A 220428-nucleotide genomic window follows, 5' to 3' on the forward strand; every position below is an offset into this window, starting at 1 on the left:
TCGCGGAGCGCCTCGGCGGCACGCATGGCTGCACCCACCTCACCGAGTTGTGCCAGGTGCTGCCGACGGCCGTGATCCAGGCACTGGCTGGCTCCATCATCGACACCCGCGAGGGCGATGCTGCCGCCCCCACCGCCCCATTTCAGCTCGACCGCTGCCACGCGCTGCGCCGCGATGGCGCCACCGTCGCCCAGTTCTATCCCCGCTGGCATCTGGCCACCCCAGAGTCCGCGACCACCGCTTCTTGACTTCCCGACCCGAGAGACCCAAGCATGAAAATCCACGAATACCAGGGCAAAGAAATCCTGCGCCAGTTCGGCGTGCCGGTGCCGCGCGGCATCCCGGCCTTCACCGTGCAGGAAGCCGTTGAAGCCGCTCAGAAGCTGGGTGGCCCGGTCTGGGTCGTGAAGGCCCAGATCCACGCCGGCGGCCGCGGCAAGGGCGGCGGCGTCAAGGTCGCCAAGACCATCGACGACGTGAAGGAAAAGGCCGAAGGCATCCTGGGCATGCAGCTCAAGACGCACCAGACCGGCCCGGAAGGCCAGAAGGTCCGCCGCCTGTACATCGAAGACGGCGCCGACATCAAGAACGAGCTGTATGTCTCGCTGGTCACCGACCGCGGCACGCAGAAGGTCGCCTTCATCGCGTCGAGCGAAGGCGGCATGGACATCGAAGAGGTGGCCCACAGCACGCCCGAGAAGATCATCACCGAGATGATCGACCCGCTGAGCGGCCTGACGGAAGCCCAGTCGCGCAAGATCGCTGGCGCCATCGGCCTGACCGGCGGCTCCGTCGACCAGGCGGTCGACATCTTCGCCAAGCTCTACAAGTGCTACATGGACACGGACGCTTCGCTGGTTGAAATCAACCCGCTGAACTGCGACTCCAAGGGCAACCTGATGGCGCTGGACGCGAAGTTCAACTTCGACTCGAACGCGCTGTTCCGCCACCCCGAGATCGTCGCCTACCGCGACCTGGACGAGGAAGATCCGGCCGAAGTTGAGGCCTCGAAGTTCGACCTCGCCTACATTTCGCTGGACGGCAACATCGGCTGCCTGGTGAACGGCGCCGGCCTGGCCATGGCCACGATGGACACCATCAAGCTGTTCGGCGGCGAGCCGGCCAACTTCCTGGACGTCGGCGGCGGCGCCACCGCCGAGAAGGTCACCGAGGCCTTCAAGATCATGCTGAAGAACCCGGAAGTGAAGGGCATCCTGGTCAACATCTTCGGCGGCATCATGAAGTGCGACACCATCGCCGAAGGCGTCATCACCGCCTGCAAGGCCGTGAACCTGAGCGTGCCGCTGGTCGTGCGCATGAAGGGCACCAACGAGGAACTGGGCAAGAAGATGCTGGCCGAATCCGGCCTGCCCATCATCGCCGCCGACACGATGGCCGAAGCGGCCACCAAGATCGTTGCGGCCGTTGCCTAAAGCCCAGGAGTAAGAGAAATGTCGATCTACATCAACAAAGACACCAAGGTCATCACCCAGGGCATCACCGGCAAGACCGGTCAGTTCCACACGCTGGGCTGCCAGGCCTATGCCAACGGCAAGAACGCCTTCGTCGCGGGCGTGAATCCCAAGAAGGCCGGCGAGAAGTTCAGCGAGATCCCCATCTACGCGACCGTCAAGGAAGCTGCCGGCCAGACCGGTGCGACCGTCTCCGTCATCTACGTGCCGCCGGCCGGTGCCGCCGCTGCGATCTGGGAAGCCGTCGAGGCTGATCTGGACCTGGCGATCTGCATCACCGAGGGCATCCCCGTGCGCGACATGCTGGAAGTGCGCAACAAGATGAAGGCCAAGGAAGCCGCCGGCGGCAAGCGCACGCTGCTGCTGGGCCCCAACTGCCCGGGCCTGATCACGCCGGACGAGATCAAGATCGGCATCATGCCGGGCCACATCCACCGCAAGGGCCGCATCGGTGTCGTGTCGCGCTCCGGCACGCTGACGTATGAAGCCGTGGCGCAGCTGACCGAGATCGGCCTGGGCCAATCCTCGGCTGTCGGCATTGGCGGCGACCCGATCAACGGTCTGAAGCACATCGACGTGATGAAGGCCTTCAATGATGACCCGGACACCGACGCCGTCATCATGATCGGCGAGATCGGCGGCCCCGACGAGGCGGAAGCCGCCCGTTGGTGCAAGGCCAACATGAAGAAGCCCATCGTCGGCTTCATCGCCGGTGTCACCGCCCCTCCGGGCAAGCGCATGGGCCACGCCGGCGCGCTGATCTCCGGCGGCGCCGACACGGCCGATGCCAAGCTCGCCATCATGGAAGAGTGCGGCTTCACCATCACGCGCAACCCGTCCGAGATGGGCAAGCTGCTGAAGGCCCTGCTGTAATTCAGGCCTGATTGCCCCTACCAGCCGTCGGACACCCGACGGCTTTTTTCATTCCGAAATCATGGAACACCTCGACGCCGCGTTCTTCTTCGCGCTGCTGAAGATCATCTGGGCCGACATCCTGCTGTCGGGCGACAACGCCGTGGTCATCGCGCTCGCGACACGCAGGCTGCCGCCCCAGCGGCAGCGTCAGGCCATCATCGGTGGCGCTGCCGCAGCCATCCTGATGCGCGTGCTGCTGGCGCTGTTTGCCATCCAGTTGCTGCAGCTGCCCTGGCTGAAGCTGGTGGGTGCCGCGCTGCTGGTCTGGATCGGCGTGAAGCTGATGAACCAGGCTGACGAGGAGTCCGACGTGGGCGAGGCTGACGGTCTGTGGGCGGCCGTTCGCACCATCCTGCTGGCCGACCTCGCGATGAGCCTGGACAACGTCGTGGCCATTGCCGCGGCGGCCAGCAATGCCGCCGCGCCCATGCGCCCGGTCCTGCTGCTGATCGGCCTGGGCCTGTCGATCCCGCTCATCATCTTTGGCAGCACCCTGCTGCTGAAGCTGATGCAGCGCTACCCGGCCATCATCACGCTGGGCGCGGCGCTGCTGGGTTTTGTGGCAGGCGAGATGGCCGTGACCGACGCGGCACTGCACGGCTGGTTCGATACCAACCTGCACGATCTGGCCTTCACGGTCGGCATTGCGGGCGCCATCCTGGTGGTGGGGCTCGGGCTGATGCGATCGCGCCGAGGCTCGGCCTAAGATCGCCGCATGGCTAGCGGCAAACCTGGGTTCTGGCAGCGCCTCCTGGGCCGCGACGTGGACACGCCGTCCAGCGGGGCGTCCGCGCTCCCGGTCCCGGCGAGCGACGCAGTCGCTGCAGCCACTGCGAGCGCCAGCGATCTGCGTGACTTCGAGATCGGTGCCGAGATCGGCCGCGGCGCGATGGCCATCGTCTACAAGGCCACGCAGCGCTCCACCGGCCGCCAGGTCGCCATCAAGCGACTGGCGTTGAGCCGCGAGTTTTCTGCCGAGGACTTGATCGACGTGCGCGAGCGCTTCATGCGCGAGGCGCACGCCGCTCGCGCGCTGGAGCATCCCGACATCCTGCAAGTGGTCGACGCCGGCCAGGACGGCGGCGACGCGTGGATTGCGCTGGAGTACGTGCTGGGCCGCGACCTCAGCCAGTTCACCCAGGCCGGCCAGCTGCTGCCTGCGCGCGAGGTCGTGCAGTTGGGCGCCCGGCTGGCGCGCGCGCTGCACCATGCCCACGGCCAGGGCGTGGTCCACCGCGACATCAAGCCGGCCAACGTGATGCTGGACCGCGTCAACGGCGGACTGAAGCTGATGGACTTCGGCATCGCCCGCGTCGGCGACGGCAGCCGCACGCGCACGGGTCTGGTGCTGGGCACGCCGTCCTTCATGTCGCCCGAGCAGCTGGCCGGGCTGAAGGTCGATGGCCGCAGCGATCTCTACTCGCTCGGCGTGCTGCTGTACCAGCTGCTGACCGGCGCCCTGCCGCACCAGAGCGACTCCATGGCGCGGCTGATGCAGCTGATCGCCACCGAGCCGGCGCCGGACGTGAGGATTCACCGTCCCGGCCTGCCGGAGGCGCTGGCGCTGGTGCTGGCGGTGGCGCTGGAGAAGCGTCCGGAACTGCGCTATTCCTCTGGGGAGCAGATGGCGCGGGACCTCGATGCGGTGCTCGTCCTCACCTCGCTGAATGACGACGTGGCCCCCAACTCCAGCGCCCCGCCCGACGTTGGCTTCGCACAAACACTGCGCTTGACGCCGGAGGAAGCAGGGCAGAATCGCCGCTCCTCCGCCCAGCCCGACGCGCCACCCCAAGCCCCATGATCCTGGAGTTCTTCAGTGCCACCGACGTCGGTCGTGCGCGAGACAACAACGAGGACTCGGTCGCGCTGGATGAAGCCGCCGGTCTGGCCGTGCTGGCAGACGGCATGGGCGGCTACAACGCCGGCGAGGTCGCGAGCCAGATGCTGACCAGCTTCGTCAGCACGGAGCTGGGGCGCTGGCTCAAGGACGGCGGACAGGAAGCCCGCGCGGGCGAGGTCCGTCGTGCGATGGACATCTGCGTGGACAACGCCAACCGCGCGATCTTCAATGCGGCCAACACCGATCCGCGCTATGCCGGCATGGGCACGACGCTGGTGCTGGGCGTGTTCCGACCCGAAGGCCTGCTGCTGGGCCACGTGGGCGATTCGCGCGCCTACCGCTGGCGCGGCGGGCGGCTGATGCAAATCACGCGCGACCACTCCCTGCTGCAGGAGCAGATCGACGCCGGCCTGCTGACCGTGGAAGAGGCAGCGTTCTCCAGCAACAAGAATCTCGTCACGCGCGCCGTGGGTGTGGAAGACACCGTGCTGATGGAGCTGCACCTGCACGAGATCCAGCCGGAAGACGTCTACCTGTTCTGCTCCGACGGCTTGTCCGACATGCTGGACGATGAAAGCCTGGCCGCGGTGCTCGGCGCCCATGCCACGTTGGCCGATGCGGCGCAGGCCCTGATCAATGGAGCCAATGACAATGGCGGGCGCGATAACATCGCGCTCATCCTGGTCCGCGCCGAGGGCCGTCAACGTACCGAAGGACGGGGCTGGTGGCCCTTCGGTCGACGTGGCGGCAAGTGAATTCTTGGCTGTACGAGTCGCGGCACGCATAACAGAACTTGAGGTCTTACATGGGCAAACTGGTGGTTTCGCTCGACGGCGTCGTGATCAAGGAGGTGCAGATCACCAAGGACAAGACCACGTTGGGTCGCCGTCCGTACAACGACATCGTCATCGACAACCTGGCAGTCAGCGGCGAACACGCCGTGCTGCAGATGGTTGGCAATGACGTCTTCATCGAAGACCTCAATTCCACCAACGGCACCTACATCAATGGCAAGGCCATCAAGAAGCAGCTGCTGGCGGGCAATGACACGGTCGAGATCGGCAAGTACAAGATCAAGTTCCTGCTGAACGACGGCGGCGACTACGAGAAGACCATGATCCTCAAGCCGGGCGGCTTCCCGCCGGCGCCGGGCGTGGGGCCGAGTTCCTCGTTCGGATCGCTGGGCGGCGGTGCGGTGATCGGCCCCGCCTCCATCAAGGTGCTGACGGGTGCCGCGGCCGGCCGCGAAGTGGGGCTGACCAAGGTCGTCACGACGCTGGGCAAGCCCGGCGTGCAGGTGGCGTCCATCACCAAGCGCCCCACCGGCTACGTGTTCGCGCACGTCGAAGGCACGCAGCGTCCCAGCGTCAACGGCATTCCGCTGACCGGCGAGTCGATCGCGCTGCGCAGCGGTGACCTCATCGAGCTGGCCGGCACGCAGATGCAGTTCGTGCAGGTCTGACCGGCGCCTTTTGCGCGCCTGGCGACCCCTTTCGAGGGGCGCCGCCGACTTCGTAGCGACCTGTGATTTCCTACCGGTCGCCATGTCCCCAAGTCGGTATTCCGACCAGCTGAGCCCGGCTTCGGGTGCTTAAATTCTTGGCTCCGCCTCGCCCGATGCGAGGCCCCGATTGCGAGCCAAGCATCCTGATGAAAATCCGCGTCCTGGGCTGTTCCGGCGCCATTGCGGCCGGCTACAAGACCACCGCCTTCCTGCTCGACGACGATGTGCTCATCGACGCCGGCACGGGTGTGGGTGACCTGCCGCTGGATGCGCTGGCCGCCATCGATCATGTGCTGCTGACGCACGCCCACCTGGATCACATCCTGGGCATCCCGCTGTTGGCCGATGCGGTGCTGCGCCTGCGCAAGGCCGCGGGCCGTCCGCCCATCCAGGTGCATGGGCTGCCCGAGACGCTGGCCGCGCTGCAGCAGCACATCTTCAACGGCGTGATCTGGCCGGACTTCACGCGCCTGCCGAGCCGCGACGCACCGGTCCTGTCGCTGCATCCCTTCCAGGTCGGCGACCGGCTGAATCTGGGCGGTCGCGCCATCGAGGTGCTGTCCGCGATGCATACCGTGCCGGCCGTGGGTTTCGCGGTGGATGGCGGCGCGGCGCGAGACCACGCGCACTGGGTCTTCACCGGCGATACGGGGCCCAATCCGGCGCTGTGGCAGCGGCTGTCGCAGCTGCGGTTGTCGCACCTCGTGATCGAGACCGCCTTCAGCGACGACGAGATCGAGCTGGCGCATCTGAGCCAGCACCTGTGCCCCACGGACCTGGGCCGCGAGCTGTCGCTGCTGGCGGGGGTCGTGGATGTGCACATCACCCACATCAAGCCTGGCGAGGTCGAGGCCGTCATGCACGGCGTGCAGGCATTGACCAGTCCGCACCGCATCAACGCGCTGCAGGTGGGGCAGGAGATGACGGTCTAGGGCTCGCGGGCCCGGGCCTCAGCGCTTGGGCGTCGCGCGCGGCGCCGTGCGTTCCAGTTCGCTCAGTGGTGGCATGGAGCCCGGCGCAGTGCCGGTCCACAGCTTCCTGAGCCGTGCCAGCTCGGCATCGAAACGCGCGTTGACGCGCACGATCTCGGCCTTCTGGTTCTCGATCAGCTGCTGCTGTGCCTCGACGCCGGCGTCGTTGGCGTCCAGCGCCTGCTTGAGCTTGCCGGGCAGCGGGCGGCCCTTGTAGAACTCGGCCTCGTCCATCAACGGCTTGCGCTCCACGCCCAGGTCCTGGATGCGGCGCTCGGAGATGCGCATGGCCTTGTTGGCGTCGTCCAGCGCCAGCGCGCGCGCCCGCTGGTGCGATGCCTCGTTCGGGTAGCGCTGCATCAGCGTGCGGTCACGACGGATGGCGTCCTGCGCCGCCAGTCGCTCGGCCGCGGCGCGCCGGTCGGCCAGTTCCTTGGCGGCGCGTTCCTCGGGGCTGAGGAAGGGCGGCAGTGTCGCGCGGTGCGAGCCGTCGGGGTTCAGCACGCGCTGCTCGCGCGAGGTGCACTCGGCGATGGGGCGGTCGCTGGTCAGCTTGCGGCCGTCGGCCGTCGTGCACGTGTAGATGCCTTTGCCCGGCGAGCCGTCCTGGGCGCGGACAGCGGGGGCGAGCAGCAACAGGCCGGCGACGACGAGCAGTGCGCGCATCAGACCCCGTAACGCTCTCGGTAGGCCAGCACGGCCGGGCGGTGGGCGGCCAGCTCGGACGCGCCGTCCAGGTAGGCCAGCAGGTCGGCCAGGCCGGCGATGGCGATGACCGGCAGGCCGTGCTGCTCGCGCACCTGTTGAACGGCGGACAGCGGGCTGTCGACACCGCCCGAGGCCGCCTTTTCCTGGCGGTCCAGCGCGATGCTGACGCCACAGGGCGTCGCGCCGGCGGCCCGGATCATCTGGATGGACTCGCGCACCGAGGTGCCGGCGGAGATGACGTCGTCGATGATGAGCACGCGGCCCTGCACTGGCGCACCGACCAGCGTGCCGCCCTCGCCGTGGTCCTTGGCTTCCTTGCGGTTGTAGGCGAACGGCACGTTGTGGCCGCGCCGCGCCAGCTCCATCGCGACGGCTGCGGCCAGCGTGATGCCCTTGTAGGCCGGGCCGAAGATCATGTCGAAGGCCAGGTCCGACGCGATCAGGCGTTCGGCATAGAAGCCGGCCAGGCGACCCAGCTTGGCGCCGTCGTCGAACAGGCCGGCGTTGAAGAAGTAGGGGCTGAGACGGCCGGCCTTGGTCTTGAACTCGCCGAAGCGCAGCACGCCGGAATCGACGGCGAAGGCGACAAAGGACTGGGCGAGGGGATCAGGAAGGGGCGCGGACATGTCGCAAAGATTCTAGGGGTCAAAAAAACAGGCCCGACCCCTAGAAGGGCCGGGCCGTCAGCTGGTTTTCACGGAGTCGCAGGCGGGGCCTGCATGTCGTCCGCGCGCGCAAGGGGCCGACGGCCCCCTCGGGTCAGAACGAGGCCTTGAACTGAACGCCGTAGCTGCGCGGCTCGTTGACGATGCCGGTCAGGTTGTTGAAGTCGATGGCAGCGACGACCTGGCGGTGGTTGGTGATGTTGCGGCCATAGGCGGCGACCTCGTACCTGCCGTTGGCCCAGCCGTAGCCGACGCGCAGGCCGCCCTCCAACGCCGACTTGGCGCGGTACTCGACGGCCTCGTACAGGAACATGTTGTACTTGTCCTTGTACGCCCAGTCGGTCAGCACGGTCAGCTCGCCGCCGGCCAGCTCGGTGCTGTACTTCAGCGTCCAGTTCCACACCAGCTTGGGCGCGCGCGGCAGGTCGTTGCCGTTGATGCTGACCGTGCCCGGGAACGGGCCGGCCGGGTCCAGCACCGTGCAGCCGTTGCCGCAGGGGGCGACAAACAGGCCCGCATCCTTGATCTGCGTGTCGTTGTACGAGAAGCCCAGCGTCGTGCGCCAGTCGCGGGCGATGATGGCCTGCGCATCCAGCTCGAAGCCCTGGCCTTCGGCCTTGGCGGCGTTGACGAGGCGGTTCTGGTTGATGCCGCCGGAGCCCGCCGTCAGCTGCATGCCCTTCACGCGGTACTTGAACACCGTGCCGGTGATGCGGGCGGTGTTGTCGAGCAGGTCGGCCTTGAAGCCGGCCTCGACGGACAGCACCTTCTCGGAGTTGGCCACCGAAATGGTGTCGCCGAACAGCACGCGGCCCTGGATGCTCGGCGCGCGGTAGCCGGTGGCCACGCGGGTGAACAGGCTGGTGGTCTTGCTGAGCGCGTAGTTGGCGCCCAGGTCCCAGCTCCAGTTGGTCGACTTCGGGTTGGCGAACAGCGGGCCGGCGTTGGCGCCGCCGAAAGGCGTCTGCGTCCGCGCGGCGTCGAAGTCCTTCTTGTCGTCGGTGTAGCGCAGGCCGGCGGTCAGCTTCAGGTCGGTGGTGATGTCGAGCTTCACGTTGCCGAACGCGGCCCACGACTTGGCGTTCTGGTGCTGCACGGCATAGCCGTTCTGCGTGTCGCCGGCGTTGAAGCTGTCGAAGTTGAAGCTGTCCACCTGCAGCTTCTCGTTGAAGTAGTACAGGCCCAGGATCCACTGCAGCGCGTCGGCGCTGTTGGACTGCAGGCGGAATTCCTGCGTCGTCTGGCGCAGCATCGGGATGCCGTCGGCGGTCTGCGAGTCGAACGGGATGTTGGCGTTCTGGCTGCCGTAGTTCGGGCCCGACGGCGGCACGAAGGCGGAACCGAAGCCGCCGTCCACATCGCCGCGGCTGTAGAACTTGGCGCGCGCGTGCGAGGTGATGGAGTACAGCGACACGCCGGTGAAGTCCCAGCGCAGGCGCGCGCTGACCTCGCTGGACTTCAGCGTCTGGGAGTTGTAGCCGTCGGTGGGGTAGTAGGCGTCGTCGTAGCCGTCGACGAAGTCGTTCGTGCCCTTCTTGATGATGTTGGCGCGGAAGGTCGTGGCCGTGCCGTTGAAGTCGCGGGCCTGGACCTTGAACAGGCCCTCGAAGCCGCTGTTCTTGTACAGCGCCTGCACGCGCACGGCCTTGTCGTTGTAGCCCTCAAGGTCGGCGGTGGCGCCGGCGGTCGCGGCAATCGGGTTGTGCACGCGGTCGTCCTGGCGCTGCACGAGGCCGGCCACGCGCAGCTGCAGGTCATCGTTGACCGGCACGTTGACGGCGGCTTCCAGGTTGGCGGCGCTCCAGCGGCCGAAGCCGACGTTGGCGTAGCCCTCCAGGCGCTTGGTCGGCCGGGCGGAGTCGAACTTCATGACACCGGCCGGCGAGTTGCGGCCAAAGAGCGTGCCCTGCGGGCCGCGCAGCAGTTCCACCTGCGCCATGTCGAACACCGGGAAGCCCTTCAGCGCGATGCTTTCCTGCACCACGTCGTCGTACACCAGGCCGACGGGCTGCGACGCGTTCATGTCGAAGTCGGTGTTGCCCAGGCCGCGGATGTAGAAGCGCGGGAAGGTGCGGCCGTAGTCCGACTCGATGTTCAGGCTGGGCACCTTGCCCGACAGCGCGCGGATGTCCTGCCCGCTGGCGTTGTAGGTGTCCAGCTCCTCCGACTTGATGGCCGAGATGGACAGCGCCACGTCCTTCAGGTTCTCGGCGCGGCGGCTGCCGGTCACGATGACGGCCTCCAGCTGGCTGACGTCCTTCTTGGCCTCAGGGGCAGGCGCGGTCTGAGCCAGGGCAGCCTGCATCGGGAAAGCGGCGGTAAGCGCCAGCGCGATCAGGGTGGGAGGAATGCGATGGGTGGGCATGAAAGATCCTCGGAATGACGGTGGGTAGACGGTGTTGGCGAGGGGGCGGGCACTGGTGATGCCTCTGGAATGCGACGGGATAGTAAGGATCGTGTGACGGTTTCGTGATGACGCCGCGGGCGGTGTTGTGCTTTTGCTGCACTGCGATACTGGGACAGACAAAAGGCCTCCCAAGACTTCGATGCGCTTCATCACCGCCAACCTCAACGGCGTCCGTTCCGCCGCCAGCAAGGGCTTTTTCGACTGGCTGGACCAGCAGCAGGCCGACGCCGTCGGCGTGCAGGAGCTGAAGGCGCAGGCCGACGTGGTCGAGGACAAGTTCCGCAGCTGCGACAAGCTCAACGGCCACTTCCACTACGCCGAGAAGAAGGGCTACTCGGGCGTGGGCCTGTACACGAAGGAGGAGCCCAGCGACCTCGTCACGGGGCTGGGCATCGGCGAGTTCGACCTGGAGGGGCGCTATGTCGAGAAGCGCTTCGACAAGCCCGGCCGCAAGCTCAGCCTCATCAGCGTCTATTTCCCCAGCGGCACCAGCGGCGAGGAGCGCCAGCAGGTCAAGTACCGCTTTCTGGCCGCGCTGTTCCCGCACCTGCAGGCGCTCAAACGCGAGCGGGAGTTCATCCTGGTGGCCGACGTCAACATCGCCCACAAGGAAATCGACCTGAAGAACTGGCGCGGCAACCAGAAGAACAGCGGCTTCCTGCCCGAGGAGCGGGCCTGGCTGACGCGGCTGTTCGACGCGGGCGCGGACGGTGGCGGGCTGGTGGACGTGTTTCGCACGCTCAACGACAAGGCTGATCAGTACACCTGGTGGAGCAACCGCGGCAACGCACGGGCCAACAACGTCGGTTGGCGGCTGGACTACCACCTGGCCACTCCCGGCATCGCCGCGCTGGCACGCACCGAGGCCATCTACACCGGCCAGCTGTTCAGCGACCACGCACCGCTGACGGTCGACTACAACTTCACGCTCTGACGCGAGCTGCGCGCACCACCCGAGTGCGCCGGGCTGATCTCTGGTTACGGATGCCACGTTTGTGGCCCCTGTTTGTGGCCGCCCGTAAGCGGTTGCTACGGGTGCGGGAAGGCTCCTACAGAACGCTGTGTTAGGCACCGACGCCGCGGGCATCCTGGCGGTCATAGAGTGGATTCAGCCGCGGTGCAAACGCCCGGCATCCCGCCGGTCGGCGCTGTTGTCGACCACCGCCACGACTAAAGGAGTTCCCCATGTCCAAGATCAAGACTGCTACCAGTGCCCTGACCGCTGTACTGCTCGTGAGCGGCATCGGTTTTGCCGTTGCTCAGACCCAGGACCAGCCGCAGACCGAGCCGATGACCACGACGGCGCTGCCCAGTGAGCAGACCCCGGCCGATCCGAACGCCATGCCGCAGGCTGACATGAACGCGCAGCAAACCCAGCCGCCCGTCACCGAGCCGGCCGTGCCCCCCGCGAACACGACGGCACCCATGCCCGCGCAGTCCGACACCACCATGACGCCGGACACCACGACGCCCGCCACGGCGCCGACCAGCGACACCAGCTATGAGCCGGCCCCCCGCGCGGACCGCAACTGATGGAGCTGACGACCGGGCGACTGAACTGCTGACATCCATGCAATCCGGAGCGCCCGCTGATGTCGATGCCGCCGCCCAGCGGCGGCGCGACATCCTGGCCGGCCTGGTCCAGGGGGGCGTCATCGCCGCCGTGGTACTGGCCGGCCTGTACTTTTTCATGGGGCACCGGCTGCAGCCAGGCCCTGCACCCGCAGCGCCACCGGCTGCCCGGCCGCTGGCGATCACCGCGCCTGCGGCCCCGCCCATGGCCATCGAACGCCGCCTGGATCTGGGCGACGTCGTGGCGCCGGCCGACGTGACGCGCGTCGCCTCGTGGGCGGTGGACGCGGCCGACAACGGCAACCGCGCTTTCGTCATCGTCGACAAGCGCCGCGCACAGATCTATGTGTTCGAGACTGGTGGCCGCCTCATCGGCACCAGTCCGGTGCTGCTGGGCTACGCCGCGGGTGACCGCAGCGTGGAGGGCATCGGCGACCGCCCCATCGAGCAGGTCCAGCCCCATGAACGCACCACGCCTGCCGGGCGCTTCCAGTCCGCGCCGGGCCGCAACACGCTGAACGAGGACGTTGTCTGGGTGGACTACCACGCGGCCGTCTCCATGCACCGCGTGCGCGCCACCAACCCGGCCGAGCGCAGGCTGGAGCGGCTGGCCACCAAGACCGCCGCCGACAACCGCATCAGCTGGGGCTGCATCAACGTGCCGGTCGCGTTCTTTGACCAGACCGTCTGGCCCCACATCGGCAAGGGCCGCGGCATCGTCTACGTGCTGCCCGAGAAGGAGCCGCTGACGGCGTTCTTCCCCGCCGCGCAGCAGCCTCGCCACTACGCCCAAGCCGGCGCCGCGCCAGGTAACAGCGCCAAACCGTGACTTTTGCCGCTGCCGGTTACAGGCGCTGATTCCTAGACTGCCGGCCAGGCAGGCGCGAGGTTGCGCCGCCGTGCAGCAGTGGGGCAGCGAGTGGGCAGCAGTTGGGCACGCGGGGCATGGGTGGGCATTCTGGGCATGGGCATCGCGTGGGGTGCCGCCGGCGCAGCACCCTTGGCGCCCGACATGGCGCCCCCCCTGGCACTGCGCCCGGTCGCGCACGACGCCCGGGACGCCCGTCCCTTCGCCATCGTCGACAAGCGCGCCGCCACCTTGTCCATCCATGCCGCCGATGGCCGCTTGCTGGGCCGAACCTCGGCGCTGCTGGGGCTCACGCCTGGCGACGTCGAACCCGCCAGCTCCCGCGGCAAGGCGCCGGACGCATTGACGCTGGCCGAGCGCGTGACGCCCGCGGGTCGTTTCGAGGCGATGCCGGGCCGCAATCTCAGTGGCGAGCGCGTCGTCTGGTTCGACTACGACGCCAGCCTCGCCATCCACCGCCTGCGCCCCGCGCCGGCCCATGAGCGCCGCGCGCAGCGGCTGGCCTCCAACGATCCGGCGCAGGCCCGCATCACGCTGGGCTGCGTCGTCGTCGATCCCGACTTCTTCGACCACGTCGTGCTGCCGGCACTCGGCAGCGGCCCCAGCCTCGTGTACGTGCTGCCCGAACGCCCGCCTGCCGTCGTCGCCGGGGCCGCACCGCCGCGCGCCGCGGCGCCCTGACGCACGGGTCATTTCAGGAAACCGCTTCATCTCAGGGGAATCCCGAGGCCGCCTGCGGGCGGCTGGCGTCCCTCCAGACAGGACAATCCGCCCCCTGCGCAGCGCGGGCCACCGCTCGACCTGCCCGCCCTGTCCACCCCATCGGGACCACCTGGAACGAACGACGTGACTACCACTTCCCCTGGCCAACCGGCCGGCAATTCGGCCACCATCCTGGGCCAGCCCCACCAGCTCTTCGTCCTCTTCTTCACAGAGATGTGGGAGCGCTTCTCCTACTACGGCATGCGGGCGCTGCTGGTGCTGTTCCTGATCACCGAGACCACGAAGGGCGGCTGGGGCTGGAGTCGCGCCGAGGCGACCAGCCTGTACGGCTGGTACACCGGGCTGGCTTACCTGACGCCCATCCTGGGCGGCTACATTGCCGACCGGCTGCTGGGCACGCGCCGCTCGGTGTTGCTGGGCGGCTTCATCATCGCGGCCGGCCACATCGCGCTGTTCATGGACACGCTGCCGATGTTCTACCTGGGCCTGGGCCTGGTGGTGCTGGGCACCGGCCTGTTCAAGCCCAACATCTCGGCCATCGTGGGCCAGCTGTACGGCAAGGACAACGAAGGCGCCCGTGACGGCGGCTACACGCTGTTCTACATGGGCGTGAACGCGGGTGCCTTTTTCGGCATCTCGCTGTGCGGCTACATCGGCGAGAAGATCTCCTGGAACCTGGGCTTTGGTCTGGCCGGCATCTTCATGATCCTGGGCGCCATCCAGTTCTGGCTGAGCCAGGGCCTGTTCGGCACCATCGGCGACAAGATTGACGCAGCCAAGCGGGTCGTCGCCGAGAAGCTGGACGACACGCCGGAGCATGTCGTGGCCGACCGCCTGAAGGCCATCTTCGTGTTCTCGTTCTTCACGATCTTCTTCTGGTTCGCATTCGAGCAGGCCGGCGGCTCCATGACGATCTTCGCGGCCGACTACACCGACCGCACGCTGGAAGGCACCAGCGGTCTGATGTTCAAGATCATCAACACGGCGATGACGCTGATCCCGGCGGCCATCCTGTCGTGGCTGCTGTTCAGGCTCTACCGCTCCACGGGCGGCAAGTACTGGATGGCCAACGTGTCGCTGGCCATCGCCTTCGCCATCATCTGGGGCCTGTGCCTGTGGATGCTGGGCCGCGAGTTCCTGATGGACCAGAGCGAGGTGCCCGCCACCTGGTTCGGCGTGCTGAACAGCTTCTTCATCGTCGTGCTGGCGCCCATGTTCTCCAAGATGTGGGAGGAGAAGTGGAACCCCTCCGGCCCGGTCAAGTTCGGCACCGGCCTGGTGCTGCTGGGCCTGGGCTTCGCGGTGCTGGCCTACGGCGCGGCAGGCATTCCGCAGGGCGCCAAGACGGCCCAGGTCAGCATGATGTTCCTGACGCTGGCCTACCTGTTCCACACCATGGGCGAGCTGTGCCTGTCGCCGGTGGGCCTCTCCTACATCTCCAAGCTGGCGCCGGTGCGGCTGCTGGGCCTGATGTTCGGCGTCTGGTTCCTGAACTCGGCCATCGCCAACTGGGTCGCCGGCCGCACAGGCTCCTACATTGACCAGATCTCGTCGGCCTATTCCATGTCGGCGTTCTTCCTCATCTTCACGGTCATCCCCATCGCGGCGGGCGTTGTGCTCATGCTGATGACCCCGCTGATGAAGAAGTGGATGCACGGCGTGCACTGATCGCGCTGAAACCGGCGCGTAACCGCCGGCCCCCCAAGAATGCCGCCAGTGACTCGCGCCTGGCGGCTTTTTTGTGCATGCTGGGTCTGTTGACACTGAATGTCAGCAACGTCACCGGGTATTGCGCCCCACCCAATCACGGACAAGCCGATCTCGCTAGAGTCGCGCCCTTGCACTCGGAGCCCCACATGACAAAAAACAGCTTGACGCTGCTGCCTCTCCTCCTCGTTCTGGCCGCCTGCGGGCAGCAAGCCGGCGGTCCCGGCGCCCATGGCGGCGGTGCGCCGGCGGTGTCCGTCGCCCCGGCCACCCAGCGCGAGATCCAGGAATTCGAGGAGTTCACCGCGCGGCTGGAGGCGCCCGACACCGTCGACGTGCGCGCCCGCGTGGCCGGCACCGTCGAGGCCGTGCGCTTCAAGGAAGGCCAGCTGGTGAAGAAGGGCGAGCCGCTGTTCACCATTGACGCCCGGGTCTACCGCGCCGAGGTGGCGCGCGCCGAGGCGCAGATTGCCGCGCTGAAGACGCAGGCCGAGCTGGCCAAGGCCGACCTGGCCCGCTCCGAGAAGCTGGTCAGCGTCAACGCGGTCAGCCAGCAGGAGATCGACCAGCTGCGCTCCGCGCTGCGCAGTGCCGAGGCCAACCAGAAGGGCGCCGAAGCCGCGTTGGTGCAGGCCAGGCTGAACGTCGAGTACGCCAACGTCGTGGCGCCGGTCAGCGGCCGCACGTCGCGCGCCAATGTGACGCCCGGCAACCTGGTGGGTGTGGGCGACCCGGTGCTGACCACGCTGGTTTCCAGCGACAAGGTCTACGCCTATTTCGACGCCAGCGAGTCTGCCTACCTGCGCTACATGCGCGCCGCCAAGCCGGCGTCGGTGTCCGTCGCGCTGGGCCTGTCGGACGAGCAGGGCCACCCGCACACCGGCAAGCTGGACTTCATCGACAACCGGTTGAACCCTGCCACCGCGTCCATCCGCGCGCGCGCCGTGTTCGACAACAAGGCGGGTCAATTCACGCCCGGCCTGTATGCGCGGCTGAAGATTGGCGGCGGTGGCAGCTACACCGGCGTGGTCGTGCCTGAGCGCGCCATCACGACCGACCAGACCCGCAAGATCGTGCTGGTCGTGGGCGCCAACAACATCGTGCAGCCGCGCCCGGTCAAGCCGGGTGCGCTGATCGACGGCATGCGCGTCGTCGACGGCGTCAAAGCCGGCGAACAGGTCATCGTGGACGGCCTGCTGCGCGCCATGCCGGGCGCACCGGTCACGCCGCAGGTGCTGAAGGTCGATGACAAGGGCATGCCCATCCCTGCCGCCCCCGCCGCCCCGGCCGCACCGGCTGCCTCGAAGTAATCAAAGGCGGCACCCGTCATGGACATCTCACGCTTCTTCATCGACCGGCCGCGCTTTGCGACCGTGTTGTCACTCTTCATCTTCCTGATCGGCGCGCTGGCCATCCCGCTGCTGCCGATCTCCGAGTACCCCGAGGTCGCGCCGCCGCAGGTGGTCGTGCGCGCCCAGTACCCGGGCGCCAACCCGCGCGTGATCTCGGAGACGGTGGCTGCGCCGCTGGAAGAGCAGATCAACGGCCTGGAAAACGTTCTCTACTTCGAGAGCCAGGCCACCGGCGACGGCGGCATGAGCCTGACCGTCACGTTCAAGATCGGCACCAACCCCGAGGCCGCCGAGACCGCGGTGCAGAACCGCATCAACCGTGCGTTGCCGCGGCTGCCCGACATCGTGCGCACCATCGGCGTGACGACCGAGAAGAGCAGCCCGAACCTGACCATGGTGGTCCACCTGGTCAGCCCGGACAACTCGCGCGACGCGCTCTACCTGCGCAACTACGGCTCGTTGAACGTGCGCGACGACCTGCTGCGCGTGCCCGGCATGGGCTCGGTGCAGACCTTCGGCGCCGGCGACTACGCCATGCGCATCTGGCTGGACCCGCAGAAACTGGCCGCCCGCAGCATGACGGCGGCCGAGGTGGTGGGCGCCATCCGCGAGCAGAACTCGCAGGTCGCGGCGGGCGTCGTGGGCGCCTCCCCGGCGCCCAAGGGCACCGAGTTCCAGCTGGCCATCAACACGCAGGGCCGCCTCGCTTCCGAGGAAGAGTTCGCCAACATCATCGTGCGCGCCGAGCCGCGCACCGGCGCCATGGTGCGCCTGCGTGACGTCGGCCGTGTCGAGATCAGCGCCAACACCTATGCGCTGCGCAGCCTGCTGAACAACAAGGAGGCCGCGGCCATCGCCATCTTCCAGGCGCCGGGCTCCAACGCCCTGGCGATCTCGGAGAACGTGCGCGAGACGATGGAGCGCCTCAAGCCCAACTTCCCGCCGGGCGTGGACTACGCCATCGTCTACGACCCCACGCGCTTCGTGCAGACTTCCATCGAGAAGGTCATCACGACGCTGTTCGAGGCCGTCGCGCTGGTCGTGCTGGTGGTCATCATCTTCCTGCAGACCTGGCGCGCCTCCATCATTCCGCTGGTGGCCGTGCCGGTGTCCATCGTCGGCACCTTCGCCATCCTGCTGCTGCTGGGCTTCTCCATCAACACGCTGACGCTGTTCGGCATGGTGCTGGCCATCGGCATCGTGGTGGACGACGCCATCGTGGTGGTCGAGAACGTCGAGCGCAACATCCAGGACGGGCTGACGCCGCGTGCCGCGACCATCAAGGCGATGCAGGAGGTCTCGGGGCCCATCATCGCCATCGCGCTGGTGCTGTGCGCCGTGTTCATCCCGCTGACGCTGGTGCCGGGCCTGTCGGGCCAGTTCTACAAGCAGTTCGCCGTCACCATCGTCATCTCGACGGTGATCTCGGCCTTCAACTCGCTCACCCTCTCGCCTGCGCTCGCCGCCATCCTGCTGCGCCCGCATGACGCGCCCAAGGATGCGCTGACGCGCGGCATGGACAAGGTCTTCGGCCGCTTCTTCCACTGGTTCAACCGCATGTTCCACCGCCGCTCGGAGAGCTACGGCCGCGGCGTGACGGGGTTGCTGCAGCGCAAGTCGCTGGCGCTGGTGATCTACGCGCTGCTGCTGGGCGCGACGGCGCTGCTGTTCATGCGGCTGCCCAGCGGTTTCGTGCCCGCGCCGGACAAGCAGTACCTGATCGGCGTGGCCCAGCTGCCGGCCGGTGCCACGCTGGACCGCACCGAAGAAGTGATCCGCAAGATGAGCGAGATCGCGCTGAAGACGCCCGGCATCGTCGATTCCGTGGCCTTCCCCGGTCTGTCGGTGGCCGGCTTCTCGGCGGCACCCAACGAAGGCATCGTGTTCTTCGGCCTGTCCGACTTCAGCCAGCGCACGTCGCGTGACCTCAGCAAGGAGGCCATCCTGGGCAACGTCAACGGCGCCATCCAGCAGATCCAGGGCGCTCGCATGTTCGTCGTGCCGCCGCCTCCTGTAGACGGCCTGGGCATTGCGGGCGGCTTCAAGATCCAGGTGCAGGACCGCAGCAGCCAGGGCGAGCAGGCGCTGTACGGCGCCGTGTGGGGCACGCTGGGCCAGGTCTACGGCAACCCCAAGACCAGCATCGGCACGCCGTACTCCAACTACGACATCAACGTGCCGCAGCTGTTCGCCAACGTGGACCGCACCAAGGCCAAGCAGATGGGCGTGCCGCTGGCTTCCATCTACGACACGCTGCAGATCAACCTCGGCTCGCTGTACGTCAACGACTTCACCAAGTTCGGCAAGACCTACCAGGTCATCGTGCAGGCCGACGCGCCCTTCCGCGCCAAGGCCGATGACATCGTCCAGCTCAAGACCCGCAACGACGCCGGCGAGATGGTGCCGCTGGGCTCGCTGATGAGCGTGGAGCCGACCTTCGGTCCCACGCGCGTCACGCGCTACAACGGCTTCCCGGCGGCGGACATCAACGGCGCGCCCAACCCCGGCTTCTCGTCGGGCCAGGCCGAGGCGGAGATCGAGCAGTTGCTGAAGGGCCTGCCGCGCGGCATGAGCTACGAGTTCACCGACCTGGCCTACCAGGACCGGCTGACCCGCGACGTCGCCGTGCCCGGCACGACGCTGAAGATCCCGACGCTGGCGGCCGTGCTGCTGTTCTCCGTCGTGCTGGTGGTGCTGGTGCTGGCCGCGCAGTACGAGAGCTGGAGCCTGCCGCTGGCCATCATCCTGATCGTGCCGATGTGCATCCTGTCGGCGCTGTTCGGCGTGTGGATCTCGCACTTCCCGCCGTTCGGCCAGGCGGGGGACCTGAACATCTTCACGCAGGTGGCCCTGGTGGTGCTGGTCGGGCTGGCATGCAAGAACGCCATCCTGATCGTCGAGTTCGCCAAAGAGCTGGAGGAGCAGGGCCGCTCGGTGGCCGACGCGGTCATCGAGGCTTGCCGCCTGCGGCTGCGCCCCATCCTGATGACGTCCATCGCGTTCTGCGCCGGCGTCATCCCGCTGATCCTGGGCAGCGGTGCCGGCAGCGAGATGCGCCGCGCGATGGGCATCGCCGTGTTCTCCGGCATGCTGGGCGTGACCTTCTTCGGCATCTTCCTGACCCCCGTGTTCTACGCGCTGCTGCGCAAGGGCACCGAGAAGCGCCGCGCCCGCGCTGCGGCGCTGAAGGCCGAGATCGAGGCCTCTGCCCATGCCTTCCACCCTGGCGTCGACGACGACGTGCCGACGAACAAGGGCCACTGACATGAAGACCCAACTCACCCTTATCGCCGCTGCAGCGCTGCTGGCCGGCTGCGCCGCACCCGGCCTGTCGCAACGCCCGGCCAACCTGGCGCCCGCGCAGTTCGCCCAGCTGCCCGCCATCGAAGCCCAGGCCGCGACCGGTGCCGCGCAGATGACGGCCGCCTTCGTCGACAGCGCGCAGCTGCAGCGCGTGGTCGATGAAGTGCTGGCCAACAACCGCGACCTGCGCGCCGCCGCCGCGCGCCTGCGCCAGGCCGAAGCACTGGCCGACGCCGCCGGCGCGCAGCGCCTGCCCACGGTGGGCGTGGGCGCCAGTGCGGCCCGCCAGCGTGCGCCCGACACCAACGGCAACTACAGCACCTTCAACGCCTACGGCGTCAACGCCAATGCCGCGTGGGAGATCGACCTGTGGGGCCGCGCGTCGGCCAACGCACAGGCCGCCGGCTACGACGCGCAGAGCGCGGCGCTGGACCGCGACGCCGCCCAGCTCAGCCTGGCCGGCGCTGCGCTGAACCTGCAGACGCAGCTCATCGGCCTGGGTCACCGCTTGCAGCTGGCCAGGGAAACGCTGAAGGTCCAGAACCAGCTGCTGGATCTCGTGAAGGCCCGCGTGGGCGCCGGTCGCAACACCGCGCTGGACCAGGCACGCGCCGAGGCCCTCGTCGCCCAGACGGCGGCCAGTGTGCCGGCGCTGCGCAACGCGGCCTGTCTCACGCGTCTGCAGCTGGACGTGCTGCGCGGCCAGCCGCCGGCCGACTGTGACAAGGCCGACAGCGACCCGCTGCCCGCCATGCCCGAGCCGCGCCTCATCAGCCTGGGGCAGCTGCCTGACCCGGCCGGCCTGCTGGCCGCCCGGCCCGACGTGAAGGCCGCCGCCACGCGTGCGCAGGCCGCTGCGTCGCGCGCGCAGGTTGCCTGGGCCGCCCGCTGGCCCAGCGTCGGCCTGAGCGGCTCCATCGGCTGGAGCGCCGGTGCGACGTCCGACCTGTTCAAGAGCGCCACGCGCGTGGGCAGCGTCGCCGGCGCGCTGAACTGGAACTTCCTGGACTTCGGCGCCCGCGCGGCCGACGAGCGGGCTGCCCGCGCCGGCTTCGACGCCGCCGTCGCTGCGGCCGAACAGGCCCAGTTGGTGGCGCTGCAGGATGCCCAGGGCAGCCTGTCCACACTGCGCGAGACGGAGCTGCAGGCCACCGCCCAGGCCGCAGCCGCCGACGCGACCGTGCGTGCCCGCGACCTGGCCTTCAAGCGCTACGACGCCGGCGTGACCGACTTCTACGCGCTGCTGACCACCGAGCAGGAACGCCTGGCCGCGGCGGATGCACTGATCCAAGTGCAGACCAACCGCGCCGCGGCGCTGCTGAACGTGCACAAGGCGTTCGCGGCCAGGCTGACGGCGTCGAACTGAATACACCCATATTGGGCATATTCGTGCCCAATATGGGTTGGGTTCCACCATCTGCTGAGTTGGCGTCGCAGGGCGGGCTGGCGTCTGCGCTGTTCTCCGGCACGCGCCAGCGGCTGCTGGCGCTGTTGTTCGGCCAGCCGTCGCGCAGCTTCTATGCCAACGAGCTGATCGCGCTTGCTGGCAGCGGCTCGGGCGCGGTGCAGCGGGAACTCCACAGCCTGGCGCAAAGCGGGCTGGTGACGGTCAGGCCGGTCGGCAACCAGAAGCATTTCCAGGCCAATCCGGCATCGCCCATCTTTGAAGAGCTGTGCGGCATCGTGCAGAAGACGGTCGGCCTGGCCGACCCGTTGCGCAATGCCCTGGCGCCGGTGGCTGACCAGGTGGTCGCCGCTTTCGTGTACGGCTCGGTCGCCAAGAAAACCGATACCGCCGCCAGCGACATCGACTTGCTGATCCTCAGTGACACGCTCGGCTATGGCGACGTCTTCACCGCGCTGGATGCGGCTGGCTCCACGTTGGGGCGCACGGTGAACCCGACGATATTCAACCGGCAGGAATTCGGGCGCAAGCGGGGGGACGCCTTCCTGAGCCGCGTCCTTGAGCAGCCCAAGGTCTGGATCATCGGCGGTGCGCATGACCTCGCCATTTGACAATCTCGCCGGTCCTGGCAAGCCACTGAAGGCTGAGCCACCCGACGCGAAGGAGTTCGCGGGCTTGAAGCGTTCGGAGCTGGCCCGGCTGAAAGACGCGTCCAACGATGCGTTGTCGCGAGAAGGGCGGTTCGACCTCGCCTGCAACGCCGCGCACGCCTTGTGCCTCGCGGCGTTGCGCTGGCATGGCTACCGCTCCACCAATCGCTACATCGTTTTCCAGGTGCTGCCGCATACGCTGGGCCTTGGGCCCGACGTGTGGCGCGTGCTGTCCAAATGCCACGATGTGCGCAACGTCAGCGAGTACGAAGGGGCGCTGAACGTTGACGAGCGCCTGGTGGTCGACCTGATCGCGGCGTGCAGGAAGGTGGCGGAAAAGGTGGAGGCGCTGCCCCTGATCGCAGCCTAGGTTCAGGGCAGTGGCTGCGTCTGGGGCGTGCGCTGGAACGCGGCCTTGTCGAAGCCCAGCGCTGCGGCACGGTCGAGCAAGGCCTGCAGCGTCGCCTCGTCCATCTGCGGCGTGCGCGACAGCACCCAGCCGTAGTCGCGGTTGGGGGTGCCCACCAGCACATGGCGGTAGTCAGGGTCCAGCGCCAGCACCCAGTAGTCGCCGTAGATCGGCCAGAAGAAGCTCACGCGCAGCTTGGCGTTGCCGCTGCCTTCCACGGCCTTGGCGCGGCCTTCGCGCGCGTCCACCTGGCCATCGGCCTTGCGGCAGCGGTTGATGACTTCCACCCGCTCGCCGTCGAGCCGGTAGGTGGCTTGCGTGTCGGCCACGCACTGCTTCTGGAAGCGGTTCGGCAGCAACGCGATCTCGTACCAGCTGCCGGCGTAGCGCGCCAGGTCCACGCTGGGCACGGTCGGCAGTGGCGCGTCCTCGGCGGCGGCCAACGGGGCGGCCAAGGCGGTCGCGATGGCGAGGGCGACGGTGGCGGGCAGGAATTTCATGTGGCTTCGAGGCTGGGATGAGGGTTCAGGACGCGGCGACGATGCGCGCCGCCAGCAACGTCACGCTGCGGCGGTAGGCATCGGCCAGCGCGTCGGCCTGGGCGCTGCTGGGCAGGCTGATATCGGCCGCATGCGGTGTCGGCAGTGTCGTGCCACCCGGCGCCTGCAGTGGCAGCCAGTGCCAGCGAGCGCGCAGCCGCAGCTGCAGCCCGGCGCCGTCGGGCCGGGCCAGCCATTCGTCCACCTGCACGACCAGGCGCAGCGACTCGCCGTCCGGCGCGTTCGGCTTGCCGAGCGTGACCGGGTAGGGCTGGCGCAGGCGCCACAGGTCTTCGGTCAGCAGCCGCGGCAGCGACTCGCGCAGCGGCTCGGCCCAGCGGGCCTCGGGCAGCGGACGCAGGCCGGCGCTGCCCTCGGCGACGAGGATCTCGTCGCGGTCCAGCAGCTCCGGCAGCCGCACCTGCGGGCTCAGCACCCAGGCGCGGTTGTCCCGCCCCGGTTGGCGGTCGTCGGGCAGCGGCGGCGTGCCGGTCAGGGCGTACAGGCGGCGCGGCGGCGCGCCGCGCGACGCGCAGCCGGCCAGCGCCACGGCGGCCAGCCACACCACGGCGTCGCGGCGGCGCAGATCCGAAATGCTGAGGGACGTGAGGGACGTCATCGGGCGGGCTCCTTCGCGGGGGCAACGGGAACAGGGGCGGGTGCGGGCATATCGGGCTCGCGGCCCAGCAGCAGCTGCTGGGGTTGGGCGTCCAGCGAGCGGGCCAGTCCGCGCAGCGCACGCGCCGCCTGCGACAGCTCGCGCATCGTGCGCTCGGTCTGCTGCAGCAGCGGGCCGTCGGTGTCGGCAGCGTCGCGCAGCGAGGTGCTGGCCTGGGCCAGCTCGTTGATGGCGCGTTGCAGGTCGCGCACGACCGGGCCCTTGGGGTCCAGCAGTTCGTTGGCCTTGTCGGCGCCGCTGCCGAGCTTGTCGGCCGCCGTCGAGACCTTGTCGCCCATGCGGTCCACGCTGGCCATGGCGCTTTCGGCGCCGCGCGTCAGCGGCCCGGCGCGCCGCTCCAGCTGCGCGGCCAGCTGGCGGGCGTGGCCGGCGGTCGCGGCGAAGTCCCGCAGGCCCTGCTTCAGCTCCGGCGCCGCAATCAGTGTGCGCGCCGAGTTGGCGATCTGGCTCAGATCGTCGACGATCTTCTTCAGGTCCACGCTTTCGAGCTGGGTCTTCAGTGCCTGGAAGGCCGTGGGGCTGGTCGGGATCTCGGTCGCCTCGCCGGTGTAGCCGCCGCGCAGCTTGCCCTTGGGCTTGGTGCGGATGTCCAGGTCGATGTAGAGCTGGCCGGTCAGCAGGCTCTGCGTGCCCAGTTGCGCGCTGAGCCCGCGCTCGATCAGCGCCGGCAGCGCGTGCGCGATGTCGTCGTTGTCGGCGCGCCCGTCCAGCCCGCGCACCGCGTCGGCCGTCAGCTCGGCGATGACGGGGATGGCGAACGTGTCGCTCTCGCGGTCGTAGTGCACGGTGACGTCGGTCACGTCCCCGATGCGCACGCCGCGGAACACGACGGGCGCGCCTTTCTGCAGCCCGTACACCGAGCCCGAGAAGAACATCACCACACGGTGCGGCTGGTTGAACCAGTGCCGGCCCGGCAGCACGATGAGTGCCGTGGCCAGGATGGCAATGCCGGCGACGACGAACGCGCCGATGAACAGCGGATTGGCTTTGCGACTTTTCAAGCGGGTACCTCACCACGATTCAGAAATTCACGCACCGCGTCCGGCCCCTCGTCGCGCAGCTCGGCCGGCGGCCCCAGCGCCGTGGCGGTGCGGGCCTCGACGTCGAGGAACAGCAGCCGGTCGGCCACCGCGAACAGGCTGTCCAGTTCGTGGGTGACCAGCACGATGGCGGTGCCCACGTCGTCTTTCAGTCGCCTGATGAGGTCGTCCAGCCGCGCGGACGTCAGCGGGTCCAGGCCGGCCGAGGGCTCGTCCAGGCACAGCAGCGGCGGGTCCAGCATCAGTGCGCGGGCGATGGCCGCGCGCTTCCTCATGCCGCCCGACAGCGACGACGGCTCCGCGTCGAACGTGGCCGGGTCGGGCAGGCCGGCCAGCGCCAGCTTGAAGCGGGCCTGCTGCTCGCGCTGCGTCTCGTCCATGTCGGTGTACAGCTCCAGCGGCAGCATCAGGTTCTCGCCAACGGTCATGCTGCTCCACAGCGCGCCGGCCTGGAACGCCACGCCGATCTCGCGCCGCGGCGGGTCGTCGCCGTGTACGTCGCGGCTTTCGCCGCCAGCCGTCCAGGTGACGGTGCCCGTCTTCGGCGTCTGCAGCCCGATCATGTGGCGCAGCAGCGTGCTCTTGCCGCAGCCGCTGGCGCCGCAGATGGCCAGCACCTCGCCAGCGCGCACGTCGAAATTGAGCCCGCGCTGCAGCTCGCGGCCACCGGCATGCAGGCTCAGGTTCTCGACCTTCATCAGCACGTCGCCGGCCATCAGATGCCCAATCGTTGAAAGATGACCGTCAGCACCGACGCCGCGATGACCATCCAGACGATGGCCTGCACGACGGCGGCCGTCGTGGCCTCGCCCACGGCCTGCGCGCTGCGGCCGGCGTTCAGGCCCTGCCGGCAGCCGGCCAGCGCCACCAGCACCGCGTACACGCTGCCCTTCGCCAGGCCCACGAACAGGTCCTGGCCGGTGAGCGCCTCGCGCGTCGTGTTCAGGTAAGCCGCGGCGGGCACGTCGTACAGCCCCACCGCCACCGCGCCGCCGATGGCCAGCCCGGCCATGCCGGCGCACAGCGTCAGCAGCGGGCCGGTGATCAGCAGGGCCAGCATGCGCGGCAACACCAGGTGTTCGACCGGGTCCACGCCCAGCGTCGTCAGCGCATCGATCTCCTCGCCGGCGCGCATGCTGCCGATCTGCGCCGCGAACGCCGCACCCACGCGACCCGCCAGCACGATGCCCACCACCAGCGCGGCGATCTCGCGCACCACGCTGATGGTCACCAAGTCGGCGATGAAGCTCTGTGCGCCAAATCGCTGCAGCTGCGCGGCACCCATGTAGGCCACGATCAGCCCGACCAGCGTGGCGACCAGCAGCACGATGGGCAGGCTGCGCGGGCCGGTCTGTTCGATCTGCCACAGCCAGTCGCTGACGCGCATCGCGCTGCGACCGCGCACCAGCCGGCCCAGCGCGCCCAGCAGGTCACCGACGAACACCAGCGTCTTGCGCCACTGCGGTTCGGGCGCGGGGTCGTCGGACGGCCCTGCCGCGCCCGGCCGGGGCTGGTCGGGTGGCGGCAGGCTCAGTGCCAGCAGTGGCTGCAGCGCATTCGGCAATCCGGCCATGTCCAGCGAGACACCCGCGCGCGCCAGCGGCGCCAGCGTCTGCCACAGCGTGGCGGCGAAGGCCGGCTGCCAGTGCTGCAGGGCCGTGCAGTCGAAGCTCAGCCGCGTGTCCGGCGCCATCGGCAGGGCGGGGGGAGGGGCGGGCAGGCCGTCGTGCTGCCAGCTGCCGGCCAGCACCAGCCGCCATTCGGTGCCGTCGCCTTCCCAGCGCGCATGGCCGGTGTCGCCACCGTCGGTGGCGACATCGTGGGCAGGCAGGGAAGCGGGCAGCGCATGGGACATGACAGGGGACATGCTCTGTTACGAATGACCCGCGGCGGCCCGGACGCCGACGGCGCCCGCTGTAGGACGGGGCGCCGTGGCGCGTCTGTCGGCGGCTGCCGACAGGTCGACGCGGGGCGGGACGATGGTTGACGGCCCGGCCTGCCCCCAAAGTTGAAGAGAGCCACGTCAAAGTCAGGAGACCCCATGAAGCCCGCACCCTTGAAGGACCAGCCGCGCACGGCCGGCGATGCCTCGCGTCCACGGGGACCTTCTCTGCCCCACGACCGCGACCAGCAGGCGGCCTCCACCAACGCCGAGCCCGACGCTCACATCGAACGCGCCGCGCGCGATCTGCAGCAGGGTCAGGTCGACACCGATCTGCGCGCCACGCCGGGGCTGGACGCCGAACGTCGCGGCGACATGGTCGAGGGTGGCGAGCGCGGGGCGTCGCAGCCACCGCGCTCGCGGCCTTAGGCTGGCCCACCTGACGCCAATGCTGGGCGCAGCGGGCAAAAGCTGGGCATGACCGGCGCTGCCCACTGGGTTTGCGCGCTGGCTGGGGCGAATGGTGTTCCAGCGGGGGCGAGTGGCGCCCGGGGCGCGGTGCGTCCCGGGCACACTGCGGCTCATGACGCTGCTCCCGCCACGCTGGCGCCTGCCCTATGTCGCGCTGCTGACCGTCGTCGGCCTGCTTCTGAGCGTGTCGGCGCTGGAGGCCTACCGCCTGTCCGGCGGCCGGCGGGCATGGGAGCCATTTCTGTGGGAATTCAGCTCGCTGGCCGTCCTCGGCCCGCTGGCGCTGGGCGTCCACGCGCTGGTCGGTCGCCTGCACGGCCGGCACTGGCGGCACCAACTGGCGGCGCACCTGCTGGCGCTGCCGGTGTTCAGCGGGCTGCACATCGCCGGCATGTTCGGGCTGCGGCTGCTGGTGTACGGGCTGGTCGGTGTGCCCTACCGGCCCGACGACATTCCTACGCTGCTGGTGTTCGAAGGCGGCAAGGATGCGGTCAGCTACATCAGCTTCTGCTTGATCTCGCGCGGGGTCTGGATGGCCGGCGCGGCCACGCAGCGCCAGCAAGAGCTGGAGCGCGCCCGCCGCGAGCTGGCCGAGTTGCGCTTGGCGCGCCTGGCCGACCAGGTGCAGCCGCATTTCCTTTTCAACACGCTGAACCTGATCTCGTCGGTGATGTACGAGGATGTGGCCCGCGCCGACCGCCTGCTGTGCCAGCTGGCTGACCTGCTGCGCCAGACGCTGGCGGCGCAGCAGCGCGTGGAGCACACGCTGCGCGATGAACTGGCGCTGGTGCAGCCATTCCTTGCGCTGATGCAGGCGCGCTTCGGGGAGCAGCGTCTGGTGGTGCAGATCGCCGCCGACGACGACGCGCTGGATTGCCGGCTCCCGGCGCTGCTGCTGCTGGCGCCGGTGGAGAACGCGGTGAAGCACGACGTCGCGCGCCACCTGGGGCGCGTGACGCTGGTGGTGGCCGCCACGAGGCAGGGCGGGCGGCTGCGCTTGCGCGTGAGCAACCATGGCGACCGGCCCGTGCAAGAGACCGCGCCCGACCCCGAGGGTGGGCTGGGGCTGCGCAACCTGCGCGAGCGCCTGGCCGCGCGCTATGGCGATGCGGCGAGCGTGCACTTCGGGCCCGAGGGCGGCGCAATGAGCCTGACCGCCGAGCTGCCATGCGTGTCCTGATCGTCGACGACGAACCCGCCGCGCGCGCCCGGCTGCGCCGGATGCTTGCCGCCGAACCCGATGTGGCTGAATTGCTGGAGGCGGCCGACGCCCCCGCCGCGCTGGCGCTGGTGCACGCACAGTCGGCGGTGCCGGACCTGGCGCTGCTTGACATCGAGATGCCCGGCGGCAATGGCGTGCAGCTCGCTGCCGCGCTGCGAACGGCGGGCGTGGGCAGCATCATCTTCTCGACGGCTCATGCCGAGCACGCGCTGCAGGCCTTCGAGCTCGCGGCGCTGGACTACCTGCTCAAGCCTTGCACCGCGGAGCGTCTGGCCAGTGCGTTGGCCCGCGTGCGCGAGCGGCTGGCACGATCGCCCGAGCCGGTGGGCGAGTGGTGGGTCGACGGTCGGCGCGTGCGCCTGGCTGACGTGCAGTGGATCGCTGCGGCCGACAACTACATCCAGCTGCACCTGCCGCCGCACTGCCTGCTGGAACGCGCCACGCTGGCCGATGCGCTGGCGCGCCCCGGCTGGGCGGCTCGCTTCCTGCGCGTGCACCGCAGCCACGCGGTCAACCCGGCGCATGTGCAGCGCCTCGAGCGTCTGGGCAGCGGCGAGGCGGTGCTGACGCTGACCTGCGGCGATACGTTGCGCGTCTCGCGCGGCTACCGCGCGACGCTGGACGCATTCGCCCCATAGCCCACGCCGTTCGCCCCGCCGCGCTCGCGCCAGGCGGCGTCTGCCTGGAAGCTGTCGGCCATGAATACCCCTGCCCGCCTGCCCTTCCTCGACGGTCTGCGCGTCTGCGCGTTCGCGCTGCTGATCCCCTATCACGTCGGCATGTATTACGTGACGTGGGACTGGCACGTGAAGAGCCCCGCCGCCAGCGACGCCGTGGAGCCCTTCATGCAGCTCAGCTCGCCGTGGCGGCTGAGCTTGCTGTTCCTCATCGCCGGCGCGGCCTGCCGGGACCTGTTTGCCCGGCGCGGCCTGTTGGGAACGGTCAAGGATCGCTCGCAACGGCTGCTGCTGCCGCTGCTGTTCGGCATGGCCGTCATCGTCACGCCGCAGGCCTACTACGAGGTGCTGACCCAGGCGCCGGAGTTGCTGCCAGGTGATGGCGGCTACCTGGACTTCTGGGCGGCCTATCTTCAGGGCGGCCGCTACTGCCGCGGCGACGACTGCATGCGGGTGCCCACCTGGAACCACCTGTGGTTCCTGCCCTATCTGTGGGTGTACGCGCTGCTCGGCGCCGCCGTGGTGGCGCTGTGGCGCCGGCCGCTTCCCGCGATGGATCTCCCCGCCTGGGCGTGGATGCTGTTGCCGGCCCTGCCGTTGGCGCTGCTGCGCGTGTGGGTGATGCCGCACTGGCCGTCGACCCACGATCTCGTTCACGACCTCTACAACCACGCGCAGTACGTCCTGGTGTTCGCCCTTGGCTGGGCCAGCCGCACCCCGCTGGCGCAGGGGCTGTGGCCGGCCGCGTTGTGTCTACGTTGGGTGGCGTTGGGTGTCTCGCTGGGATCGTGGGCGCTGCTGCAGGCTTATGGCCGTGCGTATGCCGATACGCCGCCGCCTGAGGCACTGCTGGTCGCGGCGCGCACGCTGCGCGGCGCGCTGACCTGGTGGGCCATGCTCGCCTGCTGCGGCTGGGCGCAGCGCGCCTTCAGTCGTGAATCACCGTTGCTTCGTGCGGCGGCCGGCGCGGTGTTCTGTCTCTACATCCTGCACCAGAGCGTCATCGTGGTGCTGAGCCAGTGGTTGAAACCGCTGGCCCTGCCCTGGGGGCTGGAAGCGGTGCTGCTGATTGTGCTGACCTTCGCGCTCTGCGCGCTGGCCTATGCGGGTGCACGCCGCGTGCCGGGTCTCGCGCTGCTGCTGGGCATCCAGCGCCACCGGCGGTGCTAGCGTGTGCGCATGAAACCCCTTCGCGCCCTCTTCGCACTTTCCGCGTTTCTTGCCCTCTTCACCGGCGCGCACGCGCAGACTCCCGCTGCGGAAGCTGCCTACGCCACCGCGCGGACAATGATCGCCGACCAGCAGCGCCTGCTGGCGCCCCAGGCTGTCGAGATCAGCGAGGCGGTCGAGTTGGGCGGATTGAAGCAGTGGATCACCATTCGTGGCAGCGACCGCGCCAACCCGGTCCTCATCTATGTGCACGGCGGCCCGGGTGCCGCGGAGATGGGGCGCAGCTGGCCTTACCAGCGTGGCTGGGAGGACTTCTTCACCGTTGTGCAGTGGGACCAGCGCGGTACCGGCAAGACGCTGCGCCACGGCGGCGAGGCGGCCAACAAGGCACAACTGACACGGGCGCGCATGGCGCAGGATCTCATCGAGCTGATGGCGCTGCTGCGCCAGCGGCTGGGTGTCGAACGCGTGGTGCTGCTGGGGCACTCGTGGGGCAACGTCATCGGCATGGACGCGGCGATGGCCAAGCCCGAGTGGGTCAGCGCGTACGTCGGCGTGGGGCCACTGATGAACCTGCAGGCCAACGAGCGGGCGCAATACGAGGCGCTGCTGGCCGAGGCCCGCCGGCGCAACGACGCGACCGCGCTGGCCGAGCTGCAGGCCATCGCGCCGTACCCGGGGGAGGGCGAGATCCCGTTTGCCAAGGTCAACGTGGCGCGCAAATGGGTGCAGGCCTATGGCGGGCTGGCGGCCTACCGCGACAACGCCGACTTCTATTTCCGCGCCGCACGGCTGTCACCGTACTACGCATTTGAGGATCGACTCGCCATTGACCAGGGCGGCCAGCTGTCGGTGCCGGCACTGCTGCCCGACATGAGGCGGGCCGACCACCTGCAGATCCGCGCGACGCGGTTTCCGGTGCTGATGTTCCTGGGCCGTCACGACCTGACGACGCCGGCCTCCGTCATCGAACCCTGGCTTGCGCAGCTGAAGGCGCCAGTCAAGAAGCTGGTGTGGTTCGAGCACTCGGCCCACCTGGCGCCGCACGAGGAGCCGGGGCGCTTCCTCGTCAGCCTGGTGGAGCAGGTGCGGCCGCTGGCGCTTCGTTAGCCGGCGGCAGCGGCGTGAACAGCGGGCTGGCCATGCGCACGGGCGTCACGTCCAGCCGCACCTTCAACACCGTGTAGTCGTCGCCGCCCAGCGCGTTGCTGAACCAGCCGACGGTGCCCGGGCCCTTGTAGAGCCTGAACTCGAAGCCCAACTCTGGCGACAGGTCGCCGGGCCGCGGACGCACGCGGTAGGCCAGGCCGCGCACCTCGGGCGAGCGGGCATCCAGCAGCTGCGTCATCGCGTTGACGAGGGTGTTGTCGGCCAGCATGTCCATGAAGTAGGGCTCGAACTGCAGCGCCGGTCGGTAATCGGCGGCGGCCGGGTCCAGCTTCTGGTCGCGCAGCTTGTGGGCCGCGGGCGTGGTGACGCCGGTCTTCAGGTCGTGGCGATCGCCGCGGTCCAGGTAGCTGACGAGGGCGCCGCGCAGGTTGAAGGCGGACACCCGGGCATCCGACGCCGCCTCGGACAAGTCCACCAGCAGCGCGCCGCGCGCGCCGACGATCTCGACCTCGTGGCCTTTGACGACGGCGGCCGAGTTCTCCTCGATCCCCAGACCCAGCGTGTAGCCCAGGGCCCGCATCGCCGGCAGCATGCGGCCGATGCGCCCGCGCTTGAGGAAGTGCTGGTCCACGAACAGCCCTGGCATGACGAAACCCAGCCCGAGGTCGTACTCGCGCTTGTCGCGCCACTGGCCCTTCAGGATCTGCAGGTTGTCCGGCGCGTCGCGGAACATGATGCGGCTCATGACGGCCGCGCCCGCGCTGGTGCCGGCCACCACGCCGCCGCCGTCGAACACCTGGCGGATGGCCTTCAGCATCGCGGTCGGCTCGCCGCCCGGCTGCAGCGTGTCGACGATGTACTCCTGCGCGCCGCCCGAGAAGAACACGCCTTTGGACGCGCTGACCTTGGCGATCAGCGCCGGGTCGTTCAGGTTGGCCCGCCAGTCGATGTCCTTCTGCCGCGGCGCGACGGGGATGACCTCGGCGTTCGCGCCCCGCCGGTTCAGCGACGCGACGATGAGGCCGGCGCTGCGCTCCGGGTTGGCCGCGGCCGTGGCGAACACCGCGATGCGCGCGCCCGGGCCGCCGGCCTCGTCGACCACGCGCTGCCAGACGGCATCGTTGTCGCTCTTGGTGGCGCCGCCGATGACGATGGCGGTGCCGGCCTGCGCGGCGACGTGAAGGCAGAGGGCCGCCGCGGCGGCAAGGCGCAACAGGAAGAAGTTCATGCCGCCATGATGGCAGCGGATTTCAGGCCGCAGCGCGGGCGGGCACGCCTTCGCTGAGCCACACGCAATCGCCGTGCTCGAACACGCGCACCTCGCCGGGCAGGAAGGCGGCCCAGGCTTCGTCGTGCGTCAGCGGCTCGGTGGCAACCAGCGTCATGCGGTCGCGCGGGCCGTTCAGCAGTGCCAGGTCGACGCTCAGATCGCCGTCGCGCAAGCGAACATGACCGAACGGCGCCTGGCGGCGCAGCCAGTGCAGTCGCGTCGATGCATGTGCCAGCATCGCGCGGCCGTCGGTCAACAGCAGGTTGAAGCGGCCGTGCTCGGCAATCTCGTGAAGCCACGGTGTCAACGTGTCGGCCAGCTCGGGCCAGTCGGGCAGCTGTTGGCCGAAGTGCTGCTGCAGCCGCTGCATCAGCCAGCAGAAGGCGCGCTCGCTGTCGGTCTGGCCGCTGGGCCGGAAGCTGCCGTCCAGTGAGGGGTGGAAGTCCTTCAGGTCGCCGTTGTGCGCGAACACCCAGGTGCGCCCGGCCCATTCGCGGCGGAAGGGGTGGCAGTTCTCCGGCGCCCGCACGCCCTGCGTGGCCTTGCGGATGTGGGCAATGATGTTGCGCGCCTGCACCGGATGCAGGCCGTAGTGCGAGGCCAGGTCGGACTCGGCAGCCGGCCGGTCCTCGACGACCACCTCGCATTGCTCGCCGGCGTGGAAGGCGACGCCCCAGCCGTCGACATGGTCTGCCGTGCGGCCACCGCGGGCGGCAAAGCCGCGCAGGGAGAAGTTGGCGGCTGCGGCCAGATGGCTGTTGAGGGCGAAAAGCTCACACATCGGTGTCAGAGGACAGTGGTGACGACCTTGGAACGCCGCCAGTCTGGCTGCGGATGACAGGCCCGCCAAGGAAACTTGTCTCATGAGTTCATGAGATTGCCGTTGCAGGCGTGCTTTTTTCATGGTCGACGCCGGGCTCTTTGCAATCCCTAAGGTAGGGCGACGTTGCGAACGTCACCACGCCGTGATTCGTTCACACATACATCCAGCAACATTTACGCCTCGGGGGCGGGCCGGACTCCTACGCTTTGTGGGTTGGCTCATCGCGGGCCGAGGAGTGCTGACATGTGGATGACTGAGTTCACCGTGCCGGGACATGCGCCCGGTGGCCGCCCCGCCGAACGGCGGGGCGCGGCATCGCTTTCCAGCCAGTGGATGGGCCTCGTGCTGGAAGAGCTGGACCACGGCATCGTGCTGCTCAACGGCGCCGGCCGCGTGCTACACGCCAACCTGACGGCCCGGGCCGCGTTGGATGACGGCAGCCATCCGCTGGAGCTGGTCGGCCCCCACCTGCGTGCACGGCTGCTGACCGATGCCGTGCCGCTGGCCGAAGCGCTGGAGGGCGCCGAGACCAGCGGGCGCCGCTGCCTGCTGCGCCTGGGCGACGACCATGCCGAGTGCGGTCGGGCCAATGTGGTGGTGGTGCCGCTGAACCGCGACGTCAGCCAGGCCGCCGTGCTGCTGATCCTGGAGCGCCGCCAGCTCTGCGGCGACCTGGCCGCGCAGTGGTTCGCGCTGCGCTACCAGCTGACGCCCACCGAGACCGAGGTGCTGAAGGCGCTGTCCAACGGCGTCAAGCCCACCGACGTGGCGCGCCGCCAGGGCGTGGCCATCTCCACCGTGCGCAGCCAGATCCAGAGCATCCGCGCCAAGAGCGGTGCTGACAGCATCGGCGAATTGATGCGCCAGCTGGCGCTGCTGCCGCCGCTGGTGTCATCGCTGCGGCCGGCCAAGGTGGTCAATTGATTGCCGTGGACTAACATCCGGCGCGCTGCGGTGCCCATTGCCCGTGGCAAGACCGGATGGCTGAAGACACGTACGACAACGAACTCCTCGTCCTGCCGCCTCCGCTGCGGCTGCTGGCCGCACGCGGCATGGCGCGCAGCCACCGCAAGGGCGTGGTGCTGATCGAGGAAGGCTCGGTCGGCGACAACCTCTACCTGATCCTGTCCGGCTCGCTGCGTGCCTACAGCAGCGACGCGCGCGGGCGCGAGATCACCTACGGCGTCTATGGCCCCGGCGAGTACGTCGGCGAGATGAGCCTGGACGGCGGACCGCGCTCGGCCAGCGTCATCACCGAGGCGGCCAGCCGGCTGGTCATGGTCACGCGGGCCAGCCTGCTGACGCACATCAGCGAGCACCCCGAGTTCGCGTTCGAGCTGCTGACCAAGGTCATCCGCCGCGCCCGCGCCGCCACGCTGTCGACCAAGCAGCTGGCGCTGAACGACGTCTACGGCCGGCTGCGCAACCTGGTGGACCAGTCCACCACCGACGGTCAGCACCTGGCGCTGACGCACCAGGGCATGGCGCAGCGCCTGGGTTGCTCGCGCGAGATGGTGTCCAAGCTGGTCAAGGACCTGGAGCTGGGCGGCTACCTGAAGCGCGTGGCGGCCGGCGAGTACCAGCGGCTGAAGACGTTGCCGGCGCGCTGGTAGTCCGTCAGCCCGCCGTCTTGGCCGGCGGCGCGACCGGGAAGCGTCGCTCCGGCCGCGGCGCGCGGCTGTACAGGCCCGCCACCTTGGGCAGATTGGCCTGGATGTCGCGGATGCGGGTGGTGTTGGCCGGGTGGGTGGACAGCCACTGCGGCGGCGCGCCCTTGCTGGCAGACATCATCTTTTCCCACAGGCGCACGGCGGCGGACGGGTCGTAGCCGGCGCGAGCCGACAGCTCGATGCCCACCAGGTCAGCCTCGCTCTCGTCCTCGCGGCCGAACTGCAGGTTGAGCAGCTGGCCGCCGTAGCCCGCCAGCGTGCGGCCCACGTTGCCCAGCCCGAACAAGGCGGACAGGCCCTCGACCACCAAGCCGGTCGTGGCCGACTTGCCGACCCGCTCGCGCGCATGCTCGCGCAGCGCATGCGCCACCTCGTGGCCCATGATGGCGGCGACCTCGTCGTCCTCCAGCTGCAGCTTGTCCAGGATGCCGTAGTAGAAGGCGATCTTGCCGCCTGGCATGCAAAAGGCGTTCAGCTGAGGGCTGGCGAGCAGGTTCACGTCCCAGCGCCATTGGCGGGCGCGCTCGTTCCACTCGTAGCTGACCGGGATGATGCGTTGCGCGATGTAGCGCAGCCGCTGCACCTGCGGGTGGTTGGCGGGCGCCAGCGCCTGCTGCTGCTGGGCCTCGCGCATCATCTGCGCGTATTGCTGGCTGCCGGCCTGCTCCAGCTGCTCGGCCGAGACCACCTTGGTGGCCCAGCTTTTCTTGCCGACGTCGACGCCCTCGCGCGCCCAGGCCGGCGCGAACGCCGCGGCGCCCAGCAGGCCCGTGAACAGCCGTCGCCCGCGCAGGCGGGGCGGCGCGCACCGGCCGGCGGCGCAATCGGCGCACGCACCGAACAGGCGCTGCGGCGGGTTGGAGAACTGCAGGTCGTCGCGGACGATGAAGTCGTGGTCAGCCATGGATGGCATTGTGCGGTGATCGGTCAGGCACCGTCGTAGGACTGGCGACAATCACGCCATGGACAGCCAGCAATTCCGCGCCGCCCTCGGCATGTTCGCCACCGGCGTGACCGTCGTCACCGTGCGCTCGGCGGACGGCGGCCTCGTGGGCCTGACGGCCAACTCGTTCAATTCCGTGTCGCTGGACCCGCCGCTGGTGCTGTGGAGCCTGGCGCGCCGCGCCGGCTCGCTGCCGACGTTCACGCACGGCACGCACTACGCGATCAACATCCTTGCGGCCGACCAGAAGGAACTGGCCCAGCGCTTCGCGATGCGCGACATCGACCGCTTCGCGGGCGTGTCCTGGCGGGAGGGGGCGGGCGGCGCGCCGGTGCTGGACGGCGCCGTGGCCGTGTTCGAGTGCGCCAACCGCAGCCGCTACGAGGAGGGCGACCACGTCATCTTCGTCGGCGAGGTGGAGCGCTGCACCGCGCGGCCGGGCGCGCAGCCGCTGATCTTCCACGGCGGACGGTACTTCACCGAGCTGCCGATCTGACACTCGTTGTCAGCTGAGTCTGCCGACGGGCAGTGCGGTCGGCGCCCTTTCGAGCGCGCGCCAGCGCCACGCCAACAAGCCGACCGACAGCGCAGGCACCGCAACGGCCAGCAGCGCCATCGGCACGCCCAGCTGCGACAGCCCGTACAGGGCCCCGGTCAACGCTAAGAACGCGAGCACGGGCCATACCGTCGTCAGCACCTGCGGCGCACGCATGGTGGCGGTGCGGCGGGTGAGATTGACCGCCATCACGGGGAGCGCGGCCAGCGGCAGGCACAGCAGCCAGCGGTTGCTGGCCACCAGGCCCAATGCCAGGAGCACGAGGCTGGTGCCCAACCAGGCCCCGGCCGCGTTGCACAGATGGCCCACCGCCACGGCGCGGCTCAGCGCCACGCCGCGCGGCATGCCGGGCACCAGGCACAGCAGGGCCTGTTCGCGCCGGCTCTCCCATAACGCCGTGGGCAGCGCGAAGACGGGGTTGAAGCCCATGCTGGCGATGGCGACGCCCATGCCGAAGGCGCCAGGCAGAAACGCCTTCAGCGGCACGTGCATCACGAGGGACACCGCGGTGAATGCGATGAGCACCAGGGAGGCCAGCGTGCCAATGCCCATCAGCTGGTACATCCAATGGTGCGCGCCATGCAACACCACGTGGGCCCGGGCCATCACGCTGGCCGCGCGGCCGTTGTCGGCGCGTGCAAGCAGCCGGCGCTGCCAGGCGTCCACCACCGCGCCAAAGGGACGCGTCATCCATTCGATCGGTCGCCCCCACGCTGCCGCGTTGGCCGGCCGGCCGTCCAACTGCAGGCGCATGGCGCTGCGCATCAGCGTCTGGCGGGCGTAGCGGTCACGGTGACGGGCACCGCCGGCGTCGAAGGCCAGCACCACCAGCGCCGCTTGGATCAGCAGCCCGCCAACCACCATTGCGGCGGTGTGCGCGCTCCATAGCTCAGCCAGTGCCTGGGCAGCCGGTGCCAGCCAGCCGCTGAAAGCGCCCAGCAGCGGTGACATCAACGTGAACAGCAGCCACAGCCACACCATGCGCGACGACCACAGCAGAAACACGGCGATGAAGCCGCAGGTCAGCAGCAGCCCGGGCGCCGTGCCGCTGGGCGGAAAGATGGCCCACAGCAGCAGCGTGGACAGCCCTGTGCACAGCGTCCAGCCCAGCAGCGCGGCGCGCCTGAGCGTGCGCACGTGGCCAGGCATGGTGCGTGCGGTGGTCGGATGATTCTGTTCCTGCAGGCTACCGCACACAGCCAGCCAGACGCCCAGCCCCACCAGCAGCAAAAGGCCGGCCACCAACAGCCAGCCGGTTTCTGGCGGCAGCGCGATCAGCCCCGTCATGCCAATTAGCACCAACAGCGCCATCACGAGCCGGCGGCCCAGTGGTGCGTTGAGGTCGCGCTGCCGCCAGAAGGCCAGCAGCACTTGCGAGTAGCGCGCGGCGGTGCTCATCAGGTCAACTCCGTGAACAGGTCGTCCAGGCTCACGCGTTCGGCCGCCAAGCCGCTGGGCAGCTCCCCGCCGGCCGGCAGCCTTGCCAGCACGCGCTCGCGGCCGGCTTCCAGCGGCGTGCGCTTCAGCGCTTCAGCGTTCAGGCGCGCCATCAGCCCGGCCATCTCGGTGACGCTGCCGGTGAACGCGCGCACCTGGTCCAGCAGTTCGTCCAGCGGGGCTTGCAGTGCGATGCGCCCGCCGCTCAGGAAGGCGACATTGAAGGCCACGCGCTCCAGGTCGGACAGGATGTGCGTGGAGAACACCACGGTGGCCCCGCGGTCCAGCACCTGGCTCACCAGCTCGCGCAGGAAGTCGCGCCGGCCGGCTGGGTCCAGGCTGGCAACGGGTTCGTCCAGCACCAGCAGGTCAGGTTCGTGCGCCAGCGCGCGGATGATGGACAGGCGCTGCTTCTGGCCGCCAGAGAGCTTGCGGATGGGCTGGTCGCGCGCGATGTCCCAGCGCGACATCAGCCCGTCCACCTTGGCCTCGTTCCAGCGCGGGTAGAAGCTCTTGAAGTACGCCAGCAACTGGGCCGGCGTGAAGCCCTCGAACAGGTCGCTGTGCTGCGGCACATAGCCGATGCGAGCGCGGGCGTGGTCGTCCAGCGCGAGCGCGTCCTGGCCGAACAGGCGCACGGCGCCTGCGTCCGGCTCGCGCAGGCCGAGCAGCGCCTCCAGCAGCGTCGTCTTGCCGGCGCCGTTGCGGCCCAGCAGCCCCACCACCTGGCCGGGCAGCAGCTGCCAGTCCAGGTTGTTCAGCACGACGGGACCTTTGGGGTAGGACAGGCGCACGCCGCTGAGTTCGGCGCTGGCGGAGTCCGTGTGGGAGAAGTGCTGGCTCGTCATGGGGCGCTCTCGTCGAGGATGGTCTTGAACAGGTTCAGGGCCTGGATCTTGGTCAGCTGCAGCTGGCGTGCTTCGGCGGCTGCCTGGTGCAGCGTGGGGCGCAGCAGCTCCACGCGGTCGGCGGCGGACTGAGCGCGCTGGTGCTGCGCCGCTACCACCATGGACAGGCCGCGCCGGCGCTCCAGCACGCCCTCGCTCTCCAGCAGCGAATAGGCCTTGGAGATGGTCATCGGGTGCACGGCCAGCGACTGCGCCAGATCGCGCACAGACGGAATCTCGTCGCCCGCCCTGAGCTGACCGGCCGCCACGCGTCGCTTCACCTGCTCGACGAGCTGGCGGTAGATGGGCTCGGAGGAACCAGTGTTGATGTGGACGAAGTGATCGGAATCCATGCAAACTGCCAATGTGTACTAGTACGATAGTACACGTGGACAGTTGCCGTCAAGGCGAGTGCGACCGGTAAGGGGTTGTTCAGTGTCGATTTGTCGAAATTGTCGAAAACCATTCAGTTCTGAACTTTGTTCATTCAACTCTGAACTTTTTGGGCTCTCTTGAATTTCAAGTGGGCTGCCGGGCGTGCGGGTTGAACGCCTGGAAGTCCAGCTTGCCGGCAATGGATCGTCTCGCTTTGAGCGCCCGCTCGACTGGGCGGCTTGGGCTAATGGTAGGCCGCGACGCGCGTCCTGCAGCTCCTAAAGCATTTGGTGGGCCGGGGCAGGAAGGGCGGTGCCTGCCGGGCCTGTCGGCGCTGAGCTGGACTTTCAAGTGCCACGCGGCGACTTGGTCTGTGAAGCCAAAATTGCACAAAAGATCGTGTGTGTGTACTCTTGGCTTATGCCCAAAGCCGCCATTTCCGTAGCGAGCCTGCCCAGTCCTGTACAGATTTCGTTGGAAGTCCTTGGAGGCCATCTGCGGCTCGGCCGAAAGCGACGGAAGGAGTCGCTGCGGGCTTGGGCCTTGCGGATGGATGTATCCGTTCCGACCTTGGCCGCCATGGAGAAAGGCGATCCGCGCGTCAGCATGGGCGTGTATGCCACCGCTTTGTGGCTGCTCGGCCGCGATGGCGCGCTGCGGGATCTGGCGGCGCCAGAGCACGACGCCCAGGCTTTGGCGCAGGAGATCCTGGCCATTGAGAAGAGGGGGAGCCGCCGCAGTGAATAGCGCCTACAAGCCGCAAGACACCATGAGCCTGTGGTGGCTTGGTGACGGGCCGTCGTCGCCGCGAAGCGTCGGCCAGATCTTCCTGGCCGAGGGCAACCGAAAAGTCGGCCTGGCGTATTCGGCCGACTGGCTGCAGCACGGCTTCCCCCTCAGCGAAGACCTGCCCTTGGGCCGAGGCGTCTACGTGCCCAAGGAGCGAGACATGGCTGTCGGCGCCGTTGACGATGCGCGCCCGGATCGCTGGGGCGAGCGTGTGATTCGCAACCTCTACAAGCCCTCACGGCTGTCGGTGCTGGAGTGCCTCTACTTTGCGGGCGATGACCGCTTCGGCGCGCTCGGTGTCTCGACGGATGCTGGCGGCTACCGGCCCAGCAGCGGTGGGGCCATGGCGAGCTTGGCGAACCTCGATGACATGCAGCGTGCGGTTGCTGCGGTCCTGGCCGACGAGAAGCTGGACGAGCGGCTGGTGCGCTTGGTCAAGCCCGGGCCGTCGTTCGGCGGCGCTCGGCCCAAGTCCTTGATCGAGATGGACGGCGCGCAGTGGGTCGTGAAGTTCTCCGAAGGAGAGGACTTCAACACGGAGCTTGTCGAGCACGCCACCATGCGTCTGGCCAGCCAATGCGGGATCGACGTGGCGCAGACGCGCGCGTTGCCCTTGTCCCACGGGCACGCCCTCGCCGTGAAGCGCTTTGATCGCTGCGGCGATCAGCGCTCGCACGTGATCTCCGCCAACACCGTGTTGCGCGCCAACGGCCTGCCCATGGGCTACCCGGAGCTTGCACAGAGCCTGCGTCGGATCGGACGAGCGCAAGCCATTCGCGGGCAGCAAAAGGAGTTGTTCAAACGCATGGTCTTCAATATCTTGATGGACAACACGGATGACCATGAGAAGAACCATGCGTTCGTGCGCGCGGCCGACGGGTTCTACGACCTGTCACCGGCCTACGACGTCGTGCCGTCGGTTCAGGGGCTGGGCCAACAGCAGCTCAGGGTTGGCAAGGAGCAGGCCGATGCGTCGATGGAGAACGCGCTGTCGGAAGTACAGGCCTTCGGGCTCACCAAAGACACGGCCGTGGAGGCGGTCAAGCACGTGGCTGCCGTCGTGGATGGGTGGAAGAAGTTCTTCCAGGACCTTGGTGTACGCAATCGCGACGTGGACCAGTTGGCCCAGTACATCGATGGACCGAATCTAAAGGATCAGCGCGCCGAGTTCATCAACAGGACAACCCAGGGCCTCGCCAGGTAGCACGCGGGTGCGTGCGCCAGCCATAGACTGACCCTTTCACAGCACGCGTGCCGACCGCCCATTGACCCACTGACCGGGCGATTGCAGGTCGCTTGACGTTGCTGCTTGGCAACCGTCGTCGCCGGCAGGGGCATCTGAAGGTAGTCGCCCCAGGTCAATCCGGCGTCGGCGGCAACACGCATGGATGCCAAACCGGAGGTGCTGCGCGATGCCCTGCGCACCGACAACATGCCGGACGACTTCATGGCGCACATCGGCACGCTGCTCGATGAGGCGCCCATGTCGATGCTGGCCAAGGTCGTCGAGCAGATCCACGCCGACGACGGCATTCATCATGGAGCTGGTGTGGTCCAACATGCCCAGCCTGGCCAGGTCGTTGAAGCTCGCACGGGATATCGACCTGCAAGCGTGCTCAAGGATCAGCAGGCGATGCGTCGGCAGGATCGCCACGCCCCTGCGGGCTCAGCCTGGGTGAAGCGAGGCTGTCGTCCATGGGCGGTTTCCAATGAGGTCGCCGGATGCATGCGCTGGCTTGCCTGGAAAGCAGAACGGCGGGCCGGCAAGCACTGAACGCCAAGGTGGAAGAAGTGGGAGGCATCGGGAGGCCGATGGCCTGCTCGGGCGCGCGCCATCACGGGGTGATGGCAGTCGGGGACGCGGGACGGTGGGCAAGGACGGGGCCCATAAGAATTCGTAAAAGTTCAGCGTTGAATGAACGAAATCCGTAAACGTTCAGAGTTGAATGAATACGAAGTTCAGGACGCTTTGAGCATGGTTGGTACAAGTGCTTGATCCGGCAGTCGGTTGAGTTCAGAGCTCAGTGAATGTCGACAGTTGACGACGCAAGGATTGCTCACAGCTCGCTACGTTTGGCTCGGCAGGTCTGCTTAGAGTGGGCTTTCCTTCTTCTTCACGAGACCACCGATGTTGAGACTTTCGCCCCTGATCGTTGCCGGCAGCGCTCTGTTGCTGAGTGCTTGTGCCACCAAGGAATTCGTCAAGGAGACCGTGGCGCCGGTGCAGAGCAGCGTGGACGGCCTGGGCACCCGGGTGCAGGCGCATGACGAGGGCCTGAAGGCGTTGGATGGCCGGCTGACGGGCAGCGAGGCGCGCATCCAGGCGTTGCAGCAGGAGGCTGCCGCGCGAGCCGAGGCGGCAAAGAAGATTCCGCCGCCCAGCCTGCTGATGACCGTCATGCTGACGGACGACAAGATCAAGTTCAGCTCGGGCCGTGCCCAGCTCACCGAGCAGGCCGCTCGGGAACTCGATCAACTGGTCGCCAAGCTCAAGGCCGACAACCAGCCGGTGTTCGTCGAGATCCAGGGCCACACCGATTCGACCGGCAGCGATGCGGGCAACCAGCAGCTGGGCCTGAAGCGGGCCGAAGCCGTGCGCATGCACCTGGCGCGCGCCGGCATGCCACTGGCGCGGATGGCGACCATCAGCTACGGCGAATCTGCGCCGCTGGTCGACAACAACACCCGCGAGGGCCGCAGCACGAACCGGCGTGTGCAGCTGATCGTGATGCGCTGAGCGGGTTCGGCGGGCGGGTCGCCGGCGCCCCTTCGGCCCGGTGATCGCCCCGCACCGTGCACCTCAGGCGGAACTGCGCACAATGGGAGCTTCCCGTTGCTTCCTGAAGTCATCGCCATGCGCCGCCTGCTGATTGCCACCACCCTTCTCACCGCCTTCGCCGCCCATGCCCAGGTCAAGGTCGTCGACCCCTGGGTGCGGGCCACCGTGGCGCCGCAGCAGGCCACGGGTGCGTTCATGCAGCTGACCGCTGACAAGCCGCTGAAGCTGGTGTCGGTCAGTTCGCCGCTGACCGACATGGTCGAGATTCACGAGATGAAGATGGACGATGGCGTCATGAAGATGCGCGCTGTCGACGTGCTGGCGCTGCCGGCCGGCCAAGCCGTGGCGCTGAAGCCCGGCAGCTACCACGTCATGCTGATGGGGCTGAAGGGCCCCGTGAAGGCTGGCGACACCGTGCCGCTGACGCTGACGCTGGAAGGTGAGGACAAGAAGCGCACCACCGTCGAGGTCAAGGCGCAGGCCCGCACGAAGTAGGCGCTGCAACGGCTGCAAAAACCGCTTCAGTCTGGCGTTGAACTGCCGATACCAGCGCACGAGAGCCCGCAAAGCACACCATGATCAACGCCGTCCAGCCCGTTGCCAGCACCGCCGCCGTCACGTCGACGGAGGCGGTCGCGCCCGTGCGGCGGGTGGATGCGCAGCCGGCTGCCGTGGTGGTCAACGTGTCGCCCGCCGGCAGCCGTGCGGCCGGTGACTGGGCCAAGACGATCACCGGCGCGGTACATGCAGGCGCTGACACCAACCAGGACGGCACGGTGTCGGACCAGGAGCAGCAGACCGAGGCGGCGCTGTTGACCTTGCGCAAGGCGATGCTGCAGGGCGGCGCCCAACTGGATGAGGCGCGGCAGGCCTACGAGGCCATCGCGTCGCTGGCCGACGTGCAGCGCTGAATCAGGCCGTACCGGCGCGTGCCTGGACGGCGCCGGCCAGCTGCGGCCACAGCGGCTCGGGGAGGTCGTGGCCCCAGCCGGGAATGATCTTCAGCTGCGCGCCCGCAATGCGCCGCGCCAGGTCGTGCGCAGCGGCCACCGGGATCAGCGCGTCGCCCTCGCCATGCAGCACCAGCGTCGGCGCCGTGATGCGCGGCAGGCGCTCGGCGCGGTGGCGGTCGGCCGCGATAGCCACCAGCTGGCGCGCGGCCGCCTGCGGCCGGTAGGCGCGCTTCACGCCCTGCGCGATGCGCTCGCGCAAAGCGGCAGGCGCCGTGGGGAAGCCCGGGCTGCCGATGACGCCGTACAGCCGCACGAAGTGATCGAGGATGTTGGCGAGCTGCTGCTCCGGCGTGGCGCCGGGCCGCGGGCGCGACAGCAGCACGCGGCGCACCTTCAGGCTTTCCTTGGGCAGGCTGCGGTGGCCACTGCTGGTCATCATCAGCGTCAGGCTCTTCACGCGCTGCGCGTGCGCGAAGCCCAGGTGCTGCGCCACCATGCCGCCCATGGACGCGCCGCAGACGTGGGCGCGGTCAATGCCCAGCGCGTCCAGCACGCCCACGGCATCACGGGCCAGGTCGGCCAGCTGGTAGGGCGGCCGGATAGGCAGGCGCAGCGTGTGCAGCAGCGCCGCCAGCGGGATGTTGGGCAGGCCCAGGGCGTCGAACGACTGGCTGAGCCCGACGTCGCGGTTGTCGAAGCGGATGACGCGAAAGCCCCGCGCCACCAGCTCGTCGACGAAGCCATCGGGCCAGGCCACCAGCTGCATGCCCAGGCCCATGATGAGCAGCAGCGGCTCGCCGTCGTCAGGGCCTTGGATGTCGACTTCGATGCCGACGCCGTTGGCGCTGAGCTGCATCGCCCGGCCCGGGGGTCAGCCGATGTCGATCTGGCGCTCGACGACGCGCGACACCAGGCCGTAGGCGATGGCCTCTTCGGTGCCCATCCAGAAGTCGCGCTCGATGTCGATGCGCACGCGCTCCAGCGGCTGGCCGGTCTCGCGCGCGATGACCGCGGCAATGCGCTCGCGGGTGCGGATGATCTCCTTGGCCTGGATCGCGATGTCGCTGGCCTGGCCGCCGGCGCCGCCTGCGGGCTGGTGGATCATGAAGCGCGTGTTGGGCAGCGCGACGCGGCGCTCCTTGGGGACGGACAGGTAGATGTGCGTCGCGGCGCTGGCCACCCAGCCGGTGCCGACAACCGTCACCGGCGCGCGCACGAAGCGGATCATGTCGTGGATGGCGTCGCCGCTCTCCACATGGCCGCCGGGCGACGAGATCAGCAGCGTGATCGGGGCGTCGGACTCTTGCGACAGCGCCAGCAGGCGGCGGCAGGTGGTGTGAGCCATCTTGTCGTCGATCTCGCCGAAGATCATCACGAAGCGGCCCTTGAAGAGCAGCTGCTCTTCCATCTTCTCGGGGGCGTCTTTCTTGGCGGCCTTGTCTTCGGCGGCGGCGAGGGTGTGGTGTTGCATGGTCGGGGTCCGGGTTGAGGGCGATACCTTACCGCGAGAAGCGATACCGGCGTGAAAGCGTGGGCTCAAGCGTCGCCCAGGCGCCGCCACCAGACCAGGCAGGCGAGCACGTACAGCGCGGCGAAGCAGCTGGTGCTCCAGACGACGGTGCGCACCACGCGGTGCGACACGTAGGCCGGCAGCGTGGCTGGTGTCAATGCCCAGGCAGAGGCGGCCCCGACAATAACGGCCCCGGCCAGGCAGGCCAGCAGCAACCGCGTGCGACGCGTGTCTTGCGCCCGTGGCGCAGCCGTGGGCTGATCGCGCAGCGCACGCCAATACGCGATAGCAAGCAACCCAACCCCCACGGCGGTGCTCAGGTGCTGCAGCAGGTGCGTGACGTGGAACGAGCGGCCCGCAGCGTCCAGCAGCGTCTCGTCCAGCTCGGGCAACAGTTCGGCCCCCCATCGACCCTGGTGCGTGAATGAGTCCCACAGCACGTGGGTGGCCGCGCCCAGCAGGATGGACAGCACGGCCACCGCCGCAGCGAGCCACAGCGGGTGCGGCGACGGCAGCAACTGCGCGCGCACCAGGCTGCGGTGCGGCTGCGGCAGCAGCACTGTCAGCGGTCGCGCAAACCGCAGCAGCAATGCCAGCAGCAGCAGGCACACCGGCAGGCAGGCGGTGACGATGCCCCACGGCGTGTGGCAGAACGCCGACCACGGGCCGTGCATGCCAACGTAGTAGCTCATGTCGGGCGCCATGGCGCCGAGGATCAGCGCCGGCAGGGACAGCCAGCGGGGGCACAGGGAGCGCAGCGGCAGGATGGCCGCCGGGTGGGCGAAGGTCCAGGGCATGGGTCGGGCGTCAGCGGGTCAGGGGGAGGGCGCCGCAAGTACCGCGCCAGCAGGAGAACGCGGCCGGTCAGGCGCCGGGCTTGTAGAACCAGCGCCGCGCGCCCTTGGGCTCGAACGGAGCCCACGCGCCTTCCGGCTGTGCGAGCCGATCCGCCAGCGCATACAGCGCCAGCGGGTTCACGCCCAGGCCGATGTGGCTGGCCTGCACCTCGATGTTCTCGGCCAGCGGCGACGGCTCGTTGACGCTGCAGCGCCAGGCCACCACGCCGTCGGTCTTCGAATAGATGGACGTCGTCGGCACCGGCGGCGGCTGGCGGATCTGTTCCATCAGCGCATGGTCGTCGGCCACGGTCTGGCCGCTGACCAGCTCGAAGAAGCGCCATGCGTTGGTGGCGCGCGGGTGGCCGGTGAACGGCGTGCCCAGCGTGACGACGCAGCGCGTCAGCGCCGGGCGCAGCTTGGCCAGCTCGCGCGCATAGATGCCGCCCAGGCTCCAGCCCAGCAGACTGACCTTGCGGCCGCCGTGGCGGCGGTGCAGCTCGACGAGGTCGGCCTCGATGCGTTCCAGCACGCCCGCGCGCGGGCCGAAGTTGAAGCCCTGGCCCCAGGGCTGCGTGGCGTAGCCCAGCGAGTCCAGCAGCGCCCGCAGCGGCGCGGTGCTCAGGTCGTTGGCACCCAGGCCGGGGAACACCAGCACCGGGTGGCCGTCGCCTCGCGGGAACTTCTGCAGCTTGCGCATCCACGGCAGGGCGGCCAGCAGCGCCGCGTACTCCCATGGAGCCCGGCCTTCGAGCATCAAGAGCCACGCGTTCGGGGCGCGCAGGTCGTGCGTGTCGGGCAGGGCGGGCGTGGGTTTGGAGCGGCGCGGCGAGCGGGAGGCGGACATGCGGGGCGTGGCGGGGCAAGACCCGGTCATTGTCGGGCGGCTGCGACCTTCTTGCGGGGCGTGCCTGCCCGGGCGCGCGGGGCGGCCTTGGCGGCGGTGGCCGGCTTCTTCTTCGCCGGTGCGCGAGGCGGCTTGCCGGCCGCCGGTGCCTGCGCCACCACTTCGGCCACCGGCAAGGACTGGAACTCCATGAACGCCACTTCGACGTAGGCCGCCAGTTCACCGGTCTCCGGCAGCGCCTCGCCGCAGGCCATCAGCCCGATGTCCAGCGACTCGTTATAGGTCTGCACCGTCACGTTCAGCGCCAGGCCGTGCACGGCGATGGAGGTGGGGTAGTTGCTCAGCATCAGCGCACCGGCCAAGTACAGCGGCACTGGCGGACCCGGCACGTTGGAGATGACGATGTTGGCGATGACGGGCAGCTTCTCGGCCACGCGGGCGCGGCCGTACAGCAGTGCGCCGGCCTGCATCAGCCACGGGATGCCCAGGGACGGGAAGTCCGTGGGCATCAGACGCTTCAGATGGCCCAGCTGTGCCTTCATGGCGTGGCTGGATGCCATCACGTGCGCCAGCCGCTCGGCGGGGTCGGCCAGGTGCGTGCCCAGGCTCATCAGGCTCATCGTGGCCTGGTTGTTGGATGTGGTGTCTCCCGCCGTGCGCGTGGACACCGGCACGGCGGCGATCAGCGGCTTGCGCGGCAACGGCCCGTGCTTGGCGAGGAAGCGCCGCAGCGCACCGCCGATGACGAACAGCACGGCGTCGTTGAGGCTGGCGCCGTGGCTGCGGCGCGTGCGGTTCAGCGCGGCCAGCGGCAGCGTGACGCCGGCGAACGCGCGCGTGTCGGACAGGCTGACGTTGAAGCGCGTGCGCGGGGCCGGGCCCAGCTGCGACAGGCCAGCCGTGCCGCTCACCATTGCCGTGGTCTGGCTGGCCACGCCGGCGAGCAGCCCGCGCAGCTTGTCCAGCGTGGCGCCGCCGACATAGCCGGCCGCCATCTGGCCCAGCTGCCCCGCCGCGCCTGGCAACTGGCGCGCCAGCTGAACGGTCTGGCTCAGCTGCTGGCTGACGGCCGTGCGCAGCAGGCCCAGCGTGCCGGGGGCGTTGCGCTTCTTGACGCGCGCGGGGGTGGCGGGGGTGCTGCGCGGTTCGGGCTCGGTGTCAAGGATGACCTGCGCCAGCGCGACCGCCGCCTGGCCGTCGACGGCGGCGTGGTGCAGCTGCGTGTACAGCGCCACCCGCACCTGGCCCTCGGGCCCGGGCGCGAGGCCGGTGAAGACGTGGAACTTCCACAGCGGGCGGCTGCGGTCCAGCAGCTGCGGGTGCAGCGCGCCGACCTGGGCTTCCAGCTCGGCCATGCCGCTGTCCTCGGGCAGTGCGATCTCGACAATGTGCGCGTTGAGGTCCGGCTCGGCATCCACCCAGCCGGGGTTGGAAAGCCCCAGCGGCATGCCCAGTAGCTGGCGCCGCAGCGCGGGCAGCTGCGGCAGGCGCGAGCGCATGTGCGCGCGCAGGTCCTCGGCGTAGTCGCCGTCGTAGGCGGCTGGCAGTTCCAGCAGATGCAGCGCGCCCACATGCATGGGCATCTGCGGAGTCTCCAGGTACAGAAAACTGGCGTCGAGGCCGGCGAGCTGTTCCATGGGCTTGTCCCCGGTGTTTCAGCCCAGCATACCCGCCGGCACGACGGGCGACCCGCAGGCCCGCCCGGTCAGCTCACTCTTCCGGTACGAAGATCCACAGCAGGATGTACAGCAGGATGCCGCTGCCGAAGGCGAGGAACAGCACGACGAAGATCAGGCGCCAGATCCAGGAGTCCACGCCCGTGGCGCGGGCGATGCCGCCGCAGACGCCGCCGAGCCAGCGGTCCAGCCGGCTGCGGCGCAGGCTGTTGACCGCGTGCACGGCCGGCGCGGGCGGTGCGCCGTCAGTGGCCTGCGTCTGTCTGCCCAGCACGCGGGCCTTGGCCTGCGCGAACTCCTCGTCGCTCAGCGCGCCGCGGGCATGCAGGTCGGCCAGCTTGTTGAGTTCGTCAGCGTCGTTCATCAGGGGCTCCTTTCGGTGTTGATGGAGCGAAGCCTAGCGAGGTGGCGAACACCGGCCAGCGGCTTGCGACAGTCGGTCGAATCCGTGGGCCACACCCGCGGATTGCGGCGTTCAACGGCCCGCCTGCTTCGTCGCGTCGATGTCCACGAATTGCCAGAAGTCCTGCCAGAACAGCGGCCGGCGGTAGCCGCTCATCCAGGGCTGCTCGATGTCGGTCAGGATGCGGTGCGTGTGGATCTTGTACGGCACGTAGGCCACCGCCAGGCGCTTGGCTTCCTTGAACAGGGCCTCGCGCTCGGGGCCGTCGGGCAGGCCCTGCATGCGGTCGTAAATCGCGTCGAAGCGCGCGTCCTTGAAGCGCGGCAGATTCTGCGTGCCCGACGCGGGGCCGTAGTAGCGCTGCAGCGAGCCCTGGCCATCGAGCTGCGCCGCCGTCGAGCCCACTGGCCACATCTGGTAGTTGCCGGCCTGCGCGGCCTTCAGGTTCTCGGGCCACTGCTGGATCTTCATCTGCAGCCGGATGCCCAGGTCCTTCAGTGCCTTGTCCCACAGCGTGTCGATCTCGCGACTCTGCGCGTCGGACTGCGTGTTGCGGGTGAGCACCAGCGCGGTGCCGTCGGGCAGGTCACGCCAGCCGTCGCCGTCCTTGTCGACGTAGCCATACATGTCCAGCAGGGCGCGGGCGCGGGCCGGGTCGAAGTCGCTCATCTCGCTCTTGAAGGCGGCGTCGAACCCCGTGGTGTGAGGCACGACGGGGCTCTGCGCCGGCACCGCTCGGCCGCGGCGTGCCAGCTGGATCTCGCGCTGAACGTCGTAGCTCAGCGAGATCGCACGGCGCAGCGCCACCTTGTCGGGCGTCATGCCGCCGATGACCGGGTCGTCCATGTTGAAGCAAGTCAGCGTCATGTCCGGCGCCAGCGTGAACACGGCCTGCATCCCGCGCTTGGCGAGGTTGGGCGCCAGTTTGCCGCCCGGCGCGGCCTGCGTGATGAACTCCTCGGGCACCTTCTCGATGAAGTCGTGTTCGTTGGCCAGGAACGCCAGCCAGCGGGGTTGCCGCTCGACGATGACGTCGATGACGACGCGGTCGATCATCGGGATGCGCCGACCCTTGAACTTCGCCAGGATGGCCTGACCCTCGGCGTCATTGGCCGCCGGCTGGGCGTCATAGAAGCGCTCGCGGTAGGTGGGATTGCGCTCCAGCACCATCTGCGAGCTGCGTCGCCAGCCGGTCAGCTTGAAAGGGCCGGTGCCAACCGGGTGCTCCATGATCTTGTCGCCGTAGAACTCGACGACTTCGCGGGCCACGGCGCCGTAGAGGTCGTTGTTGGCGAAGATGGACTCGATCAGGCGCGGCCGTGGCTGCGCGGTCTTGACCTGCAGCGTGTAGCGGTCCAGCGCCTTCACGCCCTCGACTTCGGTGTCGTAGGGGAACGCCTGCTTGGACCGGATGATCCGGGTGCGCAGCTCGGTCAGGCCTTTGATGCCGGCATCCTCGTAGCTGATCCAGCCCTGCGCGTTGTTGGCCGGGTCGGCGAAGCGCTTGATGCTGTAGACGAAGTCTTGCGCGGTGACCTCACGCCGCTTGCCCTTGAAGGCGGGGTCGTCGGCGAAGTAGATGCCGGGCCGGACCTTGATCGTGAAGGTCTTGAAGTCCTCGCTGATGGTGGGCGGCCCTTCGGCGATCAGCGGCACCGCGCGCGCGGGCCGCGCCAGCGGGTCGTAGGTGTAGAGGCTCTCGAAGATGTGGGCCGTGATGGTGCGCGAGTAGATGTCCGACAGCTTCACGGGGTCGAAGCCGGTCTCGGCGACCATGAAGGCGTAGCGCAGCGTCTTGAGCGGCGCCTGTGCTGGCTCGGCGGCGCGGGCGGGCGTGGTCAGGGCGACGGCGGCGAGCGCCAGCGCGGCGAGCAGTTGCTTCATCACTTGGCCTTCGGGATCGCGGCGGTGTCGATGTCGATGTACTTCCAGTAGTCGCGCACGAAGATGTTGCGGCTGTAGCCTTTGACCCAGGGCTGGGCCATGTCGGTCCAGATGCGGTGCACGTGGAACTTGTAGGGCGCGTACGCGATCAGCAGGCGCTGTGCCTCCAGCATCAGCGCGGCGCGCTCGGGGCCGTCGGGCAGCGTCTTCTGTTTTTCGTAGAGGGCGTCGTAGGCCGCCAGCTGGAAGCGCGGCTTGTTGGCCTTGCCCTTGGCCGCGCCCGAGCCCAGCGCGAGGAAGGTGTCGCCATCGGGCGTCGTGCCCACCCAGCCCACGCCCCACATCTGCAGCGCCCCGGCGTTGGCGGCCTTCAGCTGCTCGGGGAACTTGCCGATCTTGAACGTCATGTTGACGCCCAGCGCATCCATGTTCTTCTTCCACTGCTCGGCCAGCTGGCGGCGTTCGCCGTCGGCCAGCGTGGAGTACTCGATTGCGAAGGGCTTGCCGTCCGGCAGCTCGCGGTAGCCATCGCCGTCCACGTCCTTGTAGCCATACATGTCCAACAAGGCCTTGGCCTTGGGCAGGTTGTACTCGGTCATCTCGGACTTGAAGGCCGGGTCGTAGCCGAACGCGACGGTCGGGATCGGCCCCTGGCTCTTCAGCGCCTGGCCGCGGCGCACCAGGCGGATTTCCTTGTCCAAGTCCACGGCGAGATTGATGGCGCGGCGCAGCGCGATCTTCTCCGGCGTGTAGCCGCCGATGACCGGGTCCTCCATGTTGAAGTAGCTCAACGAGATGTCGGCGCGCGGATAACGCGTCATCGTGATGCCCTGCTTGGCCAGGTTGGGCGCCAGCTTGTTGCCGGGCATCGCGATGCCCGCAAAGTCGATGGGCACCTCCTCGATCATGTCGGCCTCGCCGTTCAGGAACGACAGCCAGCGCGGCTGGCTCTCCTCGATGATGTCGATGACCACGCGGTCTACCATCGGCAGCTTGCGGCCCTGCAGCGCGGCGACCTCGGCCTTCAGTTGCGGGCTGGCGTCGGACGGCGCCACTTCGGCATAGCGCACCTCGCGGAAGTGCGGGTTCTTCTCCAGCACGATGCGCGAGCTGCGCCGCCACTCACCCAGCCGCCAGGCGTTGGTGCCGACCGGGTGCTCCATGATCTTGTCGCCGTAGAACTCGACCACCTCGCGCGCCACCGCGCCCAGGAAGCCGGCGTCGCTGAACTGGTAGACGAAGCGGGGATCGGGCACGCCCAGCTTGATCTGGAACGTGTAGCGGTCCAGCGTCTTCAGACCCTCGACGACGCGGTCATAGTCGAATGGCTTCTTGGCCTTCATCAACGCTTGGCGCAGCTCCGACATGCCGACGATCTTCACGTTCTCCAACAGGTAGAGGTTGGGGCTTTTCCACTGCGGGTCGTAGTGGCGCTTGACGCTGTAGACGTAGTCCTCGGCGGTCAGCTCGCGCTTCCTGCCCTTGAAGGCGGGGTCGTCGGCGAAATAGATGCCCGGCTTGACCTTCATGGTGATGGTCTTGAAGTCGGCGCTGATCTCGGGCATCGCCGCCAGCGTGCTGGGCCGCAGCTTGAACGGCCGGGCGCCGAAGTCGTATTCCAGCGGCGCGTCGAAGATCGCCGCGGCGATGGCCTTGGAGTACAGGTCGGAAATCTGGGCCGGGTCGAAACCGGTCTCGGCGACCTTGAAGGCCTGGCGCAGCACCCGGTCCTGGGCCTGGGCCGGGGGGGCGGAAAAGGCGCAGGCCAGCAGCAGGCCCGTCAACAGTGCGTAGAGCTTCATCACCACGGTGCAACGTCGAAAGACGCGCAGTCTAGGCTCGCCCGGCGCGAAGGCTCGCATAGACTCCGGGCCGATCTGGTGTAGCCCCGCATCGCCGCGGGGTTTGTGGTTTCTGAGGACCCTCGATGGCGGCCTATCTGATCCGACGCCTGTGGCAAATGATCCCCACCCTGCTGGGGGTCGTGCTGCTGGTGTTCTTCCTGTTCAAGTACTTCGGCAGCGACCCGGCCATCATCCTGGGCGGTCTGAATGCGAGTCCCGAGCAGATCGAATCCATCCGCGAACAGCTGGGCCTGAACAAGCCTGTCTGGGAGCAGCTGTGGATCTTCATCCAGAACATCGTCACCTTCGAGTGGGGCAAGAGCTGGGCCACCAACGAGTCGGTGGCCAACCTGTTCGCCACCCGGCTGCCGGCCACGCTGACCGTCACGGTGCCCATCCTGATCCTGGAGGTGCTGCTGGCCATCCCGTTTGCGATGGCCGTGGCCACCGTGCGCGGCAGCCTGACGGACCGCACCGTGATGGTGTGCTCCACCATCGCGGTGTCCATCTCGCTGCTGGTCTACGTGATCCTGGCGCAGTACTTCTTCGCGTTCCGGCTGGGCTGGTTCCCGGTGCAGGGATGGACCAGCAACCACTGGACCAACCTGACCACCTACGCGCCGCTGCCCATCCTGGTGGCCGTGGCGGTGTCGATGGCGCCTCAGATCCGGCTGTACCGCAGCTTCTTCCTCGACGAGATCGGCCACGACTACGTGCGCACTGCGCGCGCCAAGGGCATGACCGAGCGCACCGTGCTGCTCAAGCACGTGCTGCGCAACGCGATGATCCCCATCCTGACCAACGTGGCCGTGCTGCTGCCCGGCGTGCTGGTGGGCTCCTTCCTGCTGGAGGTGTTCTTCTCCATTCCGGGTCTGGGCCGCGAGCTGCTGCTGGCCGTCAACCGCGGTGACTACCCCGTCATCCAGGCTTTCGCCATCTACCTGGCGGCGTTGACGATGACCGTCAACCTCGTCGTGGACCTGCTCTACAAGCTGGTCGATCCCCGTGTGGTGCTGAAGTGAGCGCGATGTCCAACTCCTCCGGCGGCGTCTGGGCCGCCTCCTGGCGCCGGCTCAAGACCGACCGCGTCGGCGTGTTGTCGATGTGGATCGTCGGCGCCTTTCTGCTGCTCGTACTGCTGGCCGCCACCGACCTGGTCGCGTCCAAGTGGCAGGACGAGATCGGCGTGCCCAACGCGCCACCCACGTTGCTGGGCCCGCAGCCGGCCGAGGACACCGGCACCATCGCCGCGCCTGCCGGCCCCAATGTGGACCTCAGCGACATCGACCCGCTGGCGCCGCGCTACGCCGAATGGGCCGAGCGAGCGGCCAAGTTCAAGACCGAGGAGACCACGCGCGCCGAGACGCTGCCGCTGGGCGGCGACCGCTTGGGTCGCGACGTGCTGGCCAAGGTCATCAAGGGCGCCGAGATCTCCATCTTCGTGGGCCTGGCCGCGGCGGTCGTCGCGACGCTGATCGGCACGCTGCTGGGCGCCATCTCCGGCTTCTTCGGCGGCAAGGTGGGCGATTTGCTGGAGTGGGTCTACAACGTCTTCACTGCCATCCCCAGCATCCTGCTGATCTTCGCGTTCGCGGCCATCTTCCACCGCGGCGTGGGCTCGGTGGTGCTGATTCTGGCGCTGACCGGCTGGACCGGCATCTACCGCCTGATCCGCGCCGAGTTCATGAAGCACCGGGTGCGCGAGTACGTGCGCTCGGCCGAGGCCATCGGCGCGAGCCAGTGGTCGCGCATGTTCAAGCACATCCTGCCCAACGTGTCGCACGTGGCGCTTGTGCAGCTGTCGCTGCACGTGGTGAGCTTCATCAAGAGCGAGGTCATCCTGAGCTACCTGGGCCTGGGCGTGGGCGTGGACCAGGTGTCGTGGGGCACCATGCTGGCCGAGGCGCAGAACGAGCTGATCCTGGGCTACTGGTGGCAGCTGACCGCCGTGACGGTTTGCATGGCCATCTTCGTCACCGCCTTCGCGCTGTTCACGGATGCGTTGCGCGACGCGCTCGATCCGAAACTGCGGGGCCTGGAGTAAAGCCATGCTGTTGAGCATCCAAGACCTCAAGGTCGCCTTCCGCATGGGCAAGGTCGACGGCGTCATGCAGCGCCAGCTGGCCGTCAAGGGCGTCAGCTTCGACGTGCCGGAGAACAGCACCGTCGCGCTGGTCGGCGAGTCGGGTTCGGGCAAGAGCGTCACCGCCATGTCCATCCTGAACCTGCTGCCCAGCAACGCCGAGCGTGAGGGCCGCATCCTGTTCCAGGGACGCGACCTGCTGCAGACCAGCCTGCCGGAACTGCAGGCCATCCGCGGCAAGGACATCGCCTGCGTGTTCCAGGACCCGATGAGTTCGCTGAACCCGGTGTTCGACGTGGCAACGCAGATCTGCGAGCCGCTGGTGAAGCACATGGGCATGAGCCGCCGCCAGGCGCTGGTGCGGGCCGAAGAGCTGCTGCACGAGGTCGGCATCCCGGAGCCGAAGCGGCGGCTGAAGGCCTACCCGCACGAGATGTCCGGCGGCCAGCAGCAGCGCGTGATGATCGCGGTCGCGCTGGCCTGCAGCCCGAAGTTGCTGATCGCCGACGAGCCCACCACGGCGCTGGATGTGACCATCCAGCGCCAGGTCATGGAGCTGATGGCGCGGCTCAAGGAATCGCACCAGATGAGCCTGCTGTTCATCTCGCACGACCTGGGCGTGGTGGGCGAGATCTCTGACCATGTCGTCGTCATGCGCCATGGCCAGATCCGCGAGAAGGCGCCGGTCGCGCAGATCTTCAACGACCCGCAGGACGCCTACACCAAAGCGCTGCTGGCCTGCCGACCGTCGCTGACCGAGAACCCGGCGCGGCTGATGGTGATCGACGACCACATTGCCGGCCGCGCCGCCGCCAACGAGGCCGTGGCCAAAGACCCCGACGCGCCCGTCGTGCTGGAGGTCACCGGCCTGCGCAAGAGCTTCTGGCTGAAGGACGGCCTGTTCGGCAAGCGCGAGTTCCAGGCCGTCAAGGACGTGAACTTCAAGCTGCGCAAGGGCCACACGCTGGGGGTCGTGGGCGAGTCCGGCTCGGGCAAGACCACGATGGGCCTGACGCTGCTGCGCCTGCACGAGCCCACCGGGGGCCAGGTGATGTTCGAAGGCAAGGACCTGCTGAAGATGAGCGGGCCCGACTGGCAGCAGATGCGACGCCGCATCCAGGTCGTGTTCCAGAACCCCTACGCGTCGCTGAACCCGCGCTTCACCATCGGCCAGACGCTGCGCGAGCCGATGGAGATCCACGGCATTGGCGCCGGCACGGCCGACCGCGAGGCGCGCGCCGTCGCGCTGCTGAAGAAGGTGGGCCTGGACGAATCGGCCATGGCCAAGTACCCGCACGAGTTTTCCGGCGGCCAGCGCCAGCGCATCGCCATCGCGCGCTGCCTGACGCTGCAGCCCGAGGTGCTGGTGCTGGACGAGTCGGTGTCGGCGCTGGATGTGTCGGTGCAGGCCCAGGTACTGAACCTGCTGAAGGACTTGCAAGACGAGTTCGGTCTCAGCTACATCTTCATCAGCCACGACCTGGCCGTCGTCAAGTTCATCTCCGACGAAGTGCTGGTCATGCAGAACGGCGACGTGGTCGAACAGGCCGCCACGCGTGATCTGATCGCCGCGCCGCGTGAGGAGTACACGCGCCGCCTGCTGGGCGCCGTGCCCCGCGGCTACCAGGGCCAGCCGGGCTGAGGCGTGACCGCGACACCGCGTGTAATTTGAACGGTCTCGGGTGTGACATCCGAGCCAGGGAGGCCGAACCGCGCTGAAATCCGCGGCTCGGGACCACGAATCCCTCCCCCTACCGCCTCGATGCCTCCACCCCTGGCCGCCCGCCCGACGCTGTGCGCTGCGCTGATCGCGCTGGCGCTGCTGGCCGCCTGCTCGCCCGGCGGCGGGGAGGGCGCGCCCGCGACGACGGCGCAGTCGGGCTCTGCGGCCGGTGCCCCGGACGTGGCGCGCGAGCTGGAGCGCATCGAGCGCGCCGTGCGTGCCAAGCCCGAGCAGCATGATCGCGAGCTGCGCACCCGCGCCGTCGGCCTGCCGCCCGGCAGCGCCGTGCTGCTGGAGGTGCTGGCCCTGCGCGGGCAGATCGCCGCGCAAGGGCGCGACCAGGCGCTGTGCAACCAGATCGCCGCCAGCCTGCGCGCCTGGCCGGCCGCCGATCTGCGTGCCAATGCGGCCGTCGCGGCCGTCACCGTCAGCGCGGAATTTCTGCGTGCGCACGCCGACCTGCGCGAAGCGCGCCGCCAGCTGCGGGCCGTCGACGGCGTGCAGCTGGGCGCTGCCGACGTCGTCTACCGCTGGCGCTACTACCGGCTGCTGGCGTCCGTCAGCAGCGACGTGGGCGAGCTGGATGCGTCGCTGTCCGAAGGCCACCAGGCCCTGCGTCTGGCGCAGCAGACCGGCCAGTCCTGGCGCGTCGCGCTGACGCTGACGGACCTGGCCTTCACGACCTACCGGGCCGACACGCCGGCGCGCGCCCGGCAGATCACCGCGCAGGCGCTGGTCGAGGCGCAGAAGGACCCGGACCCGATGACGCTGAACCAGGTCCACACGATGCGCGGCATCGTGCACTCCGAGGACAGCGACCCCAGCATCGCGCTGCAAGCCAACGCCGAGGCGCTGGAGCAGGCCGCGCTGGCGGGGGCGGATTCCGTGCGCGCGCTGGGGCTGGGCAACTTCGCCGATTACCACCTGCGCCAGGGCCACCCGGCGCGTGCGCTGGAGCTGGCCGAGGCCGCGCTGCCCCTCGCGCTGGCGACCCACAACACCGGCGCCGAGACCGTCGCGCGTTCGAACATCGGCCTGGCCAAGATCGCGCTGGGCCGCGTGGCGGAGGGGCGGCGGGACGTTGAGGCCGCCATCGCGCTGGATGTGAAACAGGGCGCCGTGGCCTATGCGTCCGATGGCTGGAAGGACCTGGCCGGCTACCTGGAGCGCGCCGGCGATCTGGCCGGCGCGGTGGCGGCGCACCGCGAGCACCGCGCGCTGATGGACCGCGTGCTGCGCGACGAGACCCGCCAGCTGCTGCTGGAGGTGCAGGAGCGCCAAGACGCCGAACAGCGCGCCCGCGACATCGAGCTGCTGAACCGCGACAACGAGCTGAAGGCCAAGCAGGTGCACCAGCGCAACCTGACGCTGGCGCTGTGGGCCGCCCTGGGCGGCTGCGTGGTGGTGTCGCTGGGTCTGCTGTGGCAGGCCTTCCGCCGCGTGCGCCGCACCAACGAGGCGCTGGCGGTCAGCAACGCGTCGCTGAAGCGCCAGAGCGAGACCGACCCGCTGACCGGCCTGGCCAACCGTCGCCACTTCCAGGGCGCCGTCCAGCAGCTGACCGATCCGCAAGGGCTGTCGGCCAGCCTGTTCCTGGTCGACGTGGACCACTTCAAACGCATCAACGACAGCCACGGCCACGCGGCCGGCGATGCGGTGCTGATCGACATTGCCCGGCGCCTGCGCGAGGCGGTGCGCGATGACGACCTCATTGTGCGCTGGGGCGGCGAGGAGTTCCTCATCGTGGCGCGCACCCGCGAAGGCGCGTTCGCGACGCAGCTGGCGCAGCGCCTGCTGGACCTGATCGGCAGCCGGCCTGTGCTGTACGAGGGGCGGGCCATTCCCGTCGCGGCGTCCATCGGCTTCGCCAGCCTGCCGCTGCCGCCGCACGACCTGCGGCTGTCCTGGGAGCGCGCCATCGACCTCGTCGACACGGCCATGTACCTCGCCAAGTCCCATGGGCGCAATCAGGCCTACGGCGTTCAGCGCATGCAGGCGGCGGACGCCGAGACGGCCGCCCGGCTCACCGCGCGGCTGGAGGCGGCGTGGTCGGACGGCCTGGTGGGGCTGATTGCGCTGCAGGGCCCGCCCGGCACGACGTCGCCCATCAGCGGCCTGGCGGACCTGGACGCCGCGCCGCGGCCGGGGCACGCATGAAGGCGCTGCTGCTCGCGCTGCTGTTCGCGCTGCTGCTGGCCGCGCAAGGCGTGGGTGCCACACCCGATGCCGCGGTCGTGGCCGCCGAGGACCGGCTGCTGGCCAACATCGCCCGCCGGGCCTTCGATGACCCGCAGGCCATGCTGGCCGAGCTCACGCAGCAGTGGCCCGCGCACGCCCAGCCAGGCCAGCCGCGCGAGGCCGCCTGGCTGCTGGCGCGCGGGCGCGTGCTGCTGGCGGCGGGGCAGGTCGAGCCGGCCGACGCGATTGCTGTGCGGTTGACGCAGGCGGCCGGCGACGGGCCGGACCGCAGCTGGCTGCTGCGCGCGCTGATCCAGGAGCGCCTGGGCAAGCCGGCCGGGGCGCTGGCCCGGCGCGCGCTGCCGGGGCTGGAGCAGCACTGCCCCGCCGGCGACGAACCGCGTGCCGTGCAGACCGGCCGCTGCGACTTCCGCACCACCTGGGATGTGCTGCGCCTGGTGCAGCGGGAGCAGTACGCCCAGGGCATCTTCATGGAGGCCGAGGCCGGCATGCGCCGGGCGCTGGCGCTGGCGCGCGCCGGCGGCGACGGACATCTGGTGGCGCTCACGCATGGCATGCTGGCCACCGCGCTGGAGGCGCAGGAGCAGGTCGACGCCGCGCGTGCCGAGATCCGCGCGGGCGAGGCCGCGGCCGATGGCGACCCGGTGGCCCGCGCCCGGTTGCTGAACTTCGCCGCTGCCGTCGAGCGCCGCGCGGGCAACGTGCCCGGCGCGCGCCACGCGCTGGAGGCCGCGCTGCGGCTGGCCGACGAGGCCGATGCACCGCATCTGGCCGCCGTGCTGCGGTCCAATCTGGTCGACGCCTACATCCACCTGGGCCTGAGCCGCGAGGCGCTGGACGCAGGCCAGCAGGCCCTGCCCGTGCTGCAGCGCTTCAGAGACCGCGTCTACCTGCGCGGCCTGCACCACAACCTCGCTGTGGCCTACGTCAAGTTGCACCAGCTCGACGCGGCCCGGCAGCAGCTGGCGCGCGTGGCGCAGTTCGGCGTCGATCCTGTCGAGCTGGTGATGCGCGCCCGCGAGCTGCGCGAACTGGGCGACACCTGGGCCGGGGCCGGCCAGTACAAGGAGGCATTGGCCGCCTACCACGAGGAGCGCGTGCTGAACACGCGCAGCAATGAGCGCAACCGCGCCGCCGCGCTGGAGGAGCTGCGCCGCAAGTACGACAGCGCCGCCAAGCAGCGCGACCTGGACCTGCTGGCGCGAGACGTGCAGCTGAAGGACCAGCAGCTGGAGAACCACCGGCTGGCGCGCCAGATGGGCTTCGCCGTCGGCGCGTTGCTGCTGCTGTCCGTTGCGCTGGTGGGCGTCACGCTGCTGCGCATGCGCGGCGCGCAGGCCCGCCTGACGGCCAACCAGCAGCTGCTGCGTGCGCAGAGCGAACGCGACCCGCTGACCGACCTGTCCAACCGGCGCCATTTCCTGTCCGTCATGGACGCGCGCGCCCGTGAGTGCTTTGAGGGCGCGCTGATGATGATCGACATCGATCACTTCAAGCACGTCAACGACCGCCATGGCCATGCCGCGGGCGACGCCGTCATCGTGGAGGTCGGCCGGCGCATCCGCGCGGCCGTGCGCGACACGGACCTCGTCGTGCGCTGGGGCGGCGAGGAGTTCCTCGTCTTCGCGGCCGAGGAGGGGGGGCGCGAGCTCGCGCAGCGGGCCGAGCGCGTGCTGCGCGGCATCGGCGGCACACCGGTCGACACGCCCGACGGGCCGCTGCGCATCACCGTCTCCATCGGCTTCGCCTCCTTCCCGCTGGGCGGGGCGGGCGGTGGCCTGCGCCTGCACTGGGAGCAGGCCGTCAACTGGGCCGACCTGGTGCTTTACCGGGCCAAGGCTGAGGGCCGCAACCGGGCGGTGGGCATCGCGGGCGTGGAGGCGCCGGACCCGGACGGGCTCGCCGCCATACTGCAGGACTTCGACGCTGCCTGCCTGCACGGCCAGGTCAGGCTGAGCGTCACCCCCGGACCCGCATGAAGACCTGTCTGTTCAAGCGCCGTGGCCTGCTGTGCTGGCTGGCGGCCCCCGCCCTGGCCCAGCCGGCCGCCTCCTGGCCCGCGCGACCGCTGCGCATCGTGGTGCCCTACCCGGCCGGCGGCCCGGGCGACCTGGCCGCACGCCTGCTCGCGCCCGAACTGCAGCGCAGCCTGGGCTATGCCGTGCACGTCGAGAACCGCCCGGGCGCCGACGGCAACATCGGCGCCGCCGAGGTGGCCAGCGCCACCGACGGCCACACGCTGCTGATGGGCAGCGTCGGCACGCACGTCATCAACCCGCTGCTGTCGCGCCGCCTGCCGTACGACCCGGTGAAGGACTTCGCGCCGGTAGGTGTCGTCGCCACCGTGCCGCTGGTGCTGGTCATGAACGCCGCCGTCGCGCAGCGGCTGGGCGTGCGCAGCGTCAGCGACCTGGTGCGCGCCGCGACGCTTCAGCCGGGCCGGCTGCTGATCGCCTCGGGCGGCAACGGCACGCCCACGCACCTGTCCGGCGAGCTGTTCAAGCGGCTGACGCGCACCTACATGCTGCACTTCCCTTACCGCAGCACGGCGTCGGCGCAGCAGGACGTCATCGCCGGCAACATGGACGTGATGTTCGACAGCCTGCCGGCCGCGCTGCCCCACATCCGCGCCGGCCGGTTGCTGGCGCTGGCGGTGGCCAGTCCTCGGCGCGTGGCCGGCCTGCCGGAGCTGCCCACCGTCGACGAGGCCGGTGGTCCGGCGCTGAAGGGCTTTGAGGCCAGTGTCTGGCTGGGCCTGTTCGCGCCCGGCAGCCAGCCGCCCGAGCAGCTGGCGCGGCTGCAGCGCGACACCGCAACGGTGCTGTCGGGGCCGCTGCGCGAACGGCTGGCCTCGCGCGGCCTGTACGCGCATGGCGGCGGCGACTTCGCCAGCCTCATCGCAGCCGACACCGACAAGTGGGCCCGCGTGGTGCGGCTGGCGGGCATCCGGGTGGACCGGTGAAGCCGCACTGGCGTGCGGACCTGGTGGCCGGCGCGGTCGTCGCCGTGCTGCTGATCCCGCAGAGCCTGGCCTACGCGATGCTGGCCGGCCTGCCGCCCCAGGTGGGGCTGTACGCCAGCCTGCTGCCGCTGCTGGCCTATGCCGCGTTGGGCTCCAGCCCGGTGCTGGGCCTGGGGCCGGTGGCGGTGTTGGCGTTGATGATCGCGCAGGCGCTGGCCGGGTTGCCGGCTGGCGTCAGCGCGGAGGCGGGCGCGCTGGTGCTGGCCGCCGAGGTGGGGCTGCTGCTGGCCGCCGCGGCACTGCTGCGGTTGGACGCGCTGTCCAGCCTGCTGTCGGTGCCCGCGCTGCGCGGCTTCGAGAACGGCGCCACGCTGATGATCGCAGCCAGTCAGCTGCCGGTGCTGCTGGGCAGCGCGGCGGCGGGCTTCACGCTGCCGGACCTGGCGCGCACCGCGCTGGCGGGCGGCTGGGAGCCGGCCAGCGCGGTCTGGGGTGGTGTCGCCATCGTGCTGTTGCTGTGGGCGCGCCGCAGTGGCCGGCCGATGCTGGCGCGGCTGGCGCCGCTGGTGCTGTTGCTGCTCGCCATGGCGCTGTCGGCGCTGACGCCGGCGGCCGACGGCGTCGCACAGGTGGGCGCGCTGCCGCCGCTGACGCTGGCGCCCAGCCTGCCCGCGCTGGACGCGGCGCTGTGGCTGCAGTTGCTGCCCCAGGCGGCGCTGGTGGCGTTGATGGCCTTCGTGTCCAGCTTCGCCGTGTCGGAGTCGCTGGCGCAGCGCCGCGGCGAAAAGCTGCTGCCGGCGGCCGAGCTGCGTGGCCTGGCGGCGGCCAACCTGGTCGCCGCGGTCAGCGGCGGCATGCCGGTGGCGGGCAGCTTCTCGCGTTCCATCCTGCTCCACGAGGCCGGCTCGGCCAGCCGCTGGAGCTTGGTGTTCGTGGCCGGTTTTATGGCACTGGCCATGGGGGTGCTGGCCGGCCCGCTGGCCCACCTGCCCAAGCCGGTGCTGGCGGCGACCATCGTCCTCGCGGTGCTGGGCGGCTTCACGGGGCGCCACTACGCCGAGGCCTGGCGGTATGCGCGCGCCGAAGGGCTGCTGATGGCCGCCGTCACCGCCACGGTGCTGCTGTGGAGCGTGGGCGCGGCGCTGGCGCTGGGCGTGGCCGGCTCTGTCGCCCTGCTGATCCAGCGCACCGCGCGCCCGCACGTCGCCCGGCTGGGCCGCGTGCCCGGCACCCAGCATTACCGCAACGTGGAGCGCTACGCCGTGGAGTGCCAGCCGGAGGTGGTGGGGCTGCGCATCGACGAGAGCCTGGTGTTCACCAACGCGCGCGGCCTGGTGGACGCCGTGCTGGCCCGTGTGGCCGAGCACCGCGCCCGGGTGGGCCGGCCACAGCGCGTGCTGCTGCTGATGGCGCCGGTGAACCACATCGACGTGTCGGGCCTGGTGGCGCTGCAGGACCTGCAGGCGGCGTTGCAGGCGGATGGCCTGCGGCTGGAGCTGTCCGAGGTCAAGGGCCCAGTGCTGGACCGGCTGCGCGCCATCGGCTGGCTGGAGCACCGCGACGTGTCGCTCTACCTCAGCCACCACGAGGGCATGCAGGCGGGTGAACATGCCCTGAGGCCCAGCCTGGCCGACATGGACGCGCCGGGGCAGCTGTAGCCTCAATCTGCTACCGTTCCGGCCCAATCAGCGGTCCCGGGACGCCATGAACAACAAAGAGACCTTGCTCGGCATGCGCCGCGGCATCGAGAAAGAAAGCCTGCGCGTGCTGCCCACGGGGGCCCTGGCGCTGACCCCGCATCCTCTGGCGCTCGGCGCGGCGCTGACGCACCCGCACATCACCACCGACTACAGCGAATCGCAGCTTGAGCTGATCACCGGCGTGCATGCCGGCGTGGACGACGTGCTGGGTGAACTGACCGAAATCCACCAGGCCGTCTATCGCGCGCTGGCCGACGAGCGTCTGTGGGCCAGCTCCATGCCCTGCGGCCTGCCGGCCGACGAGACCATCCCCATCGGCCGCTATGGCAGCAGCAACATCGGGCGCGCCAAGAGCGTCTACCGCATGGGCCTGGGCCAGCGCTACGGGCGGCGCATGCAGACCATCTCCGGCATCCACTACAACTGGTCGCTGCCGGGCGTGGGCACCGAGGGCTACTTCGGCCTGATCCGCAACTTCCGCCGTGAAGGCTGGCTGCTGCTGTACCTGTTCGGCGCCAGCCCGGCGCTGTGCGACAGCTTCGTGCAGGGCCGCGCGCACGGCCTGCAGCGGCTGTCCGAGCACAGCCTGTTCCTGCCGCACGCCACCTCTCTGCGCATGGGCGACCTGGGCTACCAGAGCGATGCCCAGGCCAGCATCTCGGTCAGCTACAACTGCCTGGAAAGTTATGCCGCCTCGCTGCAGGCCGCACTGAGCCAGCCCTACGCGGCCTACGAGGCCATCGGCGTGCAGACGCCGGGCGGCGACTACAACCAGCTGTCCACCAGCCTGCTGCAGATCGAGAACGAGTTCTACAGCACCATCCGCGCCAAGCGCGTGATCCGGCCCGGCGAGCGCCCGCTGCATGCGCTGCGCGAGCGCGGTGTCGAGTACGTCGAGGTGCGGCTGATGGACCTGGATCCATTCGAGCCGGTCGGCATCGGTGCCGACGCGATCCGCGTGCTGGACACCTTCCTGCTGCACTGCCTGAACCATGCCAGCCCTCACGACACCGCGGCAGAGGGCGCGTTGAATGCGCGTAATCAGCACCGTGTCGCGGCGCGTGGCCGCGAGCCGGGCTTGGTGCTGGAGCACTGGCAGGGCGGCGAACGCACGCTGGCCGACTGGGCCGGCGACATCCTGTCGGCCTGCGCAGCCCAGGCCGAGCTGCTGGACGCCGCGCATGGCGGCGACGCCTACGCTGCCGCGCTGCGGCGCGTGTCGGCGCGGCTGCGTGACCCGTCGCTGTGCCCGTCGGCGCGCGTGTTGGCAGCCATGGCGCAGGACTTCGACGACAGCCACGTCGGCTTCGTTCGCCACCAGAGTGACGCCAACCGCAACGCGCTGCTGGTCCTGCCGTTCCCGCCTGAGCTGCAGCAGCGCTTCGAGAAAATGTCCGCCGACTCGCTGGCTGAGCAGGCGCGCATCGAGGCTGCCGACACGCTGCCTTTCGAGGACTTCCGGCGCCAGTACGTGGCGCCGGCGCGCATGGAGGTCTGAACAGCAGGCCTCGCGCCGCCTCAGGCGGCGCGGACCGGCTTCACGGCATGGCAGCGAAGGGCCCCGGCGCAGTAGCGCCGAGCGGCGCGCAGGGCGCACCGCATGCCGTGTGACCGGCAAAAAAAGACCCGGTCAGCAGGCTGCCGGGTCTTCAAACCCTCGGGTGAGGGCGTCGTTGGGAAATGCCAATGTAGGCCGTCGCGCGCCGCGGCGGTGGGGACTATTCACGCGGGGCTGCCGATAATCCTGTCATGAACCTGCCGCCGCACCGCGCCCCCGACGCCCTCAACGAAGACGACCTGGAGCGCCTGCAGGCGCTGCTGGACGCGCTGCCGGCACCGCTGGAGCCGCTGGACGTGAGCATGCTGGACGGCTATCTGTGCGGCGTGCTGCTGCAGCCGGAGGCAGTGCCGCTAGCGGCCTGGCTGCCGCCCCTGCTGGACAGCGAGAGCCGCCCCATGCCACCGCGGGTGGACGACGAGCTGCTGGCGCTGCTGCGCCGCCGCCACAAGGAGCTGAACGTGGCCATTTCGGGCCGGCAGTGGTTCGACCCGTGGATCTTCGAGCTGGACGACCACGCCGACCCGAGCGAGACAGTGCTGCCGTGGGTGGCCGGCTTCGCGCATGCGCTGGACGCCCACCCGGCGCTGATGCGCCTGCCCGAGGAGCCTTTGCTGGAGCCGCTGGCCGCCATCTACCTGCACCTGGACCCCGACGACCTGGAAGACGCCGACGCGCTGCTGGAGGAGATCGAGTCGCTGGAGCCGCCCGTCGATCTGGAGCAGGCCGTGGAAGGGCTGGTCAGCGCGGTGCTGATGCTGGCGGATGTGTCGCGGCCGCTGCGGCCGACGGCACCCGGCCGGCCGCAAGGCCCGCGCCGCGGCGCGTCTAGTGGCCCGCAAACAGGCGCTGGGCGTGCAGGCCCAGGCCGGTCGCGACCGAAGCGAACCGGTCGCCGGTGACGCGCGCGGCGGCGGGGAAGCCCGCCGCCATGCCGTCCACCAGCAGGCGCAGCCCGGTCGAGCCGCCGGTGAAGTACAGCGCGTCGACCTGATCGGCCTGCAGGCCGGCGAGCGCGACCGTCTCGTGCGCGGTGGCGATGATGCGGTCCAGGTCGGCGCGCAGCGCGTCCACGGCGGTCTTCTCGCTGAGCGGCAGCACCAGGCCGCGCTCGATGTGGCCGAGGTCCACCGTCGTGTCGGCGCCGCCCGAGATGGCGATCTTGGCGCCCTCGGCGCGCGCGGCCAGCTCGTGGCCCAAGCGCTCCTCCAGCACCGTCATCAGCCGAGCGTGCTGGCGCACGTCGGCGAACCAGCTCTTCATGCCGCGCCACTCGGCCACGCGCAGCGGCGCGTAGCAGGTGTTGATCAGGTGCCAGGTGGCCAGGTCGAAGAAGATGCCGCTGGGCACCTCGCGGCCGTTCGGCCCGGTGGCGCGGTAGCCGAAGGCCTGCAGCAGGCCCGCCAGTTCGATGTGGCGGTCGAAGTCGGTGCCCGCGATGTGCACGCCGTGGCTGGCCAGGATGTCGTCGCGCCGCGCCAGGCGCTGCATGCGCTCGGGGCCCACGCGCACCAGCGAGAAGTCGCTGGTGCCGCCGCCGATGTCGGCCACCAGCACGATCTGTTCCCGCGTGGCCTGCTGCTCGAAGTCGAACGCCGCCGCGATGGGCTCGTATTGGAACTGCACGTCGCGAAACCCCACGGCGCGGGCGCAGCCCTCCAGCTGGGCCTGGGCGGCGGCGTCGCGCACCGGGTCGCCGTCGACGAAGAACACCGGCCGGCCCAGCACCGCGCGCTCGGGCTCGCCGGCCAGGCGGCGCAGCCGCTTCAGGTAGCCGGACACGATGTCCGAATACTTGGCGCCGCGTCCGCCGCCGACGTCGGTGGTCTGGTCGATGAGGGGCGAGCCCAGGATGCTCTTCATGGAGCGCATCAGCCGGCCTTCGTGGCCCTCGACGTAGGCGGCCACGGCGGCCCGGCCGAAGGCGCGCGGCGGGCCGTCGGCATCGTGCGGGCCTTCGGCGAAGTAGAAGACCGCCGTGGGCATGGTGCGCTGGCTGGGTTCCAGTTCGACCAGGCGCATGCCGGTGGCCGCGTCGGGCACGGCGACGGCAGAGTTGGAGGTGCCAAAGTCGATGGCGCAAAAGCCGTCAGGGTTGTTCATCACGTCACGCCGGCTCGTGGCCGGCCCAGGGCTTCACCGGGGAGGGGGCGCGGATTCTAGGAACACAATCGCCCGCCTGTTCCGGAGAACCGATGAAGACCCGTCACCTCGCCCTCATCCTTTGTGCCGCCCTGGCCGCCTGCAGCCAGAAATCGGAGCAGGATCTGCTCGCCTCCGCCCAGGCGCGCCTGGAGCAGAAGGATTCTGCCGGCGCCGTCATCGAGCTGAAGAACGTGCTGCAGCAGAATGCCGACAGCGTGCAGGGGCGCGCGATGCTGGGCCGGGCGCTGCTGGAGTCGGGCGACCTGGCCGGTGCCGAGATCGAGCTGCGCCGGGCGCTGGAGCTGGGCGCGCCGCGCGACGAGACCATGGTGCTGCTGGCGGAGGCGCTGCTGACCTCCGGGCAGTCGCGCAAGGTCATCGGCGAGTTCGCCACCGAAAGCCTCAGCGATCCGCAGGCCATGTCGCGGCTGCAGCAGCACCTGGCGCTGGCCTACCTGCAGCAGGGCAACGTGCCGGAGGCCAAGGTGGCCGCGTCCCGCGCGCTGCAGCTGACGCCGCAAGCCGAGGGCGCGGTCATCGCCAGTGCTCGCACGCGGCTGGCCGGCGGGCTCGTCGACGAGGCGCTGACCGCGTTGAACGAGCTGCTGGCGCGCGACCCCAAGGCCGTCAAGGCGCTGCAGCTGAAGGCCGAGGTGCTGCTGGCCCGCGGCCGCGCCGAGGAGGCCGAGCCGCTGCTGACCCAGGTGCTGGCGCTGGACCCCGCCAGCTTCGAGGCCCGCTCGCTGCTGCTGCGCATGGCGCTGGGCCGCCAGCAGGTGGACGAGGCCGCCAAGCTGGTGCAGGGCATGCCCGCCGCCGAGGCCAAGAAGCCGCGTGGCCGTTTCATGCAGGCGCAGCTGGCGCTGGCCCAGGGCGATGCCGCCAAGGCGCGCGAGCTGGCCCTGCCGCTGCTGAAGGTGCTGCCGCAGTACCTGCCGCTGCTGCGCCTGGCGTCTGGCGCGCACCAGCAGCTGGGCGAGCTGGCCGATGCCGAGAACCTGCTGAACCAGGCCGTCAAGCTGGCGCCGGAAGATCCCGGCCTGCGCCGCCAGTACGCCGGCCTGCAGCTGCAGCGCCGCCAGCCCGGCAAGACGCTGGAGACGCTGCGCCCCGTGCTGGAAAGCGGCAAGGCCGATGCCGAGACGCTGCTGATGGCTGGCAAGGCCCAGCTGATGCAGGGCAACTTCGAGGGCGCCGACCAGGCCTTCGGCGCCGCCGCCAAGCTGCGTCCCGATGACAGCAAGACACAGGCCGCGTTGGCGCTGTCGGCGATCGCGCGCGACACGGTCACGCCGGGCGGCGCAGCCCGCGCCAAGGCCGATGCGGCGCTGGGGCAACTGCGCGAGCTGGCCGCCAAGGACAGCGCGGGCAACAGCTACGACCTGATGCTGGTCAACGTGCTGATGCGCCGCCAGGACCTGGCCGGCGCGCTGGCCGCCATCGACAAGCTGGCGCCCAAGATGAAGGACAGCCCGGTGCCGGACGGCCTGCGAGGGCGCGTGCAGCTGCAGCGCAAGGACAACGCCGCCGCCCAGGCGTCGTTCGACGCGGCGCTGAAGCAGGACGCCGGCTACCTGCCGGCCGTGCTGGGCCTGGTGGCGCTGGACATGCAGGCCAAGCAGACGGATGCCGCCGTCAAGCGGCTGGAGGCCTACATTGCCGCGCAGAAGCACGCGCCGCAGGCCCGCTTGGCGCTGGCCGAGCTGCTGGTGCAGACGCGCGCGCCGGCCGCCCGCGTCACCGAGGTACTGAGCGCCGCGGTGCGCGAGGAGCCGTCCGAGGCTGGCCTGCGCGTGGCGCTGATCGACCACCTGCTGCGCACCGGCGACATCAAGGCCGCCGCGCAGGCAGCCCAGGAGGCGTCGGCCGCGCTGCCGCAGAACCCAGACCTGTTGGAGCGCCTGGCGCGCACGCAGCTGGCCACCGACGACCGCGCCCAGGCCGCCAAGACCTACGCCCAGCTGAACGTGCTGTCGCCCACCCGGGCGCATGGCTGGCTGGGGATGGCGCAGCTGCGCTTCATGGACAAGGACTACGCCGGCGCCGAGCGCGAGGTGAAGCGGGCGCTGGAAGCCGATCCGGGCTCCGTGGCCGCCCAGCGGTTGCTGATCCAACTGGCCGCACGCCAGGGCCGCACCGACGAGGCGCTGGCCGCGCTGCACGAGCGCCAGAAGAAGAACCCGCAGGAGGCCTATGCGCTGATCGCCGAAGCCGACATCGAGGCGGGTCGCCAGAAGTTCGACGCGGCCATCGCCGCGCTGCGCAAGGCCACCACACTGCGCGACCCGGCGGACGCGCCGGTGCGGCTGTTCTCGCTGCTGCTGGTCAAGAAGCGCGAGGATGCGCTGGCCTTCGAGAAACAGTGGCTGGCGGCCCATCCGCAGGACCAGGGCTTTGCGGCCGCGACCGCCGACCTGGTGCTGGCGCGTGGCGACTTCGACGGTGCGCTGGAACGCTACGAGGCGCTGCTCAAGCGCAACCCGGACGCCGTGCCGCTGATCAACAACGTGGCCTGGCTGCGCAGCAAGACCGGCAAGCCCGGTGCGCGCGAACTGGCCGAGCGGGGCCTGAAGCTCAATGGCGACGACGCGGCGCTGCGCGACACCTACGCCACCGTGCTGGCCAATGAGAAGGCCTTCGACAAGGCGCTGAGCGTGCAGCGCCAGCTGATCGGCGACCACCCCGATCAACCGTCCTTCAAGGTGAACCTGGCGCAGATCCTGATCCAGTCCGGCGACAAGACCGCTGCCAAGGCGGAGCTGCAGGACCTGGCCAAGCTGGGCAGCAAGCTGCCGCAGCAGAAGCAGGTCGAGGCGCTGCTGAAGACGCTGTAAGCCCCATCCGGGCCGAGCGCCGGGCCGCCCCAAGCCGGCCCGTCTGGTGATGTGCGAGCGGGGTCACCCCCGCGAGCATCGCCGCCCCCTCGGGGGGCCGACCCAGGTACTCCTTGGGCGAGGGGTCAAACGTTGCCGTAGAAACCGAACTGCATCGCCGGGCGGCGGCCGGCGATCAGCTCGGCCATCGCCAGGCCCGAGCCGGCGCCGTGCGTCCAGCCCAGCGTGCCGTGGCCGGCGTTGATCCACAGGTTGCGCGCCCGCTTGCTGCGCCCGATGTAGGGGATGTTGGTGGGCGTGCTGGGGCGCAGGCCGGTCCAGTAGTGAGGCTCGCTGGTGTCCGCCACGCCGGGGAACAACTCCTCGTAGCGTTTCACCAGCGCAGCGCAGCGCACCTGCGCGGTCGGTGAGTCGAGGTTCAGGTCGAAGCCTGACAGCTCGGCGGTGCCGGCGATGCGGATGTGGTCGCCCAGCCGCGAGATGGCGATCTTGCGGCTGTCGTCCAGCAGGCTGACGACGCTGGCGGCCTCGGGCTTCTTCAGCCTCAGCGTGGCCGAATAGCCCTTGGCCGGGTAGATGTTCAGCGACTCGCCCAGCGGTGCCAGCAGCGCCGGCGTGTATGAGCCCATCGCGGCGACGAAGGCGTCGGCCACAAGCGTCTTGCGCTCGCCGCTGCGTACATGGGCGATTTGCACGGATTCAATGCCGTCGCCGCCGCGCTGCAGCGCCAGGTTGTCGTGCTCGTACAGGAACTGTGCGCCGCGCTCGGCGCAGCGCTGCGCCAGCTTCTGCGTGAAGACCTTGGCGTCGCCGCTCTCGTCGCTGGGCGTGAACGTGCCACCGAACACGCGGTGCGCCGAAGCCGCGAGCGCGGGCTCTACCTTCAGCACCTCTTCGCGGCTCAGCACGCGCCGGTCCACGCCGTGGCGGCGCATGATCGCGGCGCCGGCCGCACCGTTGTCCAGGTCTTCCTGGGTGGAGAAGAAATGCAGGATGCCGCGCTCCAGCCGGTCGTACTCGATGCCGGTACGGGTGACGAGCTCCTTCAGCGCCGCGTGCGAGTAGCGGCCCAGCTGCACCAGCTCCTCGACATTGCGCTCGAACGCGGCGTCCGTGCATTGCATCAGGAAGGCCAGGCCCCAGCGCCACTGGTTGGGGTCCAGTCGTGGGCGGAACAGCAGCGGCGAGTCATCGCGCAGCAGCCACTTGGCGACCTTGAACGGCGCACCGGCATTGGCCCAGGGCTCGCAGAAGCTGACCGAGATCTGCGCGCCGTTGGCAAAGCTGGTTTCCAGCGCGGCGTCTGGCTGGCGGTCCACGACGGTGACCTCGTGGCCCTCTTCCAGCAGGTACCAGGCGGTGGCGATGCCGATGATGCCGGCGCCGAGCACGACGATCTTCATGACGTGTCCTTGGAGTTATCAGAGCGGGTTAAGGAGCAGTTGTAAGCCCAGGCCGGCCATCAGCAAAGCGACGCCGGCATCCAGCACGCGCCACGTCGTCGGCCGCGCCAGCCACGGCGCCGCCGCTGCAGCGCCGAAGCCCAGCAGGCCAAACCACATCGCCGACGCAACACACGCGCCGGCGACAAAGGCCGGCCGCAGTTCAGCCGGCTGCCGCGCGCCCAGGCCGCCCAGCAGCACGACGGTGTCCAGGTAAACATGCGGGTTCAGGTAGGTGAAGGCCAACGCGGCCGCCAGCGTCGCGCCGAGGCTGTTGCCCTGGCCGGCTGCCTGCAGCCCGGCGACCGGCCGCCAGGCGCGCCGGGCCGCCATGGCGGCGTAGCCCAGCAGGAAGGCTGCGCCGCCGAAGCGGAAGACCTGCAGCAGCAGCGGGCTGGACTGGATCAGCGCGCCCAGACCGAACACGCCCAGCGCGATCAGCAGCCAGTCCGACAGCGTGCAGACCGCCACCACCGCACCCACATGCTGGCGCCGCAGACCCTGGCGCAGCACCAGCGCATTCTGCGCGCCGATGGCCAGGATCAGCCCCAGCCCCATGGCCCAGCCCTGCGCGAATGCGGCAGGTGCGGCGGCGGAGGCCATCAAGGCAGGAGCGGACATCGCCGGATTCTCTGCAGCAGCTCCCCTTTCAAGAAGCTGCATTCATATTCATCGCCGTACATTAGCGCTGCTTATGAATGACTTCGACCCCGCCGCGCTCGACTGTCTGGCCGCGCTGGCTGACGAGCAGGGCTTCGAGCGGGCCGCGCAGCGCCTGTCCATCACGCAGAGCGCTGTGTCGCAGCGGTTGCGGGCGCTGGAGACGCAGGTGGGCCAGCCCCTGGTCGTCCGCTCGCGTCCGCTGCGCCTGACAGAAGCCGGCAAGGTGCTGCTGCGTTTTGCCCGCCAGCTGCAGGCGCTGCGCACGGACGTGGCCCGCGAACTGGGCGAGCGCGTCGCGCCGCAGTCGCGGCTGGCTATCGCCGTTAACGCCGACAGCCTCGCCACCTGGGTATTGCCGGCGCTGGATGCACTGGTGCAGCAGGGGCTGCGCGAGGGCTACGGGCTGGAACTGGTCGTCGACGACCAGGACTTCACGCATGACAGCCTGCGCCAGGGCGCCGTGCTGGGATGCATGTCGACCGTGGCGGAGGCGCTGCAGGGCTGCAGCGTGCAGCCGTTGGGCGTCATGCGCTACGTGGCGGTGGCCAGCCCGGCCTTCCTGGCCGCGCACCTGCCGGACGGGCTGCATGCTGGCAACTTCGCCGACACGCCTTTCCTCGTCTTCAACCGCAAGGACGACACCCAGACGCAGTGGGTGTCACAGGCATTCGGTGTGCGTGCGCCACGGCTGAGGGAGCGCTTCGTGCCATCCAGCGAGGCCTACGTGCAGGCGGTTTTGATGGGGTGGGGTATCGGCGTGGCGCCGGAGATCCAGGTCCGCCCGTGGGTGGCGGCGGGTCGGCTGATGAATGTACGTCCCGACGTCAGCGTGGACGTGACGCTGTTCTGGCACCAGTGGCAGTTGCAGGGGCGCGGTGCGTTGCTGGACCAGATCGGTCAGGCACTCGCGCAAGGTGCGCAGCGGGCGCTGGCCTGACTCAGCGAGTGACGGGCGCCGATGCGGCAGCGGCGGGCGCGGCCACAGCCTGAGCGACCAACAGGGACATCACCTCGTGCCGACCAGGCTGCACTGTCTGGGCGATCCACAACGTGCTCAAGGCCACCAGGCCGATCACGCCGTTGGCTATCCATTTCAGTACTGCAGAAGTCATGCGGGAAATCCCGTGTTCGGACGGAGCGCGGAGCTTACGCGCAACCCGGGGGGTTTGGGTCAACAACCGTGCGACTCCTTCCAATCATTTGCAATCACGCAACGCTCGCGCGCTGACGTGAAACGGACACAAACCCTTGTCACCGTTGGGAAAAGCCACCTTGATTGGGTGTGCGGTATTGCCAACAGAGGCAATATTTACTCACAGATGGGGGGTTCGCTTGTCACACAGATCCAGCACACTGGTTTCGTTGACGGCTGCATGGGCGCCGCGACCAGAGCCATAGGGGTTTGCCATGAGATTCGTGCCAGCGCTGCGTTTCTTCCGTCGTGACGCTGTGACACGCAGCGATCCCGATCCTGCCGATCTGGGAACAGCCTTCGGGCTGGATGCCTGCCTGGATGGTGGTGGCATCAGCGAGTACCGCAGTCAACCGGCTACCGATGTGCTGGAGTCCCAGTCCGGGCGTGTGGCGCAGGACTCGCCGCTGGGCTGGTTGTCCCGCCGTACCGCCTAAAGCTTCGGAATCCGTATCCGGCTCACCATCAGCGAGCCGGATGCCGCGAACATCAGCACCAGCGGGTGCAACTCGAACCCGGCGATCCGCCACGCTCCGCCCCACAGCGAGTCGCCGGTGGCGCCCTGTGCGGCAGCGACCCACAGCACCGCAACGAGCAGCATCGAGGTCGGGATCGGCGTGCCCTCGAAATAGGCGACCTTGTCGGAGCCCGCGCTGAGCTTCTCTGCCGTCACATTGAACCGCGCCAGCCGGCTCACGCCGCAGGCGACGAAGAACGCCAGCACGACGCGGTCAAACAAGCCCTGCATGCCACAGCCATAGGCGATAGCGGCGGGTGCGACCCCGAACGAGATGATGTCGGCCAGCGAATCCAGTTCGCGGCCCAGCACCGAACTTTGCTGGCGCCAGCGCGCGACACGACCGTCCAGGACGTCGAAAGCCAGCGCCAGCGGGATCAATGCGCAGGCGTAGTGCAGGTGGCGCACATCGCCGCTCTGCAGGAAGCTCATCACGGCAAACAGGGCACCCACGCCGGCGCAGGCGTTGCCCAGCGTGAACCAGTCCGCCAGATGGAACTCGCGGATCATCGAGAACGGCTTGGGTTTTTCCATCGGCGCATTCTCTGCCCAACGGGTGCCGATCAGGCGGATCAGGCTGGTGCTGCCGGTTCGGAAGGTTGCAGGCGCAGCCAGGCCTTACGGGCCAAATGCCGGGTGAGCAAGCCCATCGGCATGCGCAACCAGTGCGAGCGCACATACAAAGCCAGCCGGGCGCTGCCGGTCAGGGCTTGATCACAGCTGGCATGGTCCGGCATCAACGCACGGTCGTAGCAGGCGTCCAGCAGGGCCAACCCGGCCGGCGCGTCGGCTGCGGACGCCTGCAGCACATCGCCGGGCACCGGCGTGCCGAGCCAGCGGGTCGTGTAGTGCAGCGCGAGGAACAACGGGCGGCTCAGCCCCAGCGTGCGGGCGCGTGGCACCAGCGCCGCCCAGAACGAGGGATCGCGGCCGAAATCTCTCAGCAGCGCATCCAGATCGAACAGGTCCCGCAGGCCTTTCTCCAGCTCGCCCTCGTGGAAGAGGTGGGTCGCGCTGTGCAGCACCATGGTCACCGGCGCCAGCACGCGGACGCCAGGCTGTGCGGGCAGTTCGCGCGCGTCCTCGAACAGCGCTGCCGTGTTGACCTGGATGCGCGCAGAGGGCGGCAGGATGGTGTGGTGGACGTCCAGGCTGCTGCCGCGATGCTCGTGCGTCAGCGGCGGGATCTCGTGCATCCACTCGCGGTAGTAGCGTTCGTCGTAGGCGTCCAGTTCGTCCTGAAAGCGCCAGCCGTGCGCCAGCAGGGCGGACTCGATGTCGTGGATCCGCGCCTTGGGCACGAGGATGTCGACGTCACCGAACACGCGGCCTTGACTGGCTGGCAGATCCGCCATCAGGTAGGCGGTGCCCTTGAGCAGGATGGGCTCGACGCCCAGCGGCTGAAGCGCTGCCTGGATGCGGCTGACCTCCCAGTGCGTCAGCTTCGCCTGCCGCCTTGCGGTCAGCAGGGCGGCGTGCAGATGGTGGCGCGGGCCGGCAGGTACGTGTTCAAGCCAGGGCTGCAGAACGACCGCCAGCTTCGTCAGCAGCAGGCCGCGGCGGGCCTGCCGCAGCAGCAGGTCCCAGTCGGCTGGACGAAGGCCCAGTGCCGACTCGGGGCTCAGCAGCGTCCGAAGCAGGAGCGGTGCGGACGGGCGCATCAGCGTTGCGCGGCCAGTTGATCGATGCACTGCACAGCTTCTTCCAGCGACGAATACTCGAACTCCAGGCAGTCGCAGCGGTCGACCAGTTCGGCGGTCGCTTCGAAGCCACCGCGGCCGTGCAGGTCGTAGTTGAAGGACTGCTCCGCCAACAACAGCAGCATGCGCGCCTTGGGCAAGGTGGTCAGCGTTGGCGTGGCGCCGGCCGTGTAGCGCGGCATGACGATCCAGGCGGGCCGCGCAGGCTCCATGATGCGCGCCACGCTGTCCGTCGGCGCCTTCATCAACGCGAGGGTCCCTTTGGCGGTGTCCGGCACAGGGCGCGTCAGTTCCGCTTGCGGCGCGAACTGGCGGATCAGCTCGACGGAGACATTCTTCAGGTTGACCGGCCGCGCCATGCCGGTGACCTGCTGGCTTTTCAGGTCATAGAGCGTGATCTCATCCGTCAGCAGCCGCCAGCCGCGGTGGGCCAGCGCCGCCGTCAGCGTGCTCTTGCCCGAACCCGGTGGTGCCGGCATGACGAGCGCTCGGCCGCCGCGCTCCAGTGCGGCAGCGTGGTACGACAGGTAGGGATGGGCCATCGTGCTCACGGCCCAGTTCAGCCCCCACTCGATCATGTGAAAGCCCTGCTCTGCCGGCAACTGGCTGAAGGCGGGCTCGCCGTCTGCGAAGAACCTCGCCATGGGTTTGATCCAGCGCCGCAGGCCGCCTTCACGGCGAACTTCCAGATGGAAATCGGCGAAATCGTCCGGTGTGCCCAGGTCGAAATCGCTGTAAAGCAGCAGCAGGTCCTCTGCCACCCGATCCACGTCCGAGCGCAGGCGTGCCACAAAGGGAGGCGCCTTCAAGACCAGCGCGCCCTGAGCCAGCCTCTTGCGCAGGTCGCCCAACGCCAGGTCACCGACCTTCATGCGGGCGTGGCGATCTGTTCGACGAGTCCCAGATCTTGCAAGGCGTGCAGTTGCCGGTCGAAGAAGGCAGTTGCAGTCGCTACGTCCATCTGTTCGGGAAGCGCGTCGGCCAGCTGATCCACCAGTTGAGCCACGCAGAGCTGCTGCCTCGCCAGCATCTCGAGGAACTCGATGGCCAACGCGTCAACCAGATGGGTGTCGCCTGAACTGTCGTCATACACGACGCCCAGCCCATCCCAGTCACGCCAGCAAATATCGGCGCGCCGGCGAACGGTCCACATCGACTCGCGCATCCGCGATCAAACGCCGATCAGCACCGTATTGAAATGACCGTGCTCAGCTCAAACGGCCGATGAAGTTGTCGTAGAGATACTTCTCGACATCAGCGGCGTACCACAGCTTGCCATCGGGCCCGATGCCTTGACCGGACGCGACGATGTTGCCGAGCTTCGTGAGCTGATTCGTCGAAAACGTGTCGATCACGCAGACGTCGGTCTTGGTGGTTCCGCTGACGCGGTAGTTCAGCCAAGCCACCAGCATGGCCTTCTTGGCACTGGAGTAATTGCCGTTCAGTGCCGCCCAGACGGTCACCGTGCCTGGAATGCCGGCGGTACCGCCAGAGTTGCCGCAGGCGCTCGCCACGGTGTACTTGCTGACGGTGCTGACCTTCAGGTCGCCGCAGTTGATGGAGTTTTTCTTCCATCCCTCGCAACTCGAGTATTCCGTGTTGCCAGACTTGTATTTACTAATCCACTGCGCACGGGTATAGCAAGTGACCGTGGGCGCATTGTTTGCCTTGCGGGTGTAGGTGCTGGCATTCGTGCCGACCAGCGTTTGCACCGAACCCCAGGCGGAAGCCGAGAAACATTTGCCCTGGCTGTTCGTCGCCAGCACGGGGCGGCTGCTCAGTGTCAGCGCGACGGGCACAACGCCTGCACCCATTTTGATGAAGCGGCGGCGGCGCGCGGACGCCACCTGACGGCCGACCACGTCGACAGAAGCCGGCGTTTCGGACGTCGGCTGGAAGTCTGGATTGGGACGTTCGCTCATGACAGTGGGCCTCGTGAAGCTTCTCCGGTTGCCCGAGCGAGCTGCGTGCTCTGCTCCAGGGCGGGCCGATGCTATGGGAAGGCTCGGCCGTTTGGTTGGCAGTGTTTCACACAAAGGCGTGGCAGCACCACCGGGCGCCCCCTTGATTGGGTGGCGGTTCCCTGACTGTCAAAGGGCGGTGGACGAAAAGCTGTCACACGCCTTCAGGTCGCCGGACTCCAGCCCCCGCTTGAACCAGTGCACGCGCTGGGCGCTGCTGCCGTGGGTGAAGCTCTCCGGCACGATGGTCCCGCGCGAGCGTTTTTGCAGCGTGTCATCGCCGATCTGCGCGGCAGCGTTCAGCGCTTCCTCGATGTCGCCCTGCTCCAGCCACCCCTTGCCGCGCTGCGACAAGTGGGTCCAGACACCGGCGTAGCAATCTGCCTGCAGTTCCAGCCGCACGCTCATCGCGTTGACGTCGCGTTCAGTCGCGCGGCCGCGCAGGCGGTCGATCTTTTCGGTCGTCCCCATCAGGTTCTGCAGGTGGTGGCCCACTTCATGGGCGATGACATAGGCTTGGGCGAAATCGCCGGGCGCACCGAGCCGTTCTCGCAGCGTGTCGAAGAAGCCCAGATCGATGTAGACCTTGCGGTCCGCCGGGCAGTAGAACGGACCCATCGCGGCCTCGCCCTGTCCGCAGGCGGTGTCGGTGCTGCCCCTGAAGACTTGCAACCTGGGCATCTGGTACTGCTGGCCGCTGCGCTGGAAGTAGGCGGCCCAGACGTCTTCGGTGTCTGCCAGCACGACTTTGACGAAGCGGTAGCCCGGGTCCTGCGCCTGCGAATCGCCGACCGGTGCCTCGGCCTGGGTGCCGCCGCCCTGCATCAGGCCCAGCATGGTCAGCGGGTTGACGCCCAGCACCCACGATGCCAGCAGTGCTACGACGATGCCACCCACGCCCAGTCCGCGACCGCCGATGGGGAGGCCACGCCGCCCACCGCCCCGGGCGTCCTCGACATTGTTGCTTTCGCGCTGGCCTTCCCATTTCATGCGGCTCTCCTGCTGGTGGGGTTGATCGTACGGCGTCCCGGCGTGAAGGATTCGAGCGACCGCGGGGCCGCGGCTGGGTTCCAATGGCCGCGTGAACTCGTCCGATCTCTGGTGGCAGGCCCTGTCCGATGGGCCGGTGTTGCTGGCCCTGTTCGATGCCGATGGGCGGCTGCGGCTGGCCAATGCGGCGTTCCGTGCTGCCTGGGCGCTGGCGCCCCAGGCCCAGCCCTCGCGGGACGAGATGCATCAGGCTGCGCGTGCGGCTGGGCTGGGTCCGGTTGGCGATACCGGGGAGCGTCGTCGCGGCGCGGTGCCCGGTTACGAGGAAGTCTGGCGTGACGGGCGTCGTTACTGGTGGGTGGAGCAGCCGACGCAGGACGGCGGCTGCGCCTGCACGGGGCTGGACATCAGTGGCCTACGCGGCGGGCGGGCGCCGTTCGGCCAGTTGCTGGACGCCCAGGCGGGAAAGGAGCTGCTGCAGTCGCTGCTGAGCGACTCGCGCGCCTGGCCGCTTTGCGTGGCGACCACGGCAGCCGGCGCCGACCCCCAGGCCCTGCTGGCGCGCATCCGTGGCGAGGACGGCTGTGCGCGGCTGGAAGACGGGCGGCTGCTGCTGATGCTGCCGTCCACTGCGCCGGCGCAGGCGGCAGCGCTGGTCGAGCGCCTGGGCGGCCTGGCGTTGACCGAGGCGCGGTGGGGCGAGTCGGCGACCGAGTTGCTGCTCAGGGCCTGAGGGACAGATCGTGGCCTTGGGCCTGTGCGGGTGCCGGCAGGCCGGCGATGGCTGCCAGCGTGGGCGCCAGGTCGGCCACCTCGGCGCGGGCCTCGACCTCGCCCCGGCCGACGTAGCTTGGTCCCCAGAACAGCAGCGGCACCTGCGTGTCATAAGCGTAAGGGCTGCCGTGCGTGCTGCCGCCTGGGCGGTAGCTGAAGATCCAGTGCGGTTTCAGCAAGATCTGCAACTGAGCGGCACGTGTGGGGTCGAAGGACTTGCGCATGCCCTCCAGGTAGGGCGTGCTCGTCTCGCTGCCCAGCAACTGCTCGCGGGTGAATACCGTGGAGACGCCCGGCAGTTTCAGCAGCTCGTCGCGTGCGACCGCCTGCACGGCGGCAAAGTCCAGGCCACGCTCGGCGGCCAGCTTGTCGTTCAGCAGCAGGCCCGAAGCCGAGAAGCCGCGGGCCAGCTGGTCCACGCCGAAGCGCGCCGCGAGCGCGCCGTTGACGGCGGCCAGCGCCGGGGCGTTGTTGAAGCGGCCGGCGTCGCGGCCCTGCGAGGCCGCCCATTCGGGCGTGTCGGTGAAGCCGTGGTCGGCCGTCAGCGCCAGCACATAGTTGCCGGCGCCCACAGTCTGGTCCAGGAACTGGAAGAAGGCCTGCAGGTGCCGGTCCAGGTGCAGCATGTGGTCGTGCGACAGCCGCGACTCGGGGCCGTAGGCGTGGTTGATGTAGTCGTGGCTGGACAGGCTGACCGACAGTAGGTCCTGCACGCCGCGCTGGCCCAGCTTCTCGTTCGTGACGGCGGCGCGGGCGAAGGACAGCGTCAGCTCGTCGCCGAACGGCGAGGCCAGCAGGTTGCTGTAGAAACGCGGGCCCGGCGCCTCCATCTTGTCGCCCACGATGGCGGGCAGCCGGTTGCCGTTGCCGCTGGCGACCTGCCAGGCCTGGCCGTCGGGCACCGAGCGGGCGTAGGCGGTCTCGGGTAGCACGGGCGCCCAGGCCTTCTGGAAGAAAGCGTCGGCAGGTTTGGTGGCGTTGAACGCCGTCACCCAGGCCGGCAGCGTCTGCATGTAGTAACTGCTGGACGTGAATCGCCCCGTCTCGGTCATGTACATGTAGGCCTGCCCCAAGTGGCCGGCCGGCAGGATGGCGCCGCGGTCCTTGCCGGAGATGCCGATGACCTTGGACTGCGGCGAGCGCGTGCGCAGCACGTCGCCTAGCGTCTCGACCTTCAGGTTGCGCGGGCTGGTGCCGGCCAGCGGCGCGGTCGGGTTGTCGAGGTACGTGTAGGCGTTGTCGCCGGTGTTGTAGACCGGGTCGCCGGTCGCCGGGTCGCGCCACTCGTTGCTGATGATGCCAGTGCGCTGCGGGTACGCGCCGGTCAGCATCACGGCGTGGCCGGCCGCGGTGACGGTGTGACCGTGGCCGTAGTGGGCATTGGCAAACCAGCGACCGCGGTCCAGGAAGCGGGCGAAGCCGTCAGGCGCGAGCTGGTCGCGGTAGCCGGTGACCTGGCGCATGGGCAGCCCGTCTATGACCATCAGGACCAGCAACTTGGGGCGCTGCGGGACGACGCTCGGCGACGGTGTCGAGCAGGCGGACAACAGGGCGCTGGACAGGGCGAGCGCGAGCAGGCGACGGCGGGTTGGGGTCATGGGAGTGGTCGGCAATGAGGCGGCTAGCTTACGTCGTCACAAAGCCGACACACGTCCGGGAGGTCTGTCAGGCGCCACCGCGACGGGGCGCGAACGGCGCGGTGCGTGGACCCAAAGCCGGTTGCATTCAGGGGGTGTTGAAAGCCCTAGGCCGCGGGTTTTCGCACATGATGGAAAATACAGGGCCCTCACGCCTGCCCGGCGCCCCTTTTACAACTCTTCGACAGGACCAGCGTGGCCAAAGAATCCACCAAGACTACCATCGAAGCCGATGGTCTGCGCTACCGCTCCAAAGCCCCCGGCTCGCCATTTGCTGCGACCTCTTCGTTCGGTGCCGCGACGATGTCGTGCTTCCTCTGCGGCAAGCATCGACCGCGCGCGATGCTGAAGTCGAAGAAGCTGCTGGGCAAGTCCCAGCCGGTCTGCTCGCCCTCCTGCAAGGAGCTGGACGCACAGATCGCTGCCAAGTAAGGCAGCCGCCCTGCCTCGCGGTCAGGGCCTGATTTCACGCACCGCCCCGTCCACCGGGGCGGTGTCGTTTCCGCCCGGGCTTCAGCCCTGGCGGAAGCAGCGGCCGCACACCGACCGGTAGCGTGCATTGCCCCCAATCTCGACCTGCGCGCCCTCGGTGACCTTGCGGTTGTGGGCATCCACGCGCATGTTCATCGTCGCCTTGCGGCCACAGTCGCAGATGGTCTTCATCTCGTCCATCTCGTCGGCCAGCGCCAGCAGCGTGGCCGAACCGGGGAACAGCTCTCCCTGGAAGTCCGTCCGCAGGCCGTAGCAGATCGCCGGCAGGTTGCGCAGGTGCGCCAGCTCGTGCAGTTGCTGCACCTGCTGCTTGCTGAGGAACTGCGCTTCGTCCACGAGGATGCAGGCGATGGCGGGGTTGTCGCCCATCAGCGCGATGAAGTCGGTGTCGGCCTCGAACTGCTCCACCTCGCGCTGTGGCCCCAGGCGTGACGTGACGAAGCCGCGGCCGAAGCGGTCGTCTAGCCGTGCGGTGAAGATGCGCACGCGATGGCCGCGCTCCTCATAGTTGTGCGCCACCTGCAAAAGTGCGGTGGACTTGCCGGCGTTCATCGCGGCTCTTATGGGCTCTTCCTGCATATTTCTTGTGGCGCGCCAACTTTGGCCAATAGGCATTGAATGCTTGGTATAGCGCGCAGAGGCGCCGTGCATACATAGCTCTGCATAGTTTCAAGCCTCGCGGACCTCGTGCGCAGTAAGCTGTGGCGCAAAAAAGGGGACCTGCGAGAGGTCCCTTGGCGTGCTGTTGAAGAGCGGGCGATTACGCCGCGGCGCTCCACGGGCACGAGGTCAACGACAACAGGTTGTCGTTCCAGACGCGATCTGCGTACGTGCGGAGATATGGCGCGTGGTTGCCCGGACGGACTACACCAACGTCCGCACGCTTCCCTGAGACGGGGTCGAGCACGTAGAAGGTGTTGGTCTTGGCGTCGATGCTGTTGACGACCTGGGCAACCGTCCACATCCAGTTGCCGGCGGGGTTGCCAACGTGGGTGATGTGGTCGTGTCCGCCCTGGGGCTGGGACTTCAAGATGCAAGTGATACGAACGTCAGGCATAGCCTTGTTCTCCTAGTTACTAACACTAGACCGCCATGAAATCCCGTCCGGTAGCATCAAGCTTCCACACATGATCTTTGGATCGAGCCCCGGGTGGTCACCTTGGGGGTAGACGGCCAAGTGCGAAAGCACCTGGCCGTCTGCATTTCTGCTTAACAGAATAGCAGCAAAACTAGATGTAGCGCTAGAGAGCGACGATGGCGCTACCTATAGTGCTTTATCCATCTTTGACAACAAGTTGTGAACTTGTTATCAACAGCTTTATCCACAATTTGGGGCGTGATTTGCTCCCATAGGTTGACGGCTGCGGCTTTGACTTCGCGGGCATCTCTCGGTTCGAGAAGCCACAGGCGGTTCACGCGGAGCTGTATATTTTCACAGCTATGACCTCCAGTGTTCACACAGCTTGCGGCTACGGCGTGCGTCCTGGCGGGCTGTATCCACTGGTGGCCAGAAGCTTTCAGCGTTCGAAGCGGCTCAGCAATCAGTTGGGTGATTCATGCTGTGCATCCGCCGACACAAATCTGTTACAAGATCGGCGCGCGATAAGCAGGGAGCACAACAACATCTCCATGGACACCATCCATGTCAAGGCGCCGCGGGAGACTGTCGGGCGCACCACGGTGTCGCGATTCCGAATGCAGTTTCAAGCGGCCGCATACGCGGCGCTCGAGATTCTGAGCGGCAAAGAGGTCGACCGTGTCTACTGTGACTACCACGACGATTTCGTCGTGCGCCGTACCGTCGACGGCGCTGTCGAATACCACTTCTTCCAGGTCAAGACCAAGGGCAAAGCTAACCAGCAGTGGGACGTAGCGGAAGTCTTCGCGCTCAAGAAAAAGGGCGTCCTGGACACCGAGGAAAAGCTTGAGGCGATCCGAAAAAGCATCGCCGGCAAGCTCTTTGTGCACACACTAGAGTTCGGCGAACAGTGCCGAGAAGTCACGATCCTCAGCAATGTGCACTTCGACGACGACGTTCACGAAGTCGTGGCAGACCTGGCCGCCGGGTCATCCAGCAAGAAGTACATCACCCAGTTCATTGGCAAGTTCGCGGACATCGTCTCCCCGACCAAAACCATGACGCCCGAGGAGGTCGAGGCCGCACGAAAGAAGCTGTCGCTGCTGGCCAACGTACAGCACATCGGCGAAACCCTTGATGGTTTCGCCGCTGCCGCGCATACCGCCATTTACCGGCATAGCGAAATCGAGCTGCATCAGCACGAGGTTGAGCGCATAGCGACCAGCTTGGTGACGCTCGTAGAAGAAAAGTCCTGCGCTCCCATCAGCGGGCTTTTCAAATCGGGAATCGACCTGGCGGCGAGCATTGGTTTGGAGGACCTTCTCAAGGTCTTGAGCATTTCGACGCAGGTGTACCAGACCCTGGTGGACGGGGGCGACCCTGCGGCTATCAAGGCGGCGTCGATCCTCCAACGGAAGCTCAAGGAGGTTGGCGCTACGGAAGCAATGATCGAGACCGCCTCGCGACATAAGGTGTCCTGGGACGTCTGGGTGCGCAAGGCTCGGCACGACTCTCCAGAGTTCACCTTCGACGTCTTGACCGAGGAAATCGACCGCAGGTGCAAAGGCTGGTTGCTTGCCGGCGGCGCCTTTGCGGACCTCGAGGACGTCATTCAAGGCATCTTGGAATCACGCATTGGCAAGAAATTTCCGACGCTCGACACTGACCTGGTGTTCGGCGCCATCTGCGCTGCGGTCGTGAGAAGGGCGACACGATGAGTGCCGCTGAGTTCTTTAGCGAGGCCCGGCGGCTCAACCTGAAGCTGAACCTGTCCGGGGATGGCCCCTCTCCGGCGCACACGCTCGACAACGAGGCGCTCTTTCAGCTGCCCCTTCTTGCCATGACCATCCTGGCCATCTCGAAGGGGCTGTCCAAGCCTCAGCTGCCTGAGATAGGTCAGTTGGTTGGCGAATGCCTGGAGCGCACGGTCGCAGGCTTCAAGGGGTCGTCGCAGGAAATAGGATGGTCAGGCAACCTTCGCATCCGGACGATCAAAGCGCTTACGTTTCTTGAGTCGACCGGCCAGGTCACCATCGACGAGGCTACCCGGCGAATCTCCGCGACCGACCTCGGGAAGAAGGTCTACAAGGGTGCTGTGGATGGTGACAGTCTGCTAGCCGTCTCCATGAAAACAATTGAGCTCAGCTACCAATACATCAGGGATGAAGCTCGGGCCAGGGGAGAAGTAAATTGAGGCTGAAGTCGCTGCGTATCGAGCCCCAGGGCCAAGCAGGATGGGAAAGCCCTCTGCTGGAGTTCGGCCATCGGACCACGATGCTGTTTGCTCCGAATGGCAGCGGGAAGACGCCTGTCATCCGTGGCCTCGCATCAACGCTCGGTTTTCCGAACAAGTTCCGGAACGACATCCTTGAGAAGTGCAAGGCAGTCGTTCTGCACGCTGAGTCTGACGGCAAGCCCCTGACCATTCGTCGAATCGTTGGCGCCACAAACACGGAGTTCTACGCAACGATAGATTTCGAAGGCGAGCAGACCGAACATCATTCGGAAGGCTCCTTCTCCGCGGAACTGTTCAAGCTGCTTGGTCTCAAGCCTCCCCGCTTGGTCTCCAACAAAGGGGGTGAGGCGCAGCCCTACATCTCTACGCTGCTGCCTGTCTTCTACTTGATCCAGGGCTATGGGTACTCCGCTGCGTACAAGTCGCCCAACCCCTTCATTGAGGATCAGTTCGCCGAGATGGTCCGCTTTGCCTTTGGGCTCAATCCGAAGCACTCCTACGAGGTCAAGAAGGACCTCATGGACGAGAAGAGTGCCTTGGAAGCGCAGACACGCAGGATCGTCGGAGCCCAGCGAGTGCTGGAGTACCAAAGCCGAGGGATCGACGACGGCCAAGCCCATCAGGAGGTATTGCAGCGCACGGCGGAAGACCTAACGGGGCAGATCAACGCCCTCCGCGCATCCGTCGACGCCAAGGGCACCGCTAGTTCCGCCCTTACAGATATGTTGCGTCAGAAGGACGTCCAAATCCGCGCAAAGCAGTTGGAGCTCTTCGACTTACAGAACCGGGTTGCGGGCATCGAGACGATTCGCGCGGAGATTGATGGTGAGGTCAAGACGCTGGGACTGAACGAGGAGGCCAGGCGCGTCTTCACTTCGTTCCAGGAAATCTGCCGTGTCCCAAACTGCGGTCTCTTTCTTGGCAGCACGGAGTCGTACGGCAAAAGTCTTCTGTATCTCAAGGATCAAATCAAGGACCTCGAGCGCAACAGCCTACGCGCGGAGATTCGCGCTGAGCAGCTACAGGAGCGCCTTGAAGAGCTCAGCGTGGAACGAAAGACGCTTGCCGACAGCCTCGACTCGCCATCTGCTTCAGGCGTCGACCAACTGGTCACAGCGGTGCAGGCCTTGACTAAGCAGCTCGTCGACGTGCAGTCAGAGCTGGGGCGCATAGCAGCGCTGAAGAACGAGCAGTCGAAGCTCTTCAAGTTGGAACGAGAACGGGACCGGATTCAAGACCGCATCGACGAGCTGTCCAACACCGGAAGGGCGGACAACGACTTCAAGAAGCTCAGGCTGACCCTGCGTGAGCTCACCGTCAAATGGATGCAGACCCTGGTGACGCAGAACGTGTCGACGAACGTGGACATTGATTTGAACCTCAGGTTCACGTTTGGCGGCGAGACCATAGAAACTATCGGCAGCGGCGGCACCAGCAGCACAACGATTCGCCTCGTGCTGGCCATCCACGCAGCTCTGTTTGAGGCTTACCTCTCTGACAAGTCGCGGCCGTTCCGCTTCTTGATCCTGGACACCCCAAAACAAGAAGAGCTTCACACTGCCGACTTGGCTCAGTACCTGAAAGAACTGGAAAGGATGTGCGAGGCGAACGATGGCCAGCTCATCTTCTCGTCCACTGGGTATGACCATCCGACAGGGCCTAAAGACGAGCGATGGTTGCCGGCGTACAGGGGGCCAGACAAACCTATGTACCTTGGCAAGCTGGATGATCTGATGACCGAATCAGAGCAAGCCTAGCTCCCGCCCGTTCCTGAGGCTGTTGAAGTAGGCAGTAGCTGGCCGCGCGACCTGTCAGCGGAGGCTCTCCTACCTGGCCTGGTCGGACGCGCTACTGCGTCGCAGCCCGTTGAGGCCAATCAATGGCGACGCTCTAAAGAAAAACCCCGGCGCTGGGGCCGGGGTATCAATGCCCACCGCTGTCATCACGGAAGGGCACCTGCTCAGGGAGGAAAAGCAGGGCGTCCGCAGCAGGGAGGTCGCCTGCGGTCACGTTGGCAGTGTAACTTCGCCGCAACGTTTGCCACGTCCGGATCAACCAGGAGGCATGTGGCTGGGGCTCGCACCACGATTTCCGCCATCCACCACCCCAATCTCGAGCATTTGGCGCCGAGTAGGCGTACCAAGGCTGTTCACGATCAACCGGCGGCGGCTCTTTTAGGCCTCCCAGGCCGCCGCGGCGGCAACGCCTCCACCGCCTCGCGCCTCTTCTCCTCGTCCGTCAGGTATCCCACCGCCTGCTTCACCAGCTTCTCGGGCGAGCAGTCCAGCGCCACGCACAGCGCGTACACCACCCCCATGGTGGGACTCTTCTGGCCTCGTTCGACGTCAGCCAAATAGTTCCTGTGGATGCCGGCCGCCTGCGCAAGAACCAGCTGCGTCAGACCCAACTTGCTCCGGCGCACAGCGACGGCCAAGCCGACCACCTCATCCCAATCGGACGCCGAAGCCATGCCCACCCTGACCATGAATGCTTGGGTTAATACCTAAAGTGCAAAACGCGAGAAAGTCCGTAGTGTGGCCCCGGTTCGCTGCCTGCCCGTTCATTCCGGCTTCTTCAACCGCTTCTGCGCTGGCTCCGTAACGTGGACCTTCGCGAACGTCAGGATCACCTCGCGAACCAGCTTGCGTTGAGGAACGGGCAGCTTGAGGAAAGCCTCGAATAGCTCACGGTCCTGATAGCCAATACCGCTGTCCCAGCGGGCGCGGCGCTGTTCAACCCGCTTCAGCGCATCCTCACCGAAGCTCAGCTCCTGCGGTGGCACCTCCAGCCATTCCGCCAGTACCAGCAACTTCTCCTGGGACGGCAGGGTCTCCCCGCGAAGCCACCTGCGCACCCCGTGCAAGGTCATCGGGTCGCCCCAGAAGCGAGTATTGAACTCACGCTCAAGCACGGCGGGCTTGGGCTCATAGCCTGCCGCCTCCATTGCCTTGCGTAACCGCTCCGCAAATTTCTTCTTTGCGTTTTCCATGCAGTCACGCTAAGAGGTGCGGCAATCCTTCACGGAACCATGCGTGCGAGTTACGTTCATAACGTAACTAACAAGTCAAACTGGCGCGGCGCGCAGCATTCCCCAAAGCCTGCCGCGGCCGGCACCGGCGCTCCCGGATGCCGCCTTCACTATTCAGCCACACAGGAAACATGCAGAACAACTGGACCCTCGGCGTGCTCGTCGCCCTCTCTCTTCTGGCCGCGGGCTGCTCGACCACAAGCGGGGGTGCTCAATACAAGGCCGCTACCGAGAACGTCATCGCGATGCAGGAGCAGCTCGGCGACGCGAAGGTCAAGCTCCTCGACTTCACGGCAGCACATGGCGTCAACGATTCGCACATGTGCCGCGCCTTAGGCACCGTCAGCATCGGCGGCGGCAAGACGCCATCGCAGTTCATCCACGACGCGCTGCAGGAAGAACTCTTCATGGCTCGCGCCTATGCCAACAGCGCGCCCATTGCAATTTCGGGCCGCGTCGACGCCATGACCTTCAGCTCCGTCGCGCCGGCCAACTGGGACCTGACGCTCACCCTATCTTCGAGCAACGGCGCCAGCTTCCAGGTTCAGAGCCTCTACGAGTTCAGCACCAGCTGGAACGCCACCGGGGCCTGCAAGAACGTCTCCGACGCCTTCGCGCCGGCCGTGCAAGCGCTGCTGAAGAAGGCTGTCAGCGACGCCCGCTTCAAGGCGCTGGTCAAGCAGTAAACCTCCAAGGACGCGACGTGGCGAACATCCAAGCGCAAACCATCAACCTCATCTCCTTGGTCGACCGCCCTGGCCACGAGGAGGTGGTCGAGCTCGCGAAGCACGCCTATCGGCTGCCGAAGATCGTGCGCCCGTTGGCCGCCATGGCCATCACCGCGTTTCTCGTTGGAGTTCTCGGCGGGCTGGGCGCTCGCGCGCTTCCCATCGCGTTCGCCGTTGGCATCGCAACGGCCCTCGTCGGCTTCCTTGATGACACGGTAATGCTAGCTGCGGAGCGCAACCGGGCAGGCGTCGCACTCTCGTTCGGTGGCATCGGGCTGTTCGTTGGAGTCGCGTGCGCCTTCGTCGCCCAGAAGGAGCTCTGGCTAGTTGCCGCCGTCGGCGTAGCGAGCTTCTGCGGCGCCTGGGTGTTCGGCCACCTTGGGCTCGCTCTGGCCACGCTTGCAGTCACCCTCTTGAACAACGTGCTGAAGGTGCTCGCATCGCCGCTAGCCGTACCCATTCTCGCTATCGCAGCAGCGCGGAACCGCAGTGCTCTACAGCGCGGGCATCCCACCTGGGTCACCTCACGAGGCAGGCCCATCGTCGAGTTCGACCGCGACGGCGTGAAGTACATCCACCACGATGGGGATGCGATGTTCCTGCCATCGTCGCGCCTTCGAGCCGCCGGGACGGCTGTGCCGCGGTTCAAGTTGACGGAGCTTTACAACACCTCGCTGGTGAACGCACGGATGGGCGAGGCGTTCCAAGACCTCGAGGCCGGCGGCGCAGTGGACCTCCACGGCGATATGGCCGAGCAGTTGGTCGTGAACCCCGCGACGATGCTTCCGATGATTGGCGGCATGGGTGGCGTAGATTCGATGGGCAACCAGTTCGGTTTCGACAACCAGCATGGAGGTGTCCATGAGTCCTAGCCGCACCGACATGACGCTGTTGCAGTGGCGCTTGTACTAGCGCTCGAGCTTCTCCACCAGGTGAGGATGGCGCCGGCAACGGACGCTGTCGGCGCACCGTGCCGACGCCATCGTCGACCTATCCCTGGCTGAAGGCTCGCCACTTACAGTCGATGCCCGGCAAAATCGAAGTCGCCGATTGGTACGCTGACGCTCGCCACCAGTTCCGGTCTGGCTCTCTCGAAAACGACCGTTTCTCAAGACGACCAAGCCAAGCTGCCGGATGCCCTCAAAAGCATGTCCGCCGACGGCACGTTCAGACGCTTGGTGGACCGCTATCTGCCTCGCGGCGGAGTGGACTACATCGAGCCTTTAAGGGCGTCGCAAACGCGGTAGGGCTCGTCGACACAAGCAAAGAACCCGAGGGAGCATATGAAGAGCCTATTGCTGATACTTGTGCTGGTCGGGACTGCTGCCCAAGCCCAGGAGAAACCGAAGTTCGAGTACGAGGTGAACAGTCCTGCCGTGCTCGAAGCAAAGGCCAAATACGCGGGCTACGAGAAGGACGGACAAGCATTGAAGACGTTCGAGCTCTACAAAGAGCTTGAACGCCTGGACGCCGCGAAGAAGACCCGGATCGCCCTGATGAAGCCGGAGGAAGCCGCAGCGTCCATCTTCATGCTGACTGACGACGATATGCGGGCGGTTTCGTACGGCGGAGTGCTCCAAAAGCGAGGCGAGAACGGCGACCCGCTCGCCTCGTTCTATTACGGCGTCCGGCAATGGGACGCTTGCCTTCGGTTTGAGAAGCTCGGCGAGGGCGGCAACGACGGCTGGGCGAAATCAGCAAGAGAATGCTGGCAAGGTGTGCTTCCAGCGCTGCGAAAGGCGTCGGACGCTCAGATTGCCGATGCCTCCTTCAACATCGCCAAGATTTACCAGAATGGGAAGGGGGTCACACCTTCGAAGCTGGCTGCAGCTGAGTGGTACGTGAAAGCCTCGGAGCAGTACACCAAGCAAAAGGATCGAGAGGAAGCGCTGACGGCACTTGAGAAGGCCCTGGATTTGGTTCCAGACCATCCCGCCGCGCTTCGCTTGCGTAAGGCGATGCTGAAGTAGGCACCCTGCGTGCTCGCTCGATAGCAACTCAAGGCATACCAGCCCACCCGGGACGCTCGCCTCGATACCCGTGGCGCACCGCGACGATGGCCTCAAGCGCAGCGACTGGTTGACAGGTGTAGGGGCACAGCTGGTTTTTCATGGACAGGAACGAGGTGCTGCCTGTTGCGTCAGTCGGTCGACTATCGCCTGCAGCACTCGGCTCAGCTCATCGTCGTACTGGTTGAAAGGCGGCTCGAAGGCACTTATGGGCACCCACTGACTTTCTTGGCCATCATGAACGCGATGGGCAAGATCATCGACCAGCAGCACCTGGGATGGCGTCGCCTCGATGATGTGTCTCAGGTCCTTCGTCGGACCCTTCCACTGGACGTACTCCAGTTCGCTGAACCAGCGAGGCGCCGCGCCATCCCGAGCGAGCATGGCAGCGATCCGGCGAAACGTCTCTTCGTTCACCGCGGTAAACATGACGAGCCGCGGGAACAGCCGCTGCGCACAATCCAGGAACTGGAGCAATCCTGGTCGGGGCACCATGGAAACAGCATTGGACAAGAGCGTTTCCTCGAAACCCAGCGCAAGAACAGTGAGGTCACCGTTGGGTCCCTGGGAACGAGGCAGACGCCCAAGAGCTGCGTCGACGACGGTCCCAACCCAGTTTGCGGCAACGCTGGCCCCACTAGCGGGCACCATTGAGAGCTGCAGGTCGAGGGCCTGCCCTAGGCTGTCTAGGAGGTCAGCGGGAAGCAACCGCGTTCCGCCGAGCGCTGTGGCCATATCGACGATGTCCAGTTCGCAACGCCGCGCCAGCTCCCATAGCGTGATGCCGCGGAGGTGGAGCGCGGCCCTCAACTCCCGAGCAAGTCGTTCAGCGACCATCCCCAGTGCCTCCTTTGCCGCGTGCCGGCGGGGTGTGAGACAGCTTGCCTCGCTGGCCGACCTGCCCAACGGCCTCCACCAAGACGCTCCCATCGCTCTGCAGAGTAAATCGCAGCGCGCCGCCTGACCCGAGGCCGCGTCTGAGCCCTTCGGGCAGGGTTATGCGGCCCCTACTCCGCACGATGGCGGAGGTCGCCAGGCGGCCATGTGGAGTCTCTGGCTTTGAATCATTGCAAGCTCGATGAGGCGTAGCCATCGAAGGCGACCCTAAGGCAAAACCACGGCGCTGAGCACCCGCGTGGAATGGCCGGCTTCGAAACGGCATCGGACGCGCTGACCTACCTTGAGGGTGCGCCAGTCGACGCCTTCAACCCCATCCCCTAAGCTGAGCGTGAACTCGCCGTCCGCAGTGTCGGCGTGGACCACTTCAAACATTTCGATCACGTCCGTCACGACTGCGTCCATGACGAGAACCTTCCGCTCAACGTCGGCAGGCGTCGACGGATGAACTGCCTCAAACCGGGAGCGCAACGCCACCGCGTCAGCGAACGCATGATGCTGCCCGACGCCCATGGTGGCGTTGAGAGCTTGCCAGCATCCCTCGGCCGCATTCTGGCCAGCCGGGTCATCCAGCAAGTAGCCCACGATGGTCGGCACCAGCTGAGTCCTTGGCGGCTTGTCCATGCGCATGAGCAGATGCTCTATGAGCGCGTAGTCCCCAGAGTAGTCGTAGACGACGTCAACATGGCTGGGCCCAAGCTGGTCGAGCCAAGTTGCGAATCTGGCGGGCAGCTCGTGCCAGGGCACTCCCTCCAGGCGGTTGAACTGTGGGAGCACATGGGTGCGCACGAAGTCGGTGTTCTGCCTGGCCAGCAGGGCCTCGACTTCGGCTACGGGACGTTCGCTGTAGAAGCGGTGGTCAGCGTCGGAAACGATGCCAAGGCTCAGGAAGGTGATGCCCTCGGGAGCACAAGCGAACTCGGTGTCGATGAAGATGCGCATCTACTTCATCCCGGCGTCGCAATCTCTGGAATGACGCATCGCGCTTCGTTCCGAAGCACGTCGGTGAGGTGCTGGGCAGCTGCTTCCGTGTCAGTCCGACCTGAGGCAACCCTCTTATTGAGTACGAGCAATGGGGTCGCAGACGTGACTGTCCACTCAGACGGCGCGCTAGCCTGGTTCGCCGGGCCTTGTGACGCATGGAGCCAGACCATCTTGACCGCAGAGCAGTGCTTCTGAAGTGGCGGCGCGCTCGCGCCTTCATGACCCTCCCACGGCGCATCATCACCATAGGCAAGTCCAAGAAGCAGGTCCGCAGGATCATGAGTGGGAGTCTCCAGGTCAAAGAAGACTCGGACATCTGTGCCGCTGGGTATGTCTGCGATTTGCTTGGCTGCCGGCCAGGCCGCGGTCATTGGTGACCGGTCGTTGGTCGGGGCTCCACGGATGCTGTAGACGTAGAGCCAGGCAGGAAGCGCAGAACGCGCGCCTGAGTTGCGAAGGAGCAGCTCAAGGCGATGCCTGGTCGTCTGCGATGTCGCGTCGCCTTCGGTCCAGGAGGTGAGGTGCCCACTCATGACGCTCAGAATGGGCCGACTGAGCGCTATCTGGTCGCGGCTTGCCTTCTCCGTGAACGCCTGGTTCTTGGCAGAGACATCCGCGGATTGTTTAGATGCCTTGTAGCTGTAGTAGGTCGCAATTGCCGAGCCCACCGCGGTAATGAGCCCTAGCCATGCAACGAGCTGGGCTTGGCCAAAAAGCGTATGAAGGCGCTCTTTCAATCCGTCGTAGCTATCTGAGACCTCATACCAGCGTTCGTTGATCCAGTCCTCGACGCTGCTCAGCCAGCCAGGCTTCTCCATCATCCATTCCTCCCTTTCGGGAGGAGCTTCCATCGGAACGGACGCTGTTCGAATGAGGGGGCCGGCAAATCCGAGAAACATTGCGCACTCCGCCGAGGTAGGTGCTTAGGCCTGGGCTTGCGCAGCGCGGACAGGTACTTCAGAGCCAGGGAGCAGCGGCTCTGCCGTTCGCGCTTTCACGACTTGGCTGTGTACGGTTTGCCCTAGCGAGGGCACCGGGGCCGCCCGGCTCTGGCGCTCTCGAGCAATGACGGTGCCCACGCATACGAGTTCGGCGAGCGATGAGACCGGAATCGCGGGGGAATCCGGACAGAGCTCTGTGCCTTCGGTATCGCGGACGACGACAACAGCGGCGTCGCCTAGCTTGCCAATGTGAACCTCGGAGATGAAGCGAATGTCCCAGCCGTGGCCGTACGGTATGCCGGCGAGGATGTGGACGAGCTCGCCCTCATTGGCATGCAGGTGTGCGGCCAGGTCGGTGCCTGAGTCGGCCTCGACGCTTTGAAGGTAGGCATGAGGGGTGCCGCGTTCATGAACCAGCGTTGCGGAGAACCATGGCTTGGTTGTCGCGGGCCAAGCAACGGCGCTGGACGGAATCTCCCATAGAGCGCGTGAAATGCTGAGGTTAATCACTGGCGTTTCCTCTTATACGGCTGCCTGCGAGGCTGGCCCAAATGCCGGCCGCGGTGCCGATTTAATGCACACTATAGAGGATATTTCTGTTAAGTCGCCATGCTCTATAGAGGTGCGTCGTTCAGGCCTGTCGTTGTAGATGAGATAGCTTCACGGCTCCATCACCCTGGAGTTCACAGATATGGCCGACTCAGAGAAGACCGGCGGCGGAGCCGTTGATGTCGTGAAGAAGGCCGGCGAGGCGGTCGAGCGCCTGTCCGACTTCACATTCGCATTGCACGTCTTGCCGGCCTTCCTCGCCCTGGACATCGGGCTGCGCCTTGCCCATGGGACCAACATCGTCACGACGGATTGGTCCCTGCTGTCGAAGGAGTCGCTCGGACTCGGCCTCTGTGTCATCGTCACGTACGTGGTCGCGATGGCCATCGGAGTCCCGGTAGCGCGCGCCGTCGTTGAGCCGATCCTGCGCAAAGCCCTGGAGTGGCGAAAGGCGCTTTCAGATGCCCTCTTCGAAGCAATCGCAAGTCTCTGGCGAACCGAACACTACACACCACCTCGTGAGCAGCACTATGAGAGCAGGGTGTCTGGCTCAAGCGTGGTCCTGCGGGTTGCCCGTGACCGAGCGCTGCGCGACAAGGACAGCTTCTGGATGGCCCAGGTTCAGCAGAAGGAGGCTCAACAGGAAGCCGCGCGACGGGCTGAGCAATCCCTGGCGGTGCTGTCGTTCGCGGCTGTAGCCCTGGCGCTGATAGACGTCCTCCTTGTCCCGGGCCAGTCCATCCTGGGTCTGGCAGCACAGCAGGTGAACGACGCGGTCAACGAGAAGTTTGATGGCGTCGGCACGCTCTTGATGGGCGGCTTGGTGTTCGCTGCCGGGGTGCCGTGGATCGCGGAGGCGTTTTCGGATCGGCCGACGACGGCGTGGATTGAGCACCCAGCGCTCGCCGCGGAGCTGATGGCGGAGTTCCACAAGCGTCAAGCCGAGCTCCGGCCGATGCTGCCGCCTCCGTGGCGCGACCGGTAGTCGCGTTGAACTGGGCTCCGAGCCATGCCGTCGGTCAGCGCAAGTGCAGAAATAGGGAAATCCCTAGTGTGTTCTGACCCCGGCTAACTCGTCATAGAAGGGAGGGTTCGCATTTTCGTAGGACCTTCGCTTAGCCGGCCTCAGTCAGACGCCCGGGTGTGCGTCGGGCTGCTGGCAAGCCCAACGGAGGTGCTATGGGAGCTACCGAACCGCGAATCGCCGAAGCTGAGGCGTTGGACGCTGCTTGGGGAGTCCTTGATGAGGGGCTGCAGGTGCTGGTCCGCGCCGAGTCGCTCATGATGCTGATCCAATGTGCGATGGATGTCGAAGAGCATCACCGATACGGGGCTGGCATGGCCTGGGACCTCCTCAGAGAGCTCAAGGAGAACATTTCTGACGCCCAGGCGCATATTCGAGGCCGGCATCCGAGGCGGGGCAGGAGGAAGACGGCGCTCGTTGAGATGCCGGCCATCTGATTGCTCGGTCGGGGGCATGCCGCTGCCGTGCGCGACGTGGTCCCTCCAACTGTCACTCGAGGGTGGCTGGTGTCAGACAGGTCTAGGCGGCGCTTCCCTGCCTCGTTGGTTGTAGTTGGTGGTTACTAACAGTTTGCGCCGATTTGCGACCGAAGCCTTGGCTGCTGCCTTTTCACGCCTGTTGTCATGCCCTATCTGTTCGGCTATACTGCTCCTGTAGGCGCTTGGAAAACAGGTTGACTGCTCCCTCCTCGGACGGACGTCAGTCTCCAAGACGCAAAAGAGGGGATGGCCGCGAAAGCGGCCATTTTCCTTTGTGCCGAGCCTTTTTGCTGCCCAGGCCCTATTTGGCGTGGCTAGTCCAATGCCCAACCACGGCGTCTCCGCGTTTGAGGGCAACAGGCTGACGATGCCGGGATGCGTACTTCAGGACCTTCGCGAGGCGCCGCTCCCCAAGGAAGTGATCCAGTTGCACCGTGCCAAGGGTACGGCGGTTGCGGTAGTGGTCCAGCGCTTCATTGGTCAGCAGCATGCGGCACCGAGCGTCGGACTCGCAGCCACGGTACGCCGCAGCCACGTCAGGTGACAACCATTTCAGCAGCTCCATCATTCGGTCGTAGTAGACCGACAGGCGGTCGATAACATCAGCTGGCGTAGTGGGCGCAGGTGCCACGATGACCGGAGTAACGCCGGAGCGAGCTCGAGCTTCTTGAAGCAGAGGCCCGAGCTTCCAGATGGGCTCATGGTGGGCGATGCGGTTGCGAATCTCATTGCAAAGGTCCAGCCTAGCGAAGAGCGCATCTCTCTCAGGTTGCCTCCACTGCGTCGGCTGTCTCATCCGGTGGCCCGGAACCACGTCGACAAGAATCTCGCCCCACTTGAGCGTCTGACCTGTAGCGTCGTGCGTCACGTCCAAAAGGTGAGACCAAAAACCGAAGGTCAGCTTTGAAACGACGTCATCCGGCGAAGGCATCGGATTGCGAGGCAACCAAGTCCCATGGCGCTTCCTATGGGTGATTTTCTTGACTTTGTCTCGCGAGTCCGGATTCAGATTCAAGTGGTTGAACCAATCCTTTCCTCCCGTGGGCCCAACCGCACCGAATCGGCATCCTAGAGCTTTGTGAAACTGGTTTCGCAAGACGATTTCAAGAAGCGACATCGCACGGAAAAGACAGCCGCTGACATCGTCATTCCACTGGTACAGCCCAAGGGTCTCGTTGTCGCTGGTCGGGCTGAAGAAGCTGCGGTAGTTGCTCAGCCGGGCGTGAGAGATTGCATCGACGAGCGGGCCCACGTAGGCTGAACCGGTGGCAAGAATCATGGCAAGTTCTGGTTGACTGGATGAATCTGGGCAGAGACAGCGACTCCTTCGAAGGCGCCATAGTGCTGAAGCACAGCGGGGTTCAGCCGGACACGCATGTCATCTTCGAATGAGAGGAGCCCAGTGTCGTACAGGGCATGGAGGTCTCGCCGCAACAGGATGCCATCGGTCGCCGCGTTATGCCCGTGCTTCCAGCTTCGTCCCTCCAGATGCGCAGCCTCGAGCGCCTCAGGCACGGTGCAGCCGCTGATGGCACATCGTCCGCCAAAGGCTCGGAACACCGCCGCGCGGAAGGCGGGTTGTTGCGTGCGGACCTCCACAAGGGCAAAGCGCGCAGCTCGCTCCTCCAGGTCGTCGGCCGCCTGGGCCCGTGGTGGATCAGCGGGAGCCGTTGCCTGGCCAGGCGCCTGGTCGTGATGGCCCCATCGCGCGTAGCAGCGCTCGCGCTCAGCAACGTCATCGACAACGCCAAACTCGGCCTCAAGGCCTTCCGAGCACAGCCCAGTCTCCTTGTCGACGATGAGGGCCGTGATGATGGGCTCGCCTGCCCGCTGGCAGTCGTGCCCGAGCCAGCTCATCGCGTTGCGCAGCGGATAGAACGTCAGGCCGAACCGGTTCATGACGTCCGCGTAGGTCACCTTGCCGCGCTCGGCGCAAATCGAGATGAGCCACGCACGGATGGCGGGCAGCTTTTGCTGGTAGCTGTCTGTCGATAGGCCTGACCTGGCTGCGTCGTCCACCGGGAACACGCCCGACGCAGGCTTGGTGCGATGGGTCTGAGCGTGCTCGTGCAGCTTGGCTATCGGCACCATCTCGCCGAGGACGCCGACGATGCCGCCGTCGGCGCGAGAGGCGATCTGGTTGATGGCGAACACCACGTCCTCACGGTAGCCCTTGATTTGCCGCGGCCTGGCGCCCTTGTCCTTGACCTCGACGATGACGGTGTAGCCGGCCGCTTCGCCGATCCAGAGGCTCTTGAGCTGGACGATGCGTTCGTCGAGGCCGAACGAGTCGGTTTCCAGATGCGCAGCTGGTTCGCGGAGGACAGTCACCGTTCGCGCATGAAAGTCCTGCTCGTCTTGCCAGGTGCGGAGCAGGATGCTGTTGTCGCGGCGTGCGCCCCAGGACCACCGGCGATTGCGCAGGGGGTAGCCCAGCTCCTCGAAGAACACGCTGATTGCTTTCGCCATGGGTCCTCCAGCTCAGCACTCAACGTAGCGTGACGGCACGCAGCTCAGTCCGCCGCCTTCGGTGCATTGCCTGACGACACCGGCAAGTAGCACCGCGACCACCAAAAAGCCTAAGACGCGCCTGAACAGGCGGCTCTTCTCGAACAGCCAGAAGCCGGCGAGGATGAGTGCACCCCACACGATGACGAACGCCGCCATCATCGCGACGCCGCCTCCGACGCGCGTCAGATGGCCGATGGGGTCGGGCCCAAATAGCGGTCGGACGAGTCGGTAGACCATCAGCAGCGGTAGGCCGATGAGCGACCCTAGGCAGATCAAGATGACGGCCAGTTTGACCACGAGCTCGACCTTGTTGCCGGCCGACGATACGAACTCTGCGAGCTTCAAATGCGCCCCCTTCCCTGGCGTTGTTTCTATCAGGGAGGCAGTTTGATTACACGCTGGCAATCCCGGCCATCAGCTGTGCTCTGCTTGCACGCACCGACCAGCGCCCAGAGAATCGGCGCAGATACCACCGCAAAATGAACGCGGCCCAGAGAAGGCCGACGAAGAGGAGGAAGCATGGCCCGGACCATCTATGACAAGCCGACGCGCGCACTGTTGAAGGACATGCTCGCCGCGTGGCAGCTGAAGCCGGGCCAGGTATTTACCTCGACGCGAGCGGTCGAGTGGTTCGCGCAGCATTACCCCAAGCTGAAGCCGGTGACGATCCGTGCCCACCTGGTCCAAGCGTCGACCAACGACAAGAACCGGTTGCACCATCCATCCACGAACGAGAGCGACGACCTGCTGTTCCGCGTCGACGTGGGCCAGTACCGACTTTATGAAGCGGGCAAGGACCCGGCGCCCATTCACGAGTTGGTGCAGGGAGACGTGGCGAAGCAAGAAGAAGCAGTCGCGGCCGAGGTCGACGAAGCCGACGGCAGCGAAGTCCTTGCTGGGTCGTCCGAGTTCTTGCTTGAGAAGGACCTCCAGCGGTATTTGGCACAGAACCTGGAGTGCATCGAGCCTGGGCTGAAGCTCTACGAGGATGAAGACCTGCAAGGGATCGAGTTCGAGGCCGGCGGCGGTCGGCGCATCGACATCTTGGCTGTCGACAAGGCAGGCGCGTTCGTCGTCTTGGAGCTGAAGGTATCGCGTGGCTATGACCGAGTGGTGGGCCAGCTCCTCCGCTACATGAACTGGGTTCGCAAGGAGCTCGCCGAGCCTGGCCAGCGCGTCCGCGGCGTCATCATCTGTCGCGCGATGTCGGAGGACCTGCGGTTGGCCTGTGCGTCCATCAAGGATGTTGAGCTCTGCGAATACAGGCTGTCGGTCACCGTCTCGAAGGTGCCGCCGCTCGAGCTTCCTGCCTGATCCACCCTCCCTGCTCGTCAACGAAGGCGTGACCCTGCATGGCCAACTTTGCCGCTGAATTCCCTGTCAACCCCAAATGGTCGGTGGCTGACGTCGCTCGTCTCGCGTGTCGATGGATTACGGGCAGCCCTCACACGGCGTTCGCCAGTGATGCGCTCGACACATTCCCAAACAACGGTGAGCTGACGGTCAGCGCGGGGGTGGAGCACGTTGTGCTGGCGCACGCCAAGACTGCTTCCGGAGAGATTGGCGGCCTCCGCTACGAGCGGACTGAGGACGGGTTGGCCTGGACCACGTCCATCGTTTCGTTGAAGACTGATGGACAGCACCTGTTGCGGATGGAGGTGGTCTGCGAAGCACTGACCACTCAAGTTCGCTTGCCTCCGCCGAAGAAACCGTACTTCATCAAGCAGGCTCTCACCGAGCTTGGCGGCGGAGACGACGGGGAAGTCCCCGTGACGGACCGCCCGTTCAGGTTGTCCGCTGGTGAGGAGAACGTGGCAGCCAGTCTGATCCTCGGAACGGCGCGCAACTCGCTGCCCATCGTGTACGTCAGCGCGGGGGTCGATGACCGGCCGATGGTCGATCCTGACGAGCTGGCGCGCTACGTCGGCGGTCTGGCTCATGTCGTAGTTGAGCCGAGCCGGTCTTTCTCCTATGGGGTCAAGCGTCTTACGAAGTCGCGGAATGTCTTCGGCGGAACTGTGGGGGTGTACTGGCCGAACTCAGACCGACGCAATAGCTACTTTTCGGACGACGGCGACAGTGATCGGGCGTCCAGGGCTTTGGCCATTGACATCGCCAAGGACATTCGCGTCGCGCTTTCCAACCGGCGCCAGAGCTCCGACTGCACCTGGGCCCACCTCAAGGAGGCCGTGGCCAAGAACACGTACGAGCAGCTGAAGCTGGCGGGATCGACCGAGGTCGACAAGTTCATCTCGGCGTTCGACGATGAGAGCAAGGCCAAGGAGCTCGTCATCACCGAGCGCGGGCAGGAGATTGACCGGCTGAAGGCCGATCTACGCCGGCTACGCAGCATCGAACAGTCCAGCGAGGCGGGCCTGCTCAAGCACGGCAGCGAAGCCGACCTCTACGACGGCGAGGTGCGGGACATCGTCCTGGCTGCGCTCAAGGACGCCCTCGACCGTGTCGCGCAGCCCGGAAGCCGGCGCGACCACGTTCTGCGAGACCTTCTTGAGGCGAACGAGCTCGGTGGCGAAGCCGAGAAGATGCGCGAAGAGCTTAAGGGACTGCTGCGGGACTACCGGAGCATGGACGGCAAGACGAAAACAGCACTCACACGGCTCGGCTTCGACCTGTCGGATGATGGCAAGCACTGGAAGGCCATCTTCCAGGGCGACCCACGGTACACCTTTGCCTTCCCGAAGACCGGCAGCGACCATCGCGGCGGGCTGAACATGGTCAGCGACATCAACAGCAAGCTGTTTTGAGCCGCAGCGGCTGTCGACACAGCGAGCAGCTTTGTGCCAGGTTGCACCCTTCGGGCTGTCTAACTGGCTCATACCCATTTCCTGAGCAATCGGTTTAGCGCGTCTACGCGCCCAGGACGCGGGAAAACCGGTGGACGGCAGCTTTCCCTCGCGCGGTCCGGTAGCTCCGTGGCTGGGCCGGCATTGCGAGCTAGTTGCTGCGCGAGCTGGTTTGGGCTGTTTCCTCCTCCTGCACCACCTCCTTCTACTCCGAGAAACGGTGAGAAACGAGGAGGACGCTGAGGACGCTGAGGACGGGAGGCCATGAGCACCGCAGGAGTTTGCGAATGCTAATGAAATCAAATGCTTGCGTATTCTTTCTGTGCGGTTTCATGCGAATTGACTATGGTGTGATGTGTGAATAAACTCCGTTTACAGGTATAGGCGAAGCGTTCTCACTGAGTTCGGTTGGCGGCGTTCCGCGTCTCGAATTCTGGCTGGAAGCGTTGAACGAGTCGAAGGAGCGCATCTCATGCTGATCCCCAAGCCAGCCGCCAAGCGGCCGAAAATGTCGGAGCGAGCGCAGCAACAGCAGGAGTTGCACTTCCCCGGGTGGCCGCCGCTGTGGCTTTGGAACCGAAGGGTCCACCATGGGTACACCACCGTTGCGCGGACCTTGCCACTGGCAATGCAGGCCATCGACGATCAGTCGAAAGGCCAACCAGCAGGGCACACGTTGTTCTGCTTATGGGCACGCTCGCCGGACCATCCGCTGGTCATCATTGAAAACCCGGCAACCTTCGCGGCCGAAGCCGGATTCACTGGCGAACGTGCGGTGGATACCTGGCGCCGCCGGATGAAGCGTCTCGTGGAATTGAAGTTCATCGCGGCCAAGAAGGGGCCTGCGGGCGACTTTAGCTACGTGCTGCTGCAAAACCCCAACGTGGCGATGGAATGGATGAGGCAGAGCGGGCTGGTGCAGGACGAGCTATACGGCCGATTCCTGGTGCGGGTCACCGACGTTGGTGGCCTCGGCGAAGTGGAAGCCATCCGCTCCTTGTGGACAGCTGAGCGCGCTGCTCTGGCTGCAGCTGCGGCGGCGCAATCGGCTGCGCCCGCGAACGCGCTGCCGGCACTGACCAACACCGGCCTGCCTACGGGGACGACATCATGAGCGTTCGAAAAACCATCCCGGATGGCGCTCACAGCCCCTACGTCGCCTTCACTGACGACCGGCAGCGCAAGTGGGCGCTCGTTTCGCGAGACATCCGACTGGTGCTCATTGCGCTCATCATCGCCATGGGCGGTGGCGCCGCGCTGAAATGGCCGGCGATCTGGCACTTCATCAGCGGCGGCTGAAAAGGGCGCTGCATGACAACCGCACAACTTTGGCAGCGCACGGGGGTCGACGCCATGAATGCGGTAGCGGTCCGTCTACAGCCGCTGAAGGTTGCCAGCGAGGTGCAGCAGTGAGCGAGTCGGCCTTCACCCATTGGTTGGAGCTCCCCGAAGGCACCCCGCATGTCGTGTTTGGCGATTTGACTCATCTCATCGCCAAGGCGCTATGGCCCGACAGGGGCGACGCCGGCGCCACCAACTGGGCGTACGGCGGCGCCAGGGTCAACCTTGAGGAGGAGCTACTGCGGGCGGTCCAGGAAGGACGTCTCGAGGTCAAGAATCCGCTAACCCTCGGGCCCCACACGTTCCCGCATGGTGATGCCTTGAACACTGCTGTCGTGCTGCTGCCGGACCTCCGCGCATTCTTGGCACTTCGAGGTGTTGGGGTGCGGGTTGCATCCCCTCCCGCCATACGAACGCATCCAGTTGAGGTCGTTGCTCGAGAAGCGGCCGCCCTGCGCCACCCCATCGGCGATGGCGCAAGTGCCGACGAGCGCCTGCTGGCCGACGCCTGGCATGCCTGGACCGCGGCGACTTTGCTGACGCAGTTGAATGGCTACCTGTACGACCAAAAGGCCAGCTTGGTCGTGGACGGCAGGACTCTTTCTGGTCAGCATGAGCCTTTCAACGTGCCCAAGGACGAGTGGCGGGTCGACGACGCAGGGCGTAGCCAGTTGCTCGACCTGTTCACGCACGACACTGCCTACGTGTGGCCCATCTTCCGCGTCCCCCCTCGGCCCCATGAGGTTCCTCCCGTGCTGCAGCTCTTGCCGAAGGACACGCGGATCAGGCTGCAATGGACTTGGCAGAGGCTATCTGAACGAACGTGCTCAGCGGCGGACGGCATCGACGAGCTGACAAACACCATCGCTAGGCAATCGCTCGGCTGGCTCCGCATCGACGAAGCTGCTCAGGTGCTCGACGCAGCAGGCCGCGGCGCGGCGACATCTTGGCGAGGGAAGTTCTTGGCTGCCGCGGAGGCCGGCGCTCTGCCGACGCATGAACCCGGCTCTTACGACCGGGTCGTGTACGGTCAGGCCGCTCCAGGGCAGCAACCAAGGCGGGCCAGGGACTTTTACGAGCTGGTTCATGTGGACGACTTGGACGCCTGGCTCACCACGAACGAGCCACGGCTGCCGCATTTCCGATTTGGTAGCGCTGAGGCGCAGCCTGCGACAGGCCACGGACCTACGAAAGCCGTTCAACGGCAGCGCGCACATGAGAACGCGATCCTGGCCAAGCTCGTCGAATGCGGCTTCACGCCTGCGGCGTTGCCAAAGCCTCCCGCGGGCAAGCCATCCGCCGCAAAGCAGGCAGCTAAGGCTGCGCTTCCACTCACGAGCAACGTCTTCGAGAAGGCGTGGAAGCGGCTTCGAGCAGACAAGCGAGTCCAGGACGTGTGACCCGGCATCCGACCCTGGGCCAAGTTGGCCCAGGGCCTGGGCTATTCAGCCCAGGGTGTGCTCGTAGAGAGTTCGCTCCGTGCTGCACTGGAAGATCAGTCGGCGCCGGTGGCGAGGCCGAACCCGCCCGTCCATCGCAACTCACATGCCCGCCAACCGACAAAACGACAGATTCAAGTCGAAGCCATCTCAGGATCGCCTGCTGGTCGCGGTGCTCGAACTACTGCCAACGCGCGTACGGGAGCGTTTTTGCTACGTAGTGCTCAGCGCAGCTTTCATCCTGTTGCTAGCCGGCCTGTGGCACGCGCCGACGGCCACGGCCGCCACCGGCGCGGTGTTGACCAGTGTCTCAAGGCTGGTGCGGGCACTAAGGCCATAGCCATCTTTGCCTCTCGTTCCCGGCTGGACGCCGAGACCGCGGATCGCTATCTGTACTGTATTGATACTGTACTGAGTACAGATTGAATACAGTACACATGGACCTACGCATCGCCGACACCGTCGAGCGACAAGGGAGGAAGCAATGCTTGGACGACCATGCGGCGCGGTGATGTTGGTCGCGTTGCTGCAGGGCACAGCACACGCCGGAACTGTCTATCAGTCGGCAATCGTGGCCTCGCCCCAGATGCAGGTGCGCGACGGGCAGACCGACGGCTGCGGCTTCCAGCTCAAAAGCCTTCCGACATCATTGGCTGGCGAGAAGTCAGCGGTGGTGCTCGACGTGTCTCTGAACCTGTATTCGAGCTACCTCGCGCTCATGAAGGGCGGAGCGGTCGAACTCGGCGTGTCAGGAGGCAAGCCGATGGCTCGCAAGGCGTTGCCCATCACCGCGTTCTGGCTCAAGGCGTCGGGCGGCAGGGCGACCGTCCCGAGGGAAAACAAGGTGATCCCCGGCGAGGACCCGGGCTACCTGCTGTACGGCGCAGACTTCGCCTTGGTGGCGGAGCTTTTCTACGCCGTCATCGAGGGCAAGCAGCTATCGCTGGGCGTCAAGGTCAAGGGCGAATCGGTCGAACGAATCTATGTCGGCGTTCCGCAAATCGAAGACGCTGAGAAGAATCAGTCGCACCAGTGTATGACCGAGCTTCCTGAGCGCATGAAGGCGCTCATCAAGGAAGAGCCGCGCTGACGGCGCCGAGCAGCTGAAGGCTCGCGTTAGAGCCCGTCCAAGCGCTGTTCCAGTAGCTCGACGGTGACCTCGAATCGGTGCCTTGCAACTTGAGCAGCCTCGTCGCCAATGGGAGTCTGAATCACGGTCATGCCGTCATGCATGCCTGGCGCGTCCGGCGGCACCCGACCGAACAACGCTTCGGCGACGTTGAAACCCGCACAGCGCTCGAAGGCGATGGCGCGTGCGAAGGGCTTGCTGCCGATGGCGGGCGTCGTCTCTTCGCGGATGGTGTGCACCCTGGCCAGGTCGTCGCAGGTGTCGTTGTCGATCCAGCCAAGACCGTGGGCCAACTGGATGCGTGTGGGGAACGCTCCGATGGGCGCCCCGTTACTGAGGAGCTCATGCGACTCGGCGCCAAGCCGCCGTTCGAAGAGCCTGCCGAGGGCTGAGTGCAGAAGGGCCGCACCAAGGACGACGCTCGCGTCGTCGGGCACCTGCGAGAGCGCGCCCTTGACGTCATGGATGGTGAACTCGATACCTGCGGGTGCTGTCATTTCTTCCTAGATTGATGAGAGATTGGGCGATGAGACGGCAGCTCAGATGGCGCCGAGCAGTTTGCGGAGGCCGGTGCCGAAGCCGGGATCGAACAGCGTGCGGCCGCTCTCGTCCACGATTTCCCCAAGCGCGATTTCTTCCCAACCTTTGCGGTCGAGGAACTTTTTCGAGACCGCCTTCGCCAACGCTTCCTTCTCAGAGGCGGTGAGCCCCGCGGCAGGGTTGCCAATGAGCGGCTGAACGTCCACCACTGGCCGGCGGTCCACCTCGAGGACCTTGGTGCTGCGTAGCATGTTGAGTTGCGACTTGAGCTTGTTCCGCTCTGCGATGGTGCTCTGCACAAGCATCCGGATTGCTGGATCAGGAATGCGCGAGACGTACTCGTCGGTCGACAGCTCCTTGCGCACTTTCACTGGAGCCGGGCCGGCGAGACGTGCCCAGGCTTCGATGAGCTTGCGGTAGTCAGCGGCGGGTTCGTTGTAGAGCGCCCGCCCCTTCGCGAAGATGCCCTTGTCTTGGCAGAACTTGCCTATCGTCGGCAGGGTGAAGTCGCGCCCGCCGGTCGCGTGATGGTCGCGGCAGAGTTCATGAAGAGCGTTGAGGTTCCGGACCTTCTGCGGCCGAGGGTTTGCGGCAAGCAGTTCCTGGAACACAGTGTCCGGTTCGTTCGCGGCGCTCATGCTTCGATGAGCTCCAGGTCGCGGCCACGGCTGAGCGCCTTTGTAGACGGTCGCGGGTCAAGCAATTCGGGAAGAGATGCGACCAAGTCGATGCCCAGGCTTTCGCCGAGCTTGGCGCCGGCGTCGATGATTTCGACGATCTTGCGTTGGCCGAGGTACATGCTTTCTGGGTTGGCGACCTTGGCGAGGCGCTGCACGAATGCATTGCCGACGCTGAGTTGCTCGGCTTCTGTGAGTCTCAGGAACATAGGAGGCAGTCCCTCGTTGTAGAGGGCGGTATCGAGATGTTGGCTACGGCGCACGATGGCCTTGCCGGGATCGAGGTCAGGGTAGAGCTGGACGTTCTCGCAAACGCCGACGAGCTGCAGCAGCTCGGACTCGGTCTCTTCGAAGACCGCCTCGATATGGCTGATGTCGCCTTGCACCATCAGCTGCAGACCCTCAGCAGGCCCCTCATTGAGGGCGTTCTTGCAACGTTCCACGAGACGCCAGCACGCGACGAGGTCCTCGCAGCGGTCGCTGAACCGCTTCATATTGGCTTCCCAGATGCGTTCGGCTTGTCGAAGCTCGGTCATCTGATCGAAGACATTGCCGTCTGCCTCAATGCCGGCCTTTTCCCGCTTCAGCGTTTGCAGCTTCTTTTCTGAGTCCATGGAGGCGTTGCGCGCCTCGTCAAAGTGATAGGCCAGGGTATGAAAATGCGCTGCGAGCGCCGGCAGGTAGTGCGGCTCAGTGACGAACCAGCGGCAGCGGATGCAGTTCCGAGCACCACCCGGCACCGCTGAATAGTTCGGCTTGCCCGGGGTGCCGGTGTCGGGACCGCCGTTGTGACAGCCGCCTATCTTGCGGTTGTCCTCAAGCTCGCTGGTGTTGCCGCCGACCAAGCACATGCCGTGGTGCATGGGCATCCAGCCTGCAGGGTTGCGTTCTGCGGGATGGATGGGGATTACAGCGGCAAGCGTAGCCTTGCTGTTGCAAATCGCGGTGTCGACCAATCGGTCATGGGCGGTGTCCTTGTAGAAGCGGTGGATGCTGGCTTCCTTTTTGGCGTCCAGGCGCGCACCGACCTCGCTGAGAACGAGGCGTTTGTTCGTCTCACCCGGCCGGAAGTAGTAGAGCGTCATGAGCAAACGGGCGTGACCAACCAGCTTCTGCAGTATGGGGAACGGGAGTTCACCATCCAGCGCCAGCGCGGTGATGAGCGACACCCGAAGACCGTGCAGCACGAAGTCAGTAGTGCCTCGGCCCATGTCGTCGAACTTCACCAGAACGATTGGCTCTCCGCCCGCGTCCACTTCGCCGCGCTTGCTCAAACGATTCTGGAACTCCCTAAGCAGGCCCATCCATGCATATGAGACCTCGCCGTCAGCGATGGGAAGCGCCCTATCTTTTGGGTCAGGCTTCTCGGCAGCACGGAACAGGAAGCATGTATCCGCGTACGAGGCCCGTTGGGCCTTGGTCTTGGGTCCGATGTGTCGGGCGTCGAGCTCCATCCACGAGGTGCGCCGTCCAATGGGGTTGTACTTGGACTGCCAGTCGCGGAGCTTCTCAAGCCAGTAGTAGACGTCCTCAATGGGATCAGGCGACACAAACCACGGGATTTGGTAGCCCTTTTCCGGGCCGGATTTCTCTCGGTCGGCTGTCTTGTTGGTGCTGATGTAGAGCTCGGTCGTCACCTTCGCATCGACGCTGTCGACGACTCGGCGATGCACGCCTTGCGACCATGGCGCGCGCTGGTCCAGCGCTGCGAGCGGATGGTCGTTCGGAACCCAGGCGCCAGCGACGTACTTCCAGGTATCGGACTCGCCGGAGTCGAGCCAGCGCACCTGGGCTGTCCGCAGCGGAAGCAGGAGCTTGACGAGTAGCGCGACCCAGCGCACCGGACTCCAAATTTGATAGAAGACCTTCGGCTTGCCCTTGCGCGGGACAACCCGCTTGCGCCACACGCAGTCCGGGTCATCTTTGTCAATCAGCGAGAGAGGCACGGTGAACCAGGCTTTGCCAGGTGCGCCGTGCTTGCCCAGCTCAGCTCCTTGCGCGTCATGCGCGAAGGTCCAGTCGCGGAAGGTTGGGCCCTGCGCGAGGATGCGGCGGAGTTCGTGGATGTACCCGTAGGGAAGCGCCGGCTTGTTGCTCTCGCCGAGAGTGATCCCTCGAGCGCCGCCGGCGCGCGGGAATGGGTTGCGAAAAGCCGGCGAGATGATGCGCTCACCGTCCTCTTCATCGCTGCAATCTCGCAGCAAGGCGTAATCTAGGAGCTCGCTGAGCTGGTTGTTGATTTGGACCTTGCGCTTGTTGTCGCTGCTGCGCGCTGCGACGTCGATGAAGTCGGGAAGTCGCGTTCCCCGACGCAGCAGTTCGGCAGGCAGCTTAGGGACGTCAAGCCGTGTAAGGTAATCCTCGAAGAACGCGCTGAGCATGGACAGCCGTTGCGATAGCCCGCTTGAGGTGCCTTCGAGCCATTCGACCGCGATCAAGCGCCATTCTTCGAACTCCGGGTAGTCGCGCCGCACCCATTCGAGATGGACGTCGTGGGCCCGCTGTAGGCGCTTTGGCAGCTCCTTCGGCGGCTCTGTTTCGGCCAGCCAAGGCCTCGCATGGTCGCTCCATGCCGATGCCAGAGTGCGGTAGTCATCGGAGCTGGTTGCGTGGATGGTGTGTGCAGCAAGGACTCCTTGCTCTTCGCAGAGCTGGCCTATGGTCTTGGTCGTGAAGTCGCGGCTGCCAGAGGCGTGATGTAGGAAGCAGACGCGATGCACGCCGAGAAGCCGCTGGAGTGCGTCTGCCCGGCCGCGCTTCGCAGCAAGCCTGCGATACACGGCGTGTGGGTTGGTCGGAGGCAGCTTTGGGTCGGTGTCGATCCATCTGGAGTTCGCCAGCTCTTGCCAGGCTTCCAGAATCTCGCGGTAGCTATCGTTGGTGGCGAACTTTGTGACGAGCGTGTTCGCTGACGTGAATACGCCGGCCTTCACTGCCGCCGCGGCGATGGCTGAGCGGCTCAAGTCGTATTCACCCGCTTCGACTTTGGCTTGGCAGACCTCGTGTAGCCCGCGGTAGTACCGGTGTTGGCTGGTCTTTTCGTTCGGAGACCGCAGGAGCCGTCTCAGCACGGCATCAGGGTGGTTGGGCGGGACACCCTCTTCGTCCACAGGCCCGCGCTGCAGCGCGAGGGCCTGCCAGCCGTCCAGAAGTTCAGCATAGTCCTTCTTGCTGGCGCCGCTCAGAATGACTGACTCTTTGATGCCGCGTTCAGCAGCTGCTCCGGCCACGATGCTCGGCCGAAAATCCTGCTCGCCGCGTGCAAACCGTGCCCGGCATAGTTGATGAACCTCGCGCAACTTCGCTGCCATGTGTTCCCGGCGTCCTGGCACAGCCAAGAGGCGCTGGAAAACAACTTCCGGGTGGCTCATAGGCCACATGGGATCGAGTTCGGGGTCGGGATCATTGACGAATGCCTGCCAAACCTTGGCGAGCGCGCCGAAGCCGTTGTGTTTCGCGCCGTTCATCATGGTGCTGACGGATAGCAGCTTCCTAGCAGCCATCTCTCTAGCGAGGGCTGCGAGCTGGAAGTTGCGATGGCCGTTGTCGTGTAGCTGTTGGCAGACGTCGTGAACCATCCGCAGTTGAGCCACCCGTGAGGGATTGGCCATGTGGGGCGCAAGGACGCGCTCCAGCTTGCTGTCGGGATGAACGGGGTCGGTCATTGGGTATCGGTGAGTAGGAGGGCCTGCTTCTTGGCGACTGACTCAGCGAGCCGCGCCTGGGCCTTTTGGAGTTCTTGTGCGACCTCAGCGGACGAGGCGCCGGTGTAGACCTTTTGGCTGTCCTCGGAGACGTGGTGCATGAATATCTTGATGAACTCGGAGGACGCCCCGCCGGCTTTAAGCCGCCGGCCATAGGCGTGGCGGTGGCCGTGAGCCGTCGTCCCGAGAGCTTTGTCGACGGTCAGCCCGATCCGCTTGCATGCTCTTGCGTGTGCTTCGGTGAAGGTCTCTATGCAGTACATGTCGCCGGTGGGGCCGCGACTCAGGTTTGCGAAGGCGAACGGGTGTGGGCGGGGAATGCGGCCGAGCTGATGGAGATACTCCATCCAATGCTCTGAGAACCGCTCGGCATATCCAGTGCCGAGCCAATGGGCTTGCATGTAGAACTTGGCATCCAGGAGGCCACCCTTCCAGCCAGCGTGCTGCCGGTCGTTGTATTCAGTGCGGGGCAGCAGGCCGAAGTTCTCCATCAGGTAGGCCGCGCGTTTGCCGGTTCGGGGCCTGCCGGTCGGGCCTACCCATGAGTCAGGCGCGTACCCTTCTGAGGGGTGATGAATGCGCACGAGTGCGGAGCCGCCAAAGGGAATGATGTCTTCGACGAAAAGGTGAAATGGCTCGCTCACCCGAAATCCGGCGCCGTGCATGAGCAGCGTGATGGCTATGCCGCGGTGGTCGATGCGGTTGCCAACCCGGAATCCATCGGTGATGAGCTCGTCGAAGCGGTCCTCGGGGAAGGCTGGCGGCTCCGCATGACGGACCTGGAGGCCACGCCGACGACCAACGCTACGTGTCTTGCCTGTTTCGTTGTCTGCCGGGCCCCAAAGATGGCCGAGGAACGCTTTGTCACGCCGGTAGCGACGAGCGGTTTCGTTCCAGAGTTGGTCGTAGTAGCTGGCATCTACCAGCGGGTTGATTTCCGCTGCGAGAGGCATGTTCTCGCCTTGCCAGTCGAAGAAGAGGCTAAGGGCGCTGATGATGTCGCCGGCGTCCTTTCCCTCGCGAGGAAGCCAGCACAGGCCGCTTGGGTCAGTACAGGTCGCTGGGTCGAAGGTGCCTGAATAGAGCGCGCCGGCGAAATTGCGGAACAACAGGTGGCTGTTGGTCTGCGCCGGATTGGCGTGCATGTAGTCGAGAAATAGCTCGACCGCATGTACGACTTTCTGCGCCCAGCTGAGACTGCGTATGTGATGTTTGTGGACGCAGTAGTCCAGCAAAGGTGTGAGGAGCCCCGCGGGAGTAAGCAACGCCGGGATGGCGATAGTTCTCCCGGTCGCGTCGAGACGGACCTTGCTTTTGACAGCGGCGAAGTGCATCTACGGGCGAGCGCCCGTAGGCAATGTGCAGCGGTGAAAGCTCGGGCTGGTCGAGCTGAAACGCGGGAAGCCGGCAACCCCCTCCCAGGGGCGATTCTTGTTAGTCATTCCGGAACAGTTATCGCTTTTTGCCAGCATATGGCCGCGTAACAATACGTGCAAAATGCAAGTAATCGTCCGATGAGAACTATTGCGCACACTAGCTTGAGCGGTTTATCAAGCTGTCTGCTACCTCGCTCTCGGTCGAATGAACTGCCGCGTTGGGTCTCGCGGGGGTTCAAGTGGGCTTAGCGGTCCGCGGCCGAATTTCTGAGTGCGGCGGCGAAATAGATGACTTGCACAAGCCGCTCAGCAGCTATGGGCTTCACCAGGTGCTCGTCGAATCCGACTGCTTTGCATCGAGCGAGGTCTTCGTCCCTGCTCCATCCTGTGAGGGCCGCGACGTAGATGTCGTCAGGTCGCTCTACGCGAATGAGTCTGCAGGCCTCAAAATCGTCTATGCCTGGCATCTCGAGGTCAAGCAGCACGAGCCAGGGATCGCACTCACGAACTGCTTCGACAATGTTCGAAGCGTTGGTCTCGGTACGCACTGTGGCACCGTCGACGGTCAACAGAGCCGCCAATGCTTCCGCCGCGTCGATGTTGTCGTCGACGACCAAGATGCGGACTGCGGCGTATGACAGGGACTGCTCCTCGGGCCTCACGCCCCGCTCGAACGATACGCTGTGTGGCTAGAAGCGGCAGCGTGGAGGCATCTTGAAGGGATGCCTCGGAAACCCGTGCGGTGAAGGAGCGCTAAGCCCTACCAGGCGCGGCAGGTCGGCACAGGATCATCTAGGTCGACGTGGCCGCGGTTGAACGCGATAGCGACTCGCTTCGCAGCGCCAGGTTTCAGCTGTAGAAGCAGCGTGCGCACACGGAGCGGTAGCGGTTGTTGCCGCCGATGAGGACCTGATCGCCTTCGCGGATGCGCTTGCCTTCCTCGTCGACGCGGATGTTCATGGTGGCCTTCTTGCCGCAGCGACACCCGGTACGGATTTCGTCGAGCTCGTCGGCGAGCGTCAGGAGCGCTGCAGAACCCGGGAAGGGGTTGCCTTTGAAGTCGGAGCGCAGCCCGAAGCACATCACGGGGATGTTGCGGGTGTGGACCCAGCGATGCAACTGCTGCACCTGCTCGAGAGAAAGGAACTGTGCCTCGTCGATGATGACGCAGGCGACGCTGACGTCCTTCAGGCGCTCCAGGAAGTTGGTCTGCGCGGTGAAGGTGTGCGCCTCCCGGCGGATGCCGATTCGCGAGGAGATGAAGCCGCGGCCGTCGCGGTCATCGAGGTCTGAGGTGAGGAGCAAAACCTCCTGCTCGTTGTCCTCGTAATTTTTCGCGACCTGAAGCGCCGAGGTACTCTTGCCGGCAGCCATCGCAGCCCAGCGATACCAGAGCTTAGCCAAAGTGAATCCTTTCCAGGGGGCCGCCTGCGGCGGCCCGGTCAATGCATTGTTTGTATGTTTAGCCCTGCGCAGTTCAGGCGCGTGACGGATCGAAGACCGTGAGAGATGCTCTCTCGTAGGTTCAGATGCCGCTATCCGGCCCCTCCCAGGGCTGGAAGTGACAGAACTGTGTATCTGAACAGCCCTGACTAATCGCGGCATAGCGGAAAAAGAGCTTGGCCATGGGGTCGTTGGTCTCGGCCGCGCATTGTCTCTGCAGGCCGCCCCCTCAACCGCGGGCTAGGGGAAGCCCGCGGTTTTGACGTGTTTGCTCTCGAACTTGGGGTCAGCGAGATGGCGCTGTCATGTCGGGTGTGAGTCAATCCTATTTTCGTCCTGACCCGCACGAAGCATGAGCAAAGACACCGTCACAGCGGTTAGTGAAAACGGCCTGCGCTACCAGTCGAAAGTGGGCGGCTCGCCCTTCCTCGGCAGCGGTCACACCCGCTCCTGCTTCAAGTGCGGCAAGCACCGCGCACCCGCCAGCCTGCAGTCCATCCGGCTGCTGGGCCGAAACGAGGTGGTCTGCAAGCCCAATTGCAAGACGCTGCCGTAGCCTGGGCCGTCAGCCGCCCGCCATCCTGACCGGCGCCGGCTCCCAGCCGCCACCCAGCGCGCGGATCAGGCCCACGGTGGCTTGGTACTGCGCCGAACGCACCTGCAGCGCGGCGCGCTTGTTCGCCAGCTCGCTGCGGCGGGCGTCCAGCAGCTCCAGCTGGCTGACGAAGCCGTTGCGGTAGCGTGCGTCCGACAGCTTCAGCGCCTGGCCGGCCGCCGACACGGCGCGCGCGCTGGCCTGTTGCTGGGCCTGCAGCAGCGACAACGCACTCAGCTGGTCCTCCACGTCCTTCAGCGCCAGCAGGAACTGCTCGCGGAAGGCGATGGTGGAACCGTCCAGTTGCGCCTTCGCCGCGTTGATGCCAGCTTCGCGGCGGCCGCCGTCGAAGATCGGCAGCGCGCCCAGCAGCCCGATGCCCCAGGTGCTGGCGCCGCTCCTGAGCAGGTTGGACACCTCGCTGGACACGCCGCCGCCCTGCGCCGTCAGCGACAGGCTGGGCCACCACGCTGCGCGGGCCACGCCGACGCGTGCCTGCGCGGCTTCCAGCTGGCTGCGCGCGGCGGCCAGATCGGGGCGGCGCTGCAGCAGCTCGCTGGGCAGGCCGGCGGGGACGCCGGGCAGCGCGGTGGTCCAGGCCTTGGGCGTCAGGCGGAAGTTGGAGGCCGGCTCGCCCAGCAGCACGGCCAGCGCGGTTTCCAGCTCAACGCGGCGGCGGTCAAGCGACAGCGCCTCGGCCTCGTTGGCGGCCAGCTCGGCCTGCACGCGGGCCAGGTCGAGGTCGGCCACATCGCCGGCGCGGGCGCGCTTCTCGGTCAGCGACAGCGTCTCGCCGTAGGCGGCGACCGTGCCCTTCACGATGTCGCGCTCGGTGTCCAGCGCGCGCAGCGCCAGGTAGCCTCGCGCCACATTGGCCTGCACCAGGAGGCGGGCGTCGGCCAGTAGCTGCTCGCGGGCCTGCACGTCGAGTGCCGCGGCATTGCGCTCGTGCAGCAGGCGGCCGCCCAGGTCCAGCTCGTAGGCCAGGTTCAGGCCGGCGCTGTACTGCGTGGCGGTGGATGCGCCAGGCGTGGCACCGCGGTTGGCGCCGGCCGACACGCCGGCCTGCGGCAGCCGGCTGGCTTGTGCCGAACCCAGCACCGCGCGGGCTTGCGCCAGCCGGTTGGCGGCGGACTGCACCGTGGTGTTGGCCGCCATCGCGCGGGTGACGAGATCGTCCAGCACGGGGTCGGCGAATGGCTGCCACCAGCTGGCGGTCAGTGCAGGTGCGTCGTTTCCAGCTGCGGCCTTGTAGGCCTCGGGTGCCTGCGGCAGCTGCGACGGGTCGACGCTGCCGACCGAGGCACAGCCGGCCAGCAGCAGTGCGGCAAAGAGGGATGTCAGTTGGAGTTTCATGATTACTTGCCTCGTTGCGGCAGGGCGTCAATGACGGAAGCAGCGGGGGCTGCCGGTGCGGCCACCTGGCCCCCGTGGTGGCGCAGCGGCGCGTTGCGGGTCAGGCGGCGCACGATGACGTAGAACAGCGGCGTCAGGAACAGGCCGAACAGCGTCACGCCGATCATTCCGGCGAACACCGCCACGCCCATGGCCTGGCGCATCTCGGCGCCGGCGCCGGTGCTGAGCACCAGCGGCAGCACACCCATGACGAAGGCCATCGACGTCATCAAGATGGGCCGCAGCCGCAGCCGTGCGGCTTCCAGCGCCGCCTGCACCGGCGTGCGGCCGGCGAACTCCAGCTCGCGGGCGAACTCGACGATCAGGATGGCGTTCTTAGCAGACAGCCCGACCAGCACGATCAAACCGATCTGCGTGAACACGTTGTTGTCGCCGCCGTCCAGCCACACGCCGGCCATCGCGGCCAGCAGTCCCATGGGCACGATGAGCAGGATGGCGATGGGCAGCGTCAGGCTTTCGTACTGCGCGGCCAGCACCAGGAACACCAGCAGGATGGCCAGCGGGAACACCCAGGCGGCGGAGTTGCCGGCGATCTTTTCTTGGTAGGTCAGGTCGGTCCACTCGTAGCCGATGCCTGGCTGCAGCGTCTCGGCGGCAATGCGCTCGACGACGGCCTGCGCCTGGCCCGACGAGAAGCCGGGCGCGGCGCCGCCGTTGATGTCGGCGGCCAGGAAGCCGTTGTAGCGCATCGCGCGCTCGGGGCCGAAGCTGGGCTTGACCTTCATCAGCGCCGACAGCGGCACCATCTCGCCCGAGGCCGAACGCACCTTCAGCGCGCCGATGTCCTCCGCCCGGGCGCGATAGGGCGCGTCCGCCTGCACCCGCACGGAGTACGTGCGGCCGAAGGTGTTGAAGTCGTTCACGTACAGGCTGCCGAGGTAGATCTGCATCGTGTCGAACACGTCCGTCACGGCCACGCCGAGCTGGCGGGCGCGGGTGCGGTCCAGGTCAGCGAACAGCTGGGGCACGTTGACCTGGAAGCTGGAGAACAGGCCGGCGAGTTCAGGTGCCTGGCTGGCCTTGGCCATGAAGGCCTTGGTCGCCTGGTCCAGTGCTTCGTAGCCCAGGCCGCCGCGGTCCTGCAGTTGCAGCTTGAAGCCGCCGGTCGTGCCCAGGCCCTGCACGGGCGGCGGCGGGAACATGACGATGAAGGCGTCCTCGATGGCGCCGTACTGCGCGTTCAGTGAGCCCGCGATGGCGCCGGCCGACAGGTCCTTGGTTTTGCGCTGGTCGAACGGCTTCAGCGTGGCGAACACGATGCCCGAGCTGGAGCTGTTGGTGAAGCCGTTGATCGACAGGCCCGGGAAGGCCACCGCGTGCTCGACGCCCGGCGTCTTCAGCGTGATGTCCGTCATGCGGCGGATGACGTCCTCGGTGCGGTCCAGCGTGGCGCCGTCGGGCAGCTGGGCGAAGCCGATCAGGTACTGCTTGTCCTGCCCCGGCACGAAGCCGCCGGGCACGGCCTTGAACAGGCCCATCGTAGCGGCCACCAGCGCTAGGTAGATGACCATCATCAGCGCCTTGCGCGACATCAGCGTCTTCACGCCGCCGCCGTATTTCTCGGAGCCGCGCGAGAACAGCTTGTTGAAGCCGGAGAAGAAGCGGCCCAGCACCTTTTCCATACCGCGCGTCAGCGCGTCCTTGGGCGCGTGGTGGTCCTTCAGCAGCATGGCGGCAAGGGCCGGCGAGAGGGTGAGCGAGTTGACGGCCGAGATCACCGTCGAGATGGCGATGGTCAGCGCGAACTGCTTGTAGAACTGACCCGTCAGGCCCGTGATGAAGGCCAGCGGCACGAACACCGCGACGAGCACCAACGCGATGGCGATGATGGGGCCGGAAACTTCCCGCATCGCCTGATAGGTCGCCTCGCGCGCGCTCAGGCCGGCGGCGATGTTGCGCTCCACGTTCTCGACCACCACGATGGCGTCGTCCACGACGATGCCGATGGCCAGCACCAGGCCGAACAGGCTCAGCGCGTTGATGGAGAAGCCGAAGCCGTGCATCACGGCGAACGTGCCGACGATGGACACCGGCACGGCCAGCAGCGGGATGATGGACGCGCGCCAGGTCTGCAGGAACAGGATGACGACCAGCACGACCAGCGCGACGGCCTCCAGCAGCGTGTGGATGACGGACTCGATGGACGCCCGCACGAACTGCGTCGGGTCGTAGACGATGGTGTAGTCCACGCCCTCGGGCATGGTGGCCTTCAGCTCTTCCATCGTGGCGCGCACGTTGGTGGAGATATCCAGCGCATTGCCGCCCGGGGCCTGGAACACCGGCACCGCGACGGCGGGCTTGTTGTCAAGCAGCGAGCGCAGCGCGTACTCGGACGCGCCCAGTTCCAGGCGGCCCAGGTCACGCAAGCGCGTGACGGCACCGTTGGCGCCGGTCTTCACGATGATGTCGCCGAACTCCTCGACCGACTGCAGCCGGCCCTGCGCGTTGACGGACAGCTGCAGGTCGATGCCCTGCAGGCCTGGCGATGCGCCGACCACGCCGGCCGCGGCCTGCACGTTCTGGCCGCGGATGGCCGCCACTACGTCGCTGGCCGACAGGCCGTGCTCGGCGACCTTCTGCGGGTCCAGCCAGACGCGCATGGAGTAGTCGCCCGAGCCGAACAGCTGCACCTGGCCCACGCCCTGGATGCGCGCGAGGCGATCCTTCACGTTGAGCACCGCGTAGTTGCGCAGGTAGGTCATGTCGTAGCGGTCGTTGGGCGACGTCAGGTGCACGACCATGGTCAGGTCGGGGCTGCTCTTGACGGTCGTCACGCCCAGGCGCTTGACCTCCTCGGGCAGCCGTGCCTCGGCCTGCGAGACGCGGTTCTGCACCTGCTGCTGGGCCTTGTCGGCGTCGGTGCCGAGCTTGAAGCTGACGGTCAGCGTCATGAGGCCGTCGGTGTTGGCCTGGCTGCTCATGTACAGCATGTCCTCGACACCGTTGATGGCCTCTTCCAGCGGCGTGGCCACCGTCTCGGCAATCACCTTCGGGTTGGCGCCCGGGTACTGGGCACGCACGACGACGGAGGGCGGCACGACGTCGGGGTATTCCGAGATCGGCAGGGCGCGGATCGACAGCAGGCCGCCGATGAAGATCAGCAGCGACAGCACGCCCGCAAAGATGGGGCGGTCGATGAAGAATTTGGAGAAGTTCATTTTTCTTCTTTCTGAAGGCAAAGCCGTCCCCGCAGGCCAGTGAGAACCGGCCTGGTCATGGGCTCGCTACGGAGGTTGGGGGCGCTAGATCAGGAGGTCTTGGCGGCCGCTTGCTGTGACGCCAGCTCGGGCTTGGCGTCCATCGCGACATCCTTGGGCGCTAGCACCGAGCCGGGTCGGACCCGCTGCACGCCGCCGACGACGATGCGCTCGCCACCCTTCAGGCCGCTGGTCACGACGCGCAGGCCGTTCACGTGGGCCCCCAGCGTCACCGGCCGCCATTCGGCTTGGTTGCCCGCGCCGACGACGATGACGTAACGCTTGTCCTGGTCGGTGCCGACTGCGCGTTCGTTGACCAGCAGCGCGGCCTCGTTCCTCGCCTGACCCATGCGCAGCTTGGCGAATTGCCCCGGCATCAGCGCGCCGTCCTTGTTGTCGAACACCGCGCGCACGCGCAGCGTTCCGCTCTTGGCGTCGACCTGGTTGTCCACCAGTTGCAGGCGGCCGACGGTCGCCTTGTCGCTGCCCGCGAGCATCTCGACCGGGATGCGCTCCATGCCGCGACGCTCGGCCGCGCCGCCGGGCAGTGTGGCCAGCGCCTCGCGGACGACCTTCTCGTCGGCGTCGAAGCTGGCGTAGATGGGGCTGACCGACACCAGCGTCGTCAGCACCGGCGCGCCGGCACCCGCGGCCACCAGGTTTCCGGTCGTCACCTCGATCTTGCCGACACGGCCGGCCACCGGCGCGCGCACCTTCGTGTAGTCGAGGTTGAGCTGGCCGGACTGCAGCGCGGCCTGCGCGGCGCGCAGGTTGGCCGCGCCCTCGCGGGCGGCGTTGTCGCGCTCGTCGAACTCTCGGCGCGCAACGGCGCGGTCCTCCAGCAGCGACTTGGCGCGTTGCGCCTCGCTGTGCGTGTAGTTCATGCGGGCCTGCGCAGCGGCCACCTGGGCTTCCAGGCGCGCCACCTCGGCTTGGTAGGGCGCGGGGTCGATGGTGACGAGCAAGTCACCGGCCTTCACGAGGCTGCCCTCGCGGAAATGCACCTGGCGCACGGCGCCCGACACGCGGGCGCGCACGTCCACACGGTCCACGGCCTCCAGGCGGCCGGAGAACTCGTTCCAGGCCGCCACGTCCTGGGCGACGACCTGGGCGACAGACACCGGCGTGGCCGGCGGGGAAGTGGGGCCGGAGTTGGCTTGCGCGGCACTGCTGCCGAACTGCGCAGAGCCGATCGCGCCCAGCGCGACGAGGGCGGCGGCGCCGGCAACGAGGCCGACGCGACGGTTGAGACGGGAGGTGGACTGCATTTCTATTTCTCTTGGAGGGGGTGGAGCCGAATCAGGCGGGAAGCGACAGCGCGCGGCGGGCTGCGCCGCGCAGGAATTCGTGGATGGGCTCCAGCGCATGGGCCGGCGCGATGGCTGGCAGCGTCAGGTCCCGGGCCACGCCGCCGTGCTGGCGCAGCGTGGCGGCGTAGCGGCGTGATTCGTCGTTCAGCGGGTGGCCGGCCACGCTGAGGATCAGCGCGGGCGCCAGCCCTGCCAGGCGGGTCGCGTTCAGCGGCGCGGCGTAGGGGTGGTCGGCGCGGGCGGTGTCGCCCAGGTACGCCTGCCAGCCCTTGGCGTAGATGCATTCGCTGCCGCCGCACTCGCCATCGCGCATGGAGGCGCTGCCCAGCTGCGGATCCAGCATGGGCGACATCAGCAGCTGGCCGGCCAGCGCTGGGGCGCGCTGGTCGCGGGCCATCAGCGACAGCGCCGCGGCGATGTTGCCGCCGGCTTCCTCGCCGGCCACGAACAGCGCCGTGTGCGTGCTGCCGGTCAGCGCGGCCGGTTTGGCGGCCAGGGACTGCAGCGCGTCGAAGGCCGCGACCAGGCTGGCCGGGAAGGGGTGCTCCGGCGCCAGCGGGTAGTCCAGCGCGACGACGTCGGCACCGGCCTGCGCCAGCATCCCGCAGCGCGCCGCAGCGGCGTCACAGGAGCCGGCGGTGAACGTGCCGGCATGCAGGAACAGCAGCAGTGCCCGGTCGCCGCCTGCCAGCGGGCGTTGGGCGGGGTACACGCAGGCATTCAGCCCCGGCGCAGGGCCGAGGCGCAAAGTCGATGAGGCCATCTTGTCCATGACCCGAAAGATAGAGATTGGTTGGCTGCAGATAAACGGCCCTGAAAGCGACTCACTTTTCCCTTGCGTGGAACAATGAACTTGCTCCACTCCTCCAAGCACCGCCCACGCCCATGGATCGACTCCAAGCCATGCAAGCCTATGTCCGCGTCGTCGAGGCCGGGACCTTCACCAAGGCCGCCGACTCGCTGGATCTGCCCAAGGCCACGGTCACCCGGTTGATCCAGACGCTGGAAACTCACCTGCGCACCAAGCTGTTGAACCGCACGACGCGGCGCGTGACGGTGACGCCCGACGGCGCCGCCTACTACGAGCGAGCGACGCGGCTGCTGGGCGACCTGGACGAGCTGGAAGGCAGCATGAGCCAGGCGCGCATGACGCCGCGCGGCCGCATCCGGGTCGACGTGCCGGGCGTGGTGGGCCGCGAGATGATCATTCCGCACCTGCCGGACTTCTATGCCAAGTACCCCGACATCCAGATCGAGCTGGGCGTCAGCGACCGCACGGTGGACCTGATCAGCGACAACATCGACTGTGTGATCCGCGGCGGCGAGCTGACCGACCAGAGCCTGGTGGCGCGGCGCATCGGCGAGTTCCATTTCGTGACCTGCGCGACGCCCGAATATCTGCGCCGCCACGGCACGCCGGCCCATCCGCTGGAGCTGACGCAGCCGCCGCACCGCATGGTGGGCTACTTTTCGGCCCGCAGCGGCAAGGTCATGTCCGACACCTTCAAGCGCGGCGACGAGGTGGTGGAAGTAGTGGGCAACCACGTCATCGCGGTCAATGACGCCAATGCCTATCTGAACGCGGGTCTGGCCCACCTGGGGGCCGTGCAGATCACCTGCTTCATGGCCGCGCCTCTGCTGAAAGGTGGCAGCCTGGTGCGGCTGCTGGAGGAGTGGACCGTGGATCCGATCCCGGTCTACGTCGTCTACCCGCCCAATCGCCACCTCAGCAGCAAGCTGCGGGTGTTCGTGGACTGGGTGGTGGAGCTGCTCGGGGCGCAGAGCACTGCGGGGCTCAAGGTGCGCTGCGCCCTGAGCTGAACGCTCAGGCTTCTTCCGGCGTGGCGCTGGCTGTCAGCTGCGGCTGACCAAAATCTTCGCTGGCGGGTGCCGGCGCATTGATCGCGAGCATCAGGCCCGCCGCCAGCGCCGTGACGGCCGTCGCGGCGGTGATCAGCGTGAATAGGGAACGGGTGTTCATAGTGACTCTCCTGGTGCCACCTTGGCGGGTGGGTCTATGGATCGTCACTGTAGAAACTTGGGCCTGAATGAGTAAGACGGCTGGACAGAACGGCGAGTTGCTGCTGGCGCAACAATCCTGCCCAGGAGACGATTGATGCAGCAACGAGATACGGAGCTGGCAGCCGGCAACGCCGCCGAATTCGCCTGGCAGCGGGATGACGTCTTCGGCCGGATTGCCGGGCGATACGACTGGCTCTGCGACTTGTTCAGCCTGGGCATCCACCGCGCGTGGAAGCGCCGCGTGGCGCGGGTCATCGCCCAAGAACCATGGGCCGTGCTGCTAGACGGTGCCACCGGCACGGGTGACATCATGCTGCGCGTGTTGCCCGGGGTCCTTGGGCAGGGGCGCACCATCATCGCCTCGGACATCAGCCCCAAGATGCTTGCCATTGTAGAGCGGCGGCTGGCCGGGCACCGTGGCGCCGTCGAGTTGCGGCAGTTGGACGCGGAGCGCATGCCGAGCGTCCCCAGCGACAGCGTGGATGCATATTCAATCTCGCTGGGCTTGAAGATCTGCGATCGCAGCCGGGCGATGCAGGAGGCCTGGCGCGTCCTCAGGCCTGGTGGCCGGTTGATCGTGCTGGAGGCGTCCAACATCCCCTGGGCGCCGCTGCACCGGGCCTACTTGCTCTACATGTCGGTGTGCATGCCGCTGCTGGGCTGGTTGGCCACGGGTGGCGATGCCTCGGCCTACAGGTACCTGCTGCACGGCATCCGCGACTTCCCGACTGCTGAAGGGCTGGCGCGGGAGTTGGGCACTCAAGGCTTCGAGGACGTGGCGTTCGAGCGCCTGTCGCTAGGCATCGTCGCCATCCACAAGGCCCGCAAGCCGGTGGCTTGAGTTGCGCTCAGTCGCGCTGCGGGCGGGAGGCCGCGGGCCGTCCCCGGCCGCGTTCCTCCAGCCAGGCCTTGGCCGTCGAGAAATGGCCGCAGCCGATGAAGGGTCGCGGCGGCTTCAGAGCGGACAGCGGTGACGGGTGGTTGGCCTTCAGCACCAAGTGGCCTTGACCTGCGGCTTCGATCAGCGGTGCCTTGGCCTGCGCATAGCTGCCCCACAGCATGAAGACCTTGGGCGCGGGGTCTTCCGCGGCGGCCTTGATGAGCGCGTCGGTGAGTTGCTCCCAGCCGCGGTTGGCGTGGCTGGCCGCCTTACCGTTCTCGACGGTCAGCACGGCGTTCAGCAGCAGCGTGCCGCCCTCGGCCCAGCGCACCAGGCTGCCCGTCGGCGGGAAGGGCTTGCCCAGGTCCCGTTGGATCTCCTTGAAGATGTTGCGCAGGCTGGGCGGGAAGGGCACGTCCTCGGGCACGCTGAAGGAGAGGCCCTCGGCCTGACCGGGGCCGTGGTACGGGTCCTGGCCCAGGATGACGACGCGGGTGTTGGCCAGCGGCGTCAGCTTCAGCGCCCTCAGCGGCTCGGGCGGGTAGATGGTGGCACCGGTGGCGTCGCGCTCGGCCAGGTAGGCCTGCAGCTTCTGCCCGACCGGCGACGCGGCCCAGGCCTCGACGACGGGGCGCCAGTCAGTGTCGGGGATGTCGAGCGGCAGCTTCATGCGAACAGGATGGCCAAGGCCTGGCCGGGGTCCGGCGCGCGCATGAAGGCCTCGCCGACTAGGAAGGCGTGCACATTGGCATCCCGCATGCGCCTCACGTCGGCAGCGCCCAGTATGCCGCTCTCGGTCACCAGCAACCGATCCGCCGGCACGCGCGGCAGCAGCGCCAGCGTGGTGTCCAGCGTCACGTCGAAGGTGCGCAGGTTGCGGTTGTTGATGCCCACCAGCGGCGTTTTCAGCTGCAGCGCACGGTCCAGTTCGTCGCCGTCGTGCACCTCTACCAGCACGTCCAGGCCGAGGGCGTGGGCGGCGGCTTCGAGGTCGGCCATCTGCGAATCGGCCAGGCAGGCGGCGATCAGCAGGATGCAGTCCGCCCCCATCGCGCCGGCTTCCATGACTTGGTACTCGTCGACCATGAAGTCCTTGCGCAGCACCGGCAGCTCGCAGGCGGCACGCGCCTGGCGCAGGTAGGCGACCGAGCCCTGGAAGAAGCGCTCGTCGGTCAGCACGCTCAGGCAGGCTGCGCCGTTGCGGGCGTAGCTCTCAGCGATCTGCGCGGGGTTGAAGTCCTCGCGCAGCACGCCCTTGCTGGGGCTGGCCTTCTTGATCTCGGCGATGACGCCGGCACGGCCCGCCGCGATGCTGGCGCGCAGCGAGCGCTCGAAGCCGAGCTGCTCACCACGCCGGGCCTCGGCTTCTTCACGCAGCGAGGCCAGCGAGCGCTTGGCCTTCGCGGCGGCGATCTCTTCCCACTTGACTTCGACGATGCGGTTCAGGATGTCGGCCATGTCGTTTCCCTACAGGCTCAGGCCTTGGCGGCCCATATGCAGCCGCGCGCTGAGCGTGTCGGCGAGCTGGCTGGTCAGTTGATGTTCGGCGCGGTTGGCGCCGGTGCGGGTCTGGAACACACGCAGCGGTTTGCCGCCGTCCGCGTGGCGGAACTCCAGCGCCAGCGTTCGCCGGCCGATACCGCCCACGCAGCAGACGGACCATCCGGCGCCGTCCAGCGTGCGGGCCTCGCCGTCCACGCCCACGGGCTCGATACGCGGGGGCGTGGCGAGCTGAAGGCGCCAGCCGATGCCATCGCGGTGCAGCGTCGCGTACAGCGCCATGCCGATCACGCACAGCGCCAGCGCAAGCCAGCCCAGCAGCACTGAACCCTGGCGATGGCTGAAGACGCCCAAAGCAGCGCCCGCGAGGCCGCTGACCAGCGCCGCCGGATGAGGCTGAAGCCGCGGGCACCACAGCTCGGCCGCGTCGCGCGCGTCCATCAGCATGCGGCGCAGCAGCGCTTCGGTGGATCTCACGCGGGGCCCAGCCTCTGCGTGGTGGTGACGAAGCTGTCCAGCTTGGTGCGCGCGGCTCCGCTGTCCAGCGCCTTGCGGGCGCGCGCGATGCCGTCGGCCAGCGTGGGGGCCACATTCGCCGCGTACAAAGTCGCGCCGGCGTTCAGCAGCACGATGTCGCGCGCAGGGCCGGCCTGACCGTCCAGCACACCGATCAGCATCTGGCGCGATTGCTCCGGGCCTTCCACCTTCAGGCTGCGGTTGCTGGCCATCTGGAAGCCGAAGTCCTCGGGGTGCACCTCGTACTCGCGCACGGCGCCGTCCTTCAACTCGCCGACCAGCGTGGTCGCGCCCAGCGAGATCTCGTCCATGCCGTCCTTGCCATAGACCACCAGCGCGTGCTCCGCGCCCAGGCGCTGCAGCACGCGGACCTGGATGCCGACCAGGTCGGGGTGGAAGACGCCCATCAGGATGTTGGGCGCGCCGGCCGGGTTGGTCAGCGGGCCCAGGATGTTGAAGATGGTCCGCACGCCCAGCTCGCGACGCACCGGCGCGATATTCTTCATCGCCGGGTGGTGGTTGGGCGCGAACATGAAGCCGATGTCGCACTCGGCCACCGATGCTGCCACCTGGCGCGGCGTCAGCTGAATGTTGGCGCCCAGCGCCTCCAGCACGTCGGCGCTGCCGGTCTTGCTGCTGACACTGCGGTTGCCGTGCTTGGCCACCTGCGCGCCCGCGGCGGCGGCGACGAACATGGAGCAGGTCGAGATGTTGAAGCTGTGCGCGCCGTCGCCGCCGGTGCCGACCACGTCGACCAGATGCGGCAGCGGGCCTAGCGGCACCTTGTTGGAGAGCTCGCGCATGACCTGCGCGGCGGCGGTGATCTCGCCGATGGTTTCCTTCTTCACGCGCAGGCCGGTCAGCAGCGCAGCGGCGATGACGGGCGACATCTCGCCGGCCATGATGCGGCGCATCAGCGTCAGCATCTCGTCGTGGAAGATCTCGCGGTGCTCGATGACGCGGGTCAGGGCTTCGTTGTCGGTGATCGGCATGGCTCAGCTCTTGAAAAATTCGGCGGCGGACGCGATGGCGTGATCGATGCCGGCGGCATCGACGTCCAGGTGCGTGACGAAGCGCAGGCCGATGAGGCCGGTGGCCAGCACGCCGCGTTGCTTCAGATGTTCCAGCAGCGCAGCGCCGCGGCCCTCGCTGACCTGCACGAAGACGATATTCGTCTGCGGTGGCGTGACCGTGACACCGGGCAACGCAGCCAGGCCCGCCGCCAGCCGCTTGGCCAGCGCGTGGTCGTCGGCGAGACGCTCCACGTGATGCGTCAGCGCATGGTCCGCTGCGGCGGCCAGCAGGCCCACCTGGCGCAGGCCGCCGCCGACCATCTTGCGGATGCGATGCGCGCGGCCGATCAGCTCATGCGAGCCCACCAACATGGACCCGATGGGCGCGCCCAGACCCTTGCTGAAGCAGATGGAGATCGAGTCGAAATGCCGCGCCAGTTCGGCCGGCGTGCCGCCCGAGGCCACGGCGGCGTTGAACAGCCGGGCGCCGTCCAGGTGCGTGCTCAGTCCGCGTGAATGGGCCAGCTCGCAGGCGTCCGTCACGTAGCTGGCCGGCAGCACGTTGCCGCTCCAGGTGTTCTCCAGCGCCAGCAGTCGTGTGCGCGCGAAGTGCGGGTCGTCGGGCTTGATGGCGGCGGCGATGTCGTCGAGTTTCAGCGAACCGTCGGGCTGGTTGGTCAGCGGCTGCGGCTGGATGCCACCCAGCACGGCGGCGCCACCGCCTTCGTAGCGGTAGGTGTGCGCGAGCTGGCCGACGATGTACTCGTCGCCACGGCCGCAGTGCGCCAGCAACGCGCACAGATTGCTCTGCGTGCCGCTGCTCATGAACAGCGCGGCCTCCTTGCCCAGCAGTGCGGCGACACGCTCCTGCAGCGCGTTGACGGTGGGGTCGTCGCCGAAGACGTCGTCGCCGACCTGGGCGGCGGCGATCGCTTCGAGCATCGCCGCCGTGGGCTTCGTGACGGTGTCGCTGCGCAGGTCGACAGTGGCCGGGCCGCCACCGCCAGAGGACGGGGCGTAGTCGCTCACGGCCGCAGCTCCAGGAAGTTGCGCAGCATCGCGTGGCCATGCTCGCTAAGGATGGACTCGGGGTGGAACTGCACGCCCTCCATCGGCGTGGCCGTGCCAGCCAGTTCGCGGTGGCGGACGCCCATGATCTCGCCGTCGTCGCTGCGCGAGGTCACCTCCAGCAAGGCCGGGCAGGTCGCATCCTCGATGACCAGCGAGTGGTAGCGGATGACGCTGAAGTCTTTCGGCAGGCCGGTGTAGACGCCGCGCTGGTCGGTCGTGATCGTGCTGGCCTTGCCGTGCATCTGGCGCTGCGCGCGGATGATTTTTCCGCCCAGCGCCTGGCCCATGGCCTGATGGCCTAGGCACACGCCCAGCAACGGCTTCTTGCCGAGGAAGTGCTGGATGGCCTCGACGCACACGCCGGCCTCATTCGGCGTGCAGGGGCCGGGCGAGAAGACGATGTGGTCGGGGTTCAGGGCTGCCATTTCCGCCACGGTGATCTCGTCGTTGCGGAATACCCGCACGTCGGCGCCCAGCTCTCCGAAGTACTGCACGATGTTGAACGTGAAGCTGTCGTAGTTGTCGATCATCAACAGCATTTAGAAGCCCTCCTCAACCAGTTCGGCGGCGCGCAGCAGGGCGCGGGCTTTGGCTTCAGTCTCTTGCCACTCCAGTTCGGGCACCGAGTCGGCGACGACACCCGCCGCCGCCTGCACGTACAACGTGCCGTTCTTGATGATGCCGGTGCGGATCGCGATCGCCAGGTCCATGTCGCCGGCAAAGCTGAGGTAGCCGCAGGCGCCGCCGTAGATGCCGCGTTGCACGGGCTCCAGCTCGTCGATCAGCTCCATCGCGCGCACCTTGGGCGCGCCGGTCAGCGTGCCGGCGGGAAAGGTGGCCTTCAACACGTCGAGCTGACCCACCTCGGGGCGCAGTACGCCCTCGACGTTGCTGACGATGTGCATCACATGCGAGTAGCGCTCGACCGTGAAAGCCTGCGTGACCTTGACGCTGCCGGTGCGCGCAATGCGGCCGATGTCGTTGCGCGCCAGGTCGATCAGCATCAGGTGCTCGGCGCGCTCCTTGGGGTCACCCTGCAGCTCGGCTTCCAGCTCAAAGTCGCGCTCCGGCGTCGCGCCGCGCGGGCGGGTGCCGGCGAGCGGACGGATCGTGACCTTGCGCGAGCCGTCGCTGGCGTGCTCCTCGCGCACCAGGATCTCGGGGCTGGCGCCGACGATCTGGAAGTCGCCCAGGTCGTAGAAGTACATGTAGGGGCTGGGGTTCAGCGCCCTGAGGGCCCGGTACAGCGCGATGGGCTCAGCCTTGTAGGGCTTGGCGATGCGCTGACCCACCTGCACCTGCATCAGGTCGCCGGCAGCGATGTAGTCCTTGGCCTTCTGTACCGCGGCCAGGTAGTCGGCCTTGGCAAAGCCGCGTGTGACCGGGTGCGATTCGCTGCGCTGCACGCGCGGCACGCTGACCGAATACGTCAACTTGTCGCGCAGCTGCGAGAGCCGCTTGGTGGCGCGGAAGTACGCTTCGGGCTGACGCGGATCGGCCCAGACGATGAGGTACAGGCGCCCCGACAGGTTGTCGATGACGGCGATCTCTTCCGACAGCAGCAGCACGATGTCAGGCGTGCCCAGACCTTCGCCCGGGTGCTGGCGGTCCAGCTTCTTCTCGATGGCGCGCACGGCTTCGTAGCCGAAGTAGCCTGCCAGGCCGCCGCAGAAGCGCGGCAGGCCGGCAGGGATCTTGGGCTTGATGCGGTCCTGGTAGGCCGCGATGAAGTCCAGTGGATTGGCATCCGCCGTCTCGACGACCTGGCCGTCGGTCAGCACCTCGCAGTGATGGCCGGAGGCGCGGATCAGGGTGCGTGCCGGCAGGCCGATGAAGGAGTAGCGCCCGAAGCGCTCGCCGCCGACGACCGACTCCAGCAGGAAGCTGTTGCGGCCCTGGCCGGAACCGGCGCACAGCTTCAGGTACAGGGACAGCGGAGTCTCGAGGTCCGCAAAAGCCTCGCTGATGAGCGGGATGCGGTTGTAGCCCTCGGCAGCGAGGCTCTGAAATTCGATTTCGGTGATCACGACGTCAAACCTTGAAAAGACAGCTTCAGGGCTTGGCGTGCAGCCCGGTGGAGAACGGGCAACGCGGTAACGAGCGCGTCAGGGCGCGCCAAGCGGCATCAAACGGCGGTGGCCCAGGGACGCCAGGGCCAGGCTCCCCGGTCGCTCGACCCCGTGATGTGCTTGCGCGTGATGAACATGGTCGGGCCAGTGTATCAGCGGGCTTTCACGCAGGCCGCGCCATACTTCGGCTCACGAAGACGCCGCCATCGCGGCAGAACAATGGAGCGAGATATGCGTGCATTCATCGTCGCGGCCTGGCTGGCTGCGGGCAGCCTCACCGCGGGGAGCGCCTGGGCACAGGCGGTCGAGGTCAACAGCGTGAAGTACGAAGCCACGGCGGATCTGGCTGGCCAGAAGCTGCAGCTCAACGGCGCCGGCACGCGCTACAAGTTCGTCGTCAAGGTCTACACGGCCGGGCTGTACCTGACCACCAAGGCCACGACGCCTGCCGAGGCGCTGTCGGCACCCGGGCCGAAGCGTATTCATATCCACATGCTCCGCGATATCGACGGCAATGAACTGGGCAAGCTCTTCACCAAGGGCATGCAAGACAACGTCACCCGCGAGGATTTCGCCAAGTCCATCAACGGCGTGCTCAAGCTCAGCGAAGTCTTCGCCAGCCGCAAGCAGCTCAACAGCGGGGACTACTTTGTGGTCGACTACGTGCCCGGTATCGGCTCCACGCTGCTGGTCAACGGCAAGCCGATGCTGCCGGAGCCGATCAAGGAGCCCGAGTTCTTCACATCGCTGCTGCGCATCTGGCTGGGCGACAAGCCCGCCGATGACGCACTGAAGGACGCGCTACTGGGCGTCAAGAAAGAGCGCCGACGCTGATCTCGTCCAGGCGCTGCACGTGCTGCAGCGCTGCCACGGCGCGGATGTCCTCGCCGTGGTTGTAGCCATAGGTCACCAGCACCAGCGGGCAACCGGCAGCGCGCGCCGCCTCGGCGTCGTTGCGGGAATCGCCGACCATGCACGTGGCTGTTGGCGGCGTGCCCAAAGCGGCGCAGGTCTTCAGCAGCGGCAGCGCGTCCGGCTTCTTGCGCGCGAAGCTGTCGCCGCCGAACACGTGGGCGAAATAGCCGTCCAGCCCCTTGCGCTTCAGCAGCGCCGCCGCAGGCGCCGCGGGCTTGTTGGTCAGTACCGCCAGTGGCAAGCCGCGCGAGCGTAGGCGCTCCAGCCCCTCGACGACGCCAGGGTAGACGGCCGCATGCTCGCCGTTCACGGCGGCGTAGTGGCGCTGGTACAGCGCCCAGGCGCGGTCGAACATCGCCGGCTCGCCGCCGGCCTCGGCCAGCGTCATGCGCACCAGGTGCTCGCCGCCGCGCCCGATGGTTCGCTCGACGAACTCCCGGCTGACAGCCGGCAGGCCCAGGTCGGCGAACGTCAGGCCCAGCACGGCGACGAAGTCGCCCAGCGTGTCGACGAGGGTGCCGTCGAGGTCGAGCATGCAAGCCTGCAAGGCTGGTGTTTGAAGCATCGTAGTCATCAGGTTTCAGGGAAGTACGGTTCTACGATCCGGCACCGAAACCACCGCCGAGCCGTCGTCATGGACAAGATTCCGCAAGCGCCCGCGACCGTAGCCGACTGTGCGGCGCAGGAGGATTCGCTGGTGTTCGATCGACTGAATGCCGCGGATGCGATGACCATTGGCCAATCCATCTTCGCGCTGGCGCTGACCTGGTTTCCCGGCCGACCCATCGCCATCCACATCGAGACGGAAACCCACCCGCTGTTCGTGTACTTCATGGATGGTACGGGGGCCGGCAATGCCGACTGGGTCGACAAGAAGAAGAACGTCAGCCGCCGCTTCGGCCACAGCTCGTGGATGGTGCGGCAGCAGTTCCTGGAACGCGGCGTCGACTTCAACGAGGAAACCGGGCTGGACCCGGAGCGGTTCCGCGCAGAAGGCGGTGCCGTGCCGCTGGTGACCCGCAGCCAGGGGCGCGTGGGCATGCTGGTCGTCTCGGGCCTGGACGGCTGGGAGGACCATGTGCTGGCCGTGGCCGGCCTTGACAAGTGGCGCCGCCACGGCGGTCGCTGATTCAGGGAGACAGCCTCATCAGCCCGTCGGCCTTGAACATCGCTTTGATGCCGCGCACCGCTTGCCGGATGCGCGACTCGTTCTCGATCAGCGCGAAGCGCACATGGCCGTCACCGTGGTCGCCGAAGCCGATGCCCGGCGACACGCAGACCTTGGCCTTCTCCAGCAATTGGCGTGCGAACTCCAGCGAGCCCAGCTCGCGATAGGGCTCGGGGATGCGCGCCCAGATGTACATGCTGGCCTGGGGGCAGTCGACGGGCCAGCCTGCTTCGATGAGGCCCTTGTAGAGCACGTCGCGGCGGCGCTGGTAGCTCGCCGCAATGTCCCTCACGCACTGCTGGTCACCCTCTAGGGCGGCGATGGCCGCGACCTGCAGCGGGGTGAAGGTGCCGTAGTCGTGGTAGCTCTTGATGCGCGCCAGCGCCGCGACGAGATCCGGGTTGCCCACCATGAAGCCGACCCGCCACCCGGCCATGTTGTAGCTTTTGCTGAGCGTGAAGAACTCCACCGCGACATCCTTGGCACCGGGCACCTGCATGATGCTGGGCGCCACGTAGCCATCGAAGACGATGTCCGCATAGGCCAGGTCGTGCACGACCAGGATGTCGTGCTTCTTGGCCAGCGCCACGACGCGCTCGAAGAAGCTCAGCTCCACGCACTGCGCCGTCGGGTTGGACGGGAAGCCGAACACCATCATCTTGGGCTTGGGGTAGCTGCCGCGGATGGTCTTCTCCAGCTCGGCGAAGAAGTCCACCTCGCTGCTGACCGGAATGGCGCGGATGTCCGCGCCAGCGATGACCGCGCCGTAGATGTGGATGGGGTAGCTCGGGTCAGGCACCAGCACGGTGTCGCCGCGGTCCAGCGTCGCCAGCATCAGGTGGGCCAGGCCTTCTTTCGAGCCGATGGTGACGATGGCCTCGTGGTCCGGGTCGATGGCCACGCCGTAGCGGCGCTGATACCAGTGCGAGATCGCGCGGCGCAGCCGCGGAATGCCTTTGCTGGCCGAGTAGCCGTGCGTGTCGGGCCGCTGCGCGACCTCGGCGAGCTTGGCCACGATGTGCGGCGGTGTGGCCCCGTCGGGGTTGCCCATGCTCATGTCGATGATGTCCTCGCCACGCCGGCGGGCCGCGAGCTTCAGCTCGGCCGTGATGTTGAAGACGTAGGGCGGGAGGCGGTCAATGCGCGCGAAGCGGCGCTTGCCGCTGGAAGCGGAAGACGAAGTGGTCATTGGCTGTGTACGTAAGCGCCCGGAACCGTCCGAGCGACGTGGACGGCTTGGCGCCGCACCGGAGCCGACTCTAGCGCACCGCTAAGCTGGCGGTATGAACCTCACGCTGACCATCGACGACGACACCACGGTGTCCGCGCTGTGGCTGCAGCCACCCGAGCCGCGCGCCACCTATGTGTTCGCTCACGGGGCGGGTGCTGGCATGACGCATGGCTTCATGGAGGCTTTGTCCGAAGCGCTGCTGGCCCGTTCTGTGGCTACGCTGCGCTATCAGTTTCCCTACATGGAGCGCGGGTCCAGGCGGCCCGATTCCCCTGCAGTCGCCCACGCCGCCGTGCGCGCCGCGGTGGCCGCCGCGCGTGAGCGCCTGCCCGATACGCCGCTGTTCGCCGGCGGCAAGTCCTTCGGCGGCCGCATGACCTCGCAGGCCCAGGCGCTCGAGGCATTGCCGGGTGTGCGAGGTTTGGTGTTCGTGGGGTTTCCGCTGCACCCCGCCGGCAAGTTGGGCATCGACAGGGCTGCACACCTCTCGGACGTGCGAGTGCCTATGCTGTTCCTGCAGGGCACGCGTGATGAACTGGCTGAGCTGTCGCTGCTGCAAGGTGTCGTGCAAGGACGGGGTGACACCGCCACGTTGCATCTGGAAGACGATGCGGATCACTCATTCCATGTCCGGGTGCGCAGCGGCCGCAACGATGCCCAGGTGGTGCAGGCGCTGGCGGATGCGATGGCGGCGTGGTTCGAGGCGCGGGTGCGATGACCATCAAGCAACAGTTGATCGACGCGACCGGTGCGCGCGCGGGGCCGACTGGGGCCGGTGTTCGGGACGATCATGTGCGCAGCCATCGCCACGCCTTTGGCCAAGGTGAGCACGGGTCGGACCTTGCCAAGAATGCGATCCGAGCCGCGTTCATGGGCGGCGCGGTCGTGTTGCAGGGCTCAAATACATGGTGTCGCTGGCCGGTTGGCGACAGCGACAGGCCACAGCCCGTCGGCTGCGGCTGGGGCCACTGGCACGTCTGGCGGCCTGTCAGCCCAAGGAGATCGGCCGACTGGCTCTCTATCTGAGCCGGCTGGCGCGGCCACCGCGGCGTCATGCCCCCGGACCGGGTTTGCGAGCGGTGCCCTTCATTGCGCGCAGCGACAGCCGGACGGTACTGATGGTGCTGGCGGTCTGCCTTGTCGTCGAGCATCCGGTGCATTGGTTGGTCACACAGCAGTGCTCAAGGGGCCGCACTTCGCAGGCCTGCACCTGCTGATGTTCAGTGTGTCAATGGTGACGCGTGCGGTCATTGCACTCGACCTCTGGCACATGAAGCCCGCCTGGCATTCGTTGACGACTACCCGGCTACCCGGCTACCCGGCTACCCGGGTGCGCCTGCGGCTGGGCGCGCGCCAAGTGCTGAACTGCCGGCTGACCGACATCGCCGGTTGCGAACTGCTACAGCAAGCACCTGACACGCGCTCGCAGGCGGCCCCGCCGCCGGCAGCCCGCTGCGGCTGAGCGTGCATGACGCGTGACTCCGTTCGACAAGCCGAATGTTCGGCTCACGCTGCATGCGCCGTGCTGGTTTCCGACGCGGTTCGCGTCATCGATTTCCGCGTGGACGACCCGCAAGCCTTCATCGCCTGCCTCCGGCAGCGTATGGCACCGGCCATGTCCGCGCCGCCGCCGAGTTCCTAAAATCCGCGCGATGACCATCCCCGCCGCCCCCATCGTCTGCATTGGCGGGCTCAATATCGACCGCAAGCTCAAGCTGTTGTCAAGCGCGCTGCCCGGCTCGTCCAACCCCTGCCAGGCGCACGAGACGCCCGGTGGCGTCGTGCGCAACGTGGCCGAGAACCTGGCGCGGCTGGGCCTGCCGGTCGCGCTGGTCGCCGCCGTGGGCGACGACGCCGGGGGGCGCCTGCTGCTGGAGCAGGCCGCGCAGGTTGGCATGGACACCACCGCCGTCATCTCCCGTCCGCGCCATGTCAGCGACAGCTACACGGCCGTGCTGGACCCCGACGGCGGCCTCGCGCTGGGCCTGGCGGCCATGCCGCTGGTGGAGGGCCTGACGCCACCGGCGCTGCAGGAGAGCCGCGACTTGCGCGCCCGCGCGGCGCTGGTGGTGGCCGACGGCAACCTGCCCACCGACGCCTGGCCGCTGCTGCTGGCCGAGGCGCGAGGGGGCGGCGCGCCTCTGGTCGGCGTGGCCGTGTCCGAGGCCAAGATGGCCCGGCTGCCCGACGACCTGCGCGGGCTGCACCTGCTGATCCTGAACGCCGGTGAGCTGTCCACCGTGGCCGACGAGCCCGACGCGGCGCTGGCGCGGCTGCATGCGCGCGGCGTGGGCTGCCTGCTGGTGTCGCACGGCGAGGACGGCCTGCTGCTCAGCGAGCCTGGCCGCGAGCCGCGCCACTGGGCTGCGCAGCCGGTAGATGTCGTCGACGTGACCGGCGCGGGCGATGCGCTGTCGGCCGGCGTGTGCGCCGCGCTGTTGCGCGACCCGCATGACTTCGACGCCGCGGCGCGGCTGGGCCTGCGCCTGGCGGCACTGACGCTGCAGACCGCCGCCAGCGTCCACCCCGATCTGACCCCCCGTTTTCTCGAAGCACCGCAATGAACGAACTGATCCAGCTTTCGCCCGAAGTCGCCGCTGCGCGCGCCGATGGCCGCCCCGTCGTGGCCCTCGAATCCACCATCATTGCCCACGGCATGCCCTGGCCTCAGAACCTGGAGACGGCGCGCGAGGTGGAGGACGTCATCCGCGCCGAGGGCGCCGTGCCGGCCACCATCGCCATCATCGGCGGGCGCATCCGCGTGGGCCTCACGAACGACGAGCTGCAGCAGCTGGCGCAGTCGCCCGACGCGATGAAGCTCAGCCGCCGCGACCTGCCCTACGCCATCGCCACCGGCCGCCTGGGCGCCACCACGGTGGCCGCGACGATGATTTGCGCCCACTTGGCCGGCGTCGAGGTGTTTGTCACCGGCGGCATCGGCGGCGCGCATCGCGGTGCGCAGACCAGCTTCGACATCTCGGCTGACCTGCAGGAGCTGGCACGCACGCCGGTGGCGGTGGTGTGCGCGGGCGCCAAGTCCATCCTGGACTTGGGCCTGACGCTGGAGTACCTTGAGACGCACGGCGTGCCGGTGCTGTCGGTGGGGCAGGACAACTTCGCCGCGTTCTTCACGCCCGACAGCGGCCTGAAGGCTGATTTCCGCATGGACGACGCCGACACGCAGGCCCGTTTCATCCGCGCCAAGTGGGCGCTGGGGCTGGGCGGTGGCGTGGTCGTCAGCAATCCGGTGCCGGCCGCGCAGGCCATGCCGCGCGAGGAGATCGATGCGATCACCGCGCAGGCGCTGACCGAGGCCGACAGTCAAGGCATCGTCGGCAAGGCCATCACGCCGTTCCTGCTGGCGCGCATCAAGGCGCTGACGGGCGGCAGGAGCCTGGCGACCAACATCGCGCTGGTGAAGCACAACGCGGTGGTCGGCGCGCGTCTGGCGGCCTCGCTGCAAACGCGCTAATCAGGCCAGGCGCAGGCGGCCTTCGCGGCTCTCGGTCAGCAGCCGCTGGGCCGCGCGCTCCAGCATGCCGATGACCGTGTCGAAGCCAGCGACGGGGCCGAAGTAGGGGTCGGGGACGTCCTGGCCTGCCAGCTCGGGCACGAACTCGGTCAGCAGCCGGATGCGGTCGTGGTGCTCGGGCGCGGACTTGCGGCGCAGCGCGTCGGCGTGTTCGGCTTCCATCACCAGCACCAGGTCATACCGGCTCAGCTGCCCGGGATCGACGCGGCGCGAGCGCCACTTGCGGTCCAGGCTGTACTTGTGGCGGCCCAGCGCGGCAGCGGCGCGCGCATCGACGGGGCCGCCGCGCGGGTCGGCATGCACGCCGGCCGACTCGACGGTCTTGAACACCTCGCCCAGCCGCGCCCTGAAGATAGCCTCGGCCATCGGCGAGCGGCAGATGTTGGCGGTGCAGACGAGCAGTATGGCGGCCATGGCGGTCAGGCTTTCACGAGCTCGGCACGCATCGCGTCGATCACCGACTTGTAGTCCGGCTTGCCGAAGATGGCCGAGCCGGCGACGAAGGTGTCGGCGCCCGCATCGGCGATCTCGCGGATGTTCTCGATCTTCACGCCGCCGTCGATCTCCAGCCGGATGTCGCGGCCGGACCGGCCGATGATCTCGCGCACCTTCTTGAGCTTGTGCAGCGCCGACGGTATGAAGCTCTGTCCGCCGAAGCCGGGGTTCACGCTCATCAGCATGACGAGGTCCACCTTGTCGATGACCCACTCCAGCACGTCCAGCGGCGTGGCGGGGTTGAACACCAGGCCTGCCTGCTTGCCTTCGCCCTTGATGAGCTGCAGCGTGCGGTCCACGTGGGTGCTGGCATCGGGGTGGAAGGTGACCATGTCGGCACCCGCGCGGCAGAAGGCCAGCGCCAAGCTGTCGACGGGTTGCACCATCAGGTGCACGTCAAGGATGGCCGGCGTGCCGTCGGGCTTGACTGCGTGCTTGCGCAGCGCCTCGCAGATCATCGGCCCGAAGGTCAGGTTGGGCACGTAATGGTTGTCCATCACGTCGAAATGGATCCAGTCGGCGCCGGCGGCCAGTACATTGCGGACTTCCTCGCCCAGGCGGGCGAAATCGGCGGACAGGATGCTGGGAGCGATGCGGTAGTCAGGGGCGGCCATGGCCGCGATTTTAGGAGCCCGGTCGCTTGAAGCTGTCGCGGGCCTGCTGCGTGGCCGCCCAGTGGTGACAGCCAGGCTGGTGGTCGTTGATCAGGCCCATGGCCTGCATCAGCGCATGCATGGTGGTGGGGCCGACGAACTTCCAGCTGCGCTTTTTCAAATCCTTGGACAGCGCCTCGGACGCGGGGGACGTGGACAGGTTGTGCGCCACCGAGTTCTTCGGCGGCTCGAAGCGCCACAGGTAGGCGGCCAGCGATCCTTCCGATGCCACCAGCTCCACGCAGCGACCGGCGTTGTGGATGGCCGCCTCGATCTTGCCGCGGTGGCGCACGATGCCGGCATCCAGCAGCAGCCGGTTCACGTCCTGCTCGCCGAACTGGGCGACCCGGTGGAAGTCGAACCCCGCGAAAGCGACGCGGAAGGCCTCGCGCTTGTTAAGGATGGTGCGCCACGACAGGCCGCTCTGGAAGCCTTCCAGGCACAGCTTCTCGAACAGCCGGAAGTCGTCTGCCACGGGGAGACCCCATTCCTCGTCGTGGTATCGCAGGTAGCGGTCGTCGCCGGGCGCGGCGGCGCACCAGGCACAGCGCGGGCGCCCGTCGGGAGGGAGAAAAAGGGGTCTGGGGCTCATCGGTATTTCTCGCTCAGCGCGCGCAGCACGCCCTCGCGCTCCAGCCGGCGCAGCGCCTGCGTCAGCCGCTCCTCGTGCGCGACGGGCAGGTCGGCGCGCAGCGCGAGGTACTGGTGCTCCTCAAAGAACACGGTGCGGCCGATTTTCATCCGACCGCCCAGGCGCGCGTCGCTGATGTGGCGCATCAGGTTGATGTCCTGGCCGTAGATGATGTCGGCCCGGTTCATCACCAGCATCTGCAGCGCCTCGCGCTCCGAACCCACCTCGGCGATGGCCACGCCGGCCTGCAGCAACCGGCGCGTCAGCGCCGTGCCGCGCATGACCAGCACGGGCTTGCTCCGGCTGGCTACTACCAGCTCCGCCAGCGTGTCCAGCGGGCGCGGGTCGTCGGTGCGTTGCACGACGACGTGGCGAATGGTGTACAGCGGCACCGGCAGGTAACGCCACAGCTTCTCGCGCTCCGGCGACTTCAGCAGGCAGAAAAAGACATCGATCAGCCCGTCGGCCATCAGCCGCTCCACGCGCTTGAGCGGCACCTGCTGGTCCATTCCGGTGAACTGCAGGCCGGGGTCGATGCGCTGCATGGCCTGCAGCACTTCCATGCAGATGCCCGGGCGGTTCGGACCGCCGTCGGGGTCGTACTTGACGAGTGCGCCACTCTGCTGGGCGGTGCGCAGCAGCAGCTCCTCGGCCGGCGCTTGCACGCTCAGCAGTGCACTCAGCAGCCAGAGCCAGCGCAGCACTTAGGATCACGCTTCACCATGGACATGCGCCGAGCATAGCGCTCACCCGGCAAAATCACCTGATGGCCAACCCCCGTTTCAGCAGCAGCGTGACCGTGCAGGCGCTGCCCGAGCAAACCCACCTCGAGCAAGGGCTGTATGCGTACAGCTATACCGTCACGATAGAGAACACCGGCGACGTGCTGGCGCAGCTCATCGGCCGGCACTGGGAGATCACCGATGCGCGCGGCCAGGTGCAGGTCGTCGACGGCCTCGCCGTGGTGGGCCACCAGCCGGTGCTGGCGCCGGGGCAGACTTTCCAGTACAGCTCTTGGGCGCAGATCAGTACGCCGCAGGGCACGATGCAGGGGCGCTTCCTGTGCGTGACCGAGGGCTGCGATATCTTCCATGCCGAGGTCGCAGAGTTCCTCTTGGCGGACAGCGCGAGTCTGCATTGAGCCCCTCTTGGGAGCGGCCCGGCGCTCGGCCCGGAAGACTGAATTGACCAACAGAAACTGGGACCTCACCGCGCTGCTGAACGCCGCGGACCCGCAGGCCTCGCTGGCCGAGCGCAACCTGTGGCTGGTACGCCTGCTCGAATGGCTGCGCCACTCGCCGCGCGAGGCCACTGCGGCCGGCACGCCGCTGCCGCTGGTGCGGCTCAAGCACCTGCTCAACGTGCTGGAGCGCCACCCCGCGCACGCGTTCAACTTCTCCGGCGTCATTGCCGGTGTCTGGAACGACGTCGACGCGGTCAGCCTCTTCGCCGAGGTGGGCTTTGCGCCGCGCATGGCGCTGTGGAACGAGTTTCTGGGCCGGCTGCGCCGCCGCGTACTGCCGTCCACGACGGACACGCGCGACCTGGCGGCGCTGTTCGAGCTGCTGTTCGGCGACGAGAACGACGAGGACTGGATCGCCGCCATCGACGACGAGCTGCTGCGTCGCCTGAGCCTGCTGTTCGCGGCAGCGCCCGACGACGGCTGGCGCGAGGAAATGCATGCGGCCGTGACCGTGCTCGTCAGCAGCGTGCATGCGGCCGGCCTGGCCAGCGCGCTGCGCGTACGCATGGACGAATCGCTGCTGAAAGCTCGCCCCTTCCACCAGCTGCCGGCCGCCTGGGAGGCGGTGGAGCGCGCGCTGCTGCAGCGCGAGGGCGACGTGCTGGCGCCCTCGCTGCAGTTCCTGCACGCGCTGCTGGACCGCTGTCGCACCGCCACGTTGACCGTGCCCGACCACCTGGAGGTGCACGGCGTGTCGGTGGACCTGATGTTCTCCGTCGAGCAGCTGACGGCGCGGCTGGACCGCATCGAGGCGTTGCTGGCCTGCCTGGTGTCCACAGCGCCGCAGCGCGAGTTGCTTCGATTGGTGGCGGGGCTGGTGCGCGTGGTGCACGACCGGCGCAGCCTGCGCACGCTGTTCGCGCGCCACTACTCGCTGCTGGCGCGCAAGGTGGCCGAGCGCAGTGCCGAGACGGGCGAGCACTACATCACCCGCAACCGCAGCGAGTACCGCGACATGCTGCAGCGCGCGGCCGGTGGCGGCACCGTGCTGGCCGGCACCACGCTGCTGAAGTTCTTCATCGGGCTGCTGGGCTTCTCCGCCTTTTGGGGCGGCTTCTGGGCCGGCGTGAACTACGCGGCCAGCTTTGTGCTGATCCACCTGCTGCACTGGACGGTGGCCACCAAGCAGCCCGCCATGACTGCGCCGGCGATGGCCGACAAGCTGCAGCACATCGACCGCGACGACGGGCTGCAGGGCTTTGTCGACGAGGTCACCCACCTGACGCGCTCGCAGACGGCCGGCATCATCGGCAACCTGACGCTGGTCGCACCGCTGGTGCTGGCCATTCAGGGGCTGTGCTGGCTGGTGTTCGGTGCGCCGCTGGTGGGCGAGCGCGAGGCGCAGTACGTGCTGCGCTCGCTGAACGTTTTCGGGCCCTCGCTGGTGTTCGCGGCCTTCACCGGCACGCTGTTGTTCACGGCCAGCATGATTGCCGGCTGGGTGGAGAACTGGTTCGTCTTCCACCGGCTGGACAGCGCCATCGCTTGGAACCCCGGCATCGTGAGCCTGCTGGGCCGCTCGCGCGCGCAGCGCTGGTCGAACTGGTGGCGCACCCACATCTCGGGTCTGACCGCCAACATCAGCCTGGGCCTGATGTTGGGCCTGGTGCCGCCGCTGCTGGGCTTCTTCGGCCTGGGGCTGGACGTGCGCCACGTGACGCTGGCCACCGGCCAGCTGGCCACGGCCGTCGGCGCGCTGGGCTGGCAGGTCACGACGACCTGGGCCTTCTGGTCCTGCGTGCTGTGCATCGTCGGCATCGGCCTGCTGAACGTCGGCGTCAGCTTCTTTTGCGCGTTCCGGGTGGCGCTGCGCTCGCGCGGCATCCGGCTGGCGGATCGCAAGCGCGTCTACGCCGGCATCCGCGCGCGGATGCGCAGCGCGCCGCTGAGCTTCTTCCTGTCGCCAAAGTGATCACTCGTCCTTGCGCTCGCCGCGCTTGCGGCCCGAGAACATGGTCCACCAGATGATGAAGACGAAGATCAGCAGCGCGCCGAGGGCTTCGAGCAGGAGGAGCAGCATGGGTTCGGCGTGGGTGCGTGGCGGACTAGCGCTGATTCTAGGAATGCTGGCGGCCTGTTCCTCGCCGCCGCTGCAGGGACCGCGCGAGCCGTCGGTGGCGCCCGTGCCGACCGCGCCCCGTCCGTCCGCCGCGCGCTGGGTCGCCGTGGACTGGACGGAACTCCCGGGCTGGGGCCGCGACGACCTGCTGGCCGCCTGGCCCGCACTGCTGGCCGGCTGCCGGCGGCCCGTACCCGGCTGGGCCGAGTTCTGCGCGCGCGCCGCGCTGCAACCACCAGCCGATGCGCTGGAGGCCACGCTGCTGCTGATGAAGCACCTGCGCCCCTGGCGGCTGGCCGCCGACAACGGCGACACGACCGGCCTGCTGACCGGCTACTTCGAGCCCCGGCTGGCGGCCAGCCGCACGCGCCAGGGCGCGTTCCAGTGGCCCGTGCATGCGCTGCCCGCCGACCCCGCGCTGCGCCGCCTGCCGCGCCGCGAGGTCGACACGCACCCGCGTTTCGCGCCGCTGGAGCTGGCCTACCTGGACGACCCGTTCGCGCTGCTGCAGCTGCAGATCCAGGGCTCGGGCCGGCTCATCATGCGCGACGGCAGCGGCGTGGAGCGCGTCAGCCGCGTTGCGTTCGCCGGCCACAACGACCAGCCGTTCGAGTCCGTCGCCAAGGCCTTGCTGGCGCGCGGCGAGATCACAGACGCGAGCTGGCGGGGCCTGAGTGACTGGGCGCGCCGCAACCCCGCCAAGGTGCGCGATGCGATGGCCGTGAACCCGCGGGTCGTCTACTTCCGCGAGGAGGCGCTCGCCGACGTCGCCCAGGGCCCGCGCGGCGCGCAGGGCGTGCCACTGACGCCGGGGCGCTCGGTGGCCGTGGACCGCAGCGTCATCGCCTTGGGCACGCCGCTGTGGCTGGACAGCACCGAGCCGTTGTCCACCACGCCGCTGCAGCGGCTGGTGATGGCGCAGGACGTGGGTGGCGCCATCGCGGGCGCCGTGCGGGCCGACCTGTTCTGGGGCTTGGGGGACGAGGCCGGACTGCAGGCGGGCCGCACCAAGCAGGCGCTGCGGCTGTGGGCGCTGCTGCCCGAGGGCCGCAAGCCCTGAACCCGACTACTCCGTGACCTTGACGCCTTTCCAGAACGCATAGCGGCCCTTGATCTCGGCCGCGGCGGGCAGCGGGTCCGGGTAATACCAGACCGCGTCGGTGTTCATCTCGCCGTTGACGAGCAGGCTCAGGTAGCGGGCCTCACCCTTCCATGCGCAGCGCGTGACGTGGTTGCTGAAGCTCGTGTACTGCTTGTTCAGCGACTCGGCCGGGAAGTAGTGGTTGCCTTCGACGACGACGGTGTCGTCGCTTTCCGCCAGGGTGATGCCGTTCCAGACTGCCTTCATCGAGGGTCTCCTTGAAAATGGGTTGGATGAAACGCTACCACTCCTACCTCGGCCGCGACATCGTCGTCACCGCCGGCAGCGCCCGCGACCTGCAGCCGGGCCAGTTCGGCGTGCTCGCCATCGACGGCGGCGCGGGCGGCTGGTCGGTCGTGCATAAGGGGCCGGACGGCGATGTGATGGAGCTGAACAACGAGATGCACTTTGAGCTGCCGGAGGACGCGCTGGCGTTCGCGAAGGAGCTGATCGACCTGATGGCGTCCGGAGGCGCCGAGGCATGAGGGCGCTGTTCGTCGCGGCGCTGTCGGCGTTGGTGCTGTTGCCGCCGCCGCCCGCACGGGCTGCGGGTGATCCCGCGGCCGGCCGCAAGGCGTTCGCGGCCTGCATCAGCTGCCACCAGGCCGGCCCTTCCGCGCGGCACGCTTTCGGGCCGCAGCTCAACAGCCTGGCGGGTCGCAAGGCTGGCACGCTCGCAGGCTATGCCTATTCGCCCGCGCTGACGTCGTCGGGCCTGGTGTGGAACGAGGCGACACTCGCCGCCTATCTGCGCGACCCCAACGGCCTGGTGCCCGGCACCAAGATGCGCTTCTGGGGCGTGGGCATGAACGAGCGCAAGGCGGCGGATTTGCTGGCGTATCTGGCGGCCGCGCCGCAACGATGAAGGACCCGGCTTGATGACGCTGCATAGAGCTGATGCCGTGCGTCGTTTGATGCGATGGGCGAGGTGCAGCGTCGCGAATCTGCTCCTCGGCGTTGCACTGGCAGTGCTGGTGTTCGACATCTTCACCGTACGACCCTGCGTGGCTCGAATCGAGCAGGTGATTGCCACCGCCCATCCTGACGAGCGCAACCCCTCCGCTGCGTTGCAAGAAATGATTCATCGCGCCCATGGAGATCGGCTGGAAGGCTTGGTCGCGCGCGATGCCGTCCTCTCCTCGATGCGAGGGGGCGAACGGATGCAGACCTTGCCCAGGGTCCTCACCGAGGCCGGCGTTGCGATGCTGCTGCCCTGGCATTTGTCTGAGGCGCAGCTGGAGACGGCCTATCTTGCGTCCAGCTTCATGGGCACGGGCGTTCGCGGATTCGCTGCGGCGTCAGCACGCCATCTCGGCACGCATCTGGCGCTTGTCGACTTGCGCCAGGCGGCCCACTTGATGGCGATTGCGCATGCGCCTTCGTTCTCTCTGCAAAACCCGCAGCGGCTGGGGCAACGCGTCCTGTGGTTGCTGTCACGCCCGTCGTCGACAGGGCAGCCGTGATCGACAACAAACCGGCACATTCATCGTTACGCGTCGTTTGCGCCACCTGCAACTGAAGATTGACCTCATGGCCCGCTCGGCCCACCGCCGCGGTGCCAAGGCACCTCTACTCCGGTGCGGTTCACGCGGGCCTTCGACTTCGGCAGGCGGGCGATTCTGCCGCTGGTGAATCTCGAAGACGGACGATCCATTCACCTGTCATGCCCGCCCAACGCTTCAATGTTTACGGCCACCTGTTCGACATCGAGCGCAAAAGCGGTCGGTGGTCTGTACTGGCGGTCGGCAACGACGAAAAACGCGCGCCAGCCGGTAGCGTCATCCCGGAGTTCGTGGCGGAAGCGGAACTGGAGCAGTTCCTGTTCGAACTGTTCCACGAGCGGGCGGCGCATAAGAAGGGCGGCATCAATCGTGTGCAGCCGTAGTTGGGGCCGCGCTGTGCCGATCCGTTGGCCACGACTTCCCGCCGCACGTTTCGCGTTGGGCCTCGTCGTTTCTGCGGCGGTGGAGATTGCGCTGGTCTTTTGAGATCCCCAGCGGCAGGTTTCAGACCTGCCCACCCGCCTTCGCCCCCTTGCCCTGCAGCACCGGCGCATCCGGCAGGCCCAGCAGGTCCGCCGCCAGTGCCTCGGCCACCTCGATGCCGTCCACGCCGGCCGACATGATCCCGCCCGCGTAGCCGGCGCCTTCACCCGCCGGGAACAGTCCGCGCACGTTGAGGCTCTGGTAGTCGCGCCCGCGGTTGATGCGCAGTGGGGATGACGTGCGTGTCTCCACGCCGGTCAGCACCGCGTCCGGGCGGTCAAAGCCGCGGATCTGACGGGCGAAGGCCGGCAGCGCTTCGCGGATGGCTTCCAGGCAATACGCCGGCAACGAGCCGTTGCTCTTTTGCTGCAGGTCCGTCAGCGTCACGCCCGGCTTGTAGCTCGGCACCACATCGCCAAATGCCTTGCTGACCTGGCGCTTGATGAAGTCGCCCACCAGCGAACCCGGCGCGAGGTAGCCGCCGCCGCCCAGTTCGTAGGCCCGGCTTTCCCACTGGCGCTGGAAGGCCATGCCGTCCAGCGGGTTCACGGGGCTGCCGTCGCGTTTGCCGTCCTGGCGGTAGTCCTCGGGCGTCAGGCCCACGACGATGCCGGCATTGGCGTTGCGCTCGTTGCGCGAGTACTGGCTCATGCCGTTGGTGACGACGCGGTTCTCTTCGCTGGTGGCGGCCACCACCGTGCCGCCGGGGCACATGCAGAAGCTGTAGACCGAGCGGCCGTTCCTGGCGTGGTGCACCAGCTTGTAGTCAGCCGCGCCGAGGATGGGGTTGCCAGCGTTGGCGCCGAAGCGGGCCGCGTCGATCAGGCTTTGCGGATGCTCGATGCGGTAGCCGATGGAGAAGGGCTTTGCCTCCATGTGCACGCCGCGCGCCTGCAGCATCTGGAAGGTGTCGCGCGCGCTGTGGCCCAGCGCGATGACCACGTGCGTCGTGTCGATCTGCTCGCCCGATTCCAGCTGCACGCCCCGAACATGCTTCCCATCGGCGCCGTCCTCGATGAGCAGGTCCGTCATCTTCTGCTGGAAGCGGATCTCGCCGCCCAGCGCCTCGATGTCGGCCCGCATCTTGATGATCATGCTGACCAGGCGGAAGGTGCCGATGTGGGGCTTGCTGACGTAGAGGATTTCCTCCGGCGCGCCGGCCTTGACGAACTCCTGAAGCACCTTGCGCGTCAGGTGGCGGGGGTCGGTGATCTGGCTCCACAGCTTGCCGTCCGAGAAGGTGCCAGCGCCGCCTTCGCCGAACTGCACGTTGCTCTCGGGGTGGAGCTTTTGCTCGCGCCACAGGCTCCAGGTGTCCTGCGTGCGCTCGCGCACTGCCTTGCCGCGTTCCAGCACGATCGGGCGCAAGCCGATCTGCGCCAGGATCAGCGCGGCGAACAGGCCGCAGGGGCCGAAGCCGACGACAACCGGACGCGGGCCGGTGTGCTCGCCCACCTGGGCCAGGAAGTGATAGCCGGTGTCTGGGGTGGCGCGGACTTGGTGGTCGCCAGCAAAACGGGCCAACACGGCGGCTTCGTTGACGCCGTCAGCCAGCGTGCAGTCCAGCGTGTAGACGAGCTGGATGTCGCTGCGTTTGCGCGCGTCGTAGCCGCGGCGGAAGACGTGGATATCGGTAATGTCAGCGTCGACAAGCTTCAGCCGGGCGAGCACCGCAGGGCGCAGCGCGTTCTCGGCATGGTGGAGCGGGAGGCGGAGTTCGGTGATGCGGATCATGGCAGTCAGGTCAGTTTCTAGCCGACAAAACAAAACAGGCCCGTCAGGGCCTGTTCATCGCGATCTTCAGGCGTGTGCCTGAAGGATCAGCCCGAATGCGGGCGCTTGCCCGGGTTCTTCTTGGAACGGGTGTGGGCACCGCGCTCCAGGCTGCGCAGCTGGCCCTTGGGGGCCGTGAAGGTCACGCCCTTGGGGGCGGCGGGACGGGGGGAGGCGCGGCGGTCCGCTTCGGTGACGATCTTGTTGCCCATCAGTGGCTCCAGTAAAAACAAAAGCCCACAGCAGGGGCAAAACGACGAAAGGGCGCGATTTTAGCCTGTAAGGCCCTTCGGCGTCAGCCTTCGCTCCAGCTGGCCAGCAGCAGGCGCGCCGTGGACACGTTGGTGGCGCAGGGCACGTCGTGCACATCGCAGGCGCGCACCAGCGCGTTGATGTCGGGTTCATGGGGCTGCGGCGTCATCGGGTCCCGCAGGAAGATGACGCCGTCGAGCTCGCCCACGGCCAGCCGCGCGCCGATCTGCAAGTCGCCGCCCATCGGGCCGCTGAGCATGCGCTCGATCTCCAGCCCGTGCGCGGCAGCCAGCCTGGCGCCGGTGGTGCCGGTGGCCATCAGCGTGCAGCGGCGCAGCAGCGGCAGGTGGTCGGCGGCGAGGGCGATCATGGCGTCCTTGCGTCCGTCGTGGGCGATCAAAGCGAGTCTCATGGGGCAGGCCGGGCGGCGTCGTGCGGGAGCAGCCACGTTACACGCAGTCCGCGCCCTGGTCGCAGCGCGGGGCTCGTTAGGCCGGGAATGCTCGCTTCGCGGCGCGCATGCCCTGCGCGCCGCGTTCAGCCGGGCGCGACGGACAAGCGCAGCTGCAGCTCGCGCTCGGGCTGGCCGGTGGCGTCGCGGCTGCTGACCGTGCCGCGCGGCGCGGGTGCGTCGGCGCCGCCCTGGCGGGCCACCGTCTGCCAGCGCTGCAGCGGCAGGTCCAGCACGGACTGAAACTGCTGGCCGTCCGCGTCGACCTCAAAGGCCACGCGCACCGGCGCCTCGCCGCCGGGCCATGTCGGCGTGACGGCGAAGCCCTGCGTGACGATGTGCTCCACCGGCCGCGGGCTGGCGTAGACGCGCTGCCGCGTGCCGGCGCGGGCGCCGTGATCGAGGGCGACGGTGAGGTCCGTCTCCCAGCGCAGCGGCTCGCGCGTCTGCAACTGCAGGCCAGCGCGTTGACCGTTCAGCACCGACAGCCGCTGCACTGGTGGCGGGGCGGCCGGCCGTGTGGACGTGACCACGCCCGGCCAGCGCGGCGACACGGCGCCGGCCGTGCCGATGACCACCGCGCCATCGCGCACGCCGGCCTGCGCGGCGCCGGGCAGCTGCGAATCCACCCAGCGCAGCTCCACCAGCAGCGTCACGGCCGGCGGCGCGGCGGCACAAAGCAGCGGGGCGGCGAACCAGGGCATCAGGAGCAGCAGGCGGCGCTTCATGCGCTGGAGCTTAGTCCCGGGCGGTACTCGGGCGCGCCGGCAAAAGCCGTGCACCGAACAGGTTGATCGCCAGACCGGCCAGCACGAGGGCCGCGGCCGTCAGCTTCCAGCCGGGTAGCGGCTCACCCAGCAAGAGGCTGGCCGAGCCCATGCCGAACACCGGCACCAGCAACGCCATCGGCACGATGCGCCCGGCCGGGTGGCGGGCTAGCAGCCAGCTCCACGCGCCGTAGCCGAACAGCGTGTTGCCCAGCGCCTGCCACAGCACCGCACCCCAGGTGCCCAGGTCCGACGCCGCCACGCCCGCGGCCATCTGCTGCGGCCCGTCGATCAGCAGCGCCAGCACCAGCAGCGGCGGCACGGCGAACGCGCTGCTCCACACCACGTAGGCCAGCATGTCGATGCGGCCGGCGCGCTGCGTCAGCAGATTGGCGCAGGCCCAGGAGAACGCGGCCACCAGCACCATGACGATGCCCAGCGCCGTCGTCGAGCCATCGGTGTGCGCGACGATGACGCCAACGCCGCCGGCCGCCAGCGCCAGGCCCAGCCACTGCGCGCCCAGCACCTGTTCCTTGCGGATGCGTACGGCCAGCAGCAGCGTGAAGAACACCTGCGTTTGGACTACCAGCGAGGCGAGGCCGGGCGAGATCTGGCTGCGCATGGCCAAGTACAGCATGCCGAACTGGCCCACGCCGATCAGCACGCCGTAGCCCGCCAGGTTGCGCCAGCCCACCGCAGGGCGGCGCAGGAAGAAGCAGGCGGGCAGCAGCGCTAAGGCGAAGCGCAGCACGGCCAGCGTCAGGGGTGGCAGCGTGTGCAGCGCGTACTTGATAACGACGAAGTTGCTGCCCCAGATCGCAACGACGGCGAGGGCCAGCAGCAGGTGACGCAGGGGGAGGGCGGCCATGCAAGACGCGGGTGGGTGGGCGTGGGCGGCCGACTATGCCAGCGCCGCCGGCCCGGGCAGCGCGCGGTGCCTGGGGAAGTTCAGCCTCGGCCAACCAGGCCGTCGACCACCTGCCGGGCGTCGCGCAGTTCGGCGCCGGACTGGCGGCGGTACAGCTTGATGGCCTCGATGCGGCGTTTGGGGTCGCGGGCCAGGGCGCGCACCTCGAAGCTGGGCTCGGTGTCTGGCACCAGGCCCAGGTGGCGGATCAGTTCGGCCTGCTGGGCCTGCAGTTGGCTCACGCGGCGTTCGACACGCAGCACGGCATTCAGAACGATGAAGCCCATCACGACCAGCGCCAGCAACGCAATCTCCATGGTCTGTCTCCCCGGTCTTGTGGTTAGGCCCAGGCTGCATTCTGAAACAGTCTGGGCCGCCGGCGCCAGGGCAGGCACCCCTAAATCCTGCGGACGATACGGGCGCTCAGCCGCGCCGTGCGGGCAGGTGGCCGCGGATGCCGCAGACCGAAGGGTCTCAGAACAGCTCGGAGCCGCCGTAGCTGGGGGCTTCCACCTCGCCGCGCTGGCGCAGGCTCTGGTAGTCGCAGACGCGGTTGCGGCCGGTCTTCTTGGCCTGGTACAGCGCGCGGTCGGCCCAGCTCAGCACTTCCTGAGGCAGGTCGTTGGGATCTGCCATGCTGAGGCCGATGCTGACCGTGACCTGGCCCACCTGCGGGAAGCCGTGGCGCTCGACGGCGCCGCGCAGCCGCTCCAGGATGGCGGTGGCGTCCTCGCAGTCCTTGGCGGAGAACAGCACGACGAACTCCTCGCCGCCGTAGCGGAACAGCAGGTCGGAGCCGCGCATCTCAGCCATCATCAACCGCGAGATCAGCAGCAGGACTTCGTCGCCGACGACGTGACCGAAGTTGTCGTTGACGTTCTTGAAGTGGTCGACGTCGATGATGGCGATCCAGTGCGTGCTGGCGGCCTGCACGCGCCGGCCGTCCGGCGAGCGCACGGGCTCGTCGGTGCGCGACAGGATGGTCCAGATGCGGTCGAAGCTGTTTTCCAGCGCCTGGCGGTTGAGCAGCCCGGTCAGACGGTCGCGCTGGCTGATGTCGAGCAGGTCGTAGTAGTTGGCGTAGACCTCCAGCACCCCCTTGACGATGGCGTCTTCGGTCAGCGTGACTTCGCGGTCGCGCGCGAACACCAGCACGCCGCAGATCTCGCGGCCGCCGAACAGCGGATAGGCGATCAGAAGGTCCTGCGTCTGGCTGCTCTTGCGGGTGCAGGGCTTGCCCAGCAGCCGCACGTTCTGCAGCATGCCCTTGATCTCGGGGTCGATGTTGGCTTCGTTGTAGATCTCCTCGTTGCGCTCGACGAGGCGGGCGATGCCGTCGGACTCGACAACACGAGACAGGTGGTGGTGCAGCACGCGCACCGCGGAGGTCAGGTCATCGACGCGGTACAGAGACGCATCCAGTACGCCGAGCATGGGGCACAGCGTCTTCAGCAGGCTCTGCTCCAGCAGGGCCGTGTCGCGGATGGACGTCATCTTGCCCAGCTTGTGCAGCAGGCTGGGGATCTGCATCTTGGGGGCGTCGTTCAGGCTCATGGGCGGGCTTCGGAGCAGCGTCCGCCGAGTCTAGGCCTGCGCGGTGCCGCGTGCCGCGTAACAGTCTTCAGCCGCCCTTCAGATGCCCCAGCGGCAGCGCGCCTCCGGCCTTCACCTCGCCCAGTGAAAAGCTGGTGTGGATGTCTTTTACGTTGGGCAGCTTCAGCAGCGTGTTGATGGAGAAGCGCGAGAAGGCGTCCAGGTCGGTGGCCATCACCTGCAGCTCGAAGGTGCCGGTGCCCGAGATGTAGTGGCAGGCAATGACCTCGGGCAGGCGGCGGATCTCGTCTTCCAGCGCCTTGGTGGCCTCGCCCGCGCTGCGCTCGGCATCCACGCGCACGAAGGCCAGCACGCCCAGACCGATCTTGCGGCGGTCCAGCTCGGCGCGGTAGCCGGTGATGTAGCCCTGCTCCTCCAGCCACTTGACGCGCCGCCACGTCGGCGCGGCCGACAGGCCGATGCGCTGGGCCAGTTCGGCATTGGACTGGCGCGCGTCGCGCTGCAACTCCGCCAGCAGCGCGATGTGATAGCGGTCCAGCGCGTCGGGCGTTGCCCCGTCGGTGCTCATGGTTTGCCCTGATTCCGTGGTTTGCGACAGGAAATGGAGTTTTTATGAAGATTGTAGAAAAGATGTTGCTGCAATCGGCGCCCTGCAGCGCGAATGAGAAAGCATCGCGCGCCATGCTTTTCCTACACTGGCCAGCCAGGCCCAGTTGGACCACACTGGACCTCAGCCCGCGCGCCGCCTCACAAGGGCAGGCGCGCCAGCCCACCCGAGGAGCACCGCCCCGATGAACGCCCCGCTGCCCGAGCACATCCTGAAGTCCCTTCAGACCGTTTCGCTCGACGACAAATATGCGCTGGACACCGGCCGTGCCTTCATGAGCGGCGTGCAGGCGCTGGTGCGGCTGCCCATGCTGCAGCGCACGCGTGACGCGCGTGTCGGCTTGAACACCGCCGGGTTCATCAGCGGCTACCGCGGCTCGCCGCTGGGCACGTATGACCAGGCGCTGTGGCAGGCCAAGAAGCACCTGGCCAAGCAGAACATCGTGTTCCAGCCGGGCGTCAACGAGGAACTGGGCGCCACCGCCGTGTGGGGCACGCAGCAACTAGACCTCTTCCCCGAGAAGGCCAAGTTCGACGGTGTGTTCGGCCTCTGGTACGGCAAGGGCCCGGGCGTGGACCGCTGCATCGACGTGTTCAAGCACGCCAACATGGCGGGCACATCCAAGCACGGCGGCGTCATCGCCATCGCCGGTGACGACCACATCGCCAAGAGCAGCACGGCCGCGCACCAGAGCGACCACGTGTTCAAGGCGGTGGGCTTCCCGACCTTCTTCCCGAGCAGCGTGCAGGACATCCTGGACATGGGGCTGCACGCGTTCGCCATGAGCCGCTTCTCCGGCCTGTGGGCCGGTATGAAGACCATCCAGGAGATCGTCGAGTCGTCCGCCTCGGTCAGCGTGGACCCGGACCGCGTCAACATCCTGATGCCCGAGGACTTCCAGATGCCCGAGGGCGGCCTGCACATCCGCTGGCCCGATCCGCCGCTGGAGCAGGAAGCGCGGATGATGAACTTCAAGTGGTACGCCGCGCTGGCCTACATCCGCGCCAACCGGCTGAACTACAACGTCATCGAGGGTCCCAACGACCGCTTCGGCATCATCACCAGCGGCAAGGCCTTCAACGACACCCGCCAGGCGCTGCACGACTTGGGCCTGGACGACGACACTTGCCGGCGCATCGGCATCCGGCTGCACAAGGTCAACGTGGTGTGGCCGCTCGAAGCCCAGGTGGCGCGCGAGTTCGCGCGGGGCCTGCAGGAGATCCTCGTCGTCGAGGAGAAGCGCCAGATCATCGAGTACCAGGTCAAGGAAGAGCTCTACAACTGGCGCGCTGACGTGCGTCCCAACGTGCTCGGCAAGTTCGACGCCGGTGACGGCGGCGAGGGCGGCGAGTGGAGCGTGCCCAACCCCAGCGACCACTGGCTGCTGCGCCCGCAGGCCGACCTGACGCCGGCCATCATTGCGCGTGCCATCACCAAGCGGCTGAAGAAGCTGGGCGTGGACAGCGACATCGTCGCCCGCCTGGATGCGCGCATGGCGGTCATCGATGCCAAGGAGGCGTCGCTGACCGCCGAGATGAAGACCGCCGGCGGCGCCGACCGCACGCCGTGGTTCTGCTCGGGCTGCCCGCACAACACGTCCACCCGCGTGCCGGAAGGCAGCCGTGCTGTGGGCGGCATCGGCTGCCACTACATGGTCACGTGGATGCCCGGCCGCAACACGGCCACGTTCACGCAGATGGGCGGCGAGGGCGTGCCCTGGACAGGCCAGGCGCCGTTCACGAACGAGAAGCACATCTTCTCCAACCTGGGCGACGGCACCTACTTCCACAGCGGCAGTCTGGCCATCCGGCAGAGCATCGCGTCGGGCGTCAACATCACGTACAAGATTTTGTATAACGACGCCGTCGCGATGACCGGCGGCCAGACCGTGGGCGAGCGCCCCGAGGGCCACACGGTGCTGCAGATCATGAACAGCGTGATCTCGGAAGGCGTGAAGAAGCTGGTCATCGTCACCGACGAGCCGGCCAAGTACGAAGGCGTGGCGCTGGCCGCCGGCGTGACGGTGCACCACCGCGACGAGCTGGACGACATCCAGCGTCAGTTCCGCGAGATCGAAGGCACCACCGCCATCATCTACGACCAGACCTGCGCGACAGAGAAGCGCCGCCGTCGCAAGCGCGGAAAGCTGGTGGACCCGGCCAAGCGCGTCGTCATCAACGAGCTGGTGTGCGAGGGCTGCGGCGACTGCTCCGTGCAGTCCAACTGCCTGAGCGTGGAGCCGCTGGAAACCGACTTCGGCCGCAAGCGCCAGATCAACCAGAACACCTGCAACAAGGACTACTCCTGCGTGAAGGGCTTCTGCCCCAGCTTCGTCACCGTGGAAGGTGGCGAGCTGAAGAAGCCCAAGAAGGACGCGCGCAAGAGCCCGTTCGACGCGGCGCTGCCGCGGCTGCCGCTGCCGGTGATCCCGAACGCCGAGGACGCCTGGGGCATCGTCGTCGGCGGCGTGGGCGGCACGGGCGTCATCACCATCGGCCAGCTGCTGGGCATGGCCGCGCACCTGGAAGGCAAGGGCGTCATCACGCAGGACGCTGCAGGCCTGGCGCAAAAGGGCGGCGCGACCTGGAGCCACATCCAGATCGCCAACACGCCCGAGGCCATCTACTGCACCAAGGTGGGCACGGCCGAGGCGGATCTCGTCATCGCCTGTGACGCCATCGTGGCTGCCAATAAGGCGACGCTGGCCGTCATGCGCGAGGGCCGCACGTATGTCGCGCTGAACACGCATGGCTCGCCGACGGCGACGCTGGTGAACGACGCCAACTGGAGCTTCCCGGGCGCGGCTTGCGAGGCCGCGGTGGGCAACGCCGTGGGCCGCGACCACCTGGGCGCGTTCGACGCCGAGGAAGTGGCAGTCAAGCTGGTGGGCGACTCGCTGTACACCAACCCGCTGATGCTGGGCTATGCGTGGCAGCAGGGCCGCATCCCGCTGAGCTACGACGCGCTGATGCGCGCCATCGAGCTGAACGGCGTGCAGATCGACAACAACAAGGTCGCGTTCGAGTGGGGCCGCCGTTGCGCGCACGACCTGAAGGCCGTGCAGGCAATGTATGCGGCGCAGGCCGTTATTCAGCTCGTCAAGCGCCAGAGCGTGGACGAGATGGCGGCTAAGCGCGTGGAGTTCCTGACTAGCTACCAGAACGCCGCCTACGCGGCCGAGTACAAGGCCTTCGTCGACAAGGTGCGCGCGGCTGAGGCGAAGCTGGGCTCCAAGACCACGCTGACCGAGGCCGTGGCACGCTACCTGTTCAAGTTGATGGCCTACAAGGACGAGTACGAGGTGGCGCGACTGCACACCGACGCCGCCTTCACGGCCAAGATCGCCGGCATGTTCGAGGGCGACTACAAGTTGGTGCACCACCTCGCGCCGCCGCTGCTGGCTAAGAAGAACAGCAAGGGCGAGCTGGTGAAGCGGCCGTTCGGCAGCTGGGTTCGCCCGGCGTTTGCGCTGCTGGCGAAGATGAAGGGGCTGCGCGGCACGGCGTTCGACGTCTTCGGCCACACCGAGGAACGCAAGATGGAGCGCCGCTGGATTGCCGACTACCGTGCCGGCATCGACAGGGCGCTTGCCCGGCTGACCGCCGAGTCGCTGCCCACGGCTGTCGAGCTGGCCCGCGTGCCGGAGGACATCCGTGGCTACGGCCACGTGAAGGCGCGCCACGAGCACGCGGCGCGGGCCCGGTGGGATGCGCTGATCGCCAAGGTCTGACCCGCGCGCTGCCCGCGCGGGGCTGGCCGGTTTGCCGGTCAATTGGCCAGCTCAAGGCCGCCAGGTGGTGTGCTGCAGGATGATCAGCCAGCGACCCTCGGAGCGCTGGTAGACGAAGCTATAGCGGGCCGTCCGCATCCTCGGTCGGCCGTCGATCTGCTCGGTGAACTCGCATTCGCCGGAGCGCACCGCCGTCTCGCCGAACAGCTTCAGGTTGCCCACGCGCCAGCGCATGCGCGCCGTGGGCCGCTGCGCCAGCTGTTCGAAGAACACGGGCAGGCCATCGCCGTCCAGCGGTACAGCGGAGTACTCGTCATCGGTGATCAACGCGCCCGGTGCGTACAGCGGCCGCAGGCGCTGCGGGTCGCGGCTGTCGTAGGCGGCCTGCCAGTCCTGCAAGGCCTGCAGCAGGTCGTTGGCGCAGTCACTGCCGGGCTGGTCGCAGCGCAGCGGCGCCGACGCAACCACCTGCGGCCGTGTCGTGCAGCCGCTTGCTGCGAGCATCAGCAGGCAGGCTAGGGCGGCGAGCGGACGCCGTGCGGGGGAGGTCAATGCCATGGGAGGGCCTTTCCGGTGTCGTTGAGTGCATTGAACAACGACTCGCGCGGCGACGCCTGCGCGGGAACACCAACGCGGCGCACAATTCCGGCCATGGACCTGCTGGCCGAGGCGCACATCCTGCCCATCGTCTTCCGTCGCCAGGACCTGTTGCTGGCGCCCGCGCCGCCGCGCCGCCGGCTGGCCGCCCTGGCACTGGCCGCCGCGCTGGCCGCCGGTCCGGCCGCTGCCGACGGCACCGTGCGCGCCTGCGCGCATCCGGCCGCGCAGCCGATGAGCTGGCAACACCAGGGCCGGCTGCACGGCGTCTGCATCGAGGCGGCGAAGCGCGCGTTCGCGGCGGCAGGCTGGACGCTGCGGGTCGACGACGTCGGCCCCTGGTCGCGCTGTCAAGCGATGGTCGAGCGGGGCCAGGTCGATGCGCTGGTGTGCGCCTTCGACACCCCGAAACGCCGCGAGTACGCCGTGGTGGTCGAACCGGCACTGGCCCGCAACGAGGCGGCGCTGTTCGTGCGCCGCGACAGCCCGCTGCGCTTCGAGCGCTGGGCCGATCTGGGCGGGCTGCGCATCGGCGTTGGCCACGGCGTCAGCCTGGGGGCGGAGGTGGATCGGCAACTGGCTCGACACGCGATGGTGGACAACGCGCTCAGCGAGGCGATGAACCTGCGCAAGCTGCTGGCCGGGCGGCTGGACGCGGTGGCCACGGCGCGCGAGGCGGGCGAGCAGATGCTGCGGGCGCAGGGCTGCGAGCAGCAGGTGCGGGTGCTGCCGCGCACGCTGGGCGGCGCGCCGCTGTACCTGCAGATCTCGCGTCAGTCGCCCGCCATCGCGGCGCTGCCCGCGGTGCGCGCCTACCTGCAGCGCCCGGATTACGCTGTCGAGTTGCAGCAGCTGCACGGCCAGCAGGCCGAGCTGTTCCGCAGCCAGAACCCGCCGCCGCCTCAGGCATCCTGCGCGCCCTGAGCCGCGCGAAAGCCAGGCTTCACCATTCGAGAGCCGCGGCGCGCGGGCCCGCGCCTAGACTGGTCCGCGCCATGACGCCTGCCGCGCCCGCCCCGACCACCGCCGCTGCCACCGACCGCCGCTGGGCGGGCCTGTTGCTGGCGCTGCTGGGCGCCATCGGCTTCTCGGGCAAGGCCATCATCGTCAAGCTGGCGTACCGGCACGGCGTGGATGCGGTCACGCTGCTGATGTGGCGCATGTTGCTGGCGCTGCCCTTTTTCCTGGCCATGGCCTGGTGGGCCGGGCGGGGCAAGCCGGCATTGACCCGGCAGGACTGGCGCGACATCGGCGTGCTGGGCTTCACCGGCTACTACCTGGCCAGCTATCTGGACTTCGCTGGGCTGGCCTACATCTCGGCGAGTCTTGAGCGGCTGATCCTGTACCTGAACCCGACGCTGGTGCTGCTGATCTCGGTGCTGTGGTTCAAGCACCGGCTGCAGGCGCGCCAGGTCGTCGCGCTGGCGGTCAGCTATGCGGGCGTGGTGGCGGTGTTTGCGCATGAGCTGAGCTTCGAGGGCGTGAGCACGGCCATCGGCGCGGCGCTGGTGTTCGCCAGCGCGGTCAGCTATGCGGTCTACCTGGCGCTGAGCGGCAAGGTGGTGCAGCGGCTGGGTTCGCTGCGGCTGGCGGGGCTGGCCAGCACGGTGGCCTGCGCGCTGTGCATCGCGCAGTTCGTGCTGCTGCGGCCGCTGTCGCAGGCTGTCGTGCCGGAGCCGGTGCTGTGGCTGTCGCTGCTGAACGCGACGGCCTGCACCGTGGCGCCGGTGCTGATGGTGATGCTGGCCATCGCGCGCATCGGCGCGCCACTGGCGTCGCAGGCGGGCATGGTGGGCCCGATGAGCACGCTGGCGATGGGCGTGTTCGTGCTGGGCGAGCCGATGAACGCATGGATCGCCGTCGGCACCGCGCTGGTGCTCGGCGGCGTCTTCCTGGTCAGCCGTAAAGGACCCTAGGCAGCCACAGGCCAATCTCGGGCCACAGGTACAGCAGCACGATGGCAATGACCTGGATGGCCATGAAGGGCAGCATGCCGGCGAAGATCTGGTTCAACGTCACGTGCGGCGGGGCCACGCCCTTCAGGTAGAAGGCCGCCATCGCCACCGGCGGGCTGAGGAAGGCTGTCTGCAGGTTCAGCGCCACCAGCAGGCCGAAGAACAGCGGGTCCACCCCGAAGTGGTCCAACAGCGGGATGAAGATGGGCATGAAGATCACTATGATCTCGGTCCATTCCAGCGGCCAGCCGAGGATGAAGATGATGAGCTGGCTGAGGATGAGGAACTCGACCTTGCTGAGCTGCATGCCCAGCACCCACTTCTCCACGAGCTCCTGCCCGCCCAGCAGCGCGAAGGCGGCCGAGAAGATGGCCGAGCCGACGAACAGCCAGCAGACCATCGCGCTGGTCTTGGCCGTCAGCAGCACCGATTCCTTGACCTCGTTCTGCAGCCGCGCCTGGCGGTAGGCCATCAGCGCCCACAGCAGCACGCCGCCGGCCGCCACGGCGCCCAGCACGGGGTCCACCGGCGGGGCCAGCCCTTCCCGGTTCGCGATGAACCAGGCGAGGCAGCCGAAGAAGGGCAGCCACAGCAGCAGCCAGACCACGAAGACCGGCCGGCGCTGGCCCGGCGCGCGCTTGTTCACGACCGAGTAGATGGCCGCCAGCACGTAGCCGCCAAAGGCGCCGACCGCCGCCGCCTCGGTGGGCGTGGCCAGCCCGAACACGATGGAGCCCAGCACCGCCAGTATCATGACCAGCAGCGGGAAGAAGCTGGTCAGCAGCAGCTTGAAGATCTCCAGGCGCTGGAAATTCAGCACCGCGTAGAACGCCACAAGCACGGCACCCGTGACGGCCCAGGCGATCCAGCCGCGGCCGGCGTCGGCCGATGTGGGTGCCGGGGAGGGCGGCGGGACCGGCTCTGCGGCGACCGCTGCGGGCGGCGGCTCGCTGGCAGCGGCCTCGGCGACGGGCTCTGCCACGCCGCCCCCCGCGTCGGCAACGGGCTCGCTCGCAGGTTCGGCCGGCGGCTCTGACAAGCCGGTGTCCGCGGGTGGATCTGCGAGCCCCCCCGTGTCCGCCGGCGGCTCGGCCAGGCCGCCTTCGCTGGGCGACGGCGCCTCGCTGCCGATAGCCTGCATCGTCTCGGCCGGTGCTTCCGCACCATTGGGGTTGTGCGCATGCAGCCAGCCAATGGCAGCGATCAGCAGCACCAGCCCGACCGGCAACAGCGCCACGCCCAGCTGCCGCAGCACCGGGCCCTTGTCGGACTCGCGTCCCAGCGCCGCCAGCAACGCGGGCAGCGCCGCGCGCTTGCGGCCTCCGGCCAGCCGCTCGGCCAGCGGCGGCAGCGGCACGAAACGCGCTTCGGCCGACAGCGGCGGCATCAGCGCCGGCTTCAGCTTGGCCAGCAGCACCACGTACACCACATACAGCGCGGCCAGCATCAGGCCGGGGAAGAAGGCGCCGGCGTACAGCTGCACGACGGACACGCCGGCCGTCGCGCCATAGACGATCAGCATGACCGACGGAGGGATCAGGATGCCCAGGCAGCCGCCGGCCGTGATGGCGCCGGCCGAGATGCGCACGTCGTAGCCTCCCTTGAGCATCTGCGGCAGCGCCAGCAGGCCCATCAGCGTGACGACCGCGCCGACGATGCCCGTGGCGGTGGCGAACACGGCGCACGTGAAGATGGTGGCCACCGCCAGAGAGCCAGGCACGCGCGCCATCGCCAGGTGCAAGCTCTTGAACAGCTTCTCGATCAGGTTGGCCCGCTCGACGAGGTAGCCCATGAACACGAACAGCGGGATGGAGATGAGCACGTCATTGCCCATTACCTTGAAGGCGCTCTGCACCATCAGCGTCAGCGTCTTGCCGGTGTCGAAGTCGTAGGCCAGCCAGGTGAACAGCATGCCCATACCCATCAGCGTGAACGCCGTCGGGAAGCCCAGCATGATGGCCACGACGACCAGCGCCAGCATCATCAGCCCAAGGTGGCCGCGGGTGACCTGCTCGGCGCTGAGCAGCACGAAGGCCGTGCCGGCGACGATGAACGCCATCAGCACGAAGCCGAACCACAGTTCCTTGCGGACTTTCATCGGGCGGCCCCCACGTCATCGGCATGGACCATCTGCTTGAGTTTGTCGACGTCGACCTCCTCGACGTCTTGCTCGCGGCTGGGCCAGCTGCCCTGCTGCAGGCACTGCACGCAGCGCACGATCTCCACCAGACCCTGCAGCAGCAGCAGCAGTCCGGCGACGGGGATGACGGCCTTGAAGGGATACAGCGGCAGCGGAGTGGCGCTGAAGGTGGATTCGCGGATGGCCAGCGCGTCCTGAAAGTAGGTCCAGCCCGCCCAGGTCAGCGCCACGATGCCGGGCAGGAAGAACACGATGTAGAGCACCAGGTCGACGGTGGCCTGCGTGCGCGGCTGGAAGAAGCCGTACAGCACGTCGCCCCGCACATGGCCGCCCTTGGCCAGCGTGTAGGCGCCAGCCATCATGAACAGCGTGCCGTAGCCCATCAGCTGGGCGTCCAGGTTCCAGTCGTGCGGAGCGTTCAGGATGTAGCGGGAGAACACCTCCCAGCTGATCAGCCCCGTCAGCGCCACGATCAGCCAGGCGAATGCCTGGCCGATCCACGTGGACAGGCGGTCCACGGCAAGCAGCAGTTTTTTCATGTGCGCAGCAGAAGAAGGGGAGCGCGTGGCTCCCCGGATGCGTTGCTGGATCAGGCCTTCTTGGCCGGCGCTCGGAAGTAGTGGTTGTAGGCCATCTTGTAGTCGACCGTGTAGTCGTTCTGCCAGCCGCCGGCACGCTGTGCGAAGGCCTTCTGGCTGTCCAGCACCTTCTTAAACAGCGGGTTCTCGGCGGCCTTCGCGGCTGTGACCTTGTCCCACGCGGCCAGCTGCGCGCGCAGCACGCTGTCGGGCGTCTTGTAGAACTTCACACCAGCCTTTTTCAGCTCGTTGTAGTCGCTGCTGTTGCGCTCGATAGCCTTCCAGCTCATGTCGGCGCTGGCCGCCTGCACCGCGTAGTCGATGACGGCCTTCAGCTCTGCGGGCAGGCCGTCGTACTTGGCCTTGTTGAACAGGATCTCGAACTGCTCGCCGCTCTGGTGGAAGCTCTGCAGCATGCAGTTCTTGGCCACATCTGCGAAGCCCAGCACGCGGTCGCTGGAGGCGTTGTTGAACTCGGCCGCGTCGATGAGGCCGCGATCCAGCGCCGGCACGATCTCACCTGCTGGCAGCGGATTGACCGCGGCGCCGAGTTCCTTGAACACGTCGACCGCCAGCCCGACGGTGCGGAACTTCAGGCCCTTCAGGTCTTCCGGCTTGCTGATCGGCTTCTTGAACCAGCCCAGCGGCTGTGTGGGCATGGGGCCGTACAGGAAGGACACGACATCGATGTTCAGCGCGGCGTAGATCTCGGCCAGCATCGCCTTGCCGCCGCCGTAGTTGTGCCAGGCCAGCAGCATGTTCGGGTCCATGCCGAAGGCCGGGCCCGAACCCCACAGCGCCAGCGCGGTGTTCTTGCCGTAGTGATACGCCACCACGCCATGGCCGCCGTCCAGCGTGCCCTTGTTGACGGCATCCAGCAGCTGGAACGCGGGCACGACCGAGCCGGCCGGCAGCACCTCGATCTTCAGGCGCCCGCCCGCCATGTCGTTGACCTTCTTGGCGAAGTCCTGGGCGTACTCGTGGAAGATATCCTTGGCGGGCCAGGTGGACTGGAAGCGCAGGCTGGTGGTCTGCGCGGTCGAGATCATGGGCATGGCCAACGCGCCGGTACCGGCGGTCGCGGCGGCCGCATTCCTGATGAAGCGGCGACGCGGGTTGGGTGTCTGGGTCATGGGCTTGTCTCCGTTGGAATCGTGTAAGCGCCTCTTGAACAGAACCTGCGGCCGGCGCTGGCCGCTGCGCCGACTGTCTGGCCGGGGGGCGGGCGGGCGCAACTGGGTCAAACCCCGCCACCGCGGATGACATGCACGCACGGCTCTGCACCAGCACGCGGACGCTGGCCGGTGCAGAGCAGCGAAGAGATCCGGCGGGAGACGCCTAGTTCACATGCGCGTCGAAGCAGGCGTCGACGCCGCGCTCGATCTCGTCGTAAAGCGGACGGATCAGCGGCCGCAGGCCGGGCGCGAACTGGCTGGTCAGGAACAGCGAGGGCATGCGCTCGCCGCGGTGCTCGATGCTGCCGCCGATGGACTTGATGTAGACGCCCAGCCGTGCGAAGTGCGCGGCCAGCCGCGGCTCGGTCAGCACCAGTACGTGCTCGCGTCCAAGCCTGCGCGCGATGGCCGCGGCGCCGAAGTACAGGCTCACCGGGATGTACGGGAAGCGCGCTTGCGGGCCACGCGGCTGGAAGTCGTCTTCGTTGACCGTGCCCGCAGACTGCGACTCGCCCTTGCGCTGACGGAAGTTGCGCATCACGGCCAGCCGCGACACCTCGGCCACCGTGCGCCGTGGCAGCGTGGCGGGGTCCAGGATGCTGCGGTCCAGCACCTCGGCGCAGCTGCGCTCCACGGGCAGCAGCTGGTCGGGGTGGGCCTCGTCGGCCAGGATCAGCCGCGTGCACCCCACGGGTTCGCGGGTGACGCGGTGGCGCAGCAGGCAGTGGACCGATTGCGGGTCGAAGGCATCCCGCTCCAGCCCGTCGGCGCGCACCGGCTCCCAGCCCAGGTCGCGGCAGTAGACCTCGTGGCGGATGCGGAACACTTCCTCGCGGGTCGCGTCATCCAGCGCGGGCAGCAGTTCGAAGTACTGACTGAAGCTCTCGCCCAGATTCCGGTTTGATGAGGTTTCTTCTGTCACGTTCGCCCTCTCATCGGCTGCCGCATGCTGATGCGGTTCGGCCTGTCTCGTGTTGACTTGCTAGCAGGTTGGTAACACGAAGTGTCTCGCGGTTTTGCCATGCCGCCCAGCCCCGTCTGCCTGGCTCTTTCGTCGCGCGGGTGACGGCGGACCGCCAGCCGTTCAAAATCGCTGAACATTGGCAACAAGGCCGATGAACCGCTGCCCTGTACGCGCGGCGCACACTGCGAGCCCATGATGAGACCTGTCACCCGCTACACCCCCGTCGCCATCGTGCTGCACTGGCTGCTGGCGCTGGCCATCGTCGGCGCCTTCGGTGTCGGGCTTTACATGACCGACCTGCCGTTCTCGCCGACGCGGCTCAAGCTCTACAACTGGCACAAGTGGGCCGGCGTGACCATCCTGGCGCTGTCCGCGCTGCGGCTGCTGTGGCGCCTGACGCACCGCCCGCCGGCCGACCTGCCCATGCCCGCCTGGCAGGCCAGGGCCGCCCACCTGACGCACAACCTGCTCTACGTGCTGTTCTTCGCCGTGCCTCTGGCGGGTTGGGCATACAGCTCGGCCGCCGGCTTCCCCATCGTGTGGTTCGGCGTGCTGCCGCTGCCCGACTTCGTGCCCAAGGATCAAGATCTGGCCGAGACGTTCAAGATGCTGCACAAGTTTGCCGCCTATGGGCTGGCGCTGCTGGTGCTGGCCCACGTGGGCGGCGCGCTGAAGCACCATTTCATCGACCGCGACGGCCTGGTTGCCCGCATGCTCCCGGGCCGCCCCTGAACCGCGACTGAACCAAGGACCTCTATGAAACACCTGCTTTCCGCGCTGCTGATCGCCGCCAGCGCCCTGACCGCCCAGGCCGCCACGCTGGAGCCTGCCAAGAGCGATCTCAGCTTCACGTTCAAGCAGATGGGCGTGCCGGTCGACGGCAAGTTCAAGAAGTTCGATGCGCAGCTGGACTTCGATGCCAAGAAGCCTGAGGCCGGCAAGATCGCGTTCACGGTGGACCTGGGCAGCGTGTCGCTGGGCGACGCCAGCTTCGACGCCGAGGTCGGCAAGGCGCCGTGGTTCGACACCAAGCGCAACGGCAAGGCTACCTTCGTGTCCACTGCCATCAAGCCCACGGGTCCCGGCAAGTACGACGTGGCCGGCAAGCTGACCATCAAGGGCGCCACGCGCGACGTGGTCGTCCCCATCACGCTGAATGCCGGCGTGGCCGCCGGCAGCGTGGCCATCAAGCGCCTGGACTTCAAGATCGGCGACGGCGAATGGGCCGACACGTCCATGGTCGCCAACGATGTGACCGTCAAGTTCAAGCTGGCCTTCGCCGGCATTTGAGCGAGCCTGTACCCTCAACCCCCCCCACCACCCCCGGAGATCCACGAATGAAGAATGCCCTGCTGCTGACCGCCCTGATTGCCGCCGCTGGCGCCGCCCAGGCGCAGAGCGCTACCTACGCCATCGACCCGACCCACACCCAGGTCTTCTTCGAAGCCAAGCACTTCGGCACCAGCACCAACCGCGGCCGCTTCGACAAGAGCACGGGCACCGTGACGCTTGACAAGGCCGCCAAGACCGGCAAGGTCGAGCTGACCATCGAGATGGCCTCCATCTCCACCGGCATCGGCCCGTTCGACGGTCACCTGAAGAGCAAGGACTTCTTCAACGTGGAACAGCATCCGACGGCCACCTTCGTCGGCGACAAGTTCACCTTCAACGGCGACAAGGTCACCAGTGTTGCAGGCACGCTGACGCTGCTGGGCAAGGCCAACCCGGTCACGCTGACGGCCAGCGGTTTCAACTGCTACGAGAACCCGCGCCTGAAGCGCGAGGTCTGCGGCGGCGACTTCGAGACCACCATCCAGCGCAGCCAGTGGGGCATGGCCTACGGCCTGCCCGGCATTCCCGACAACGTGCGCCTGCTGATCCAGGCCGAGGCCATCAAGCAGTAAGCTGCGCACGTCGCACCCACAGCCCGCCCTCCGGCGGGCTGTTTCATTTCAGGGTCGTGACGGCCTGTCGCGCGCCGCTGCAGTTCGTCCGGACCGGCCGCCGGCGTGTCGCCTGGCGCCCACACCGCGTGGGGGCCTTGCGTACAGTGGCTTCCAACGACGAACCCCGCCCGATGAGCCCCTCCTTCCCTCCCAGCCCCCAGCAGCAGCTCTGGATTGCGCGCTGGCAGCGCTTTTCAGCCGCCGTGGTGCGCTATTTCCACCTATATGCCGGCTGGCTGGTCGGCATCAGCTGGAAGCGTTTCGTGCTGCTGGCGCTCGCGCTCCTCGTGGGCGTGAACATCCTGAAGGACATCCCGCCGTTTACCTGGCGCGTCAACCAGACGATCGAGGAGGAGCCGGACACCCATGCCGCCCAGCGCCATGCGCAGCTGGAGAAGGAAGCCAAGCGCGCCGCCGAGCGGGCGCGCCAAGTGGCCGAGCGCAGCGAAAAGGCGGATTCCGGCAAGGGCGGCGGCGGCAACTACGAGATCAAGATCGACGAGAGCGGCGTGCGCATCCAGCCGGTGCGCCGGGCGGCCTCTGCCGCCTCTGCCGCCTCTGCCGTCGACGAGGATGGCGAGCCGGTGCTCGACAAGGCCGAGGCGCCGGCCATCGCCATCGACTTTCCCAAGAGCGCGCGGCCGGAGGACATTCGTGCCGCCGTCGAGCAGGCCAAGGAGCAGCTCAGTCAGCTCAAGAACGAGGCGGAGGAGGTCCGTGAAGCCCGCCAGGCCGCCGCCGAGGCGCAGCAGGCACTGCGCGAGGCCGCTGCCGACCTGGCGGCCGAGGTGTCCAAGCCGCGCCGCCGCGTCACCACCGTGCGCATGGGTGACTCGCTGGTGGAACTGGCCATCCTGTGGATCCTAGCTTCCGCCGTCATCAAGGCCATGTACAAGGGCCGCATCCAGGCCGAGGTGAAGGCCGCGCAGGCCACCGAGAACGCCGAGAGTGAGGCGCTGAAGCGCCAGGTCATCGAGGCCCGCATGGCCGCCATGCAGGCGCAGGTGGAGCCGCATTTCCTGTTCAACACGCTGGCGTCCATCGACCACCTGATCGAGGTCGACCCGCCGCGCGCCAGTCAGATGCAGAAGAACCTCATCGCGCTGCTGCGGGCCTCCATGCCCACGATGCGCGAGGCCAACGCCACCGGCGCCGCCCGAGACCTGGGCCGCGAGCTGGCTGTCATCCGGCCCTACCTCGAGATCCTGAAGATGCGCATGGAAGAGCGCCTGCAGACCGAGATCGACGTGCCCGAGGGCCTGATGTCCGCGGAGTTCCCGCCCATGATGATCCAGGGCCTGGTCGAGAACGCCATCAAGCATGGCTTGGAGCCCAAGGCCGAGGGCGGCTCGCTGAAGGTCAAGGCCGAGATCCTGCACGGCAAGCTCGCCGTCACGGTCGCCGACACCGGCCTGGGCTTCGGCCGCGCCGCGACCAGCGGCACCGGCGTGGGGTTGGCCAACATCCGCGAACGCCTGCAGTTGCTGCACGGCAGCCGCGCCAGCGTCACCGTCACTGAGAACCAACCCAGCGGCACGGTCGTGACCATCACCGTGCCCTACCGCAGCCGCAACGACGAAGGAGCCTCCGCATGAAGACCTTGTTCAAGATCCTGTTCGTGATCACCGCGCTGATGGTGCTGGCCGCGATGCTGGGCGGCTTCGCGCTGCTGAACCACGACTCGAACATGCACATCGTGCTGAACGACGAGGAGCTGTTCCTGGGCGGCTTCGGCGACTGGGTGGGTGCCACCATCGGCCTGTTCGTGGCTGCCATCGTCTGCATCGTCGTCGTGCCGCTGGTGCTGCTGCTCGGCGTGGCGCTGCCGCTGCTGATCGTCGGGGGCGTGCTGGCCCTGGTGGTGGCGAGCGTTCTGGGCGTGGGCGCCGTGCTCGGCTCGCCGCTGATCCTGCTGGGGCTGCTGCTGTTTGTCGTGCTGCGCAACCGCAGCCGGGCCAACGCGGCCAAATCGACGCCGGTCTGATCTAGCATCGCCGGCCATGAGCAATCCATCCATTCGCGCCGTTCTGGCCGACGACGAACGACTGATGCGCGAGCAGTTGCGCGCCCGCCTGACCGAGGTCTGGCCCGAGCTGGACATCGTGGCCGAAGCCAAGAACGGCCTGGAAGCCGTCGAGCTGGTCAAGGAGCACCGGCCCGACCTGGTGTTCCTGGACATCCGCATGCCGGGCCTGACCGGCGTGGAGGCCGCGCGCCAGATCGCCCAGCTGCCGGACGACGACGACTGGGGGGTGCCCGAGATCGTCTTCATCACGGCCTACGACCAGTACGCCGTCGAGGCCTTCGAGCAAGGCGTGGCCGACTACGTGCTGAAACCCGCAGAGCGCGAGCGCCTGCAGCTGACGGTCGCCCGCATCAAGAAGCGCCTGGCGCAGCGCGACGCGCCGTCAAGTGACTTCAGCGACAGCGCGCCGGTGCCGTTGCAGCAGCTGCTGCACCAGCTGTCGGCGGGCATGAACCCAGCGGCCGCCAAGCCGCAGTACCTGCAGTGGATCCAGGCCACCGTGGGCCAGGCCATCCAGATGATCCCGGTCGAGGACGTGTTGTTCTTCATCAGCGACGAGAAGTACACGCGCGTGCAGACGGCCAAGGTGGAGGCGCTGATCCGCAAGCCCATCAAGGAGCTGGTGGACGAGCTGGACCCGCGGGTCTTCTGGCAGATCCACCGCTCGACGCTTGTCAACGCGCGCGCCATCGACGGCATCACCCGCGACTTCCGCGGCCGCCAGCTGGTGGGTGTGAAGGGGCTGACGGAGAAGCTCGAAGTCAGCCGCAGCTACACGCATCTATTCAAGGGTATGTAACTGAGCCGAGCGCCGGGCCGCTCGCAAGCCGACCCGTCTGGCGATGTGAGAGCGCGGCACGCCCCGTGAGCATCGCCATGCCCTCGGGAGATCGCCTGAGCTGGCCCGCGTCCAGCGCGGCAAGACCAGGCGAGGGTCTCACTTTTCTACGAACGCCCGCTCGATGACGTAGTCGCCCGGCGTCGTCGTGCTGCCTTCCTTGAAGTTGCGCACCTCCAGCATCGCCTGCATGTCCTTCAGCAACTCGGGGCTGCCGCACAGCATGATGCGGTCGGTCTCGGGGTTCAGCGCCGGCAGGCCCAGGTCTGCCTGCAGTTTGCCGGTCTGGATCAGGTCGGTGATGCGGCCCGTGTTGCGGAACGGTTCGCGCGTGACGGTCGGGTAATACAGCAGCTGCTGGCTGGCGAACTCGCCGAGGAACTCGTGCTGGTGCAAGTCCACGCTGACATGGTCGTGGTATGCGAGTTCGTTCACGTGGCGCACGCCGTGCACCAGGATGACCTTCTCGAAGCGCTCATACGTCACGGGGTCGCGCACGATGCTGATGAACGGCGCCAGACCCGTGCCGCTGCCCAGCAGGTATAGGTTCTTGCCTGGAAGCAGGTAGTCGATCAGCAGCGTGCCAGTGGGCTTGCGGCCCACAATGATCTTGTCGCCCGGCTTGATGTGTTGCAGCCGCGAGGTCAACGGGCCGTCCGGCACCTTGATGCTGAGGAACTCCAGGTTCTCCTCATAGTTGGCGCTGACGATGCTGTACGCGCGCAGCAGCGGCTTCCCCGTCTCCAGCTTCAGGCCGATCATCGTGAAGTGGCCGTTGGAGAAGCGCAGCGCCTGGTCGCGCGTGGTCGTGAAGCTGAACAGGCGGTCAGTCCAGTGATGGACGGTCAGGACGGTCTCTTCGTGGAAGGCACTCATGGGCGCTCGCTGAGGTTCGGGTGGCGGGTTAACCCGGTATTTTCGCCGGGTTCTGATATGCGGAGGTCGCGCAAGGGTCAACGCTCGGTTTCTATGCGCAGAAGTCTCGCGCCGGCGCCGTCGTCGCTGACCTTGTCCGCCGGGTTGTACAGCGCGCACGCTTTCAGCGACAGGCAGCCGCAGCCGATGCAGCCGGTGAGCCTTTCCCGCAGCGCCTGCAGTGCGGCGATGCGTGCGTCCAGCAACGGCGCCCAGCTGGCGGAAAGGCGTGCCCAGTCGGACTTGGTCGGTGTCCGACTGTCGGGCAGCGTGGCCAAGGCCGCCTTGATCTGCGGCAGCGTCAGTCCGACGTTCTGCGCGGCGCGGATGAAGGCGACACGGCGCAGCGCATGCCGCGGGTACTGCCGGTGGCCGCCCGCACTGCGCGAGCCCGCCAGCAAGCCCTCGGCTTCGTAAAACCGCAAGGCACTCGTCGCAACACCGGCGCGCCGGGCCAGCTGGCCGATGGTGAGCGGCTCGGCCGCGGCTTTCGAGGCGGCGCTTGACTTCAAGTTCGCTTCAACTTCGAGCATGGCGGCCATGTTCCCACGAATGGAGTTGCCATGTTGATGAAGACCGCTGCCACGCCCGCCACGCGGGCCCAGCTGCACCACCTGCTGGACGCCGGCCAGGCGCTTTCCGCAACCTACCGCGGCCAGATGAGCAACCACCTGCCCATGGCCCAGCAGGCGCTGCTTGAGCTGGGCGCATCCGAACCGCGGCTGCTGGCCTGGACGGAGCGGCACGAGACCTTCCTGGAGCCGCGCGACTGCAGCCGGCCCGCCCGTGTCGATCCGGCGCGCGACCTGGGCCGGCCCGGCAGCGATGCCGGCTGGCGCGAGCACTTCTTGGCCCGCATCGCCTCGCTGGGCGCGGGCGCGGCGTTGCGCGAGGCCCTGGCGCTGCTGCTGCCCGGCGCGGGTGCCATAGCGTTCCACGGTCTGATCCGCACGGGCCACGCGGTGCTGGCCGGCCACGACGGCGAACTCGCCGCTGGGCTGGCGCACTGGGCCGCGCACTTCATGCCGCTGACGGCGATTGACGCCGGCGCGCCGCTGGAGTTGCCCGACTGGCTGCACGTGCTGCAGCAGCTGCCTCGACCGGCCGCGCTGCCTAGTGGCCTCATCGCCTGCCGCATGCAAGCATGGGGAAAAGCTGCCGCCTTCGCCGCCGTCGCCGGCCGCCTGCAACATGGGCCCGATACGCTGCGCGACTTGGCCCTGCTGGCTGCCCGCACCTATGCCGCCACCGGCAACTTCACGGTGCTGCATTTGCTGACGGCCAGCCATGCGATGAGCGTGCTGCAGCCCTGGTGGCCGGCGCCGGAGGCGGCGCGGGGTTTCAGCGTGGCGGCGGCGGCCGGGCTGCTGGCCAGTGGCGCCCGTCCGGCTCTGCATCTGCAGCACGCGCCCAGCCGCCCCTGGCCGGCGCTGATCGCGGCTGCCTGCGAGCAGGACGACGCCCATGTCATCAAGCTCGCGCACGCCGCCTCGCGTCTCGGGCGGCGCTGGCCCGACCCCGCCTGGCGGGCGGCGGTCGAACGATCCATTCCAGTTTGATGGAATGCGTTATCCAGTAAACTGGATGAATGACGCAAGACGCCATCACCGAACTGATCGCCCGACGGCTGCGCGAGTTGCGCGCCGCCGCCGGCCTGTCACTGGACGCGCTGGCCCACAAGAGCGGCGTCAGCCGCTCCAACATCTCGCTGATCGAGCGCGGCCAGAGCAATCCCACGGCGGTAGTGCTGGACAAGCTGTCGTCGGCGCTGGGCGTCAGCGTCGCGTCGATGTTCGAAGCCGGCCCCGCGCCTGCGGCGCCGTCGCCGCTGGCGCGCGTGGCCGAGCAGCCCGTCTGGCGCGATCCGGCCTCGGGCTACGTGCGCCGCAACGTGTCACCGCCGGGCGTGTCGCCGCTGCAGTTGGTGGACGTCATCTTCCCGGCGGGCCAGCGCGTGGCCTTCGAGACGTCGGCGCGCGACCCCGACATCCACCAGCTGGTCTGGATGATCGACGGCCGCATGGAGATCGCCCATGGCGACGACACCTGGCAGCTCAGCGCTGGCGACTGCCTGGCCGTGCGGCTGACCGCGCCCATGCGCTTCCACAACCCCGCTACCCAGCCGGCCCGCTACCTCGTGGCGCTGACCGGAGCGCGCCCATGACCATCCGCGAACTCGATGGCGCCCAGGCGCTGGCCTGCGTCGGCCAACTGGCCGGCGTGCTGCGCGACTGCGTGGAGGGCGGTGCGTCGGTGGGTTTCATGCTGCCGCTGGCCGAAGGGCGCTGCGAAGCGTTCTGGCGCAAGGTGGCCGCGGGTGTCGCGGCCGGCGAGCGCCACCTGTTCGTCGCCGAGGATGACGCAGGCCGCATCTGCGGCACGCTGTCGCTGGTTGTCGACATGCCAGACAACCAGCCGCATCGGGCCGACGTGTCCAAGATGCTGGTCCACCGTCGCGCGCGGCGCCAAGGCATCGCCGCGCGGCTGCTGCGCGCGCTTGAGGCCAAGGCGCGCGAGATCGGCAAGACGACGCTGGTGCTCGACACAGTGACGGGTAGCGATGCGTCGCGACTCTACGAGCGGCTGGGGTGGCAGCGCGCTGGAGACATCCCCAACTACGCGTTGATGCCGGACGGGCCGCCGTGCTCGACGAGCTACTACTTCAAGCCGATCTGAACCCCATACCCCGTCGCTCTCGCACCTCCGGCTTCGCCCGGTGCTCAGCCTCCAGCTGCGCCAGGAACTCTTCTGGCGTGAAGGCTTCACCGAGGATCTCGACCTGCTGCCGCACGGCGGCGAAGTCGCCATGCGTCAGGCAGTCCATCGCGGTCAGCCGTGAGCACTGTTCGTCGGTCGGCGCCGTGCCGGCCTCGCGCTCGAACATTGCCAGCCGCTGCTCCGGCTTCAGCGCCTTGAAACGGATCTTGAACGCGAAGCGCCGCAGCGCGGCTTCGTCCAGGTCGTCGAACAGGTTGGTCGTGCAGATGAACAGGCCGTTGAAGCGCTCCATGCTGGCCAGCATCTCGTTGACCTCGCTGACCTCGTAGTTGCGCTCGGCATGCTTGCGGCTGCGCAGGAAGCTGTCGGCCTCGTCCAGCAGCAGCACGGCGCCTTCGGTCTGCGCGGTCTCGAACATGCGGGCCATGTTCTGCTCGGTCTCGCCGACGAACTTGCTCGAAATGTCGCTGGCGCGCTTGACCATCAGCGGCCGGCCCAGCGCCTGGGCGATGTGCTCAGCCAGTGCGGTCTTGCCACTGCCGGGCGGGCCGTAGAAGCACAGCTGGCCGCGACCTTTCTTGCGCAGCGCCTCGACGACGCGCGGGATCTCGAAGCGACTCTCGCAGTTCAGCAGGTCCAGCGCGTAGCTCGTCACGCAGGGGCGGGCGATGCTGGCGGCATCGTCGCGACCCAGCGCCTTGTCGGCGTTCTGCAGCTGGCGCTCGATGAGCTTCTCGGCGTCGTTGGCCGTGCCGGCCAGCTGCGCGAAGCGCACCGCCGTGCGGATCTGCGCCGGTGTCAGGCCCGGGCGCTCGGCCAGCTTGGCGACAAAGGCTTCGCTGACGACCACATCGCCCAGCGCGCGGGCGACCAGCCCCTGGCGCGCACCGGGCGGCGGCGACTTCAGCTCCAGGTGGTACTGGAAGCGTCGCCGGAACGCCGGGTCGATCTGCTCGATGCGGTTGGTGACCCAGATGACCGGCACCGGGTTGGTCTCCAGGATCTGGTTGACCCAGGCCTTGCCGCTGACCGAGTTGCCGATGCTGCCCTCGCCATTGGCGTCCAGCCGGTTCAGCAGCGACGCGGTGTCGCTGGACAACGGCGGGAACACGTCCTCCACCTCGTCGAACAGCAGCGCCACGTTGGCGCTGGCCTTCAGGAACACCTGGCTGATCTGCAGAGAGCGGTAGCGGTCACGACCCGACAGCGAGTTGCCGTCGCGGTCGGCGTATTCCACCTCGTACAGATCCAGCCCCGCGGCGGCGGCGGCCACCTTGGCCAGCTCAGTCTTGCCGGTGCCGGGCGGGCCGTACAGCAGCACATTGACGCCAGTGGCGTGCGAGGCCACGGCCTGACGCAGCAGGCCTTGCAGCAGGCCCAGGTCCTCGGCGACGAACTGGAAGTCGCCCGGCGCGAGCGTGCTGGGCGCGGCGGGCCGCGTGAACACGGCCATCAGGTCGTGCGGACCGGGGTACTCGCGCATCAGCACCGGCGGCAACTGGTCGCTGACCTTCATCAGGTCGGCCAGGTCGGTGATGTTGTGCTCGGAGATCAGGTTCTCCACCATGCCGATGCGTTCCAGCCGCGAGCCGGCACGCAGCGCCTCGGCCACCTCGCGCTCGTCGACACCGGCCACTGCGGCGATGGCCGCGAACGCCTCTTGCGCCGTGTTGACCTTGAACTCCACCAGCGCGCCGCGCAGCTCGCGCTGGTAGCGGGCCAGCGTGCCGTACAGCAGGATGGCGCGCTCGGCGGGATTCAGCTGCAGCAGCTGGCCCAGTGCGTCGATGTTCTTCTCGACCAGCGTGGACTCGCGCTTGAGCTGCCGGTCCAAGTGCTCGCAGGTGGTGGCCAGCAAGGCCATCATGTCCTTGGGCGCATCCTTGACGTACTCGTCCAAGTAGAAGAACAGCGTGGCTTCCGAGAACGGGCCGCTCCACTGGCCGAAGCGGTCCAGGAAGGCTTCGTCGCTCAGGGCGTCGTGGCCGCGCCACAGCTCGTTGTTGCCACAGCGCTGGCCCAGGTAGCCGCGCAGCCGTTGCAGCACGCGCACGGGCCACACCAGATGACGCCCCGTGAAGGACAGCAGGCCGTTGAAATCGCGCCGCAGGTTGAAACGGCCGGCGTGCTTGACGGTCAGCGTCAGCACGAACTGCGAGCACATGCGGTCCAGCACGGGGGCGCTGTCCAGGCCGGGCGAGGCCAGCACGCGCCCGGGGGCGCGGGAGGCGTTCTCTGCGGCGGCTCGCTTCACCATCAATGGGCTCCTTCGCCGACCTGCAGCGGTCGGCGCTGACCCATCTTGTATCAGGGTTGGCGACCGAACAATGCGTTGCCGAGTCCCCTGAACGTTCAGTGCATCACGACCGGCTGCTGGCCCATCACCGCATAGCGCTCGATGAAGGCGTCGATCTCGTCCTCGGACGGCTGGCCCTCGATGAGCGCCTGGACGCCTTGCTGGAAAGACTCCGCCAGCGCGCCTTCGATGAAGATTTCCTTGCGCGCGAACTTGTCGACGATCTCGAAACCGTCGCGGTTCAGCTGCGGGCCCGACGCTTCAGCCTCGGACTCGGGTGTCGGCACTTCGAACTGGACGACGATGAAGCTGTCGGAGTTGTAGAGCATGTGCATGGAGTTCCTCCTCGTCGCTTCAACTGCGGGTGAGGCTTGCAAATTTCAAGCCTCGCTGAGTGCAGATACTGGCAGAACGTGGTTCTAGTCGGGTCATCCCAAGACCCTGCGTCGTGTAGGAAACGTCAGGAGTTCACGTCGGCCAACGTGATCTCGTAGCCCCGCGTTTCGGGGTCGCCCTGGCGCAACCGCGCAGGCCAGAAGCCCCGCGTCGGATCCAGCCAGACGTCGATGCCGGGGTCGTGCGGCCCGAGCAACTGGCGGCGCAGATGCAGCAGGCCGGCATCCGCGGGCTGCGCATCCAGGGCGTCGAACACCCACTCGCGCAATTCACCGCGCGGCCCGGCGACCCACACTCGCCAGCGTCCGCCCGGCGTCGGTGCGGCCTGCACCAGCGCCGCCAGCTGCAGCCACCAGGACAGGCGATCCTGCGCGGCGTCGGGCCGCTCAAGCCGTGCCGGGCTGGCCGAGAAGCTGATGCGCCGGTCCTCGGCGTCGAAGTCGACTGCCTGGCGGTCGCGCCCGCCCTGCTGCGTGGCGTAGCGCTCGGGTGCCAGCCCGCCGCTGTCCAGCAGCCCCACGCTGTGCTGCGCGGGCAGCGCGCGCTCGCCGATGCGCTTGGTCAACCGCAGGCTGTAGCGGCCATCCGGCTGCGGCTGCCATTCGAGCAGCGCCTCGCCGTCCTGGCCGTACTGACGCAGCCGGTAGGTCCAGGCGGCCGGGCCGGCCAGCCGCAGCGGGGGCGAGGTCGACGGTGCTTCGGTGGCCACGGCAGGCGGCGTGTCGGGCGGCGGGGCGGCGGGCGCTGCACGCGCGGGGGCCTGCGGCGGCGCAGGGGGCGCGGGGGGCACGGGATCCGGCAGAGCGGCGGGCAGGGCCGCTGGTGGCAGTAGGGCCACGCTGACGGCCCGGGCCGGCTGGGGCACGGCGTCGCGCGGCGCGCGGTCAGCGGCCAGCAACGCGACATGGCCGAGCAGGCTGCCCGCCAGCACCAGCAAGGCGGCGCGGGGCGGGACGTGCAGGGCGCGCATCGCACAATGCTGCCACCACTCGCCGCCCCTTCATGAAACTCGCCAGCTACGCCGACGGCTCCCGCGACGGCCACCTCGTCGTCGTCTCGCGTGACCAGACCCAGGCTCACTACGCCAGCGGCATCGCGACCCGCCTGCAGCAAGTCCTCGACGACTGGGGCTTCATCGCGCCGCAGCTGCAAGACCTGTCCGTGCAGCTCAACCACGGCAAGCTGCGCCACGCCTTCCCGTTCGAGCCGGCCAAGTGCCTGGCGCCGCTGCCGCGCCCGCATGGCTGGGCCGTCGTCAATGCCGACGGCGCCGTGCGCCGCGAGGCCGGCGCGCTGCTGGGCGCCGGCATGCCGCTGCGCGCGGCGGCCCGCTGCGAGCCGGCGCTTATGGTCATCGCCGGTGACCTGCAGGCTGCCAGCGACGCCGCCGCCGCACTGGACGCGCTGCGCCTGATGGGCCTGGCCGTGGATTGGCGCGTGGACGGCGAGCTGGTCGCCACGCATGCGGCGCCGCTGGTCGTCACGCCCGACGAGCTGGGCGACGCCTGGGCCGCCGGCCGGTTGCAGGCGAAGTTGGTGGCGCTGCATAACGGCAGCAAGCTGGCGCCGCGCGACGTGGCCGCTGTGCCCGCCGACGCGCTGGTGCGGCTGGCCCGGCTGCGCGCGCTGCGCACCGGCCAGCTGGCCGGCGTCGCACTGGGCGCACTGGACCTGACGCTGGCGCCCGGCGACAGCCTGCACCTGGACCTCAAATCCGCCGACGGCCACGCCAGCCTGTTCTGCGCCATCGACCTCGACCTGACCCCGCCCGCCGCATGACCCGCACGTCCATCATCATCGACACCGATCCTGGCCAGGACGACGCCATCGCGCTGCTGCTGGCCGCCGCGTCGCCCGAGCTGGAGCTGCTGGGCGTCACCACCGTGGCCGGCAATGTGCCGCTGGCGCTGACCACGCTGAACGCGCGCAAGGTCATGGCGCTGGCGGGCCGCACGGACGTGCCGATCTGCGCCGGCGCCGACCGGCCGCTGGACGTGCCGCTGGTCACTGCCGAGCACGTGCACGGCGACACCGGCCTGAACGGCGTCGACCTGCCCGAGCCCACGCTGACGCTGGACCTGCGCCACGCGGTGGACTTCATCGTCCAGACGCTGCGCGAGCGCGAGGCCGGCACCGTGACGCTGTGCCCACTGGGACCGCTGACCAACATCGCGCTGGCGCTGCGGCAGGCGCCCGACATCGCGCCGCGCATCAAGCGCATCGTGCTGATGGGCGGCGGCTTCTTCGAGGGCGGCAACGTGACGCCGGCCGCCGAGTTCAACATCTACGTGGACCCGCAGGCCGCCCACGAAGTCTTCGCTAGCGGCGTGCCGATCACGGTGGCGCCGCTGGACGTCACGCACGAGGCGCTGACGACGGCCGCGCGCATCGAGGCCATCCGGCGCCTGGGCAACCGCGCGGGACCGGTGGTGGCGGCCTGGATGGAGTTCTTCGAGCGCTACGACGAGCAGAAGTACGGCCAGGATGGCGGCCCGCTGCACGACCCCTGCGTCATTGCCTGGCTGCTGCGCCCGGACCTGTTCAGGGCGCGCGACTGCAATGTGCGCATCGAGACGCAGAGCGAGCTGACGCGCGGCATGACCGTCATCGACTGGTGGGGCGTCACCGGCCTGCCGGCCAACGCGCAGGTGCTGCGCCACGTCGACGCGGACGGCTTCTTCGCACTGTTGACGGAACGCCTCAGCCGACTGAACTAGGGCCGCGCCCGGTCGACAGCACGGGTGTCAAGATGTGAAAATTCCCGCTTCACAGGGATGTCCCGCAAGAGCGACACGAGCCGCGGGGCCGCGTCCAACGACGGACGACGGCAAGGAGAGCTAAGGTGCCGAGCAGAGAGAAGCTGCTGGAAGTGATCGCCATCCAGACCGAGGTGGCGAAGCTGGGGTTGGACCTGGCCGCGCTGATGCAGCTGGTGGTGCAGCGCACGCTGGGGCTGGTGGCGGCCGATGGCGCCGCCGTCGAGCTATGCGAGGGCCAGGAGATGGTCTACCGCGCCACCGCCGGCATGGCCCAGGGCAGCCTCGGTCTGCGGCTGGCCCTGGACAACAGCCTGTCCGGTGACTGTCTGCGCCTGGGCCGCGCCCAGCGCTGCGACGACGCACTCGCCGATCCCCGCGCCAACCGCGCCGCCTGCCTCGCGCTGGGCCTGCGCGCCATGCTGGTCGTGCCGCTGCGTCACGAGGGCGAGACGGTGGGTGTGCTGAAGGCGATGTCGCGTCACCCCGCGCAGTTCGCCGACCGCGACCTGGTCGTGCTGGAGATGCTGTCCGAGCTGGTCGGCGCGGCGATGTACTACGCCTCCAGCTACGCGCCGAGCGAGCTGTTCCACCAGGCCACGCACGACGGCCTGACCGACCTGCCCAACCGCGCGCTGTTCCTGGACCGGCTGCGTGCGTCGCTGTCGCAGGCGGTGCGTGATGGCCAGCCGCTGGCGGTCATGATGCTGGACATGAACGGGCTCAAGCCCATCAACGACCGCTTCGGCCATCGCGCCGGCGATGCCGCGCTGCTGGAGTTCTCGCGGCGGCTCAGCGCCGGCGTGCGCCAGTCCGACACCGCGGCGCGTCTGGGCGGGGACGAGTTCGGCGTGCTGTTGCGCCCGCTGGCTGCCGAGGGCGGGCTGGAGGCCACGATGAACCGCCTGTCGGGGCAGATCAACGGCAGCTTCCTGTTCGAGGGCCGCTCGCTGCCCGTCGGCGCCAGCATGGGGGCGGCCTGCTTCCCCGAGGACGGCAGCGAGTTCAGCCAGCTCATCGACCTGGCCGACCAGCGCATGTACGAGCAGAAGCGGGCGCGACAGGTCGCGTGAGCCCTCGTCGGGTCGCGCGCCGCTGAACGCGGATGAACGCGGACGAGCCCGGCGCTCGGCCTGCGGGAGTGGGAAGATGGGCTTGCTGTCCACCGGAGATCTGCGATGCAACGCCGCCTTCTCATTGCCAGCGCCCCGGCGTTGTGCCTGCTGCGCCCCGCCTGGGCCATGAACCTGACGGAAGGGGATGCCAACGCCGGCATCCGCACCGCGCTGGAACGCGGCGCGGTGGCCGCTGTATCGCTGCTGGGGCGCACGGATGGCTTCCTCGGCAACCCGCTCGTGAAGATCGAACTGCCCGGCTACCTGAAGGACGCCGGCAAGTTGCTGCGCGCCACCGGCCAGGGCGCACGGCTGGACGAGTTGGTCACCGCGATGAACCGCGCCGCGGAGGCCGCCGTGCCGGCCGCCCGGCCGCTGCTGATCAGCGCCGTGAAGAACATGAGCGTCGAGGACGGCTTGAAGGTGCTGCGCGGCGGCGACGACTCGGCAACGCAGTTCTTCGCCGACAAGACCCGCACGCCGCTGCAGGCGCAGTTCCTGCCCATCGTGACCCGGGCCACGCAGCGCGTGTCGCTGGCCGACAAGTACAACGCCGTGGCCAAGAAGGCCTCCGGTTTCGGCCTTGTGCGCGACGAGGACGCCAACATCCAGCAGTACGTCACGGGCAAGGCGCTGGATGGCCTGTACCGCATCATCGGCGAGGAGGAGAAGAAGATCCGCAGGGATCCGGTCGGGACCGGGAGCGCGATCCTGAAGAAGGTGTTCGGCAGGTTGTAACCGGCGCGATGGAGGAGATGGCGTGCAGATCGGCCCGATGGCCGACAATCCCGCCCCTTGCCTGTTTGCTGCCGCTTCGACGGCTTTGCGATGAATTCCGATCTTCCCGATCCCGTGTCCCCGTCCGACGAACCGGCACCTGCCGCGCCCGCACCCGAGGCCACCTTGCCCGAAGCCGCTGCGCCCGCTGAAGTGGCCGCTGAAGACGCCCCTGAGGCAGCCCCCGAGGCGGCCGCTGAGGCGGCTCCCGGCGCGGCCGCGCCGGCCGTCGACGCGAGCGCCGAGCTGAAGGCCATGTTCCCGGCGCTGTTCACCGGCAAGCCCAAGCCGGTCAAGCTGCGCATCCAGGCCGACATCCAGGAACGCGCGCCGGGCAAGTTCAGCAAAGCGCAGCTGAGCGCCTTCCTGCGGCGCCACACGGGCAGCACGGGCTATCTGATCGCGCTGACGCAGGCCAAGACCCGCTTCGACCTCGACGGCCAACCTGCCGGCGAGATCAGTGAGGAGCACCTGAGCGCCGCGAAAGAAGAACTGACCCGTCGCAAGGGCCTGAAGCAGGAGCGCGAGCAGGCAGAGCAGCAGCAGCAACAGCTGGAAGCCCAGCAGCGCCGCAACCGCGGTCAGCTGCTGTGGGACTTCGAGCGCACCACGCTGACCGAGGCCAACTTCTGCGTACTCAAGGGCGTGCAGCCCGAGGAACTGCAGGGTCTGCTGGAGATCGCCCGCAAGGAACGCGCCGAGGCCCCACCGGCCCCGCCGCGTGACGCGCGCCGCGATGACCGTCGCGATGGTTTGCGCCGTGATGACCGCCGCCCCGGTGGCGGTGGTGGCGGCCGGCCCGAAGGTCGTGGCCCGCGTCGCCCCGAGCAACGTTCGGAAGGCGGCCGGCGCGACCAGACCCCGCGCGGTGATCGCCCGCCGCGTGGTGAGGGCGGCCGCCCACAGCAGCCGGCCCGCAAGCCTGCGCCTCAGCAGCCGGAGCAGGCCGTGCCGTCCCAGATGGCTCAAGCCCTGCAGGCGGCCCAGGCTGCCAAGGCCGAGCCGGCCGCCGATCAGCAGCCGGCCAAGGACCAGACCGCGGAGTGATCAGCTCGCGGCTTCAACGAGCCGCGGTCGAGATTCAGGCGGCGTAGCGCTGCTCCAGGTAGGCCAGTAGGGTGCGGATGGTCTGCGCCTCGCCGCCCACTGGGCGGCCGGCGCGGGGCGCGTCGTTCCACGCGAACAGGTCCACGTGCAGCCAGTCCTGCGTCGGCGGCAGGAAGTCTTCCAGGAACAGCGCCGCGTTGATGGCGCCGGCCAGCGCGCTCTTGCCCGTGTTGACGATGTCGCCGATGGTGCTCTCGATGCCCGCGTGATACGGCGCCCACAGCGGCATGTGCCACAGCGGGTCGTCCAGCTTCAGGCCCAGGTCGACCAGGTCGCGCGCCGTGTCCATGTGCTTGGCGAACAGCGCCGGCAGCTGCGCACCCAGCGCCACGCGCGCGGCGCCCGTCAGCGTGGCCAGGTCGATGACCAGGTCGGGTGCGCCCTCGGCCGCATAGGCCAATGCATCGCACAGGACGACGCGGCCCTCGGCGTCGGTGTTGCCGATCTCGATGTGCAGGCCCTTGCGCGTCTTGATGACGTCGCCGGGCCGGTAGGCGTTGCCCGAGATCGAGTTCTCGACCGCTGGGATCAGCAGCTGCAGCCGCACGGGCAGCTTCAGCGCCATGATCAGCGTGGCCAGGCCCAGCGCATTGGCCGCACCGCCCATGTCCTTCTTCATCTGGCGCATGCCGTCGCCGCCCTTGATGTTCAGGCCGCCGGTGTCGAAGCAGACGCCCTTGCCGACCAGCGAGAGCTTGGGGTGCTTGGGATTGCCCCAGTTCAGCTCGATCAGGCGAGGTGAGCGCGTGCTCGCACGGCCAACCGCATGGATGCTCGGGAAGTTCTTCTTCAGCAGCGCGTCGCCGACGATCTCGCTGAACGTGGCGCCGTACTGCTGGCTCAGCATCTTTGCGGCGCCGGCCAGCTCGGCCGGGCCCATGTGCTCGGCCGGCGTGTTGACCAGGTCGCGCGTCGCCGCGATGGCGGCGGCCAGTGCGAGGCCGCGTTCGGCATCCGCACCCGGCTTCAGCCACAGCGTGGCCGGCGCGCGCCGGGCCGGCTTGTAGAGGTCGAAGCGGTAGCCACCCAGCTCCCACGACATCGCCGCGCTTTCCGGCAGTAGCGTCAGGCCGGCGACGTCCAGGCCGTACTCGCCCTCGGGCAGCGCCAGCGGGAGCGCCGCCAGCGCGAACGGATGGGCCGTGTGCGCGATGCCGGCGAACACCCGGCCCAGCCGGCCGTTGGCGCCGGGCACCAGCGCATGGCTGTCAGGCGCGCCGACGAAGCCGACCGTCGCCAGCCAGTGGCGGGTCGCCTCGGGCAGCGTGGGCGCCAGCGCCTCGAAGGCCGCACGGTCGACGACGGTGATGGGAATGGCCTTGGCCGGGATGGACTTCTTGAGCTTGACGGTCATGGTGCGTTCACGGTGGCGATACCGGGATTGTCGGCATGAAAGGAGTGCAAGGAAGTGTTGAAGCGCTGTCAACGGCCGGTGTCGGCGCCGCGTTGTGCCTCCCAATCGCGTCGTACCCAACGCGAGACGGCCTGGCAACAGGCCCCAAGCCACGATGAAAGTTTTGACCCGCCACGAACCCCAGCCCCGTCGCCTCCCCGCGCCCGAGATCGGCACGGCGTGGACCGCCGAGGAATCCGTTGACAAGGGCCGCAAGCACGAAGCCTTCGACACTGGTTTCTACAGCGGCGAACGCCGCGGCCTGGCCCGTGCGCAGCGCTTCGACCGCAAGCGCTGAGCGGCCCCGCCGTTGCTGACTGCCCGGCCCGCGTCCGCCGCTGGATGACGGGCCTTGTTTTTGGCCGCTCGGAATCCCTGGGCGGCGCGCTGATCGTCAGCGCGGACAATCACGGCTCATGAAAGCCGCCCGTCGTTCCATCGCCTTCGTCTCGGGCGCCCTGTTGTACTGCTTTGGTACGGGCGCCGCCATTCAGTACGCGCAGATCGGCCTCCCGCGTCAGGTCTACACGTCGCTGGGGGGGCGCAACAGCCTGCCGGTCATGGCGGGCGAGGCCATCGCCATCGCGCTGGTGCTGTTCCTGGTCGCGCTGGTCTGGGCTTACCTGACCCTGCGTCCCTCGCGTCGGCGCCACAAGCCCTACATCGGCTGGCTCATGACGGGCATCGGTCTGGCCTGGGCGGGCTGGCTGATCTTCGGAGCGTTCAGCTTCGCGCTGAAGCCGCGCGCCTATTCCGCGCCCATGCAGACGTTGTTGCTGTCGTCCGGCGCCGCGCCGCTGTTCGGCGCGCTGAACGTGTTCGGCGTGCTGGGTGGGGCCTGGGTGGCCGGCAACCTGGCCCGCCGAAAGCAGTTGAACCTGCCCAGCAGTCGCTCGCAGCGGCGCACCCAGGAGCACGCTCACGCGGGCGATGCCGACAGCACGGTGTCCACGCTGGCCCCACACAGCGTCATCCCGCCGCATTGAAGCGCGCGGTCTGCCCGCGCTGCGAGCGGCCGGCGCCGACCTGCCTGTGCGCAATGCTGCCGGTGGCGCCGGTGGCGCACCGCACCGAGCTGCTGATCCTGCAGCACCCTGCCGAGGCAGGCCATGCCAAGAACACCACGGCGCTGCTGACGCTGGGGCTGCAGCGCGCGCGCCGGCTGCGCGGCGAGGTGTTCGACGCCGTGCTGGCCGGCCCCGGCACCGCGCTGGTCTATCCCGGCGAAGGCGGCGCGCCTCTGCCGGCTGCAGTGGAGCGATTCATCCTGCTGGACGGCAGCTGGCGCCAGAGCCGCCGCCTGCTTGCCGGCAACCCGTGGCTGGGCGCGCTGCCGCGGCTGGCACTGCCGGACCTGCCCGGCTGCTATGCGATACGCCGGGCACACCGGCCGGGCCAGCTGTCCACGCTGGAGGCCGGGCTGCATGCGCTGTCGCTGCTGGAGGGGCATCCCGAGCGCTTCGAGCCGCTGTGGGCGGCGTTCGAGGCCTTCGTCCAAGCCGGGCTTTACAGAAGGGCAACGGGTTTGGCCTAGCATTTCGGGATGCCTGCCTTCCTGCGATCCATTTCCCTGGCCTTGCTGGCCATGCTGGCCCTGCCGCCGTTCGCGTCCGCGGCCTCGCCCGAGGCGGCCACCGAGCATGTGAAGGCCCGCCTGGTGTCCAGCCAGGCCAGCGTCGCACCTGGCCAGCGCTTCACCGTCGCGCTGGAGCAGGACATCAAGGCGCACTGGCACACCTACTGGCTCAACCCGGGCGACTCCGGCCAGGCCACCACTATCGAGTGGAGCGGCACCGAGGCCGGCCCCATCCAGTGGCCCACGCCGGCCGTGCAGCCCATCGGCCCGCTGGTCAACTACGGCTATGAGGGCCGCCCGGCGCTGCTGGTGGAGCTGACCGTGCCTCCCGGCGCCAAGGCCGGCGCCCGTTTCAAGCCGGTGGCCGAGGTGCGCTGGCTGGTCTGCAAGGATGTGTGCATCCCCGAGCAGGTCACGCTGGGGCTGGACCTGCCCGTGGCGGCGGCCGGCCAGCCGGGGCCGGATGCCGCGCAGATCGACGAATGGCGCCGCGCCATTCCCCAGCCCGCATCGTTCGACGTGCAGATCCAGCCGGCCGCGCAGGGCGTGCAGCTCGCCGGCACGCTGGGGGGCGTCACCAAGGCCTATTTCTTCGCCGACACCTGGGGCGCCGTCACGCACAGCGCCCCGCAGGCGCTGAAGGCCGGCACTGACGGCTGGACGTTGGAGCTGCCCGCGGGCGAAGAACCGGTGAAGGCGGGCCAGCCGCTGTCCGGCGTGCTGGTGCTGACCTCCGCCAACGGCGAGCAGGCCTGGACCGTCACCGCTCCCATGCCCGAAGGCGCCGGCAAGGGCCCCGGCCCGGCCGACCTGAGCGCGCCGGCCGCTGCGGCGCCGGCAGCGGCGCCTGCGCCCGGCAGCGAGCTTGGCCTGCTGCCCGCGCTAGCGCTGGCGCTGGTGGGCGGGCTGATCCTGAACCTGATGCCTTGCGTGTTCCCGGTGTTGTCCATCAAGGCGTTGACGCTGGTGGGCGGCGGCAACCACAAGGCCGAGGGCCTGGCCTACACGGCCGGCGTGCTGGCCAGCTTCGCGGTGCTGGCGGCCGTGCTGATCGCGCTGCGCGCTGGCGGCCAGCAGGTGGGCTGGGGCTTCCAGTTCCACTCGCCGGTGTTCGTGGGGGTGGTGGCGTACCTGCTGTTCCTGGTGGGCCTGAACCTGTCGGGCTTCTTCGACGTCGGCGGCAGCTTCACCGGCATCGGCTCCGGCCTGGCCGCCAAGCAGGGTCTGGCGGGCAGCTTCTTCACCGGCGTGCTGGCAGCCGTCGTGGCCACGCCGTGCACGGCGCCGTTCATGGGCGCGGCGCTGGCATTCGCGCTGAGCCAGCCGGCAGCGGTGATGCTGGCCGTGTTCCTGGCGCTGGGCCTGGGCCTGGCGCTGCCCTTCCTGGTGCTGGCCTTCTGGCCGGCGGCGCAGCGCTGGCTGCCGCGGCCGGGGGCGTGGATGGACACCTTCAAGCAGTTCCTGGCCTTCCCGATGTATGCCGCCGTCGTGTGGCTGCTGTGGGTGCTGGCGCAGCAGGCCGGGCCGGACGGCGTGGCGCTGGCGCTGCTGGGCCTGGTGATCATCGCCTTCGGCCTGTGGTGGCGCAATGCCAGCGGCGTGAGCACCGTGGGCACGGTCGCGGCGGTGGCCGGCGTCGTGCTGGCGCTGGGACTGACGACGGCCATCAAGCCGGTAGATGCCGCCACGCCGGCCGCGTCGGCCAGCCACGAGGCCTACAGCGCCGAGCGCCTGGCCGAGCTGCGTGCGCAGAACAAGCCGGTGTTCGTCAACATGACGGCGTCGTGGTGCATCTCCTGCCTGGTCAACGAGCGCGTGGCGCTGTCGCGCCCTGAGGTGCAGGCGGCCTTCAGCCAGGCCGGCATCGCCTACCTGAAGGGCGACTGGACCCGCGAGGACCCCAAGATCACCGCCGTGCTGAGGGCCCATGGCCGCTCCGGCGTGCCGCTGTACCTGTACTACGCGCCCGGCGCCGCCGAGGCCCAGGTGCTGCCGCAGATCCTCACCCCCGGTCTCGTCATCGAGGCCGTCTCTTCCGCCCCCCCCGCCTCCAGGAGTTAGACATGACGTTGAATCTGCTTCGCCGTTCGCTGATCGCTGCCGCCGTTGCGGCGCCGGTGCTGGCGTTCGCCAATGCCAGCGTGGATGCTGCCGCGCCGGCGTTCACCGCCACCACCGCCGATGGCAAGACCGTCAACCTGGCCGACTACAAGGGCAAGACGGTGGTGCTGGAGTGGACCAACCACGACTGCCCCTACGTCAAGAAGCACTACGGCGGCAACATGCAGACCCAGCAGAAAGAGGCCGCTGCGCAAGGCGTGGTGTGGCTGCAGGTGGTCTCGTCGGCCCCAGGCCAGCAAGGCTTCGTCGACGGTGCCACCGCCAGGAAGCTCAACGCCGACCGAGGCGCCGCACCGGCCGCCACGCTGCTGGACCCGAAGGGCGAGATCGGCAAGGCCTACGGCGCGCAGACTACGCCGCACATGTACGTCATCCGTGGCGATGGCACGCTGGCCTACAAGGGCGGCATCGACAGCATCGCCACCGCCAAGGTGGACGACATCGCCAAGGCCGAGCCCTATGTGAAGCTGGCGCTCGCCGATGTGGCGGCAGGCAAGAAGGTCGAGAAGGCCAGCACGCGGCCGTATGGCTGCTCCATCAAGTACGCGAGCTAAAAAACCGACAGCCCTGTCTTCGCGACGAACAGCTCCAGCGCCTGGCGCCCGAGGAAGGAGTTGCCCGTCGCGTCCAGCGCGGGGGACCACACGCACAACGTGAGGCGGTCCGGCACCACCGCGACGATGCCGCCGCCCACGCCGCTCTTGGACGGCAGCCCGATGCGAAAGGCGAACTCGCCGGCCGCATCGTAGGTGCCGCAGGTCAGCATCAGTGCGTTGATGCGCCGGGTCTGCGTGGCGCTGATGACGTCCGGCCCGGCCAGCGGATGCCGTCCGTCGCGGCACAGGTAGCCGGCCGCGCATGCCACCTGTTCGCAGCTCATGTGGATGGCGCACTGGTGGAAGTACACGGCCAGCACCTCGGCCACGTCGTTGTCCAGCGTCCCGAAAGCCTTCATGAAATTGGCCAGCGCCGTGTTGCGAAAACCCGTGTCGGCCTCGGACTGCGCCACCTCGGCGTCCACCTGCACGGCCTCGCCGCACAGACCGGACAGCAGGCGCAGCAGCTCCGGCAGCGCGTCTGCCTGGCTGACCAGCCGGTCCGCCACGGCGATGGCGCCGGCGTTGATGAAGGGGTTGCGCGGGATGCCACGCTCGCTCTCCAGCTGCACCAGCGAGTTGAACGGGCTGCCCGACGGCTCGCGGCCGATGCGGTCCCACAGCGCCTCGTCCAGCGCCTTGATCGCCAGCGTCAGCGAGAACACCTTGGACATGCTCTGGATGGAGAAGGGCACGGCGCTGTCGCCGGCCTGTGCGGTCTCGCCCTCGCAGGTGCGCAGCGCGATGCCGAACTGCAGGGGTGACACGCGGGCCAGCGCCGGGATGTAGCGGGCCACCTGGCCGCCCTGGCCCATCAGCGGGCGCAGTTCGGTGTTGATCTGGTCGAGAACAAGTTGAAAGTCCATGGGCAGTGATTCTGGACTTGAGAATGCCGACCCATGCAAGCCCTGCTCGATGCCATCGCGACGATGGACCTCCCCACGGACGCCCAGCGCCTGTTCCACGGCCGCGGCGGCCTGTTCCCCGGCTGCGAGCACCTGGCGCTCGATGCCTTCCCGCCGGTACTGCTGCTGACAGCCTTCAAGCCGCTGGACGAGGCCGCGCTGGCTGCTGTCGGTCAGGCGTTGACGTCGCGCTTCGGCGACGCGCTGGCCTGGGTCTACCAGTGCCGCGGCGAAGGCGCCGAGACGCGGATCATGGCGGGCGCCGTGCCCGAGCCGCATGTCGTCACCGAGGCGGGCACGCGCTACGTCGTGCACCTGCTGCGCGGCCAGAACCACGGCCTGTTCCTGGACATGGCCAGCGGCCGGTGCTGGGTGCGCGAGCACGTCAAGCCCGGCGCCAAGGTGCTGAACCTGTTCGCCTACAGCTGCGCGTTCTCGGTCGTCGCGCTGCAGGCTGGCGCGGCCGAGGTGGTCAATGTGGACATGGCGTCAGGTGCGCTCGCCACTGGCCGCACCAACCATGAACTCAACGGTGTGAAGACGGGCGCCAAGTTCCTGGCCCACGACATCTTCAACTCCTGGAGCAAGCTGACGCGCGGCGGGCCCTACGACCTGGTCGTCTGCGACCCGCCCAGCTTCCAGAAGGGCAGCTTCGTCGCGACCAAGGACTATGCGCGGCTGGCCCGGCGCCTGCCCGCGCTGCTGGCGCCCGGTGGCCACGCGCTGCTGTGCCTGAACGCGCCGGAGCTGGGCGAAGCCTTCCTGCGCGAGGCGGTGGAGGCCAATGCGCCCGAGCTGAGCTTCGTTGAGCGCGTGGCCAACCCTGCGGCGTTCCAGGACGTCTCCGAAGACCGCAGCCTCAAGGTGCTCGCGTACCGGCTGTAAGAAAGTCTGCGGCGCGGTCACTACCTGCTGCATGACCCCTGATTCATCGCAGGACACGCGCTACCGCCAGGCCCTGGCGGCCCATGGCGCCGAGCTGGCGCGCTGCTGCCACGGCTACGAGCGCGACCCGGTCTTGCGCCAGGAGCTGCAGCAAGAGCTACACCTGGCGCTGTGGCAGAGCCTGGCCGCCTTCCGCGGCGACTGCTCGCTGCGCACCTGGGTCTACCGCGTGGCACACAACGTCGGCGCGCGGCATGTGCAGCACCACGCGGGCAAGGCGCAGATGCTGGCGCTGGAAGAGATCGAGCACCTGCCCGACGAACGCCTGGACCCCGGCCACACCGAACGCCGGCTGGATCTGCAGCGCGTGCTGGCGCTGGTGCACCGCCTCGCGCCGCTGGACCGCGAGTTGATGCTGCTATACCTGGAGGAGCTTGACGCCGCCAGCATCGCCGACATCACCGGCCTGTCGACCCGCAATGTCGCCACCAAGATCCATCGCATCAAGGCGCTGCTGGCCAGCCAGCTGAGCGCCACTAGGAGCCCGCGATGACCACGCATTCGGCCGAAGACGGCGCACGCAATCTGTGGCGCGAACAGGACCTGCCAGCGCTGCAGCCCCTCCAGTCGCAGGCACTGGCGGAGCAGGCCGTGAAGCTGCAGCGCGTTGTGTCGCGGCGCAACCGACGCGAGACCCTCGTGGCGGCCCTGCTCGCGCCGACCTTCCTGTTCTTCGCCTGGTTCTTTCCGCATTGGCTGAGCAAGCTCGGCGCGCTGCTCGTCGTGGCAGGCGGCTGCTTCACGCAGTGGCAGATGCACCGGCGCGCGTCGGCGCGGCCACTGCCCGAAGCCTGGGCCTGCAGCTTGCTGGCCTTCCACCGCGGGGAACTGGTCCGCCAGCGCGAGGCGCTGCGCTCAGTCTGGCTCTGGTACGTCGCGCCGTCGGTCCCCGGCATGGTCCTGTTCCTGTGCGGGCGGCAGATCGAGAACGGCTTCTGGCAGCCGTGGATCTTTGTCTTCGTCGCGGCGGTGCTGGGCGGTGTCGTGCTGCTCAACCTTCACGGCGCACGCCGGCTGCAACGCCGAATCGACAAGCTGGATCAACTGACCCGAGAGGACATGGCATGACACGCCCCCTGTTCGCCGCCCTCACTTGCCTGCCCATGTTTGCCATGGCGCTCCCAGCGAGCGACGCAGATATCGAGAAGCTGCTCGCCACCCGCTTCGACGGCGACCGCAGCGGCACGTGCGTGCAGGCCGCCGTCATCGAGCCGGGCAAGGTCTGGCGCGCCGTGCGCTGCGCCGGCACGCGCGAGGGCGGCGCGCCGGCGGCGGGCGCTGCCTTCGAAATCGGGTCGGTCACCAAGACCATGGCCGCGGCGCTGGTGGCCGGGCTGGTCGACACGGGCCGCTGGTCGCTGGACGACGCAATAGCCCGCCACCTGCCCGAGGGCACGGCCGTGCCGCGCCAGGGCGAACGCCAGATCCTCGTCCGCGACCTCGTCACGCACACCAGCGGCCTGCCCGCGCTGCCGCCCGGCTTGTCCGTCGTCAACCCCGCCGACCCCTACGCCTCGCTGACCGAGGCCCAGGTGCTGGCCGCGCTGAAGCAGGTGCAGCTGGCGCGCCCGATCGGCAGCCAGCCCGAATACTCCAACTTCGGCATGCTGGTGCTTTCCATTGCAATGGCCTGCAGCCTCGGTGGCGATCTGGAGGCCGCGCTGCGCGGGCAGCTGTTCAAGCCACTGGGCATGGCCACGGCCTACATCGCCAGCCCGCTGGGCGCGGCACCCGCCGCCGGCCACCTGCCCGACGGCACGCCCACGCCGGCCTGGAGCATTGCAACCAACCTCGCCGGCTTCGGCATGGTCAAGGCCACGCTGGACGACATGGTGCGCTATGCCCGCGCCCAACTGGGCGACGGCCCGCCGGCGCTCGTGGCGCCACTGCGCCGCACCCAGCAGCCGCTGGCCCAGGGCTATGGCATGAACTGGCTGCTGCGCCGCGTGCAGGGGCGCGAGCTGGTCATGCATGAAGGCGGCACCGGCGGCTTCTCGTCGCTGGTGGTGCTGGAACCCGGCGCGCAACGTGCCGTCGTCGTGCTGGCCGACACCGCGCTGACGGACCTGGGCGGCCTGGGCGACATCGGCTTCGCGCTGCTGGGCCTGGACATGCCGCTGCAGCCGCGCCGTGCCGTCGAGGCGCCGGCCGCGCTGCGCCGGGCGCTGGCCGGAGACTACGAGCTGGGCCCCCTGCGCGTGACGATCTCGGAGACCGATGGCCGGCTGATGGCCCAGGTTCCTGGCCAGCCCGCCCTCGAGCTGCGCCACGACAGCCGCGGTGACTTCTACCCGCTGGGTCTGTCGGCGCTGCTGCGCCCCGAGCCGCCCGCGGACGGCCAGCCGGTCGCGCGCTTCACCTGGCAGCAGGGCGGCGGCGTGACGCAGGCCCGCCGTGTGGCCCTGGTGGAGGCGCTGCCCACCATCACCAACCCCGCCTGGAAGGACTGGGCCGGCGAGTTCCAGCTGGCGCCTCAGTTCAGCCTGAAGGTGTTCGAGCGCGAGGGGAAGTTGATGGTGCAGGGCAGCGACCAGCCGGCTATCGCGGCCGAGGTGACGGGCACCGACCGCATAGCGATCAAGGTGGTCGGCGCCGTCGTCGCGTTCGAGCGCGATGCCGACCAGCGTGTCGTCGCTGCCGTGCTGCTGCAGGGCGGGCAGCGGTTGCGCGGGTTGAGGCAGTAGCTGGCGCAATTCTTCTATACCGCCTCGCCGCCGCTGACCATGCTTCCGGCCACTTCAGCAGGAGTGGCGATGGAACTTCGGATCAATGGCCGGCCGCATGCCGTGGCGCCGGAATGGCGGGACGAGATGCTGCTGCACGTGCTGCGCGAGCATCTGGGCCTGGTGGGCGCCAAGTTTGGCTGCGGCATGGGCTTGTGCGGCGCTTGCACGGTGTGGCTGGACGGCGCTGCCACGCGCAGCTGCGTGCTGCCGGTCGGCGCGGCAGTGGGACATGAGCTGATGACCATCGAAGGATTGGCGGCGGCGGACGGCGCGCTGCACCCGCTGCAGCAGGCCTGGCTGGAAGCGCAGGTGCCGCAATGCGGCTACTGCCAGGCCGGCCAGCTGATGAGCGCCGCGGCGCTGCTGCGCCAGAACCCCGCGCCCGACGAGGCCGCCAGCGCGGTGGCGATGAGCGGCCACCTGTGCCGCTGCGGCACACAGCAGCGCATCCGCGGCGTGTTGATCCAGGGGCGGAGATGAGCGCCGCGCTGACCCGCCGTGGCGTGCTCGCCAGTCTGACCGTGGCGCTGTTCAGCGGCTGCGCGTTGCCGGTCATCCCGAAGCGCCCGGCGCCCAGCCTGGACGACGCGCTGGGCTGGATACGCCACGACGGCGACGGCCGCTACACGCTGTGGCTGCCCCGCGTGGAGATGGGACAGGGCATCCTGACCGGGCTCAAGCAGATCGCCTGCGTCGAGCTGGGCGTGGGTTGGGATGCGGTGGTCGTCAAGCTGCCGTGCACGAACGACATCGGCCGCGTGAAGGCCACCGTGGGCAGCGATTCCATCAAGGACTTCGCGCTGCCGCTCGCGCAGGGCTGCGCGCTGCTGCGCGAGGCCGTCGCGCGGGGCAGCTTTGCGTCGCCGGGCGACCCGCCGCCCGCGCTGCGCTGGCCCACGGCCGACCGGCCGGACCTGAAGCGCCCGCCGCTTGCGCAGGGCGAGGCCATCGTCACCGGCCAGCCGCTGTTCGTGGCCGACGTGCGCCGCCCCGGGCTGGTGTTCGGCCGCGTGCTGTATGCGCCGCTGTCGCCGGAGTTCGCGTCGTTGCCGCGCGCCTTCGACGAGGCCGCCGCGCGGGCGCAGCCGGGCTTCGTCGCCCTGGTGCGTGACGAGCGCTTTGTGCAGGGCCAGGCGCGCGGCCTCGGCATCGTCGCGGCCACGCCTGGCGCGCTGGATCGCATCGAGCAGGCACTGGCGGTGCAGTGGCAAAAGGAGGCGCCGGCCAGCGGCTGGCGCGAGTTGCTGGACATCGATGCCCGGCTGGCCGACGGCGACCGCCTCACCCATGCGGTGCACGACGACGACGTGCCGCGCCACGGCACGTGGGATCTGGACCTGCGCTTCGACATTCCGCCCGCCGCGCATGCAGCTATGGAGCCGCGCGCCGCCGTCGCCGAGTTCGACAACGCCGGCAAGCTGCAGGTGTGGGTGGGCAGCCAGGACGTGTTCTACCAGCGCGACGTGGTGGCGAAGCGCCTGGGTTTGGATGATGACCAGATCACCGTGCACGGCCACCGCGTGGGCGGCGCTTTCGGCGGCAAGACAATCTGCACGGTGGAACTGGAAGCGGCGGTGCTGGCGAAGTCCGTGCGGCGTCCGGTGAAGGTGCAGTGGACGCGGGCGCAGGAGTTCGCCCAGAGTTTTCACCGCGCACCGTCCAGTCATCGCGTCAGGGTGCGATTGAAGGACGGGCGGCTTCAGCACTGGTGGCATGGCTTCGTCAGCTCGCACATCCTGTTCACCAACGCGGCCATGCCGCCGTGGATGCAGGCGGCCAGCCGCTTCGTCGGCGACGCCGGCGTGGCGCGCGGCGCCAGGCTGCCCTACCGGGCTGCCGCGCGCGAGACGCGTTTTGCGCTCCAGCGCCTGCCGTTGCTGGCCGGGCCCTGGCGCGGCCTGGGCGCTGGCCCCAACCATTTCGTCACCGAGTCCGTCATCGACGAGTGCGCCCGGCGCGTGGGGCAGGACCCACTGACCTTCCGCCTCGCTCACGTCGAGGATGCGCGGCTCGCGCGGGTGCTGGCGCGTGTGGCGCAGATGGCGGATTGGGGCCGGCCTCTGACAGGCGAGCGCGTCGGCCGCGGCCTGGCCTGCGGCATCTACAAGGACATGAGCTATGCCGCCGTCGTCGCCGACGTTGCCGTGGCTGCCGACGGCAGCGCCCGGGTGCTGCGGCTGTGGTGCGCGCACGACTGCGGCCGCGTCATCAGTGCCAGCCAGGTGAGGGCACAGTGCGAGGGCAACCTCGTCTGGTGCGTGGGCATGGTGCTGGTGGAGCAACTGGACCTGGCGGCCGGGCAGGTGGCGGCCAGCGGCTTCGCCGACTCGCCCATTCCGCGCTGGGGCGATGTGCCGGCGATGCACATCGAGCTGGTCGACGAGGGGGACGCGCCCACCGGTGCCGGCGAGACAGCCATCGTGGCCGGCGGAGCGGCCATCGCCAATGCGCTGCGCGCGGCGACGGGCGTGCGGCTGACCTCGCTGCCGTGGCGAGCGGCGCTGGCCACAATGCCCCGGTGAGCGCCACCTCCGCCCCCGCCGACTTCGCCAGCGCCGCGATGCTGCGCGTCCTCGCCCAGGGGCTGCGCGAGCTGGGGCTGCAGGCGCCGGCCACGCCTGACGGGGCGACCGTGGGCCTGGACGCCAAGCGGGCGATGCTGCAGCACGCCATCCAGCAGGGCGGCATGCGCTGCCTGGCCCTGCTGGGCCGTGGCCTGCACCGCTTCACGCACGAGCCCTCGCATCGCGCGCTTGCCAGCGCTAGAGACGCGCGCGACCTGTTCGGGCGCTGGGGCCGGCTGGAGCGCTACATCCACTCGCGCCACCGCGTGCAGGTCGTCGAGGTGGGGGAAGGCGAGGCCCGGCTGCGCCATGTGTCGCTGCGGTCGCAGGCGCCGCATGCAGCCGAAGACCTGGTCGTGCTGGGCGTGCTGGTGGCCTTGCTGGAGGCCTGCGGGCACCGGGGCTTGCAGGCCTGGGCTGGGGGCGTGCCGGTCTACCCGGCCTGCGACCGCGAAACGGCCGACGACACCTCTGCCTGGCGCATCACCTGGGCCGCGCATGCGCCGCCAACCCCTGCGGCAGCGCTTGGCGACCTCGCCCCCGACGAGGCCTGGGCCGCCGATGTGAAGGCGTTGTTCAACGGCCTCGCGCAACGCCTGCCCGCGGCTCCGGCCATGGACGAACTGGCGCGCCAGCTGGGCTGCCCGCGGCGCAGCCTGCAGCGCGAACTGCAGCAGCAGGGCACGGGGTACCGGCCGCTGCTGGCCGAGGCGCGCTACCGCACTGCCGGCTGGTGGCTGCTGCAGACCGACGCGCCGCTCGCCGAGATCGGGTTTTTGTGCGGGCATGCGGACCAGTCGCACTTCACGCGCGAGTTCCGGCGCCGCAGCGGCATGACGCCGGCCGACTACCGGCGGCACTTCGCCGCCGCCTGAGCCGTCAGGGCAGCTTGCCGAGGTCGGCCAGCAGCTTGTCGCGCGCCTTTGCGTCGCTGACCGATTCGGCCAGCCGGTTGAAGAACACCGCGCGGCTGTCGGTACCGCCGGCGGCGCGCTTGACCAGCACCTTGGCGATGGGCCCCACGTGCTGCGCCAGCAGCGCCTGGGCCTTCTCGATGACGGCGTCGTTCAGCGGCCCGCCGATGGCGGTGGCGGGGGCGGAGGCGCCGGTGGCGCCCCTGGAGCCGGGCGGCGTGCCTGCCGTGCTTCCGGCGGTGCGGGGCGCGCCCGTCACCAGGCTGGCCTGGCCGAGGAAGGCGTCGCGGGCGCGCGCGTCCGGCACTTGCTCGGCCAGCTTGCTGTACAGCTCGTTCAGGTCGGTGCACTCGCGCGCGGCGCGGCGCACCAGCACGCTGGCCAGCGGGCCGACGTGCCGGGCCAGCGTCATCTCCACCTGCGTGAGCTGGGCCTTGTCCCAGTGCGACGGCGGCGGCGCGGTGCCGGAGCCGGCGGCGCTGCCAACGGACGGCGGTGCCAGCGTGGGCGTCAGCGGCGAGCGGGCGGGGCGTGGCGGTGCCATCAGTACCGTCTGCTCCCAGGCCGACTCGTCGACGCTGCCGCCAACGGCGTCTTGCAGCGCCTGCTTGAACTCGAAGGTCGTGGCGTAGCGGTCGGCTGGCCGCTTCGCCAGCGCGCGCATGATGATGCGGTCGAACCAGCCGGGCCGGTCGGCGCCGTCCACGACGGACGGCGGCTCGGGCATGTCGTTGACGACCTTGTACATCAGCGCCTCGGTCGTGCCGACGAAGGGTGCGCGGCCGGTCAGCAGCTGGTAGAGCACGACGCCGGCGCCGTAGATGTCCACGCGCCGGTCCATCGGCTTGCCGAGGAACTGCTCGGGCGCCATGTGGCTGGGCGTGCCTACCATGTAGTGGGTCTGCGTGAGGTGCTGGGTCTCGATGCGGGCGATGCCGAAGTCGGCCACCTTGAGCCGGCCACCGGTGGTCATGATGATGTTGGCCGGCTTGATGTCGCGGTGCCAGACGCCCTTGTCGTGCGCATGGCCCAGCGCATCCAGCAGCTGGCTCATGATGCCCACGATGTCGTTGTCGGTGAAGCGCACCTTGGCGGTCAGGTAGCTGGCCAGCGAGCGGCCTTCGACGAATTCCATGGCGATGTAGGCGACCTGCTGGTCGCGGCCGAAGTCGTAGACGCCCACGATGCCGGGGTGCGCCAGGCGGCCCGCTGCCTGGGCCTCGTTGCGAAAGCGCGAGGCCGCGGCGCCGGGGCTGTCGTCCTGCGCGTCGATCTGCTGGCGGATGGTCTTCAGCGCGACGGTGCGCTGGATGTCGGGATCGAAGCCTTTGTAGACGACACCCATCGCGCCCTCGCCGAGGATGTCGACGATGCGGTACTTGCCCAACTGGTCGGGATGCTTCTTGTCGCTCATGCCGCGAGATGACTCAGGCGTCGAGCAGCTTCATGGCCTGCACGACGCTGGCGCGCATGCGCGAGAAGGAATCGGACAGCGTGGCGATCTCGTCGCGGCCGGAGGTCTTGAACTCAGGCGCGTCGAGATCACCCTGGCTGACGCGGTCTGCCAGCGCGGACAGGCGCGTGACCGGGCGCACCACCAGCATCCAGACCATCAGGTTCAGCACGACGCCCACCGCCACGAACACGCCCACCAGCGAGGTGATGAAGACCTTGAAGGTCTGCTCGGCGCGCTGCAGCGGCACGCCCAGCGGCACGGACACAATCTGCGCGCCGATGACTTCGTTCAGCATCCAGCCGAAGCCGTTGGCCGGGCCGTACTTGGCCACCATGGTGGCGGGCGCGGCATCCACGCTGCTGTGGCAGGCCAGGCAGGCGGGGTCGGTGATGCGCATGGGGCGCGCGATGTACAGCGATGGGCCAGCCGGCGTGTCGCGCGTGCCGACGGTTTCCTTCAGGTCCGCGGCGCTTCTGAATTGACCCACGACGTCGGCCTCCCAGCTGGTGGCACGGTCGCGCGGATTGGTGGGGTTCAGCGTCGCTTCCTTGTAGGCGAACTCGGGGTGCTTGGCCAGCAGCGTGTTCAGCACCTCGGTGGCCGCGTAGCTGGGCACCGTCTGCGGCAGAAACTCGTGCGCCATCTGCGAGACCAGCAGCGGCTTGACCTGCGTGTTGGTGTAGTTGCGCACGGCCAGCGCCTTCTCCATCAGCATGCGCGCGCTGCCGACGACTTCCTGCTGCGCGTTGTCCTGCAGCAGCTGGCGGGCGATGTAGCCGCTGAGCGCAATGCCCAGGCTCATCACCAGCAGATAGACCAGATTGAATTTGACCAGCAGTTTCATGGCGCCCCCGTAAGGGCGGCAATGTTAGTGGCGGCGCTGGCTTGCACCCTTCGCGTCTGCGCTCATCGCGTGGCACGTTTGTCACGGCGGCCATGAAAAAAGGGCGTGCGACCGCAGTCGCACGCCCTGGAAGGTCGATGGGTTCAGCCCTTCACGCACACCACTTGTTTCAAGGTGTGAACCACATCGACCAGCTCGCGCTGTGCGGCCATGACGGCGTCGATGTTCTTGTAGATCGCCGGCGTCTCGTCGAGGACGTCCTTGCCCTTGCGGCACTCGACACCTTTGGTCGCGGCGCGGTGGTCGGCCAGCGTGAACTGACGCTTGGCGTTACCCCGGCGCATCACGCGGCCGGCGCCGTGCGAACAGCTCTCGAAGCTGTCCGCATGGCCCTTGCCGCGCATGGCGTTCTCCTTGTAGTGACGCGTGTTTCAAATGGTGCCGTTACAGCAACCCGTGCGGACGCCGGATGCCAGGGCCTTGCGTCACGGTGCGCGTTGAACATCTCCTGACGGAAAGCGTTCGCGGCTGGCCGTGAAGGCAGGGCCCCGCCTGCCCGACGTGCGAGCGCGGGCCGCTGATGCGCGGTCCAGCCGGGGCTGGGGCGCACGTTCGGCGTGGTGGTCTTGCGACCGGTTGTGGACTGGCTTGTGAAGCCAATCATTGGAGCGCGAGTCGAACCCGCGACAGACGAAATCAGATTTCGTTGCTCTACCCGACTGAGCTATCCAATGGTTGAGATGAAGGGAATCGAACCCACCCCTTGGGCGACACCTTGTCATCTCTGCATCAGCCGATTCCGGCAAGGCGGCATGCGTCGTGGCGACAGGCAATGAAGCCTGGCCACGGCGCACCGGCGGGGCGTGGGAACCCCGGCCTGTGAGCCTTTGCTTTCCTCGGCAGATTCGTGGTCGCCTCAGCTGAGGCGAGATCCCTTCGGCAGGCGGGCAGCCAGCCAGTCGTGCACGTCGGACCGGATGTGCCGGCTTTTGAGGATGAAGTCCTCAAAGCGGCTCGGCACGAACGGTGCGAACAGCAGCGGCATGTGGGCCTCGTCCGGTGTGCGGTCGGCCTTGCGGGCATTGCACGCGCGGCAGGCCGCGACCGTGTTCATCCAGCTCAGGCGACCGCCGCGGCAGGCCGGCACGATGTGGTCCACCGTCAGCACGCGTGCGTCGAAACGCTCGCCGCAGTAGGCGCAGGTGCAGCGGTCACGTTTGATGACCTTGCCCTTGCCGTAGACCGGCGTCAGTTCGAAGAGATTGATGCGCGACGCGCCGCGCAGCGCGACGATGGGTGGCACCTCCAGCCGCGACTGGCGGCCCGTGACGCTGTTGAAACCGCCGCGCAGCACGGCCAGCGGCTCGGCCCCGGCCGACCAGACGATGGCGCCGGTGGCGACCAGGCAAGCCGCCTGTTCCACTGAGATCCAGGCCTGGGGCTGGCCGGTGATGTCCAGTTGCAAGACGTCGTGCATGGCGGCCTCCTTTCTGTGGGCTGGCACGGTGGATGAAAAGGTTGTCGGTGACGGGTTCCGACGCCGCCCAATCGTTGCGGCCGGTTTGCGCCCCCCGAAGCGTGAGTTCGCCGAAGGGCTGGGTTGAGAGTTGATCAACCATCTCGGCTGTGTCCACACGCGACGCGGCTGGTTTGCGCAAACCAGCGTTGCGTCGCTGCACGCGACAGGCGGCCGCCCGAGCGCACATGCACACCGGGCCGGCCGGTGCTTGTGCGTGGGCACACCCGAGATGGGGCAGGGCAGCCGGGAATGAAACCCGGCGCCTGCCAGTGTTTGACTGCAGAACCGACCAGCGAAGCTGGCACTGCAATCGACGCGAGTTGTGAAAGAGCAGGCGCTGGGCAGCGGCGCCGAGGCTGCGCCGGCGGCGGAAAAGCAAAAGGCCCGGTTCCTTGCGGAGACCGGGCCTCGATGAGCATGGAAGGGCGGCGTCTAGCCGGGGCCTTCACCCGATAGGTTGGTGTCATGGCGCTCACGACCCAGGTCGTGTGCATAGGCGACCGAGACGGGCATGCCCGCCGGCTTCGATCCTTTGACCTGTGTCCGCAACGCGGCATCGCACCCGCGCACGGCGCGGGCGGAGTCGATGACGGTGGCGAGAAGGCAGTTCATGGCAGGGCGCGAAAGCGGCTCGGTCGTGGGTTGAGGTTGATCTGAAACGCTCGGTGCGTTGAGCGAATCCGCTGATTGTGAAAACTGTTCACGCCCTGGTCAAGCGTGGCGCGCCACCTAGAATTCGTGTGAAGTGTTTTAACAACACTGGCTTCCTCGCCTGCATCACGTGTCCAGCCCCGCCACCGTCCGCCGACTCAACTGGCTCGCGTTGTTCCAGGCCTTCGCCGAGGCTCGCATCACCGCGGGTGATCCGCCCAAGGGGCTGGAGGCCGCCTGGGCCACGCGCATCGGCGTGAGCGGCGCTACGTGGTCATGGCCAAGAGCGGCGCGCGGCCCATCGGCGACAAGCTGGCGCTGCAGATCGAACACCACTGCGACAAGCCGGCCGGCTGGATCGACGAGGCGCGCGAGCCCAGCGGTCTCACGCCCGCAGAGCAGCAGTTCCTGGCCCAGGCGCTGAAGACCTACCGCGGCACCAACAGTGACGGGCGCAAGCGGCTCAGGCAGTGGCTGAAGGAGTTCGGCGGCTGACGACCTGGCGGGCGCGACAGCCCGGCGTCAGCAGCTGCCGGTGACTCGCGCCATACTGCCCACCCATGCGCATCCTGCTCGTCGAAGACGACGAACAACTCGTCGAAACCACTGCCCGTGCCCTACGGTCACAAGGTTGGGTCGTTGACTGCTCGTCGCGCGGGGAGCCGGTGCCGCGCTCGCTGCGCGAGGACGCCTACGACCTGCTCATCCTGGACATCGGCCTGGCCGGCATCGACGGCTTCGAGACGCTGCGCCGCGTGCGCGTCGACGGGCTGGTCGTGCCGGTGCTGCTGCTGACCGCCCGCGACGCCGTCGAGGACCGGGTGCGCGGCCTTGAAGGTGGCGCCGATGACTACCTCGTCAAGCCGTTCGCGCTGACCGAGCTGGTGGCGCGGGCCCGTGCGCTGGTGCGCCGCAGCCAGGCGCGCACCAGCAACAAGATCCAGCTCGCCCGGCTGCGCATCGACCAGGAGGCGCGCCGCGCCTTCATCGACGAGGAGCCGCTGGCGCTGTCCGCCCGCGAGTGGGACGTGCTGGGCTACCTGATGGCGCGTGCTGGCAAGGTGGTGTCCAAGGAGCACATCGCCATGGCCAGCAATGCGTGGGACCAGGGCGTCAGCGACAACGCCATCGAGGTCTGCCTGTCGCGCCTGCGCGCCAAGATCGAGCCGGGCGGCGTGCAGCTGCGCACCGTGCGGGGACTGGGCTACCTGCTAGAGGAAACCCCGCCGACCCATGGCTGAGCGCCGCAGCGCCAGCCTGCAGCGGCGGCTGTTCGTCTGGCTGCTGCTGCCGTTGCTGGTGGTGCTGCCCGTGCTGGGCGTGGCCTTGTATGGCCAGGTGCAGCACACTGCGCAGAGCTGGCTGGACGAAGGCCTGGAAGACACCGCGCTGACGCTGGCAGGTCAGATCGACCTGCGGGGCGGCGAGCCGAGCGTCGACATCGGCGCCACCATGGACCGGGCGCTGCGCTTCGACCGGCAGGACGACGTCTTCTACCTGGTGCAGGGCCCGCGCGGCGAGGTCCTGCAGGGCGATGCCGGCCTGATCGAGCTGCTGCCGCGCCCGCCGCCGCAGGCGCCCGGCAGCGTCTTCTACGGCGACGTGAAGCTGCGCGGCCGGGTGCTGCGGCTGGTGCAGCTGGGCCGCGACTGCGGCGCGGGCGCCTGCCAGGTGATGGTGGCTGAGACGCTGAACAAGCGCGATGCGCTGCAGCGCGAGATCGCCACCTATGTGGCGGTGAACGGCGTCATGCTGGCGCTGCTGCTCGCGCTGGCCGGCTGGTGGGCCATCCGCCAGGGCCTGGCGCCGCTGACGGGCCTCAGCAGCGAGCTGGAGCGCCGCGACCTGCACCGCCTCACGCCGCTGACGGCGCGGCTGCCGCGCGAGTTGGTGCCGCTGCAGGCGGCCTTCAACCGACTGTTCGAACGGCTCGGCCGCGCCGCCGAGGCGCAGCGCGAATTCCTGGCCGACGCCGCCCATCAGCTGCGCACGCCGCTGACGTCGCTGCAGACCGAGATCGAGCTGGCCCTGCTGGAGCCGCACGACGCGCGCGTCGACCCGCTGCTGCAGCGGCTGCGCCAGCGCGTCGTGCGCAGCGCGCGGCTGGCGCAGCAGCTGCTGTCGCTGGCCCGCGCCGAGGACCGCAGCGTGGACGTGGGCCAGGTGCTGGACCTGCGCGACGTCGCCACCGAGAGCGGCCAGGAATGGGCTCACCGCAGCCTGCCCAGCGGCGTCGATCTGGGTTTCGAGCTGGTCGAGGCGCCGGCGCTGGGCCATGCCTTCCTGCTGCGTGAGGCGCTGGAGAACCTGATCCACAACGCCGTCAGCTACGCCGGGGCCGGCGCGCGCATCACCGTGCGCTGCGGCAGCGGCACGCCGGGATCCTGGCTGGAGGTGGAGGACAACGGCCCCGGCATCCCGCCCGGCGAGCGTGCCGTGGCGCTGCAGCGCTTCCGCCGCGGCGACAAGGCCAGCGGCGCCGGCAGCGGCCTGGGGCTGGCCATCGCGGCGGACATCATGGCCCGCCATGGCGGCCGGCTGGAGCTGCTGGATGCACATGCCGGCCCGGGCCTGCGCGTGCGGCTCAGCCTGCCGCCCGTGCAACCCGTCTGAGCGACACGCCTGCCCGGCAGCGCGCAGAGATGCACCGTCGCAGCGCGTCTTTTGCGGCCACCGCGGGTGGCGTGCCGGTCTAGCATTGGCTCACCCATGTCCCGTCCTGCCCTTTCCCTTGGCGTTTTTCCCGCTGCGCTGCTGGCCCTGAGCCTGGGCGGCTGCGGCGCGCCCAGCCAGCCGTTGCCGATGGTCATCACCCCGGCCGAGGCGCTGCAGGTGCGCGGCTGGGTGCCCGAGGCGCTGCAGGGCCAGGTCGTCGTCGCACCGGTGCGCGGCGGGGCGGACACCGGCCGCTGGTGGGGGTCGCTGGTCAGCGCCGGTGTGTTCCAGCACGCGCTGGAGGAGTCGCTGCATGCGGTCGGCATGCGGGCGCTGTCGCGCGATCCGGCGCCGCGCTTCGAGCTGCAGGCGCACCTGGTGCTGCTGGACCAGACCCGCGTGCCCGCGGCCGGCGTTACGACGGGCACCGCGGTGCAGTACACGCTGACGGACAACGCCGCCGGCCGCGTGATCTACCAGCGCCGCATCTACAACCAGGAAGAGGCTGGCCTGGGCGACGCGCTCGGCTCGCCTTCCGAGCGCCTGCGCATTGCCAACGAGCGTGCGCTGCGCGCCAACATCGGTCTCGTGCTGCGCGACCTTGTAACGCTCAGGCCCTGAATTGAACCCCTCGCCCGGCAAGGTGCGAGCGGAACCTAGAAGCGGCGGTGACCCAAAGCCGGCAGTTGCTGCCTCACCTGGGCCAGGCGCTGGGCGTCCAACTCCGCCAGCGTCACTCCCTCGCCTTCGGGCAGCACGGCCAGCACTTCGCCCCAGGGGTCCACGATCATGCTGTGGCCCCAGGTGCGGCGGCCGTTCTCATGCCGGCCGCCCTGCGCTGGCGCAATGACGTAGCACTGGTTCTCCACGGCGCGGGCGCGCAGCAGCAGCTCCCAGTGCTTTTCGCCGGTCGTGTACGTGAATGCGGCCGGCACCGCCAGCAGGTCGCAGGGGTTGTAGGTGCGGAACAGCTCGGGGAAGCGCAGGTCGTAGCAGACCGACAGCCCGGTGCGCAGGCGGACGTCGTCCACCTGCGCGTCGAACGCCGTGGGCTGGCTGCCGGCCTCCAGCACGCGCGCCTCGTCGTAGCTCTCGCGGCCGTTGTCGTAGGCGAACAGGTGGATCTTGTCGTAGCGCGCGACGACCTCGCCGGCGGGCGAGAACACCAGCGTGGTGTTGCGTGCGCGGCCGGGCGTGTCCGCCCGGATGGGCAGCGTGCCGCCGATGACCCACAGCCCCAGCTCGCGCGCCGCCAGCGACAGCATGGCCTGGATGGGGCCATCGCCCGGCGTCTCGGCGAAGGCTAGCTTGTCGCTGTCCTGGTGGCCCATCAGGCAGAAATACTCGGGCAGCGCGGCGAGCCGGGCGCCTTGAGCGGCGGCCGATTCGAGCAGCCGGCGGGCGGTGGCGAGGTTGGCGGCCAGGTCAGTGCCGGAGACCATCTGGAGGGCGGCGATCTTCATGGCGCGATGCTAGCCCCCCGAGCAGCATTGCGGCACTGCGGCGGCCTTCAGGGGCGACCGCACATCATGCGTCCTCTGCCCGGCAGGTCGAGCTGTGCGTAGTGCAGCACTCCGGGCGCCGGCAGCCCGATGCCCGCGCCTGCGCCGTCGGCCCGGTTGACCGAATAAATCACGCCGGGAGTGTTGCCGACCGGATCGATCATCAGCGTCTCGCTGTGGGCGGCGTCGGCCGCCGTGAAGCGGTGATCGCCCGCCTGCAGCGTCTTGCCGTCGAACGAGAACGCCAGCGTCACCGGACCGCTCTTGCTGGCGGGGTCGATGCACAGCATGGAGGTGCCGGGCGCCTGCAGATGCTTGGCGGCGAGCGGCCACATGCCCTGGGTCACACGCGCCGGCGGCGTGGTGCCGCCCACGCACAGGTTGCCACGCGTGCGGCTGGTGTCGCCCTCGTGGGCCATCGCGTCGCGCTCGTCGGTGATGCTGGCGCTGAGCGAGCCGTTCTGGAGCTGCGACAGCCCAGCCACGTACTGGCGCTGGCCGGAAGCCAGCACATGCACGTCCACGACGAACGAGAACGTGCCTTCCCCGCGCGTGTTGACCAGGCCGATCTTGGCGCCGGGCTCGTGCACGTAGTCAAGCTGGCCCTTGCCCCAGTCGATCACGCCCGCCGCGGAGTACGTCATCGGCGAGCCCGACTTCAGGTCCGGCATGTCGCTGCCCTTCACGCTGCCGCAGGCTTCCGAGGCACTGGCGACCAGCTGCGTGGCGAAGTCCTGCTTGACGGCCTTGATGAAGGCGGCGGTGTGGACATCCGTGCCGGTGTCGGCGGTGGCCGGTTCGGCGGGCGGCTGATCTTCAGAGGGGGTGTCGGGCTTGGAGCAGGCCGACAGCGCGGCGGCACAGGCAATCAGCAGCAGGGTGAATCGCATGGGGCATAAGCGCCGGCGCGGGCCGGAAGTCGGGGAGCGACGATGTTAGGGAGCGTCGCAGCCAGACGCAGCCCCTAAGGCCGCGGCGCGCTGGCGGGGCCTGCCTCGCTGGCAGCCTTGGCCGCCGGCGCCTCGACCTTGTCCACCTTCTCCACCTTCGGGTCGTCCCAGGTGCCGGTGATGTTGAACTCACGCGTGTTGGCCGCCGCCACCGGGCGGCTCAGTATGAGCTGGGCCAGGAAGGCGCCCAGCGCGATGGCCGGGTTGATGGCCGCATAGGCCAGCGACGCGCCGCCGGCCGACACCTCGGGCACCACCACCACGCGCAGCTTCTGCGTTTCGGCGGCTAGGTCGGTGCTGCCATCCACCAGCACGGTCGCCTGCAGGCCGCGGATGCGGATGTTGTCGCTGCGGGCCGTGCCGGCGGCGATCTTGACGTCGCCGGTCACACCGTCGAACACGAAGCCCTCGGCGAACACGTCGCGGAAGTCCAGCAGGAAGCGGCGCGGCAGCGACTGCAGGCTCAGCACGCCCAACAGCCGGCCCACGCCGGGCTCAGCCTTCAGGAAGGTGCCGGTGTCGAGCTGGATGTTCAGCGCGCCGGCCATGCTGGGGTAGTGCGGCGCCAGCGGCGAGCCGTTCCAGCCCACCTGGCCGGTCAGCTGGCCTTTGCCGCCGCGCAGCACCGGGCTCTCCTTGCGCCCCTGGCCCAGCCGCTCCAGCAGCTTGCCCGCGTCGGCGATGTGCAGCGTCCAGTCCAGCTGCGTGCGGCGCTGGCCGCCGTCGGGCTGCACGGCCCACAGGCCACTGGCGTTCAGCGTCGCGTCGGGCGACGTGATCTGCAGCTTCTGCAACTGCCAGTCGCGCGCCGCCGCGGGCGCCTGGGCCAACACCTCCACCCGGCCCAGCCGCTTGCCCGCCAGCTCGAAGTCGTCGACCTCGATGTCCAGCGACGGCAGCGGCGTGCTGTGGCCGGCCGTCTTGCCGGGGTCCATCAGGTCGCTGACGGTGTCGGCCTCGGAGCGCGGCAGCGACAGCCGCGCCAGCCGGGCGCGCACGCCGTCCACCTGGCCGCTGCGCACGCCACGCAGCTCGATGCGCCCGCTCAGCTGCTCGGCGTCCACGTCCAGGCGCCACTGGTCGCCCTCGCGCGCCACCACGGCCGACACGCGCCCCAACTGGCGCCCGCCGACCTTCAGCGCCTGGCTGCGCAGGCCGATGCGGCTGGGCAGCAGGCCTTCGTCACCGCCGGCGGCGCCGTCGCCCGCGCTGCCGGTACCGGTGGAGGTGCCGCCCGCCAGCGCGGCCAGCCGCTGCTGCCAGGCGTCCAGGTCCAGCGCGGCGACGTTGGCCTGCAGCAGCACGCCGGTGGTGGGCAGCGTGGGCAGCTTGTCCTGCACGGCCAGCGCAGCGCGCAGCACCTGCGGCGTGGCGCCCGACACGTCGCGCTGCAACTGCGCCTGCAGCAGCGTGGCGCCGGCAGCGCCAACCTCCAGCCGCACCTCGTCGTGGCCGGTGGCGGTGGGAGTCATCAGCAGGCGCAGCGGCCAATGCGCGTCGGCCTCCTTGCGGGCCGGCGCCGGCAGATCGATGGACAGGCCCTGCAGCGTGCTGGTCACGCTGAGCGAGCTGGGGCCTTCCTTCGGAATGGCGAGCTGGAAGCGGTAGCCCGTCTGGCCGCTGGCGGCCTGCGCCAGCCGCGCGACGGCGCCCAGCTCGGGGGCGCGACGCAGGCCGTCGGCGGTGGCCTGGCCCTGCACGGTGAAGCGCATGCCGCCCTCGCGCAGCGAGCCGCCTTCGAGGCCGGCATCGCCGCCCAGCAGCCGCGCCGTCATGTCGCCCAGCTGCAGGCCCTTGCGGTCAAAGTCGATGCGGCCGCGTGCGCTGCCCAATGCCGGCAGCTCCGGGCGCAGTTTCAGGTCCACGCCGCCCAGCTGCAGCTGGCCCTTCAACGTGCTCTGGTGGGTGTCGTCCAGCGGAATGGCTAGGCCAAGCTTCAGGCCCACCGGCCCCTGCGCGGTGGCCGTGCTCAGCGCATGGCCCAGCCACTCGTCCAGCGGCGAGTTGCGCACGAAGGCCAGCAGCTCCGTGCCGCCGCCGCGGCCGCTGCCGTCCAGCGCCAGCACGCGGGCGTGGTGCATGTCGGCTATGCCGCCGTTGACGCCCGATAGCTCGTAGCCCTGCACGCGGGCGCGGCCATCCTTGATCTGCATGCCGGCGCGCTCGAACACCAGCTCGGCGTCCACGTTTTCCAGCACCGGCCACTTGTCGGCGGCCGGGACCGACTCGCCGCCCGGCGTGGTGTGCGGCACATAGGCCAGCGTGACGCCGCGGGCCTGCGTGGCGACGCGGAAGACGCCGTTGCTGCGCGACCCGTCGAATGGGAAGTCGGCCAGCTCGCCGCGCAACCGCACGCTGGCGTTTCGTCCTTCGCCAGCCAGCAGCGCGCGCTGCAGGTAGCTGCGCGTGGTGACCAGCCGCTGCGGCACATAGCGCGCCACGCGCGTGGCGTCCAGGCGCTGCAGCTTGCCGCTCAGGTCCAGGTGCCCGGGCGTGGTTGCGCCCACGGGGCGCTTCCAGGTGGCGTCGAACTCGCCGCTGAAGTCGGGTGTCACCAGCGTCAGGTCGTTGACGCTGAGCTGCACCGCCGCCGGCGCCTTCGCGCCGGGCGCCGGCAGCTGCCACTGCAGCTGCGTGGACAGCCGCGTGATGGGCAGGCGCGGCTCCTCGAACAGGCCCGGCAGGTCGATCTCGCCCTCCTGCACGGTCAGGCGGGCGATGCCACCGCGCTCGGTGGCGTCGATGCTGAGGCTGGCGCCCTGCAGCCCGGGGCGGCCCAGGTGGCCGTCTTGTGCGGCGGCCTTGGAGGCTAGGGCCAGGCCGTCCAGCTGCGCCTTGGCGCTGTAGCTGCGCGGCGCGTCCAGCGGGCCCTGCCAGCGGCCAGCCAGCGCCGTCAGCACGCCGCGCGGGTCCAGCTCGGTCAGCAGGCGGTGGGCCTGCTCGCCCAGCGGCAGGCGGCGGCCGATCTGGGCCATCAGCGCGAAGTCCAGCCGCTGCGCATTGACTTCGCCGCCCAGCACCGTCTCCTCGCCGCCGCCGCCCTTGCCGAGCTGCAGCGTGACGCCCCAGTCGGAGCGGGGCCAGACGATGCCGGTGCCCTCGGGGTCGGTACTGACGAAGCCCAGCTGGTGCGCCTGCAGGCTCAGCCGGTCCTTGGCGCGTGCCAGATCCAGGCGGCCCTCGATGTGGTCCAGGTCTAGCTCCGGGGCGCCGTCCAGCAAGCGCAGCCGCACCGCGCGCAGCGCCAAGTCCAGCGTGGCGGCCGTGGGCTTGCCGTCGCGCACCTCGGCCCAGGCGCGCACGGCGCCGTCGCCCTCGCTGAGCTGGAACGGCAGGTCCACGTGGCGGCGCAGCTCGCGCAGGTCGGCGCGCGGCAGCTCGGCGTACGCCACGCCGCTCCACTGCTGGAACTCGCCAGGGCGCCTCAGCAGCCGCTGCGTGAACTGGCCGCGCAGCGAGAAGCGCTGGCCCCAGGCGGACGGCGGCGTGGCATCCAGCCGCAATTCGTGGCGGCGCAGGCCGTTGCGCATGATGAAGTTCAGGTTCGACAGCTCCAGCGGCCGGGCATCGGCGCGCTGTTCGTCCACCCAGCGCAGGCGCCCGCCGATGATGGCCAGCTCGGGTTGGCTGAACAGCCAGTCCATGCCGGCGTCGGTGGTGCCGGTGTCGGTGGCGGCACCGTCGTCCAGCCCCAGGCCGCCGATGAAGAGCCGGCCCTGGGCGTCGCGGCGGATGACCAGCTCGGGCCGGTCCACCAGCAGCTGCGAAAAGCGCGGTTCCAGCGCCAGCAGCGAATGCGCCGACAGCACCGCCGACACGCGCGGCAAGCGCAGCGCCGGCCGACCGGCGGGGTCCAGCACCTGCACGTCCGCCAGAACCATGCGCGGCATCCAGCCGCCGGACTCCACGACGATCTGGCCGATGCGCAGCTCTACCCCCAACGCCTTTGAGGCTTCCTTTTCCAGCCAGGGACGCCACTCGTTGGCCTGCGGGAGAATGGCCCAGTGCAACACGCCCCACGCCACTGCCGCCAAGCCCCACAGCAGCGCCAGCGCCAGCAATGCCCAGCGCAGCACGCGCCCGCACAGGCGCAAAGGCCAGCTGGCGGCACGGGAGCAATGGTGGAAGGCGGCCGAGAAGAAGTCAGACACGTTGTCTTTGAGTCACGTAGGGCACGTGGGAACCGGCCGGCAGGCAATCTAGCACAGGGTCATGAGCACACTGTTTCCCGTTATTGCTGAGCACAGCCGCTATGTGCAGCGCGTGCGCCGCCGCTATGCGGCCGAGCTGCCGCTGCTGCCGCCGGGGCTGCCGGACCGCAGCGCCATCGACGCGCTGATCGCCACACTGTTGCAGGACCGTCCGCTGGGCAGCGCGCTGCGCGTGGCCCGCCATCTAGTGTTGGAGCGGCTGGCGGTGCTGGACATCGAACAGGCGGCCAGCGTGAACGATGTCACGCTGGCGATGACGCACCTGGCCGAGGTCACGCTGGACCGCGCGCTGGTGGCGGCCCGCGCCGAGCTGGACGCCGTCCACGGCGCGCCGCGCAGCGCTGACGGCGGTGACCTCGCGTTCTGGGTCGTCGGCATGGGCAAGCTGGGCGCCCGCGAGCTGAACGTGTCGTCCGACATCGACCTGATCTACGTCTACGAGGACGACGGCGAAACGCACGGCGCGCGGCCGGTCAGCGCCCACGAGTACTTCTCCAACGTGGCCAAGAAGCTCTACGCGCTGATCGGCGACGTGACCGACGACGGCCAGGTGTTCCGCGTCGACCTGGCCCTGCGCCCCAACGGCAAGAGCGGCCCGCCGGTCGTCAGCCTGGGCATGCTGGAAGAGTATTTCCTCGTGCAGGGGCGCGAGTGGGAGCGCTTCGCGTGGCTGAAGAGCCGCGTCGTGGCGCCGCTGTCGGGCCTGGGCGCGCCCGGCGATCCGCGCACGCTGGCGCTGCGTGATCTGGTCACGCCCTTCGTCTACCGTCGCTACCTGGACTACGGCGTGTTCGAGGGCCTGCGCCAGCTGCACGGCAAGATCCGCAGCGAGGCCAAGGCGCGCGCCGCCGGACGCCCCGAGCGCGCCAACGACGTGAAGCTGTCGCGTGGTGGCATTCGAGAAATCGAGTTCATCGTGCAACTGCTGCAGGTGGTGCGCGGTGGCCAGTTCCCCGAGATCCGCACGCGCTCCACGGTGAAGGCACTGGGCCGAGTGGCCGAGCGCGGGCTGATGAAGCCCGAAACCGCCGCGAAGCTGGCCGAGGCCTATGTGTTCCTGCGCCGCGTGGAGCACCGCATCCAGTTCCTGGACGACCAGCAGACGCATTGCCTGCCGCAGGCCGACACCGACCTGGTGTGGATCGCGGCATCCCTGGGCATCAAGCCGCCCGGCGAAGGCACCGTCCCGCGCCGCGCGGACGACGGCGATTGCCCGTACAGCGGCACCGGCGGCCAGATCGCCTGCGAGCTGTTCCACCAGCTCGGCGAGGTTCGCGAGCTGGTCGCCACCGAGTTCGACGCGCTGCTGCACGGTGCACCGGGCAGCAATGGCGGCTGCACCGGCGGGCAATGCGGCGGCCCAAAGCCCACGGTGGACGGCGAGGATTTCCTGCAGCGCCTTCCTGAGACCCTGGCCGCTGCCGTGCGCGCGCTGGCCGAGACGCCGCGGGTGCAGGGCCTGCGCGAGGAGTCACGCCAGCGGCTGGCCAAGCTGTTCTACCGCGCCGCGCAGGCGGTCGAGGCGCAGGAGTGTTCGCTCGATGCCGCCGTGCGTTTCGTCGACTGGGTCGAGCCGCTGCTGCGCCGCGAGAGCTACCTGGCCATGCTGGTGGAACGCCCGGCCGTGCAGGCGCGGCTGCTGCGCCTGTTGGGGCTGGCGCGCTGGCCCATGCGCTACCTGATGCAGCACCCGGGCGTCATCGACGAGCTGGCCGACCCGCTGCTGTTACAGGCGCGCTTCGAAGGCGACGCCTTCCTGGCCGACCTGCGCGACCGCGAACGCGGCTGGGCGCGCGGCGGCGAGGCGGACGAGGAAGCGCTGCTGGACACGCTGCGCCGCGCGCACCATGCCGAGGTGTTCCGCACGCTGGTGCGCGACGTCGAGGGGCGCATCACTGTGGAGCAGGTGGCCGACGATCTCAGCCTGCTGGCCGACGCGGTGCTGCAGATCGCCATCACCTGGGCTTGGGCGCGCTTTGCGAAAGCGCACCGCGAGAAGCCACGCCTGGCCGTCATTGCCTACGGCAAGCTGGGCGGCAAGGAGCTGGGCTACGGCGGCGACCTGGACGTGGTGTTCGTGTTCGACGACGACGACGAGAACGCCAGCGAGATCTACGGCGCGTTCGTGCGCCGCCTCATCAACTGGCTGACGCTGCGTACGGCGGCTGGCGAGCTGTTCGACATCGACACCGCGCTGCGGCCCAACGGCAACTCGGGGCTGCTCGTGACGTCGCTGGACCGTTTCGAGGCCTACCAGACCGGCCGCGGCAGCAACACCGCGTGGACCTGGGAGCACCAGGCCATCACGCGCGCGCGCTTCTGCGCCGGCGACCCTGCGCTGGCGCCGCGCTGCGAGTCCGTGCGCCGCCAGGTGCTGACCGCGCCGCGCGACGTCGAGGCGCTGAAGCGCGAGGTGCAGGCCATGCGCGAGAAGGTGCGCGGCGCCCGGCCGGTCGGTACCCACTTGTTTGACGTGAAGCACAGCGAGGGGGGCATGATGGACGCTGAGTTCGCCGTGCAATACCTGGTGCTGGCGCATGCCGCCGCGCACCCGGCGCTGCAGGACGACCTCGGCAACATCACGCTGCTGCGGCTGGCCGAGGCCGAGGGCCTGCTGCCGGCCGGCGTGGGCGTGGCGGCGGGCGACGCCTACCGCGAACTGCGCCGCGTGCAGCACCGGGCACGCCTGAATGAGCAGGCCACCGCGCTGGATGCCGCCGCCGCCGCGCCGCTGGCCGGCCACCGCGACGCGGTGCGCGCGCTGTGGAGCGCCGTGTTCGGCTGACAATCCGCCCGCTCGACCGCGCCCGCTGCGGTTCAAACGTTCAAGGGGATGGGCATGGTGCTGTGGGGGCTGGGACTGCTGCTGTTGCTCGGCATCGCCGGCGCGTGGTTGCTGCGCGGCGGCACTGCCAGAGGCGCGCAACCGCCGCAGCGGCCCGCAGCCACGCCCGGTTCGCAACGCGGCCGCCTCGCTGCGATTGCTGCCGCTCCCGCCGAGCCGCCCGCCGCCGCCACGGACCAGCCAGCACCGGCAGCGCTGCCGCTGCACGCCGCTGAACTGCTGGACCCGCTGCTGACCGCGCCGCTGATGGACGCGCTGCGCCAGCTACCCCGCCCGCCGCGCGCGCTGCACCAGCTGATGTCGCCGACCTTCCTCCAGACGGCCACGTCGGCCGAGCTGGCCCACCTCGTCATGAGCGAGCCGGCCGTCGCCGCGCGCATCATCGCGACGGCCAATTCGCCGCTGTACGGGCTGCAGCAGCCGGTCACCAGCATCGGCCAAGCGACCACCTTCCTTGGCCTGGCCAGCGTGCGGCTGATGTGCCAGCAGCACCTGCTGGCCGCCTGCTTCGCGCCGCGCGACGAGGCGCAGCGGCGCGAGTTCGACGTGCTGTGGCGTGCCAGCGGCATTGCCGGCGAGCTGTGCCTGCAACTGGCGCCGCGTCTGCACGTGCCGGAGCCGGGCACGCTGGCGACGCTGCTGGTGCTGTCCTTCCTGGGCCGGCAGTCCGCCGCCGCCCTGCTGCCGGACGCTGGCGTGCTGGGCACAATGAACGCCCATGAGCGTGCGCTGCACGAGCAGTGCGAGCTGGGCCTCGCGGCGCATGAGCTGGGCCATCTCCTGATGCGCGCGTGGGAGCTGCCGCTGGAGCTGGTGGACGAGGCCCGCACACTGTCGGCGCTTTGCTTCGACCCGCAGCGCGCCGTCGCACCGGAGCGCGAGGCGGCGCTGGCGCTGGGCGCCTTCTGCGCGCTGCTGGGCGAGCGTTTGGCACGTGGCCAGCTGGCCACCGGGCTCGACCAGCTCGCGCAGGACGACAGCCCCGACATGGCGGCACTGCGCCGCCGCTTGGCACGCCCGCCGCTGGACGCGCTGGCCGCCGAGCTGCAGGCACCCGCCACGCTGCGGGTCCTGGGCCGGATGATGGGGCGGCCGCTGGACTGACGTCAGCCGGCGAGCTGCGCCGCGTGGTGGCGCAGGTGGTCGTCGACGACGGTGGCGATGAAGTAGTAGCCGTGGTCGTAGCCCGCATGGAACCGCAGCGTCAGCGGTTGACTGACGGCAGCGCAGGCGGCCTCGAAGGCCTCGGGGTGCAGCTGCTGGGCCAGGAACTTGTCGGCCAACCCCTGGTCGATGAGGATGCCGCCGGGGTAGGGCGCGCGCGGCTGCCCCTTCATCAGCTCGCTGGCATCGTGCGCGGCCCACGCGGCGCGGTCGTCGCCCAGATAGCCGGTGAAGGCCTTCTGGCCCCACGGGCCCTTCGTGGGAGCCGCGATCGGCGCGAAGGCCGACAGCGACTGGAAGCGGCCCGGGTGCCGCAGCGCCAGCGTCAGCGCGCCGTGGCCGCCCATCGAGTGGCCGAATAGGCCGATGCGGGTCAGGCCGGTGTCGCGCTGCACCAGCGGGATCAATTCGTCGACGAGGTAGCTCTCCATGCGCCAGTGCGTGGCCCACGGCTGCTGCGTCGCATCGAGATAGAAGCCGGCACCGACGCCGAAGTCCCACGCGTCGGCCTCGCCGGGCGCGTGCGCGCCACGCGGGCTTGTGTCGGGCGTCAGCAGCGCCAAGCCCAGCTCGGCTGCCAGCCGCTGCGCGCCGGCCTTGATGGCGAAGGTTTCCTCGTTGCACGTCAGCCCGGCGAGGAAGACCAGCAGTGCTCTCGGCTGCGGTGGCACGAAGAGGCCGAAGCGCATCGGCAGGCCGATCTGCGCGGCGTCGTGTTCGAGGAAGCGCTGGGTGCCGCCAAAGGCGCGGTGTTCGTTGAGGGTTTTCATGTCGAGAGTGGGTTCAACGGTGCAGGAAGCGGACATGCTTGGGGCGGTCGACCTGGGCGCCGGTGCCGACGCGCGACAGCGTGCCGCGCTGGGCGTCGATGCTGAACACGGTGACGTTGCCGCCGTTCTGGTTGGCCGCCATGAGGAAGCGCCCGCCCGGCACGAGGCCGAAGCTGCGCGGCGTGCGACCGCCGGTGGCGGTAGTCTCGACGAAGCGCAGCGAGCCGGTCTGCGGGTCGATGGCGAACACCGCGATGCTGTCGTGCCCTCGGTTGGACACGTAGAGGACGCGACCGTTGTCGTGCACGAGGATTTCTGCCGTGGTGTTGCCGGTGGCGGAGGCGCCTTCCGGCAGGCTGGAGTGGGCCTCGAAGGCTTGCAGCGCGCCGGTGGCGGCGTCCACGCGGTAGGCCTGCACGCGCGACGTCAGCTCCAGCGCGACGTAGGCGAAGCGCCCGTTCGGATGGAAGGCCAGGTGGCGCGGCCCGCCGCCGGGCTCGGTGGCGGCATGGGCGGGCGTGTGCAGTGCGAGTCGGCCGCTGGCCGCGTCCAGCCGGTAAATCACGACCTGATCGATGCCGAGGTCGGGCACGTAGGCGCGGGCCTGCGTCGGGCCGGGGTAGATGGCATGCGGATGCGGCTTCTCCTGGCGCTGCGGGTTGGCGCCGGCACCTTCGTGCTGGAACGTGGACGCGGCCGGCCCCAGGCTGCCGTCGTCGCGCAGGGGGTAGGACACGACATTGCCGCCGCCATAGTTGGCCAGCAGCAGCACGCGCCCGCTCGCATCGACGGCGATGTGGCAGGGGCCGCTGCCGCCTGCCGGCTGTGCGTTGATGCGGATCAGGCTGCCGTCCTGCTGCACGGCGAATGCGACGACTTCTTCCTGCCAGCGTCCGTCCGCAGCGCGGCTGGCCGCGACTGAATAGACCACCGGCCGGCTCGGGTGCATGGCGAGAAAGCCTGGGTTGCCGATGGCGGCGGCCAGGCGCGGCGTAGACAGCGCGCCGCTCGCTTCATCCAGCGTGGACACGTAGATGCCTTGGCTGGTGCCGCCGGTGTCGGTGCCGATGTAGACCAGGGTTTCGGCGGTGGTGGCGAGGGGCAGCAGGGCTGTCATCAGTGCGAGGGCAAGGCGTTCCATCGCGGAGGTCTGTTTCACGGCAGTGGTGTCATTGGACCTGATGCGGCGAAGTGGCTTCGGTTGCGGTTGCATTGGCGAAGAGAGCGCCTGACCGGTGCATTGCCGGGAGTCCCGCCCGCCGAGGCGGACTCCTGGCAATGCATGGAGCGGGCGCATGGCCAGCAAGACCAGGCAATGCATCGAACCGGCGCACTGCCAGCAAGCTCAACCTCAGAACTCCACGACCGAGCGGATCGACTCCCCGCGCCGCATCAGCTCGAAACCGTCGTTAATTTGTTCCAGCTTCAGCTTGTGCGTGATCAGCTCGTCGATGTTGAGCTTGCCGTCCATGTACCAGTCGACGATCTTGGGTACGTCGGTGCGGCCTCGCGCGCCGCCGAAGGCAGACCCCTCCCAGTGACGACCCGTGACCAGCTGGAACGGCCGGGTCGAGATCTCCGCGCCCGCCGGTGCCACACCGATGATGATGGAACGCCCCCAGCCCTTGTGCGTGCACTCCAGCGCCTGGCGCATCAACTGCACATTGCCGACGCATTCGAACGAGTAGTCCGCGCCACCGTCGGTGAGCTGCACGATGTGGTCCACGACATTCCCCACGTTCTTCGGGTTCACGAAGTCGGTCATGCCGAAACGGCGCGCCATTTCCTCCCGCGCCGGGTTGATGTCCACGCCGATGATCTTGTTGGCGCCTACCATCTTGGCGCCCTGGATCACGTTCAGGCCGATGCCGCCCAGGCCGAACACCACCACGTTCGCACCCGCCTCCACCTTGGCGGTGAACAGCACGGCACCGACGCCGGTGGTCACCCCGCAACCGATGTAGCAGACCTTGTCGAACGGCGCGTCAGGCCGGATCTTGGCCAGCGCGATGCCCGGCACGACGATGTGGTTGGAGAACGTGCTGGTGCCCATGTAGTGAAAGATGGGCTCGCCGTTTAGCGAGAAGCGCGACGTGCCGTTGGGCATCAGGCCCTTGCCCTGCGTGGCGCGGATGGACTGGCACAGGTTGGTCTTGCGGCTCAAGCAGAACTTGCACTCGCGGCATTCGGGCGTGTATAGCGGGATGACGTGGTCGCCGGGCTTCAGCCACGGCACCTTGCTCTCTAGCACCACGCCCGCGCCCTCGTGGCCCAGCACGGCGGGGAACAGCCCTTCGGGGTCGGCGCCGGACAGCGTGAAGTCGTCGGTGTGGCAGATGCCGGTGGCCTTCACCTCGACGAGCACCTCGCCGTCGCGCGGGCCTTCCAGGTCCAGGGTCTCGATGGTCAGCGGCTGGCCGGCCTTCCAGGCTACGGCGGCACGGGTTTGGATGGGCATGGATTGACTCCTTGATGCGATGCGGTGGGATTGGCGACGAATTTACCGCGCGGCGCGGACAAGCTCATCGGGCTTGAAGCTGGTTGAGCGCGGCGACGAACTCGCGCGCCTCGATGCGGCACAGCCGCAGCCGCCGCAGCAGCCACGGCGTCAGGTCTTGCTGCCCCAAGTGCTCGGGCCAGGCGCCCGCGTCGCCGTCGGGGATGTCGGCCGGATCGGCCCCACGTTCGGCGGCCCCGGGTTCGTCGTTGAGCACGTCCACGCAGGCCTTGCGTGCCAGCGGCAGCGAGTTCTCGGCCTTGGCCGCATCCAGCCGCGCGCTGCGGCGCTGCACCTGGTGCTGCACAGCGCCCAGCAGCGCCATCAGCCGGTAGCCGTGGCTCAAAGCGGACTCGATCTCGGCCTCGGGCAAGCGCACGCTCTCGGGCTCCACGCGAGTGCGCTGTGCCGCGGCGGCCAGCGCCGCAAGCGCCGTGTAAGCCTGCTGGCGGGACACGCGCTGCGCCAGCTGCGCTTCGGGGCTGGGAAGCCACTGCAGCATGTTGCCCGCGTGCCTTGCCAGCGTGCCGCGCAGCTGCTCGGCCAGGCGCGGCACGGTGGCGCGCTCCCAGCTCGGCAGCACGAAGCTGAACAGCCAGGCCAGGCCCGCGCCGATGACCGTGTCGGCCAGGCGCTCGCCGATGAACGGGTGGCTGCTCGGGTCCAGCATCAGTGGCTGCAGCAAGGCCATCAATGTGGCGGCAGTGGCGGCTACGCGGTAGCGGCGGTTCACGTAAGCGTGCGCCACACCCACCGCGGCGATGAAGATGACGCTGAGCGCCGGTACCCATTCCACATGCGCCAGCACCAGCACCAGCAGGCAGCCCTGCACGGTGCCGATGATGCGTTCGTTGCGGCGCGACAGCGTCTGCTCCAGGTTGCCGCGCAGCACCACGGCCACGCTCAGCATCAGCCAGAACGGGTGCGCGGCCCAAGGCAGCGACGCACCCAGCCCGTACGCGAACGACAGCGCCAGCGCCGAGCGCAGCGCATGGCGCATCACGTTGGACTGCAGGTTCAGGTGCGGCCGCAGCGCCGCCAGCGGCCAGCCCTCGGGCGACACGAACGGCGCCAGCTTCTGCGGCGTCCACGGGCTGTCCACATCGTCGGTGCGGGCCTGCCGCGCCACCATCGCGGCCACGTCGTCCATCATGTGGCCCAGCCGCGTTTCCAGCGCCGACACGAGGTGGTTGCGGGAGTCACCCGGCGGCGCGCTGACGGCGGCCAGCCGCGCCGCCAGCTGGGCGCGCCAGGCGTCGGCCGACACGTCGGGCAGTGGCGTGTCGAAGGCGATGGCGTGCGCCAGTTCGCCCAGCACGCCGGCCAGTTGGCGCAGCGTGTCGGCCAGCGCCGAGCGCCATTGCCGGCCGGGGAAATCCTGGCCCAGCAACTCGGTGTCCAACCGGCTGGCCAGCAGCAGATCGCGCAGCTCGATGAGGCCCAGCACCAGGTCGGTTTGCTTGCGGCTTCGCGGCGAGCGGCGCGCAGCGAACACCTGGTCGCGCGCGGCCTGCAGCGCGTCCGCCAGCACCACGTCGTCGGCGATGGACAGGCGGATGCGCGCCTGCTCGCCGCCCACCGCGCCGGCGATGCGTGCGGCGCGCGAGCGCATGCGCTGCTCGGTGGCGCGCAGCGCGCTCACCAGCGCCAGCGCGCGCAGCCGGTGGCGCAGCACGGTGGCCGCCGCGCGCGCCCACAGCGCGTAGACGCAGCCGCCCAGCGTCACCCACAGCGCATGCTCCAGCGCCGGGACGTGGCTGGCCGTGCGGTCCCAGGCCATCGCGAACACCAGCGCCAGCACCGGCGAGAACGACAGCGGCCCCGCGCGCAGTCCCCAGGCCAGCGTCATCAGCGACAGGAACGCGACCACCGCGACCAGGGCGACGGTCAGCGCCAGCGAACCATGGGCCAGCGCCACGCCCAGCGTGACGACGCCCGCCGCCAGCGCCGCCGGCAACACGCGCTTGAACACGCGCTGCGGCGGGTTGGGCACGTCGGTCAGGCTGGCGCAGACGGCGCCGCCCACGGCCGCGAGCCCGGCGGTCTCGCCAAACAGCGAGCCCACCAGCACATGCGTGCCGGCCACGCCCAGCGCAACACCGAGGCCGTTCAGGTGGGTCGCTTCCAGTCGCCTGAAGAATGCCTTCACTTGACGAGCAGCTCCATCGCACGGCGCTCGCTGGCCGGCAGCTCGTGCACGGAGAACCAGCCAGACTTGTCGGCACGGTAGACATACTGCGGCGGTGCGTTGGTGGCGATGCGCTGCCGCAGCGGCGCCAGCGTGGCGTCGGCGGCGTCTGCCTGACCCTGCCGCTGCAGCGCGGCAGCGCGCACGAGGGTGGCGAGATCGCTCCAGGGCCCGATGGCCAGGGCCTCGTCCGCATCGCGCTGCGCCGCAGCGGCGTCGCCGTTGACCAGCGCCAACCAGCCTTTCAGCGCCAGCGTGTCGGGGTCGAGCGGGTCCAGCAACTGCGCGGCCTGTACCTGTGCGCGCGCCGGCGCCGTGCGGCCGGCGCGCAGCAGGTCCAGCGCGTAGTCGCGGCGCAGCGGAAGCAGGCCCGTGCGCAGCCGCAGAACGGCGTCGTACTGCGTGAAGGCGGCGTCCCAGCGGCCGGCCAGCGCCAGCGTGGCGGCGCGGCCCCACAAGGCCTCGGGCTGGTCGCCCTGGTAGGCCAAGACTGCGTCATAGGCAGCGAGCGCTTGCGGCACATGACCGAGGCGGCGGTGGTGGTCGGCCAGCGCCAGGTTGACGCGGAAGGCGTCCTCGCCCTTCAGCCGCGGCAGCGCGCGAGCCAGCGCCGGCACGACCTGGCCGGCCAGTGCCGCACCGCCGTGCCACAGCGCGTCGGCCGCGCTCACGTGCAGTGGGCCGCTGCGTGGGTGTCGGGCCAGCGCGCGCGTCGACAGCGCCTGCGCCGCCGCGCCATTGCCTTCCAGCGCCAGGGCGTACAGCCGCGCGTTCATGACGCTTTCGTCCTGCGGCGCCAGTGTCAGCGCGCGCTCGAACAGCGGCGTGGCGTCCGCCAGCCGGCCGTCCTCCAGCTGCTGGTTGCCGGCATTCACGAGCGAGAGGGGCAGGCTGGAGCGCGTGTCGCGCAGCGCGAAGTAGCGCCGCACCAGCGCGCGCAGCGCCGGGTCCAGCTCCACGAGGCGCTCGCGCACGATCTCGCGGCCGTCATATGCGTCGCGCCGGGGCGATGCTTCTGCGTTGGCGCCTTCGGCGAAGTACTCCCACACCGAGCCGCCCGCGTAGCGCGACAGGAAGCCGTTCCTCGTCTTCGAGTCGCGCGCCTTGGCCTGCTGGTACAGCGCCTCGATCTTGCGCGACTGGTCGGCCGTCAACACGCCGTGGACCTGGTGCGTCAGTTCGTGCAGCACGGTGTTGTACTTGTCGAAGATGTTGCGCTCCACGTCCTCGATGCCGGTGACGGTGAAGTGGCCGCCCATGCCGCGCACGTCGTCCCACAGCCGCGAGTCGTAGGCGATGCGCGCGTCCTTCAGCGCGTGGGCCTGCGGCGTCTCGGACAGCCGCATCCACATCGGCTTGATGAAGTGCGTGGCGCCACCCTCCACGAGCACCGGGATGAAGGCCTTCCACGGCGCGACGGACAACGCCACCCGCTTGCGGTGGCGCGGCGACAGGTCGTTCCAGTTCAGCACGTAGCGCTCGATGCCCGGGACGTGGGGCATGGGTGTGGCGGCAAAGCGGCGCTCGTAGTCGGCGCGGTGCACGTCGATGGCGAAACGCTGCGACTCCAGCGCTTTGGCCGCGATGGCGTGTGCACGGCCCAGCTGCGGGCAGCGCTGCAGCACGGCCAGGCTGAGCGCCAGCGCGTCGTCGAAACGGCCCTGCTCGAACGCGTCTGACGCGAGCCGCACGTCGGCCAGCAGCGGCGCGAACGCGTCGCCCAGGCGGGCGGCCAGCTGCGTGTAGTTCTCGCGCACGTAGCCGTTGCCCAGCAGGTAGTGGCCGGCCTCATGGTGCGGGTTCAGCGCGACGGCGGCTTCGGCGGCCGCGGTGGCGTCGGCCGCGCGGCCCAGGCGCACCAGCGTGTCGGCCAGCGCCACGAGGCCATCGGCCGTGCGCTCGGCGGACAGGCTGCGTTCGAGCTGCGCCAACGACGCGTCGAACTCGCGCAGCTGGTAGTGCCGCAAGCCCAAGCCGCGCAGCGCGTCGGCCTGCTCGATGGGGCGCGTGGCCATGCGCAGCGCGCGCTCGAAGCACTGCTGGGCGCGGTCGAAGTCGCGGCGGTCCAGCGCCAGGCGGCCGGCGGCCTGCAGTTCGACGGCGTCGGCCTTCACATCGGCCAGCACGTGGCGCGTGCGCCGGTCGATGGCGGCGCCGTCGTCGCGCGCGAACAGCCATTGGTAGATGACGGCGCGCTCGGCCGCGTCGGGCCGAACCGCGCGCACCAGCGCCTCCAGCTCGGCCTGCACGGCGGCGTAGCGCTGCTCGGTCAGAAGCGTCTGCAGGCGCGTGGTGTCGGTGGCCGCCGGGGCGGCATTCAGCGTCAGGCAGGCAGCAAGGGCAACGGCCAGGCGGCGCCAGGGCATTCGGTCAGCTCCATTCGTGGAGCGCCGATGCTAATCGTCGGAAGAGAAGCCCGACGCCTTGACGACCGGACCCCAGTACTCGCGCTCGGCGGCCAGCCGCTTCGCGTAGTCGGGCGGCGGCAGGCTCAGCGGCTCGAAGCCCAGCTTGGCCAGCGCTTCGATGACGCCGGGCTCGCGCACCGCGGCGCGCGCGACGTCGGCCAGCTTGTCGACCGTGGCCTGAGGCGTCTTGGCCGGCACGAACAGGCCGTAGCTCTCCACGCCGACAATGCCCTTGAAGCCCTGCTCTTCGAAGGTGGGCACGTCAGGCGCGAAGCGCGAGCGGGCTTTGTCCGTCACGCCCAGCAGCCGCACGCGACTTGAGGCAAGGTGGGGTAGGAAGTCGCCGATGGAGAAGCAGCCCGATGCGATCTGGCCGCCCATCAGGTCCTGCATGCCGGGCGCGGCGCCTCGGTAGGGCGCGTGCGTCAGCTTGAGCCCGGCCGCGCGCTCGAACTGGTTGCCAAGGAAGTGCGGCATCGCGCCGGCAGCCGGCGATGCATAGGCCGCCTTGTCGGGGTTGGCCTTGAACCAGTCGGCCAGCTGGGCGAGCGTCTTCACCGTGGCCGGCACCATGGGGCCGACGCCGAAGCCGCAGGTGGACAACGCCAGCGGCGCAACGGGCAGGGCGTCGGCCGCCGGGTCGTAGGCCAGCTTGCGGTAGGCGTGCGGGTAGATGGTGAACATGGATGACGGGCTCAGCAGCAGCGTCTGCCCGTCTGGCGCGGCGCCCTTCAGGGACGCGATGGCGATGCGGCCTCCAGCGCCCACCTTCTGCTCGACCAGCACGGTCTCTGCCAGCTTGCCGCGCGCGAAGTCGGCCAGGCGGCGTGCCGTGGTGTCCACCGAGCCGCCGGCCGGGAAGCCGACCAGGATGCGGTGAGGCTGGCCTTGCGCACGTGCGGCGAGTGGCAACGCCGCGAGCGCGGCAAGGAGGTGGCGTCGGTCCATCATGGCGGTTGTCTCCGTCGGGGTTTGTTGTCGGGGGCGGTGCTCTGCGCGGTGGCGGCCCAGGCCAGGCGCTCTAGGCCGGCCTTCAGCGCGGGGCCTTGCTCGCCCAGGGCCGCCAGCAGCGCGCGGTCGTGGGCGGCAACGGCAGCTTCCAGTTTGACGAGGCGGCGCTTGCCGGCGGACGTCAGGTGCAAGCCCCAGGTGCGGGCGTCGCCGGGGGCGTCGCGGCGCTCTGCCCAACCCTGCGCGGTGAGCCAGTCGGTCAGCCGCAGCGCGCCGCTGCGGTGCAGGCCCATGGCCTGCCCCAGCAGGCCTTGCCGCATGCCGGGGTTGCGGGCGATGAGCACCAGCGCCGCAAAACGCTGCGGGCTCATGTCCCACGCGGCCGTGGCGCGGTAGAAGTCCAGGTACAGCGCGTTCTGCGCGCGGCGCAGCGCGTAGCCCAGCAGTCCCTCCAGCGCGCCGTAGTCCACGCCGGGCACGGGCAGCATCAGGCCTTCGGGCGGCGGGGCATCGAGGCTGTCGGTCTTCACGGGCTCAGGGTAGGTTTTGTTGCACAGAGCAACCATCTCGCTTACCCTGAATCCATGAAAGTCTTGATTGCAGGGGGTGGCATCGGCGGTTTGACGGCGGCGCTGGCGCTGCACGCGCGCGGCCTTGATGTCACCGTGCTGGAGGCCGTGCGCGAACCCCGGCCGCTGGGGGTGGGCATCAACCTGCTGCCGCATGCGGTGGGCGTGCTGGAGTCCTTGAGCCTGCTGCCGGCGCTGCGCGGCATGGCGGTCGAGACTTCGGCGCTGGTGTTCGCCAACCGGCACGGCCAGGCCATCCACCGCGATGCGCGCGGCGTGTACGGCGGCTACAGCCACCCGCAGTTCAGCGTGCACCGTGGCGAGCTGCAGATGCTGCTGTGGCGCGAGGCGGTTGCGCGGCTGACGGTGCTGAGCGGCCAGCGCGTCGTGGGCGTGCGGGACGGCAATGTGGCGCTCATCGAGACGCCGGACGGCCCGCGCGAGCAGGTGGCGGACCTCATCGTCGGCGCCGATGGCATGCACTCCGCGCTGCGCCGGCGGCTGGTGCCCGACGAGGGCGCGCCCTGCTGGCGCGGCGTGATGATGTGGCGCGGCACCACCTGGGCGCCGCCCTTCCTGGACGGTCGCACGATGGTGCAGGCCGGCCACAGCCGGGCCAAGTTCGTCGTCTACCCGATCAGCGCGCCGCGCGCCGACGGGCTGCAGCTGATCAACTGGATCGCCGACCGCCGCTTGCACGAGCCGGTGCCTGGCCTGACCGCGCCCGACCGCGCCGACTGGAGCCGCCCCGGCCGGCTGGACGACCTGCTTCCCACGTTCGGGTCCTGGCACTTCGACTGGCTTGACGTGCCCGGCCTCATCACGCGCGCCGAACAGATGCTGGAGTGGCCCATGGTGGACCGCGACCCGCTGCCGCGCTGGCGACTGGGCCCGACGACGCTGCTGGGGGATGCGGCGCACCCGATGGTGCCGATCGGCTCCAACGGCGCGACACAGGCCATCATGGACGCGCAGGCGCTGGCGGACGCGCTGGCGCGGCACGTCGACCTGGACGCCGCACTGGCCGCTTACGAGGGCGAGCGCCGCCCGCTGTGCTCCCGCATCGTCGAGATGAACCGGCGCGAGGGGCTGGACGCGATCCTGGACCGCGTCGAGGCGCTGGCGCCGGACGGCTTCGAGCGGCTGGCCGACGTCATCTCCCCGCTGGAGGTGGCCGCCGAAATCAACGCCTACAAGGCCGCCGCCGGGCACCAGGTCCAGCGCTAGGCTCGCCCGCTACTCCGGCGTGCTGGGGTCGCCATCAGCCCCCGGATGCTCGAGGGCCTGCCGCGCCAGCTCTTCGTCCGGCAGAGGCGCTGCGGACTCTAGCGCGTTGATCTCCTCCAGCAACGCCGTCGTCGGCTCTTCACCGTTGATGAGCACGTCGTCAAGGGTCTGCGCCGCGGCGTCGGGCGCCAAGTCGTCCGGCGCTATCGGCGCCACGGCAGCGGCGCCAGCCACCAGGATGTCGGAAACCTTGCGCTCAAGAAACGCAGCAAGGTCGTCATCTTTCGGAGTGTCGGGGTGGGTCATGTGAGGCTGAGGTAGTGCAAGGCACGACAAGGGTAGCGCGCATCGCAGCGGTGGGTGTTGACGCCGCCACACATCCGAAGATCATCCCACCCCATGCCCTCTCCCAAGCTCGGCCGCTCCGTCCCGCCCCACGACCGCCACCCGGTGGCCTGGTACCAGCCCGACGTGCTGTGGACGGCGGCGCGGCAGGTGCTGTCGTCGCTGGACCAGCTGCGCAACCGCGACGGCCGCGAGAGCCAGCCCACGCCGATGAAGGTCATCGACCGCAGCGAGCCCGAAGCGGCGGGCGACTTTGCTGGCGAGTGCTGGTTCGACTTCATCGCCGACACCGGCGACGGCGGCAACGCCTGCTACGCGGTGGCGAACACGGCGCTGGCAGACGAGTTGCAGCTTGCCGGCGAGCGGCTGCCGCGCGCATCGCTGCTGCTGTTCGGCGGCGACCTGGCCTACCCGGCGGCCAGCACGCACGACTACCGCTACCGCTTCGTGGAGATGTTCGAGGCCGTGCGCAACAGCCACGCGCCCACGTTCGTGCGCGGCCGGCGCCTGACGCTGGCGGCCATTCCGCAGAACCATGACTGGATGGACTCCACGTCCACATTCCGCCGCTACTTCACGCGCCGCAACGACTCGCAGCCCCTGCTGGGCGCCCGCATACCGCAGCGGCAGACCTACTTCTGCGTCAAGCTGCCCGGCGGCTGGTGGGCGCTGGGACTGGACTTTGCGCTGGACCACGACATCGACCGCGACCAGTACGAGCA

General features: G+C 68.4%; 217 protein-coding genes, 1 tRNA gene and 2 pseudogenes (2 of these 220 only partly in view). 114 read left to right on the forward strand and 106 right to left on the reverse strand.

Annotated elements, in window-relative coordinates:
* The 8 genes from ACG02S_RS00510 to ACG02S_RS00545 all read left to right on the forward strand — a co-directional run.
* Positions 1-248, forward strand: the end of a protein-coding gene (locus ACG02S_RS00510; protein ID WP_394468479.1) for a DUF2889 domain-containing protein. Its footprint begins 331 nt before the window's first position; the window shows 248 of its 579 coding nt (coding positions 332-579); its start codon lies beyond the left edge, outside the window; the stop codon is at positions 246-248.
* 24 nt (positions 249-272) lie between these two features.
* Positions 273-1433 carry an ADP-forming succinate--CoA ligase subunit beta gene (sucC, locus tag ACG02S_RS00515; RefSeq protein WP_394468480.1) on the forward strand — a complete coding sequence of 387 codons (1161 nt, stop codon included), beginning with the start codon at positions 273-275 and terminating at the stop codon, positions 1431-1433.
* An 18-nt stretch (positions 1434-1451) separates the two neighbouring features.
* Positions 1452-2345: a succinate--CoA ligase subunit alpha gene (sucD, locus tag ACG02S_RS00520; RefSeq protein WP_394468481.1), complete on the forward strand. Its 894-nt coding sequence runs from the start codon at positions 1452-1454 to the stop codon at positions 2343-2345.
* A gap of 61 nt (positions 2346-2406) precedes the next feature.
* Entirely contained in the window at positions 2407-3093 is a 687-nt protein-coding gene (locus tag ACG02S_RS00525; protein ID WP_394468482.1) for a TerC family protein, read from the forward strand.
* A 9-nt stretch (positions 3094-3102) separates the two neighbouring features.
* On the forward strand, positions 3103-4188 hold the full coding sequence (locus ACG02S_RS00530) for a serine/threonine-protein kinase (RefSeq protein WP_394468483.1): 1086 nt from the start codon (positions 3103-3105) through the stop codon (positions 4186-4188).
* Entirely contained in the window at positions 4185-4982 is a 798-nt protein-coding gene (locus tag ACG02S_RS00535) for a Stp1/IreP family PP2C-type Ser/Thr phosphatase (RefSeq protein WP_394468484.1), read from the forward strand. The genes ACG02S_RS00530 and ACG02S_RS00535 overlap by 4 nt, the downstream gene beginning before the upstream one ends.
* Positions 4983-5032: 50 nt before the next feature.
* Entirely contained in the window at positions 5033-5689 is a 657-nt protein-coding gene (locus ACG02S_RS00540; RefSeq protein WP_394468485.1) for an FHA domain-containing protein, read from the forward strand.
* A gap of 188 nt (positions 5690-5877) precedes the next feature.
* Positions 5878-6663, forward strand: a complete 786-nt coding sequence (locus tag ACG02S_RS00545; RefSeq protein WP_394468486.1) for a 3',5'-cyclic-nucleotide phosphodiesterase — start codon at positions 5878-5880, stop codon at positions 6661-6663.
* A gap of 18 nt (positions 6664-6681) precedes the next feature.
* Here the strand turns inward: ACG02S_RS00545 and ACG02S_RS00550 are convergent, their stop codons facing one another.
* The 3 genes from ACG02S_RS00550 to ACG02S_RS00560 all read right to left on the reverse strand — a co-directional run bounded on the left by ACG02S_RS00550 (position 6682) and on the right by ACG02S_RS00560 (position 10440).
* Positions 6682-7368: a hypothetical protein gene (locus tag ACG02S_RS00550; RefSeq protein WP_394468487.1), complete on the reverse strand. Its 687-nt coding sequence runs from the start codon at positions 7366-7368 to the stop codon at positions 6682-6684.
* Entirely contained in the window at positions 7368-8036 is a 669-nt protein-coding gene (gene pyrE / locus ACG02S_RS00555) for an orotate phosphoribosyltransferase (RefSeq protein ID WP_394468488.1), read from the reverse strand. Before pyrE ends, ACG02S_RS00550 begins: the two co-directional genes overlap by 1 nt.
* A 133-nt stretch (positions 8037-8169) precedes the next feature.
* On the reverse strand, positions 8170-10440 hold the full coding sequence (locus ACG02S_RS00560; RefSeq protein WP_394468489.1) for a TonB-dependent receptor: 2271 nt from the start codon (positions 10438-10440) through the stop codon (positions 8170-8172).
* Positions 10441-10621: 181 nt separating this feature from the next.
* On the opposite strand from ACG02S_RS00560, the gene ACG02S_RS00565 reads away from it, so the two are divergent.
* From ACG02S_RS00565 to ACG02S_RS00610, 10 genes are all read left to right on the forward strand, one after another.
* Entirely contained in the window at positions 10622-11416 is a 795-nt protein-coding gene (locus ACG02S_RS00565; RefSeq protein ID WP_394468490.1) for an exodeoxyribonuclease III, read from the forward strand.
* A 251-nt stretch (positions 11417-11667) separates the two neighbouring features.
* Positions 11668-12015, forward strand: coding sequence for a hypothetical protein (locus ACG02S_RS00570; RefSeq protein ID WP_394468491.1), 348 nt, complete (start codon positions 11668-11670; stop codon positions 12013-12015).
* Between the two features lie 37 nt (positions 12016-12052).
* Positions 12053-12883, forward strand: a complete 831-nt coding sequence (locus tag ACG02S_RS00575; RefSeq protein WP_394468492.1) for a hypothetical protein — start codon at positions 12053-12055, stop codon at positions 12881-12883.
* A gap of 183 nt (positions 12884-13066) precedes the next feature.
* On the forward strand, positions 13067-13603 hold the full coding sequence (locus tag ACG02S_RS00580) for a L,D-transpeptidase (RefSeq protein ID WP_394468493.1): 537 nt from the start codon (positions 13067-13069) through the stop codon (positions 13601-13603).
* Positions 13604-13768: 165 nt separating this feature from the next.
* Positions 13769-15313, forward strand: coding sequence for a peptide MFS transporter (locus ACG02S_RS00585; RefSeq protein WP_394468494.1), 1545 nt, complete (start codon positions 13769-13771; stop codon positions 15311-15313).
* A gap of 188 nt (positions 15314-15501) precedes the next feature.
* Complete coding sequence (locus tag ACG02S_RS00590) at positions 15502-16662, forward strand: efflux RND transporter periplasmic adaptor subunit (protein WP_394468495.1); 1161 nt, start codon at positions 15502-15504, stop codon at positions 16660-16662.
* Between the two features lie 18 nt (positions 16663-16680).
* The gene (locus ACG02S_RS00595; protein ID WP_394468496.1) at positions 16681-19968 is read left to right on the forward strand and encodes an efflux RND transporter permease subunit; all 3288 of its coding nucleotides are present in this window, start codon (positions 16681-16683) and stop codon (positions 19966-19968) included.
* A 1-nt stretch (position 19969) separates the two neighbouring features.
* The gene (locus tag ACG02S_RS00600) at positions 19970-21373 is read left to right on the forward strand and encodes an efflux transporter outer membrane subunit (RefSeq protein WP_394468497.1); all 1404 of its coding nucleotides are present in this window, start codon (positions 19970-19972) and stop codon (positions 21371-21373) included.
* A gap of 125 nt (positions 21374-21498) precedes the next feature.
* Entirely contained in the window at positions 21499-22023 is a 525-nt protein-coding gene (locus ACG02S_RS00605; protein WP_394468498.1) for a nucleotidyltransferase domain-containing protein, read from the forward strand.
* Positions 22007-22432, forward strand: a complete 426-nt coding sequence (locus ACG02S_RS00610) for a hypothetical protein (protein WP_394469289.1) — start codon at positions 22007-22009, stop codon at positions 22430-22432. The genes ACG02S_RS00605 and ACG02S_RS00610 overlap by 17 nt, the downstream gene beginning before the upstream one ends.
* A gap of 2 nt (positions 22433-22434) precedes the next feature.
* Here the strand turns inward: ACG02S_RS00610 and ACG02S_RS00615 are convergent, their stop codons facing one another.
* The 5 genes from ACG02S_RS00615 to ACG02S_RS00635 are packed head-to-tail and all read right to left on the reverse strand — an operon-like array spanning position 22435 to position 26584.
* Positions 22435-22971 carry a lipocalin family protein gene (locus ACG02S_RS00615; protein WP_394468499.1) on the reverse strand — a complete coding sequence of 179 codons (537 nt, stop codon included), beginning with the start codon at positions 22969-22971 and terminating at the stop codon, positions 22435-22437.
* 25 nt (positions 22972-22996) lie between these two features.
* Positions 22997-23629: a PqiC family protein gene (locus ACG02S_RS00620; RefSeq protein ID WP_394468500.1), complete on the reverse strand. Its 633-nt coding sequence runs from the start codon at positions 23627-23629 to the stop codon at positions 22997-22999.
* Positions 23626-24690, reverse strand: a complete 1065-nt coding sequence (locus tag ACG02S_RS00625; RefSeq protein WP_394468501.1) for an MlaD family protein — start codon at positions 24688-24690, stop codon at positions 23626-23628. The genes ACG02S_RS00620 and ACG02S_RS00625 overlap by 4 nt, the downstream gene beginning before the upstream one ends.
* Complete coding sequence (locus tag ACG02S_RS00630) at positions 24687-25445, reverse strand: ABC transporter ATP-binding protein (RefSeq protein WP_394468502.1); 759 nt, start codon at positions 25443-25445, stop codon at positions 24687-24689. Before ACG02S_RS00630 ends, ACG02S_RS00625 begins: the two co-directional genes overlap by 4 nt.
* Positions 25445-26584 (reverse strand): MlaE family ABC transporter permease, encoded by a 1140-nt coding sequence (locus ACG02S_RS00635; protein WP_394468503.1) that lies wholly within the window; start codon positions 26582-26584, stop codon positions 25445-25447. Before ACG02S_RS00635 ends, ACG02S_RS00630 begins: the two co-directional genes overlap by 1 nt.
* Positions 26585-26770: 186 nt before the next feature.
* Between ACG02S_RS00635 and ACG02S_RS00640 the strand changes: the two genes are divergently transcribed.
* From ACG02S_RS00640 to ACG02S_RS00660, 5 genes are all read left to right on the forward strand, one after another.
* Positions 26771-27040, forward strand: coding sequence for a hypothetical protein (locus ACG02S_RS00640; protein WP_394468504.1), 270 nt, complete (start codon positions 26771-26773; stop codon positions 27038-27040).
* Between the two features lie 154 nt (positions 27041-27194).
* The gene (locus ACG02S_RS00645; protein ID WP_394468505.1) at positions 27195-28262 is read left to right on the forward strand and encodes a sensor histidine kinase; all 1068 of its coding nucleotides are present in this window, start codon (positions 27195-27197) and stop codon (positions 28260-28262) included.
* Positions 28250-28942, forward strand: a complete 693-nt coding sequence (locus tag ACG02S_RS00650; RefSeq protein ID WP_394468506.1) for a LytR/AlgR family response regulator transcription factor — start codon at positions 28250-28252, stop codon at positions 28940-28942. Before ACG02S_RS00645 ends, ACG02S_RS00650 begins: the two co-directional genes overlap by 13 nt.
* Before the next feature lie 60 nt (positions 28943-29002).
* Entirely contained in the window at positions 29003-30151 is a 1149-nt protein-coding gene (locus ACG02S_RS00655; RefSeq protein WP_394468507.1) for an acyltransferase family protein, read from the forward strand.
* Between the two features lie 9 nt (positions 30152-30160).
* Complete coding sequence (locus ACG02S_RS00660) at positions 30161-31261, forward strand: alpha/beta hydrolase (RefSeq protein ID WP_394468508.1); 1101 nt, start codon at positions 30161-30163, stop codon at positions 31259-31261.
* Here ACG02S_RS00660 and ACG02S_RS00665 read toward each other — a convergent pair.
* Both ACG02S_RS00665 and ACG02S_RS00670 read right to left on the reverse strand, forming a co-directional pair.
* Positions 31221-32489 (reverse strand): cyanophycinase, encoded by a 1269-nt coding sequence (locus ACG02S_RS00665; RefSeq protein ID WP_394468509.1) that lies wholly within the window; start codon positions 32487-32489, stop codon positions 31221-31223. The genes ACG02S_RS00660 and ACG02S_RS00665 overlap by 41 nt on opposite strands.
* A 22-nt stretch (positions 32490-32511) precedes the next feature.
* On the reverse strand, positions 32512-33312 hold the full coding sequence (locus ACG02S_RS00670) for a class II glutamine amidotransferase (protein WP_394468510.1): 801 nt from the start codon (positions 33310-33312) through the stop codon (positions 32512-32514).
* 285 nt (positions 33313-33597) lie between these two features.
* On the opposite strand from ACG02S_RS00670, the gene ACG02S_RS00675 reads away from it, so the two are divergent.
* Together ACG02S_RS00675 and ACG02S_RS00680 are read left to right on the forward strand one after the other, a co-directional pair.
* The gene (locus ACG02S_RS00675; protein WP_394468511.1) at positions 33598-34278 is read left to right on the forward strand and encodes a helix-turn-helix transcriptional regulator; all 681 of its coding nucleotides are present in this window, start codon (positions 33598-33600) and stop codon (positions 34276-34278) included.
* Positions 34279-34334: 56 nt separating this feature from the next.
* A complete protein-coding gene (locus ACG02S_RS00680) occupies positions 34335-34967 on the forward strand; it encodes a Crp/Fnr family transcriptional regulator (RefSeq protein ID WP_394468512.1) in 633 nt (210 codons plus the stop codon).
* Between the two features lie 4 nt (positions 34968-34971).
* On the opposite strand, the gene ACG02S_RS00685 is transcribed toward ACG02S_RS00680, so the two are convergent.
* Positions 34972-35928 (reverse strand): M48 family metallopeptidase, encoded by a 957-nt coding sequence (locus tag ACG02S_RS00685; RefSeq protein WP_394468513.1) that lies wholly within the window; start codon positions 35926-35928, stop codon positions 34972-34974.
* 58 nt (positions 35929-35986) lie between these two features.
* On the opposite strand from ACG02S_RS00685, the gene ACG02S_RS00690 reads away from it, so the two are divergent.
* Positions 35987-36463, forward strand: coding sequence for a flavin reductase family protein (locus tag ACG02S_RS00690; protein WP_394468514.1), 477 nt, complete (start codon positions 35987-35989; stop codon positions 36461-36463).
* A gap of 9 nt (positions 36464-36472) precedes the next feature.
* Here the strand turns inward: ACG02S_RS00690 and ACG02S_RS00695 are convergent, their stop codons facing one another.
* Genes ACG02S_RS00695 through ACG02S_RS00705 form a run of 3 tightly spaced genes read right to left on the reverse strand, consistent with a single transcriptional unit; the run spans position 36473 to position 39200 of the window.
* Entirely contained in the window at positions 36473-37921 is a 1449-nt protein-coding gene (locus ACG02S_RS00695) for a hypothetical protein (protein WP_394468515.1), read from the reverse strand.
* Entirely contained in the window at positions 37921-38808 is an 888-nt protein-coding gene (locus tag ACG02S_RS00700; protein ID WP_394468516.1) for an ABC transporter ATP-binding protein, read from the reverse strand. Before ACG02S_RS00700 ends, ACG02S_RS00695 begins: the two co-directional genes overlap by 1 nt.
* Positions 38805-39200 (reverse strand): GntR family transcriptional regulator, encoded by a 396-nt coding sequence (locus ACG02S_RS00705; RefSeq protein WP_394468517.1) that lies wholly within the window; start codon positions 39198-39200, stop codon positions 38805-38807. The genes ACG02S_RS00700 and ACG02S_RS00705 overlap by 4 nt, the downstream gene beginning before the upstream one ends.
* A gap of 373 nt (positions 39201-39573) precedes the next feature.
* Here ACG02S_RS00705 and ACG02S_RS00710 point away from each other — a divergent pair, with 373 nt between their 5' ends.
* The 6 genes from ACG02S_RS00710 (at position 39574) to ACG02S_RS00735 (ending at position 43701) form a co-directional block, all read left to right on the forward strand.
* Positions 39574-39969 carry a helix-turn-helix domain-containing protein gene (locus ACG02S_RS00710; RefSeq protein ID WP_394468518.1) on the forward strand — a complete coding sequence of 132 codons (396 nt, stop codon included), beginning with the start codon at positions 39574-39576 and terminating at the stop codon, positions 39967-39969.
* 22 nt (positions 39970-39991) lie between these two features.
* Complete coding sequence (locus ACG02S_RS00715; protein ID WP_394468519.1) at positions 39992-41215, forward strand: type II toxin-antitoxin system HipA family toxin; 1224 nt, start codon at positions 39992-39994, stop codon at positions 41213-41215.
* A 180-nt stretch (positions 41216-41395) separates the two neighbouring features.
* Complete coding sequence (locus tag ACG02S_RS00720) at positions 41396-41785, forward strand: hypothetical protein (protein ID WP_394468520.1); 390 nt, start codon at positions 41396-41398, stop codon at positions 41783-41785.
* A gap of 354 nt (positions 41786-42139) precedes the next feature.
* Positions 42140-42748, forward strand: coding sequence for an OmpA family protein (locus ACG02S_RS00725; RefSeq protein WP_394468521.1), 609 nt, complete (start codon positions 42140-42142; stop codon positions 42746-42748).
* Positions 42749-42865: 117 nt separating this feature from the next.
* A complete protein-coding gene (locus ACG02S_RS00730; protein WP_394469290.1) occupies positions 42866-43285 on the forward strand; it encodes a copper chaperone PCu(A)C in 420 nt (139 codons plus the stop codon).
* Between the two features lie 80 nt (positions 43286-43365).
* A complete protein-coding gene (locus ACG02S_RS00735) occupies positions 43366-43701 on the forward strand; it encodes a hypothetical protein (protein WP_394468522.1) in 336 nt (111 codons plus the stop codon).
* A gap of 1 nt (position 43702) precedes the next feature.
* Here the strand turns inward: ACG02S_RS00735 and ACG02S_RS00740 are convergent, their stop codons facing one another.
* The 8 genes from ACG02S_RS00740 to ACG02S_RS00775 all read right to left on the reverse strand — a co-directional run bounded on the left by ACG02S_RS00740 (position 43703) and on the right by ACG02S_RS00775 (position 52701).
* Positions 43703-44599, reverse strand: coding sequence for an alpha/beta fold hydrolase (locus ACG02S_RS00740; protein WP_394468523.1), 897 nt, complete (start codon positions 44597-44599; stop codon positions 43703-43705).
* A 15-nt stretch (positions 44600-44614) separates the two neighbouring features.
* A complete protein-coding gene (locus tag ACG02S_RS00745; protein WP_394468524.1) occupies positions 44615-45214 on the reverse strand; it encodes an ATP-dependent Clp protease proteolytic subunit in 600 nt (199 codons plus the stop codon).
* A gap of 65 nt (positions 45215-45279) precedes the next feature.
* Entirely contained in the window at positions 45280-46050 is a 771-nt protein-coding gene (locus ACG02S_RS00750; protein WP_394468525.1) for a DUF4184 family protein, read from the reverse strand.
* A 67-nt stretch (positions 46051-46117) separates the two neighbouring features.
* Positions 46118-46936, reverse strand: a complete 819-nt coding sequence (locus ACG02S_RS00755; protein ID WP_394468526.1) for an esterase/lipase family protein — start codon at positions 46934-46936, stop codon at positions 46118-46120.
* 26 nt (positions 46937-46962) lie between these two features.
* A complete protein-coding gene (locus tag ACG02S_RS00760; protein ID WP_394468527.1) occupies positions 46963-48573 on the reverse strand; it encodes a wax ester/triacylglycerol synthase family O-acyltransferase in 1611 nt (536 codons plus the stop codon).
* Between the two features lie 73 nt (positions 48574-48646).
* Entirely contained in the window at positions 48647-48976 is a 330-nt protein-coding gene (locus ACG02S_RS00765; RefSeq protein ID WP_394468528.1) for a PspC domain-containing protein, read from the reverse strand.
* 111 nt (positions 48977-49087) lie between these two features.
* Positions 49088-50899, reverse strand: coding sequence for an ABC transporter substrate-binding protein (locus ACG02S_RS00770; RefSeq protein WP_394468529.1), 1812 nt, complete (start codon positions 50897-50899; stop codon positions 49088-49090).
* Positions 50899-52701: an ABC transporter substrate-binding protein gene (locus tag ACG02S_RS00775; protein ID WP_394468530.1), complete on the reverse strand. Its 1803-nt coding sequence runs from the start codon at positions 52699-52701 to the stop codon at positions 50899-50901. The genes ACG02S_RS00770 and ACG02S_RS00775 overlap by 1 nt, the downstream gene beginning before the upstream one ends.
* A gap of 125 nt (positions 52702-52826) precedes the next feature.
* Here ACG02S_RS00775 and ACG02S_RS00780 point away from each other — a divergent pair, with 125 nt between their 5' ends.
* The 9 genes from ACG02S_RS00780 to ACG02S_RS00820 all read left to right on the forward strand — a co-directional run bounded on the left by ACG02S_RS00780 (position 52827) and on the right by ACG02S_RS00820 (position 65870).
* Positions 52827-53765 carry an ABC transporter permease gene (locus ACG02S_RS00780; RefSeq protein WP_394468531.1) on the forward strand — a complete coding sequence of 313 codons (939 nt, stop codon included), beginning with the start codon at positions 52827-52829 and terminating at the stop codon, positions 53763-53765.
* A 5-nt stretch (positions 53766-53770) separates the two neighbouring features.
* The gene (locus ACG02S_RS00785) at positions 53771-54787 is read left to right on the forward strand and encodes an ABC transporter permease (RefSeq protein ID WP_394468532.1); all 1017 of its coding nucleotides are present in this window, start codon (positions 53771-53773) and stop codon (positions 54785-54787) included.
* Positions 54788-54791: 4 nt separating this feature from the next.
* Positions 54792-56468 (forward strand): ABC transporter ATP-binding protein, encoded by a 1677-nt coding sequence (locus ACG02S_RS00790; protein ID WP_394468533.1) that lies wholly within the window; start codon positions 54792-54794, stop codon positions 56466-56468.
* A 120-nt stretch (positions 56469-56588) separates the two neighbouring features.
* Entirely contained in the window at positions 56589-58706 is a 2118-nt protein-coding gene (locus tag ACG02S_RS00795) for a GGDEF domain-containing protein (RefSeq protein ID WP_394468534.1), read from the forward strand.
* Positions 58703-60727 carry a diguanylate cyclase gene (locus ACG02S_RS00800; protein WP_394468535.1) on the forward strand — a complete coding sequence of 675 codons (2025 nt, stop codon included), beginning with the start codon at positions 58703-58705 and terminating at the stop codon, positions 60725-60727. Before ACG02S_RS00795 ends, ACG02S_RS00800 begins: the two co-directional genes overlap by 4 nt.
* Positions 60724-61710 carry a Bug family tripartite tricarboxylate transporter substrate binding protein gene (locus ACG02S_RS00805; protein ID WP_394468536.1) on the forward strand — a complete coding sequence of 329 codons (987 nt, stop codon included), beginning with the start codon at positions 60724-60726 and terminating at the stop codon, positions 61708-61710. The genes ACG02S_RS00800 and ACG02S_RS00805 overlap by 4 nt, the downstream gene beginning before the upstream one ends.
* Positions 61707-63368 carry a SulP family inorganic anion transporter gene (locus ACG02S_RS00810; protein ID WP_394468537.1) on the forward strand — a complete coding sequence of 554 codons (1662 nt, stop codon included), beginning with the start codon at positions 61707-61709 and terminating at the stop codon, positions 63366-63368. Before ACG02S_RS00805 ends, ACG02S_RS00810 begins: the two co-directional genes overlap by 4 nt.
* Positions 63369-63414: 46 nt before the next feature.
* Positions 63415-64908, forward strand: coding sequence for a glutamate--cysteine ligase (gene gshA, locus ACG02S_RS00815; protein WP_394468538.1), 1494 nt, complete (start codon positions 63415-63417; stop codon positions 64906-64908).
* Positions 64909-65159: 251 nt separating this feature from the next.
* A complete protein-coding gene (locus tag ACG02S_RS00820) occupies positions 65160-65870 on the forward strand; it encodes a YecA/YgfB family protein (protein ID WP_394468539.1) in 711 nt (236 codons plus the stop codon).
* Here the strand turns inward: ACG02S_RS00820 and ACG02S_RS00825 are convergent.
* Complete coding sequence (locus ACG02S_RS00825) at positions 65797-67071, reverse strand: heat-shock protein (protein ID WP_394468540.1); 1275 nt, start codon at positions 67069-67071, stop codon at positions 65797-65799. The genes ACG02S_RS00820 and ACG02S_RS00825 overlap by 74 nt on opposite strands.
* 92 nt (positions 67072-67163) lie before the next feature.
* On the opposite strand from ACG02S_RS00825, the gene prsT reads away from it, so the two are divergent.
* Complete coding sequence (gene prsT / locus ACG02S_RS00830; RefSeq protein ID WP_394468541.1) at positions 67164-69947, forward strand: XrtA/PEP-CTERM system TPR-repeat protein PrsT; 2784 nt, start codon at positions 67164-67166, stop codon at positions 69945-69947.
* A gap of 125 nt (positions 69948-70072) precedes the next feature.
* Here prsT and ACG02S_RS00835 read toward each other — a convergent pair whose 3' ends face one another.
* Both ACG02S_RS00835 and ACG02S_RS00840 read right to left on the reverse strand, forming a co-directional pair.
* Positions 70073-71350: a D-amino acid dehydrogenase gene (locus ACG02S_RS00835; protein ID WP_394468542.1), complete on the reverse strand. Its 1278-nt coding sequence runs from the start codon at positions 71348-71350 to the stop codon at positions 70073-70075.
* 18 nt (positions 71351-71368) lie between these two features.
* Positions 71369-72010 carry a LysE/ArgO family amino acid transporter gene (locus ACG02S_RS00840; protein ID WP_394468543.1) on the reverse strand — a complete coding sequence of 214 codons (642 nt, stop codon included), beginning with the start codon at positions 72008-72010 and terminating at the stop codon, positions 71369-71371.
* A gap of 73 nt (positions 72011-72083) precedes the next feature.
* Between ACG02S_RS00840 and ACG02S_RS00845 the strand changes: the two genes are divergently transcribed.
* The gene (locus ACG02S_RS00845; protein ID WP_394468544.1) at positions 72084-72989 is read left to right on the forward strand and encodes a LysR family transcriptional regulator ArgP; all 906 of its coding nucleotides are present in this window, start codon (positions 72084-72086) and stop codon (positions 72987-72989) included.
* 1 nt (position 72990) lies between these two features.
* Here the strand turns inward: ACG02S_RS00845 and ACG02S_RS00850 are convergent, their stop codons facing one another.
* Positions 72991-73164, reverse strand: a complete 174-nt coding sequence (locus ACG02S_RS00850; RefSeq protein ID WP_394468545.1) for a hypothetical protein — start codon at positions 73162-73164, stop codon at positions 72991-72993.
* Positions 73165-73459: 295 nt separating this feature from the next.
* Here ACG02S_RS00850 and ACG02S_RS00855 point away from each other — a divergent pair, with 295 nt between their 5' ends.
* Positions 73460-73681, forward strand: coding sequence for a hypothetical protein (locus ACG02S_RS00855; protein ID WP_394468546.1), 222 nt, complete (start codon positions 73460-73462; stop codon positions 73679-73681).
* On the opposite strand, the gene pssA is transcribed toward ACG02S_RS00855, so the two are convergent.
* From pssA to ypfJ, 6 genes are all read right to left on the reverse strand, one after another.
* A complete protein-coding gene (pssA, locus tag ACG02S_RS00860; RefSeq protein ID WP_394468547.1) occupies positions 73678-74295 on the reverse strand; it encodes a CDP-diacylglycerol--serine O-phosphatidyltransferase in 618 nt (205 codons plus the stop codon). The two genes, ACG02S_RS00855 and pssA, sit on opposite strands and share 4 nt — an antisense overlap.
* 38 nt (positions 74296-74333) lie before the next feature.
* Positions 74334-75422, reverse strand: a complete 1089-nt coding sequence (locus ACG02S_RS00865) for a nucleotidyltransferase domain-containing protein (RefSeq protein ID WP_394468548.1) — start codon at positions 75420-75422, stop codon at positions 74334-74336.
* Positions 75422-76333, reverse strand: coding sequence for an HprK-related kinase A (locus tag ACG02S_RS00870; RefSeq protein WP_394468549.1), 912 nt, complete (start codon positions 76331-76333; stop codon positions 75422-75424). The genes ACG02S_RS00865 and ACG02S_RS00870 overlap by 1 nt, the downstream gene beginning before the upstream one ends.
* A complete protein-coding gene (locus ACG02S_RS00875; RefSeq protein WP_394468550.1) occupies positions 76330-76626 on the reverse strand; it encodes an HPr-rel-A system PqqD family peptide chaperone in 297 nt (98 codons plus the stop codon). Before ACG02S_RS00875 ends, ACG02S_RS00870 begins: the two co-directional genes overlap by 4 nt.
* 43 nt (positions 76627-76669) lie before the next feature.
* Positions 76670-77383: a hypothetical protein gene (locus tag ACG02S_RS00880; RefSeq protein ID WP_394468551.1), complete on the reverse strand. Its 714-nt coding sequence runs from the start codon at positions 77381-77383 to the stop codon at positions 76670-76672.
* A gap of 168 nt (positions 77384-77551) precedes the next feature.
* Positions 77552-78412 carry a KPN_02809 family neutral zinc metallopeptidase gene (gene ypfJ, locus ACG02S_RS00885; RefSeq protein WP_394468552.1) on the reverse strand — a complete coding sequence of 287 codons (861 nt, stop codon included), beginning with the start codon at positions 78410-78412 and terminating at the stop codon, positions 77552-77554.
* 91 nt (positions 78413-78503) lie between these two features.
* Here ypfJ and ACG02S_RS00890 point away from each other — a divergent pair, with 91 nt between their 5' ends.
* Positions 78504-79145, forward strand: coding sequence for a hypothetical protein (locus tag ACG02S_RS00890; protein ID WP_394468553.1), 642 nt, complete (start codon positions 78504-78506; stop codon positions 79143-79145).
* Here ACG02S_RS00890 and ACG02S_RS00895 read toward each other — a convergent pair.
* On the reverse strand, positions 79135-80784 hold the full coding sequence (locus tag ACG02S_RS00895) for an alkaline phosphatase family protein (protein ID WP_394468554.1): 1650 nt from the start codon (positions 80782-80784) through the stop codon (positions 79135-79137). The two genes, ACG02S_RS00890 and ACG02S_RS00895, sit on opposite strands and share 11 nt — an antisense overlap.
* A 234-nt stretch (positions 80785-81018) precedes the next feature.
* Here ACG02S_RS00895 and ACG02S_RS00900 point away from each other — a divergent pair, with 234 nt between their 5' ends.
* Positions 81019-81255 (forward strand): hypothetical protein, encoded by a 237-nt coding sequence (locus tag ACG02S_RS00900; protein ID WP_233370466.1) that lies wholly within the window; start codon positions 81019-81021, stop codon positions 81253-81255.
* Between the two features lie 81 nt (positions 81256-81336).
* Here the strand turns inward: ACG02S_RS00900 and ACG02S_RS00905 are convergent, their stop codons facing one another.
* Both ACG02S_RS00905 and ACG02S_RS00910 read right to left on the reverse strand, forming a co-directional pair.
* Positions 81337-81867 carry a thymidine kinase gene (locus ACG02S_RS00905; protein WP_394468555.1) on the reverse strand — a complete coding sequence of 177 codons (531 nt, stop codon included), beginning with the start codon at positions 81865-81867 and terminating at the stop codon, positions 81337-81339.
* 208 nt (positions 81868-82075) lie between these two features.
* The gene (locus ACG02S_RS00910; protein ID WP_394468556.1) at positions 82076-82372 is read right to left on the reverse strand and encodes a DUF3892 domain-containing protein; all 297 of its coding nucleotides are present in this window, start codon (positions 82370-82372) and stop codon (positions 82076-82078) included.
* Positions 82373-82944: 572 nt separating this feature from the next.
* On the opposite strand from ACG02S_RS00910, the gene ACG02S_RS00915 reads away from it, so the two are divergent.
* From ACG02S_RS00915 to ACG02S_RS00925, 3 genes are all read left to right on the forward strand, one after another.
* Entirely contained in the window at positions 82945-84111 is a 1167-nt protein-coding gene (locus ACG02S_RS00915; protein ID WP_394468557.1) for a dsDNA nuclease domain-containing protein, read from the forward strand.
* A complete protein-coding gene (locus ACG02S_RS00920; protein ID WP_394468558.1) occupies positions 84108-84587 on the forward strand; it encodes a hypothetical protein in 480 nt (159 codons plus the stop codon). The genes ACG02S_RS00915 and ACG02S_RS00920 overlap by 4 nt, the downstream gene beginning before the upstream one ends.
* An 80-nt stretch (positions 84588-84667) precedes the next feature.
* Entirely contained in the window at positions 84668-86386 is a 1719-nt protein-coding gene (locus ACG02S_RS00925; protein ID WP_394468559.1) for a hypothetical protein, read from the forward strand.
* A 398-nt stretch (positions 86387-86784) separates the two neighbouring features.
* Here the strand turns inward: ACG02S_RS00925 and ACG02S_RS00930 are convergent, their stop codons facing one another.
* Positions 86785-87114, reverse strand: coding sequence for a helix-turn-helix domain-containing protein (locus tag ACG02S_RS00930; protein WP_394468560.1), 330 nt, complete (start codon positions 87112-87114; stop codon positions 86785-86787).
* A gap of 75 nt (positions 87115-87189) precedes the next feature.
* On the reverse strand, positions 87190-87618 hold the full coding sequence (locus ACG02S_RS00935) for an XRE family transcriptional regulator (RefSeq protein ID WP_394468561.1): 429 nt from the start codon (positions 87616-87618) through the stop codon (positions 87190-87192).
* Positions 87619-87788: 170 nt separating this feature from the next.
* Between ACG02S_RS00935 and ACG02S_RS00940 the strand changes: the two genes are divergently transcribed.
* The 3 genes from ACG02S_RS00940 (at position 87789) to ACG02S_RS00950 (ending at position 90355) form a co-directional block, all read left to right on the forward strand.
* Positions 87789-88343, forward strand: coding sequence for a hypothetical protein (locus ACG02S_RS00940; RefSeq protein WP_394468562.1), 555 nt, complete (start codon positions 87789-87791; stop codon positions 88341-88343).
* 17 nt (positions 88344-88360) lie between these two features.
* Entirely contained in the window at positions 88361-89257 is an 897-nt protein-coding gene (locus ACG02S_RS00945; RefSeq protein WP_394468563.1) for a hypothetical protein, read from the forward strand.
* A 411-nt stretch (positions 89258-89668) separates the two neighbouring features.
* Entirely contained in the window at positions 89669-90355 is a 687-nt protein-coding gene (locus ACG02S_RS00950; protein ID WP_394468564.1) for a hypothetical protein, read from the forward strand.
* A gap of 138 nt (positions 90356-90493) precedes the next feature.
* Here the strand turns inward: ACG02S_RS00950 and ACG02S_RS00955 are convergent, their stop codons facing one another.
* The 4 genes from ACG02S_RS00955 to ACG02S_RS00970 form a co-directional block, all read right to left on the reverse strand.
* Positions 90494-91231, reverse strand: coding sequence for an NIF family HAD-type phosphatase (locus ACG02S_RS00955; protein WP_394468565.1), 738 nt, complete (start codon positions 91229-91231; stop codon positions 90494-90496).
* A 267-nt stretch (positions 91232-91498) separates the two neighbouring features.
* On the reverse strand, positions 91499-92233 hold the full coding sequence (locus ACG02S_RS00960; RefSeq protein ID WP_394468566.1) for a hypothetical protein: 735 nt from the start codon (positions 92231-92233) through the stop codon (positions 91499-91501).
* Between the two features lie 5 nt (positions 92234-92238).
* Entirely contained in the window at positions 92239-93126 is an 888-nt protein-coding gene (locus ACG02S_RS00965) for a hypothetical protein (protein WP_394468567.1), read from the reverse strand.
* Between the two features lie 72 nt (positions 93127-93198).
* Positions 93199-93726 (reverse strand): hypothetical protein, encoded by a 528-nt coding sequence (locus ACG02S_RS00970; RefSeq protein ID WP_394468568.1) that lies wholly within the window; start codon positions 93724-93726, stop codon positions 93199-93201.
* A 181-nt stretch (positions 93727-93907) separates the two neighbouring features.
* On the opposite strand from ACG02S_RS00970, the gene ACG02S_RS00975 reads away from it, so the two are divergent.
* On the forward strand, positions 93908-94750 hold the full coding sequence (locus tag ACG02S_RS00975) for a hypothetical protein (protein ID WP_394468569.1): 843 nt from the start codon (positions 93908-93910) through the stop codon (positions 94748-94750).
* Positions 94751-94944: 194 nt separating this feature from the next.
* Entirely contained in the window at positions 94945-95226 is a 282-nt protein-coding gene (locus ACG02S_RS00980; protein ID WP_394468570.1) for a hypothetical protein, read from the forward strand.
* Positions 95227-95569: 343 nt separating this feature from the next.
* Here the strand turns inward: ACG02S_RS00980 and ACG02S_RS00985 are convergent, their stop codons facing one another.
* The 3 genes from ACG02S_RS00985 to ACG02S_RS00995 are packed head-to-tail and all read right to left on the reverse strand — an operon-like array spanning position 95570 to position 98124.
* Positions 95570-96547, reverse strand: coding sequence for an Abi family protein (locus ACG02S_RS00985; protein ID WP_394468571.1), 978 nt, complete (start codon positions 96545-96547; stop codon positions 95570-95572).
* Positions 96544-97737 (reverse strand): HNH endonuclease, encoded by a 1194-nt coding sequence (locus ACG02S_RS00990; RefSeq protein ID WP_394468572.1) that lies wholly within the window; start codon positions 97735-97737, stop codon positions 96544-96546. The genes ACG02S_RS00985 and ACG02S_RS00990 overlap by 4 nt, the downstream gene beginning before the upstream one ends.
* Positions 97738-97749: 12 nt before the next feature.
* Positions 97750-98124 (reverse strand): hypothetical protein, encoded by a 375-nt coding sequence (locus tag ACG02S_RS00995; protein ID WP_394468573.1) that lies wholly within the window; start codon positions 98122-98124, stop codon positions 97750-97752.
* A 174-nt stretch (positions 98125-98298) separates the two neighbouring features.
* Between ACG02S_RS00995 and ACG02S_RS01000 the strand changes: the two genes are divergently transcribed.
* The 6 genes from ACG02S_RS01000 to ACG02S_RS01025 all read left to right on the forward strand — a co-directional run bounded on the left by ACG02S_RS01000 (position 98299) and on the right by ACG02S_RS01025 (position 104453).
* The gene (locus ACG02S_RS01000; RefSeq protein ID WP_394468574.1) at positions 98299-99093 is read left to right on the forward strand and encodes an endonuclease NucS domain-containing protein; all 795 of its coding nucleotides are present in this window, start codon (positions 98299-98301) and stop codon (positions 99091-99093) included.
* Between the two features lie 38 nt (positions 99094-99131).
* The gene (locus tag ACG02S_RS01005; protein ID WP_394468575.1) at positions 99132-100544 is read left to right on the forward strand and encodes a V-type ATP synthase subunit E family protein; all 1413 of its coding nucleotides are present in this window, start codon (positions 99132-99134) and stop codon (positions 100542-100544) included.
* Between the two features lie 511 nt (positions 100545-101055).
* Complete coding sequence (locus ACG02S_RS01010; RefSeq protein ID WP_394468576.1) at positions 101056-101697, forward strand: hypothetical protein; 642 nt, start codon at positions 101056-101058, stop codon at positions 101695-101697.
* A complete protein-coding gene (locus ACG02S_RS01015; RefSeq protein ID WP_394468577.1) occupies positions 101694-101882 on the forward strand; it encodes a hypothetical protein in 189 nt (62 codons plus the stop codon). The genes ACG02S_RS01010 and ACG02S_RS01015 overlap by 4 nt, the downstream gene beginning before the upstream one ends.
* A 110-nt stretch (positions 101883-101992) precedes the next feature.
* Complete coding sequence (locus tag ACG02S_RS01020) at positions 101993-103324, forward strand: hypothetical protein (protein ID WP_394468578.1); 1332 nt, start codon at positions 101993-101995, stop codon at positions 103322-103324.
* A gap of 523 nt (positions 103325-103847) precedes the next feature.
* On the forward strand, positions 103848-104453 hold the full coding sequence (locus ACG02S_RS01025) for a hypothetical protein (RefSeq protein ID WP_394468579.1): 606 nt from the start codon (positions 103848-103850) through the stop codon (positions 104451-104453).
* A 26-nt stretch (positions 104454-104479) separates the two neighbouring features.
* Here ACG02S_RS01025 and ACG02S_RS01030 read toward each other — a convergent pair whose 3' ends face one another.
* The 6 genes from ACG02S_RS01030 to ACG02S_RS01055 form a co-directional block, all read right to left on the reverse strand.
* Positions 104480-104989 carry a hypothetical protein gene (locus ACG02S_RS01030; RefSeq protein WP_394468580.1) on the reverse strand — a complete coding sequence of 170 codons (510 nt, stop codon included), beginning with the start codon at positions 104987-104989 and terminating at the stop codon, positions 104480-104482.
* Positions 104990-105031: 42 nt separating this feature from the next.
* On the reverse strand, positions 105032-105670 hold the full coding sequence (gene gmtX, locus ACG02S_RS01035) for a gamma-mobile-trio protein GmtX (protein ID WP_394468581.1): 639 nt from the start codon (positions 105668-105670) through the stop codon (positions 105032-105034).
* Positions 105667-109374 carry a gamma-mobile-trio integrase GmtZ gene (gene gmtZ / locus ACG02S_RS01040; protein ID WP_394468582.1) on the reverse strand — a complete coding sequence of 1236 codons (3708 nt, stop codon included), beginning with the start codon at positions 109372-109374 and terminating at the stop codon, positions 105667-105669. Before gmtZ ends, gmtX begins: the two co-directional genes overlap by 4 nt.
* Entirely contained in the window at positions 109371-110747 is a 1377-nt protein-coding gene (gmtY, locus tag ACG02S_RS01045) for a gamma-mobile-trio recombinase GmtY (protein ID WP_394468583.1), read from the reverse strand. Before gmtY ends, gmtZ begins: the two co-directional genes overlap by 4 nt.
* Before the next feature lie 287 nt (positions 110748-111034).
* On the reverse strand, positions 111035-111406 hold the full coding sequence (locus ACG02S_RS01050; protein ID WP_394468584.1) for a response regulator: 372 nt from the start codon (positions 111404-111406) through the stop codon (positions 111035-111037).
* A gap of 232 nt (positions 111407-111638) precedes the next feature.
* Complete coding sequence (locus tag ACG02S_RS01055) at positions 111639-112193, reverse strand: thymidine kinase (protein WP_394468585.1); 555 nt, start codon at positions 112191-112193, stop codon at positions 111639-111641.
* A gap of 391 nt (positions 112194-112584) precedes the next feature.
* Between ACG02S_RS01055 and ACG02S_RS01060 the strand changes: the two genes are divergently transcribed.
* Positions 112585-112788: a hypothetical protein gene (locus ACG02S_RS01060; protein WP_394468586.1), complete on the forward strand. Its 204-nt coding sequence runs from the start codon at positions 112585-112587 to the stop codon at positions 112786-112788.
* A gap of 9 nt (positions 112789-112797) precedes the next feature.
* Here ACG02S_RS01060 and ACG02S_RS01065 read toward each other — a convergent pair whose 3' ends face one another.
* The 4 genes from ACG02S_RS01065 to ACG02S_RS01080 form a co-directional block, all read right to left on the reverse strand.
* Positions 112798-114183 carry an efflux transporter outer membrane subunit gene (locus ACG02S_RS01065; protein ID WP_394468587.1) on the reverse strand — a complete coding sequence of 462 codons (1386 nt, stop codon included), beginning with the start codon at positions 114181-114183 and terminating at the stop codon, positions 112798-112800.
* Positions 114184-114185: 2 nt separating this feature from the next.
* Positions 114186-117401 carry an efflux RND transporter permease subunit gene (locus ACG02S_RS01070; protein ID WP_394468588.1) on the reverse strand — a complete coding sequence of 1072 codons (3216 nt, stop codon included), beginning with the start codon at positions 117399-117401 and terminating at the stop codon, positions 114186-114188.
* A gap of 89 nt (positions 117402-117490) precedes the next feature.
* Positions 117491-118708, reverse strand: a complete 1218-nt coding sequence (locus tag ACG02S_RS01075; protein ID WP_394468589.1) for an efflux RND transporter periplasmic adaptor subunit — start codon at positions 118706-118708, stop codon at positions 117491-117493.
* A 31-nt stretch (positions 118709-118739) separates the two neighbouring features.
* Positions 118740-119462, reverse strand: coding sequence for an alpha/beta hydrolase fold domain-containing protein (locus ACG02S_RS01080; protein ID WP_394468590.1), 723 nt, complete (start codon positions 119460-119462; stop codon positions 118740-118742).
* A gap of 173 nt (positions 119463-119635) precedes the next feature.
* Here ACG02S_RS01080 and ACG02S_RS01085 point away from each other — a divergent pair, with 173 nt between their 5' ends.
* Positions 119636-120571 carry a LysR family transcriptional regulator gene (locus ACG02S_RS01085; RefSeq protein ID WP_394468591.1) on the forward strand — a complete coding sequence of 312 codons (936 nt, stop codon included), beginning with the start codon at positions 119636-119638 and terminating at the stop codon, positions 120569-120571.
* A gap of 4 nt (positions 120572-120575) precedes the next feature.
* Here ACG02S_RS01085 and ACG02S_RS01090 read toward each other — a convergent pair whose 3' ends face one another.
* A complete protein-coding gene (locus ACG02S_RS01090; protein WP_394468592.1) occupies positions 120576-120731 on the reverse strand; it encodes a hypothetical protein in 156 nt (51 codons plus the stop codon).
* A 135-nt stretch (positions 120732-120866) separates the two neighbouring features.
* Here ACG02S_RS01090 and ACG02S_RS01095 point away from each other — a divergent pair, with 135 nt between their 5' ends.
* On the forward strand, positions 120867-121613 hold the full coding sequence (locus ACG02S_RS01095; RefSeq protein ID WP_394468593.1) for a ubiquinone/menaquinone biosynthesis methyltransferase: 747 nt from the start codon (positions 120867-120869) through the stop codon (positions 121611-121613).
* Between the two features lie 7 nt (positions 121614-121620).
* On the opposite strand, the gene ACG02S_RS01100 is transcribed toward ACG02S_RS01095, so the two are convergent.
* Genes ACG02S_RS01100 through trpE form a run of 7 tightly spaced genes read right to left on the reverse strand, consistent with a single transcriptional unit; the run spans position 121621 to position 127779 of the window.
* Positions 121621-122322, reverse strand: coding sequence for a uracil-DNA glycosylase (locus tag ACG02S_RS01100; protein WP_394468594.1), 702 nt, complete (start codon positions 122320-122322; stop codon positions 121621-121623).
* Positions 122319-123110 (reverse strand): indole-3-glycerol phosphate synthase TrpC, encoded by a 792-nt coding sequence (trpC, locus tag ACG02S_RS01105; RefSeq protein ID WP_394468595.1) that lies wholly within the window; start codon positions 123108-123110, stop codon positions 122319-122321. Before trpC ends, ACG02S_RS01100 begins: the two co-directional genes overlap by 4 nt.
* A 9-nt stretch (positions 123111-123119) precedes the next feature.
* Positions 123120-123629, reverse strand: coding sequence for a hypothetical protein (locus ACG02S_RS01110; RefSeq protein WP_394468596.1), 510 nt, complete (start codon positions 123627-123629; stop codon positions 123120-123122).
* Complete coding sequence (gene trpD, locus ACG02S_RS01115; RefSeq protein ID WP_394468597.1) at positions 123626-124660, reverse strand: anthranilate phosphoribosyltransferase; 1035 nt, start codon at positions 124658-124660, stop codon at positions 123626-123628. Before trpD ends, ACG02S_RS01110 begins: the two co-directional genes overlap by 4 nt.
* Before the next feature lie 3 nt (positions 124661-124663).
* Positions 124664-125710, reverse strand: coding sequence for a low-specificity L-threonine aldolase (gene ltaE / locus ACG02S_RS01120; protein ID WP_394468598.1), 1047 nt, complete (start codon positions 125708-125710; stop codon positions 124664-124666).
* On the reverse strand, positions 125707-126291 hold the full coding sequence (locus ACG02S_RS01125) for an anthranilate synthase component II (RefSeq protein ID WP_394468599.1): 585 nt from the start codon (positions 126289-126291) through the stop codon (positions 125707-125709). The genes ltaE and ACG02S_RS01125 overlap by 4 nt, the downstream gene beginning before the upstream one ends.
* Complete coding sequence (gene trpE / locus ACG02S_RS01130) at positions 126292-127779, reverse strand: anthranilate synthase component I (RefSeq protein ID WP_394468600.1); 1488 nt, start codon at positions 127777-127779, stop codon at positions 126292-126294. It lies immediately after the preceding gene.
* A gap of 273 nt (positions 127780-128052) precedes the next feature.
* On the opposite strand from trpE, the gene ACG02S_RS01135 reads away from it, so the two are divergent.
* Complete coding sequence (locus tag ACG02S_RS01135; RefSeq protein ID WP_394468601.1) at positions 128053-128655, forward strand: chalcone isomerase family protein; 603 nt, start codon at positions 128053-128055, stop codon at positions 128653-128655.
* Here the strand turns inward: ACG02S_RS01135 and gph are convergent.
* Entirely contained in the window at positions 128633-129271 is a 639-nt protein-coding gene (gene gph, locus ACG02S_RS01140) for a phosphoglycolate phosphatase (RefSeq protein ID WP_394468602.1), read from the reverse strand. The two genes, ACG02S_RS01135 and gph, sit on opposite strands and share 23 nt — an antisense overlap.
* Before the next feature lie 99 nt (positions 129272-129370).
* On the opposite strand from gph, the gene ACG02S_RS01145 reads away from it, so the two are divergent.
* On the forward strand, positions 129371-129865 hold the full coding sequence (locus ACG02S_RS01145) for a heme-binding protein (RefSeq protein WP_394468603.1): 495 nt from the start codon (positions 129371-129373) through the stop codon (positions 129863-129865).
* Position 129866: 1 nt separating this feature from the next.
* Here the strand turns inward: ACG02S_RS01145 and alaC are convergent, their stop codons facing one another.
* Complete coding sequence (gene alaC, locus ACG02S_RS01150) at positions 129867-131093, reverse strand: alanine transaminase (RefSeq protein ID WP_394468604.1); 1227 nt, start codon at positions 131091-131093, stop codon at positions 129867-129869.
* 94 nt (positions 131094-131187) lie between these two features.
* Between alaC and ACG02S_RS01155 the strand changes: the two genes are divergently transcribed.
* From ACG02S_RS01155 to ACG02S_RS01175, 5 genes are all read left to right on the forward strand, one after another.
* Positions 131188-131853: an alpha/beta hydrolase family protein gene (locus ACG02S_RS01155; protein ID WP_394468605.1), complete on the forward strand. Its 666-nt coding sequence runs from the start codon at positions 131188-131190 to the stop codon at positions 131851-131853.
* Complete coding sequence (locus ACG02S_RS01160; protein ID WP_394468606.1) at positions 131850-132161, forward strand: hypothetical protein; 312 nt, start codon at positions 131850-131852, stop codon at positions 132159-132161. The genes ACG02S_RS01155 and ACG02S_RS01160 overlap by 4 nt, the downstream gene beginning before the upstream one ends.
* 244 nt (positions 132162-132405) lie before the next feature.
* The gene (locus ACG02S_RS01165; protein ID WP_394468607.1) at positions 132406-132597 is read left to right on the forward strand and encodes a hypothetical protein; all 192 of its coding nucleotides are present in this window, start codon (positions 132406-132408) and stop codon (positions 132595-132597) included.
* Between the two features lie 190 nt (positions 132598-132787).
* Positions 132788-133699, forward strand: a complete 912-nt coding sequence (locus ACG02S_RS01170) for a carbohydrate kinase family protein (protein WP_394468608.1) — start codon at positions 132788-132790, stop codon at positions 133697-133699.
* A complete protein-coding gene (locus ACG02S_RS01175) occupies positions 133696-134607 on the forward strand; it encodes a pseudouridine-5'-phosphate glycosidase (RefSeq protein ID WP_394468609.1) in 912 nt (303 codons plus the stop codon). The genes ACG02S_RS01170 and ACG02S_RS01175 overlap by 4 nt, the downstream gene beginning before the upstream one ends.
* On the opposite strand, the gene ACG02S_RS01180 is transcribed toward ACG02S_RS01175, so the two are convergent.
* From ACG02S_RS01180 to ACG02S_RS01195, 4 genes are read right to left on the reverse strand one after another with little or no spacing between them, the layout of a single operon-like run.
* Positions 134608-135081, reverse strand: a complete 474-nt coding sequence (locus ACG02S_RS01180; RefSeq protein WP_394468610.1) for a low molecular weight protein-tyrosine-phosphatase — start codon at positions 135079-135081, stop codon at positions 134608-134610.
* A 5-nt stretch (positions 135082-135086) separates the two neighbouring features.
* The gene (gene rpe, locus ACG02S_RS01185) at positions 135087-135776 is read right to left on the reverse strand and encodes a ribulose-phosphate 3-epimerase (protein ID WP_394468611.1); all 690 of its coding nucleotides are present in this window, start codon (positions 135774-135776) and stop codon (positions 135087-135089) included.
* Positions 135777-135786: 10 nt separating this feature from the next.
* The gene (locus tag ACG02S_RS01190) at positions 135787-136407 is read right to left on the reverse strand and encodes a DNA-3-methyladenine glycosylase I (RefSeq protein WP_394468612.1); all 621 of its coding nucleotides are present in this window, start codon (positions 136405-136407) and stop codon (positions 135787-135789) included.
* Positions 136404-137150 (reverse strand): substrate-binding periplasmic protein, encoded by a 747-nt coding sequence (locus ACG02S_RS01195; protein ID WP_394468613.1) that lies wholly within the window; start codon positions 137148-137150, stop codon positions 136404-136406. Before ACG02S_RS01195 ends, ACG02S_RS01190 begins: the two co-directional genes overlap by 4 nt.
* Before the next feature lie 62 nt (positions 137151-137212).
* Here ACG02S_RS01195 and apaG point away from each other — a divergent pair, with 62 nt between their 5' ends.
* The 3 genes from apaG to mltA all read left to right on the forward strand — a co-directional run bounded on the left by apaG (position 137213) and on the right by mltA (position 140808).
* Positions 137213-137587, forward strand: a complete 375-nt coding sequence (apaG, locus tag ACG02S_RS01200; protein ID WP_394468614.1) for a Co2+/Mg2+ efflux protein ApaG — start codon at positions 137213-137215, stop codon at positions 137585-137587.
* Positions 137588-137630: 43 nt separating this feature from the next.
* Complete coding sequence (locus tag ACG02S_RS01205) at positions 137631-139601, forward strand: site-specific recombinase (protein ID WP_394468615.1); 1971 nt, start codon at positions 137631-137633, stop codon at positions 139599-139601.
* Positions 139602-139707: 106 nt separating this feature from the next.
* The gene (gene mltA, locus ACG02S_RS01210) at positions 139708-140808 is read left to right on the forward strand and encodes a murein transglycosylase A (protein ID WP_394468616.1); all 1101 of its coding nucleotides are present in this window, start codon (positions 139708-139710) and stop codon (positions 140806-140808) included.
* Between the two features lie 6 nt (positions 140809-140814).
* Here mltA and ACG02S_RS01215 read toward each other — a convergent pair whose 3' ends face one another.
* The gene (locus tag ACG02S_RS01215; protein ID WP_394468617.1) at positions 140815-141096 is read right to left on the reverse strand and encodes a DUF427 domain-containing protein; all 282 of its coding nucleotides are present in this window, start codon (positions 141094-141096) and stop codon (positions 140815-140817) included.
* A 26-nt stretch (positions 141097-141122) separates the two neighbouring features.
* Between ACG02S_RS01215 and ACG02S_RS01220 the strand changes: the two genes are divergently transcribed.
* The 4 genes from ACG02S_RS01220 (at position 141123) to ACG02S_RS01235 (ending at position 142774) form a co-directional block, all read left to right on the forward strand.
* Complete coding sequence (locus ACG02S_RS01220; RefSeq protein WP_394468618.1) at positions 141123-141374, forward strand: hypothetical protein; 252 nt, start codon at positions 141123-141125, stop codon at positions 141372-141374.
* Positions 141371-141754 carry a c-type cytochrome gene (locus ACG02S_RS01225; protein WP_394468619.1) on the forward strand — a complete coding sequence of 128 codons (384 nt, stop codon included), beginning with the start codon at positions 141371-141373 and terminating at the stop codon, positions 141752-141754. The genes ACG02S_RS01220 and ACG02S_RS01225 overlap by 4 nt, the downstream gene beginning before the upstream one ends.
* A gap of 13 nt (positions 141755-141767) precedes the next feature.
* On the forward strand, positions 141768-142352 hold the full coding sequence (locus ACG02S_RS01230; RefSeq protein WP_394469291.1) for a transglycosylase domain-containing protein: 585 nt from the start codon (positions 141768-141770) through the stop codon (positions 142350-142352).
* 200 nt (positions 142353-142552) lie between these two features.
* A complete protein-coding gene (locus ACG02S_RS01235; protein ID WP_394468620.1) occupies positions 142553-142774 on the forward strand; it encodes a DUF7661 family protein in 222 nt (73 codons plus the stop codon).
* A 121-nt stretch (positions 142775-142895) separates the two neighbouring features.
* On the opposite strand, the gene ACG02S_RS01240 is transcribed toward ACG02S_RS01235, so the two are convergent.
* From ACG02S_RS01240 to ACG02S_RS01275, 8 genes are all read right to left on the reverse strand, one after another.
* A complete protein-coding gene (locus ACG02S_RS01240) occupies positions 142896-144608 on the reverse strand; it encodes an NAD(P)/FAD-dependent oxidoreductase (protein ID WP_394468621.1) in 1713 nt (570 codons plus the stop codon).
* A gap of 86 nt (positions 144609-144694) precedes the next feature.
* Complete coding sequence (locus tag ACG02S_RS01245) at positions 144695-144859, reverse strand: hypothetical protein (RefSeq protein WP_394468622.1); 165 nt, start codon at positions 144857-144859, stop codon at positions 144695-144697.
* An 83-nt stretch (positions 144860-144942) separates the two neighbouring features.
* The gene (locus tag ACG02S_RS01250; protein ID WP_394468623.1) at positions 144943-145311 is read right to left on the reverse strand and encodes a methylglyoxal synthase; all 369 of its coding nucleotides are present in this window, start codon (positions 145309-145311) and stop codon (positions 144943-144945) included.
* A gap of 125 nt (positions 145312-145436) precedes the next feature.
* Positions 145437-146078, reverse strand: coding sequence for a hypothetical protein (locus tag ACG02S_RS01255; protein ID WP_394468624.1), 642 nt, complete (start codon positions 146076-146078; stop codon positions 145437-145439).
* A 10-nt stretch (positions 146079-146088) separates the two neighbouring features.
* Complete coding sequence (locus tag ACG02S_RS01260) at positions 146089-146985, reverse strand: EamA family transporter (protein WP_394468625.1); 897 nt, start codon at positions 146983-146985, stop codon at positions 146089-146091.
* 80 nt (positions 146986-147065) lie between these two features.
* Positions 147066-147341 carry a hypothetical protein gene (locus ACG02S_RS01265; RefSeq protein ID WP_394468626.1) on the reverse strand — a complete coding sequence of 92 codons (276 nt, stop codon included), beginning with the start codon at positions 147339-147341 and terminating at the stop codon, positions 147066-147068.
* 157 nt (positions 147342-147498) lie between these two features.
* Positions 147499-148578 (reverse strand): GGDEF domain-containing protein, encoded by a 1080-nt coding sequence (locus ACG02S_RS01270; protein ID WP_394468627.1) that lies wholly within the window; start codon positions 148576-148578, stop codon positions 147499-147501.
* A 67-nt stretch (positions 148579-148645) separates the two neighbouring features.
* The gene (locus ACG02S_RS01275) at positions 148646-149146 is read right to left on the reverse strand and encodes an Lrp/AsnC family transcriptional regulator (protein WP_394468628.1); all 501 of its coding nucleotides are present in this window, start codon (positions 149144-149146) and stop codon (positions 148646-148648) included.
* Between the two features lie 223 nt (positions 149147-149369).
* On the opposite strand from ACG02S_RS01275, the gene ACG02S_RS01280 reads away from it, so the two are divergent.
* On the forward strand, positions 149370-152915 hold the full coding sequence (locus ACG02S_RS01280) for an indolepyruvate ferredoxin oxidoreductase family protein (RefSeq protein ID WP_394468629.1): 3546 nt from the start codon (positions 149370-149372) through the stop codon (positions 152913-152915).
* A 51-nt stretch (positions 152916-152966) separates the two neighbouring features.
* Here the strand turns inward: ACG02S_RS01280 and ACG02S_RS01285 are convergent, their stop codons facing one another.
* Complete coding sequence (locus tag ACG02S_RS01285) at positions 152967-153473, reverse strand: DUF4440 domain-containing protein (protein ID WP_394468630.1); 507 nt, start codon at positions 153471-153473, stop codon at positions 152967-152969.
* A 93-nt stretch (positions 153474-153566) separates the two neighbouring features.
* Here ACG02S_RS01285 and ACG02S_RS01290 point away from each other — a divergent pair, with 93 nt between their 5' ends.
* Positions 153567-154436, forward strand: a complete 870-nt coding sequence (locus tag ACG02S_RS01290; RefSeq protein WP_394468631.1) for a substrate-binding periplasmic protein — start codon at positions 153567-153569, stop codon at positions 154434-154436.
* A 71-nt stretch (positions 154437-154507) separates the two neighbouring features.
* Positions 154508-155428 carry a DMT family transporter gene (locus ACG02S_RS01295; protein WP_394468632.1) on the forward strand — a complete coding sequence of 307 codons (921 nt, stop codon included), beginning with the start codon at positions 154508-154510 and terminating at the stop codon, positions 155426-155428.
* Here ACG02S_RS01295 and ACG02S_RS01300 read toward each other — a convergent pair.
* The 4 genes from ACG02S_RS01300 to ACG02S_RS01315 form a co-directional block, all read right to left on the reverse strand.
* A complete protein-coding gene (locus ACG02S_RS01300) occupies positions 155409-157565 on the reverse strand; it encodes a TRAP transporter large permease (RefSeq protein WP_394468633.1) in 2157 nt (718 codons plus the stop codon). The genes ACG02S_RS01295 and ACG02S_RS01300 overlap by 20 nt on opposite strands.
* Positions 157562-158146 (reverse strand): TRAP transporter small permease subunit, encoded by a 585-nt coding sequence (locus tag ACG02S_RS01305; protein WP_394468634.1) that lies wholly within the window; start codon positions 158144-158146, stop codon positions 157562-157564. The genes ACG02S_RS01300 and ACG02S_RS01305 overlap by 4 nt, the downstream gene beginning before the upstream one ends.
* Before the next feature lie 50 nt (positions 158147-158196).
* Positions 158197-159318: a TRAP transporter substrate-binding protein gene (locus ACG02S_RS01310; RefSeq protein ID WP_394468635.1), complete on the reverse strand. Its 1122-nt coding sequence runs from the start codon at positions 159316-159318 to the stop codon at positions 158197-158199.
* 205 nt (positions 159319-159523) lie between these two features.
* Positions 159524-160282: a PEP-CTERM/exosortase system-associated acyltransferase gene (locus tag ACG02S_RS01315; protein WP_394468636.1), complete on the reverse strand. Its 759-nt coding sequence runs from the start codon at positions 160280-160282 to the stop codon at positions 159524-159526.
* 237 nt (positions 160283-160519) lie between these two features.
* Between ACG02S_RS01315 and ACG02S_RS01320 the strand changes: the two genes are divergently transcribed.
* From ACG02S_RS01320 to ACG02S_RS01345, 6 genes are all read left to right on the forward strand, one after another.
* Positions 160520-161056 carry a cytochrome b gene (locus tag ACG02S_RS01320; RefSeq protein WP_394468637.1) on the forward strand — a complete coding sequence of 179 codons (537 nt, stop codon included), beginning with the start codon at positions 160520-160522 and terminating at the stop codon, positions 161054-161056.
* 24 nt (positions 161057-161080) lie between these two features.
* The gene (locus ACG02S_RS01325) at positions 161081-161614 is read left to right on the forward strand and encodes a YceI family protein (RefSeq protein ID WP_394468638.1); all 534 of its coding nucleotides are present in this window, start codon (positions 161081-161083) and stop codon (positions 161612-161614) included.
* A 47-nt stretch (positions 161615-161661) separates the two neighbouring features.
* Positions 161662-162228 carry a YceI family protein gene (locus tag ACG02S_RS01330; protein WP_394468639.1) on the forward strand — a complete coding sequence of 189 codons (567 nt, stop codon included), beginning with the start codon at positions 161662-161664 and terminating at the stop codon, positions 162226-162228.
* A 173-nt stretch (positions 162229-162401) separates the two neighbouring features.
* Positions 162402-163865 carry a sensor histidine kinase gene (locus ACG02S_RS01335; RefSeq protein WP_394468640.1) on the forward strand — a complete coding sequence of 488 codons (1464 nt, stop codon included), beginning with the start codon at positions 162402-162404 and terminating at the stop codon, positions 163863-163865.
* Positions 163862-164254, forward strand: coding sequence for a hypothetical protein (locus tag ACG02S_RS01340; RefSeq protein ID WP_394468641.1), 393 nt, complete (start codon positions 163862-163864; stop codon positions 164252-164254). Before ACG02S_RS01335 ends, ACG02S_RS01340 begins: the two co-directional genes overlap by 4 nt.
* Positions 164255-164270: 16 nt before the next feature.
* Entirely contained in the window at positions 164271-165095 is an 825-nt protein-coding gene (locus ACG02S_RS01345) for a LytR/AlgR family response regulator transcription factor (protein WP_394468642.1), read from the forward strand.
* Between the two features lie 138 nt (positions 165096-165233).
* Here the strand turns inward: ACG02S_RS01345 and ACG02S_RS01350 are convergent, their stop codons facing one another.
* Positions 165234-166010: a ferredoxin--NADP reductase gene (locus ACG02S_RS01350; RefSeq protein WP_394468643.1), complete on the reverse strand. Its 777-nt coding sequence runs from the start codon at positions 166008-166010 to the stop codon at positions 165234-165236.
* Positions 166011-166087: 77 nt separating this feature from the next.
* Positions 166088-166591, reverse strand: a complete 504-nt coding sequence (gene soxR / locus ACG02S_RS01355; protein WP_394468644.1) for a redox-sensitive transcriptional activator SoxR — start codon at positions 166589-166591, stop codon at positions 166088-166090.
* 21 nt (positions 166592-166612) lie between these two features.
* Between soxR and ACG02S_RS01360 the strand changes: the two genes are divergently transcribed.
* The 3 genes from ACG02S_RS01360 to ACG02S_RS01370 are packed head-to-tail and all read left to right on the forward strand — an operon-like array spanning position 166613 to position 168725.
* Positions 166613-167608 carry a questin oxidase family protein gene (locus ACG02S_RS01360; RefSeq protein ID WP_394468645.1) on the forward strand — a complete coding sequence of 332 codons (996 nt, stop codon included), beginning with the start codon at positions 166613-166615 and terminating at the stop codon, positions 167606-167608.
* 29 nt (positions 167609-167637) lie between these two features.
* A complete protein-coding gene (locus ACG02S_RS01365; protein WP_394468646.1) occupies positions 167638-168213 on the forward strand; it encodes a helix-turn-helix domain-containing protein in 576 nt (191 codons plus the stop codon).
* Entirely contained in the window at positions 168210-168725 is a 516-nt protein-coding gene (locus ACG02S_RS01370) for a GNAT family N-acetyltransferase (RefSeq protein ID WP_394468647.1), read from the forward strand. The genes ACG02S_RS01365 and ACG02S_RS01370 overlap by 4 nt, the downstream gene beginning before the upstream one ends.
* Here ACG02S_RS01370 and ACG02S_RS01375 read toward each other — a convergent pair.
* From ACG02S_RS01375 to ACG02S_RS01385, 3 genes are all read right to left on the reverse strand, one after another.
* A complete protein-coding gene (locus ACG02S_RS01375; RefSeq protein ID WP_394468648.1) occupies positions 168712-171024 on the reverse strand; it encodes an ATP-binding protein in 2313 nt (770 codons plus the stop codon). The two genes, ACG02S_RS01370 and ACG02S_RS01375, sit on opposite strands and share 14 nt — an antisense overlap.
* 95 nt (positions 171025-171119) lie before the next feature.
* Positions 171120-171398, reverse strand: coding sequence for a BTH_I0359 family protein (locus ACG02S_RS01380; RefSeq protein WP_394468649.1), 279 nt, complete (start codon positions 171396-171398; stop codon positions 171120-171122).
* A gap of 125 nt (positions 171399-171523) precedes the next feature.
* On the reverse strand, positions 171524-172429 hold the full coding sequence (locus ACG02S_RS01385) for a hypothetical protein (protein ID WP_394468650.1): 906 nt from the start codon (positions 172427-172429) through the stop codon (positions 171524-171526).
* Positions 172430-172461: 32 nt separating this feature from the next.
* Between ACG02S_RS01385 and ACG02S_RS26415 the strand changes: the two are divergent.
* The 5 genes and pseudogenes from ACG02S_RS26415 to ACG02S_RS01410 form a co-directional block, all read left to right on the forward strand.
* Positions 172462-172702: pseudogene (locus ACG02S_RS26415) on the forward strand (fumarylacetoacetate hydrolase family protein); the annotation flags it as partial.
* 532 nt (positions 172703-173234) lie between these two features.
* The gene (locus ACG02S_RS01395) at positions 173235-174176 is read left to right on the forward strand and encodes a nucleoside hydrolase (protein ID WP_394468652.1); all 942 of its coding nucleotides are present in this window, start codon (positions 173235-173237) and stop codon (positions 174174-174176) included.
* A gap of 125 nt (positions 174177-174301) precedes the next feature.
* The gene (locus ACG02S_RS01400) at positions 174302-175288 is read left to right on the forward strand and encodes a diguanylate cyclase domain-containing protein (protein WP_394468653.1); all 987 of its coding nucleotides are present in this window, start codon (positions 174302-174304) and stop codon (positions 175286-175288) included.
* Between the two features lie 105 nt (positions 175289-175393).
* On the forward strand, positions 175394-176068 hold the full coding sequence (locus tag ACG02S_RS01405) for a DUF4197 domain-containing protein (RefSeq protein WP_394468654.1): 675 nt from the start codon (positions 175394-175396) through the stop codon (positions 176066-176068).
* A 114-nt stretch (positions 176069-176182) separates the two neighbouring features.
* A complete protein-coding gene (locus ACG02S_RS01410) occupies positions 176183-177154 on the forward strand; it encodes a ProQ/FINO family protein (protein WP_394468655.1) in 972 nt (323 codons plus the stop codon).
* 34 nt (positions 177155-177188) lie between these two features.
* Here the strand turns inward: ACG02S_RS01410 and ACG02S_RS01415 are convergent, their stop codons facing one another.
* Positions 177189-178568: a leucyl aminopeptidase family protein gene (locus tag ACG02S_RS01415; RefSeq protein WP_394468656.1), complete on the reverse strand. Its 1380-nt coding sequence runs from the start codon at positions 178566-178568 to the stop codon at positions 177189-177191.
* 154 nt (positions 178569-178722) lie between these two features.
* Between ACG02S_RS01415 and ACG02S_RS01420 the strand changes: the two genes are divergently transcribed.
* The 5 genes from ACG02S_RS01420 (at position 178723) to ACG02S_RS01440 (ending at position 182858) form a co-directional block, all read left to right on the forward strand.
* Positions 178723-178905 (forward strand): hypothetical protein, encoded by a 183-nt coding sequence (locus ACG02S_RS01420; RefSeq protein WP_394468657.1) that lies wholly within the window; start codon positions 178723-178725, stop codon positions 178903-178905.
* 118 nt (positions 178906-179023) lie between these two features.
* Positions 179024-179593: a hypothetical protein gene (locus tag ACG02S_RS01425; protein ID WP_394468658.1), complete on the forward strand. Its 570-nt coding sequence runs from the start codon at positions 179024-179026 to the stop codon at positions 179591-179593.
* On the forward strand, positions 179590-180141 hold the full coding sequence (locus tag ACG02S_RS01430; protein ID WP_394468659.1) for a tRNA-uridine aminocarboxypropyltransferase: 552 nt from the start codon (positions 179590-179592) through the stop codon (positions 180139-180141). Before ACG02S_RS01425 ends, ACG02S_RS01430 begins: the two co-directional genes overlap by 4 nt.
* A gap of 9 nt (positions 180142-180150) precedes the next feature.
* Positions 180151-182244, forward strand: a complete 2094-nt coding sequence (locus ACG02S_RS01435; RefSeq protein ID WP_394468660.1) for a protein-disulfide reductase DsbD family protein — start codon at positions 180151-180153, stop codon at positions 182242-182244.
* Between the two features lie 2 nt (positions 182245-182246).
* The gene (locus ACG02S_RS01440; RefSeq protein ID WP_394468661.1) at positions 182247-182858 is read left to right on the forward strand and encodes a redoxin domain-containing protein; all 612 of its coding nucleotides are present in this window, start codon (positions 182247-182249) and stop codon (positions 182856-182858) included.
* Here ACG02S_RS01440 and ACG02S_RS01445 read toward each other — a convergent pair.
* Positions 182855-183766 (reverse strand): glutaminase, encoded by a 912-nt coding sequence (locus ACG02S_RS01445; RefSeq protein WP_394468662.1) that lies wholly within the window; start codon positions 183764-183766, stop codon positions 182855-182857. The genes ACG02S_RS01440 and ACG02S_RS01445 overlap by 4 nt on opposite strands.
* Positions 183767-183799: 33 nt before the next feature.
* Here ACG02S_RS01445 and ACG02S_RS01450 point away from each other — a divergent pair, with 33 nt between their 5' ends.
* The 7 genes from ACG02S_RS01450 to ACG02S_RS01480 all read left to right on the forward strand — a co-directional run bounded on the left by ACG02S_RS01450 (position 183800) and on the right by ACG02S_RS01480 (position 190915).
* Positions 183800-184690 carry a class I SAM-dependent methyltransferase gene (locus ACG02S_RS01450; protein WP_394468663.1) on the forward strand — a complete coding sequence of 297 codons (891 nt, stop codon included), beginning with the start codon at positions 183800-183802 and terminating at the stop codon, positions 184688-184690.
* Between the two features lie 31 nt (positions 184691-184721).
* On the forward strand, positions 184722-185243 hold the full coding sequence (locus ACG02S_RS01455) for an RNA polymerase sigma factor (protein WP_394468664.1): 522 nt from the start codon (positions 184722-184724) through the stop codon (positions 185241-185243).
* A complete protein-coding gene (locus ACG02S_RS01460) occupies positions 185240-185818 on the forward strand; it encodes a hypothetical protein (protein ID WP_394468665.1) in 579 nt (192 codons plus the stop codon). Before ACG02S_RS01455 ends, ACG02S_RS01460 begins: the two co-directional genes overlap by 4 nt.
* A complete protein-coding gene (locus ACG02S_RS01465; RefSeq protein WP_394468666.1) occupies positions 185815-187434 on the forward strand; it encodes a serine hydrolase domain-containing protein in 1620 nt (539 codons plus the stop codon). The genes ACG02S_RS01460 and ACG02S_RS01465 overlap by 4 nt, the downstream gene beginning before the upstream one ends.
* Before the next feature lie 69 nt (positions 187435-187503).
* Positions 187504-187956: a (2Fe-2S)-binding protein gene (locus tag ACG02S_RS01470; RefSeq protein WP_394468667.1), complete on the forward strand. Its 453-nt coding sequence runs from the start codon at positions 187504-187506 to the stop codon at positions 187954-187956.
* Positions 187953-189998, forward strand: coding sequence for a xanthine dehydrogenase family protein molybdopterin-binding subunit (locus ACG02S_RS01475; protein ID WP_394468668.1), 2046 nt, complete (start codon positions 187953-187955; stop codon positions 189996-189998). Before ACG02S_RS01470 ends, ACG02S_RS01475 begins: the two co-directional genes overlap by 4 nt.
* Positions 189995-190915 carry a helix-turn-helix transcriptional regulator gene (locus ACG02S_RS01480; protein WP_394468669.1) on the forward strand — a complete coding sequence of 307 codons (921 nt, stop codon included), beginning with the start codon at positions 189995-189997 and terminating at the stop codon, positions 190913-190915. Before ACG02S_RS01475 ends, ACG02S_RS01480 begins: the two co-directional genes overlap by 4 nt.
* A gap of 4 nt (positions 190916-190919) precedes the next feature.
* Here the strand turns inward: ACG02S_RS01480 and ACG02S_RS01485 are convergent, their stop codons facing one another.
* The 6 genes and pseudogenes from ACG02S_RS01485 to ACG02S_RS01510 form a co-directional block, all read right to left on the reverse strand.
* Entirely contained in the window at positions 190920-192368 is a 1449-nt protein-coding gene (locus ACG02S_RS01485; RefSeq protein ID WP_394468670.1) for a serine/threonine-protein kinase, read from the reverse strand.
* Between the two features lie 13 nt (positions 192369-192381).
* A complete protein-coding gene (locus tag ACG02S_RS01490) occupies positions 192382-193254 on the reverse strand; it encodes a c-type heme family protein (protein WP_394468671.1) in 873 nt (290 codons plus the stop codon).
* Positions 193255-193397: 143 nt separating this feature from the next.
* Positions 193398-193658, reverse strand: a pseudogene (locus ACG02S_RS01495) (RtcB family protein); the annotation flags it as partial.
* A 256-nt stretch (positions 193659-193914) separates the two neighbouring features.
* Positions 193915-193988 (reverse strand) — tRNA-Gln (locus ACG02S_RS01500).
* A 182-nt stretch (positions 193989-194170) separates the two neighbouring features.
* A complete protein-coding gene (locus ACG02S_RS01505; protein ID WP_394468672.1) occupies positions 194171-194731 on the reverse strand; it encodes an HNH endonuclease in 561 nt (186 codons plus the stop codon).
* A 474-nt stretch (positions 194732-195205) separates the two neighbouring features.
* Positions 195206-195385, reverse strand: a complete 180-nt coding sequence (locus ACG02S_RS01510) for a hypothetical protein (protein ID WP_394468673.1) — start codon at positions 195383-195385, stop codon at positions 195206-195208.
* 315 nt (positions 195386-195700) lie between these two features.
* Between ACG02S_RS01510 and ACG02S_RS01515 the strand changes: the two genes are divergently transcribed.
* The 4 genes from ACG02S_RS01515 to ACG02S_RS01530 all read left to right on the forward strand — a co-directional run bounded on the left by ACG02S_RS01515 (position 195701) and on the right by ACG02S_RS01530 (position 198700).
* Positions 195701-195919, forward strand: a complete 219-nt coding sequence (locus tag ACG02S_RS01515; protein ID WP_394468674.1) for a hypothetical protein — start codon at positions 195701-195703, stop codon at positions 195917-195919.
* A 65-nt stretch (positions 195920-195984) separates the two neighbouring features.
* Positions 195985-196665, forward strand: coding sequence for a response regulator (locus ACG02S_RS01520; protein WP_394468675.1), 681 nt, complete (start codon positions 195985-195987; stop codon positions 196663-196665).
* Positions 196658-198037 carry a sensor histidine kinase gene (locus ACG02S_RS01525; protein ID WP_394468676.1) on the forward strand — a complete coding sequence of 460 codons (1380 nt, stop codon included), beginning with the start codon at positions 196658-196660 and terminating at the stop codon, positions 198035-198037. Before ACG02S_RS01520 ends, ACG02S_RS01525 begins: the two co-directional genes overlap by 8 nt.
* Positions 198038-198133: 96 nt before the next feature.
* Entirely contained in the window at positions 198134-198700 is a 567-nt protein-coding gene (locus ACG02S_RS01530; protein WP_394468677.1) for a hypothetical protein, read from the forward strand.
* A 35-nt stretch (positions 198701-198735) separates the two neighbouring features.
* Here ACG02S_RS01530 and ACG02S_RS01535 read toward each other — a convergent pair whose 3' ends face one another.
* From ACG02S_RS01535 to ACG02S_RS01545, 3 genes are all read right to left on the reverse strand, one after another.
* Positions 198736-199542: a carbon-nitrogen hydrolase family protein gene (locus ACG02S_RS01535; protein WP_394468678.1), complete on the reverse strand. Its 807-nt coding sequence runs from the start codon at positions 199540-199542 to the stop codon at positions 198736-198738.
* A 47-nt stretch (positions 199543-199589) separates the two neighbouring features.
* Positions 199590-200471, reverse strand: coding sequence for a hypothetical protein (locus ACG02S_RS01540; RefSeq protein ID WP_394468679.1), 882 nt, complete (start codon positions 200469-200471; stop codon positions 199590-199592).
* 74 nt (positions 200472-200545) lie between these two features.
* Positions 200546-204682 carry a YhdP family protein gene (locus ACG02S_RS01545; protein ID WP_394468680.1) on the reverse strand — a complete coding sequence of 1379 codons (4137 nt, stop codon included), beginning with the start codon at positions 204680-204682 and terminating at the stop codon, positions 200546-200548.
* A gap of 61 nt (positions 204683-204743) precedes the next feature.
* Between ACG02S_RS01545 and glnE the strand changes: the two genes are divergently transcribed.
* Both glnE and ACG02S_RS01555 read left to right on the forward strand, forming a co-directional pair.
* On the forward strand, positions 204744-207527 hold the full coding sequence (gene glnE / locus ACG02S_RS01550) for a bifunctional [glutamate--ammonia ligase]-adenylyl-L-tyrosine phosphorylase/[glutamate--ammonia-ligase] adenylyltransferase (protein ID WP_394468681.1): 2784 nt from the start codon (positions 204744-204746) through the stop codon (positions 207525-207527).
* 48 nt (positions 207528-207575) lie between these two features.
* Entirely contained in the window at positions 207576-208691 is a 1116-nt protein-coding gene (locus ACG02S_RS01555; protein WP_394468682.1) for an HDOD domain-containing protein, read from the forward strand.
* A gap of 2 nt (positions 208692-208693) precedes the next feature.
* Here ACG02S_RS01555 and fghA read toward each other — a convergent pair whose 3' ends face one another.
* The 7 genes from fghA to ACG02S_RS01590 form a co-directional block, all read right to left on the reverse strand.
* Positions 208694-209521 carry an S-formylglutathione hydrolase gene (gene fghA, locus ACG02S_RS01560; RefSeq protein WP_394468683.1) on the reverse strand — a complete coding sequence of 276 codons (828 nt, stop codon included), beginning with the start codon at positions 209519-209521 and terminating at the stop codon, positions 208694-208696.
* Positions 209522-209534: 13 nt separating this feature from the next.
* Positions 209535-210680 carry a lactonase family protein gene (locus ACG02S_RS01565; RefSeq protein WP_394468684.1) on the reverse strand — a complete coding sequence of 382 codons (1146 nt, stop codon included), beginning with the start codon at positions 210678-210680 and terminating at the stop codon, positions 209535-209537.
* A gap of 192 nt (positions 210681-210872) precedes the next feature.
* Positions 210873-211973, reverse strand: coding sequence for an S-(hydroxymethyl)glutathione dehydrogenase/class III alcohol dehydrogenase (locus ACG02S_RS01570; protein ID WP_394469292.1), 1101 nt, complete (start codon positions 211971-211973; stop codon positions 210873-210875).
* Positions 211974-212043: 70 nt separating this feature from the next.
* Positions 212044-214167 carry an FUSC family protein gene (locus tag ACG02S_RS01575; protein ID WP_394468685.1) on the reverse strand — a complete coding sequence of 708 codons (2124 nt, stop codon included), beginning with the start codon at positions 214165-214167 and terminating at the stop codon, positions 212044-212046.
* Positions 214164-216572 (reverse strand): tetratricopeptide repeat protein, encoded by a 2409-nt coding sequence (locus ACG02S_RS01580; RefSeq protein WP_394468686.1) that lies wholly within the window; start codon positions 216570-216572, stop codon positions 214164-214166. Before ACG02S_RS01580 ends, ACG02S_RS01575 begins: the two co-directional genes overlap by 4 nt.
* A gap of 30 nt (positions 216573-216602) precedes the next feature.
* Positions 216603-217565, reverse strand: a complete 963-nt coding sequence (locus tag ACG02S_RS01585; RefSeq protein WP_394468687.1) for a Bug family tripartite tricarboxylate transporter substrate binding protein — start codon at positions 217563-217565, stop codon at positions 216603-216605.
* A complete protein-coding gene (locus tag ACG02S_RS01590) occupies positions 217562-218095 on the reverse strand; it encodes a MarR family winged helix-turn-helix transcriptional regulator (protein WP_394468688.1) in 534 nt (177 codons plus the stop codon). Before ACG02S_RS01590 ends, ACG02S_RS01585 begins: the two co-directional genes overlap by 4 nt.
* Positions 218096-218149: 54 nt before the next feature.
* Here ACG02S_RS01590 and ACG02S_RS01595 point away from each other — a divergent pair, with 54 nt between their 5' ends.
* Positions 218150-219361, forward strand: a complete 1212-nt coding sequence (locus tag ACG02S_RS01595; protein ID WP_394468689.1) for a flavin-dependent oxidoreductase — start codon at positions 218150-218152, stop codon at positions 219359-219361.
* Positions 219362-219370: 9 nt separating this feature from the next.
* On the opposite strand, the gene ACG02S_RS01600 is transcribed toward ACG02S_RS01595, so the two are convergent.
* Positions 219371-219667, reverse strand: a complete 297-nt coding sequence (locus ACG02S_RS01600) for a hypothetical protein (protein WP_394468690.1) — start codon at positions 219665-219667, stop codon at positions 219371-219373.
* Positions 219668-219760: 93 nt separating this feature from the next.
* On the opposite strand from ACG02S_RS01600, the gene ACG02S_RS01605 reads away from it, so the two are divergent.
* A protein-coding gene (locus ACG02S_RS01605) for a hypothetical protein (protein WP_394468691.1) crosses the window boundary here: on the forward strand, positions 219761-220428 show its 5' portion. 1261 nt of this gene lie beyond the right edge of the window; 668 of the gene's 1929 nt are visible here — the first part of the coding sequence; its start codon is at positions 219761-219763; the stop codon falls past the right edge of the window.

Source organism: Pelomonas dachongensis (assembly GCF_043555865.1).
In the GTDB taxonomy this organism is placed as follows: Bacteria; Pseudomonadota; Gammaproteobacteria; order Burkholderiales; family Burkholderiaceae_C; genus Pelomonas; species Pelomonas dachongensis.

What these genes read in the sequence shown, in the direction of transcription:
- sucC (WP_394468480.1), top strand. Translation starts at nt 273, where the DNA reads ATGAAAATCCACGAATACCAGGGCAAAGAAATCCTGCGCCAGTTCGGC.
- sucD (WP_394468481.1), top strand. Translation starts at nt 1,452, where the DNA reads ATGTCGATCTACATCAACAAAGACACCAAGGTCATCACCCAGGGCATC.
- ACG02S_RS00525 (WP_394468482.1), top strand. Translation starts at nt 2,407, where the DNA reads ATGGAACACCTCGACGCCGCGTTCTTCTTCGCGCTGCTGAAGATCATC.
- ACG02S_RS00530 (WP_394468483.1), top strand. Translation starts at nt 3,103, where the DNA reads ATGGCTAGCGGCAAACCTGGGTTCTGGCAGCGCCTCCTGGGCCGCGAC.
- ACG02S_RS00535 (WP_394468484.1), top strand. Translation starts at nt 4,185, where the DNA reads ATGATCCTGGAGTTCTTCAGTGCCACCGACGTCGGTCGTGCGCGAGAC.
- ACG02S_RS00540 (WP_394468485.1), top strand. Translation starts at nt 5,033, where the DNA reads ATGGGCAAACTGGTGGTTTCGCTCGACGGCGTCGTGATCAAGGAGGTG.
- ACG02S_RS00545 (WP_394468486.1), top strand. Translation starts at nt 5,878, where the DNA reads ATGAAAATCCGCGTCCTGGGCTGTTCCGGCGCCATTGCGGCCGGCTAC.
- ACG02S_RS00550 (WP_394468487.1), bottom strand. Translation starts at nt 7,368, where the DNA reads ATGCGCGCACTGCTCGTCGTCGCCGGCCTGTTGCTGCTCGCCCCCGCT.
- pyrE (WP_394468488.1), bottom strand. Translation starts at nt 8,036, where the DNA reads ATGTCCGCGCCCCTTCCTGATCCCCTCGCCCAGTCCTTTGTCGCCTTC.
- ACG02S_RS00560 (WP_394468489.1), bottom strand. Translation starts at nt 10,440, where the DNA reads ATGCCCACCCATCGCATTCCTCCCACCCTGATCGCGCTGGCGCTTACC.
- ACG02S_RS00565 (WP_394468490.1), top strand. Translation starts at nt 10,622, where the DNA reads ATGCGCTTCATCACCGCCAACCTCAACGGCGTCCGTTCCGCCGCCAGC.
- ACG02S_RS00570 (WP_394468491.1), top strand. Translation starts at nt 11,668, where the DNA reads ATGTCCAAGATCAAGACTGCTACCAGTGCCCTGACCGCTGTACTGCTC.
- ACG02S_RS00575 (WP_394468492.1), top strand. Translation starts at nt 12,053, where the DNA reads ATGCAATCCGGAGCGCCCGCTGATGTCGATGCCGCCGCCCAGCGGCGG.
- ACG02S_RS00580 (WP_394468493.1), top strand. Translation starts at nt 13,067, where the DNA reads ATGGCGCCCCCCCTGGCACTGCGCCCGGTCGCGCACGACGCCCGGGAC.
- ACG02S_RS00590 (WP_394468495.1), top strand. Translation starts at nt 15,502, where the DNA reads ATGACAAAAAACAGCTTGACGCTGCTGCCTCTCCTCCTCGTTCTGGCC.
- ACG02S_RS00595 (WP_394468496.1), top strand. Translation starts at nt 16,681, where the DNA reads ATGGACATCTCACGCTTCTTCATCGACCGGCCGCGCTTTGCGACCGTG.
- ACG02S_RS00600 (WP_394468497.1), top strand. Translation starts at nt 19,970, where the DNA reads ATGAAGACCCAACTCACCCTTATCGCCGCTGCAGCGCTGCTGGCCGGC.
- ACG02S_RS00610 (WP_394469289.1), top strand. Translation starts at nt 22,007, where the DNA reads ATGACCTCGCCATTTGACAATCTCGCCGGTCCTGGCAAGCCACTGAAG.
- ACG02S_RS00615 (WP_394468499.1), bottom strand. Translation starts at nt 22,971, where the DNA reads ATGAAATTCCTGCCCGCCACCGTCGCCCTCGCCATCGCGACCGCCTTG.
- ACG02S_RS00620 (WP_394468500.1), bottom strand. Translation starts at nt 23,629, where the DNA reads ATGACGTCCCTCACGTCCCTCAGCATTTCGGATCTGCGCCGCCGCGAC.
- ACG02S_RS00630 (WP_394468502.1), bottom strand. Translation starts at nt 25,445, where the DNA reads ATGGCCGGCGACGTGCTGATGAAGGTCGAGAACCTGAGCCTGCATGCC.
- ACG02S_RS00635 (WP_394468503.1), bottom strand. Translation starts at nt 26,584, where the DNA reads ATGTCCCATGCGCTGCCCGCTTCCCTGCCTGCCCACGATGTCGCCACC.
- ACG02S_RS00640 (WP_394468504.1), top strand. Translation starts at nt 26,771, where the DNA reads ATGAAGCCCGCACCCTTGAAGGACCAGCCGCGCACGGCCGGCGATGCC.
- ACG02S_RS00645 (WP_394468505.1), top strand. Translation starts at nt 27,195, where the DNA reads ATGACGCTGCTCCCGCCACGCTGGCGCCTGCCCTATGTCGCGCTGCTG.
- ACG02S_RS00650 (WP_394468506.1), top strand. Translation starts at nt 28,250, where the DNA reads ATGCGTGTCCTGATCGTCGACGACGAACCCGCCGCGCGCGCCCGGCTG.
- ACG02S_RS00655 (WP_394468507.1), top strand. Translation starts at nt 29,003, where the DNA reads ATGAATACCCCTGCCCGCCTGCCCTTCCTCGACGGTCTGCGCGTCTGC.
- ACG02S_RS00660 (WP_394468508.1), top strand. Translation starts at nt 30,161, where the DNA reads ATGAAACCCCTTCGCGCCCTCTTCGCACTTTCCGCGTTTCTTGCCCTC.
- ACG02S_RS00665 (WP_394468509.1), bottom strand. Translation starts at nt 32,489, where the DNA reads ATGAACTTCTTCCTGTTGCGCCTTGCCGCCGCGGCGGCCCTCTGCCTT.
- ACG02S_RS00670 (WP_394468510.1), bottom strand. Translation starts at nt 33,312, where the DNA reads ATGTGTGAGCTTTTCGCCCTCAACAGCCATCTGGCCGCAGCCGCCAAC.
- ACG02S_RS00675 (WP_394468511.1), top strand. Translation starts at nt 33,598, where the DNA reads ATGTGGATGACTGAGTTCACCGTGCCGGGACATGCGCCCGGTGGCCGC.
- ACG02S_RS00680 (WP_394468512.1), top strand. Translation starts at nt 34,335, where the DNA reads ATGGCTGAAGACACGTACGACAACGAACTCCTCGTCCTGCCGCCTCCG.
- ACG02S_RS00685 (WP_394468513.1), bottom strand. Translation starts at nt 35,928, where the DNA reads ATGGCTGACCACGACTTCATCGTCCGCGACGACCTGCAGTTCTCCAAC.
- ACG02S_RS00690 (WP_394468514.1), top strand. Translation starts at nt 35,987, where the DNA reads ATGGACAGCCAGCAATTCCGCGCCGCCCTCGGCATGTTCGCCACCGGC.
- ACG02S_RS00695 (WP_394468515.1), bottom strand. Translation starts at nt 37,921, where the DNA reads ATGAGCACCGCCGCGCGCTACTCGCAAGTGCTGCTGGCCTTCTGGCGG.
- ACG02S_RS00700 (WP_394468516.1), bottom strand. Translation starts at nt 38,808, where the DNA reads ATGACGAGCCAGCACTTCTCCCACACGGACTCCGCCAGCGCCGAACTC.
- ACG02S_RS00705 (WP_394468517.1), bottom strand. Translation starts at nt 39,200, where the DNA reads ATGGATTCCGATCACTTCGTCCACATCAACACTGGTTCCTCCGAGCCC.
- ACG02S_RS00715 (WP_394468519.1), top strand. Translation starts at nt 39,992, where the DNA reads ATGAGCCTGTGGTGGCTTGGTGACGGGCCGTCGTCGCCGCGAAGCGTC.
- ACG02S_RS00720 (WP_394468520.1), top strand. Translation starts at nt 41,396, where the DNA reads ATGGATGCCAAACCGGAGGTGCTGCGCGATGCCCTGCGCACCGACAAC.
- ACG02S_RS00725 (WP_394468521.1), top strand. Translation starts at nt 42,140, where the DNA reads ATGTTGAGACTTTCGCCCCTGATCGTTGCCGGCAGCGCTCTGTTGCTG.
- ACG02S_RS00730 (WP_394469290.1), top strand. Translation starts at nt 42,866, where the DNA reads ATGCGCCGCCTGCTGATTGCCACCACCCTTCTCACCGCCTTCGCCGCC.
- ACG02S_RS00735 (WP_394468522.1), top strand. Translation starts at nt 43,366, where the DNA reads ATGATCAACGCCGTCCAGCCCGTTGCCAGCACCGCCGCCGTCACGTCG.
- ACG02S_RS00740 (WP_394468523.1), bottom strand. Translation starts at nt 44,599, where the DNA reads ATGCAGCTCAGCGCCAACGGCGTCGGCATCGAAGTCGACATCCAAGGC.
- ACG02S_RS00745 (WP_394468524.1), bottom strand. Translation starts at nt 45,214, where the DNA reads ATGCAACACCACACCCTCGCCGCCGCCGAAGACAAGGCCGCCAAGAAA.
- ACG02S_RS00750 (WP_394468525.1), bottom strand. Translation starts at nt 46,050, where the DNA reads ATGCCCTGGACCTTCGCCCACCCGGCGGCCATCCTGCCGCTGCGCTCC.
- ACG02S_RS00755 (WP_394468526.1), bottom strand. Translation starts at nt 46,936, where the DNA reads ATGTCCGCCTCCCGCTCGCCGCGCCGCTCCAAACCCACGCCCGCCCTG.
- ACG02S_RS00760 (WP_394468527.1), bottom strand. Translation starts at nt 48,573, where the DNA reads ATGGAACAGCTCGCCGGCCTCGACGCCAGTTTTCTGTACCTGGAGACT.
- ACG02S_RS00765 (WP_394468528.1), bottom strand. Translation starts at nt 48,976, where the DNA reads ATGAACGACGCTGACGAACTCAACAAGCTGGCCGACCTGCATGCCCGC.
- ACG02S_RS00770 (WP_394468529.1), bottom strand. Translation starts at nt 50,899, where the DNA reads ATGAAGCAACTGCTCGCCGCGCTGGCGCTCGCCGCCGTCGCCCTGACC.
- ACG02S_RS00775 (WP_394468530.1), bottom strand. Translation starts at nt 52,701, where the DNA reads ATGAAGCTCTACGCACTGTTGACGGGCCTGCTGCTGGCCTGCGCCTTT.
- ACG02S_RS00780 (WP_394468531.1), top strand. Translation starts at nt 52,827, where the DNA reads ATGGCGGCCTATCTGATCCGACGCCTGTGGCAAATGATCCCCACCCTG.
- ACG02S_RS00785 (WP_394468532.1), top strand. Translation starts at nt 53,771, where the DNA reads ATGTCCAACTCCTCCGGCGGCGTCTGGGCCGCCTCCTGGCGCCGGCTC.
- ACG02S_RS00790 (WP_394468533.1), top strand. Translation starts at nt 54,792, where the DNA reads ATGCTGTTGAGCATCCAAGACCTCAAGGTCGCCTTCCGCATGGGCAAG.
- ACG02S_RS00795 (WP_394468534.1), top strand. Translation starts at nt 56,589, where the DNA reads ATGCCTCCACCCCTGGCCGCCCGCCCGACGCTGTGCGCTGCGCTGATC.
- ACG02S_RS00800 (WP_394468535.1), top strand. Translation starts at nt 58,703, where the DNA reads ATGAAGGCGCTGCTGCTCGCGCTGCTGTTCGCGCTGCTGCTGGCCGCG.
- ACG02S_RS00805 (WP_394468536.1), top strand. Translation starts at nt 60,724, where the DNA reads ATGAAGACCTGTCTGTTCAAGCGCCGTGGCCTGCTGTGCTGGCTGGCG.
- gshA (WP_394468538.1), top strand. Translation starts at nt 63,415, where the DNA reads ATGAACAACAAAGAGACCTTGCTCGGCATGCGCCGCGGCATCGAGAAA.
- ACG02S_RS00820 (WP_394468539.1), top strand. Translation starts at nt 65,160, where the DNA reads ATGAACCTGCCGCCGCACCGCGCCCCCGACGCCCTCAACGAAGACGAC.
- ACG02S_RS00825 (WP_394468540.1), bottom strand. Translation starts at nt 67,071, where the DNA reads ATGAACAACCCTGACGGCTTTTGCGCCATCGACTTTGGCACCTCCAAC.
- prsT (WP_394468541.1), top strand. Translation starts at nt 67,164, where the DNA reads ATGAAGACCCGTCACCTCGCCCTCATCCTTTGTGCCGCCCTGGCCGCC.
- ACG02S_RS00835 (WP_394468542.1), bottom strand. Translation starts at nt 71,350, where the DNA reads ATGAAGATCGTCGTGCTCGGCGCCGGCATCATCGGCATCGCCACCGCC.
- ACG02S_RS00840 (WP_394468543.1), bottom strand. Translation starts at nt 72,010, where the DNA reads ATGTCCGCTCCTGCCTTGATGGCCTCCGCCGCCGCACCTGCCGCATTC.
- ACG02S_RS00845 (WP_394468544.1), top strand. Translation starts at nt 72,084, where the DNA reads ATGAATGACTTCGACCCCGCCGCGCTCGACTGTCTGGCCGCGCTGGCT.
- ACG02S_RS00850 (WP_394468545.1), bottom strand. Translation starts at nt 73,164, where the DNA reads ATGACTTCTGCAGTACTGAAATGGATAGCCAACGGCGTGATCGGCCTG.
- ACG02S_RS00855 (WP_394468546.1), top strand. Translation starts at nt 73,460, where the DNA reads ATGAGATTCGTGCCAGCGCTGCGTTTCTTCCGTCGTGACGCTGTGACA.
- pssA (WP_394468547.1), bottom strand. Translation starts at nt 74,295, where the DNA reads ATGGAAAAACCCAAGCCGTTCTCGATGATCCGCGAGTTCCATCTGGCG.
- ACG02S_RS00865 (WP_394468548.1), bottom strand. Translation starts at nt 75,422, where the DNA reads ATGCGCCCGTCCGCACCGCTCCTGCTTCGGACGCTGCTGAGCCCCGAG.
- ACG02S_RS00870 (WP_394468549.1), bottom strand. Translation starts at nt 76,333, where the DNA reads ATGAAGGTCGGTGACCTGGCGTTGGGCGACCTGCGCAAGAGGCTGGCT.
- ACG02S_RS00875 (WP_394468550.1), bottom strand. Translation starts at nt 76,626, where the DNA reads ATGCGCGAGTCGATGTGGACCGTTCGCCGGCGCGCCGATATTTGCTGG.
- ACG02S_RS00880 (WP_394468551.1), bottom strand. Translation starts at nt 77,383, where the DNA reads ATGAGCGAACGTCCCAATCCAGACTTCCAGCCGACGTCCGAAACGCCG.
- ypfJ (WP_394468552.1), bottom strand. Translation starts at nt 78,412, where the DNA reads ATGAAATGGGAAGGCCAGCGCGAAAGCAACAATGTCGAGGACGCCCGG.
- ACG02S_RS00895 (WP_394468554.1), bottom strand. Translation starts at nt 80,784, where the DNA reads ATGACCCCAACCCGCCGTCGCCTGCTCGCGCTCGCCCTGTCCAGCGCC.
- ACG02S_RS00905 (WP_394468555.1), bottom strand. Translation starts at nt 81,867, where the DNA reads ATGAACGCCGGCAAGTCCACCGCACTTTTGCAGGTGGCGCACAACTAT.
- ACG02S_RS00910 (WP_394468556.1), bottom strand. Translation starts at nt 82,372, where the DNA reads ATGCCTGACGTTCGTATCACTTGCATCTTGAAGTCCCAGCCCCAGGGC.
- ACG02S_RS00915 (WP_394468557.1), top strand. Translation starts at nt 82,945, where the DNA reads ATGGACACCATCCATGTCAAGGCGCCGCGGGAGACTGTCGGGCGCACC.
- ACG02S_RS00920 (WP_394468558.1), top strand. Translation starts at nt 84,108, where the DNA reads ATGAGTGCCGCTGAGTTCTTTAGCGAGGCCCGGCGGCTCAACCTGAAG.
- ACG02S_RS00925 (WP_394468559.1), top strand. Translation starts at nt 84,668, where the DNA reads ATGCTGTTTGCTCCGAATGGCAGCGGGAAGACGCCTGTCATCCGTGGC.
- ACG02S_RS00930 (WP_394468560.1), bottom strand. Translation starts at nt 87,114, where the DNA reads ATGGTCAGGGTGGGCATGGCTTCGGCGTCCGATTGGGATGAGGTGGTC.
- ACG02S_RS00935 (WP_394468561.1), bottom strand. Translation starts at nt 87,618, where the DNA reads ATGGAAAACGCAAAGAAGAAATTTGCGGAGCGGTTACGCAAGGCAATG.
- ACG02S_RS00940 (WP_394468562.1), top strand. Translation starts at nt 87,789, where the DNA reads ATGCAGAACAACTGGACCCTCGGCGTGCTCGTCGCCCTCTCTCTTCTG.
- ACG02S_RS00950 (WP_394468564.1), top strand. Translation starts at nt 89,669, where the DNA reads ATGAAGAGCCTATTGCTGATACTTGTGCTGGTCGGGACTGCTGCCCAA.
- ACG02S_RS00955 (WP_394468565.1), bottom strand. Translation starts at nt 91,231, where the DNA reads ATGGTCGCTGAACGACTTGCTCGGGAGTTGAGGGCCGCGCTCCACCTC.
- ACG02S_RS00960 (WP_394468566.1), bottom strand. Translation starts at nt 92,233, where the DNA reads ATGCGCATCTTCATCGACACCGAGTTCGCTTGTGCTCCCGAGGGCATC.
- ACG02S_RS00965 (WP_394468567.1), bottom strand. Translation starts at nt 93,126, where the DNA reads ATGGAAGCTCCTCCCGAAAGGGAGGAATGGATGATGGAGAAGCCTGGC.
- ACG02S_RS00975 (WP_394468569.1), top strand. Translation starts at nt 93,908, where the DNA reads ATGGCCGACTCAGAGAAGACCGGCGGCGGAGCCGTTGATGTCGTGAAG.
- ACG02S_RS00980 (WP_394468570.1), top strand. Translation starts at nt 94,945, where the DNA reads ATGGGAGCTACCGAACCGCGAATCGCCGAAGCTGAGGCGTTGGACGCT.
- ACG02S_RS00985 (WP_394468571.1), bottom strand. Translation starts at nt 96,547, where the DNA reads ATGATTCTTGCCACCGGTTCAGCCTACGTGGGCCCGCTCGTCGATGCA.
- ACG02S_RS00990 (WP_394468572.1), bottom strand. Translation starts at nt 97,737, where the DNA reads ATGGCGAAAGCAATCAGCGTGTTCTTCGAGGAGCTGGGCTACCCCCTG.
- ACG02S_RS01000 (WP_394468574.1), top strand. Translation starts at nt 98,299, where the DNA reads ATGGCCCGGACCATCTATGACAAGCCGACGCGCGCACTGTTGAAGGAC.
- ACG02S_RS01005 (WP_394468575.1), top strand. Translation starts at nt 99,132, where the DNA reads ATGGCCAACTTTGCCGCTGAATTCCCTGTCAACCCCAAATGGTCGGTG.
- ACG02S_RS01010 (WP_394468576.1), top strand. Translation starts at nt 101,056, where the DNA reads ATGCTGATCCCCAAGCCAGCCGCCAAGCGGCCGAAAATGTCGGAGCGA.
- ACG02S_RS01015 (WP_394468577.1), top strand. Translation starts at nt 101,694, where the DNA reads ATGAGCGTTCGAAAAACCATCCCGGATGGCGCTCACAGCCCCTACGTC.
- ACG02S_RS01025 (WP_394468579.1), top strand. Translation starts at nt 103,848, where the DNA reads ATGCTTGGACGACCATGCGGCGCGGTGATGTTGGTCGCGTTGCTGCAG.
- ACG02S_RS01030 (WP_394468580.1), bottom strand. Translation starts at nt 104,989, where the DNA reads ATGACAGCACCCGCAGGTATCGAGTTCACCATCCATGACGTCAAGGGC.
- gmtX (WP_394468581.1), bottom strand. Translation starts at nt 105,670, where the DNA reads ATGAGCGCCGCGAACGAACCGGACACTGTGTTCCAGGAACTGCTTGCC.
- gmtZ (WP_394468582.1), bottom strand. Translation starts at nt 109,374, where the DNA reads ATGACCGACCCCGTTCATCCCGACAGCAAGCTGGAGCGCGTCCTTGCG.
- gmtY (WP_394468583.1), bottom strand. Translation starts at nt 110,747, where the DNA reads ATGCACTTCGCCGCTGTCAAAAGCAAGGTCCGTCTCGACGCGACCGGG.
- ACG02S_RS01060 (WP_394468586.1), top strand. Translation starts at nt 112,585, where the DNA reads ATGAGCAAAGACACCGTCACAGCGGTTAGTGAAAACGGCCTGCGCTAC.
- ACG02S_RS01065 (WP_394468587.1), bottom strand. Translation starts at nt 114,183, where the DNA reads ATGAAACTCCAACTGACATCCCTCTTTGCCGCACTGCTGCTGGCCGGC.
- ACG02S_RS01070 (WP_394468588.1), bottom strand. Translation starts at nt 117,401, where the DNA reads ATGAACTTCTCCAAATTCTTCATCGACCGCCCCATCTTTGCGGGCGTG.
- ACG02S_RS01075 (WP_394468589.1), bottom strand. Translation starts at nt 118,708, where the DNA reads ATGCAGTCCACCTCCCGTCTCAACCGTCGCGTCGGCCTCGTTGCCGGC.
- ACG02S_RS01085 (WP_394468591.1), top strand. Translation starts at nt 119,636, where the DNA reads ATGGATCGACTCCAAGCCATGCAAGCCTATGTCCGCGTCGTCGAGGCC.
- ACG02S_RS01090 (WP_394468592.1), bottom strand. Translation starts at nt 120,731, where the DNA reads ATGAACACCCGTTCCCTATTCACGCTGATCACCGCCGCGACGGCCGTC.
- ACG02S_RS01095 (WP_394468593.1), top strand. Translation starts at nt 120,867, where the DNA reads ATGCAGCAACGAGATACGGAGCTGGCAGCCGGCAACGCCGCCGAATTC.
- ACG02S_RS01100 (WP_394468594.1), bottom strand. Translation starts at nt 122,322, where the DNA reads ATGAAGCTGCCGCTCGACATCCCCGACACTGACTGGCGCCCCGTCGTC.
- trpC (WP_394468595.1), bottom strand. Translation starts at nt 123,110, where the DNA reads ATGGCCGACATCCTGAACCGCATCGTCGAAGTCAAGTGGGAAGAGATC.
- trpD (WP_394468597.1), bottom strand. Translation starts at nt 124,660, where the DNA reads ATGCCGATCACCGACAACGAAGCCCTGACCCGCGTCATCGAGCACCGC.
- ACG02S_RS01125 (WP_394468599.1), bottom strand. Translation starts at nt 126,291, where the DNA reads ATGCTGTTGATGATCGACAACTACGACAGCTTCACGTTCAACATCGTG.
- ACG02S_RS01135 (WP_394468601.1), top strand. Translation starts at nt 128,053, where the DNA reads ATGCGTGCATTCATCGTCGCGGCCTGGCTGGCTGCGGGCAGCCTCACC.
- gph (WP_394468602.1), bottom strand. Translation starts at nt 129,271, where the DNA reads ATGCTCGACCTCGACGGCACCCTCGTCGACACGCTGGGCGACTTCGTC.
- ACG02S_RS01145 (WP_394468603.1), top strand. Translation starts at nt 129,371, where the DNA reads ATGGACAAGATTCCGCAAGCGCCCGCGACCGTAGCCGACTGTGCGGCG.
- alaC (WP_394468604.1), bottom strand. Translation starts at nt 131,093, where the DNA reads ATGACCACTTCGTCTTCCGCTTCCAGCGGCAAGCGCCGCTTCGCGCGC.
- ACG02S_RS01155 (WP_394468605.1), top strand. Translation starts at nt 131,188, where the DNA reads ATGAACCTCACGCTGACCATCGACGACGACACCACGGTGTCCGCGCTG.
- ACG02S_RS01160 (WP_394468606.1), top strand. Translation starts at nt 131,850, where the DNA reads ATGACCATCAAGCAACAGTTGATCGACGCGACCGGTGCGCGCGCGGGG.
- ACG02S_RS01165 (WP_394468607.1), top strand. Translation starts at nt 132,406, where the DNA reads ATGAAGCCCGCCTGGCATTCGTTGACGACTACCCGGCTACCCGGCTAC.
- ACG02S_RS01170 (WP_394468608.1), top strand. Translation starts at nt 132,788, where the DNA reads ATGACCATCCCCGCCGCCCCCATCGTCTGCATTGGCGGGCTCAATATC.
- ACG02S_RS01175 (WP_394468609.1), top strand. Translation starts at nt 133,696, where the DNA reads ATGAACGAACTGATCCAGCTTTCGCCCGAAGTCGCCGCTGCGCGCGCC.
- ACG02S_RS01180 (WP_394468610.1), bottom strand. Translation starts at nt 135,081, where the DNA reads ATGGCCGCCATACTGCTCGTCTGCACCGCCAACATCTGCCGCTCGCCG.
- rpe (WP_394468611.1), bottom strand. Translation starts at nt 135,776, where the DNA reads ATGGCCGCCCCTGACTACCGCATCGCTCCCAGCATCCTGTCCGCCGAT.
- ACG02S_RS01190 (WP_394468612.1), bottom strand. Translation starts at nt 136,407, where the DNA reads ATGAGCCCCAGACCCCTTTTTCTCCCTCCCGACGGGCGCCCGCGCTGT.
- apaG (WP_394468614.1), top strand. Translation starts at nt 137,213, where the DNA reads ATGGCCAACCCCCGTTTCAGCAGCAGCGTGACCGTGCAGGCGCTGCCC.
- mltA (WP_394468616.1), top strand. Translation starts at nt 139,708, where the DNA reads ATGGGTTCGGCGTGGGTGCGTGGCGGACTAGCGCTGATTCTAGGAATG.
- ACG02S_RS01215 (WP_394468617.1), bottom strand. Translation starts at nt 141,096, where the DNA reads ATGAAGGCAGTCTGGAACGGCATCACCCTGGCGGAAAGCGACGACACC.
- ACG02S_RS01220 (WP_394468618.1), top strand. Translation starts at nt 141,123, where the DNA reads ATGAAACGCTACCACTCCTACCTCGGCCGCGACATCGTCGTCACCGCC.
- ACG02S_RS01225 (WP_394468619.1), top strand. Translation starts at nt 141,371, where the DNA reads ATGAGGGCGCTGTTCGTCGCGGCGCTGTCGGCGTTGGTGCTGTTGCCG.
- ACG02S_RS01230 (WP_394469291.1), top strand. Translation starts at nt 141,768, where the DNA reads ATGACGCTGCATAGAGCTGATGCCGTGCGTCGTTTGATGCGATGGGCG.
- ACG02S_RS01235 (WP_394468620.1), top strand. Translation starts at nt 142,553, where the DNA reads ATGCCCGCCCAACGCTTCAATGTTTACGGCCACCTGTTCGACATCGAG.
- ACG02S_RS01240 (WP_394468621.1), bottom strand. Translation starts at nt 144,608, where the DNA reads ATGATCCGCATCACCGAACTCCGCCTCCCGCTCCACCATGCCGAGAAC.
- ACG02S_RS01245 (WP_394468622.1), bottom strand. Translation starts at nt 144,859, where the DNA reads ATGGGCAACAAGATCGTCACCGAAGCGGACCGCCGCGCCTCCCCCCGT.
- ACG02S_RS01250 (WP_394468623.1), bottom strand. Translation starts at nt 145,311, where the DNA reads ATGAGACTCGCTTTGATCGCCCACGACGGACGCAAGGACGCCATGATC.
- ACG02S_RS01255 (WP_394468624.1), bottom strand. Translation starts at nt 146,078, where the DNA reads ATGAAGCGCCGCCTGCTGCTCCTGATGCCCTGGTTCGCCGCCCCGCTG.
- ACG02S_RS01260 (WP_394468625.1), bottom strand. Translation starts at nt 146,985, where the DNA reads ATGGCCGCCCTCCCCCTGCGTCACCTGCTGCTGGCCCTCGCCGTCGTT.
- ACG02S_RS01265 (WP_394468626.1), bottom strand. Translation starts at nt 147,341, where the DNA reads ATGGAGATTGCGTTGCTGGCGCTGGTCGTGATGGGCTTCATCGTTCTG.
- ACG02S_RS01270 (WP_394468627.1), bottom strand. Translation starts at nt 148,578, where the DNA reads ATGAGCCTGAACGACGCCCCCAAGATGCAGATCCCCAGCCTGCTGCAC.
- ACG02S_RS01275 (WP_394468628.1), bottom strand. Translation starts at nt 149,146, where the DNA reads ATGAGCACCGACGGGGCAACGCCCGACGCGCTGGACCGCTATCACATC.
- ACG02S_RS01280 (WP_394468629.1), top strand. Translation starts at nt 149,370, where the DNA reads ATGAACGCCCCGCTGCCCGAGCACATCCTGAAGTCCCTTCAGACCGTT.
- ACG02S_RS01285 (WP_394468630.1), bottom strand. Translation starts at nt 153,473, where the DNA reads ATGGCATTGACCTCCCCCGCACGGCGTCCGCTCGCCGCCCTAGCCTGC.
- ACG02S_RS01290 (WP_394468631.1), top strand. Translation starts at nt 153,567, where the DNA reads ATGGACCTGCTGGCCGAGGCGCACATCCTGCCCATCGTCTTCCGTCGC.
- ACG02S_RS01295 (WP_394468632.1), top strand. Translation starts at nt 154,508, where the DNA reads ATGACGCCTGCCGCGCCCGCCCCGACCACCGCCGCTGCCACCGACCGC.
- ACG02S_RS01300 (WP_394468633.1), bottom strand. Translation starts at nt 157,565, where the DNA reads ATGAAAGTCCGCAAGGAACTGTGGTTCGGCTTCGTGCTGATGGCGTTC.
- ACG02S_RS01305 (WP_394468634.1), bottom strand. Translation starts at nt 158,146, where the DNA reads ATGAAAAAACTGCTGCTTGCCGTGGACCGCCTGTCCACGTGGATCGGC.
- ACG02S_RS01310 (WP_394468635.1), bottom strand. Translation starts at nt 159,318, where the DNA reads ATGACCCAGACACCCAACCCGCGTCGCCGCTTCATCAGGAATGCGGCC.
- ACG02S_RS01320 (WP_394468637.1), top strand. Translation starts at nt 160,520, where the DNA reads ATGAGACCTGTCACCCGCTACACCCCCGTCGCCATCGTGCTGCACTGG.
- ACG02S_RS01325 (WP_394468638.1), top strand. Translation starts at nt 161,081, where the DNA reads ATGAAACACCTGCTTTCCGCGCTGCTGATCGCCGCCAGCGCCCTGACC.
- ACG02S_RS01330 (WP_394468639.1), top strand. Translation starts at nt 161,662, where the DNA reads ATGAAGAATGCCCTGCTGCTGACCGCCCTGATTGCCGCCGCTGGCGCC.
- ACG02S_RS01335 (WP_394468640.1), top strand. Translation starts at nt 162,402, where the DNA reads ATGAGCCCCTCCTTCCCTCCCAGCCCCCAGCAGCAGCTCTGGATTGCG.
- ACG02S_RS01340 (WP_394468641.1), top strand. Translation starts at nt 163,862, where the DNA reads ATGAAGACCTTGTTCAAGATCCTGTTCGTGATCACCGCGCTGATGGTG.
- ACG02S_RS01345 (WP_394468642.1), top strand. Translation starts at nt 164,271, where the DNA reads ATGAGCAATCCATCCATTCGCGCCGTTCTGGCCGACGACGAACGACTG.
- ACG02S_RS01350 (WP_394468643.1), bottom strand. Translation starts at nt 166,010, where the DNA reads ATGAGTGCCTTCCACGAAGAGACCGTCCTGACCGTCCATCACTGGACT.
- soxR (WP_394468644.1), bottom strand. Translation starts at nt 166,591, where the DNA reads ATGGCCGCCATGCTCGAAGTTGAAGCGAACTTGAAGTCAAGCGCCGCC.
- ACG02S_RS01360 (WP_394468645.1), top strand. Translation starts at nt 166,613, where the DNA reads ATGTTGATGAAGACCGCTGCCACGCCCGCCACGCGGGCCCAGCTGCAC.
- ACG02S_RS01365 (WP_394468646.1), top strand. Translation starts at nt 167,638, where the DNA reads ATGACGCAAGACGCCATCACCGAACTGATCGCCCGACGGCTGCGCGAG.
- ACG02S_RS01370 (WP_394468647.1), top strand. Translation starts at nt 168,210, where the DNA reads ATGACCATCCGCGAACTCGATGGCGCCCAGGCGCTGGCCTGCGTCGGC.
- ACG02S_RS01375 (WP_394468648.1), bottom strand. Translation starts at nt 171,024, where the DNA reads ATGGTGAAGCGAGCCGCCGCAGAGAACGCCTCCCGCGCCCCCGGGCGC.
- ACG02S_RS01380 (WP_394468649.1), bottom strand. Translation starts at nt 171,398, where the DNA reads ATGCACATGCTCTACAACTCCGACAGCTTCATCGTCGTCCAGTTCGAA.
- ACG02S_RS01385 (WP_394468650.1), bottom strand. Translation starts at nt 172,429, where the DNA reads ATGCGCGCCCTGCACGTCCCGCCCCGCGCCGCCTTGCTGGTGCTGGCG.
- ACG02S_RS01395 (WP_394468652.1), top strand. Translation starts at nt 173,235, where the DNA reads ATGACCCGCACGTCCATCATCATCGACACCGATCCTGGCCAGGACGAC.
- ACG02S_RS01405 (WP_394468654.1), top strand. Translation starts at nt 175,394, where the DNA reads ATGCAACGCCGCCTTCTCATTGCCAGCGCCCCGGCGTTGTGCCTGCTG.
- ACG02S_RS01415 (WP_394468656.1), bottom strand. Translation starts at nt 178,568, where the DNA reads ATGACCGTCAAGCTCAAGAAGTCCATCCCGGCCAAGGCCATTCCCATC.
- ACG02S_RS01420 (WP_394468657.1), top strand. Translation starts at nt 178,723, where the DNA reads ATGAAAGTTTTGACCCGCCACGAACCCCAGCCCCGTCGCCTCCCCGCG.
- ACG02S_RS01425 (WP_394468658.1), top strand. Translation starts at nt 179,024, where the DNA reads ATGAAAGCCGCCCGTCGTTCCATCGCCTTCGTCTCGGGCGCCCTGTTG.
- ACG02S_RS01435 (WP_394468660.1), top strand. Translation starts at nt 180,151, where the DNA reads ATGCCTGCCTTCCTGCGATCCATTTCCCTGGCCTTGCTGGCCATGCTG.
- ACG02S_RS01440 (WP_394468661.1), top strand. Translation starts at nt 182,247, where the DNA reads ATGACGTTGAATCTGCTTCGCCGTTCGCTGATCGCTGCCGCCGTTGCG.
- ACG02S_RS01445 (WP_394468662.1), bottom strand. Translation starts at nt 183,766, where the DNA reads ATGGACTTTCAACTTGTTCTCGACCAGATCAACACCGAACTGCGCCCG.
- ACG02S_RS01450 (WP_394468663.1), top strand. Translation starts at nt 183,800, where the DNA reads ATGCAAGCCCTGCTCGATGCCATCGCGACGATGGACCTCCCCACGGAC.
- ACG02S_RS01455 (WP_394468664.1), top strand. Translation starts at nt 184,722, where the DNA reads ATGACCCCTGATTCATCGCAGGACACGCGCTACCGCCAGGCCCTGGCG.
- ACG02S_RS01460 (WP_394468665.1), top strand. Translation starts at nt 185,240, where the DNA reads ATGACCACGCATTCGGCCGAAGACGGCGCACGCAATCTGTGGCGCGAA.
- ACG02S_RS01465 (WP_394468666.1), top strand. Translation starts at nt 185,815, where the DNA reads ATGACACGCCCCCTGTTCGCCGCCCTCACTTGCCTGCCCATGTTTGCC.
- ACG02S_RS01470 (WP_394468667.1), top strand. Translation starts at nt 187,504, where the DNA reads ATGGAACTTCGGATCAATGGCCGGCCGCATGCCGTGGCGCCGGAATGG.
- ACG02S_RS01475 (WP_394468668.1), top strand. Translation starts at nt 187,953, where the DNA reads ATGAGCGCCGCGCTGACCCGCCGTGGCGTGCTCGCCAGTCTGACCGTG.
- ACG02S_RS01485 (WP_394468670.1), bottom strand. Translation starts at nt 192,368, where the DNA reads ATGAGCGACAAGAAGCATCCCGACCAGTTGGGCAAGTACCGCATCGTC.
- ACG02S_RS01490 (WP_394468671.1), bottom strand. Translation starts at nt 193,254, where the DNA reads ATGAAACTGCTGGTCAAATTCAATCTGGTCTATCTGCTGGTGATGAGC.
- ACG02S_RS01505 (WP_394468672.1), bottom strand. Translation starts at nt 194,731, where the DNA reads ATGCACGACGTCTTGCAACTGGACATCACCGGCCAGCCCCAGGCCTGG.
- ACG02S_RS01510 (WP_394468673.1), bottom strand. Translation starts at nt 195,385, where the DNA reads ATGAACTGCCTTCTCGCCACCGTCATCGACTCCGCCCGCGCCGTGCGC.
- ACG02S_RS01515 (WP_394468674.1), top strand. Translation starts at nt 195,701, where the DNA reads ATGGCCAAGAGCGGCGCGCGGCCCATCGGCGACAAGCTGGCGCTGCAG.
- ACG02S_RS01520 (WP_394468675.1), top strand. Translation starts at nt 195,985, where the DNA reads ATGCGCATCCTGCTCGTCGAAGACGACGAACAACTCGTCGAAACCACT.
- ACG02S_RS01525 (WP_394468676.1), top strand. Translation starts at nt 196,658, where the DNA reads ATGGCTGAGCGCCGCAGCGCCAGCCTGCAGCGGCGGCTGTTCGTCTGG.
- ACG02S_RS01530 (WP_394468677.1), top strand. Translation starts at nt 198,134, where the DNA reads ATGTCCCGTCCTGCCCTTTCCCTTGGCGTTTTTCCCGCTGCGCTGCTG.
- ACG02S_RS01535 (WP_394468678.1), bottom strand. Translation starts at nt 199,542, where the DNA reads ATGAAGATCGCCGCCCTCCAGATGGTCTCCGGCACTGACCTGGCCGCC.
- ACG02S_RS01540 (WP_394468679.1), bottom strand. Translation starts at nt 200,471, where the DNA reads ATGCGATTCACCCTGCTGCTGATTGCCTGTGCCGCCGCGCTGTCGGCC.
- glnE (WP_394468681.1), top strand. Translation starts at nt 204,744, where the DNA reads ATGAGCACACTGTTTCCCGTTATTGCTGAGCACAGCCGCTATGTGCAG.
- ACG02S_RS01555 (WP_394468682.1), top strand. Translation starts at nt 207,576, where the DNA reads ATGGGCATGGTGCTGTGGGGGCTGGGACTGCTGCTGTTGCTCGGCATC.
- fghA (WP_394468683.1), bottom strand. Translation starts at nt 209,521, where the DNA reads ATGAAAACCCTCAACGAACACCGCGCCTTTGGCGGCACCCAGCGCTTC.
- ACG02S_RS01580 (WP_394468686.1), bottom strand. Translation starts at nt 216,572, where the DNA reads ATGCCCTGGCGCCGCCTGGCCGTTGCCCTTGCTGCCTGCCTGACGCTG.
- ACG02S_RS01585 (WP_394468687.1), bottom strand. Translation starts at nt 217,565, where the DNA reads ATGATGGACCGACGCCACCTCCTTGCCGCGCTCGCGGCGTTGCCACTC.
- ACG02S_RS01595 (WP_394468689.1), top strand. Translation starts at nt 218,150, where the DNA reads ATGAAAGTCTTGATTGCAGGGGGTGGCATCGGCGGTTTGACGGCGGCG.
- ACG02S_RS01600 (WP_394468690.1), bottom strand. Translation starts at nt 219,667, where the DNA reads ATGACCCACCCCGACACTCCGAAAGATGACGACCTTGCTGCGTTTCTT.